The following is a 230,686-nucleotide window of genomic DNA, read 5'->3' as shown; positions in this document are numbered from 1 at the left end:
CCAATCGCTCTCCATATTCTGGTTTTAAATCATCTAAAGACTTGATATTTCTAACACCTGCATAAACCTTTTTTGCTCCCGCTTCTAACAATTCAATGGTTATTGCCCTTCCAATTCCTCTATTTGCCCCACTTACAAAAGCAACTCTCCCTTTAGGGGATACTTTTAATTCATTCATCGCAACCTCCGTTTTATTTAAATTGAATCTATACAAATTACAAATATTGATACCCAATTGCAATGTAAATAAGTCGTTAAACACTATTTAGAAAATTCAGTAAAAATCAATACTACAAGATAAATGTGATGAATCGTTATTTTTTTACCTTTGTCATCGGTGCAATGTTTCGGCGATTTCTTATCCGGGTGCGAGTAGTCTATAATCTTTTCCAATGGCATTCCGGGCTGGAAGTTTTTAAGAGACATTGCATTTTTCTTATACAACAGTATGTAATTGTAAACAAAATAAATTCCGATTGCTATATTTGTGCTGATAATTAAAAACCACAGAATATTATTAACCAAATTTTAATACATGTCGAGCAACTATTTTAAGACATATCCTGATGATAAAGGATATTTTGGAGAGTACGGAGGAAGTTACATTCCAGGTGAGTTAAATGCAGAGATGCAGAAAATTAATGATGCATACTACTCTATCAGTAAATCTCATGAGTTCATTTCTGAATTAAGAAGTATTCGCAAGCATTTTCAAGGCAGACCCACTCCAGTGTATTATTGCAATAGATTATCCAATAAATATGGTGGAAGAATCTATCTTAAAAGAGAAGATTTAAATCACTCTGGAGCACATAAATTGAACCATTGTATGGGAGAAGCTCTCCTTGCAAAATACATGGGTAAGAAAAAGCTCATTGCAGAAACCGGAGCTGGTCAGCATGGTGTAGCTTTGGCCACAGCTGCTGCTTATTTTGGTTTAGAGTGTGAAATCCATATGGGTGAAGTTGATATTGCCAAAGAGCATCCAAATGTGATGCGAATGAAAATATTAGGAGCAACAGTTATTCCCGTTACTCATGGCTTAAAAACTCTTAAAGAAGCTGTTGATTCAGCATTTCAATCATACTTAAAAGATCCTGTTAATACGATTTACTGTATTGGTTCTGTTGTTGGTCCTCACCCATTTCCAATGATGGTAAGAGAATTCCAAAGAGTTATTGGAATTGAAGCAAGAGATCAATTTCAGGAAATGACCGGAGAACTGCCAGATAATGTTGTTGCCTGTGTTGGTGGCGGTAGTAATGCAATGGGAATTTTCTCTGCATTTTTAGAAGATAAGGAATGTAAATTGCATGGTGTTGAACCTGCTGGAAGATCATTCGATAAAGGAGAGCATGCTGCCACCTTAACTTTTGGTAAACCTGGTATTATTCATGGTTTTAAATGTTACCTTTTGCAAGATGAAGAAGGTCAACCTGATCCTGTTTACTCTGTTGCAAGCGGACTGGATTATCCTGGAGTTGGACCAGAACACTCTATGCTTAAGGATTGGAATAAGGTAGAATACCATTCTGTAACAGATAAAGAGTGTATTGATGCATTCTATGAACTAAGCCGTTCGGAAGGAATTATTCCAGCTTTAGAAAGCTCGCATGCAGTGGCGTATGCCTTGAAACTGGCAAAGGCCAATCCTCGTCAATCCATTCTTTTGAATTTGAGTGGTCGTGGCGATAAAGATCTTGACTTTGTAGTTGAAAAATATGGATTACCTGAATAAAGTTCATTAATATGTCAAAATGCTGCTCAGATGGGCAGCATTTTTTATGCGATCTCTTTCTATTTCAAATATTGAATATATCTTTACTTACTATGAAAGATGACTATAAATTTTCAAAAGATCTGAGCAAAGAATTTGAATTTATCACTTCAAGAAGTAGTGGTCCGGGAGGACAAAATGTGAACAAGGTGAATTCGAAAGTAGAATTGCGTTTTTCCGTGTTTGATTCAAACATCCTCTCGCAAGAGGAAAAAGAAACCATTTTCAAGAAACTTTATCACCATATCAATAGTCAAGGAATATTGTTGGTAACTGCTCAAACAGAACGCTCACAAGTTCTGAATAAGGAAATTGCGATTCAAAAATTCTACCAATGGATAGAATTGGCTTTAAAACCCGTAAAGCCAAGGAAGAAAACACGTCCCACAAGAGCTTCTATTGAAAAACGAAAGACTGATAAGCAACAGCTTTCGAAAAAAAAGGAAGATCGAAGAAAACCAGATTTATAGTGTGCTGTTAACAATTAACTATAGACTTTTATAAAAACTTTGATGATGAAATGAGAATCACCAACAGAAATGAAATTTTTCGTGGTGGTGTAATTTTGTTATTGTATGAATATAGAATTAAAACTATGCGTCAGTGCATCATTGTATTGTCCATTTAATTTCACAACTTTTCTACCTTTCCACTATTCAAACTTTTCAAGACTTTCAGAAAAAAAGCTTGCACCAATTTGATGCAAGCTTTATAATTTTCAACTCTATAACAGATTACATATCTGCAAAGAAGTCATTTCCTTTATCGTCAACAATAATAAATGCCGGGAAGTTTTCTACACGAATCTTACGAACCGCTTCCATTCCTAATTCAGGGAAATCGATCACTTCGATAGATTTAATGCTATTCTTCGCCAAAACAGCAGCTGGCCCACCAATTGATCCCAAATAGAATCCACCATTTTCTTTACAAGCATCGGTTACAGATTGGTAACGGTTACCTTTTGCTACCATAACCATTGAACCACCAACTTTCTGAAATACGCCAACATATGGATCCATACGACCTGCAGTAGTTGGTCCGAAACTACCTGAAGGCATTCCTTCCGGAGTTTTAGCTGGCCCTGCATAATATACTGGGTGATTCTTGAAGTATTCAGGCATCTCTTTACCTTCATCCAACATTTCCTGAATTTTCATATGTGCCATATCTCTGGCAACAATCATAGTTCCTGAAAGATTCAAACGAGTTTTGATTGGATACTTGGTCAACTCCTTCAAGATGTCTTCCATTGGTTGATCCAAATCGATATCAACAGCCTCCTTCATAGCAGGAGCTTCTTCTGGCAAATATTTTACTGGATCTTTCTCCAATTGCTCTAGGAAAATACCATCCTCATTGATTTTTGCTTTGATATTTCTATCTGCACTACAGCTTACACCGATACCAACCGGACAAGAAGCAGCGTGACGAGGCAAACGAATTACCTTCACATCGTGAACGAAATATTTACCACCAAACTGAGCTCCAATTTCACTTTCACGACAGATTTGCTCTACTTTCTTTTCCCACTCTAAATCGCGGAAAGCCTGACCACCTTCATTACCTTCTGTTGGCAAATGATCAAAATATCCAGTAGATGCTTTTTTAACTGTAGCAAGGTTTGCTTCAGCAGAAGTACCACCAATTACCAAAGCCAAATGATATGGAGGACATGCAGAAGTACCTAGATCTTTAATTTTTTCCTTGATGAATTTGGTTAAATTCTCTTCATTCAAAAGAGCCTTGGTTTGCTGATACAAGAAAGTTTTATTTCCTGATCCACCGCCTTTGGTTAAGAACAAAAATTCATACTCACTTCCCTGATTTGCATAAATATCGATTTGTGCTGGAAGGTTGTTACCAGTATTCTTTTCTTCGAACATGGTGAAAGGAACAACTTGAGAATATCTAAGGTTTCTTTCCTGATAAGTTTCATAAACACCTCTTGAAAGATGCTCTGCATCATTTGCACCAGTGTAAACATCTTCTCCTTTTTTTGCTACAACAATTGCAGTACCTGTATCCTGGCAAGTTGGCAACTGACCATCAGCAGCAACAACCTGGTTCATTAACATGGTATGAGCAACAAATTTATCGTTATCTGAAGCTTCATCATCCTTTAAAATGTTTTGCAACTTTGCAAGGTGCGCAGGACGTAAATAGAACGAAACATCAGAGAATGCTGCTTTAGATAACATCTCTAATCCCTTAGGATCAACCTTAAGAATTTTTCTTCCGTCAACATCAATTGTTGATACATAATCCTTAGTCAACAAACGATATTCTGTAGTATCCTTTGTTATCGGAAATGGTTTCTGATATTTAAAATCGGACATGATATGATAATTTAAATTTTGTGTGTTATTTCTATTTAATGAAGTATACAGACAAAGATAAAACAAAATGAATTCCTCAATCTATTAAAAAGGCTATTCTATAACATTGCCCTTAAACATACGAATTACCAATGCTCCATCACAAAGCTAATTTTATCAAACTGATAACACAAAGTTGATCCTTATGTCCACATCAAGCAATTAGCTGATATTAATTAATCATTTTGTAAGGACTCAATGATATTCTGTCTTCGAATCACCTTTAAAGGTATATAAATCCATGCTAAGCCACTAATGGTAATGGCCAAAATAAGCAATAACACATACAGGTATGGCATTTGAAAAGCATTGGTAAACAAAGAAGGCAGCACACCAATTAGTGCTGATAGGATTCCACCCGCTAAACCAAGCAGCAATAAAAACAAATTTTCACTAAACAAGAGTTTAAAGATATTTCTTTCAGTATAACCGATAGCTCTTAGTACAGCCAATTCTTTTTTGCGTTCCCATACATTTCTTAACAAAACAATTCCCAAACCAATTGTTCCTATAATTACACCCAAACCTCCCAGTATCATGAACATACTTAAATAGGTATTCTCAACAGAATAGAAAGCAGCCATTCTTTCCGAGGTTTTACTTCCTCTTACTCCAAAGTCCTGCAGGTTATCTTCAAAATTGTCCATAAACAAGGAATCCGTTTTAGGACATTCAGCCAAAATAATTTTAGAACCACTTACCGATGGAAAGTTCTTTTGGAACAAGCTATCTGATATCAAAATATTACCCTGAAAGATGGAGTTTACCAAACCTCCAACAATCAATAGCTTCACATCCTTTCCATATTCATTCTGATAAATCAAGGTATCTCCTACTGCTTTTTTCAAGCCCCACAATATTACAGTTTGATCTGCAATGGCAGGTATCACATCCTCTCCAAAATTTTGATTCAGTGCACTCCACGGATTTTCCTTATCTACTTCAGGTAATAATTTTGCAAAGCTAAATGCCTTTCGATCTTCAAAATCAGAAGTATTAAACCCCAATACTCTTGGTTTACTCACCTGATTCAAATTCAAGCAACTCGCATCATCTCCTTCCAATGCTCTAAACTGCACAAATCTCACGAATTCATCTAAATCTCCTTCCCAAAAACCGACTTTTTCCTGCCCTTCGCTGGTATTTAAATCATTTAAGATTGGAAGAGTAGCTTCAATCCAATATTCATATCCACCAGTTCCTGATTGATTGGAATTTTCCGAATCCTGAAATGTTTTGCGATTGGCTCCTGTTATTAAGACAGAAAATGTTCCCAATGCCAACAACACAACAATTGCCAGACTGCGCTTTACATTTCGCGAAGCATTTTTAACCGATAAATCTTTTATACTTGGAGTATGATTACTGAATTTTGTACCGATCCCATTTAGATAATAATGCACAAATGCAGAAAAAGATACTAAAAACAAGCCTCCTGCTGATAACAATAACTCGGCATTCTGTTCTAAAGATGATGAGAATGCATAGGCTATAATGGCAATACTCAATAGCAATAAAAACAAAGCAATCCAAATAGAGTAGGTTGACTTTTTACCAATAAGATTCTCTTGATGAACATCTTTAATCAGAGCTATAACCGATTGTTTCACCTTTCTTCGGGTTACAAATACGATGCATATTATGGCAATAATCACACCTGAAGCAAATCCAATTATCAATGTACTCATATCCAAATGAACACTCAGCATATTGGTTCGCACCACATCCTGCCAAACAGAATTCAATGCTGACAAAATTAGTTTGTTGTAAATTATACCCAACAATACGCCTAAAACGCCTCCAAGGATTACTGTAATGATCGATTCGTAAATTCGAATTGCAATAATTTTCGACTTGTTAAAACCTAAGCCAAGAAGAATGCCTGTTTCCTCATTTCTGTTATCCAGATTCAAAGAATAGATTAAAATGGTAAGCAGAATTGCTGCCGCAATAATAAAGAAGCTTAAGCTTAAAAACAGACCACCAAAGTCAACCATATTACTGGCTGCCCTTTTTCCTTCATTTCTTACACTTTCAAATCCAACATTCAATACATCTGGTCTAACCAACTCCTGTACTTTCGATCTGATATCATCTTTTGAATCAAATCTTACAGCTGTATAAGTTCCATATTTGTTACTCCATAATTTAATGGCTGTATTCGATGAAATGTATGCCTTTGGAGTTCCTTTGTACTTCTTCCAGTAATCTTCATCCTTAGGTCTGATTTTTGAAAAATCAACCGGAACACCTGCCTCCCATTCACTACACGAACCAGCATCGGTTAAACCTGGGAATGATGGCATCATGGATTGATCCCAATGCGAATCGGTAATTGGCAGAATTTCCTTAATGGTAAATGTTCTGGACTCCTCAACCAATTGTCTTAAAGCGCCAATTGTGTAGTATTTAATTTGAAGCGTATCCCCAAGTTTAGCGTTCAAATCATCGGCCAACCAAGAGTTGATAATAATTTCATTTTCTTTAATTTGATATGTATCAACTGAAGTGATAAAAGAATATGGCGTTTCCTTGTCATTTACACGCAAGCTATTCACAAAATAACTTAGCACATACTCTTTTTTACCCGAAATTTCATGAACCAAATCAGTAATTGGCGTATCAATAAAAACCCGATCAGATATCAACTCAACTTGAGAATTTTCTTCCAAGCTTTGAATTTTCAAGCTGGCATCTTCCAATTTCCAGTTGGCAGTTAAACTTTCCTTCAATTGCTGCAAATCCAGCTCTTTTGAACCATTGGAAGCAACTAAAATCAAATTGGATACCGATTCCAATTCCAACTCTTTTGCTAAGAACTCTCTTGACAGAAATACATTGTATGGAGCAACCTGATTACTCTTCAAGCTAAATCTACCCAATTGTGAATCATCACATATAGTCTTTACTCTTAGTCTTAAAGCAATATTCTGGTCTTCATCGGATACAAAAGGAGCATTGGCAGGAATTACACTTGCCTTCTTGAGTCGCAACAAAAAAGTATCGCCTTGCCTTATATTCATTCTATCAGCAAGATTTGCACTCAGACAGGCTTCATCTGCTTTTAAATTATAAACCTGCGTATTGGATAAATTGTCAAAAGAAGCATCAACACCATAAACCTGAATGTTATTGATTCTTGTATTGCTTTCGGGTTGAACCGCTATACCATCAGTCTGCAAAACAGGAACCACATATGCATCCAGATCAGTTGCAATTTCATTTGCTAATTCTGCCCGAACAAAACGATCGCCAGTTGTCATGACATATTCTACTTTGCCCAAACGCAAATTCACCAGTTCATGCAAGCTATTTTTTACAGAGTCACCAACAATCAATGCTCCGGTTAATACTGCCGTACTTACAATTGTTCCTAGCAAAACAGCCAAATGCTGCTTGCGATAATACCACAAACTTTTGAGGATGTATTTCGTTTTATTCATGCAAAGAGGGTTCGAATTGAGATTTATTGCCTGAATTTACTTAAAAACCCAATGCATCCAATATTTTTTCGTTCAACTTGCGATTCTTCCCTTGGTATGGATAACAATGAATATGAATTGCCGGATTGAAATTCATCTCAATAATGGCATAATTGTCTTTGCTTGCAGGTTTTGAGATGTCTTCAATCATCATATCCAAACCTGTAATTCTAACACCTAAAGCGGCCGCTGATTTTGCTGCGATTTCCTTATAGGAAGGATGAATATCATCTGTAAAATCGATGCTATCACCTCCTGTACTAATATTAGAATTCTCTCTCAGGTATACAATTTCATTTTTTGCAGGAATGCTATCAAAATTCAAGTTCTGATCCTGTAAAAACATTGCTTCTGCTTCCTCCAGTCTGATTTTTTCCAAAGGAGTACGGTAACCTCTGCCACGCAATGAATCCTTATTCTTTTCCTCAACCAATTCTTTTATTGAACTGCTCCCATCGCCTCTAACATTGGCAGGTACACGATGAAGAATACCTGTAACCTGTTCGTTGATTACAAAGAATCGATATTCCTTTCCGGAAACGAATCCCTCTATCAAAATGCTATTGTCGTGCTCGAAAGCAATTTCTACGGCACGCTTGTAAACATCTTCGCTATTGTTTTCTTTCAAGATTGTAATTCCCAAGCCAAAATTGGTTGATTTGGGTTTGATCACAATACCTTTTCCTTCGAACAAATCAAAATCTGATTGTGCTTCTTTCATATCGCTATAATCCAGACCAGAAGGAACTCTGATTCCAGCTTTTTCCAGAATCTTCTTTGTAACCAACTTGTTTTCCATCATCAGAACACTCGAATAGTTGTCCAATGATGTTCGTGTGGCCTGCATTACATATTCCGTTTTATCACCTCTGTGTAGGCTGATAAAATTCTCGCTTCGATCTAAGATTTTAAATTCTACACCACGTCGCAATGCAGCTTTCATTAACAACTGAGAAGACAATTCCAGGTCTTCAAATCCATGAAAACGGAAGCCACTCATCTCACTTTCGGTTTTGTATTTTTTTGCAAGCTTTAAATGAAAGTTAATAAAGCCTTCCTCTTCTATTTGCTGCTTTACTTTTAGCGAAGAACGTGTGTCTGGATTAAGGACTAATCCTTCGGTCTCCTCTAAAGCCAATCGATAACATTCATTATCAGTAATTCCTGTTGATTTTGCAAAATCTTTGACCTCAAACAGGATATTTTGAAGCATTTCATCAACCTTCAGCATATTTCCATCGAAATCTTTCAACAAAAGATCAGGATTCATACCACTGCAAGCCACCCAATCGTGGTTTTTCGCAGCTATTTTTTGCTCTGTTTCGCTGTAAGTGCTTTCTTCCTTTTTGAACAAGCAATACAGCATAAACAGATGAATAAAATACAATCTATTTTTTGATACTCCTGATTTTTCGAAAGGATCCAAATCCAGAATTCGAACTTCAAGATGCGAGATGCTCTTTCCATCATTCGTAAATTTCAAACGAATTGGCAAGTACAATTCCTCATCTAAAAGTAGTTTTCCAGAACCAACAAGGTTCTTCATAGATTCTTTAAATGAATCTAGATTATTGAAATCAACAAAATATTCTTCGGCGTTTCTATAGCCAGCGGAACTGGTACGAATAGAAACCGCTTTTCGACAGCCCATTCTCATTTTTTCGCCGGTACGTAAGGATTTCATCTTTAATGAAGGATCAGCCTCTGGACTTTCGCCAAACAACCAAACCAAAAGCCAACGGTAACGCATAAAGTTGCGAACCATTTTCAAGTAAACAGCTTCTCGAAAATTAACCTGATTCCCTTTCCATTTAATGGCTTTACAAAGTTTTCTTTCCAATCGATCTGATAATGAAAAATTGAAATGAATTCCAGACAACATCTGTCTTTCTTTTCCATACCTAATAGCCAGTTCTTCTCTGTATTTTTCCTTATGAACTCCTTCTTCTCCAAATTTTGCAATCGGAATTTCTTCCTCTTCTGGCAATAAAGGAGGCAAGCTTTGTGGCCATAACAACTCCTCACCTAAATTCTCCGAAATCACATCATTTAATGTTTCCAAAAAACCGTGAACCTCAGCAATACTCTTTAAAGGCGGTGTAATCATTTCCACCTGACTCTCAGAAAAATCGGTAGTAATAAATGGATGACGAAACTTATCGCCTAAAATTCCTGGATGTGGTGTATTGGCCATTTTTCCCATTTCATCAACACGAACATTTTCTTTTTCGATACCAAATAAACCATCCGTGATACTTGCTTTAATAGCGTTGCAAGTCAATGTTTCTGCAATATTATTGATTAAATGATCCATCTTATTAAATTTTTCCAAAAGTATTTTTCTTCATATATGCTCTAAGTAGCAAATACATTACAATTCCCTTCAATATACTACTTCCTGTGATACTCCACCATACGCCATTTAAACTTAAAAATGTATAAAAGCCCAGGAAGTATGCTCCCGGCAAACGCAATGATGTAAAAATAACACTTACGGTTGCCGATATATTTGTTTTTCCCAAACCATTAAATACCCCGGCATTAATCATCTCCAGACACATAAATAGCTGAGAAACTGCTAAAATCATTAAATATTCCTTACCCATTAGAATACTTTCCTGTTCAGGAACAAATATCGAGAATAAGGTTTCAGGTAATAATAGAAAAATAAGGGTAGTTACTGATCCAACGGCAAAAGACATTCTCCATCCTGCCTTGTAAATATTCGGAACTTCAGTTAGATTTTTAGCTCCATAGCTCTGTCCCACCATAATAGTAACTGCCTGCATAAAACCACCTACTATCATAAATGTAATCGATTCTATTTGTACACCAATTTTTTGCACTGCAATGGCATTGGGCCCCCATTCGGCAATAATTCGAGCAAGGAAAATATAAATTATCGAGAATGAAATTCGCTGAACCGCTGCTGGTGTGCCCACCGCAAATATGTTTTTGAATTTATCCATGCATGGCAGAATGCCATAGAAATTAATATCGGCAGTCTTTTTATAGATAAAAAGAAAATACAACAAACTCATTAGTCGTCCAATAATGGTAGCATAAGCAGCTCCATCAACTCCTAACGAGAAACCAAAGATTAATATAGGATCGAGTACAATATTTGCTGCAGTTCCAATTAAACTGGCTTTAAATGATATTTTTGTTTTGGAGTGTGCATTAAACATGCTAATAAATAGGAGATTGGCATAGCTTAGTATCACTCCAAATGTGCTAATCACCAAATATGAAGTGGCCATATCGTTCACCTCCGGATCCTGCATCTGAAAGAAATTGATAAATTCTTCCGGGAAACCCCAGAATATTGCAGAAAATACCGTGGCGATAATTCCAATTCCCCAAAGTGCAGAGGTAGCAAACCTACCAGCTCCCTCCTCATCCTTGGCTCCTACCGAATGTGATATTTTAATATTGGCTCCTACCGTTACTATGGAAGCCATTGCCCATCCCAGGTGAAGAAAAAAACCTGCCGACCCAACTGCCGCTACTGCATTACTTCCTAACGATCCTACCCATATCATATCGGTAAGATTATAAGCCGTGTGTAATAAGTAAGATCCAATAATTGGTATAGCCAATTTAAATAGATCTTTTCCTACTGCTGAATATTGTTGTTCTCGCTGAAAAAAGTGAGTTATATATCTGATCATAAAAAAAACTCGAAGTACAAGTACAAATGTACAATGTATTTCGAGTTCTATTTCTTAATCTATTGTTAATTTATGAAATCACCCTCTAGTCTTCCCTTAAGGAGTACTATGGCAACTGTAATTATTCTTTCCAAAAACCTCTTTGATTCCCCAATCTGAACTTACCAGGTCCGATAAGTGCTACAGCCAATGCACCGAATATATATAATGCGTTTAGTTCTACAACCAAACCACCATATTCGGTAAATTTGAATATTTCGTGAGCATGAGCCGCTGCTGTGGCTACCAATATGGTAAACGAAATCAATAGTCCGGAAACCCTGGTATACAATCCTAGAATCATCAATATAGGAGCTACAATTTCACCAACATAAACTCCATACGATAAAAACTGCGGCATACCAGCTTGTCCAAGCACATATTTTACTCCTCCAATGCCATGTATCAATTTGTGAATACCATGCGGTAACATTAAACCTGCAACACTTACTCTAAGTAGTAATTTTCCTAAATTTTCCATTTTTCAGTTTTATTAATTTCAAATCTAAAATAGAAAGTAATTCCTTAATAAATTGTTAACCAGCTATAATTTAATTTCGATCAAGGGATAAACAAAATCGATTACCTTTGCTAATTCTATAACTATCAATCAACATTTGAATGAAAAGAAATCCGAATTTTCCTTTTGCCCCTGCAAAATTTCCATTTTTCTATGGCTGGGTAAGTATGGCTGCCGGCACTATTGGTGTACTTTGCAGTATTCCCGGACAAACCATTGGAGTTTCTGTCTTTACCGATTATTTAATTAACGAATTACAATTGAGCAGAGATGTGCTAAGCACTGCTTATTTAATCGGAACCGTAGCCAGTTCCACCATATTGACCTATGCGGGTAAAATATATGACAAATTCGGAGCAAGATTCACTGCCATTATCGCAGCATTAACCCTTGCCATTACACTCATGCTGTTTTCAGCTTCAACGGGCATAGCAAGCGGATTATCAAAAGCCTTTAGCATTAAATATTCGGTTGTTTCATTTGCCATGGTATCCCTTTTCTTCTTTTTATTGCGATTTTCAGGACAAGGAGTTTTAACCCTGGCATCGCGCAACCTTATTATGAAATGGTTCGACAAACGCAGAGGATTGGCCAATAGCATTTCCAGTGCTATTCAATCCTTTGGTTTTGCAGTAGCTCCTTTGTTTATCGCCATGCTAATTGGTGAATTCGATTGGAGAACCGCATACCAAATATTGGCAATACTAACCCTTTTGTTCGTTGCTTTTGCATTTATCGTTTATAGAGATAATCCTGAAGAATGTGGTTTAATACCCGATGGAATAGTACTTGAAGTAAAATCGAAAAACAGCTCTTCCTTTACCCCAAAAAGAGATTATACCTTACCCGAAGCACGTAGCACTTGGGTGTTTTGGATTTTTGCTCTCGCTTTATGCTTTAGTGCTTTCTTTATTACAGGTTTTACCTTTAATGTGATCTCCATATTCGATTCTTGCGGTTATTCCGAGCAAAAAGCCTTAAGCGTATTTATACCAACATCCATCGTTTCTATAATCACAGCTTTTGCGGGCAATATTCTTAGTGATTATATGCGTTTGCAAAAAATATTATTGGTGTATTTACTTGGATGTTTGTTATCGGCTCTTGGGGTCGCAATTCTTAATTATCCTATAGGATATTACATTTTAATATTCGGTAATGGTGTTATGGGAGGATTATTTGCTGTTCTCGCATCCTTAACATGGCCTCGATTTTTTGGACGCAAGCATTTGGGCGCCATTAGTGGATTATCCATGTCGCTTATTGTTTTTGCCAGCGCAATTGCTCCTTTGTTCTTTAGCAGAATTTATACACTTACCGGAAATTACTTCCTTGCGGGATACATTGGTGTGGCACTCGTAGTGATTCTTCTCCTTCTATCAGGAAAAGCAAAGAACCCACAAATGAATTAATTTTTATTGATATTATATTCATTATCTGATCATTTTCGTTAAATTTATTGTCACTTGAACCAAACATATTTTTTAAAGTGACTGAAATAACAAACAACATTCAAGAAGAACTTACGAATAAAATCCAATCCATATCAGACAAACAAATTATAGTACCCACAATTCCAATAGCCATCTATTTGCAAGAGGCCGAAAATCTTGCTGCATGGGCAAAGGATGATATAGATCAATTGTCGAAAGTTGGAATAAACATTACTCATATCGAAGATGTAAAAGAGCGAATTGAAGCTTGTCGTGTGCTGCAAACTGAATGGAATAATATCAAAAACTGTACTTCAGATGCTAAAATCAAATGGCAAAAAGAGTCTGAAATAGGTTATGCGCTACACAAAGAAATCCTAATTGATTTTAATTTCGCTTATAGAAATGATAAAAGACAAATGAAAATAATTAAACGGCTTAAATTAAAACGTGGTCTTCCCAGTTTAGTAGAGAACTTGGGCGTTTTTGCGGAAATAGGAAGACATGAAAAAGAGCCATTAGAAAAAATACATTTCAACTTCGATAAACTAGAACAAGCTTATCAATTATCTAACACTCTTTATGACATTAATTTAGATTATAAATCTAGTGAAGAGAATAAGCACAAACAAAAAGTTTTAAGAGACAAATCATACACCTATCTTAAATTATTGCTCGATGAAATCAGATTATCAGGCAAATATGTATTCTCCGGGAATAAAGAACGACTTCAGGGATATAAAGTGAACTACTTTATCCAAAAAAGAGCATCACAAAAGGAATAAACCTGTCCTAAAGGGAAAATTACTATTCCCATTTACCAATTGAGTACTTCCATAAGTAAAGAATATTATCTTGTATTACTAAATTCTAACTTGCGATATTATTTATCTATTTGCACTTTATTTAAATACCTTGCATTTTTATTTTAGCCTTGCATAGTATTTCGTTGCCTTGCTCTGCTAGGCTTGGTTATTTTAAGCAAGACTTTCTTTTATTCTGCAAATCATTAATTTTTATTGCAAAGCTTATATTTTCCCTGCAAGATTATAGTATTTTTTGCCAGGCTTCATTTCTTAATATTAGGAATACGGATTTTCACGATAGGGATACAATTTTTTGCCATGGTTATCTTTTACGGGCAATTAGCCTATTAAAAACAGCAAACAGGTCATCATTATTTTCCTAAAACAAAAAGGTTTCACGCAAAGGGCGCAAAAAAGTATAAAATCAAAGAACGCAAAGGCTATCTGCTGTAGATGTATCCTTTGCGTTCTTTATTTAAAAATATCTTAGCGTGCTTTGCGTGAACCCCTTTATTTCTTCAAATCTGCTACCAATCTGTTAACGGGAATCAAATCAAACTCCCCAAATTGTTCCGCCTCGTAATGCCTGATAAACTCTTTATTAATCATGAAGATTTTGCTATTGTAGGTATCCTGCGGATAGGTGTTCTCTGCATGAAAGTCATCAAAATTGGTAAAGTTTAGCGGACAGGCCGAAAACTCCCAGGCATCTCCTTCCTGATTCATATACAATAGCGGAAGTCCATGAGTTCGACAAATAAAAGGACGAGATGCATAGATCTGACACAAATCATCAATCAGGAAATTACACTCCTCTGCCTCATCATCCAGTTCTCGGTATTGCGCAGGAGGATTCTTTCTCAACTCATCAAGTATCGCAAAATACTCTACTGGTAATATCTGAAAATTCATACAACACTCCGAACAGCCTTTCTTACATGCCATTTGATCTTTGTGCAGATTTGCCAGTTTCTCACTCAACTCACTTACCTCATCTCTTAATTGGCGATACTTTGCCAATTCTTCTCTTGCCTTTTCGTTCATTTCTATTGGATTTTGTGCAAATGTAGAAAAAGTATTTAACACACTCCTTGAATCCCTCCTGAAAGGGAGACTTTGGTAGCTGCAAGTTTGCTATTGATTACTGATAACTGTTCACTGATAACTGAAAAGGAAGAATTTCTACCAATTCAATTTTCTCAGGACTTACAGCAGCACGAATCGGATATACCTCTACTCCACTCTCGTAAGCTTTTTTTAGTGTTGCGGCATAATCAGGATCGATATCGAAGGCTGGCGTGAAAATTTCTACATCGCTGCGTTGAATTACATACACCATTACAGCGCGTTTGCCTTCTGCTTTTACTCTCATTAAAGTTTCCAGATGTTTCTTTCCTCTTGTGGTTACCGCATCAGGGAAACGAGCATATTTTCCATCCTTTAAGCTCACGTTCTTCACCTCTATAAAACATTCTTCAGCCTCATTGCTGGCAAATACATCAAAGCGGCTATCCTCGAATTTTATTTCCCGCTTTACGGTAGTATACCCCTTTAATGCTTCTATTTCCTGATTCAGCACAGCTTCATAAACCAATATATTGGGAACCGCTGTATTGATCCCTACCCAATCGCCATTGATCCTGATCATCTCCCAAGTGTATTGGGTTTTACGTTTGGGATCATCAACATGGGTGAGATACACCTCCGCTCCTTCCTCCAGGCATGATTTCATACTGCCGGAATTTGAGGTATGTGCAATCACAACTTCACCACTATCCAGTTCCATATCTGTTAAAAATCTTTTGTATCGGCGAAGGAATTTGCCATGAACAAGAGGCTTAGGAAATATCATAAATTAATGTTTGTACCGATTATTAATTAGTATGAGTCAATTGTTCGTTTTACTCCAAATGCCTCACTAATTATATATCGGCATGTCAATTTAATATCCCATAGTTCGCTTAGCTTACTCTGAGATTTAAATGGTATCAGAAAAATTCTACTCGAATGACAAATATATACTGATTTGAGCTACTTTTGCCTCATCAAAACCAAGAATCTAAACATGAGCAGCGAAATACTTCCTAAAATATTTATCTACAACCCAACATGCGAAATTGCTATTGCCAATGGTACAGTAAGCTATATGCCGAATAAAACACTTTCGCGATTTGAGAAGGATATAGATGTTTTACCCATGCATTTTGCCGATGAAAAAGATGTGGTTTTGGTGAATCAGTTGCCTGATCAGGAGTTTATAAAGCTTATGCAAGAAGCTGGTATTTCTTTGCCGGAATTCAAACTGTTCGAATTATCAATACAGGATAAAGAATTTATAAACTCTGCCAAAGAGAGTTTGGAACCTTGGGGATGGAGTCCAAGAATTCATCACATTTTCAAACACCTTAAAGATTCTTGTCAGCAAGAATTTAAGAATCGCCCTAATGCTGAATGGCAAGCGAATCACAAAGATCTGTACAGTCGTAAAAAGGCATTGGAAGTATTGAACTTTTTTCTGGATCACACCAACAATTCTTTCTATATCGAAAAGAAACAAATTGCTAAAATATGTACTTCTGTTTCCGAAATTGAAGATCTGATTAATCAGTGGAAACAGATTGTGATTAAAGCTCCGTGGAGTTCTTCGGGTAGAGGCCTGCAAGTGCTTCGTCAGTCTCACCTAAATGATTCCATCATTCAATGGATTAATGGTACCTTGGGTATTCAGGGCTATGTTATGGTTGAACCCTTATTGGATAAAAAATATGATTTCTCTCTTCAATATTATATTGATGCTAAAGGTGAGTTGAATTATATCGGAAATGGTTTCTTTGCTACCAACAGCAATGGTCAGTACGATGGCAATATTTTGGGTGGAATGCCTACAGAAATGAAAGAATTTCTTTCTGATGATAAGATGCAACAGTTATCAGAAGACATAAAAGAAGCTTTGATTTCTTGCGATATTCCTATAAATTATTGTGGCCATTTAGGTATTGATTGTATGCTGTACAGAGATCAGAATGGAGAAATGAAACTTCAACCCTGTCTTGAAATCAATTTGAGATACAATATGGGTATTCTTGCCCTTAAACTTGACAAGCATATACATCCTGAAACCAAAGGAATATTCAAAGTACATTTTCAACCAAAATCTACTTTCGATCAGTTCCATAAAGAAATGGCAAAGAATCACCCATTGAAATGGAAGGATGGCAAATGGTTTGAAGGATATTTGCCTTTGGTGAGTTTTAATCAGAATAAGGTATTTGGAGTCTATTTGTTATTGGAGAGAAAATAATCAGTGCCTTTAAACAATTTGACTCTTAGACTTTTTGACTCTTCTATACTTTAATAAAAAAGGAGCCCGAAAATCGAGCTCCTCGCAAAGACACATACTAGTTAGCTGTTATTGTAATCCTTATTAAGTCTGTTATTGCTGGATAAGTAAATCCATCATTTACTTCCATAACTGCTTTCACTTCTGTATCCCCTGTATTTGATCCACTCTGACGTGGTGCTTGATTATTTCCTGCTCCTGGATACTCGTTAACTTCTGTTCCTGCATCCCATAACATCAATTGATTTGTAACATCACCCGTTACCGGAATTCCATTCTTGAATAGGTAAATTCCTTTATCTTCGAATGCAACAAACAAATCGTTCGACTGCACCAACATTGTAGCAAGATTAAAGTAATCCAGTTCGCTCGCCTCAAAAGTAAATTCATATGATTCTCCCGGGAAAATAGGTGCTCCACCACTTCCTCCCACAGGAACTGAAAATACTCCATGTGCATTAACACCTTGCAATCCTTCTAATGAAGCATTTAAATCCGCTGGACTGCCATCTTCGGCAAGAGCTTCCAATCCATTCCCAAAATCAAGAGAACCATCTTTAAACAATGGTAATCCGCCATGATTTACCACAAAAACACCTGGTGCAAATGGTGAAACAAAACCGCTATTGTCTTCTAAATACATTCCAATATCAGAGTTTCCTCCATCTTCTGCCAAGGCTTCCAACCCATTGGCTGCAGCCATATTTTCCTCAAAAATTGGCATTCCTGAATTGTGCACAACCCATACACCTGGTGCTATTGGAGTTTGGAAAGCATACATATCAGATACGTTGGTAACTGTTACAGTAAATTCTGTACCACCATCATGACTTAACTCTACTTTGATCACCTGATCATTTGCCGGATAAGTAAAGCCATCAGCAACTTCTTTCACAGTACCATTTTCTGTAGTTCCTGTATTTGGTCCAGACTGACGAGGTGCTTGGTTAACTCCAACTCCTGGTTCTTCGTTCACCTCTGTACCTGCATCCCAAAGCATTACTTCACTGGTTACATCTCCTGTGACAGCATCTCCATTTGCATTATAAAGTGCTAAACCTGTATCACCAAAACCATAAAATAAATCGTTGGATTGTACAAACATGGTGGCAAATGATAAGTATGCACCCTTACCAGCATTGAATGTATAGGAATAAGATCCTCCCGGACCTGCTGCATCAGTAGTTCCAGAATTAAAGAAAGCCTTCCCAGTTTGAACATTTTCTATGGTAACTGTGAAGTTTCCAGAAGCTACAGGAGGTAGAAATGTATCGTTGTCATCGTCGCAAGCAGATAAAAAGAATAAGCTTGCGGCTGCAAATAATAGTAAATTTCTCATAACAAACATTTTTTGGATTAATACTTTAAAACTTTAATTCAAAAGTACATTCCTCACAATCCAAAAAATGTAAGCTGTATCACATAAAGGACAGAAAGTGGATATTCTTATAATTTTTCTAGTCCTCGAATTCGAATTTCTTTTCTTGTGTATTTAATGATTCCATCTTGTTTTAGTTCATTAAACAGTCTGGTTACCGTTTCTCTTTTGGTTCCAATAAGATCGGCAAAATCTTTTTGAGTCAGAAAATGATTTACAATTACCTCTGAACCACTTTCAATCCCATTCTCTTCTGCCATTTCTTTAAGAAATTCACACAAACGCGTCTTCACGTCTTTATACAAAAGAGCTTCGAACCTGCGCTCCATTTTCTTAATTCTATAGCCGATTAACTTATAAATGGACAAACCAAACTTTTCATTTTGGCGCATCAATTCATACATATCCGGAAGTTTCATTGGACACAGTTCTGTAGGTTCCATACAAGCTAAGGCATAATCATCCCTTTTCTCTTCTCCCAATAAAGCTTTCTCTCCAAAAATCTCCCCTTTACCCAAAATTGCTTTCACGATTTCTTCCCCTTCTTCGCTATAGGAAACTATTTTAACTTTCCCTTTACTCACCATAAAAATGGATTTGGAAGAATCTTCAGGAAAATATATAACATCTCCTTTTTTAAAGCCTTCAAAATGATCTTTTTGGTATTGCTTTAATTTATGTGGACATAGAATTTGAAATAGATTCACATTCTCGAAACACCAAATTGAGTTACTCATTTTATAAGTTGTTTGTGCTTTTATAATAAAGTAGCCCTCTCATAAGGATTGGGAGGGCTTCACTTTTGATCTTAATGATGGTGGTGATGTTTTTCTGAACCAAAATACAAATGTGAAAAGTCATGAACTGCATTGTTCAATTTCTCAATAAATTGTAAATCGGTTGTCTGTTTGGCTTTCATCGCATACACACAGATTTCATGAAGCTTTGCCAATAATTTCTGATTCTTCTCCATTTTTTCTGCATCATCGGTAAGCTTTACACGCTGAAACATGAAGTATTGAGTGGCAATCTCCTGTAGTTTCTTAGCATGCTCTTCCTTGTTATTTACCCAGCGAACCAATTGATTGTAATTTACATTCTCTTCAGCTGATAATTCTACAATTTTTTTCATACTCTTCTCGATAGTAGTGATATGCTCGCTCATCAATACAATACGAACCGAATCGGCATATATACCACATGGAATCTCACAATGTGCGAAGGCACTTTTTTGATTGCCAACCATTAAAAAAAATGTTAATACAAGTCCTAAACCCGCTGTTTTAATTAATTTTCTCATAACAACTAATAATATTTAATGATTATAAATTCTTATTTAAAATTAATCTATTTAATGAGAAATTCAAAGGCACCTAAGCATTATATGATTGCCGTAAAATTAAAAATTGACGTTTATTCGTAATTAGGTGATTTAACTTCCGCTAAACCATTTTTTAAAACTATTGACTTTTTCTCTACTTACAATCAACTCTTTATCGCAATCTGCATTTAAAATTACCTTTAAGCGAGAGTTTGAATGAACCAACACATCGTTAATTGCATTTATATTTACAATGAAAGAGCGGCTGATGCGATAAAATTGCTTTGGATCTAAAAGATCTTGCAGTTCTTCCATTTTATAATCAATAATGTACCTTTTTCCTTCATCCAATAAAATGAACACATCCCTTCCTTCAGCATAAAAAAGTTCTATACTTTGGGCTCTAAATGATTTTAACTTCTCTCCTACCTTCACCATGAATCTGGTCTTGTAATCCTTTTGAATGTTTGCCAATGCAGCACTTAGTTCCTCTATGCTTTTTATGGATTGTTTGCCAAATGACTCTTTCATGCTTTCATACTTCTTAAGCGCATCATAAAGACTATCAAAAGTAACTGGTTTTAAAAGGTAATCTACACTATTAAGCTTGAAAGCATTTAGTGCATATTCATTATATGCTGTGGTAAAAATAATTGGAGTTTTAACCTGAACTCTATTGAAAATTTCAAAACTTAAACCATCCACCAGATGGATATCTAAAAAAATTAAATCAGCTGAATTTTCTGGGCTTCCAAGCCAGACTGAAGACTCTGTAATGGATTCAAATCTATCAAGCACCTTAATTTTGGGATCATATTTGTGTAATAGTCGCTCCAGTTTATCCGCAGCTAATACTTCATCTTCAATTATTATAACTTTCATTTTTAGGCTTAGTGTATTTTGTGATTGTTAGTCTTCTATGTTTATTTTTGGAATCGAAATTTGAATACGATTGTTAACTCTTTGCCATTCAAACTGAGAATCTGTATAAAAAGTCAATGTCTTTTGTATCGCTTCCTTCAACTTTTCAAACTTAGGCAATGGTATTAGTCGTTCCGATGACAAAAATCTAAATAGAATTGTATCGTCTGAATCCTCAATTGAAATTTCCAATTTCGTATTCAAATCAACTTGTTGGCTATATTCAATCAACTGAATGGTTTGCAAGATCATGTTTGGAACGACATGGACATTCTTTATTTCATCCAGAGTCCAATTTACAATTAAATTATCTGAGTAATTGTAATTTCTAAGCTTTAAATATTCATCGATTTTTAACTTCTCTTCTTCCAATGTTATAACTTCCGAGTATCGATTACCAAGTATTCTTCTGTAGAATAAGGCCAGATGATCGATATACTCCTCCGCTCCATCAACCTCGTCTTTTCTTATTAAACTTATTACACTTTCCAGTGATTCATACAAAAAATCAGGATTCAATTTGTTCTTAAACACCTCCAATTCAAACTCAATACTCTTTCTATTCAGTTCTTCTTTCTCGAGCAAGAGTGAATTTTGCCTATCCAAGAAACGAATGCTTAAATAAAACAGATGAAAAAGAATACCAACCAGTATGAATATAATTAGGAATGCAACGAGTTCGGAAGAAAATTCACTAATCCCAATCACGAACCTAAAGTAGGTTGCAAATAATACATACACCAAACCTAACGTGATTAAAAAGCTTCCGGCATAAATCACCGAAAATTTAATCAGTTTATTTCTTTTTAGAATTCTAAGCCTTTCGGTTTTCAATAGCCAAAATCTGTAAGATTCAAATAAAATTGCAGTAACCACCATCAGAAATATTAATTCTTCAGGACTAAAATTATTACTGATTTCAGCTAAACGATCAAAAATTAATAGCATTAAAAGATATACCAATATCGCAACACATGGTGGTGTAATCAATCGGTATATATTGTTGTTTAAATAATTGGTTTTCATAAGGTAAACATTAATTATTTTCCGATTGAAGTATTAAAGGCAAGCTTACTTTAAAGTGCTCATTTTTATCCAGCAGAATACTGTCATTGGTAAAATATGAATATCGTTTTTTAATATTCTCAATGCCAATTTGAAATGATTCTGGTTGCTCTCGTAATGGATTTATGTTGTTTTTAACGCACAAATAATTATTATCAATTTCTATATCAACTAACAAAGGAGATGTTTGCGAAATTAGATTGTGCTTAATGGCATTTTCAACAAGCATTTGAACAGAAAGTGGTGGAACATATGATTCCATAGCATTTTCAGGAATATTAATTTTTAATTCATAGGCCTCCTGAAATCTTACTTGCAACAAATAATTGTATGATTGAACAAAATCCAATTCCTTCTGGAGTGGGATTAACGGCCTATTGTTTTGCTTAAATATAAATCGATAACTTTCAGCAAACATTCGAATAAACTTCTCAGCCACTTCCTTATCCTTGTAAAGTAAAGATGAAATGGTATTTAAAGAATTAAATAAGAAATGTGGATTCAATTGGGATTTCAATGCTTCAAATTGTAGATTTAGCTGATTGTTCATCAGCTCCACCGATTTGATTTCCTCTTCGCGCATCTGATTGAATGAATAGATCATGAAATCGATAATACAATACACAAGTACCACCAAAAACAGTATCAAAAGCGTCTTAAAGATTTCATCATTGTATATCAACCAAAATTGAGAATAACTTAAATTGCCTTTCAATGAAATCAAGAACATTTCGGAATAAATGGCAATTAGAATCAATCCAATAATATACAAAGTTGAGCTTTGGATTAAAAAACGTATGGCGTGTCGCTGTTTCCAACTCACCAATTTATTGAGATACTTTCCAACAAATAAGGTAGAAATACCAGCCCAAAAACCAAATATTGCGCTAGGCAGATATCCAGTTAGCTGATATTCAAAACCAGGTAATTCGCCTATATAACTATAAAATGCAAGAATATAACATAGCATTCCAAGTATAGGACCAATGATAATAAAGCGGAGGTTTTTATTCACGATTATGGATTTCTCTGAATTTACAATTAAAGATACGGCAATGATTTTGTCGAATTGCAATCTTTCTAAAAGAATTCGATTTATCGAGTTTTTCACCCGATAAATCGATCTTGGAATATCTATTTCCTTACTTTCCTTTTGAATAAATGGCTTTCATAACTTTGCCATATTCGTACTCTGAGCTTATTCCCTGTGTTGCTTTAATTAAAGCATCTTTAATTTCCTCATCGTCCAAATTCATTTCGTGGGTAGCTATTAAAAGAAAGCTTGCCAATTCATAATTTGATGATATATTTTCTGATTTAGAAATAAGCGTTAGCTGCTGCTTTTTATTTAGATTCCCTTTCATTAAAAGGGCTTTATAAAATTTACTTAATTCATAGCTTGATGAAATTTCATCAGAAGCTTTCAATAAAAAGTCAAATCGATCCTCTCCCAGTTGTTCATACTCAATCAATTGATCTAGAATCCCTTTATAAGTATAATTCGATGATATATTTCCTAACAATTCAGTGAATTCATTTAAATTGGATTTACTAATCATCTCCTCTCGAATCATTGAGTTGATGATTTGTCCCATCTCATAATCAGAAGATACAGACTCAGTAAGTTCTATAATTTTATCCACATTGCCTGATGACAATCCTTCATTCTTAATGATCGATTTAATAATCTGCGATTTTTCATAGTTGGATGAAAGCTCTTCAACTTCACTCAACAATTTATTCATTTGTGCATTTGTAAGCTTATCATCAGCAAGAGCCATCTTCATTAGGTTTGACTTCTCGTAAGATGAGCTGATATCTCCCATAGCATCAATAAAATGCGTAAAGTTTTCTTCATTAAGCTCATTTAATTTATAAACCGATTTTAAAACCTGGGAGAGTTCATAATTGGACGAAATCTCTTCTAAACTGTTAAAAAATTCAGCCGAAATTTCAGGATCCTGAATAAATATAGGGTTGTATTTTTTATAGATCTGCGACAATTCATAATCCGAATTAATTCGATATGGAAATTCTCTAAGCAAACTCTGCAATTCACTCTTATTTAGGCTATTATTCTTTAGTAAATATTTAACCATACGCGAACGATAATAATCACTATCCGTCTCCTGTAATTCTTTCAAAAATCCTGTAACCCCAGATTTTTTGTATATTTTATTTACTCTATTTTCAAGGTCAATGCCCGAATTTCTAACAATATCCGGAAGCATTTTCTTCATCCATGCACGACCTTTAGGTTCAAAATCAACCTCTCGGCTACCCTCATAATAAAGATAATTAATTGTTCCCTCATCGGATCTGATGTACAACTTACGTTTCATACCGAAGCTAACCATGCTTATTTTAATGTAAGCATCATCCGACATGGCTTTTACATCTGTATAGTCTTCATTAAATTCAATATCACCATTGGTAGAGATTTTAATATTTTCAACCCTCCAATTGTTATTCTTCGTAATCACAATATCCCAATCGCCATTGCCTGCATTTCCAGCATTACATGATAATGTCGACAACATTACGACTGCCATTAGGCTTAGTAAAAATTGTAAATGTGTTTTCATATGCTTGTATATTATTTTTTGTGACTTTTATATTTTATCCTACGATACAATATTCCGAATAAAGCATACAAGAAAAAAACAAATTGACATCAACTGTAGTTTGGATGTAATGAATTGTAATATGAAAGTAGCGAGCAAAAAAAGCTATCTCATAACCAATTTACCCGTATGCATAAATAAATTCTATTAGATAACACAAAATATTAATTGAGAATATTCTCTTTTTAATTTTAAAACAATTAACTTTAAACATCTTAAAATAAGTAATAACAATAAAAAACAGGAGGCACAACTATGGGATGCGACACGGGATTAAAACCCCGGAAAAAAGTACAATCAAAAACAACAGGAAATTTTAATGACGAAATTAAAGAGGAAAAAACAATGAGCTCAACAATGGTAAGACAAGAAATGCCAAATTTCACAATGGATGCTTATGATTCGGCAACCGGACACTTTAAGACAATTTCAAGTGAAGATTACAAAGGAAAATGGGCAGTAGTTTGTTTCTACCCTGCTGATTTTACCTTTGTTTGCCCTACCGAAATTGCAGCAATGAATGCCAAGTATGATGAGTTTAAGGCTTTGAACACAGAAATTCTTGCTGTATCAGTTGACACCAAGTTTTCGCACAAAAGATTTGTTGAGACAGAACCAATTCTTAAAGGCTTGCAATTAACTATTGGAGCAGATGGTAATCAGGAAGTAAGTAGAGCATTCGGGGTTTTAGTAGAAGAAGAAGGTGTTGCTCTTCGCGGAAGATTTTTATTTAATCCTGATGGAATTTGTGTAGCACAAGAGGTTCAGGCCGATTCTGTAGGCAGAAATGTGAATGAATTCCTTCGTCAAGTACAGGCTTGGCAACACGCAACAAAAACCGGTGAAGTTTGTCCAGCAGGTTGGAGACCAGGAAAAAGAACACTCCCGGTAAATACCGATGCAGAAAAAATGACTGGTCGTGTTGGAGATTACATTACAATAGAAGAAATTTTAGATTAAAACTACTGCCTGACTAGTCCTAAAAAAAGGCAGCCCAAATAGGCTGCCTTTTTCTTTATCAGTTTTATAATTCTTACATGTTCATACCACCACAAACGTGAAGAGTTTGACCTGTTACGTATGAAGACAAATCAGATCCTAAGTACACACAAGTTTTAGCAATTTCTTCTGGTGTACCACCTCTTTTCAATGGAATTTTACCAGCCCAGTCTTTTACTACATCTTCAGGTAATTTACCAGTCATTTCTGTAATAATGAAACCTGGAGCAATTGCATTAGAACGGATACCTCTGGAACCTAATTCCTTAGCAACAGATTTTGTAAATCCGATAATACCCGCTTTAGATGCTGAGTAGTTTGCCTGACCAGCGTTACCGCTAACACCAACAACAGAACTCATGTTGATGATAGAACCACTGCGCTGCTTCAACATTGTTCTTTGAGCTGCTTTGGTAAAGTTGAAAACAGATTTCAAGTTCACATTAATTACTGCGTCCCACTGCTCTTCTGTCATACGCATTAATAAAGTATCTTGAGTAATACCAGCATTGTTTACCAAGATATCAATAGCACCAAATTCTTTTACGATTTCAGCAACTACCTTATCTGTATCAGCAAAGTTACTTGCGTCAGAGGCATATCCTTTTGCTTTAACTCCGTAAGAAGCAATTTCCTTTTCAGTTTCCATTGCTTGTTCGTTGTAGAACAAATCAGTAAAAGCAACATTACAACCTTGTTTTGCAAATTCAATTGCAACCGCTTTACCAATACCACGAGAAGCACCGGTAACAATCGCTGTTTTTCCTTCTAATAACTTCATTTGAAATTCTATTTTTATTAAAAATATATTCTTGATTAAGGATGATGTTCCCACTTCAAAAGAAGCTCAAACACCAAAATCGCTAACAAATATAAAATATTTTCAGGGATATCTACTTTTGTTTATGTCTCATAAAAAGAAAGCACTTCCTCATTTGATAAATTCCTCTACCAAACTGATCTTACTACACAACACAATTCCAATAGATTACAAGCTTTAGCCTATTTAATCAAACGGTAAATTTCGGCTAGAATTTCGCTAGCTTTTCCTTGAAGAAAAAATTCTTTATTCGCCATTGTATTATTGTCCTGCTATTTATATGTTTTCATACAGTTTCTGTGCAAGCAATATTGTGCAAGCACTTTTGATAACTAGCTGATTGTCAAAACACATTTAACTAAGCTCCAAATAATCAATATCACACCTTGATGACCTTTTTTTTGCTTTGAGTTTGATTCCAAGCGAAGTTATCAGAATTGAAATGTAAAACACCTGAGGGTAGTAATAAATCTACCTAATGGGAGTATAATCTAATATTCTTTTTAACTTTATATATCATTTTACTAACTACATTAACTTATGAGATTTTCACAAAGAACAGGTATAATGCCTGCTACTAAAGAACTACAATTAGAATCTATTGACGAAGATTTAAGGAACTGTCTATGGAATGTATTTTGTTCAGAATTTCTTGAAAAACTATCTACTCTTGTTATTAGTTCAACTCCTTCTGAATTTAGAAAATATAGTATTCGCCTTTGGGATTCACTTTATAAATTACCAATTGACGAAATACCATCTAACATAAAATCAACTAAAAGTTTTATTAGAGAAAAATTCTTTAAATGCGAATGGTACAGAATTTATGATTTACTTGAATTTTCGATTGGTTTAAAAATAGGATTTAAGCAAATTTCACCTAACAAATTTATAGCTAAGTGTAATCATATTTTAAAAAGAGAGTTTTCTGGATACAGGTTTATAAATAATCAAATCTCTCCTATTTCTAATGCTAATGAGATAAACGAAATAGAAAAAGCAATTAAACAGGCAGACTCATTTACTCCACTTCAGGGTGCTAATACTCACCTAAAATCTGCTCTGAATAAACTATCAGACAGAAAAAATCCTGATTATCGAAACTCAATTAAAGAATCTGTTTCAGCTATTGAAGTAGTAGCTAAAATTATCTCGGGTAGTAAAAAGGATAGCCTGGGCAAAGCACTTGTTAAGATCAAGACCAAAATCAATATACACCCTGCATTAGAAAGAGGTTTTAACTCACTATACAGCTATACTAGCGACGGTGATGGAATAAGACACGGTCTAATGGATGAAGATAATTGTGATTTTGAAGACGCTAAGTATATGCTAGTCTCCAGTAGTGCATTTATTAACTACCTTATAGTAAAAGGTCAAAAAGCTGGAGTTGAATTTTAGTTTTAAAAATATGGAGAAAATAGAAAAATTAAAAATTTGGGATTATAAATTAGTATTGGTAATTGCTGGTTCAATTTTAATCTTATTTGGAAGTGTATATGCTTTTACTAGACCTGCATACTGGGATTGTTTCAACTTTGAGAAAACAGGAAGTGTTGGTGATACAATTGGAGGAATAACTGCTCCTATAATGAATTTAATAGGAGCTATTCTTATATACATATCATTTAAAGCACAAATTAATGCAAATAAAATACAATATCATTTATTAAATAAAGAATCATTGAATCAATTAAGAAATCGAGAATTTCAGATTGCATTAGAACTTTTCAAAGAACTAAAGGATGATTTCCAAAATAATAGCGACGGAACAAACTCAGGAGTTAGAGCTTTAAACCTCTATGTAAATAACATTAAATCAAATTGGACCTTTCAGCAATTTGAAAATCATTCAAAAAAACCAATTTTACACACTTGGAAGTTTATTATAACTGAGTATGATTTAATATTAACTCATATTGAAAATTCGATTATTAAAACCGATGAAAAGGTTAAACTACTTAAATTAACATATAGTTATTTCGAAGCTATGTTAGCATATCCTAGTAAGATACTTAAAAAAAACATTGAAAAATTCAACATCAAAACAGATATTATTGATACTCTAAATAGGATTGACGAAGTACATAAAAAGTACAATTTTAACTAGACAAGAAATAACTTTAAGCTAAATCTCTAATCCTACTTCTATGTTATCAGATACTATACCCTTACTAACAGATTCTACATTAATTGAGTCAGTTCACCTAATCACAAATGATACTCTAGTTATTAAAGTTCAACAAGTCGCATCTTCTGGAGGAGAAAAAAGCTCTATTCTTGATTACGTATTAAAAAATGGAATAACTATACTCTTAGCTTTAATTGCTGGTATTATTGCCCTAATCCAAGTTAAATCTAATGTTATTTCTCAGGCTCGGATTAAGTGGATGGAAGATTTAAGGGAAAACCTAAGTGAACTGTGTGAATTATCTATGAAAACCTTAATATGTTATATCAACCATAAAAGAACTGAGAATGAAGAGCAAAGAGATTTCTATAACAACTATGTTTCTAGCTTTTCTAGATTCAAAATAGTATCAAATAAAATATACTTACTCCTTAATTCTAAAAACCCTATTCATAGACAAATAGAAATACTTATCGGGAATATTGATATTTTAATTGGTGGTTCACATATCGACACAACAAATCAAGATGACATATCTGCTATACTAAATCAGATTATGAAACATTCTAAACAAGTTTTTAAAGAAGAATGGAAACGATCAAAAAAGGTATTTAAGCCATGAAAGACCTAATAAAAAAGTACTGGTATATCCCAACAGGTATAATCTCACTACTACTAATTGTAGTACTACCTATATTTATCAATTGGGCACTACAACAGAAGACATCTTATGAGGTTATCGGTAACTCTGAAACTTGGTTGTCTTTCTGGAGTACTTATCTAGGTACTATTATTGGCAGCCTTATTACTCTTTATGTACTCTATCTGACACTAAAACAAAATGAGGCTAATAATAAAAAGGCTAAAGACCTGCAAATAGCTATCTACAAAAAAGGATTAGAAGAGCGTAGAATACAAGAATTAACTCAGGCATTTAGAGAAAGTTTACACTTCATAGAGTTAGCAAAAATAACTCGTTATATCAGATTAATTCAAATTGAGGAGTATGAAAAACCTGAAGTTTTCTTTCTTGATGAATTAGGTAAAACTTTTAATAAACATAGTTCTTTTGAATTAGATTTTATTTCTTACACCAATGATAAAAATTTAGACTGTTATAAATCTATTTTTGTTGATTTAATTATCAAATATAGTGATTACGTAACGCTTATTACATTTATAATTGATTTATTAAAAAATGAAGATTACACTAGTAAAATAAGAAGATTAATACTTAATAGTGAAATAAAAGAATATATAAAAGATGAGGAGTATAATACATTAGTTAATTGCGATAGTGATGAGAAGTTTATTCGTGAAATTTTATTCATACTAAACAATTATTCTAAAGATCACAATAAAGAATATAATGAACTCCATAGCAAACTAGTTGATTTATCTGAACAAATACTCACCAGCAAAAAAAGTCAACTAGGGGAGTTAGGTATATAAATACTTGTTTATTCAAATAGGTTAACTATCGTTGCTGGAGTATCATATGCACTCTTTACTACTGTAATGAGCTGAGAGCACAAAAAACCCCACACATCGCTGTGCAGGGTATCCTATGTTATTAGCAGTAATATTACTTTTAAAAGTCACTAAAATCAAAGACCTCATTAACTGCCTTTGGTTTTCCTATTCCTCTGGAGGTAGTAAATTTAATTTCAGTATATGCTGAGGTATCAGTGACTGTACCTACTTTAAATACTACCTTATCCTCTTTGTTTGTCTCAGTAATATCAGAAGATGTTAAAGTTTTTTTTAGCAGTAGCATCTACCACTGTTAGGATACTTTTACCACTTAGCACATTAATCTTATCAATTGAATCCTGTGCTTGATCTTGAAAGACTTGCCATAGTTTTTTAGTTTACGCTAGCTATAAAAGTGCATGCACAGTTTTAAAATTGTGTGTGCAAATTGTGTATGCAAACGGCATTTTGTGCATGCAAACAGCTTTTTCAAGATTTTAGCAAATCTTTTACCAAGTCTAAAGACAATCTTCTACAAGTGTTGATTTCACTAGGGTTTCATTACAATCCTAATGCTAATTAATCAATGTGTAAATTTCTTCTAGAAGTTCACTTGCTTTTCCTTGAAGAAAAAAATCAGTAATTCCATCAGTATAGTTCGATTCTTCCGTATTGATTTCGATGACTATTGCTCCATTTCGTTTGGCCTCGGTAGGAATCATAGCTGCAGGCATTACCTCTCCGGTTGTTCCAATTACCAACACCACATCAGCAGCTCTAGCCGCCTGTAAAGATTTTCGATAAGCAACTTCTGGTATATCTTCACCAAAAAACACAAAATCTGGCTTCAAAATTTTCTTGTCCTTTACACATTTAGGAGGCAATTCATCCAAATTCACCTCAGATGGAAGATAGATTTTACCGCATTGCAAACAAATCAGTTTTTGCGAATTGCCATGAAATTCATACACAATTTTTGAACCTGCCTCTTGATGCAAATTATCGATATTCTGAGTCACCACCGCTTTTAGCAATCCCTTCTCCTCTAGCTGTGCCAACACTTTGTGTGCACCATTATAGCTTGCTTTTCCAAAAAAATCATAAAAGATAGACTTTATAGCCTTCCAGGATTCAACAGGATTCAAGTGAAAATAATCTAAATCCAGACATTGGGGATCATATCTACTCCACAATCCATTTGGTCCTCTAAAGGGGGGTATTCCACTTTCAACGGATACTCCCGCACCTGTAAAAGCAATCATCGATTTTGAATTGGAGATGATATCGGCAACCTTTTGTAAATCTTCTTTCATCTTATAATAATTTTCTTGTAGCTGTAAGATGGAACTTACCATTCATAAATAATTCCCGAATAAAATTCAGGATGGGCTCTTCTCGTATGTGCCCTGATAGCTATCGGAGTAGTAAATATTTATCAATGGACGTTTCATGATATAATTCAATATTTTACTTGTAACAATGAATGTAAATTTCCATTCTAAAATTACATGAAAATCCTCTCTTAGAAATTCATACCACAGCTTTAGTACTGATCTATTGACATTTACAACTAGTAACGATTTATTAACATTGCTGTAATATTCCTGTAACATTAGTGTTTTAACATTGCAGTGTGAAAAGATACAAGTTAGTCTTTTATATACTATGTAACGTATCAAATCAGATTTTAAAATATTAAAAAAATAAGAATAATCGTTTTTTAAACTAAAATTTAAACCAGAATGAAAAAATTTCAATTGCTTTTTACTGCTGTTATTGCAGTTGCCTTAATGGCAAGTTGCGGAAATGCAGGTAAGGATAAAGCTGCAAGTAACGAAAAAGCTAAGACAATTACAGGTGCTGGAGCAACTTTTCCACAACCATTTTATAACAAAATATTCAAGAGCTACACCAAAGAAAAAGGTCTATTGGTAACCTATGGTGGAATTGGTTCTGGTGGAGGAATTCGAAGCTTAAAAGATAAAATTGTTGACTTTGGAGCAAGTGATGCATTCTTAAATGATAAGAAGTTAGCTGATATGCCAGGAGAAGTTCTACACGTTCCTACTTGTTTGGGTGCTGTTGTAGCTGCTTATAACTTACCAGGCAAGCCTGAGTTAAAATTTACTCCTGAATTAATGGAAGGTGTTTTCATGGGTAAGATTACCAACTGGAGCGATGCCAAAATAGCAGCTGTGAACCCAGATGTAAAATTACCAGATATGGAAATTACGGTAGTTTATCGTTCAGACGGATCAGGTACTACTTTCATCTTTAGTGATTACATGAGTAAAGTAAGTGCTGAATGGAAAGAAAAAATTGGTGCTGGTAAAGCTTTAAAGTGGCCAGTTGGTATTGGTGCAAAAGGAAACCCTGGTGTTGCTGGTACAATTAGCCAAACTGAAGGTGCTATTGGTTACATCGGATCTGAGTATGCTTTCGCAATGGGCATTCCTGTAGCAAGCATCCAGAACAAAGCTGGTAACTTTATTCATCCTTCTGTTGAATCTGTAAGTGCATCTGCAAAAGGCGAAATGCCAGCTGATACTCGTGTAAGCCTAACCAATACTGATGCTGTTGATGGATATCCTATCTCTAGCTTTACCTGGTTAATTCTTTACAAAGAACAAAACTACAACGACAGAAGCGCTGATCAAGCTGCACAAACCATCAAATTAATTGAGTGGGTTGTAAGTCCGGAAGCTCAAAAAGAAACTACAAAAGTACACTATGCTCCTCTTCCAGAAGCTGCAGTAGCTAAAGCAAAAGCAGTTCTTAATAAGGTAACTTATAACGGAAAAGCATTAAAATAAAACAATTGACTTTGGTCAAACAACGAGCTTGTCTCAACTTGTTTTCAATTAGTTCTCCAGACTATTAGCTGATACAAGCTCGTTCTTCTATTACACTGAATCGTTCAAATCTTATGAACAGCGAAAAAATCTTCAAATATTTATTAGTTGGCAGCGGTATTCTTATGGTGTTAATTGCCCTGGGAATTGTTGCTACACTATTTGTTGGCTCCATCCCTTCTTTTAAAGAGTTCGGGTTTGGATTTTTATTTTCTACAGAATGGGATCCAACAGAAGGACGTGAAACCTATGGTGCTTTACCATTCATAATAGGTACTCTCCTAACATCCATTCTGGCATTAATTATAACATTTCCATTCGCTTTTTCCATTTCCTTATTCTTAGGCGAATATTTTAAAGATGGTGCCTTGCCTTCCTTTTTAAGATCGGTAGTTGATCTTTTAGCTGGTATTCCATCGGTTGTATACGGATTGTGGGGGTTTTATGCACTAAAACCATTGGTTGCAGAATTAGGTCTTAATGCACAGGGATTCGGAATATTCACATCATCGGTAATTCTAGCGATAATGATTATTCCATATGCTTCTTCACTTGGTGCTGAGGTAATCTCAATGGTTCCTGGTAGTTTAAAAGAAGCTGCTTACTCACTTGGAGCAACACGCTTTGAGGTAGTAAAAAACGTAATTGTTCCTAACGCAGGTTCAGGAATATTTGCAGGCTATATACTCGCACTGGGTAGAGCAATTGGGGAAACTATGGCCGTTACCATGCTTATTGGTAATTCCAATAATATGCCAACAGGAATTTTCGATTTGGGAAATACCATGGCCAGTTTGATTGCAAACCAGTTTGGCGAAGCAGAAGGATTAAAATATACTTCTCTTATTGAGATCGGCTTGATCCTGTTCGTCATCACCGGTATAGTAAATTATATCGGAAAATTAATCATGAAAAAATTATCGGCTTAGCCTTTATTATATAAAGAAATGAATATCTCTACAGAAATATCAGACAGGAAAATGAAGCAACGCTTGTTGAAAGACAAGATTTTTACCAATGTAATGATCTTCCTTGCTTTCCTTTCAGGTGTGCCTTTATTCCTGATTCTATACCAATTGGCAATAAAAGGATATCGTCAATTGAACATTAGCTTTTTCTTCGAAGAAGCACCTGATACCATGGAAGCAATGGTGGCCGTTGCAAACAACGAGATTATTCCTGGTGGAATTGCCAATGGTATTGTAGGTACTTTAATCATTGTTGGTTTAGCTTCATTAATCGCTATTCCGGTAGGTATTATTTGTGGAACCTACCTTGCCGAGAATGCAGGAGGAAAATTTGCAGGTTTGGTTAGATTTATTGTTGACATGCTTCAGGGTGTGCCATCAATCGTTTTGGGGGTAATCGGTTACATCTGGATTGTAAAGCCAGTGACCAATGGTTTCTCCGCTTTGGCCGGTAGTGTTGCCTTATCAATTATGATGTTACCATCAATTGTGCGATCAACAGAGGAAACATTAAAAATGATACCAGGCACATTAAAAGAAGCTGCTTTATCACTAGGTGTTCCATATCACAAAGTGATTCTTAAAGTGATTCTACCAACAGGTATCTCAGGTATCCTAACCGGAGTAATCCTTGGGATATCACGTATTGCAGGAGAAACAGCCCCTCTTATGCTTACAGCTTTGGGAAGCACTGTTGTTAATACCAATATCACAGAGCCATCAAGTGCTGTACCTCTCTTGGTTTGGGAGTTTTATAACGATCCTAACCTGGTAAATATGATATGGAGCGCCTCCTTATTCTTATTACTATTAATCCTAGGTCTGAATTTATCAGCTAAAGCAATCGCGAAAAAATGGAAAGTACAATACTAAAACAAGTGCAAATGCCTACAGAGCAAAAATATAAAGAGAACGTCGTGATAAAGAATCCTATTGAAAAGATTGAATCTCCAGTTTTAAAAATCGATGATTTGTCGGTTTCTTATGGAGGAGATAAGTATGCAATACAAAATGTATCTGCAGGTATTGCCAAAAACAAAATCACAGCAATTATGGGTCCTTCGGGCTGCGGAAAAAGTACACTTTTAAGAGCCATTAACCGCATGCACGAATTGTATCCAAATACTCACAATAAAGGTGGAGTTTATCTGGGCAATGAAAACATCTACGAACTAAATCCAATTCAATTAAGAAGAAAGATTGGTATGGTGTTTCAACGTCCAAATCCATTTCCTACCATGAGCATTTACGATAATGTAATCGCAGGTTTTAACTTGAATGGAATTAGACTAAAGAGATCTGAAAAAGATGAAATCGTTGAAAAGTCGTTGCGAGAAGTGGCACTTTGGGACGAAGTAAAAGATGCACTACACAACAGAGGAACTTTCTTGTCTGGTGGTCAGCAACAAAGATTGTGTATTGCTCGCGCTTTGGCATACACTCCAGATATTATTCTGCTTGATGAACCTACTTCGGCTCTTGACCCAATTGCAACTTCGAAAATTGAAGACTTGCTGGTGAAATTGAAGAAAGACTTTACCATTGTGTTGGTAACGCACAATATGTCGCAGGCCGCTCGTATTTCTGACTACTCCATGTTTATGTATCTTGGAGAGTTGGTAGAGTATGGCAAAACAAAACAAATGTTTACCACACCTAAAGACAAGCGCACCGAAGAATATCTAACAGGTAAATTTGGTTGATACATCATCATGCCATGATTCGTTCCCGAAAGCTTTCGGGATCATAATTATTAATTCGTAATTATTTTAAAATGTCAATTAAAAAAGATAAAAAATTCGATAAGCTTCATGCTGATTTCAGCAAAATGAAATTGATCCTTCAGGAACAATTTGAGATTATGGATGAAATCGTATCATATGGTCTGGATATTATCGATGTAAAAAGAGTGGAAAAGTTTGAATCAAATGAAAACAAACTTGACAATCTTGAAATTAAAATGAGTGATAATATCATTCTAACCATGGGCTTACAGCAACCAATGGCTAGTGAATTGCGTTTATTGATATCCTATTTTAGGATGATTGGATTCATTGAGCGAATTGGTGATCAGCTAAATAACGTTTTAAGATTTATTCAGAAAATGGAACCTCCATTTATTCCCGAAAAGCATCGCGATTCGTTGTTAAACATGTTAGCAATTAGCGAAAAAATGGTACGTAAGGCTTTAATTTCTTTTGAGGATAGCGATATGGAATATGCTATCTGGACCATTAAAAATGATGAGTTTGTTGATGAAATGAGATACGATCTTATGAAACGAATGGTAAAAAAAGAAACTCCGGAAGGCGTTGACCAGCATGACATCTATAATCTACTAAACTTTGGAAACATTTTAAGTAGCATTGAAAGAGTTGCAGATAACGCAACCAATATTGCCGAAGCTTCCATTTACTATCAACAAGGCATTGACTTGCGTCACAAAGACATATCCGAAGAGGAGTAAACAGTAATCAGTGATCAGTAACCAAAGATTAGTGGCCTATGACTCCTAATCCATAAACTCTATCATCTCTCTGGGAACTTTCAAGATCTGAATACTTAAACACTTTACTTAAAATAAATAAGCTTAAAAAACCCCCAGAAAGATTTCCAAAAAATGAAGGATTTAAAGATATTAGTAGTCGATGATGAAGAGGATTTGTGTGAAATCCTGCAATACAATCTCCAACAAGAAGGTTTTCAGGTGGATACTGCCTTTTCATCAGAACAAGCATTAAAACTAGATTTGAGCGAATATGATTTCTTCCTGTTAGACATCATGATGGGAGAAATATCAGGTCTGGAATTGGCTAAAATTATTCGTCGTAATCCCGATTTGGCAGATAAACCAATACTGTTTATCACTGCCAAAGGGAGTGAAACGGACAAATTGCTTGGATTTAAAGCTGGTGCCGATGATTATGTCGCAAAACCTTTTTCCGTAAAGGAAGTTATTGCCAGAATTCATGTAATTTGCAAACGTGTTTTCTCTGAATCGAAAAACGAATCAAATTTTGAATATGAAAAATTGAAATTGATTCCAGAATCGAAGCAAGTTACGATCAACAATATTGATGTAGGTTTAACCAAAACAGAGTTTGAAATTCTACACCTGCTTTTAAACCATGCAGGAAGAATTTACTCTCGTGATGAAATCATGAATAAAATTTGGGAAGGCGACACCTTTGTAGGCGATCGAACTGTTGATGTGAATGTACGACGAATCAGAAAAAAAATTGGAGAATATCACAATTTAATTAAAACCAAATCGGGATATGGATATTATTTTGATCCCGTGAAACAATAGTTAATTCGTTTTTATACATGACAACAAACTTTCCTAACTCTGGATCAAAATACAAGAAGCGTTTATTTGTCTACTTCTTTTTGATAGTGTTGATTTTTTCTATGCTAATTGGTGGCTTCCAATACAATCAGGAAATTGCCTACCGAAGAGAAAAATTAGAATATGCGCTGAATATTTATACCGAGCAGGTTCAAGAGTTGATCAAACAGAAAGACTTAATCACCAAAAATGAATTTGCAGAAGTTGATTCATTAAGAAGCTTAATGCCTGACCACAATATACGATTGACCGTAATTTTAAGGGATGGTAAAGTTGTTTATGATTCTGATGTTGAAGACATAACCAGACTTGACAACCACATTCATCGACCGGAAATTCAAAAGTCGATTTATAGCAATAAAGGAAGTAACATCAGGTTATCGGGCTCAACAGGACAAACTTATTATTATTATTCAAAGCATTACTACACTCACTTTGTAAGGGCAGCTCTTCCCTACAACGAGAGTGTAGTTTCTTTTTTAAAAGCCAATAAACTGTTTTTCTACTTCCTAATCGCATTGTTTGGCGTAACCATTGTGTTCTTGCTTTATGCAACACAGCATTTTGGAAACTCCATTGCCAAACTGCGGAAATTTGCAATTAACGCTGCCAAAAACAGACCAATTGATCCAAGTGAGAATTTTGGAAAAACCGAACTGGGCGAAATCAGTCATCAAATTGTAAAAATTTACAATAAGCTTAGAAAAACCAAAGAAGATTTGGTTAAGGAGAAGGAAAAACTAATTATGCACCTGCAGATTGCCCAGGAAGGTGTTGCAGTTTTCGACAAAGACAGGAATTTAATCCTTTGGAACAGCCATTTCATTGATTACATCAATTACCTGTCCAACATTTCAACACATAACTACCAGGAAATATTCGAATTGCCTGAATTGACAGAGATTAATGATTTCATCACAACAAACATCAAAAATCTGGAGAAGAACTACATTCCCAATGTTGATATTATTAGCTCTAAAAATGTAGTTACCGTTGGCCATAAAATGTTTCTTTACCAGGTTGTGGTTTTCCATGATTGCAATTTCGAAATCTCGATTAACGATATTACCAAATCGGAAAACGAAAAAACCATAAAGCAAGAAATGACCCTGAACATTGCGCATGAGTTAAAAACTCCTGTTACAGCAGTTTCCGGATTTTTAGAGACCATTAAAGATAATCCGGAAATGCCTGAGGATAAGAAAATCCTTTTCATTGAACGATCCTGTGTGCAAATCAACAGATTATCGAATTTAATTCAGGATATTTCGGTGCTTACCAAAATGGAAGAAGCACAACAATTGTTTACCATAGAGAATGTAGATATTGGCAAATTGTTAAATGAAATGTTGGATGATTTTGAATTGAAATTGAACCATGCCAAAATGAACATCAATCTTCATATTCCTCAGGATTTAACTATCAAAGGCAATTCTGAATTGTTGGATTCTGTATTTAGAAATCTAATCGATAATTCGATAAAATATGCCGGAGAAGGAAGCTCAATAGAAATTAGAAACTATTTTGAGGACAACAATTACCATTACTTCTCCTATCATGACAATGGAATTGGAATTTCGGAGGAACATTTGCCAAGAATTTTTGAACGTTTCTATCGTGCCGATAATGGCAGATCAAGAAAAATGGGTGGCACAGGTTTGGGCTTATCCATTGTTAAAAATGCCGTTGGATTTCATAAAGGACGTATTTTTGTTAAAGCACGAAAAGAAGGCGGTACAGAATTTTTCTTCTCTTTAAAGAAGCAGTTATCTTAAAGTCAAACTGTTCAACAGTCCAACAGTTCGACAGTTCGACTATAGGACGGTTAGACTGTTATACTTTTAGACTATTGAACTGTTGGACTATTAGACTTTATCCTTATCTTCAAGCTTCATCAAACTACAAAAGTATGTACAAAGCAAATGAAGATAGGTATGAAAATATGCCTTACCGAAGATGTGGAAGAAGTGGATTATTGCTACCTGCCATTTCCTTAGGATTATGGCACAATTTCGGACATGTTGATCTTTACGACAATTTCAAGCAAATACTATTCAGAGCATTCGACAGAGGAATTACACATTTCGATTTGGCCAACAATTACGGTCCGCCTCCAGGTTCGGCCGAAGAAAACTTTGGAAAGATCCTACGTGAACATCTGAGTCATTACCGCGATGAAATGATCATTTCCACCAAAGCAGGATATCACATGTGGTCAGGCCCATATGGTGATTGGGGATCACGCAAGTATTTGATAGCAAGTCTTGATCAAAGTTTAAAGCGAATGGGTTTGGATTATGTGGACATCTTCTACTCGCACCGACCAGATCCCAATACGCCACTTGAAGAGACCATGATGGCTTTGGATCATGTGGTACGACAAGGCAAAGCTTTATACGCAGGAATTTCTAACTACAATGCAGATCAAACTCGAGAAGCAGCAAGAATTCTGCGTGAATTGGGTACTCCTTGCCTGATTCATCAACCAAGATACTCGATGTTCGATCGTTGGGTTGAGGGTGGATTATTGGATCAGATCGAAAAGGATGGAATTGGTTCAATCGTCTTCTCTCCTCTTGCCCAAGGATTGCTTACCAACAAATACCTTAAAGGGATTCCGGAAAATTCACGAGCTGCCAAATCTCACGGTTTCTTACAAAAAGAGCAGATTACCGATAAGGTAATTGATAAAGTAAAAGCCTTAAACCAAATGGCAGAAAAAAGAGGACAAAGCCTGGCACAAATGGCCATTGCATGGCTATTGAAAGATGAGCGAGTAACTTCTGTTCTGATTGGAGCTAGTTCGGTTGCTCAACTCGATCAGAATATTGATAGTATCAACAACCTAGACTTTGAGATTTTTGAATTGGAAGAAATTGAAGAAATCTTAACGATTGAGATCTAAGTACAGATAATTAAATGGTAAGCCTTTTGATTTGCAATCTGTCATTTATAGAATGTATTGAATGCACTTTCCATTTATTTCATTTTTAAGACTCTTTATGATTTGGAGTGGGTAATTCTTTAGATTCATTATTATATACCTTTTCCTTGTTCCATTCACCAAAGTGGGCATTGGAAGGTCAAGCTGATTAGACACAGAAAAATTTTTAGTAAGACGGGGAAGCTGAGAACTTGTTCGAAGATCACCCCACCGCACTTAAATTTTTCAAGTATAAATAGTTTGAGCTTACACGCCCTAGATTTTTTGCATCCTTTTTCATCAATGGAAAAAGGGTGAGCCATGCGGCTCGAGCAAAGCGAAGTTAAACTAAAGAATTGTAGGATAATTTGTTCAAATAATGATTGATTTATTTACCCACTATATTCTATTAGTACCACTTTTATTTAATAAACAATAATTTTTTGACCTCAAATCCAAAATTTTTGACCTCGATCGTGGTTCAACCCACGCTTGAGGTTAAAAATTTTAGGAGCAAGTGTGGTTCGAGGTACAGTTTGGATCAAACTTTTTAACAAATAGGTGGGTAAAGACACACTTCGTGTTAAAATTTTTAATCGAAACCGTGTCTTTTTTAAGCCCAAGTGTGTCTCGAACCACGATACATGGTGTCTTTTTTAACAAGGATTCACATTTCTATATACTTTCTGGCTAGCTGAATATACCCATTCAGTTGATTCCAATACAATATCCCGAAGCATTAGGGATCATTTTGCTCCTATTATCATGAAATAAATTTATGTATGAAAATTATTTGTTGATTGGTACTTTTTTGTTAATTTCAAACTTGATTTATTGTACAATTAAAATAATTGCCATATGAAATTATTAAAACCCTACGTAAATTTGATCAAATCAGCATCAAATGGAGTTTACACACTTAATTCCGTAGTATCGGTACCAAAAGGCTATGCTTTAAATACTCTTAGCCAAGGAGAAATTGAAAAAGGTGGTAAAAAGTTTTGGGCAGTTACTGCAACCATTACCTCTAATGGAAGTGTTGGAACAGAAATCGCTGAATTCTCAGTACCATTGGAACAAGGTCCAACCAATGAAATTAAAACCGTTAGCATGGTAATGGTGGATACAGCATTAATGGCCAATCCTGCAGAAGACAATAGCACTGATGTGGATTATGATGATGCAGAAGGAAGTGTTTAATTAATTTAAACAAGAGGGAGGTATATTTCTTCCTCTTGTTATTTCAATTTCTTATATTAGTATTTTAAAGAAAGCTTAAAAATGAATCGATTTAGAACTTTATTATTACTAATATTTACATCTTCTGCATTATTAGCTCAAAAAATTGATATCGTTGAAAAAAAATTAAATTCACCACTTTCAGACAAATCAAAAATAGATTTTCTAATTGATTGGTCTAAAAAGAACTACAAGAGTAATCTTAAGGAAGCAATACATTACTGTCAAATTGCTTGTGCTAATGCTAAAAAGAACTCTTATATTGAAGGAGTGGCTAAGTCCCATTTTCAATTTGGCCGTATACATTACCACAAAGAAGATTTCAAAGTAGCTCTAGATCATTATAACAAGGCAATAGAAAACTTTGTTCTAATTGGAGACTCTCTAAATACTAATAAAGTTTACATAAATAGATCTTTAACATATAAAAGACTAGATTGCTATCATCAAGCATTGAACGATAATCTTAATGCACTGCAATATTTTGAAATAAAGAAAAATTATAATTTAATATCAATAATTAACAATAACATTGGAATAATTTATAAACATCTTAAAGAATATCCTAAAGCATTAAATTATTATCAAAAATCAGCTAGTGTTAGTACAGATAATAATTTAATCTCTTCTCTTTACAATTCAAACACCAATATTGCCAACATTTACTCCATCCAAAATAAGTTTCAGAAAGCCTTAAGCTATCACAAGAAAAACATAGATATACTTAAAGCAGAGCCCAACAAATATCGCCTGGCGCAAACTTACCACAACATTGGTGCTTGTTTTCTTGAGATGAAACAATACGCCATAGCTATTGACTACCTAAAACGGAGTTTACAATTAAAAGAAGAAATTGGAAATAAAAACTTAATCATTACCTCTTTAAATGGATTGTCTCAAGCAAACTATCAGATGAACAATCTGGAAGATGCGTTATCTTATAGCAGAAGAGCATATCAATTGGGAAAAGAGGTTGGTAATATGGAATTACAAAAAAATAGCACCAAAGAAATTTTCAAAATTTACACACATAAAAACCTCGCTGATAGTGCAATTTTTTATTTTGACATTCATGAGAATTTACGTGATAGCATTATTAACAAAGAAATCTATAAACAAGTTTCCGAAATCCAGACCAAATACGAAGCTGAAAAAAAAGAAGCGCAGATTGCAATATTGGAGAAAGAAAACAATAGCAAAGCCATGCAACGAAATGCTTTGTTTGTGATTCTGATATTGATTGGAGGATATGCGGGATTTATTGTCTATTCGTATAACAGGAACAAAAAATTAACAAGATTGCTTGGAATGCAGAAGTCGCGTATTGAATGGTCAAAAGAACTTCTCGATCATAGGAATAAAGAATTAAAATTGTCGAACCAAACCAAAAACAAACTGTTCCAAATCATTTCTCACGATTTGCGTTCTCCTTTGGCTTCGGTATCGGGCATTTCCCATTTAATACAAATTCTTTTAAAGCAAGGAAGGTATCACGAATTGGATGAAACCAGCCAGGATTTGAACGAATGCGTAACCCGTGTTCTTAACCTTACCGATAACCTTTTGTCCTGGTCTTTAAATCAATCTGGCAAATTGCCTTTTACTCCTGTCATTATTCCGGTTAAGAATCTATTGTCCGGCATACTGGAAATCTACAAAACTGGCGCTCAACAAAAGAATATATTGCTGGAACTATCCATTTCGCAAAACCTTTTTGTGTATGCCGACCGACCCATGTTGGAAACCGTGGTTCGTAACCTTTTAAATAATGCCTTAAAATTTACACCCGAGGGTGGCTTAATCGTTCTTGGGGCTGAAATGAAAGCAGATCATACCGAAATCTGGATTGAAGACAATGGCGTAGGCATATCGGATGAAGCAATTTCTCTCATATTTGAATTGGATACTAGCAGTAGTGGAACACGCGGAGAAAAAGGAAATGGATTGGGCTTGATACTTTGTAAGGATTTTATCGAGAGAAATCATGGTAAAATTTGGGTAGAAAGCGAAGAAGGACAAGGAACAACCTTCAGGTTTACAGTGCCGAATGCCGAAAAAATCTATACAGAGGAATCTTTATCTCATCAATAAAATAGTATTCATTTTTAACTTGTAGAGACGTAGCATGCTACGTCTTTACTTTTATGCGGACTATTTATTTACAAAAACTTCATAGCCCATTTGTTTTATGGAAAGAGAATAATTACTAATTTTGCGCCCTGAATTAATAAAAGGTCTAGATAAAATGATTTCAGTTTCAAACTTATCAATTCAATTCGGGAAAAAACCCCTTTTCCAGGATGTTAATATAAAATTTACTCCAGGTAACTGCTATGGAGTTATTGGTGCTAATGGCGCTGGTAAGTCAACTTTTCTTAAAATTATTTCGGGAGAATTAGATTCTACTACAGGAAAAGTAATGATGGAACCAGGTGAAAGGATGGCTGTTCTAAAGCAGAACCACTTCGAATTCGACGAATTTACGGTATTGGATACTGTAGTGATGGGACATGCTGAACTTTGGGCTATCATGCAGGAAAAAAATGCCATTTACGCCAAGCCTGATTTTTCGGAAGAAGATGGAATTAAAGCATCTGAGTTGGAAGAGAAATTTGCCGAAATGGATGGTTGGAATGCTGAAAGCGATGCTGCAGAACTTTTAAGTGGTCTTGGCATAAAAGAAGCGTTTCACTATAGAACCATGAAGGAATTGAGTGGTAAGGAAAAAGTACGTGTATTGCTTGCACAGGCACTTTTCGGTAATCCGGATAACTTACTTCTGGATGAGCCTACCAACGACCTTGACCTTGAAACTGTAATGTGGTTGGAAAACTATTTGGCCAACTTTAACAATACTGTGATTGTTGTATCTCACGACCGTCACTTCCTGGATTCGGTATGTACTGATATTGTAGATATCGACTTCGGAAAAGTTAAGATGTTCTCAGGTAACTACTCGTTCTGGTACGAGTCTAGTCAGCTGGCAGCTCGTCAGCAGGCACAGCAGAACAAAAAAGCAGAAGAGAAGAAAAAAGAGCTTCAGGAGTTTATTTCTCGATTTAGTGCCAATGTTGCAAAATCGAAGCAAACTACTTCTCGTAAGAAGATGTTAGAGAAATTGAACATTGAAGACATTCAACCATCAACTCGCCGTTACCCTGGTATTATTTTCCAGCAGGAACGTGAAGCTGGTGATAAAATTTTCTCATGTACAGGATTGAGCAAAAGCATCGAGGGAGAAACCTTATTTAAGGATGTTGAGTTCACCATCGAAAAAGGAGAAAAAGTGGTATTCCTTTCAAAAGATCCTCGTGCAATGTCTGCTCTGTTTGATATCATCAATGGAGAAGCGAAAGCAGATAGCGGATCATATGAATGGGGTGTTACCATTACTCCAGCTTACTTGCCATTAGATAACTCAAGCTTCTTCCAGGAACCAGTTACTTTGATAGATTGGTTGGCACAATACTCTAATGACACCAGCGAAATTTACTTGCGTGGATATTTGGGTAAAATGTTGTTCTCTGGTGAGGATATCTACAAAAAAGCAGATGTTCTTTCTGGAGGTGAAAAAGTACGCTGTATGGTATCAAGAATGATGCTTAAAGATGCCAACTTATTGATTTTGGATACTCCAACCAACCACTTGGATTTGGAATCCATTCAATCGTTCAACAATGCGCTTATCAACTTTGGCGGAACTGTATTGATGTCATCTCATGACCATGAGTTTATTCAAACCGTAAGTACACGTATTATCGAATTAACTCCAAATGGAATTATCGATAAATTAATGGATTACGATGACTACATTACAAACGAGAAGATTAAAGAGCAACGTGAGAAAATGTATCAGGTATAAGTCTATATAAACCTTCAATAATTCATCCCCCGGGCGTTCGCGCTTGGGGGATCTTTTTTTCAGTGATCAATGAGCAGTAATCCGTGATCCGCAAATTATATAATCTAATATTATTCATTCTTCATTAATAATTGCTTATTAAGAATTGTTCTACTATATTTGCATCACTACAAAAACAACCCATCATCTGTATTTTTCGAAATACATAAAAACACAATACTTTATGATTCCAAAAATTGAACGTGCTACAATCGTAGTATTAGATAGCGCAGGTGTTGGTTATTTACCAGATGCTGAAGAATTTGGTGATGTTGGATCGAACACCATCGGAAATATTGCAAAACATTGCGGAGGTATCAGCCTGCCTAACATGCAAAAACTTGGTTTAGGTAACATCATCGATATTGATGGTGTTGAGCCTGAAAACAATGTAAATGGAGCTTATGGAAAAGCTGCTGAAGCATCAAAGGGAAAAGATACAACTACAGGCCACTGGGAAATTGCCGGTGTAAAACTTGAAAAAGCCTTCCCTACTTATACCAATGGATTTTCTGAAGAAACCATCAAGTTGTTTGAGGAAAGAACCGGTAGAAAAGTAATGGCAAACAAGCCAGCTTCGGGAACAGCAATTCTTGATGAATATGGCGATGAGCAAATGAAAAAAGGAAATTGGATTGTTTACACATCTGCCGACCCTGTTTTTCAGATTGCAGCACACGAAGAAGTAATTCCTTTGGAAGAGTTGTATAGAGCTTGTGAAATTGCTTTAGAGATTTGCTCTGAGCATGAACCAGTAGCTCGTGTAATTGCACGCCCATATTTGGGAAGTGGAAAAGGTAACTTTACTCGTACTCCCAATCGTCATGATTATTCGGTTACGCCACCACAGCCAACGGTATTAGATCGTTTAAAAGAGAATGGCTTGGATGTGATTGGAATTGGTAAAACCAAAGATATTTTTGCAGGACAAGGAATTACCGATTCAAGAGGAACCAACAAAGATAATGTGGATGGCATTGAAAAAACGCTTGTTGCTCTTGAGGAAGATTCTAAAGGTTTAATCTTTACCAACCTTGTTGATTTTGACATGGTATATGGGCACAGAAGAAATCCTGAGGGATACAAAGATGCTTTGGAAGAATTCGATAAATATCTGCCTCAAATTCAAGAAAAGCTAAAAGAAGATGAAATTCTGATTTTAACCGCAGACCACGGTTGTGATCCAACCTACAAAGGAACCGATCATACAAGGGAATACATTCCTTTAATGGTATATGGTAAGCAAATCAAACAGAATGTTAATTTGGGAACCAGAACTACTTTCGCTGATATTGCAGCAACAATTGAAGAATTGTTATTAGGCAATAAAATTGAAGGAAGTTTTGCCAAAGACCTATACTAAAAGTTTTCAAACCAATAAAAAGAGCTGTTTCACAATCGAAACAGCTCTTTTGTTATTTATGAATGAAGCTTGCATAAAACCTTCTTTATTTTATCAGAATCTGCTTCGTAATATTCAAATTCAGGAATACTTCCCTCTCCTCCCATATTGATATTCGGATTCTGGTATTTCATCTTACTTTTCACCAGTTTTTTTGCAGAACAATGGAACTCACTGGCTCCAGTAATTTCTTTTAGCTTACCGATATTATTTTCGTTTACACCACTTCCCGGCATGATAATGATTCTGCCTTCTGCTCTATCCACAAGCTCTTTCAACAAGTCAATTCCCTCTTCTGCTGTTTGCATTCCACCTGAAGTAAGAATTCTACCCACGCCCATTTCAATTAGCTCTTGCAATGCCTCAAAATGATTTTCAACCATATCGAATGCTCTGTGGAAGGTAAAACTCATTGGTTTTGCCAAATCAACCAGTTCTTTTGTTCTCTCTCTGTCAATTTTTCCATCTGCAAGCAAAACTCCTGATACAACACCTTCTACTCCTTCTTCTTTACACGAAAGAATATCCTTCTTCATGCATTCAAATTCGATATCTGAATAACAAAAATCGGCACCTCTAGGCCTAATGATAACATGTACCGGAATACTTAGTTTTTCTTTTACCAATTGTATAGTAGCCAAACTTGGTGTTGTACCACCTTCATAAACACCTGCACATAATTCAATACGATTCGCACCAGCTTGCTCAGCAATTATTGCTGACTTCACAGAATAACAACAAATTTCTAACATTCTATCAAATTTCTTTTCTTGGATTAAGATTTGAAAAGGTAAAAGTAATTTTCTCTCCTCACAAAACACAATAAATTTTAAAATGGAATCGTATTCCATACTAATTGGCTGATTTAACAAGCTTTAATTTTATAAATTACGTAAAAAGAACTTTTTTCATTAATTTGTTGTGGATTGATTAACCCAGATTTACCAGACATGATCCACCAAAAACCAATTTTACTATTCCTTAGTATTTTGTTGTCATTGGGTAATATTTTTGCACAACAAAATAACATTCGTTTTAAACGCATCACAATTAATGATGGACTGTCGCTTAGTTCTGTTTATTGTATCTTTCAAGATTCTAACGGATTCATGTGGTTTGGAACCGAAGATGGTTTAAATCGATACGATGGTAGAAACTTTGTGATATACCGAAGTGATCCTGACAACTTAAATACCATAACTCACAAATGGATAGAGCAGATATTTGAGGATAGCAAAGGAAAACTTTGGTTCGGTTCAAGAGGTGGTCTTACTCGATTTGATCCTGTTAATGAACAATTTACTCAATTTAGAGGCGTTGGAAGTAACAAAACTTTAACAAACGATACAATTACCCACTTGTATGAGGATTCTCATAATCGCTTGTGGATTGGAACTTTAAATGGAATCAATTGCATTGACATAGCAAAGTTAAGTACCATTAACATTAAAAACTCCAAAAATGTCTCCTCCAGAATCAATGGAATTCTCCAGGTAAATTCTAATGAAATTTTAATCGCAACAGATATTGGATTATACTCATACAACCAAGAATCCAATCAAATCATAAAAGAAAAACTTTCTGATTCCCAGGAAGACTTACGAATAACTACTTTGGTTCAAACAGCTAGATCCGTTTTAGTAGGAACCAACAATGGATTTTATATTCTTGATAAAAATCTAAAAGCAAAGCCTCAGTATTTCCTAAAAGATATTGAAGTGGACAGAATAATACTCAACAAGGACTCGACAATATGGATTTCTACCGATAAAGCATTACTGTACAAAACTAAAGATGCTGTGGCATTCAAGAAAGCAGTAAAATCATTCGAATCAACAAATAGCCTTTCCATTAACACAGCTCCCCCACTAATAATGGATAAAAACAACAATTTATGGTTTGGCACATTTGGTTCAGGCTTATTTCGACTAGATCCCGACGGGCAGAGAAAATATCACTACAAAAATAACTCAGCAGATTCGCAAAGCCTATCTGAAAACTCCATTAATTGTATTTTCGAAGACAAAAATGGAGTAATTTGGATTGGAACCTTTGGTGCAGGTATTAGCATCTACGATCCGCAGTTGCATAAATTCAATTTATTAAAACAAGATCCTTTAGACCGAAATAGTTTACCTGGTAATTTTATTTGGACCATCTGTGAAGATAGAGATTCCAATGTTTGGATTGGAACAAACCACCATGGACTTACCAAATATCAGGTAAGTCAAGATACATTTATCAGGTACGATTTTAGACAATCCCCAAAACTTCCACATAAAGCCATCCGAAAAATTTATGAAGATCAAAAAGGACTTATCTGGATTGGTACTGATGGTGATGGGCTCATTCGCTTTAATCCAATGAATGGGAAAAGAAAATACTACAAAAATGACTTAAACAACAAGCAATCGATTAGTAACAATTCTGTTCGAGTAATATTTGAGGACAGTGAGGGTTTACTTTGGATTGGCACACAAAATGGCTTAAACCTATTCGATCCGGAAACAGAAAAATTCACACAATTTAAACACTCAGATAATGATCCCAACAGCATTTCCCATAATTTTGTTTATTCAGTAATTTTCGAAGATGCAAAAGGGAATATTTGGATAGGAACCTATGGCGGAGGCTTAAATGTATACAACAAACAATCTAAATTATTCAGAAGCTATACCTATACCAGCAATTCGCAAAACACAATTTCGGATGATGTGGTATTCTCAATTTACGAAGAAGAAAATGGAACTTTGTGGATTGGAACAAACAACAAGTTAAACAAGTTTAATCCCAACACTGAACAGTTTGAACATTTTGGAACAGAAGACGGATTGCCAAATAATGTTATTTATGGAGTTCTTCCCGACAACAAAAACAATTTATGGCTCAGCACCAATTATGGAATATGTAAGTTCTCATTAAAAAACTATTCCTGCAATAATTTTGATGTTCATGATGGATTGCAAAGCAATGAATTTAATGGCGGCGCATTCCATAAAGGAAAAAGTGGCTTGCTCTATTTTGGTGGAGTTTATGGACTAAATATTATAAATCCCAATAAAGAAATTACAGAAAACGCAATATATGATGCGGTACTCACAAAACTCGAAATCCATGGTCAACCTGTAAATGTTGTACCATTAAAATCAAATGGCAATAAAATATCATACAACAAAGAAAATGACTCTTATGGTTTTTCGAAAAGTATAGCCTTTACTGATTCAATAGAATTGGATTTTGAACATCGATTTATTTCATTTGAATTCTCCACCTTATCCAACTTTACTCCCGACAAGGTAAATTATGCCTATAGACTTAAAGGTTTGGAAAAAAAATGGGTGTATTCTGAAAAAAGGAATTTTGCCTCCTACTCCAACCTATCTCCAAGTAATTACACTTTTCAAGTAATTGCACAAAATCCTTACGGAAAATGGAGCGAAACTCCCAGAGAGTTACAAATAATCATTCACCCTCCTTTTTACATGACTTGGTGGTTTATTCTTCTTCTTGCACTGATAGTTAGTGGAATAATTATTTTTGTATACGGATATCTTTTAAACATCAAAACCAACAAATTACTCAGTGCACAAAACGAGAAAATTAAAATTGCCAATAAAAATCTAAAAGAATCGGAACAAAACCTAAAAGAGTTAGTTGCCACCAAAGACAAGTTTTTTAGGATTATATCACATGATTTAAAAAATCCATTTACCAGCTTGCTCTCAATTAGTGAAATGATTCATGAGAATTACGAATATGTAGATGAGGAAGAGAAACAAATTGGCATTCGAAAAATACATGAATCTGTTAAGCACATTTTTAATTTACTAGAAAACCTTCTTACCTGGTCGCGTTCGCAAACCGGAAAAATTAGTTTTGAACCCAGTGAATTTGATTTGTGTGAATTGATATCTGACACCATAAGTCTATACGAAGCTTCGGCTGAAAAAAAGCAAATTAATCTAACGATATTTTGCCCTGAAGAAATAAGGGTGAAAGCTGATAGAAACATGTGTAGTTCTGTTTTAAGAAACCTGATTAATAATGCAATTAAATTTTCTCATAATAACAGCGAGGTTTCGGTAAACGTTATTCCGCACACCAATTTTCAAGAAATTCAAATCATTGATCAAGGCATTGGAATTGATAAGGAGAACATTGATAAACTATTCAGAATTGACCTTAAATATAAATCTTCAGGTACAGCAGGAGAAAAAGGCACAGGATTGGGACTAATACTTTGCAAGGAGTTTGTAGAAATCAATGGAGGCAAGATAAAAGTTGAAAGTAAATTAGGCGAAGGAAGTACATTTTTATTCACTCTTCCCTCTGCTTAATTTTTAAGAACCTGTTAAAATAAACTTCCTCCATTTGTATTTCACAAGAATTTAAAGATATTTGCATCTGTATTTATACAAATTTATAGCAAAGAAAAATCTGATGAGAGAAAAAGTTCTTCAACTGGCAAAAGAGAAAAATGCAGTTATCTTAGCACACTATTATCAAACTCCCGATATTCAGGAGATTGCGGATTTCAAAGGTGACAGTTTAGCGCTTGCACAAAAGGCAACTGAAGTAGATGCTGATATTATTTTGTTTGCAGGGGTTCATTTTATGGCCGAAACTGCAAAAATCCTTAATCCTAATACCAAAGTTCTTCTTCCTGATTTGGAAGCTGGATGCTCTTTGGCAGAATCTTGTCCTGCAGAAGATTTTGCAAAATTCAAAGTAAAATATCCCGACCACATGGTGATCTCATATATCAATTGTAGTGCAGAAATAAAGACTCTTTCTGATTTAATTTGCACATCGGGAAATGCTGTACAATTGATTGAATCATTGCCTAAAGATCAAAAAATTATTTTTGCTCCTGACAAAAACCTTGGTCGCTATATCAACGAAGTTACTGGTAGAGATATGGTTTTATGGGATGGGACTTGTGAAGTTCATGACATTCTTTCAGCGGAAAAAATCATGAAAATGAAAGTTGAAAATCCAGATGCAACTTTAATTGCTCACCCAGAATGTCCTCAGCCTGTTTTAATGCTCGCTGATTTTGTTGGCTCTACAACGGCGATGTTGAAATACACCAAAGAAAGTGATGCTCAAAAATTTATTGTTGCTACCGAAACTGGTATTTTACATCAAATGAAAAAAGATTCACCTGAAAAAGAATTTTTAATTGTTCCTGCCGATGAAACCTGCTCGTGCAACGATTGTGCATACATGAAATTGAATACCATGGAGAAAATTTATTTGGCTCTTAAAAATGAACAACCGGAAATCATCCTTCCTGATGATGTAATGGAAAATGCCAAAGCTCCAATTGTAAAAATGCTTGAAATGTCGAAACAGTTGAAACTGTAATTATATAAGAAAAGCCATCAAATATGATGGCTTTTTTATTATTCTTCTTTTATTTCTACTCCAGCTAATACACAAGCCTCTTTAAAATGTAATTCATCAACTGCCTTGTATAAAACTGCAAAGGCTGAGTGTATCCAAACTAATGATACAAATACACCTACAACAAGGCAAATAATTCCCAGAATTATAATAAAGAATGATAGAATGCCCATTCCAAAAATTGTCCAGAAATAACCTTTCGTAAGATAATAGCTTAGTTTAACTGCTTGAATTGGATCCACGTTTTTATCCATTACCAGATAAGGAACAAATACTAGTTTACACAACAGGTATATTCCAGGAATAATCAGTAATATAAATCCAAATCCAGTTATACCAATAACCAGTAAATGACTAAGAATAACTACCAGGTATTTTTTAAAGCCTGAAAGTATTTCTTCGAATTGTGGCTCTCTCTTTCTGGCTGCACTTAAATATATCCAGTCAAAACCATAATTAAATGGTGTAATGATCATCACATAGTAGACAAATCCTATTAAATTAAAAAAAGAAATTCCCAAAGAATAAGAATCACCAGCATTTTCAAGGTACTGCTTATACCCCATTGGAATATCTAGCAATGCTGCAAGAATAACTGCAAGAAAAAGAATCAAAAAATGATTCTTCAAAACCATCCATCCTTCCTGAAAACATCCCCCAATTGTAGGGTAAACTCTTAAAACCAGTTCCTCTTTACAGAAATCAATTTTCATATTAATTTAAATAATTAGTTGGGTATAGAATTGATTAAAATTAGGTATAAAAACCGAGATGTCTATGTTTATATGATTATTAATAAAATACATGTACAAACTCAAGTCTGTTAAATGTAAATAAAAAAACAATTTTCAATAGGGTAAATTCAAACTCATGCATCATAGTAATAGAAACAGGAAATTAAACGATCGTAATTCCATATTAACAGCAATAATATAAACAGATAAAATCATTTTGCCATGAGAACAAATTTTATTTCAAAAATTACCATTCTACTTTCGGCATTTTTATTATTGTCCTCCATTTCTGTATCAGCAGGAGAATGGAAGAAAAAAAAGAAGAAAGAAAAGAATAAGGTACAGCTTGTAATTGATACCTTAAAATACGATGTATATAAAGGTAAAGTACAGGATATAGATTCTAAAGATCCTCTAGTTTTTGCAACAGTTGCTGTAAAGGGTGTGAATGTAGCCACAGTTTCAAACAGCGAAGGTGAATTTACACTTAAAATTGCCAAAGGTTTACCGGTTAGCAAAATTGAAATTAGTCATGTAGGATACAAAAACCTTGAAGTTGATATCAAATCTTTAAAACCTAAGAAGAATGTATTGCAACTTCAAATGGCAGTTGTTCCTCTAAATGAAGTCAATATTTATCCTTTAGATCCTGAACAATTGGTAAGAAGAATATTAAAGAAAGTAGGTGAAAATTACTCTACAACACCTAATATGATGGAGGGATTCTACCGAGAAACCGTTCGTAAGAACAGAAGCTATGTAGCAATATCTGAAGCAGTTGTCAACATTCATAAGTCAGGCTATAAGCAAGCCAAATCAGACCAAGTACAGGTTTTTAAAGGAAGAAAAAGCCAAGACGTAAAGAAAATGGATACCCTTCTCTTTAAATTACAAGGTGGACCAGCCACTGCATTATTACTTGATGTAATTAAAAATCCATACAACTTGCTTTCAGAAGACTTTAGTCAAAGCTATAAGTTCAATTTAAAATCAATTACCCAGATTAATGGTAAATTACATTACGTAATTGAGTTTATCCAAAAAGAAGATATTGACATTCCTTTGTACTATGGATTACTTTATGTAGAAACTAAAAATTTAGCATTAACAAGTGCAAAATTCAGCTTGAATCTTGATAATCCGGAAGAAGCAAGTAAGTTATTTATTAGAAGAAAACCAATTGGTGTTAAGGTAATACCAACCTCGGCTGATTACATTGTAAACTATCATGAAACTGGAGGCAAGTGGTACTTTAACTATGCTCGTGGAGAAATCAATTTCAAATGTAATTGGAAAAGAAAACTATTCAATACCAACTACACAGCCATGACTGAAATTGCAATTACTGACAGAGATGAATCCAATGTTGTAAGATTCAATCGACATGATAAATTTAAATCAAATCAAGTAATGGTTGATGAGATTGGAAACTTTGCAGATAAGAATTTCTGGGGAGCACATAACACAATTGAACCAGATCAATCTATTGAGGCAGCAATTCGAAAATTAAAAAGAAAAGCTCGTTAAATCGAATTAACCTACTATTAACTGTTAAAGCACTAATGGAAAGAATTACAAACTCTTTATATGGGGATAACAAAGAGTAAACTGTGGTTCTTTCCATTAATTCCTTAAGAAAACATCGATAAATTATATTTTTAAATTAAACAGATCCTAAGGAATTAAAAACTAAATATCCTATATTAGAAAGTAATTAAACTAATATACAAGGAATACGAAAACGAGGATGTCGGAAGATACAAACGCCATATTATTAAGCATTCAAAAAGGCAATATAGAAGAGTTTGAAAAATTATTTAAGTTTTATTACCCACTGTTATGTCACTATGCAGTAAAATTTGTCAAAAATCCAGATCAAGCAGAAGAAGTTGTTCAGAATTTATTTTGCCAGATTTGGGAAGACAGAAAGAAACTCAAAATTCATAGCTCTTTTAAAGCTTATTTGTACAGAGCAACCTACTTAAATAGCTTGCAATACTTAAGAAAAAAAGGAATTAGAAACCAATACGAAAATCATTTAAAAAACACCAGAATTAACGATTCATCCACAAATCATAGCCTGGAGGAAAAGGAAATTCAAACGATTATACAAAACACACTATCAAACCTACCAGAAAGATGCAGTAAGATATTTAAAATGAGTAGATTTGAAGGATTAAAATATCATGAAATAGCTGACAAACTTTCCATATCGGTAAAAACCGTTGAAGCCAATATGGGCAAGGCTTTAAAGGCATTTCGCAAAAATTTAAAAGATTACGTTAGTATTATTGTGCTTTAAAATAAAATGAAGAACGAAACATCACATAACATTGAATGGGAAATCATTTCGAAGTATTTAAGCGGAGAAATGAGTGAGGAAGAAAAAGCAGCCTTTAAAAAGTTGATAGATTCAAACTCAGAATATGCTCAAATTGTTGCAGCATCAGAAAAGGATTTGGGCTTAATTAAGGATGTAATGCAAATCGGAGAACAATACAATGCGGATATTGCCTGGAGCAAAGTAAGCAGAAAAATTGCCGATAAGAAAAGTGGTAAAAGAATATCTCTAAATGCCAAGAGGGTTCTTCAGTTTGCAGCAATGATTATTGTAGTAATTGGCTTAGGTCTGCTTTCTAACAAAGTTTACAATGATTATCTATCACCTTATCAGACATTTATTTCGCAAGCTCATGAAAGTAACAAATCTATTGTTCTTGAAGATGGATCAACCGTTACTCTCAACGGAGAAGCCAAACTGGTTTACCCAAGAAAATTTAATGCTAACACCAGAAATGTAAGTCTGGAAGGTGAAGCATTTTTTGATATTGCAAAAAATCCAAACAAAGCTTTTATCATTACTGCAAAGGGTGCTGAAATTAAAGTCTTGGGAACATCTTTTAATGTAATTGCCAAGGATGATAAAGTTGAGGTTCTGGTTGAATCGGGTAAAGTTAAATTTTCAGAAATCAACAATAAGGAATCCGTTATACTAGAGAAAGGAGATTTTGCGATTTTAAAAGAAAGCTTACTAAGCAAAAGCTTAATGAACGACGATAATTACTTGTCATGGAAAACGCAAAAAATGGTATTCCGAAGAATGGAACTGAAAGAAGTTGCCAAAGTAATCGAAAGAACTTATCACGTTCAAATTCAGTTTGAAAGCGATGAAATTGCAAAAGAGAAAATTAATACCACTTTCGATCAGGAATCGCTTAGTCATGTTTTAAATAATATCTGTATGTCATTTAATTTGACATATGAGAAAAAAGGTCAAACCATCCTATTAAAAAAAGGAATTTAGTCATCTATGAACAATATTAGAACATATCAAAAATGCTTAATGAAAAAACATACAGTACTTTTCATTCTGCTATTGCTATGCTTTAATATAAATGCTCAAACTCATTTGTTGGACAAAAAGATAAACCTAAACTTATCTGAAACAACTATTGAAAATGCACTGGATAGCATTGAACAAAAAGCCCAATGTTACTTTACCTATAATGCAGACCTATTTAAAGATCGCAAACCTTTAGATATTAATATTAAAAGTGAAAAACTTTCAAGCGTATTAAGAAAATTAATTCCTGATAAAGACCTTAATTTTCATGTTACCAAAAAGCATATTGTAATTGTTCCTGTAAAAGAAACGCTGAATGTACCAGCACCTAAGGAAATTATACCATACATCTCCTACCGAAAACTTGCCGGTATTGTTACGGATCAGAATTCAAAAGAAGCCTTACCATATGCAAGTATTGGAATAAGGGGAAAACATGTAGGTACCATAACCAACCAAGATGGTGAATTCTCATTAAGTATATCTTCGGAGAACTTAAATGACACCTTGGTATTTTCATATGTTGGCTATCAAAATAAGGAAATTGTTGTATCGCATCTGAAGAACAATCAAATTGAAGTGGCGCTGAATGAAGATTTCATTTCACTTCAAGAAGTCATTATTCGCAATAATGACCCTTTGGTCTTGGTTCGTGCAGCTGTGAATAACATTTACAAAAACTATCCTCAAAAATCAACGAACCTAACCTCCTTTTACAGGGAATCGGTGATGAAAAATAACAAATACATGATTTATTTGGAATCAGTATTAGACATTTACAAAAACTCCTATTCTCAACAAACTGCATTGGAAAGAGTAAAAGTTTTTAAAAGTCGAAAAATCTATGATGTTACCAGATTAGATACCATTTCGTTTAGGCTAAAGGGTGGAATACAGGGGTGTTTACAATTAGATATTGTAAAAAACCTACCTGAGTTTCTGAACGAGGAATATACACACTTGTACAATTATCGTTTGGTAGATATCAGCACCTACAACAACCGTTCGGTATATATTATTGAGTTCAAACCAAAACCCAAACTAAGTGAACCTCTATTGGAAGGAAGATTATTTATTGAAACCAATAATCTGGCAATCATTCGTGCTGAATTTGGTTACGAAAAGTATCGATTGAATGAACTAAAAGACAGATTCATTGTAAAAGGCAGTTCAAAAACCAAGGCGAAACCAACTATGGTTAATTATGTAGTTAGTTATCGCGATATCAACGGGAAATATTATTTAAACCATACATTGGGGAATTTAAAATTCAAGGTGAAAAATAAAAAGAAATTGTTCTCCAGTTATTTCTCCACTTCATTCGAGATGGCAACTACAAATATAAAATCGGAGGATGTTGTTCGCTTTAAATACAGAGAATCCATACCACCAACAACCATCTTTTCCAATCACCGAACAACCTACGATCCTAAATTTTGGGGAAAAAGCAATTTTATAACACCCGAAGAGAACATTCAGGATGCCTTAAAAAGAATCAACAACAGCATGCAACAAATCGCTTTAGGCAAGTCGGGACCAAATTAACATGTGGTCCAAGTAAAATTAAGAATTGTTGTATCTTTCGAGAAATTATTGAATTGAAAGTATGCCTTGGACTTGTCCCAATTGTAAGAGAACTCTTTCCGGACCAAATCAATATCATTCGTGTTATATTACCGATAAGGAAACACATACCAAGAAAATGGGTACTCGTGTAATGGAGACCTTTACACTATTAGAAGAATATGTGAACACTTTCGAAAATATCGAAATTTTGTACCTTAAAACCTGCATTCAGTTTAAAATTGGTGCAAATTTCTTATCCGTTTACCCTAAAAAAGATCGACTCGTATTGGAATATCAACTCCATCAGGAAAAAGATGTTTTCCCTGTAATCTTTTGTAAACGAATATCTAAAAACAGAGTGCTTCATAGGCTTGTAATAGCCGAACCAGAAGATTTCGATACACAAATAAAGGATTGGATAAAGGCTGCCTATTGGACTGTTAGGAAAAAATAATTTATATTTTTGCTTCTCCTCTAATTACAATTGAAATTTTATTAGATGATAAATAATATAAAAAGCATACTTAAAAATCTATCCGGATTAATTATCGGAGCGGTATTCCTTTTTCTTACCCTACATGAAAAACCATTAGGTCCTGTATGGGAAAGTTTAGCAGGAGCCGATTATTTTTTCATCTTCCTAAGTTTTCTGTGCCTGTTTTTGGTATTTTACCTAAGAGCATTGCGTTGGAAACTATTAATTGAAGAAGCAGGAGAAACGCCTAAATCTGATAAAGTACTTACCTCCCTCCTTTTGGGATATTTCGTAAACAGCTTTACGCCTAAACTTGGCGAAATCATCCGTTGTACATCACTTCAAAAGAACTCGAAAGTTCCCGTGGCCGTATCTATGGGAAGTGTAATGGCCGAACGTGCATACGACTTATTAATACTGGGATTGGGAATTGTAAGCATATTCTTTATTGAAGTGGACAGACTTCAGGGAATTATTGATTCAACCATTGGAGGCATTTCTCACATCTATGGATATCGTTACATCTATGTCTTGCCAATCCTTTTAATTCTCTTTGTCGTTTTGTTCTTGGTAAGCCTCAAAAAACTTAAAAAATCCGAGAAACCAATTATTAAGAAGCTTGTTGGATTTTTGCAAAGCATGTTTGAATCACTAAAACAAGGTTTACTATTAAAGAAGAGATTCAAGTTTATTCTACTTACCCTGTTAATTTGGATGGCATTGGTAATTCTAAACTACATATACCTACTATGCTTGCCTGAAACATCGGAATATTCAATCTTCTTTGCCGTAGTAATTTTATTTATTGGCGGTCTAGGTTGGGCGTTACCAAGCCCAGGTGGCATAGGAACCACGCATTTCTTTTTGTTACAGCTATTTTTGGCCTATCAGCTCGATGCCAATGCGGGAATTAGTTTTGGAATATTATCGAACGGATTAACTTTTATTGGAACCCTTGTGTTGGGTGGCTATGGCTACTTTAGATATTGGGTAGAAATGAAGGGTAAGTAAGCCCAAACTAATTCTACTTGAAAACTTTAAGTGCGGCGGAGTGATCTTCGAACAAGTTCTCAGCTTCTCCGTCTTTCTAAAAGTTATTCTACATATAAGCAGCTTGTCCTTCCAATTCCCATTAGGTTGGATAATATAAAATAATAAACATCGAGAGTTTAGACTCAAAGACGAGATTCTAATGTCTTTTTATAACAATACTCGCAAACTCAGTTTTTACAACTATCTTTGTCGCAAATTTGAAGACAAAGAATAATGAAGTTTAGCCAATATAGCTTTTCAGAAGATATAAAGAAAAATCTGGAAACACTGGGTTTTAAGCGACCTACAGATATACAATATAAAGCCATCCCTCCCATTGTAAAAGGTGAGGATGTTTTGGCTATTGCACAAACCGGTACCGGTAAAACGGCAGCCTTTGCCATTCCTATTATCGATAAAATTCACAAATCGAAGAAAAACAAGAGCAGTAAAGGCATCAAATGTGTTGTAATGGTTCCTACCCGTGAACTGGCAATACAAATTACCGAAGTGTTCCAGGAAATTGGCAAATACACCAAAGTAAAGAGCTTTTGCGTTTTTGGTGGGGTTGAACAAGATCCACAAATTGCAAAATTGCAGCAGGGAATCGATATCTTAATTTCAACTCCAGGTAGAATGTTCGACCTTACAAGTCAAGGTTATATTGATTTGAGAGGCATTGATACCTTAGTATTGGATGAAGCGGATCACATGTTGGATTTGGGTTTTATTAAAGATATTCGCGACCTGATTAAATTTTTGCCAAAAAACAGACAAACACTCTTCTTTTCGGCAACCATTACGCCAAAAATTAAGAAGTTGGCTTATTCATTGGTTCGAAAAGCCATTCGCATTCAGATTTCGCCTAAAGACCCGGTATCAAGAAATGTGGAGCACTCTCTGGCATACGTAAAAATGGATGACAAGCGTTTCTTCCTTGAACGAATTGCCAAAGAACATGAGGAAAGTAAAATTTTAGTTTTTGTAAGAACCAAAGTTCGTGCTGAACGTGTACACAAAGCAATGGATCGTGTTGGCGTAAAAACTCAATTGATTCATGGAGATAGAGAGCAAAAAGATCGTTTGGCAGCCTTAAATGAGTTTAAATCTGGCAAGGTAAAAATCTTAATTGCTACCGATGTAAGTGCTCGTGGAATTGACATTCCTAACGTAGATTACGTGGTAAACTACGATCTTCCTGATGTTTCTGAGAACTACGTACACCGAGTTGGACGTACAGGACGTGGCGTACAAAAAGGTGTTGCCATTTCATTCTGCTGTCCTGATACAGAGAAGGAACTTTTAAACGAAATTGAAGATTATCTTGGAGGGGAAATTCAAGTTATGGATATCTCACACCAGGAATACTCTGCAACAATCGACTTTTCGGAAGATTATTCAAAAAGTTTAAAAGAACTTATGGAAGAAGCAGATGAGTACTTCGAAAATCCCAAAAAGAAAAAAAGAAAGAAAAAATAAAATACTTAGAGCTCAAACCCATTTAGTTTGAGCTTTTCTTTTGAATATTTATTAAATTCGGTAATTCATTTTGCTTAACCACGAGTAAAATGGTCTAATACACTAATTTCAATATCTTACACATGCAATCACTTATCTCTCCCGAAAGCAACATGGTGTTGTTTTTCGTTGTGGCAGGTGCTGCCGCCTTTGGAATCTATTCAGAACACAAAAAATGGTTTGGAAAATTATCAGGTATTTTGGTTACCATGATTTCCATGTCCTTATTGGCAATGGCTGGAGTTGTTCCTGTAGCATCGAACCCAAACATTAAGGTAGATGTTTACGAAATGGTATTTTCGTATTTCATTCCCATTTCGATACCTATGCTGCTATTTAGTTCTAACATTGTAAAAATTGTAAAGGAAAGCGGCAAATTGCTTGTGGCCTATATTTTAGGAGCCATTGGGATTGTTTTGGGTTGTTTTCTGGCATTCAAGCTTATTGATTTAGGTCCTGATTCTGGGAAAACTGCCGGGGTTATTGCAGCAACACTTATTGGAGGAAGTGTAAATTTTATAGCCGCTGCCGAAGCGCTTAATTTTAGTACAAATCCATTATTTACAGCTACCATTGCTGTTGATAACTTTGTTTCCAACCTGTATACCCTATTCCTGTTTTTAACTCCTTCTCTCCTGTTTTTGGCTCGCTTTTTTGTAAAACCTAAGGCCGAAAATCGTGTAGAAGAAAACTCTGCTAAAAAAGCTGAATATCCTATCACCATGGAGCGAATTGCCGTTTCGGTATTTATTGCTGCATTAATCGCAGGAGCTGGTAGTTTTGTATCGCCATATTTACAAAGCTTTTTGAATACTGATATTAATTTAAGCATCCTAATCATTACGGTTTTTGCTGTACTGGCAGCCAATCTGTTTCCAAAACAATTGCAACCACTCGAGAACACCGCATTCTCGGTTGGTTTATGGATGATGTATGTGTTTTTAGCAGTAATTGGTGCCGCTACCAATATTCAGCAAATTTTCAGTATCGGACCTGCTGTATTGGCCTTCTACCTTACCATTATGATTTTCCACTTTGTGTTTCTACTGGCATTGGCCAAACTATTCAAACTTGATGTTTACGAAGTGGTAATTTCTTCGGCTGCCAATATCATGGGACCATCGGTTGCCGCACCTATGGCTGCATCAATGGGACAAAAAAAACTGGTAACTCCTGGTATTTTAGTCGGAATTTTAGGCTATGTAATTGGTACTTTTATTGGCGTTAGTATTGCGATTTATCTAAGCTAGAACTTATAGGCAATTATATATAAAAGGGTTGTTTCATCTAATGAGACAACCTTTTTTCTTTCCTTCTTCCTACTTATCGATTCCTTTTTGTCACAAATCGATTCCCTTTTCTTACTTACCCATTCCTTCTTGCTACAAATCGATTCCCTTTTCCTACTTACCCATTCCTTCTTGCTACAAACCGATTCCCTTTTCTTACTTACTCATTCCTTCTTGCTACAAATCGATTCCTTTTGCTTTATATTACCTGGAATAATTCAAGCATAAACATTCTATTAATCAGAAAATTAAATTTCTTTTAATCCATCAAAATAAATTGAAGTGTATGAGAAAACACCTAAATACCATACTCCATTTCTCATAGCACAATGATACATTACAAATACAATGATCTTTTTTTTATCACGAGTACGTGTAGTACAATAGTTAATTGTCTAATAAATGATGGTAGGTATTATTACAATAAAAATCTTAAATTCACTCAATATATACCTACTTGTATATTAAAATATGAACTGAAAAATAAGGGAATCTAAAGCGCAATATCAATGACACAAAGCTCTACCCACTATTCTATAGAATTACTTACTGAAAAAAGAATTGAAGAATTATTTAAGGAACACTATGCGGTTTTAACTGCTTATGCCAATAAATTTCTTTCCGATTTGGACGATGCCCGAGAAATTGTCCAAAATGTATTTGTTCAGTTAATTGATCACAAAGACTCTGTTAAGATTCACACCTCAGCAAAAGCACATTTGTATACATCTGTTCGAAATGCCTGTCTAAATGCAATCAAACAAAAAAGCACGCATGCCAAACATCATGAAAACATCAGGTACTTGACCTCGGATATTGGAACGGGTGTAGACAAAATATTGGAGCAAACCGAATTAGAATATGAATTATATCAAGCAATAGATGAATTGCCTGAACAATGTCAGCGCATTTTTAAAATGAATCGTTTTGATGGTTTTACCAATCAGGAAATTGCCGATCAGCTAGGCATATCGAAACGAACTGTAGAAACACAAATCAGCAAAGCATTAAAAATTTTGCGTAACAAAATAGGACCAATGCTAGCTAGTCTGCTGATTTTATGGCTAATGGAAAAAATGTGATTTTTTTTTCAAATTAATATACGTGTGAGGATATTCTAATTTGTCTTACTATTAGAAAAGCGAAAATGAACAAGAACGAACAACATATCGACGAGCAAATATTACTAAGCATTTTAAATCAAAAAGCTTCGGAACAAGATGTCGAAACATTCGAAAAGTGGATGGCATCAAACCCTGAAAACAAAGCTGCCTTTGATAGAATGCGTAAGATTTGGGAAAAGAGTTCTGAAATTGAGGTATTCGATAAAATTGATGTAGCTGCTGACTGGAATTTGGTGAAATCGAAAAGTAGTGCATCGGTTAAATCAAGAAAACTTAGGGTTTTTATGAGTTATGCAGCTTCAATTGTATTCTTGATTGGATTGAGTTTTGTGTTGCTTTATGAAACCACTCCTGGGTATGGAAAATTGGCTCAGCAAAAAACAGAAATAAACAAAGATCAGGTTCTTTTGACCGACGGAACACAAGTTTATTTGAATCAAAATAGCCGACTTGTTTATCCAAAGCATTTTGGCAGTAAAAAACGAAATGTAAAATTGGAAGGTGAAGCTTACTTTCAGGTAAAATCAGATCCATCCAAACCATTTATAATCACTTCTGGAAATGCGATAATTGAAGTACTTGGTACCGCCTTTAATGTTCGCAACGATGAGAATGGAAGAACCATAGTAACCGTTGAGTCTGGAAAAGTAAGTTTAACAGATCAGCAAACCAAAAAAGTGGTTTATCTGACCAAAGGTGAAAAGGGAATTTTACACAATTCCCATCTTACCGAGTCTGAAAATGATGAACCAAATTTTGATGCCTGGAAAACTGGAATTCTAAGATTTAACAAGACGCCAATACCTGTAGTTTTTAAATACATTGAAGACTATTATGGCGTGAAAATTACAAACCGATGCGAAAGAATAGATACGCTGACATTTAACAGCATATTCGACAATGATGATATCAAAGATGTGATATCAGAACTGGAATTGCATCTGAATGTAAAAACGGTAAAAAGGGGCAAACATGTCATCATTTCGGAAAGAAATAATTAAATCTAATAGAAATTGACAATGAAACGAACATGAATTTTAGCATTCTAAAATACACACATGAGAATGATTAAATTCATCGAGAGTTCCATCTAGCCAAAAAATAAAATTTAAACAGATGAAAAATAAAATTGCACTTATATCATTCATCCTATTGCTAAGCGTTTCATTTGCAAAGGCACAAAAAACAGTAGTTAAAGCCAATATGCTAAGTCCATTGGTACGAACAGGATCATTTTTTGTAGAGCATCAATTAAATGATAATAGTAGTTTACAGTTGGGATTACTATACACTGGTAAAACCTGGGATGAAACACAAATTAGAGGCTGGGGAGTTACACCAGAATACAGATTCTATCTTTCTGATTCACCTGCTCCAAAAGGCTTTTTTGTAGCGCCTTACGCTAGATATTTACATTTTGAATTGGAAAATGAAAACCATAACAAAGCAAAAATGAATGGATTGGGAGCAGGTTTAATTATTGGTCAGCAATACATTTTCAAAGAAAGAGTTAGCTTCGAATGGTTCTTTGGTCCTGGTTATACCAATATTGATTTGGATGTAAAATCAGGTGTTGAAGATGACTTTGAAACCGGTAGCTGGGATGGCTTTACCTTGCGAGCAGGAATCACTTTAGGGATCGCATTTTAAAAAATCACAAAGACTTATTAATTAAAGAATTGCTTACTCGATGATTCGAGTGAAGGGCTCAACTTGTGTCATAAATTTAGTTAACCTATTAACAATAATAACAAAAAAATACATGAAAAGATTATTAATTATTGCAGCAATTGCATTCGGATTTTTCTCAACATCAAACGCTCAAAAAGTAGAATATAAAGTGATTACATCAGTAGAATCTATCGTTCCTATGGGAATTGGTCGTTCAAGAATCATTGAGGAGAAAGATCCAATTGAAGCTGCTGATTTCACCACTGAAAGAACCGATGGTAAAAAAAGCAATCAAAAAGCGGTGAAAAGATCGGATGCAAAAGTAAGCCTGTTCTCGGAAACCAAATTGTTAAACTTCTATAGTATTGCAGGTATTAATTTCCAGAATATTGCTTCGAACGATGCATTGCTATCGTCGAAAATTAACAAACTTACCAACGAAGGATGGGAATTGGCATTTGTTGCTAGTGGTGTTGAAAGTGATAGTGGTAAAGGCGATGGTAAAGGGATATTTATTACCAGATACATTTTTAAAAGGGTGAATAATAATTAATTTCCCCTCTTGCCAATGAAATTATAATATTCAATCAAAATAAATGCATTTAATTGGAAGCCTTTTGGGCTTCCTTTTGCTGTTTATAATGACAATATTTAATTTTACCATCTTAACCAATCACACGCTTTAATTTATGGTAAAATTTATTTTTACTTTTTCATTATTGCTCTATTTTCTATCTGCCCAATGTCAGAATGTCAATCTGCAGCAAAAAATTAGTCTTCCCAAAAGTAGTTATCAATTATCCAAGCTACTGGAAGAAATTACAGACCAAACAAATGCTCAGTTTAGTTTTACCAGTGAATTAAACATCAATAAACCGGTTCAACTATCCGATTCTGTTTCATCCATTATAGATATCTTACACCAGTCCATCAACCTGAAGAATTTTAAAATTCAAGCAAAAGGCAGTAAAATTTTCATTGTCTCCATTCCACCCTACGATAGAAAATACAGAATCAGTGGATATATTAGTGATGCCAATTCTGGTGAAGCGTTAATCAATGCAACAGTTGCAAACCTAAGTAACTTTACAGGAACAGTTAGCAATAATTTTGGCTTTTACAGTTTAAGCTTAAAAAACAAAACTCACCTTTTGCAATTTTCTTTTGTTGGTTACAAAGAGGTGCTTTTAGATGTTGAATTGGAAAGAGATACTATCATTAACATATCCTTGGAACCCAAAACCATTCTTCAGGAAGTTAAAGTAACAGCAAACGAGAGGGCAAATAACATTAATCATTTATTTGTTAGCACCAATAGTTTCCAGGCTAAAAACATGCACCAAAATGGTGTTTTTGGTGAAAATGATTTGTTCCAAAACTTAAGGCATTTGCCTGGTGTTCAAAACAGCAACGAAGGTTTAGGTGGCTTGAATATTAGAAATGGTTCACCCGATCAAAACCTTATTTTACTGGATGATGTTCCCGTTTATTACTCTTCACATTTAATGGGCTTATATTCTGTTTTTAATCAGGATGCTATCAACCAGGTGAAGCTGATTAAAGGAGGTTTTCCTGCACATTATGGAGGACGAGTATCCTCTGTTTTAGACATCCGAATGAAAGATGGAAATACCAAGAAATTAGAAGGAAGCTATAGCCTGGGACTGCTTACTGCAAAGTTCAATTTGAATGGGCCAATCAAAAAAGATAAAACCACATTCAACTTGTCAATCCGAAGAACCTATCTTGATCTATTGATTAACGGGATTCTGGATCTTTCTGATAGTAACGTAAATGCCGGCTACTATTTTGGGGATCTTAACTGGAAAGTTGTACACCGATTTTCTCAACGAGATAAACTATACTACAGCACCTATTGGGGAGGTGATTTGGCCAGTGTAAAAAGCTCTGAAGATATTTCTACAAACATTAGAGAAAAAGTTAGATATAAACTAGGTTGGGGTAATTTTACCAACTCACTACGCTGGAATCATGTTTACAACGATCATTTATTTGGCAACACTACTCTGATTTTAAGTAGATACACTTTTTTGTTGAAAGAAAAAAGAAGTCAAAAAGCCAATGATTCAGGTTACATGGAAAATTACATTCATGAATTTAAATCTGGTATTCGTGATTTCTCATTCAAAACGGAGTTTGACTTTATCCCTGATTACAAGCATTATTTAAAATTTGGAGTAGAAGCTTCCCTGCATCACACCAAACCTGGTAGTGAGTTTATTAAAAACACCAGTGATAACAATTCCGAAATTTCAACTGATGAATTGATTAAATCAAAAGAAGTGAACTTATATGGTGAAGCGCAAATAAGATTTGGTAAAAAATTACTGGTTAATATGGGAACTCGCTGGAGTAGTTTCTTTGTGGATAATACCTATTACTCTACAATTGAACCTAGGTTAAATTTGCAATATTTCCTTACGCCAAAATGGTCATTTACAAGTAGCTTTTCTCAAATGACACAATATCTTCATTTGGTTAGAACCAGCACCTTAAGTTTGCCCACCGATTTATGGTTTCCGGTAACCAGAAAAATTAAACCGATCGATTCTTTCCAATATACAACCGGAACACATTATTCGTTTAACGAATCGGTTAAACTAAATATCGAATTTTATCACAAACTAAGTCGAAATTTACTGGATTTGAAAGGAACATCATACTTTCAAGATGTTAGCTCTGACTGGGAAAATATGGTTGAAAGTGGCAAAGGATGGAGCAAAGGATTGGAAGTTGAACTTAGCAAAAGTCTGGGGAAAACAAATGGAAACATTGCCTATACTCTATCTCAATCAAAAGTAAGATTTAAAGGCATTAACAATGGTAAGGCCTATGCTTCTCCTTATGATCGACGACACAATTTTTCCATTCAGGTCAATCAGTTCATTAGCAATAAAACCAAGTTTTCAGCCTTCTGGACTTATGGCACAGGTCTTCCCGCAACATTATCAACTTCAAATATTACAGCAATATCTCCTTATGATCCTTCCTCATTTGAAACTAAAACTGTCTATACAGAAAGAAATTCTTACAGACTTCCTGACTATCATCGTTTAGATTTGTCAATTAGCTTTATGAAGAAAAAGAAACATGGAACAAGATATTGGTATATAAGTATTTATAATTTTTACAATAGAAAAAACACTAGCTTTATGTATGTATCTAATGATAACAGTACATCTACTGATCCTAAATTAAAAAAAATCAATCTGTTCTCATTTATACCAAGTGTTAGCTATTCCTATAAATTTTAATCCTTTAAACATGAATTATTTTAAATTATTAATCAGCTTAATTTTATTATTACTAGTTATTTCATGTGAAGAGGAAGCTGAACTTCCTACGGCTCAATCTGATCCAATCATTTCAATTAACTCATTAATTGGAGTAGATAGCTTAATTAAGGTCAATTTATCGAAGAGTGTTGGATCTCCTGTTGAAATCCAATACATCTCAGATGCAACAATTACCGCATATAAAAACGATAAGGAATTAGGTGAATTCATTTATCGGGAAAATGGCACTTATGAACTCCCAGAGCAATATCTGGCGAGTGAATCCGAATATCAAATTACCATTACTCATCCAAATTTCAAGAAGGTAACAACACAAACCATTGCTCCCCAAAAAGTATTAATCAACGACATCAAACTTTTGAATGATGTATCAGAAGGCAAAACCACTTTTAAATTAAAATTTACTGATGATGCCAGGCAAAGCGACTACTATATGCTACTAGTAAAAGGTATATCAAATAATTACTCGAATGTAATTGAATATTATAGCAACGATATTGTATTTGAAGGGAATTTGAATGTAAATGATAATGGATTCGAACAAAATATGCTGCGAGGTAGCCGAAGTTTTTCCGATGAAAACTTTGAAAGTTCACAAGTTGAGATTTCATTTTATATTTTGAATGATGATTTTTTTGTGGATTATCAAGAATATAAAATTGAGTTGTATCACCTAAACGAAGATTATTTTAATTACGAAAGATCGTTTGTATCTCTTGAAAACAAAGGCGATTTGCCATTTTCTAATAAAACTAATCTCTATTCGAATGTTGAAGGAGCATTTGGAATTTTCACAAGCTATGCTTTGGATTATAAAATTGTATCAAAACAATAATTTTATGACATTGAGGGTTATATTAAAAATTGATTTATTTTTATTGAACCACACTTAAACTCATTTCAATGTCAAAATACCTTCCTATCTTAATAATATTAATTTTAAACATAACGAATCCGATATTTGCACAAGAAAATTTCAAATGGGTGACTGTAAAAAAAGGTGAAGGATTCAATGCCTTTTTATACAGGAATCAACTTACTCCAGCCAAACATAGCGCAAAATTCAAATCCTTAAACCAAGGGCGCTTCACAAAAAGTGGTCATTTAATTGCAGGAAAAAAATACAAAGTACCACTGCGATACTCCACCTATTCCATTCCGCTTCTTGGAAAAGAGCATGCAAGCGTAAAGCAAATAGACAATTTGCTTGAAGGCGCAGTCATTCACTTGGTAGCTGGTCATGGTGGTCCTGATCCTGGAGCTGTTGGTAAGGTATCGGGCAATAAAATTTGTGAAGATGAGTATGCTTATGACATTGTTTTAAGATTAGGCAAAGAACTTATATCGCATGGTGCCAAGGTGCATTTCATTATTAGAGATGACAATGATGGAATTAGAAACGCGGCTTTTTTAAAGCCTGATAAAGATGAAAAGTGCTATCCATCGCAGGTAATTCCCAAAAAACAGACCCCACGCTTAAGACAAAGAGCAGCTGCTGTAAACATTTTAGCGAGGAAGGAAAAGCCAGGAACCTATCAGCGCTTAATTATACTGCATCTCGATTCAAGAAGTAAAAGAAACAGAACCGATGTATACTTTTATCATCATTCTAATAGTGCAAAAGGCAAAAAGCTTGCATTAATGCTTCAGGAAAAGATGAAAGTTAAATACGCAAAATATCAGCCTAACAGAAAATATACAGGAACCATTGGAACAAGAAGGTTGTACATGCTAAAAACGACCACTCCTCCATCGGTGTTTGTCGAACTTGGGAATATCAACAACTACAGAGATCAGATTAGATTTACCAAAACTGATAACAGACAAGCTCTGGCTAATTGGCTTTGCGAAGGAGTTATTGATGATTATAAGGCACAAAAGTAATATCGATTATTAATTTGTATGAGCCATTTGTTCATTTTGTTTCAAATGGCTAACAAATTATATCGGCATTATACCTAACGGATAATAGAGCTTATAACAGCTCTTTTTCTATAAATGATATAAAAAGTAAGAAAAGAAAAGTGTTTTTATTTTTAATCATTTATATAATTTCTAAGCGTAACACTTATGTGTAAATTTCAAAACTACTGGTTCAACACTATTGTGGAAATCCTCATACGATAACATGAGTAATTCGGTATGAGTTCCAGCATTGAATACGATATCATCATCTTCTACTAAACTTTCTGACACATAAACTTCCAGGTTATAAAGATTTCCAAATGGAGGCATTGCTCCTACCTCGCACTGAGGAAAAATATCTTTAAACTCCTGTTCGTGAGCTAATTCAACTTTTTTACAGCCTAACATTTGCTTTAACAAATCAAAATCGATTAAATAAGATGCAGGTAATACGGCCATTGCCATTCTACCATCTATTTTAATCATTACAGTTTTTGCAAGCATTTTCCCGGGAATATGGGCCGATGCCGCAATCTGTTGAGCTGTATAAGCTGAAGAATGCCGAATCGTAACATATTTTATCTGTCTTTCATCTAAATATTGCTTTAACTTTCGGATAGGCATAGCGTTCTTGTTCTATGGTTTAAAATTTGCAATCTGCATAAGGCTTCATCACCTTTAATCGGTCAAGCCGATGAGTTATATACCTTTCTTTTCTCACTTTCACCCCTATTTTAGAAGCATTAGAGGGAACTATTAAAATACAAAAAAAAAAGGTGGAAGTAAAGGGTAAAATGTTTTAAATAAAGAATCTAGACAAAACTCTCAAATGTTAAAAAAATAAAAAAAGAGTGCTTACTACGAAAATTATCGTACTAATATTTTGTATTACGAAATCTTTCGTATAATTTTATCTACGAAATTAATCGTATAACGGAATTCACCACAAAATGCCAAAGAAGATTAAGCCAACCGAAGCAGAATTAGAAATTTTGCAAGTATTATGGACTTATGGTCCGTCTACAGTACGTTTTGTAAACGAAAAATTAAAAACTGGAAGAGATGTTGGATACACAACAACTTTAAAGGTGATGCAAATCATGACGGAAAAAAATATGCTTCGCAGAGAAAAAAACTCTCGAACTCATATTTATGAGGCTATTGTGGAAGAAAAAGAAACCAAAAATCTTCTCATAGATAAATTCATATCTACCCTGTTCAACGGATCAACATCAGGAATGGTATTGCAAGCATTGGGCAATAAAACATGCAGTACCGAAGAACTGAATAAAATTCGCAATTTAATTGATGACATCGAATCATCACAAAAGTCTGAATCCCATGAATAGTTTTAGTATATACAAATTGGTTGATGCTTTGGGATGGGCCCTCCTGCATTCAGTATGGCAAATTGTGATTTTTGGACTTATCGTTTGGATTCTTTTTCGGTTTATATCAAAAGATAATGCCAAACTAAGATATGGAGTGGCAAGCTTAGCTTTGGCTTTTATATTTGTGAGCTTTGCCATTACATTTTTCCATTACCTTCCATTATCGAATCACAGCAATGGTTCCGATCTGAGTTTAAATCCTGAACTACTGTTGTATCTTCTAAATGGTAGTCCTGAAACTCTAAATCAGTTTAGTTTTGAAAATTTACATATCGACAGGTATTTTCCTGTAATGGTGAACATCTGGATTATTGGCGTTTGTATTCTTTCATGTCATATGACATTCAATTATTTGCAAACCATAAAATTACGTAAACACCTCGCCTATCCTGTATCGAAACAGACGCAAATCATTGCCGATAAACTCATTCAAAAGCTCAACTTAAAACAAAACATTACAGTATTGGAGTCTGGCTATGTTCAAACTCCATCCTTAGTAGGATATTTTAAACCTATGATTTTGCTGCCAATAAGCATGCTTAGCGGAATACCAGAAAATCAATTGGAAATTATTATAGCACACGAATTGGCGCATATCAAGCGTCACGATTATTTATTTCAATTTATTCAAGGCATAATAGAATTGTTATTTTTCTATCATCCTGTTGTTTGGTGGCTATCTTCTGTGGTTAATACCGAAAGAGAACACATTTGTGATGATCTGGCGGTAAAGATTTGTGGTGAATCCTTAACCCTAATTAAAGCATTAAATAATATGGAAGCAATTAGAAAAAAAAGATTCGAATTGGTATTGGGATTATCAGGTAAAAAGAATAACCTATTTAATCGAGTACAACGAATTGTGAGACAAAATCCTTCTGCGAAAAAGACAAATAAAATCGTTTTTAGTGGTTTATTTGTCCTTCTTCTTAGTGGATTCATTTTGATTTCAAATTTTGCCATTTCAGGTAATGCATTCACTGGTAAACAATTTTTCTCAAAGATTAATGTATTAGATCAAAATCAACAAAATGGATCCGATGCAATGCTCCTTGCACCTGATAAAAAGAAAAAGAAATCTAGACAGAACAAAAAAACGAATGAGACACATGAATCAACTGAAATTGTTGAAGTAGAATCAGAAATTGAAGATGTAGTTGAAATTGCTCCTGAAATAGAAGTAGAATCTCTTACTGAAGTGAATTCTGAAGAGGAAGTTTCAATGGATTTTGATGTTGATTTTGCATTTCCTCAAGATTCTTTAAAATCAAAAGAGTGGCTTCAGAAAAAAGTAAACGAAATAATTAAGGAGCAAAAAATTGAGTTAGAAAAGGCTGCCCAGGAATTACAGGATGTCAAAGTAGAAATGAACTTTGATAAAATGCGCCTGGAAATGGAAAATGCTCTTAAGGATTTGGATGTTGAGCAGATTAAAAAAGAAATGCAAGAGCAGCAAGCTGAATTAAGGAAAGAACTTGAGGAGTTAACAAGTCAGAATTTAATCAAGCAACTTGAATTGGAAAAAGAACTTCAGAAGGAAGAACTAAGCAATGAGCTTAAAGAAATTGAATCTGACAAAAAGCTTAATGAAAAAGAAAAAGCTGAAATTAAGAAAAGAATTCAAGAGACAATTGAAAAAGTTAATTCCAAAGAATTTAAGGAGCAGTTGAAGAAAAACATTGAAAGATCTAAGAAATCTCTTCAAGAGCATCTTGAAAAAATGGAATCAGGAGAATTTGAAAAGCAGCTTCAAAAACAAAGAGAATCCATAAAAAAGCAGATTGAAAAATTTAATTCTCCCAAATATCAAATGGAACTTCAAGAAAAACTTGAAAGAAGCAGGGAAAGCATTCAAAAGCATTTGGAAAAACTAAACACTCCTGAGTACAGAAAAGAACTTGAAGAACAAATCAAACAAGAAAAAAATAATACGGATCAATCCTTTAGAATTAAGGGTTTTTATGAAGGTGAGAATTTACTTATTGTCCTTGATGGAAAAGTAATTGACAAGAACACTTTTAAATCTTTAGAGCCAAGTACCATTAATTCTATCGAAATATTGAAGGACAAGAATGCAACCGATTTGTATGGTGAAAAAGCATCAAACGGAGCCATAATTATTAATACCATTGAAAATAAAAGAAAGACAGCGCATTTGGTCCAAGTAAAAGGAGTTTCAGGAGAAAAGAACCCTCTTTTTATTTTGGATGGTAAACCAGTAGATTATGAACAATTTAAAAAGATTGATTCAAGCAGTTATAAAAGTGTAACTGTATTAAAAGATGAGTCGGCCACTGCCTTATATGGAAAAGCTGCTGAAAATGGTGTTGTGCTTGTTACAAGTAAAGGTGAATCAGATGAAATGTCTAATCAGTTTCGTTTAGAAAACTTTTCCGGAAAAGATGCTCCTTTATTCATTGTTGACGGAAAGAAAACAACAATAAAAGCCTTAAATAAATTGTCACAAAATGATATCGAAAGCGTAACGGTTTTAAAGGATAAATCGGCAATTGAGCAGTTTGGTGAAAATGGTAAAAATGGAGTTGTACTTGTTTCACTAAAAAATAAAGAAGATGTTGACAACACTTCCATTAAAATTAAGGGAAAGCTAAGAAAAAATAGCCCTATCTACGTTGTGGATGGTAAGATTATTTCTGGAAAAGAAATGGATTTCATTAAATCCAAGGATATCGAAAGTATTAATGTCTTAAAGGATAAATCAGCCATTGACAAGTATGGAGAAAAAGGGAAACAAGGAGCTATTGAGATTACATTAAAAAAATAAAAACTCAATATCAATTTTATACAAAGGATCACGAAAAAAGTGATCCTTTTTTTATAGTATACTCTGATTTGCAAGCAGAATAACAAATTCGTAACTTGATGATGAGAATATAAAAATATGCAACCATGCTTCTAATTCTTGTGATATTATCAAGCTATATCCTTATTAGAATTGTTTCAATATTCAGCAATTATCTAAAAGCTTTTTCCAGAAACGAACACTTTCGTTTTGCATTTGGTATTGCTGCAATCATCGTAGGCGCCTTGCATATTATGTTCCCAATATTTTTTAGTCACCTATTCTCAACTATTTTTAAATCTACCTATACGGCCACCAGTATTTCAGGATTTATACAAATCATTTGTGGAGTTGGCTTATTAATCCGAAGAGTATACAAGGAAGCTGCCATATTATTAATGATCCTTCTCGCGCTATTTATACCCTTAAGCATTTTTATGATGATGGATTACATTCCTGGACCATTAGGCCCAGAATATGAACCCATTCTAGGATATGTTAGAATCCTATCATTTCCTATATTAATATGGACTTTATTTAAAGTATGTGATATGTCTCCAAGAAAGGGACTTCAAACAGATCGATTTAAACATGATATATAACCAATTACAAACCTAAAATTTAGAATATGAGCTACTATATTAAAAGAAGTACAAACTTTAGCTTCGATGATGCTATTGAACGAATTACCAAAGCTGTACAAACAGAAGGATTTGGAATCTTAACAGATATTGATGTGACTGCAACGTTGAAAGAAAAGATTAATGTTGATTTTAAAAAATATCGCATTCTTGGTGCATGTAATCCAACATTTGCCTACGAGGCATTCCAAGTTGAAGATCAAATTGGAATAATGATGCCATGTAATATTACAGTAATTGAGCAGGATAATGGTCATGTAGATATTTCAATTATGGATCCTACGGCAGCTTTTAATGTAATTGAAAACGAAGAATTGCAGCCATTTGCTATCGAGCTAAAGAAGAAACTGGAGCGTAGTCTTACCTATCTTGATGAATAACAATCAAAAATCTTAAATATGAAATCATTTCTAATTTTAATTATTGTTGTTATTTGCATCCCCAGTTCTATCATCGCACAAAAAGAAAATAAACCTGTTGATCCAACCCGCCAGTTTGACTTTTGGGTTGGTGACTGGGATGTTTATACAGAAGAAAATTTAGTTGGCAAGAATAAAATCGTATTTCTCCAAAATAAAAATGTAATTCAGGAGAATTGGGTTTCTGAGAAAGAAAATTTTACCGGTACCAGTTACAGTTTCTATAATCCAAAAACAGCCAAATGGCACCAAATATGGATTGATAAGAATGGTAACAACCTTCTTCTTACAGGTGAGTTTTCCGATGGAAAAATGGTTCTTACCAGTGGCTTAGACTCTAATATGGGTGAACCAAACTCCAAACACAGAATAACATGGACACAGCTAACAAACGGCAATGTGAAACAAGTTTGGGAATCAACTACGGATAGTGGGAAGAGTTGGAATGTTCAATTTCAAGGGATTTATAAGAAATCAAATTGATAAACTAATTTTGGTTAATATATATTTCCATCTGCATCAACCATTGGTACAAACCTAACGGGTATAACATTGCGTTGAATCACTTCGCCTTTCTTCTTTTCAAGAAGAACCAATTTTTTCACATATTTTAAGCCAACAGGAATCACAAGCTTGCCTCCTTCAGCCAACTGATCAATCAAAGCTTGTGGTATTTTTGTTGGCGAACAAGTTACAATTATGCCATCAAAAGGAGCTTTTTCCGGCCAACCTAAATATCCATCACCATATCGGGTATTAACATTTTCATAGTTTAAAGAATCCAGAACAAAAGCTGCTCTTTTTTGCAATGGTTTTACAATCTCTATGCTATACACTTCTCCACCCAATTCTCCAAGAATAGCGGCCTGATAACCTGATCCTGTTCCTATTTCCAATAGCTTCTCTCCTTCTTCTACCTCTAACAATTGAGACATTAATCCAACAATATATGGCTGTGAAATAGTTTGTCCATGTCCAATTGGCAATGGGCGATCTTGATAAGCATACTTCTGCAAATAATGGGGCACAAACAAATGCCGTTGTACTTTTTGCATGGCTTTAATTACTTCCGAGTCATTTATTCCCCGGGATTTTATCTGTTCAGCCACCATTTTAAACCTCTGTTCTTTAAAATCCATATTCTGAACATTTTGTCTCACAGGAATAACAATACCAGTAATAAGCAAAACCAAACCGTATATTAAACTAAAGTTCATTTTATACCATTTTTGATATTGAAATATACCTTATTAGTTGTATACTATAAATTTACGACTTTATTAGTGCTTATCGAAATGTCCTTGCATGCATCTTTTATCGCAGATGTACTAAAAAGGAGATTTATTTTATTAAATTCACAATTGACCTTTGTCTCTTTAAAGCGCTATAATATGAAGAAGTTTACAATTCTATCCATCTGTTTTCTTATTTCAATTAAACTAATCGCACAACAATTCAATATTGTCGATTTTTCTCGAAACATATCGGCAGAAAACATCAAAAATGATGTATATGAATTGGCTTCAGCAAAAATGCAAGGTAGAGAAACAGCCAAGAATGGTCAAAAATTGGCAGCTGTATACATCTACAAACAGTTCAAAAAAGCAGGCTTAATTGGCTACAAAATGCAAACCGATAGTTTGAGTTATTTTCAAAACTTTTCAATCTACTCCAAAACAGTTCCAGGTCTAAATCTTTCTGTCAATGGAAAAAAACTTAGCGAGTACGAAGATTTTGCATTATCTGGATACAAAAGTTTTAAAGCAGATGATCTTGATTTAATTTATTTAGGAACAGCACCTGATAGCTCGTATACAAACAAAGACTTATCCAATAAGGCAGTATTGTTTCTCACATCCAATTTATATGCTGGTCCTGTAAAGGCTCTTGATATCATTAATAAAACCAATTGTAATATCGTTTTTTACTGTAATCCGCTGAATCCTCATCAGATTCAAACGGTTATGCAAAGACAAAAAAACATGTTTAGTAGGAGACAAATTTTACACCCAAAAAGATTCCCTTTAAATATTCCTTTCGATTCACTAGCTCAACCTGAACAATATAACAGGTATAATAGAATGCTGAGTACTTATCAAGGCCCTATTAGTGCTAAAGCTGTTGCTAAAATCCTAAAGGTAAAAGTAAAAGATCTTAAAAAATGTATCAATGGTAGTCCTTTCAAAATAAAAAACGATGAAAAACTAAAAATTGATGTAGTACTTCAAAACGAGTACAATTTGCAATCAACGGAAAATGTAATTGCCTGTATTCCTGGAACTGAGAAGAAGGATGAATACATCGTTTTATCCGCTCATTACGATCATATTGGAATGAATGGACAAAAAATATATTACGGAGCAAATGATAATGCATCGGGAACTGCAACCTTGTTGGAGGTTGCCCGAAAACTAAAAAAAGCTGTAGATGCTGGTTTACAACTAAAGCGAAGTTTTGTATTTGCTGCATTTACCGGTGAAGAAAAAGGCCTGTTGGGATCAAAATATTTTGTAGAGTCTAATACTTTTCCTCACAGCAACATTAAAACCAATTTAAATATTGATATGCTGGGTAGAAAGGATAACCGCCATGAGAACCTTAATTTTGTATACCTACTTGGTGCAAATGATCTGTACCCAAAGCTTAAATCAATTACTGATAGTATAAACAATCAATATCCAAAACTCGAATTGGATTATTCCTACGATACTGCAGATAATTTTCTCTATTCTGCATCTGATCAAGCGTCATTTGTAAAAAGAAACATACCTGCGATCTTTTATTTTAATGGATTACACAATGATTATCACAAAACCACAGATACTCCAGATAAAATAGATTATGAAGCCATTAAAAAAGTAAGTAGTTTAATTTTTCTTACAGCTATAGAATTGGCTAATCAAGAGTAAATTATAAGCATTCACATTAAGTTGTTAGAAGTAATTTTTTCGGAAAGATTAGTAAAACTTAAACAAAAAGAAAACATAAATTCTTTTTTTACGTAAGTTTGTATTGTTCATTGTGAATTCTATAAGCATACAATTATGAGTATCAAAAAATCCTGCCAATATCTTAGTATTGCGCTATTATTCATGGGAATAATATCTTGTTCGGAAAATGACAAACACACTGGTTTTATCGATCCGAATGAAGAATTATTAGTTGGTTTAAGCAAGGTGGAAGGCTACGATCACACTTACAATTACGATTTTAACATATTGAAAGAAAGGGAAAGTGTTGACTACTATGTTCCTGTTAGTATTGGTCAGGCTCTAAACAGAATTCCTGCTGAAATGAGAAATAAAATCAACCTTATTTCTACAGCAGAATTGCCTTTTGAAGTAAATACCCAGAAAGCAAATATTGTTACTTCCTGGAATGACAAAAATAAACTTGTATTTCAAATTCAAATCTCATATCTGGAGAATGATGAAAGTTATGCCACCAATTTCAAAGATTTCTTTACGATTTCAGTAACTCAACATCCAAACAATCCTTTTGATGAAATGAGTGAAAAGGAATTGGAAACTTTGAAAGAGGATCTGGAAAAAAGAAGATACCAAAACTTAAAATTAACCGATACAGATACTTTATACTATTTGCCTAAGTCAGATGATAACATGTGGCCAAGAATGTTTGACTATTACAAATATGTTGAAGCAGAAAAAAGAATTTATAAAGAATCTACAGGATCTTACCAATACTATGCTTGGTACAACGGTTTGATCTACAAAATCGGTTTCAATATGGATGTTAGTGCCATTGACGCCGAAGCTATGGTTAGAGAGATTATTCTAGCCAACTAGAGATATAATATTCCCAATAATAAAAAAAGGACGGAGAACCGTCCTTTTTTTATTTGCTTAAATCTTTCCTGCAACTGTCTGCTAATGCTTTATCTTCAATTGCCTTTTTAAGTAACAAGGGATCTTTATCCACCTGATAAAGCAATTGATAAATTTCACGAACCGACAAGCTTTTTTCGTTACGTTCTTTCAATATCAAGTCATCGCCTTTATTTATGTTTCCCTCACGTATAACACGAATGTATACACCAGGAAAACCAGCCGCAATAAACTCCTTTACCATAGTATCACAAGAAAATCGATAGTTTAATTTAAAACAAGGTTGTCTTGGTTGAGTTACTTGTACCAAACACTCACCAATCTCATAAACATCGCCAATTTTCACCTCTCCTTCATCCAATTCTGAAATGCTTAGGTTTTCACCAAACATGCCAAAATCCCATTCCAAATCAGGAAATCTGTTCTTCCAAAAATCATAATGACTAGTAGAATACCAATAACACGCTTTGTCTACTCCGCCATGATACCTTCTGTCAATTACAGAATCATCTTTAACATCCTCTTTGCCCAAATAAATTCCTTCATCAACCGGAAATTTATACATGCCTGTATTCACCAGCTTTCCATGATAATTGATTTCTACTGATGTTCCTTTATTAGTCGACACTACTTTCATAGAAATTATTTTTTAATGGATCTTAAAATATAAACTACCTCTTTCTTCAGACTCTCGTAATCCTCTTGTCTGATATCAAGAATCATTTCAACGCCAATTCCTTTTTGAATGGAATGAAAAACTATAACTGTATGCTTCTTCGTTTCATCATCATTATAGGAACCCAAATACCCCATTGAATTCTCTAACGAGAATAATTCTTGCTCTTTTGCAATTACCTTATGAATATCAACCGTTAACCTTCTTCTTTTAAATGATGAGTAGTCGAGCAGTGTATTCTCTTCTCCGATATATTCCAAAGACAAAATACAGGATGGAACAACTCCACTTTCCAGTGTTTCAACAGTTCCATTTCTGGAAAAAACAAAATTCAACAGCTTACCTTCCTTAAATTGATCTTCCAAACACCAATTCCCTTTTGGAAAACCGATATTGATATCTGGTCCTTCAATAAAAAAACTATTCCTATAGGTTTCTGTTCCAATTGCATCTCCATTCTCCGACCAGTAAGTCCACTTCCCATTTTTTTTACCCTTTTCAAAGCTTCCTTTTTGTGATAGTTCGCCATTTGAATAATAATAGGCAGCTGGTCCATTTAAAGTATCGTTTCTAAAGTTTACTGATAAACTAGCCTTGCCATTCGGATAATATTCGAGATACAAGCCATTGGCAATGTTATTTTGTGCGATAAAATCACGCAGTAATTTACCATCTTCCGTCCATAAACGAATATTTCCATCCTGCACTCCCTTTTTATAGGAAAACTGCTTCTTTTTATTTCCATTGGGAAAATATTCAATACACTTGCCATCTTCAATTGCTAACTCCTGAAATCCTTCCTCATACAATCTTTCCCACTCAATTATTTCAACCTTTGGCAAATAATCTGTTTCGGATAGCAATGCACCTGAAATAGTATAATCTTTAACCTGATATTTGCCCTCCAAGATGGGATAAATAACACTATAATATTTAGCATCAGCTTTTTCTATAGAAAGCCAGTTTTCATCGAAATAAACTGTTTTTTGTCCATGACTTAATGAGGAAAAAAAGATCAAACAAAAGAATAAAAGTAGATTTGGTTTCATAATAATGTGTTTTGAGTGAATGCAGCAATATTCATTCCTAAAGTTACTTCTTTAAAAATTTTCTGGCCTTTTCATGAAATTTTAAATGTCGTAATCCATTAATCAATCCTTCGTTGGTATAATAATGCCAAAAGTAATCGAACCTATGCTCTACTCCATGCAAAACTTCAAATTCATGATTCAATTTCAGTACGTTCAAATAGTCATGCAAATCATAAATGCATCTGCGATTTCTGGTCAGCACAAAACTATCTTCTGTACCTATTTCCAATCGCAAAGGAATTTGTAACTCCTTTAATAATTCCAGATTTTGTGCTGCCAACTTTTTATTAAATGGCAAAGTATAATCACTAACATATCCCATTCCAACAACTGAAGCAAACTTTCCCGGATATTTCAAATAATAATGAATGGCTCCTGCTGCACCGCGAGAGTGTCCTTCGATTGAAATACTATTCTTTTCAAGACCGGCATTGAAGTTATTCTGACAATACTTAACAAACTCTCCCTGTTTTTCTCCAACAATTAAACTTTCATTCTCTGGGGTAAACCATTGCACATTTTCTCTGTAATTATCTCCACGTATTCCAGCAATTACAACTGGTTCAATTTCACCATCCAGAATCCATTTATTAAGCTGTTCTTCATTTACGTATTTATTAAAAGTTGTCTCGTCTCCACCTTGTCCATGCATAAAAATTATCAATGGATAGTTTCTTTCTTTTGAAAAATTGGGTGGCAAATAAACAAAGTATGGAACCCAGGAACGTGGACTGCTATTGAAAACAAAAAAGCTTATTTTTCCATCCTTACCTGATGTATCTTTTATTTCATTATAGCTTTCAAAACAATATTTCGAGGCATTCATATTCAGTACATTATCTTTTTATGAAATCTATATTAAGAGCAAATAATTTGCAGAATAAAATTGTATCTTCTACAAAACTAAAAATTATCAACCAATAAAAAATTTTTCGAAGCACATGAACTTTCCATTTTTTGGTTTTGCCTGAAACACTGCATATTTAAATGGTTTCAGTACCCCAATATTAATTCTCTCTATATAGGCATAAAAATTACTGATTAATATAATTTGTGCGTTATTCAAATCAATTCTACATTTGTATCGTTACAAAAACAAAGAAAAATAAACTTTAAAATAAATTCTAAGATGCAAACTTTAATCGGAAAAAAAGCTCCATCATTTCAGGCTAGCGCTGTAGTAAACGGAAATCAAATTGTTGAAGGATTTTCTTTAGATCAATTCGTAGGAAAGCAAGAAGTAGTATTCTTTTTCTACCCTCTTGATTTTACTTTTGTTTGTCCAACTGAGTTAATCGCATTCCAAGACAAATTAGCTGAATTCGAAAAAAGAAATGTAGCAGTAGTAGGTTGTTCTGTTGATTCAGAATTCTCACACTTTGCTTGGTTAAATACTCCAAGAAACAAAGGTGGTATTGAAGGTGTAACTTACCCACTTGTTGCTGACTTATCAAAAACAATTTCAGAAAACTTCGGCGTATTGGCTTCTGAGTATGATTATGATACTGAAGGAAATGCTGTTTCGACTGGTGCTCCTGTTGCTTACCGAGGATTATTCCTTATCGACAAGCAAGGTGTTGTTCGCCACTCTGTAATTAACGACCTTCCATTGGGACGTAACGTTGATGAAGCAATCCGTATGGTTGATGCACTGCACCACTTCGAGGAAAACGGTGAAGTATGTCCTGCAAACTGGAACAAAGGTGAAGAGGCTATGAAAGCTACTGCTGCTGGTGTTGCAGAATACTTAAGCAAGAACTAAGAATAAAAAAACAAAATTAATCTCTATACCACTTAGGTGGATAAAATCAAAAAATACAATATCATGAAAATTAACACTTATCAAGATATCACCACTATCGAAGGTGAAGCAAAAAAAGATTATATCGATAGACACTCAGCTTTTATTCACTGTGATGAATCAGCAAAAAAAGGTGAAAAATTCAAAGTAAAAGTAAAAATTGGTGATGCTTATGCTCATCCAGATGATTTCGATCACTATGTAGCATGGGTTCAATTATGGGATGGTGAGAAAATGTTAACTCAAGCTAACTTCTCTTCAGGAGTACTTGGTGGCGAAGCAAACCAAACCGAAGTTGATTTTTACGTGGTTCCTTCTCGTAAAATGAAATTAACTGCAACTGCTTTCTGTACAAAACACGGATTATGGCATTCAGATGAGAAACTAGTTGAAGTTTCAGAATAACAATTTCATAGATTTGTAAAAAGGGAAACCGTTTGGTTTCCCTTTTCTTTTTTTATTCTTTTTGATCTTTCTTTCCTTTTAAATATTTATCCAAGAAAGTCACAATTTGTCCATATCCCTTGATTTCATTCTCCTTCTTGCGGAAACCATGACCTTCATCCGGGAAAACGATGTATTCCACAGGAACATTGTTTTTCTTCACCGCATCAACAATTTCGTCCGATTCCACCTGAAGAACACGAACATCATTTGCTCCTTGAAGCACCATTAATGGTTTGGTTACCTTATCAGCAAAAAATAGTGGCGATTTGTTATACAAGGCAACAGAATCTTGCGTAGTAGGATCACCCATTTCAGCATATAAAGCTTTTCTAAATGACTCCCAGTATGGAGGTATTGATTTTAGTGTTCTCAACCAGTTGGTTACTCCAAAAATATTTACTCCAACCTTAAACTCTTCTGGTGTATAAGTAAGCGCAGCCATAGTCATATATCCACCATACGATCCACCAATAATACCAATCTTATCAGGATCAACAACGCCAGTATTAATTAAGAATTTCTTTCCCCAAATGCAATCTTTCAAATCCACATCGCCATGCTTTTTATCGTCCATAGCATAGAATTTCTTTCCATAACCACTACTTCCACGGTTATTTACAGCCAAAACAGCATAACCCTGATTTACCATATATTGAATTAACGAAAAATATCCAACACGCGATTGTCCACCAGGACCACCATGTACCCAAACCAAAGCAGGTACTTTATGATCGGCACTTGCAACTTTTGGTTGATAGTAAATTGCAGGAATTGGGAGGCCATCAAATGATTCGTAACGAACTACTTCGGCTTCAACAAGATTTGCCGGATCAATTTCAGGATTTAACGTATTGGTAAGCTTTCTGGCTTCTGTATCTCCCATATCAAATACATAAATATTATTTGGAGATACCGATGTTCCAACAACCAATCTACCTCTTTGTTCGTCTTTGGTTAAGCTAATCGATTTGATATCGGCACCAGGAATTTTAGGCAATTGAACTTCTTTTCCTGTTGCAATTTCAACCACTTTAATATTGGTTTTGCCATCCTCATTGATACCTATAATTCTATAAGTTTCATTATAACTGTGATAAGCATACCAAACATCCCAATTGGTTTTATAAACTAAACTTTTCTCTCCAGTTTCAATATTATACTTGTTTAGATATACAAAATCAGAATCTTCATTACACAAATAATACAAGTAATTATTATCTAAACTGAAGAATTGTGGATTATAGCTTGCATCTCCATGATGCTCTGAAATATGTGTACGCTTGCCTGTATTTCTATCGTACAAATACATCTCATTATTTGTAGTAGTCAGACTTTGTGTTAGTGCCAGGTATCTGTTATTCTTACTTTTTGCTTCAACATCAAAACCATCATTGTTGGTGTAAATTAACTTATGATTTGGATTACCATTAAGAACTGATTCAACACTTACCTGGTACAAATCCATAAACTTGGGATTGCGCTTGTTTGATTGATAAAAGAAAGATTTTTCATCACGATCCCATCCCCAAAAACTTGCTTTGGCATTCTCGAAAGGTGTGAGATCTGTAATATTTCCTTCTTCGTCTCTCATGTAAATATGATTGTTTTCATTCCCTCCCTGATCAGCCGAAAACAACACCATATCGCTATTAGGGAAATAGGAAATGGCAAAGTAAGACTCCTTTTCGGAGGAAGTTAATTGTTTTTGAGGTGAGCCATCAACAGGGATTTCGAAGAGGTTATAGATCCCTGTTTCGTTACTGCTTACCAATAACTTCGATTTATCAGAAGAAAATGATCCTCCGCTTACACTAATATTTTTGTAGAATTGTTCGATACTGTAAGATGGTACAGTAATCTTTTCTTTTGCTGACTCACAAGATACAAGAGCAACAACAAAAATCAATAAAATCAGATAATTACGTTTCATATTTTTTAAATGAAGGTTAGAAATACTTTTAGAATTAAGTATTGAGAGTGGTGTCAGTTATAAATTTATAACATTGTATTGGCTTTACAAAATATTTATATCCTGTTCAAATCATTTAATTCTGTTCAAGAATTAGCTTTTGCAACCAATCAATTCAATTCAAAAGCTCTATATTTGCCCAATCTTTTTAAAAATGATATTTGAGACTAATAGTATGAAAGAATCTGTTGTTATTTTGTGTGGTGGAGGTCCAGCACCAGGAATTAATACTGTAATTAGTAGCGTTGGTAAAGTGTTTTTAAGAAATGGTTACCGAGTTATTGGTTTACACGAAGGTTATAAAGGTCTTTTCTCTGAAGATCGTAAAATGGAGGAACTAGACTTTGTAACTCTTGATGCAATTTTCACCAAAGGTGGTTCGCACCTTAAGATGAGTCGTTTTAAGCCAAAAGACAGCGATTTTTCAACCAAATTCTTTATTGATAACAACGTAAAACTATTGGTTACTGTTGGTGGCGACGATACCGCTTCTACAGCAAACAGAATCAGCAAATTTTTAGCTGATAACAATGTAAACATTTCAAACATTCACGTACCAAAAACCATCGATAACGATCTTCCACTGCCAGAAGGAACCCCTACATTCGGATTCCACTCGGCAAAAGACGAAGGTGTTAAGATCGCAACAACAGTTTATGAAGATGCCAGAACTTCTCAAAACTGGTTCGTTTTGGCAGCTATGGGGCGTGAAGCGGGTCACTTGGCATTCGGAATTGGTGCTGCATGTCATTTCCCAATGATTATTATCCCTGAGATGTTCAACAAAACTGCTATCTCTGCAGAGAAGATTGCTCAATTGGTGATCTCATCTATCATCAAACGTAGAATTTTAGGATTGAACTATGGTGCTGCCGTAATTAGTGAGGGTGTTTTCCACTTTATGAGCGACGAAGAAATTGAAAGTACAGGTGTGAACTTTACTTATGATGCTCACGGTCACCCTGAGTTGTTCAACGTAAGTAAATCTCACGTATTTAACATGTTGATTCAGCGCAAGATCAAATCTTACGGACTAAACATTGGAACTCGTCCGGTAGAATTAGGTTTCGGTTTGCGTTGTTGTCGTCCTATCGGATTCGACTTGAGTCTTTGTACTCTTCTTGGTGATGGTGTTTACAGCTTGTTCAAGCAAGGTCACTCGAAATGTATGGTGACTGTTGATCCTAAAGGTGATGTTGCTCCACTTTTCTTGAAAGATGTTGAAGATGAAAACGGAAAAGTGAAGCCTCGTTTGGTGGATGTGAACAGCGAAAAAGTGCAAAATATAATGAATTACAACTTGCATTATCTAACTGAGGAAGATATGGAAGCGGCTAAGGAGTATCTTCCAGATCCAGAAAATTACATTTTCAAAAAGATTTTGAACTGGAATTAAATCAATGAACAATTGGTAATGAGTAATTAATAATTGTAAGGATATAACAAAGGCAGTTTGAGTAATTCAACTGCCTTTGTTCTTATAATTATATGCCAATCAAAGGTTAAAATAACTGTATTAATTAGACAATGATGAACCTTATCACTTTTCAAGCTGTGTTTTTCCCTTCTAGGGAAAAGGGTGAAATAAGAATCATATAATTAAAAATACACCCTTCTGGCTGTTGCCATCTTCCCTAGAAGGGAAGAATTCCTAAATAAACCTTTCTATTGCTTTTCAAGTATTAAATGAACGACTCTCGTCGAAGTAACACTCTGCGTTCTTCCCGTATAAATTCTTTGCGAACTCTGCGTGAAATTTTACTGTTCCCTTATTTGATAAAAAACACCTCTCTCCTGTTCCACTTTTTCGAATCCTTTAAGGCTGGCCAAATTTCCCAGACAACGATCAATTTCTTCTTCACACAGTCCAAGCATTGTAATTAAATCTTCAACCGTACATGGTCTGCGAGATATGGTTTCTTTAATTGCGGTTTCGGTATCCGATCGAAATTGAGTTTGTGTAGACTGCTTGGCTTTTGCAATGATTCTCACATTATCCAATTGCCACAAATCCATTACCGCTTGCAACTCTTCCTGGCTAGCTCCGCGAAGATTGGCCACAGTACCCGGACGATCCAGAGTATTTAGCTGAACGATATCAGGCTTAATCTTCAAAATAATTTCCTTTAAGGCCAACAATTCCTCCTTACTGTCGTTATAGTTTGGCAAAATGAATACTTCCAGCCAGATTTCGCCTTTAAACTCAGCACTAAAATCAATCATCCCCTGAATGTAAGCTTCAAAATTGATCTCTTTGTGTGGACGGTTTATTTTTCTGAATACAGGCTCTGTTGCTGCATCTAATGATGGAAGAATCAAATCTGCTTTGTTTAGCGCTTCTCTTACCTTCTTATCGTGTAAAAGGGTTCCGTTGGTGATTACACACACCGGAATATTTGCCTCATTCTGCTTTACAAAGGCAATGATCTCTTCCAAATTGGCATTTAAGGTTGGCTCACCCGATGCCGTTATGGTCACATAATCAGGAGCCTGATTGTGTTCCAAATAATGGCTCAACTCTTCCTTAATTTTATCTGCAGAGATATAATCTTCTGGTTGAACCGACAATTGCGTTGTTCTTCCAACTTCGCAATACACACAATCAATTGAGCACACTTTTTTGGGCACCAAATCAACCCCCAAAGACATACCCAAACGCCTCGATGGTATTGGCCCAAACAAATATTTATACATTCTTTCCTTTGTCATCTTTCGCTAAACTTACAGTTCTCTTTCGAACCGTGATTTTACATAGCAAACCTAATGAAATATATTAGAAACTAATTAAAATTATCCTTCAGAATTTAAACATTACCTTAGGATTTTCTCTCTTTCGACAAAATTTCTATTTTTGCATGACACACCTATCAAATTCTAACGGACAATTCGTAAATTTTAAGTAATTAACCATCGGGAATATCCGATTAAACGCACGAATATGTCTGAAAATAATGTAAATGCTTATTTACTTCTTACTTGTCCCGATCAGAATGGGATTGTAGCTAAAATTACCCAGTTCATTTACCAAAGTGGCGGCAATATTATTGCCTTGGACGAACATGTAAATCAAAATCAGGAATTCTTTTCATTTCGTGTGGTTTGGAACATGAAAAACTCAATTATTCCTGCTTCGGAATTGCATGCAGCTTTCGAGCCGCTAGCCAATGAGTTTAAGGCACACTGGAGAATCGAGTTTTCGGGACAGAAACAACGTGTGGCCATTTTTGTATCGAAATATGATCATTGCTTACAAGAGATTTTATGGAGATACAATATGAACGAGTATGAGATTGAAATTCCATTGATCATCTCCAACCATCCCGATTTGCAACACATTGCCGATGCTCATAACATTCCTTACCATGTATTCCCAATTACAAAGGAAAATAAACAAGAACAGGAAGCCAAAGAGATTGCACTTTTGAAAGAGCATGATATCGATTTGGTAATATTGGCTCGTTACATGCAGGTATTATCACCAGCTTTTATCGGAGCCTATCGCAATAAGATAATAAATATTCACCACTCTTTCCTTCCTGGATTTGTGGGCGGAAATCCATACAAACAGGCCTACGAACGCGGTGTTAAAATGATTGGCGCAACCAGCCATTTCGTGACAGAAGATTTGGACGAGGGACCGATTATAGAGCAAGATATCATGCGCATTACGCACAAGGATACCATTCCAGACTTAATTCGTAAAGGTCGCGATTTGGAACGTATTGTACTGGCTCGAGCGCTTAGCTACAAAGCAGAGCATCGTATTATTGTGGATGGTACCAGGACGATTGTTTTTGGGTAAAATTACCTCACCCTAACCCTCTCCTCAAGGAGAGGGAATTTGAATTACCAAGTTTTATGGATGGTAAATTACTTGTGGATACACTTGCTGGTTCGAGTTTGCAACTCGGACCTTATGCAAATTTCTGCTCCTGTGAATTTGAAATTCACAGGTTTCGAGTTTTGGATTTCCAATCCTCGAATATAGAATTGTAAATTCTTTACACCACGAGCCCTGATTACAAATCAGGACTAGCGAGATTTTTAAAGATTATACCGAATCCAAATATTCCATCTGATAACAAAGAATAAAATCCCAGCAAGAAAAAAACCAAGAGCAATATATAGAGAAATCCAGTCTTTTTCTTTTTGAATGGTGTTTCGGGTGCTTAGAACATTAAATCCCTCAACACTTACATGGTAGACGCATATCTTTTCATCTGCTTGAAGTTCGTTCAATTTCGATTTAGGAACAAGTACTCTTACATTACAGCCTGGATAAACCATACCTACGAACTCACCAATTCCAAAATAATCTAGGTGATTTGCTGCAACTTGAAAAGTGCATGCGTATTCCTGTAACTTGAAATAGTACATTCTTGTACTTTTTGCAGCATGGATAAAGGAATGCGAGCTATAGCGGCCTTCTACCTTTTCCAATTCATTTACTGACTCAATTCTTTCTTCAGAAAAATATGCATACATGAACAAAGAAGCACCCATCCACAATATGGTTGTAGCAACAAAATATTTTTTATCAAAGAAGAGAGAAAGAAGTTTCCAAAAACTCATTTATTTGATTTTTTATATGGACATAAGTCAGATTGATACCCTCACTCAGAGTGAGAGCATCAAATAAATTATTCTTCCAGCACAAAAGTCTGACTACACATCACCTCGCCTTCATGGATGATCTCAAAAATCCATTCGCCCAATTGCATTTCCCAATCGAACTCGAAGGTGTAGAAGTCGAAACCTAACTCGTCGCTGTATTCGTCTTTTTCCTCAGTGGTTTCGATAAATGCTTCATTGGTTTCGGGATTCACCAATTTGGGATGTCTGATTCTACATACAAAATCAACACGCTCTGCAATTTCAGAACCTGTTTCGAAGCGATAGCTGATTCCAAAACTCAAGCCTTTTTCAGGGTAAATAATATGCGTTCTTTCCTGAAACTCCATATCGTCGGAATGCAAAAAGTAGCCTGTTGAACTGCCAGGCACATATTCTTTCTTTGTCTTCCCTATGGCTTTACAAATTCCGTAATCAACTATTTTTATTTTCATGCTTATTGTCTTTATTGATACTGCCTTTCTTCCCCTGAGGGTATCACTTCAAGTGATGCTCTCAGTTTATTAGAAAAGAAGTCTACAAATGATTGATACCCTCAATTGAATTGAGAGCATCAAAACTACAGCTTTTTTTATAGTCTACTCTTCGCTGGTTCGAGTTTGTAACTCGGACCATATAAAAATTCCACATACTCTGCTAAATACAGAACAATTTTATCCACAAGTTACAGACTTGCGGCAGTTAGCAGCAAATTTCTGCTCCTGTGAATTTCCAATTCACAGGTTTCGAGTTTTGGATTTCCAATCCGCAAAAATCGAATTTAAAAATTCTTTACACCACGAGCCCTGATTACAAATCAGGGCTAGCAAGGTGCATCAAAACTACCGTTTTTTTAGTGGTTGAAAAAATCACAAACCTTACTAAATACAGTATCAAAATCGTTGGTGAGTTCCTGTGATGGCTTGCCATTGGAAGGAAATGGATTTTCATGGGTATATTCTCTGTCAAAATCCAACTCATCAACTTTTATATCAATATCATGGTAAGCTCCCTTTAAAGTATTCATTACTTCGTAGGAAGGAATTACAACATCTTTTTTTAGTGTGATTGCATAAATTTGATTTTCATATTTTTTAAACAACTCCTCTCTAAAGCATCTCATTTTCTGGTAATCCAACATCGCATAAAATATTTTCCCTTCCAAATGATCTTCCTCTATATAATGATTTAGCAAGTGGTCTTTTTGTAGTATTTTTTCAAAATGCTCAACTAAAAATGAATACAAGGCAACATTAGCTTCACTATCAAGAATAAACTTAGACACCGGAGATAAACGATTAAAGGTAGCACCACTGCAAAACAGACATACCTTTGTATTGGCGAAGTAATTCTTGTGATTGCTAAATTTTAAGATTTGAGCCAGAAAACCTCCTATTGAATAGGCAAAAATATCAAACTCAAAATCTTTGCTGATAAAATCATGCTTGCCTTCTTTGCACTCTTCAATAAACTGGATAATATCATAATAGGTTTGCAAGCCTGACCAAATAAAACGTTGTGGCATTGAATGCAATCGCATACTTATGGCAACATTCGACAGCGTAGAATTCACCACATTAGGATATCTCTTTTTTCGCTCCTCGCTTAACTTGTACATGCCTCTTTTGTTACTCCAATGTTTTGGTGCTCGCTGCATGTGAAAAGCAATTGGAAATAATATTACGCTGCTTCCTGTACCTTCACAAATCGATTCGGCCCAAGGCAGGTATTTATCCCAGTCTTTCTCGTTAAATCCATGAAAAAGAAACACTACTTTTTTGGTAGATTCTACTCCTGCAGGCTTTATAATATGATACTTAAAAAATCGATTTTCTTCAATGGAAATATCCTTAATGTGAACATTGTCGTTAATGGTTCCGACCTCTGTATAAAAAGGCGATTCATGTTTTAGATCCTTATGATGAGATACACAATGGTAGTCGAAAACTCCAGGAAGTATTTTATAGGATAAGGATTCAAATTCGCACTCTTTCAACTCTGTTTTATTATTCATAACTCCTTAATTTTAGAATACTAACTAATTTTATTGCTTCTTTATTGCCGTTTATGTAAGATATTTTAGATCTCGAAAAGGATTCACTCTCAGATCATGAAACAAAACGCTTCCGCTATCAAGAGATGCTATGATTTCCTAAACATTAATGAGGCAATTTTATTCTCTCACAAATTCTAACATGATGGCGTTTAGAGAACCTATGTCCTTCTCACTTTTCATGTACTTATCTATTTTTGTGTTTCCCATATTTTGAATTCTATATTCAGGTAGTTCTTTTTTAAACATGAGATATACAAATGTATCTACTATTCTTTCTTTTACACCATGTGAAAGCTTGTGATTTTGAACAATAGAATATTCCATTCCGATATGAGTGATTTCATGAATTATGGTATTCGCAGGCCTTTCGTAATTCATAAACTTTCCCTCTTTATTCGTCAGCAAAGTAATAGTTCCTTCATCAGGAGAATAGCTACCTCCCGTGCCATACAATGTGAAAATAACTTTGTACTTATCAAACATTTTAAATTCCCAATCCCATTGACTTTTCTTAGAATCTATCTCATTAATCAGATTGTTCATAAGGTCAATCTGACTTTCAACTTTTTCTATCGCTTGCTTATAGTTCTTCTGGTTGAAGACTTTGGTTTCGACAAACGTATAAATTGCAGGAAAGTCTTCATTTCCAAAAGTTCCCTTTTTAGATTTCACTACCAACGAATCGATGAATGAGTCTGTTGGAAGATGAATGGTATATCCTTGCTTTTCAAAAAAAGCAATATCATTTATTGTTCTCCAAATTGAAGTTGCTTCTTGTTTTATTGTAGGTTGAGTAATTTCAATTCGAGATTTTGATGTTTGTGATTTACAATTCAAGCTGCTTATCGAAACCGCAACAACAAGTAATAATTTGAATAGTTTCATTTCGTTATAATTTGCCGCAAACTTAGGATACCCCACCCCGTTGCTTTATTTCATTAATAAAAAATTGGTTTATCCTACTATTTAAGAATAAACCAATCTTTATCTAAAGATTCTAAATCCTTGCTGGTCCGAGTTTTCAACTCAAACCATGTACAAGATCACTATATCCTGCCAAATGAAAAACACGAGCAAAACACTCGTGTTTTCAATATTTTTCATGCTTTTTTATAAGCCTTCAAGCAATAACAATCCTTTGCTTGTGCCAATCCATTTTTTGTTTTCTGAGTCGACCACCAAAGCATTTACACCAACAACCGGGTGATTATCATATCTTAAATTGATCCAGTTTGTACCATCAAAACAAGAAACTCCAGCAACTGTTCCAACCCATATATTATTGTTCTTATCAAATGCGATGCTTGATATTTCTCCTTCAATAATTCCACTATTGGAACTTGTGTAAGATACCCAATTGACACCATCGAATTTGAGCAATCCCAAGTTTGTTCCAAACCATTTCGTTCCATTCTTATCGACCGAAACCAAGTAAGCAAAATCCACTAAATCATTATTTGTATTCCCACTGGTGTAGGATATCCATTTATCATCTTTAAGCGATGATATCCCTTTTGATGTAACAAACCAATTGGCCCCTTCGCTATCCTTAGCTATTGATAGAACATTGTTATAAATTAGTCCATCATTTGAGTTGTAATTTTCCCAATTCATTCCATCGAATTTAGAAATTCCTGTTCCCATAAAAGTTTCACGACTAGAATGACTAAACCATATTTCTTGATTGGAGTTACTATAAATGGATACTATTTCATCATCTGTTAAACCAGAATTGCTCATATCATATTCCTTCCATTCTCTGCCATCATATCGATAAGCACCATTCCCACTTGTTCCTAGCCAAACATCATTGTTCTTTGTAACAGCAATTGTATTTGGATTTACATCTTTTAAATACATTGTAGCAATGGAACCATTAAATTTTGAGAGATGCTTTCCACAAAACCATAAAGCATCTTCCGAATCAATAGCCATATGGTTGATTTGATTCTCCACTAGACCTTTGTATTTTTCAAACGCAGTCCATTTTACAACATTTACTTCACATTGAACGGAAGTGTTACTTTCTTTATCAGTAACCGTAATGCTTGTTGTACCTGGACTGATGCCTAACAACTCTCCATTCTGATCCACTTTTGCAATGGTCTCATCATCCGATTTCCAAACAAAATCTTTGTTACTGGCATCTAATGGTTTTGCTTCGGCTGTAATGTTTGCCGTAGAATCTACGATCAAAACCAATGAGGTTTCTGATAATTCTATTCCGGTTACAGAAATGAAATTTGAATCATTACTGCATGACAATCCGAATATGGCTAAAACCAAAATCAAACTGTAATTCAACACTCTAGTATACATATGATTTATTGTTTTATTAAAAGTAAAATTATTCTTTTCCTATTTGTTTCAATTTTGCACGCCAGGTTTTTATTTGAACTTCAACTTCCTCATTAAACACATCAATCATTATTTTGTCTCCTCGTTAAAAAACCACCTATCAAATCTCAAAAGTAAATTAAATATACAAAATTCCCTTACAGCAACCTAATTCATTTAAAACATATCAAAACAAATCAAAATTTATATATTAACATATCTCACCAATATTTCAAGTAACACCAATATCAACATATTCCAATATAAAAATCAGTAAAAAGATGAATTGAATGTAGTTTGCACACAAAATAATGAGCAAATGAGTTGTGGCCTTTATTTTGTACAAATAGAAGCTTAATGATCGATATGGGTGCCTATTTTGTACAAATCTGGGCGTTTTAATCGTTGAAATTTGGAATTTTGTACAAATTTATCGTTCAGTACCCATAATGATCAAAATTTTGTGCAAATCTGGGATCAAAGATCGATCTTGGGGAACATTTCGTGCAATTTTAGAGCTGAAATTCAATAATTAGGAATATATCGTACAAAATTCTTCTCAAAGGTAAATAAAGACGATGATTTGGTGCAAAATTGGATTTTACATCCATATTGGCTCATTATTTTGTACAAAAGAATCATCAAATCCATCTGGAAGGGAAATTTTGTGTTTCATTTTTCACCCAACTCATTTTGATGAATATTTTGTCACAAAATCATCGCAAAATCAATAACGGCGGTATTTGGAGGACAAAATGATCATTAGATTCATATTTATCTTAAATCATATGCAAAAACCAATGAAGTTATAATTATTAGTTCAGTTGATCAAGACATTTTTACTTTATTTTACTTATCATACATTTTTAACAGTTATTAACATTCGTTACTGAATTATATTTCCTAAATTTTGTTTGATTTTAGCCCTAAACACAAAAAACTTAAAAAAATGTCTACAACTATTTATTATTACTGCAGTGGTGATGAGATCAATAGTATCGGCAAAACCATTGAAACAGAAGGTGCGAAAATTGATACCAGCGATGATGCTCTGCTTACCCAAATTCTTGCAGAAGAGAAAAAAGAACGATTGGTATTGGAAAACAGCATCAAATACAGTAAAAGAGGCTCTATTAGCGCTAAATTAAAGGAATTGGACGATATTTTCGACCATGACTTTACCTGCATGAAAGGCTTTATTACTGCCAACAGAAATATGGGTAATGAAGAAATTGCCACAAATGCCAACGAAATTTGGGATTTAATGGGCAAATACAATCGCCAGCTTCATACACTAAGTTTCGAAGGACAATTTACAAATGCCAATATCCTGTTCTCAAAATTTGAAGAGCCAGAAATGAAGGCCAAACTTGAGAAATTGGTTGGTGTGAACGACTGCTTTGTAAAGGCTAAGGCATCCCTAAAAAATGCTGAGACTTGCTACGAAGAGTTGAACGCCCAAGAGTCGCAAATGGTGGATGTGATTGCTCCATCGAGTCAAAAGAACATTCTTCGCAACATCATCAACGAAAAGTTGTTGCCGCATTTGAACAACTGGAATATGGTACAGCCTGATAAGTATGGTGCTTTATTGGATGCCATCGAACGAAGAATTGAAGATGTAAACGCCAAGGCGCGTGCTCGCAAAACTCGCAATGCCAAAGAAAGCGATGAGGATACTACAAGCGAAGATTAATTTCATTTTTATAAATTTTAAGGGCTATAATGGGACATACTGCTGTGTGTCCCTTTTTTGTGTTCTTACCTCACCCTACCCCTCTCCTGAAGGAGTTAATCTTTATGCACAAATATGAAATAGCAATACTAATTAGCATCAGATGATTTTTGAGTAGTATTATCAAGTATAGTTTTTCCCTTAAAAGTGAAAATGCCTACAGGCAAAAGGGTGAAGTAATAAAAAATAAAGCAAAAGCACCCCTCTGGCTGTCGCCATCTCCCCTAAAATGGGAGAATTTGGAAATTAAGGGATTGTTCATCTAATTCTCTATACATTTTATTAAAATGACAATTGTGTTTAAAGATAACAACCATCTAAAGTAGAAGGCATGTGGAAATGCTGTGTGCAGAATCCCTAGACTTGAGCTTTAACCCAAGCAATCCCCATTATTAATTACTCATTGTTAATTGCCAATTATTCATTGTTCATTGTCCTTCGTGCCAGGCGATGACAAAAATCTTGCTTTTCATTTCCCGAGTGTCCTTTTATCCAGTTGAACTCCATCAGTTTCCCTTTGCAAAGTTCATTCACCTCTTTCCAGAGTTTTGCAAATTGAACATCGCGACCAAAGGCGGTTTGCCAATTGTTGTGTTGCCAAAAATGCACCCATTGCACCAAGCCACGAATTACAAAACGACTATCGGTGTTGATCTGTATTTTCTCTACCGTTTTTAAGCGCTGTAATCCATCCTGTATGGCAAGTAGCTCCATCATATTGCTACTTCCCCCCTTAATCATCCGGGAGTAGATTTGCTGGGTACCATCAGGATCTATGGTAAATCCGCCATAGGCCGACTGATTGAATTCCGATGAGTGTGATCCATCGGCATATATCTTATGAATGCCACTCATTTCCGTATTACTGGTGGTTATTTTCAGATTCTTCTTTCGCCTGTCAACCCTGATGTATGTATTGAAATCAGCCTCTTCTAAAAATCGGAAATCTTCCATAAATACACAATTGATAGACTGATTGGGCTTCAACTTTCCTTTAATTCCTGAGCGTATCACCTTCTCAAACTGAAATTGTAGCTTGCGAATGGTTGCTGCTAAATTCGATTCCTCTTCAAATTCGATCTCTCCCTTTTCGGGAGAATAAATCAAACGAATGTTTTCATTCTCATCGGAAAGGAAACATTCAACCCGATCTTCTTTTATGGATTTAACCTGTAGCTTGATTTTTATTACTTCCAATTTGAATCCTTTTTCTGCAATTTAAGCTTTAAGATTAATATAGCTTGTGTTTAGGTTGACATTTATGGTCTTTTTATAAATTAAGACTGCAAGTCTTACAGCAATAGCAAAGGGCATTGCCCTTTGACTAGATAGATTACATTTTTTCTAGCCCTGAAAGGGCGTAAGCTTACGCCCTTTCAGGGCTTCTATTCTCATATTAACTCCAAAGTAGGGCCTTGCCCTACTCTATTGCTAACGCCTCTTCGAGGCTAAATAAATTTTAGTTTATCATACTATGGAAAATGTACCAAGTTCATGATATAAAAAAGCCATCCCCACAATGGAGATGGCTATATTTTACGCTGTCAGGGACAGATTTATATTTTACCAGATTACTGCACGTTGTTCTTCGGTGCGGTACAATGGATCTGTTTCAGCAATTTCGAATGCTTCGTAGAATTCAGGAATGTTGAACAATCCACCATTTACACGGTATTTACCTGGTGAGTGAACATCTTCCTTAATCAATTTTCTTAGGTACTTATCGCGTGTGTTACCTCTCCAAACTTTTGAGTAAGCCAGGAAGAAACGTTGCATGTTAGTGAAACCTTCGATATCAGCTGGCTGATCACCGTTTAAAGCCATTTTATAAGCTTCCAAAGCAACAGTTAATCCACCGTAATCAGCAATGTTTTCGCCAAGAGTTAGCTTACCATCAACATGAAGATCATCAAACGCATAGAATCCGTTGAATTGCTCAACCAATTTCTCTGCTCTTGCGTTAAACTTCTCAGTATCCTCTGCGGTCCACCAGTCTCTCATGTTACCATCTTTGTCGAATCTACGACCTGAATCATCAAAACCGTGAGTCATTTCGTGACCAATTACAACACCAATAGCTCCGTAGTTTACTGCATCATCACCATCCATATAGAAGAATGGAGGCTGAAGAATCGCAGCTGGGAATACCACTTCGTTCAACATTGGGTGGTAGTATGCATTTACAGTTTGTGGAGTCATGCCCCATTTTTCGGTATCAACAGGCTGACCTAATTTTGCAATGTTTTTAGCATCGTAAAATTTTGCAGCTCTCCACAAGTTTTGGATGTAAGAATCTGTGCTAACTTCTAATTTTGAGTAATCTTCCCATTTGTTTGGATAACCAATCTTCACACCAAAAGCATCCAATTTAGCCAATGCCTGTGTTCTTGTTGAATCGCTCATCCATTCTAACTTTTCGATTCTTCCGCGCAAAGCAATTTTCAAGTTATTTACCAACTTGTCCATTCTTTCCTTCGCTTCTGGTGGGAAATATTTTGCAACGTACAATTGACCAACAGCTTCGCCCAACACGCTACCTGTAGCATCCGACATACGTCTCCAACGTGGTTGCTGTTCTGTAGCACCAGTTAAAACAGTACCGTAAAAAGCAAAGTTTTGCTTCTCTAATTCGGTACCAACCGAACCTGCAGCATCATCCAATACTTTCCATTTTAGGTACAATTTGATGTCATCCATTTTCTCTTCAGCCAACATTTGGTTCAATTCTGCCATGTATCTTGGGTGAGTCGTAATAACATACTCTTTGATATCAGCACCTCTTTCTTTAAAATAGCTTGCCCAATCGAAGTTTGGATATTCCTTCATCAATGTTTCAACCGACTTAGGATTGTACATTGCAGGATAGTTTCTATTTTCTAAACGAGTATTGAATTTTGCAGCCATGCGAGTTTCAAACTTCATGATTCTCTCGGCATTTTTTACAGCAACATCAGCATCTTCGCCAATTAATTCGAACATTTTGGCAACGTGCTTCACAAACTCTGCACGTATGTTCAGGTTGGTTTCGTTATCTACCACATAGTAATCGCGATCAGATAATGACAGGCCACCTTCTGACAAATACATGCGGTTTGCCTCAGTGTTTTTCATATCCTGCTCCACACCAGCACCAAATAATGCACCAATGCCCATTTGGTGTAAGTGAACCAATTCTTTACGAAGATCTGTTGCATTCTCCAAACTTGCAATTCTTTCGAATTCTGGCAACAATGGCTTGATACCAATTTCGTCAATCTTCTTCACATCCATTGCAGTTGCATAGAAATCTTTAATCTTTTTCAGATTACTTCCTTCTTCTGCATTTTCAGTTTTTGCTGCATCTTCCAACAAAGTGTGAACAGCTTCATTAGCTTTTTCACCAAGGATATCAAAAGCTCCGTAGCGACTTCTGTCTGCTGGAATTGGAGTATTTTTCATCCAGGTTCCATTCGCGTATTCAAAGAAATCCTCACCTGGCTTAACAGATAAGTTCATGTCCTCTTTTTTGATCACACCAATGCCTTTTTGTGCTTGCTGCGAACATGCAATTGTAATAGCAAGAGCGGCTCCCAAGCCTAATGCTCCCCATGCTAATTTTTTCATGTTTATTTTTTTTAGAATTAGTTTTTGATTCTTGGTTTTCTTTAAACTGCCGAATTTATAAAAATTCCGAACAATACATCTATTTTTTCGATAAGCAGAACAAATCTCGGGATAAGACCCTTTGCTTATCTTCTGCGAAAGCAATATGGTTTGAATAGAAAAACTAATATGAAAGGATGATGGCTATTTTTGATTATCGAAATTGTAGGTCAATTTTAACATTACCGATGGTTTATTACGATAATGATCCTCAAAAATAAAATTGTCTCCTTGGGTTGTGTTCTTGTATTTTATGCTATTGAATACATTGTTCACCGATAGTAATATTTGCCACTGATCGTCCTTTATTGATTTTTTTAAGGCCATGTTTGAAAAAATATAGGCTTCTCGTTCCGATTGTGCAGAAACATGCGGACTCTTGTATTTCACATCCCATTTAAAGGTAAAATTCTCTGGCAGTGTAATAATATTATTCAGTCTGGAATCCACTTTGAATTGTTCCTCTCTTGAATTCTGATTTTCATAGTCCACATTCAATCGATAATGATACATACTTGTCGACAGATTTATATTCCACCAGGAAAACAGATCTACACCAGCCATAAATTCACAACCCAGACTCAAAGAGTTACCAATATTACCTTTCGAAGAAATACTTACATTTTCCGATTCCAATCGATAATAATTCTGTATTACATCAGAGGATTCATGCGCAAATAATTCAACTCCAATAAAATCTTTGTTCCATGATTTTTTATAATTCAATTCAAACGAATTGGAGTAAGATGGCATTAGGTTTTCGTTTCCTTCAACATAAGAGTAGCTATCTTCGTATGTCCTAAAGGGAGCTAAAGGCCAATAATTTGGTCTCTTGATACGTCGCGAATAACTAACTCCAATTTGATGCTCGTCAGTAAAATTGTATAAGAAATGAGCACTTGGAAATAAATCCCAAAAATCTTTGTTAGACGGTTGTTTAATTCTCTCTCCCTCTTGATTGGTATACTCGTAATCCAATTGTCGGTCGGTCCATTCTACTCGGGTACCCAATTTATATTCAAACTTGCCAATTTTACTTTTAAATGTAACAAATCCAGCATAAATATCTCTCTTGTACACCACCTCCTGATCTATCGGATCATTTGGGAAAGGAATTAACATATCGTTCGAATCGTATGTACCATTTTCTACAGTCATTTTAGGTATGTGATCTGTATCCACCTGTCCACCTATTTCAAAGGAAGAGTTTTCACTCAACTTATTCGCATAACACAACTTTAGACTTACAAAAGTTTCGTTACTTTCCGTATCATTTGTACCTATTCTTTCAACTCTATCAGCGTAAGTTTTCGTGTCAATTGCTTCCCCAATGTACTTATGCAAGTAGGTAGAATAATCAGCATAAAAAGACAATAAATGATCTCTGTTTTTTGTGAAACTGTGCTCATATTCAAATGTTGCTCCCAGGTATTGATAATCACTTTTGTTTCTATTCTTCAAATCGTACTCTTCATATTTGATTTCATTTCCATCCTGTAAAGTTTGCTCCACAAAATGTCCTCTTGCTTCGTGATCATTACCCAATAATAGTGGGTTAACATTAAGATTAAAATCGATACAGTCTTTGTCCGTAACGTCATAATTGAAACCAAATTCTACGTATCCATTGGTTCCTGATTGTTTTCGATCTTCTCGGTAATCGACTAGAAATTGTTGATCTCCATAATTGTTGATCTTGCTACCATCGATCTCAACGTCACTCCAATACTGTTTACTGGCATTACCATTAATGTACCATCCTCCTTTTTCCGATTGCTTATCAATGGATAATGAAAAACGTTTGGTTTCGTTGGTAGAAAATTGAGCACTTGTTGTAATCGCATATCCCTCCAAACGATTCTTCTTCAAGATAATTTGAATAATGCCAGCTGTTCCTTCAGCGTCATACTTTGCAGATGGATTTGTAATTACCTCAATTTTATCAATTTTCGATGCATCTAATTGTTGCATTTTCTCCAGCCCATTTTTTACCGGATGTCCATTAATAAAAACCTTAAACGTTCCATCACCACGATAGGTTAACTCCCCTTCAAAACCAACTTCTAAAGATGGAACATTCTCCAATAGATCCAAAGCTACACTTGCTTCAGGAAAACTGGAGGCATTAATCACCTTACGATCTACCTTATAACTAACAGGAGATTTAACCGCTTTAACCGTAATCTCATTTAGATTTTCACTTAATACTTTAAGTTTTATATCCCCAATATTTCTTGTACCCTTATAAACATTCACATCCTTAAACTCAACAGATTGGTAGCCAATAAAACTTACCATCAAATTGTACTTTCCCCTTTTTATCTTTTCAATTTCAAAAACTCCATTATCATTTGATATTGCTCCCAATAAAATGGTAGAATCACTTAATGAAGTTAAAATGGCATTGGCGTATGGAAGTGGAATTGAGTTCTGTTCATCGATTATTTTTCCGGTTATTTTACAATTTTGTGCTTGAATATTTTGCAATAACAGAAGGAAAAATATCAGTAAAATCTTGTATTTCATTTCTTTTCTTTTGCGTTAATTATTTTTAGGGATGTAAACCATACGAAATTGTCTATTTCTTATCTTTTTCTCATATTTGACAAATCATTGGCCTAATATTTTATGTAATATTAAAAACAAGACGAATAGATTATTCAAAAAGTTACAGGCTAGATTAAAAAACATAATTTGACTCTCTAAATATTCATAATATGCATGGTACTGATGGGACAAGAGGAAGAGTAATTTTAGGAATGAGCGGAGGAACAGACTCTTCGGTAACTGCAATGATGTTGCAAGATCAGGGCTATGAAGTAATTGGAGTGTCACTTTGGTTTTACTCCAACAATCATTCTTATGATGAAAATGACAAGTATCCTGATTTTATTTTGGATGCTCAAAAGCTTGCCCATAAACTTGGTCTGGAACATCATGTAATTGATGCCCGTAGAGAATTTAGAGATACTATCATTCAGTTCTTTTTAGATGAGTACTTGGCGGGTCGTACACCTAGTCCTTGCATACAGTGCAATCCAAATTTGAAATGGAAGTTATTGCTTGAGAAGGCTGATGAATTGAATTGTGATCACATTGCCACCGGCCATTACATTGCCATTGAGAATGAGAACGGATTGTTCTACATCAACAAAGGGAAAGATCCTGCCAAAGACCAATCGTACTTTTTGTGGAATCTAAAACAAAATATTCTTTCCAGAACGCTAACACCACTTGGTAAATATACCAAACCTGAAGTGAGGGAAATTGCAAAATCTTACGGATTCGAAGAAGTTGCCAAAAAAAAGGAAAGTATGGGCGTTTGCTTTATGGATCGAAAAGATTACCGTGATTTTCTTCAGGAAATGATCCCTGATTTGAATGAAAAAATTGGACAAGGTAAGGCTGTGAATGTAAATGGTGAGGTATTGGGAACACACGATGGTTATCCTTACTACACCGTAGGCCAAAAGCGTGGTATTGAGCTGGAAGAAAAAACGGGTTTAATGGTCAGCCGAATTGATGCCGAGAACAACACCTTAATTCTAGAGAAAAAAGCCGATTTAAATAAGCTACAGCTTAAAATATCTGGCTACTATTTCCATAATATCGAGGATATCAAGCAAAACAATATTACCACAGTGGTAAGAGGTCTAGGCTTAAATCCTGATGGCTATTCGAAGATTACAATTTTGGACGATAATGAACTATTGGTGGATTTGGAAAACCCGGCTTGGGCTATGGCACCTGGGCAACCGGTAGCTTTTTACATTGGCAACAAACTTATTGGCGGTGGTTTTGCCGAATACAACGATTAATCACTATTTGTAAAGACGCAAGGCCTTGCGTCTCTGCAGTACTAACGATATTATAAATGACAGACGAAATCAATAAAACAGAACTAAACGAGGAATTGATTAAATTGATTCAAATGCGTATGCCTTTTGGAAAATACAAAGGTCGATACCTTATCGATTTGCCAGAACCTTATTTGGTATGGTTTCGCGAGAAAGGGTTTCCCCCAGGAAAATTGGGCGAAATGTTGGCATCCATGTATGAAATTAAATTGAATGGATTGGAAGGAATGTTGCGTCCGTTGTGCAAAAAATATCAATAGAATTATACCCTTAGAGACGCACGGCCGTGCGTCTCTGCAACCAGCACATTTAAATATTAACCTGCAAAGCCATCGATTTAAACAAACAATACACTTCGGTTCCTACATCCAGATTCATCTTTTGTTGAGAAGCCTGCGTAATAGACACAATTAAAAGGAATCCCACATCCACAAGGCAATAGGTTCTGTTTTCCTTTTTGATGATTTTAGTAATTTTTCCTTTCAGTTGATTGCGAATAGAAATGTCGGTTATTTCATTCAAGGTAATCGCTATGTCTTCAGGTCGTAAAGAGACATATAACTCATCTCCCACTTTACAGCAATCGTTGATTAACTCACGCTCCACATGAATTTCATGACTGGCATCGCGATTGATTAATTGGGTTAAGCCATTCTCAACATCGTGCGATTCTACCTTAAATGGAATCACATTCATCAGGCCTGCTCCACGCATAATATCCAGCGATTTTTCCGACTGTATCAAATCAAAATAATTACCATGCCCTTCTACTCTACCATTGCGTAGTAAAAACAGTTTCTGCGTCAGACTAAGCAAATCAGGTAAATCATGGCTCACCACCAACATGGGAATACCCAGTTTTTTATTGATTCTAATCAGGTAAGGGATAATTTGTCTACGCAGGGCCACATCCAAAGAAGAGAAAGGCTCGTCCATTAAGAGTAATTTTGGAGCACTTAACAATGCTCTTCCAATAGCTACCCGTTGCTTTTCACCTCCTGATAAACTTTTGGGTCTTTTCTCCAGTAATTCACGTATTTCCAATAAATCCACTACCTCATCGAAATGAATAATTTGTTGAGCTTTATCGGCATAAACACTTCCAAACAACAGGTTCTTTCGCACTGTCATGTGAGGAAACAATCTTCCCTCCTGAAAAACGTATCCAATTCTTCTCTTTCGAGGTTTTACGAGTCTATTATTTTCTGTATCCAGCACCAGTTCATTACCAATCTCAATATGTCCTTCATCCGGATTTTCCAGTCCAGAAATCAAATGCATTAAAGTGGTTTTTCCAGATCCAGAAGGACCAAAAACCCCGGTAATTCCCTTCAAAAAATCAACCTCAACATCGAGAGAGAAATTTCCTTTTTGAATTTTTAATTTGGCCGATAATGCATGCATATTCAGTAATATATTTTGAATAATTATTTACGATGATGAAGTTTTTTTACCAACATCTCAGAAAAAGACATGGCTGCAAAAGAAAATACCACAGCTACCAAAAGCAATCTAAAAGCTGCAGTTTCATGCCCGGGAACCTGAATTTCATTAAAAAGCGCCAAAGGTATGGTTTGAGTTTCACCAGATATGTTTCCGGCAAAGATTATGGTTGCACCAAACTCGCCCAATGATCTGGCAAAAGCCAAAACAAAACCACTTATAATTCCTGGAAGTGCCAATGGCAAAGTAACACGAATAAAAGTCTGTAATGAATTTGCTCCTAGTGTTTTTGCAGCTTCTTCGTAGCCTGGATCTACCATTTCGATAGACAAACGAATGGCACGAATTGCCAAAGGAAATGAAACCACCATTGAGGCAAGTACAGCAGCATAGAAACTAAATGCCAACTTTATTCCGAACCAATTATTCAGGTACTTGCCAATTAATCCATTTGTTCCCAATAACAAAAGCAATATAAATCCTGTTGCAACAGGCGGAAGAACCAAAGGCAAATTCACAAAACCTTCTACTATTGATTTTCCTCTGAAATGTTTGCGAGCCAACCACCAGGACAATAATACCGATGGAGGAAGAATAAAAACAGCACACCAAAAAGCAACACGAAACGAAAGTCCGATTGCCAATAATTCATCTTCACTAAAATTTAGCAGTTCATTCATATTCATCCAGATTGAATCCGTTTATTCTCCATATCCTTTTCACCTCTTCCGATTGAAGGTACAACAAAAATGAATTTAAACTTTCAGCTCTCTCCTTTTTTGCAGCACCCACATAGGCAATGGCTTCACAGGCAGTATTTGGAAATCGATAAACAATATTGACCTTTTCAGATTTCATTGCATCTGTTTCATAAACGATACCCATTTCGGCTTCGCCCATTTCAACCATTAACAATGCATCTCTAACATTCTTTGCAGGCAAAAATCTATCAGCAAGATCTTCTTCCCATCCATAAAATTTAATGGCCTGCATTGCATACTTACCAGCAGGAACATGTTTCGGATCTCCAATGGACAAGCGGCCACTAAATTGGTTCGCAAAGCTGTTCTCTACCTCTTCGCTATTTAGCTTTTTATTATTGCCTACAGGAACAATGGCCACCAATCGATTGGTGGCTAAATTCTTAATTGTGGTCTTTTCAACCAACTGCAAGCTGTCTATGTAATCCATCCATTTTTTATTGGCAGAAATGTAATAATCAAAATCAGCTCCACTTTCAATTTGTCTGGCCAATATCCCCGATGAAGCAGCATTTAGCTTGACCTTAATACCAGTTTCCTTCTCAAAACTTCTGGAAATTTCTTGAGCAACATTTGTTACACTGGAAGCAGCAAATAAGGTAATTTCATTTTTTCTATTCTTTTTATTCGAACAAGAAAAAACAAACATCGATAATATGATTACAATTACAGTTTTCTTCATGTAGAAATGCTTAGCAAAACATGAAAATAGTAATTTTTAAAGAATACTGAACTCCTTAAAACAATATGATACCAGATTGATCACCTCTAGCTCATAATTAGCAATTGTTTAGCAGTTCTTATTTTGATTCATTTTGGATAATTTCCGCACAAGCACACTATTGATTTATCCTCCAAATCAATGAATTATACAATACAAAATCCTATGGTGTTTTGAAAGTTTTTATTTTCTCGGCTCACTATCCTTTCTGAAATAAATAGATTGAAAAAGTATAGATAGACAAAGAAAGAGACATCGGTTTAAACCTCACCCATCAAGACATAACCAGTTTTGTAGCCACAGCTCGTCAAACTGTAGCAACAACATTTAATTCGTTAGAGCAAGATAGAGTGATTACCTATGATAGACGTCTAATTTTGGTAAGAGTGCTTACAGTCTTAAACTGATTCAACAACAAAAGTTTAAGGTTTTGCGTTTGGAAAAATTGACGAACCGGACCAAATCTTACAATTAAGCCTATACAGAATAAAGTTGAATACAATTCCCAATCTTTATTTAAAAGAACAACATGAGCGATAGTCAACATTGCAGCGAAATAAACCAATCGATGCAAGGTTTTCCAATGTCTTTTCAACAACTTCATTGATCGACGATTTGAAGTAATGGTTAGTGCAAATATTATTATTGCTGAAATTCCTGAAAGAATTAAAGGTAAATCCGAAACAACTGCAAAAAATCCTTCATGATACAGAAAAAAGAAAGTATGTAAAAAAACATAAACACCACAAGATATTCCCATTGCCTGTCTTACAAATAGATTACTTTTGGTGCCAAATACAATCTTAAATGGTGTAATCATTAAAACAGCCATTAGCCATCGTATGGCCCATTCACCTGTTTGCTCAATTGCAATTTCGATTCCTGGAATAATATCTCTTCCAGTTTTGAGTGCAACTTGTTCGGCCAGTTCGATATCATCAAAAAGAATAAAATCAAACTCAGGATATTCGAAATTGAAACTAATCAATGAAAAAATCTTAATTAAAGGAAATAATGCCAACACACAAACCATCAACCACGCGAAATTCTTCTGCAGAAAACTCATAACTTCAACTATACTTGTAAATCCCTCTCAATTTATTTAGAATAGTTCAAAATTGGGATTTATTATTGAAGATGTAAATACCTAGATGTTGGTATTTATTGCATAAAAAATAAGCGTATCTATCCCACCCTACTGATATTTTGCAAGCGGTTCATATCGAGAATTTTTATGTATCTACCATCAACAGAAATGATTTTATCTTTCACAAACACGCTAATTTGCTTGGAAACACTTTCTCTACTCGTACCAATCATGTGTGCAAGTTCTTTACGAGTTAATGGCAAATCAAATTCTTGTTTCTCAAAAATAACTATTGCAAAATAAAGTATTGCATCCGCAAGCTTTCCGTAAATTTTCTTTTGGTGCTGATCAATAAAGCGATGGTAATTGTTCAAACTATCGTTACATACCGAAGAAAGTATCTCATATCCAAAACGCCCATTCTCTTTTATAAATTGAGAGAATACATTCAAATCAATATAACAAACACGTACAGTGGTTAATGCAGCATATGAATAATGATTGTTGGTATCAGTAAATATAGAATGCAAACCCAAATAGGAATGTGGCTTAACAACCTGTAAAATATACTCTTCCTGGAATCGGTTCTTTCCATACTCCTTCGCTAAACCTTCTCTTAAATAAACAATATGCGAAGTCCTCGATCCTTCAGCCAATATAATTTCTCCCTTTTCAAACTTAACCTCGTTGCAATTTTTGCTTAGTAATTCTAGTTCAGATTCCGATAAAGTTTGCGAAGCACATGAACGATCGTCGCAGGTTTGACAATTGGAAAAAATCTTATAATCTGGCTGATGAAACATGTTAAAGGATAATGTGAGATATATCACAAAGATAAGATAAAACAATCACATTCTTTATTGAATATATGCTCAATAGCCTGTTGTAACTTTGTATTGGGAGATATTCCTTTTGATTAAAAGAAGTAATATTTAGAAAAATGAAAAAATTGTTGTTTACAACATTTCTATTGGCTTGTTTTCTGTTTATAGATTACCTGATTTTAATAGCTGTAGGCTGTTCTGCATTTAAATGTGGAGCCCAAGAAGGTTTTTATTGTGGTTTTTATTGCAAGTTTGCATTAAGTCTAATTACGTTATCTGTAATTGGAGGGCTTTATTGCGCCAAGAAACTTGTAAATAATGCTTTATAAATTCAGGTACATCACAAAATACTTTATACAAAACGAGGCTGCACCAAATGGTGTACAGCCTCGTTATTTTTTTATTTTTTCAAGGAATATTTACAATCCCAAATTTTTATTTTTTATTACCTCATCCTGAAGACGACGGGCCAACTTTTGTTCTCTTACCAATGCGTTTTTTCTATGAGTATCAAACTCTTCTCTAACCTCGTCCAAAGTTTGCTTGGTTTCAACGGTTACAACATTACTTCGTTTAAACATCATAAAGCAAACACCAGCTACAGCCAATGAACCTAGAATAAGTACCCACATTAAAGTATTGTATGTAGATTTAGACAATTCCATGCCTAAAAATTTCATACTATCCTTCATACGGATGGTTTCATCCAATTCCTTTTTTAAATTCTGAATTTCAGTATTAAGATTATCAATTTCCCTTCCCTGATTATCTACTTTAGTTTCAGATTTTTTAAGGAAAGATTTTAGTTGGTTTAGAGAATCTTGAACATTTGATTGGTATTTACTCAACATCTCCACCTTAATCACTTCATGACCTTGCCAATTACTTGATTTTTTTGTCATATATTGAAATTGGCTACTTATTGTTCCATTATCCAAGGATGGTTTCGCTTCCTGTTGGGTCGATTCAGTTTCCTGTGCCGATAATGTTAACGAAAATAAAAACAGTAAACAGTACGTAAGAATTGATTTGTGCATTTTAATTGGGTTTCTATTATTAATTTAAGCTCTGATTACAATTAAACGATCAACATGTCTTAAAATTGCCAACTGTTCATTTTTTCTTAAACATTTTTTAGGCAGAATTTCGACTTGCATTTATGTTACCATAAAGAGATCTGATGACCAACTTTTGCAATATACTGTATTTTGTAGCGTTTGTTACATTTTTTTTCTCTAATTCTCTAATTTTTATCAGAGCATACTGTTGAATTGTAATTAATGGCAATACTATTTCTTCTCTAAGATTAATCGAATCTTTTAAGAATAAAGCATTTTGCATTAACTCATCCTGACCAGATACCTTCAACAACATTTCTATGCTTAATTGATATTCATCATAGATCCAACCCCAGAACTCGCCAAATTCTTCATCATTCTTCATATACTCGGTAAGCTTAAAGTACGACTTACAGATGGATTGCATACTATTTGCTACTAGCGTTCGAAAAAACAATGATGAATTGTACAAATTTTTACAGTCAGAAAGTAATCCTTCCTCTTCTAGTTTCTTTAATGATGATCCTACACCAAAAAATCCTGGGACATTCTGTTTCATTTGGCTCCATGCTCCAACAAAAGGAATTGCTCTAAGATCTTCGAAATTCAGTTTCTCGGTTTGCTTTCTTTTTCCCGGACGACTACCAATATTTGCTTTACCATAGTATTTTAAAGCGCTCATCTTCTCCAGGTAAGGAACAAATTTATCTGATGATTTAAACCTTTGATATTCTGCCAAACTATATTCCGAAAGTTTTTCCATCACTAATCTATCCGTGTCACTCAACACCTTGTCCGAGTCATCAAATAAACTGTTTTCCAATACTGCAGAAATTAATCGCTCCTGATAAAATCTTGCAGAATCCCGGGTACCGAATTTAGAACTAATGGTTTGTCCTTGAATGGTAACTTGGATTTCGCGATTCTCTATCGTATTTCCCAATGATGAATAGAATTTATGCGTATTTCCACCTCCTCGTGCTGGTGGTCCCCCACGACCATCGAAAAATGCAACTGTAATTCCCATTTCACGAGATAGTTTGGTAATATTCTCCTTCGCTTTGTAGATATTCCAGTTTGCCGAGAAATACCCTCCATCCTTTGTTCCGTCAGAAAATCCAAGCATTATGGTTTGTCTGTTTCCTCTGCTTATAAGATGCTTCGCATATTCTTCATTCTCATAAAGCTTACGCATGGTAATCGCAGCTTTTTCCAAGTCATCAATGGTTTCAAACAGTGGAATAATATCCAATGGAATTTCACCCTGCCAAGCACACATTTTAGCCATAGCAAAAACTCTTGCCACATCATCTTCACCTCTACAATTGCTTATAATTATTCGATTACAAGCTTTCTCTCCGTTTCTTTTCTGAATTTCCTTAATGGTTCCAAAAAGACTCAAAGTATCTTTTATCACTTCATCATCCGACTGGAATAAAGAAACCGGAGTATTCAGTTTGGTTAAATCCTCAAACTCCAAACTACAATTTTGATCCTTCAATTCTGGAGCTGTGGAACAAAGCACATCAAAGGCTTGCTTTATAATTCTGCTATCCTGTCTGATATCTATTCCAGCGAAATGAGTTCCAAACAACAAGACCTTGCTCCTAAATTCATGCAACAATTCTACAAAGAAACCATCATGCTCTTCTATCAATTGTTTTTCAATTACCGCCAAGGATTGAAGGATTTCTTCCTGCTGCATCCTGGATGAGGTATCTTCACCATTTACCGCTTGCAGTATTCTCTCTTCCAGAGCAAGTAGTTTCTCGTAAACGCCTTTAAAACTTAATCTTCTTCGCAGTTTTCTGATATCTTCGTGATAATTTGACAGGAGAATACTTCGCAACCTATCAGCCACTGCTAAAGTAGTATCTACCTTTACAAAAGGATTACCATCGCGATCGCCTCCAGGCCAAAATCCGAAAGTAAGTACATTTCCGTCCTGCTCTTCCGGATTACTCACTTCTTTCATCAAATCTCCATACAATTCGGATGCAGATTGATAAAATATGTTTTCGAGATACCAGCTTAAACTTTTGGCCTCATCATAAGGCGTTGGTCGTTCCTTTTTATAGAAGGGAGTTTTACCAAGCTGCGTTAATAACATTTTTATCTGCAGTAGGTCATTCTTTTGAATGGCATCAATTAAATCATTAATAATTGCCAATACTGTACTTGGGTAAAACTGTGTTGGGTGCGCTGTCAATACAATTCGAACTGCCAGACTTTTTAACGCCTCACCAATTTTCTCCTTGCTTTCACTACTTGATAATCTGTTTTTAATCGATTCTATCTTTCCTCTTCTTTCCGGATCATGCAAATCTAAAAAAGCCGCATCTTCCAAGGCATCCAATAATACTACTTGACGTTCAATATAGTTAATCACACGAAACATGAAATCCAACTGTTCCGATTCTGTTTTAAAATTGGTTTGCTTTTCAAAAAAATGATCTAAAATCTCAACAGGAGATTTTCCTTCCTCTAATCCCTTACGACAAGTATCCTTCATAAGGGGAATAAGAATACCTGTTCCATGTATGCCATCTAACGGAAGCGTTAGAAAGATACTATTGTACAATTTGTACCGAAGTTCAACTTCGTTTTGAAATGTTTCTGATTGCATAGGCCTTTATATTATTATTCTCCCCCTTTAATTCTTCATTCAAGATAGTAAAAAGAGTGAATTGGCATAAAAGATACAATCAGAAACTTGAAGATTTATTTTTTTATTTCAATCATTACTGGCAAATGATCAGATGGATATTTACCATCTACTTTAAGATCAATAATTTTGTAATTGACTATTTTTGTTGAGTTATCCACAAAAATATAATCGATTCTATCTGTTACGGGCTTATCGTGTTCAAAGGCATTAAAGGTTCCAATCTTTGATTTAGTTTTTGCTTTAATATGAGAATCAATCATATTATCGGCCAAATACTTTATGGCTTTACTTTCTGGCTTTAAATTTAAATCACCCATTAAAACAACAGGCAAATTTCCCTGATTCAATTGTTGAATTTTCCTCAAGATTAACTTAGCACTTTCGTATTGAGCTTTTTCTCCAACATGATCGAAATGAGCATTAAACACCCAAAATTGTTTTCCTGTTTTCTTATCTTCAAATAAAGCATATGTGCATATTCTCTCAAGAACAGCATCCCAGCCAACCGATATTTCATTCGGAGTTGTTGACAACCAAAATGTTGATTCTTTTACAATTTTATAGGCTGAATGCTTATAGAAAATAGCACAATATTCACCTTTCTTTTTCCCATCGTCTCTTCCAACTCCAACATATGAATAATCTGTTAAGTTCTCATCTAAAAACTCAAGTTGATGGCACAAACCTTCTTGTGTACCGAATACATCCGGATGATACTCACAAATTAGGTCAATGATATTTTCTTTTCGAAGTTCCCACTTGTTTATGCCATCATTGGGATTATCGTATCGAAGATTATAGGTCATAAATTTTTGGGCATACAAGGAATTCGTTAGTAATCCCAGTATTATTATGATATTACATATTACTTTCTTCATTTTTCTTTTCAAATTTGAAAAAAGGCTGCACTTAAAGCACAGCCTAACTAAACTATTTCGTTGATTTTAATACAAAATGCAATTCTCCTCCTTGCATTATTTGCTGATGAGTAATGGTTAATTCCTTGTACTCTTCACCATTTAGCAATACCTTTTCAATGTAGTGGTTTTCTTTGCCTTGGTTTTCAGTAGAAATGGTAAAGCTTTTTCCATTTGGCAAATGAAGTACAGCCTTTTCAATCCAAGGTGAAGTAATATCATAAACTCCATTTGCCGGATTTACAGGATAGATTCCTAAAGACGAAAATACCATCCAAGCAGACATTTGACCGCAATCCTCATTACCACAATATCCATCAGGTCGAGTAGTATATTGGGTATTGATAATTCTGCGAACCATTTCCTGAGTTTTCTCTGCTTGATTGATATAATTGTACAAATAAGCAACATGATGACTTGGTTCATTTCCGTGAGCATATTGACCAATCATACCTGTACTGAATATTGGCAACTTATCATCTGCCGTAGGATAATAGGTAAACATGGAATCCAATTTTGCCGAAAAATTTTCCTCCCCAACTGTTTTTATAAACTCTGTCACATCTTGTGGTACATACCAGAAATACTGCCAAGCATTACTCTCACAAAAGTAATTGGTATATTCCTTAGGTATGAATGGTGAAACAAAATTTCCTTTAGGATCTTTAGGTCTGAAGAAAGTTGATTTCGGATCATAAAGGTTTTTCCAATTTTCTCCTCTTTTTAAGAAATATCCGTAGTCTGCTTCTTTATTTAAAGCTTTTGCAAACTGTGCAATACACCAATCATCGTAAGCATACTCCAGTGTTTTTGAAACAGACCAGTTTTCACCTTCCTCATCAGTAGGAACATAGCCCAAATGCATATACTCATCAATCTGGCGACCTTTCTCCATTGCTGATTCTTTACAAGCTTTGTAAGCTTTTTCAACATCCATTTCAATACCTTTAAAGTAGGCATCAACGATTACAGGAACCGCATGATATCCAATCATCATATTGGTTTCGTTTCCTGCCATAGACCATACAGGCAACAAACCTGTTTCATCGTAATGAATTAGAAAAGATTTGATGAAATCTTCTACTTTATCAGGACATAAAATTGTGTATAATGGATGTGCAGCTCTGTAGGTATCCCACAATGAGAAAGTATCATAGCGATCAAATCCCTCTGCTTTGTGGTATTTTCCATCTGCACCTTTGTGCATTCCATCAATATCTGAGTGCAAACTAGGAGTAAGATATAAATGATACAAATTGGTATAAAACAATTCTTTTTGTTCTTCATCTGCTTCAATCTCAATTTGAGACAATAAGTTCTCCCATTCTTGATCAGCTTTCTCTACTACACCATCAAAATCCCAATGGTTTAGCTCTGCCTTCAAATTCTTTTTTGCTCCTTCAATGGAAGCGGAAGATAAGGCAACTTTTACCAAAATTTCTTCAGGATTTTCAGTATCAAAATTTGCGATCAGTTTTGTTTTAGGTGAGGTAACCGACATGTTTGCCGACTTCTTATCTCCTTCAAACAATTCAACAGATTTGAAAGCTTTTGAAAATTGTGCAGTAAAATACAGATGTTGATCTCTTGCCCAACCATTTGATTTTCTGTATCCCGATATGGTCGAATCATTCTCAACAATTATTTTAGTATCATATGGGTTATCCCAATTCAATTTATATCCCAAATCCAAAATAATTTTAGAATCAGAATCTTTAGGAAAACTGTATCTGTGAAAACCTACTCGCTTTGTAGTGGTAAGCTCAGCGGTAATTCCCGAACTCAACAATTCCACTTTATAATAGCCAGGTGAAGCTTCCTCCTTTTCATGAGAAAATTTTGAGTATGGACGATAATCTCCTTCCGGTGTTAAATTATCTGTAAAACGACTATTTAAAGGCATCAAAAGAATATCATACATATCCCCTGCGCCAGTTCCTGATAAATGAGTGTGACTAAATCCAGCTATGGTTGAATCAGGCCAAAAATACCCTGCGATTCTATCCCAACCTGGCAAACCGTTATCAGGACTAAGCTGCACCATACCAAAAGGCATTACTGCTCCAGGATAAGTATTACCTGGTCCATCGGTACCTACGAAAGTATTTACATAGCTAGTTAATTTCCGCGGCTCTGCCTGCTTTTTATTGCACGCAAAGAGACCAATCATTGCCAAACAAAAGGCTAATAATCTCATAATAAGTAAATAGTTTATTTTCCAAATAAAATGGAAAATGTAAATAGTAAATTGGCTTTTGGAAATATGTTCCAAATATAAACAAAACATGCATTCATATCCTACAATTCGTGCAAAAGCTGTTTCATTTTTTTAATAAATTCTAAGAAATGCATTTCCAATATTCATTAATCACTTCCTAATTATCCGCTATTGATTTTTAAGATCTAAATGAATAAATATTTTAGTAAATTAGATAACTACCAAATTTTAACCTAAAACTCAATGAAAAAACTAATTTACACAGTATTCCTTCTTGTAATTATTTACTCATGCACTCAACAAAAGGAATCAGGTATTAAAAATATCCGAAAAGGAGAATATTTAGGAGAAATTAAACCGGATAGCATCGCCAGGTTATTTGCACCCAACTTCGTATCCAGCCATCTGCATGAAAGAGACTTTACCATGAGTCCTGATGGTAAAGAAATATACTATACCATCAGATACGGCGCTGACTATTACATTGCCACTTCCAAAATGGTAAATGATGTTTGGACTGAGCCTGAATTTGCTTCTTTTTCAGGTAATCCAGCATACAAAGATCTTGAACCATTTATTACCCGCGATGGCAAAAAATTGTTCTTCATGTCCACAAGACCGCCCAAAGGAAAGGAACAAAAAGATGGATGGTTTTATCAAAACATTTGGGTAATGGATAAAACAGTTGAGGGATGGTCGGAACCTTATGAACTGGAAGGACCAATAAATACTGATTCAGGACAATATTACCCAACATTAACCAATGATGGTACCATTTACTACACACACGAAGAAAGCAAAAATGTGCAAGTCATATATCGATCGAAATTGATTGATGGGAAATATCAAACGCCAGAGCGTCTTCCTAAAGAAGTAAATCCTACCAATATGCAATACAACTCGCTGATTGCACCTGATGAGAGTTACCTTATTGTTTGTACTTTGATTGAAGGGAATAGCATTGGTCGAGCAGATTATTATATCAGCTTTAATTTAGGGAATGATAATTGGACTCCTTTAATGAATATGGGGAATAAAGTAAATTTCCCAAACACATTTGCATTGTCGCCATCTTTGTCTCCTGATGGAAAATATTTTATCTTCTCTAATAACAAGCAAATACGTCAACAAAAACCAAACCTTAAGGAGGTAAAGCAAAATGCTGTTTCTCCTCAGAATGGAAATCTTGATTTGTATTGGATAAAAGCCGATTTTATTGAAGGTCTTAAGGCAGAAGCTTTAGCAAAACAGAACAAACAGTAGGCATATGAAGATTTTATTGACCGGCGCCAATGGTTATATAGGTAAACGATTACTTCCTGTTCTCTTGGAACAAGGTCATACTGTGTATTGCTGTGTTCGAAACAAGCAACGGTTTACGCATAAAGAATATTTCCACCCAAACATTAGGGTATTAGAAGTAGATCTTCTAGATCCAAAATCTTTAGAGAAAATTCCTAAAGATATTCAGGTCAGCTACTACCTGATTCATTCAATGCTTCATGGTACCGTAGGATTTGATGTTCTCGAAAAACGATGTGCACAAAACTTTGTAAACTGCCTAAAGAAAACGGAGAATCGACAGATTGTATACCTTAGCGGCATTGCCAATGAAGAAAAGCTTTCAAAGCATTTACAATCGAGAAAAGAAGTTGAAGACATTCTAAAAGAGAGTCGCAGCTATGTGACCATTTTAAGAGCAGGAATTATAGTTGGCTCTGGAAGTGCATCATTTGAAATTATTCGTGATTTGGTAGAAAAGCTACCAATCATGATAACTCCACAATGGTTATTAACCAAATGTCAACCCATAGCCATTCGCAATGTAATTGAGTATTTGCACAAGGTAATTTACAACAAACACTGTCTGAACCAGACCTTTGACATTGGCGGAACCGAGGTTCTAAGCTATAAGGAAATGCTGTTACAATATGCTGAGGTTCGAAAACTGAATAGAAAGGTAATCACTTTACCCATAATGACACCTCGCCTTTCTTCCTACTGGCTATTTTTTATAACTTCAACATCCTATAACCTAGCGGTAAATTTGGTTAACAGCATGAAAGTGGAAGTGGTTTGCCGACCAAATGATTTTGCCCAAAAACTTGATATTCATCCAATCTCATACAAAGAAGCGATTGAAAAAGCTATGGGTAAAATCAAACAGCAGATGGTAATTTCATCCTGGAAAGATGCCTTAAGTAGTGGAATATTATCGAACAAAAACTTTAAGTATGTAGAGCCTCCAAGTTTTGGTTGCTATTTCGATACCAAAATTCTTCCTGTGAAAAACAAACAATTGGTTTTGGATAATGTTTGGGCTTTAGGTGGGAATAGAGGTTGGTATTATGCAAATTGGCTATGGCAATTTCGTGGCTTTTTGGATAAGCTGTTTGGTGGTGTTGGACTAAACCGTGGACGAAGACATCCTACGGAGATAGAAATTGGCGATTCACTGGATTTTTGGAGAGTATTATTGGCCGATAAGGAAAATAAAAGGTTACTGCTCTATGCTGAAATGAAATTACCGGGAGAAGCTTGGCTCGAGTTTTCTTTGAAGCAAAACCATTTGCAGCAAAAAGCCATTTTCAGACCCAAAGGCTTGGCAGGAAGACTGTATTGGTATTTGAGTTACCCATTCCATGTTTTTATATTTAAAGGAATGATTAATGGCATTATAAATTACAATAAAAGATCATGAAAAAACGCGTAACAGGAATAGGTGGAATCTTTTTCAAAACCAAAGATCCCAAAAGAACAAGAGAATGGTACAACAAACATTTGGGCATTCAATGTCCTGATGAATATGGTGGAGTTTTCGAATGGCAGAAAACCAGTAAGCCTGAAGAAACTGGATTTACCATTTGGGGGCCGTTTGAGGAGAACACTGAATATTTTCAGCCTTCAAAGAAAGATTTCATGTTCAATTATCGTGTTGAAAACCTTGAAGAATTGCTTACAATTTTAAAAGAGGAAGGGGTTGAGATTGTTGGAGAGATGCAAGTATTTGAATATGGAAAATTTGGCTGGATTCTTGATCCTGAAGGAAATAAAGTAGAACTTTGGGAACCTATTGAAGGCCCATTTAGTGAGATGTACAAAGGAAAATCAACCTCTGAATAATATATACATACATGACAAAACCAATCGTTAATTTTTTAGATCCCTTAAGCATACCGGAAGAAAATTTAAAGTATTCCATCGTTTGTTCGAAATACCAAAACACATGGGTGTTTGTTCGCCATAGAATGCGTGAGACCTGGGAAATGCCTGCCGGACATATTGAAGCGAATGAAACAGCACTACAAGCAGCCAGAAGAGAGCTGTACGAAGAAACCGGAGCCAAAGAATTTAGCCTTAAATTGATTGCCGACTATTCCTGCGATTGGAAAGGCGAAATCAATTATGGACGAATCTTCTTTGCCAATATTACTTATTTGGGAGAATTGCCTAAATCTGAGATCGCAGAAATTTGTTTCTTTAAAGATTTGCCTGAGGATCTAACCTATCCTGATATTCAGAATTTGGTGTTTCAAAGGGTGTTGTTAATACTATCCAATCAATTACACAAATCACCTCAATCTATCGAGTAATAATATGCAAATGATATTGACTCCATCTTATGAAGATATTTTTGATGGACCTATACCCAAATTAGAAGATATACTAAAAAGAACTTCTACAGCTATACTAATTGAACTCATAGCATATATTGATGCACAATTATACCCAAATGCTACTTGGAATAAACAAGTCAATATCCTCACGCACTACTTAAGTAGACAACCTGTAAATCTTCGCAACGAAATTTATACTAAATTTGATTTATTCAAATTCAAAAATGGGAATAATGAAATTTCTATATTCTCGCGGATATATTTGAAGCATTTCCTTCATGCCGTGTTATTAAATGATAATAACTTATTTGCTGATGATACATCTCCAGAACAAGAATTAGAATTCCTTAAAGCTTATTTACTTATTCAATCTGACCAAAACAATCTAGCAACTGCAAGGGATCAAGTTGAAAGGCAATCATCTAATGGTGATTTTTTTCCAATCCATACATGGCCTATACTCATTAACCAATTTGATATACAAATAATTGTTAATCCAATATATAATTTAATAAAAGGAGTTTGTTTTTTAAATTATCTTCAATTTCATTCTAATTATTCCAAATACGTCACTGCGTTTCTAAATAAAAATAACAAACCAAATTCTTGGGAATATCTTATGACTATTTTTGGATTACTGAAAAAAACATTAAAAAACAAAAAGGGGGATATTAATAATTACTTTTTTAATTGTGCCAAAGAGTTACAACCACTCTTTAATCACTTAACATTAACTGTCGATGAATATAATCGCAAACTATCTTGTAAAAAGGAAAATTTCTCTTTATTAAAAGCAAAACCTATAATGAAACACGGTGAAAGATATATAGTACTTGACTGGAATCTTTTAATGAATAAAATATATGATGGGCTAATATTTGATTTTTATAATACTTCAGGAATTAAAACTAATCAAGATTTTGACACACTCCCAAATTTTAAAAAATTCATTGGTAATGCTATTACCGAGAAGTTTCTATTTCAGCGAATACTTAATAATATTCTGGATAAGAAACATTGTAAATTAAACCTTCCAACAACAGATAACAATGGTGAACCAGATGGTTATTTTAGACAAAATAGTTCAATTGTTTTATTTGAAATTAAAGACGCATTTTTTCCAGCCTCAGCTATTAAATCTAGTACCTACCAAGATATTAAGAATGCTATAGACTTGAAGTATAATAATAAGAAAAAAGGAATAGCACAAATAATTAAACAGATACAGAAGCTATCACAATCTCCTTTTTATTTTGATGATTATAAAGGTAAGATCAAAACAAAAAATCTCCAATTATATCCAGTAATGATATATACAGACAAAAATTTTGGAATGCCAGGAGTAAGTAATTATTTAAATAACGAATTCAATTTAAAGCTTGATAGTTTAAACTTAAGACAGAACTTTAAAAAAATTCAAAACCTAACCTTTATTGATTTGGATATATTCATTCGTTACAATAAATACCTAAAAAACAATGATTTTATCCAAATAATAAACAGGTTACATAGTGAACTTAAAAAAAGAAAAAGGAATAGTTTAAGAGGTAAGCAACTTCAAGATTTTTTAGATTTTAACGAAAGTCAAGACCAGATATTTCAAGAATTAAACCGAATGAAACGAGAAAAAGAACATAACCTAAGAGAATTAATTGAACTTTTAGAGCTTACTGAAGGTTTACCCAAAAATTAACTAAACAAAAAAACATGTCCCAAATCCACTTCCATTCCAATTTTTATGAGACCATTAAAAACGGAAACAAAACTCAAACAGCAAGAGTAGATGAACCGATCCCTGAATTGGGAAAAGGCGAAGCCATTTTTGATGACAAGCCTTCCATAGAAATACGAATTACGAAAGTGACACACAAGAATTTTAAAGAATTAACAATAGCAGAAATCAAGAAGGATGGCTTTGATACGAAAGAAGAATTATGGTCTGTTTTACTGGGATTTTATCCTGAACTAAAACAAACAGACCATTTAATTTTGATTGAATTCGAAGCTGTATAATTCTATTTTTCAAATAACACACAAACAGGTTTAGGTGCTTTTATCTCATCAACGAAAGTAAGTAAACCTGTTTCTTTATTGCGTTTAAAACAAACCAAATTATCTGTATTCTGATTGGCTACAAGCAAAAATTTCCCGTCAGGACTTAAACTAAAACTACGAGGATGATCACCACGTGTAGATTCATGTCCTATCAATTCCAACCCTCCATCTTCCAATACAGCATATATCACAATGCTGTTGTGTCCGCGATTAGAACCATACAGAAACTTTCCATCGGATGAAATATGAATATCAGCTGTAAAACTGCTTCCTTTAAATGCTTGTGGTAGGGTATTTACATTGTCAATAGTTTGTAAGCTTTCTCCCTTTAGAATGGTAATTGTATTGCTAAGTTCATTAATCACATAAATAACCTTGCCATTGGGATGAAATGCCAAATGTCTTGGCCCTGACCCTTCAGGCATTACAATGCGTTCTGTATGGTCAAATTTATCATCCTCAATGGTAGAAGTCCACAATTCATTGGTTCCTAAATCCACAGCAATCGCTCTATTTTTATTGGGTTGAAACCAAATACTATGAGCGTGTGGAGCATCTTGTCTACCCTCAACGGTTCCTGATCCTTTGTGCTGATTCACATCCATCAATTCAGAAAGGTTTCCTTTTTCATCAACTCGCAGTAAACCTGTATTTCCACCGGTATAGTTAGCTGTTAGAACAATACCCTCCTTTTCTGTAACAAAACAAGGATGTGCTCCTCCACTTGATTTTCTACTGATCAGCTCAAGCTGATCACCTATCTTGTAGCTTTCAACACTCCCAACTCCATCCAATGAATTGATCTCATTTATCGCAAGCAAATTTTTACCCTTATTGGCAAAACTCAAAAAAGATGGATTCTTGGTTTCAGCTTGTAAACTCAGCTCGCCAAACTTTCCCGATTTATTCATTGTAATTTTATAGATTCCCTTAGAGTTGGTATCGGTATATGTGCCGATATAGATGGAATAGGCTGCCTGAGTCATTTTCTTCTCTTTTGATTGATTGCATGATAGCGCAAAAATAGATATCAGCGCCAGTATGATTGTAGATTTATTCATGAGATCTGAATTAATTCACTCAAAGATAAGAGAAAATTATGGGCATCAACTATATTAATGGATAGGAAAAATTACCAAGCATAAAACCTGAGTCACTACAGAAATTAAGGTTGATTTTTTCAATTGGAATAGAAAAATAATACAGTGGAAACTTCCTTTACTTAATTATCGACATAGAATATTGAATTGAGACCATACTTTTTCCAATGGGAAAGAAAAATGAAGTCATGGGAAACATTCTTTCGTCAATTAATGGGTGCTTTTTTCAAATTGACTTAGAAATTTAGTTCAGGGGAAGGAGAAAAATGAAATTGAATCACTTCTGGAGTAAATTGAAAAAGGGATTTGATTAATTGAAGGGTGAAAATGTCATAGGGCGAGTCAAAACTCTATCGGGGTCAGTATTTATAAAGGATTTTCACCTTTTTTCGTTTACTACACTTATTTATCAACAAGCACAATCTTTCGTTTCACTTGTTTATCGAGATACTGAATGAGTAAATAGTAGACACCAGAAGAAAGTCCATTCATATTCAAATCCATACGATTGCCCGAATTCAAATATTCCATTACCTTCCTTCCTGTAGAATCGAAAGTACTCAACCGAAATTCCTTCACCTCATCGTGTTCAATTAATATGGTAAAAATTCCATTGCTTGGATTTGGATATACTTTTACCTCTCTTTCGGCCTCATCGCCTGGGTCTGGTGTAGGATCTGGATCAGGATCGGTATCTGGATTGGGATCTCCAGCAATGGTATCACGAACAACCAACTGGTGCGTTCCTTCAGATAGATCCACTGTAATCTCAAAAATCCCAGCTTCATTCGAATCTCCAACTCGCTGCAATTCATCGTCAACAAACACACCAAATGAGTTATTGGTCTGCATATCCAAAGCAAAAATCTTAATGGTTCGGTTTCCTTCTATCGGGTTGACCATATAAGAGGAATTTAAAGTATCGCCCTTTGCATGGAACAGATAAAGATGATTCTCCCAATCAACACCAATGGTGCTTTCGTTTTTAAACAGTTTGCCACCTGCATTCGATGGATTTTGATTGTCTCCAATCTTAATGGTATGCAGATAAACCAAATCCTCACTTACCTGCGTTGGCTCAACCTCAATTCGCCAGCTTCCAGGGTGTGCCGAATCGAAATTGGGACTATTGTCCGGAGGATAGTTGGTACCATTTACCCAATACTCATAAGCACTTCCTCCAATTAAAGTAGTTGTTGTTGATTCTGGCAACAACGTACGTATGGCAACATTTCCATTCCCATGCGATGCCTTATAATCTCTGCCATTATAGCTAATGATTTTATCAGAAACTGTAGTACTCACCACCTGACCATTGATAACAGGACGATTGGCAAAATGATTGATGTACTTTGCCTTTCGCTCTCTCGATGATACATTTAGCAAGTGTAGATGATCCAACACCAAAACTCTATCGGGTTTGTGATACAAAAGCCTGCGTTCGAACCTGTCCAATTTATTGGATGCATAAGAATCAGCAGCATCGCTGATATAATAAGCATAGTCGTCGCCAGCAGCAAACTTTAGCCACTCTCCTCTTCTGTGATCACTATCTGTAACATCACCCACATTCTCCAATCGATCGGTCCATATTTGTCCACCATCATTCGAAACGGATCGGCCAAAAGCACGATACGACTCCGAACCATCGAAAACACAAATGGAATTGTGCGCAATGGTACGCGAATAGTAATTGTTGTAATGATTCGTGGCATAAGAATCGTAATGACCAGCATCCAATATTTGAGGTTTGTCTTTTATAATTACAAAATGGTTGTTGTCTCTGTGCTCATGATCAGCTCGTTTGGCTGGAGCACAATAATACCAAATCATGGTAGCATCCTCATTCCATGAAGTTCGGCTAACCGCCAGTCCGGTTTTGTCAGCCCACCAATCCAATGGTGGCTCAGGATGCGAAACCGTAGGGGCCTCAAAATCTTTAAACAGAAGTTTCTGAAATACCAGGTTCGAATTGTTCAAGTATTGAGCTGCACCATATTTTTGAACCAAGTACTGGCTTCTTTCGTCGCCAAACTCTGCTGCATGACGATACATTACCCTGTTGGCCTGATCTAAATTGATTACTGCATCGCCCAAATGAATGGTATAATTATCTGGACGATAGAAATACCAGTACTGATTGATCGATTCTCTAATCCATGATTGTTCTTGATAGTAATCAGTACCTGTTGCAATTTTCATATCATCAAAAAACTGGTACTGTCGTGGCAAACCGAACATAGAGTACGCTGCTCCCCAATTCCAACCTCCATCATCATCTCGAAAGTAAGCAAAGGCAGGTAGAATACCATTTTCCCATTTGCCTACCAGGGTTTTGTACCAGGAATTTACATCCGACATCTGGCCTGATGATAATCCATCAGCACCATGAAGTGCAAGTGCAGCATGCATGGTAATTCCGCAATTATAAATGTTATGGCTGGTTACATAGCTATTACCTGAAGAGGTTAGAACATAGTTATCCATAAAGTATTCCAAAACCCGAAACAACGCTTTGGAGAGTTGTTGCCTCTTAACCTGTGGAACATCATTGTAAGTCCAATCGAGAAGAATGGCTCCATAATTACAATTGTCCCTTAGCAGATTCTCTTTGGTATCTCCTGAGTAATTGTCGAAGTTTAGTGAATTTAGGTATTCAACATACCTCGATATAATAAATTCGCAGCGTTTCAGTGCCAAGCCATCAGTCCCCAATTTCAATAAAAAGGCAGTCATACGTGACATTTGAAATGCATCACTCGAACCAAACTCGTAATTCCATTGAGTGGAATCCGATCCAACCATGTAGGTTTTTGAACTGGTAACCCAATTTCTATCGTAAGCACTCTTAAATCGCTGATAGGTTTCCTGACACTCCCCACTGGATATATTCGCTTTTAACCAGTCAAAGCGCTCCTTGCCCAATTCTATTCTTGGATGTTGTTCATTAACAAGTGGAACATCCTGAGAATAACAACCAAACAGTAAAAAGAAAAACAGAAATACCAATACACTTCTCATCTTGCCCCTTCTTTTGACATATCGAAGTATAAAATACAAAAATTCAAGGGATTAAGCAGATTAATATTTCGTAAAACTGCTTATTTAGAATAATGAATCAGTGGTTTTGAAGAAAGTTTATACTAAGCAATTTGAGTATTCAACTTTCTGAATTCTCTGATGATAAAGATACTCGCTATCATGGCTGAACCGACATCCGAAATTGGCCCTGCAAACCAAACTCCATCAAGACCCAAATAATCTGGTAGGATAAAAAGAATCGGAATCAAAAGAATTACTTGTCGCATTAAAGTAAGTAAGGTAGATACTCCTGCCTTTCCAATGGATTGGAAGTAGTTTCCAACTATGATCTGAAATCCGACTATCGGTAGTGCAATCAAGAATGTTCTAAGTCCTTTGGCTCCTACTTGCAATAATTCCTTATCCGTACTATTAAATGCCAGTACCATGGTTTCCGGGAACAGCTGAACCAATATCCAACCAATTACTGCAATTCCTGTGGCTGCAGTCATACAAATTTTCAACGTCTCTTTTACCCTCTGGTAGTGTTTTGCACCATGACTAAATCCAAAAATTGGTTGTGCTGCCATGTTTATGGCAATAACGGTCATAACAATTAACATGGCAACCGAATTGATGACCCCCATGGCCGCAATGGCTACATCATTGCTAAATTTAATTAGCTGTATATTGTATAATCCTTGCACAAAGCTACCTGCAATTTGCATAGAAAATGGTGCAAATCCAATGCTAATGATATACCAAATGATTTGTGGATTAAGCTTAAAATTAGTGGCGCTCAACCTTATTACGGATCGGTCACTTCTAAAGTGTTTGATCACCCAGATGCACAATATCAGCTGAGAAATAATTGTTGCATATGCTGCTCCTGCAACTCCCATATCAAGCAGGAATATAAAAATAGGATCGAGAACAATGTTGGTTCCTGCACTAATTAACATGGAGTACATGGCAATTTTTGCATTCCCTTCAGAACGAATCAGATTGTTTAAAGAAAATCCAACCACATTAAATACAGCACCATAAAGTATAATATTTAGATATTCATTTGCAATATCCATGGTATCTGTCGACACTCCAAACAGTCGTAAAAGAGGATCTTTAATTGTAAATCCTAAAACGGTAATGAATGCAGATACAATGAGCATTAGAATAAAAGAGTTACCCAATACCCATTCTGCCCTTTTAAAGTCTTTCTTCCCTAAATTAATTGAGATACGAACACCTGCACCCATTCCTATTAACATTCCAAATGCCATAAGAATTAACATGATGGGATACACAGCACTTAATCCGGAAAGTGCTATCGATCCAACGCCTTGGCCAATAAATATTCGGTCAACCACATTATACAGCGAGTTGATTACAACTCCTGTAAATGCAGGCCAAAAATACTTCCACAGCAAGCTGCTTACTTTGGCATTCTCTAATTCGTATACGTTTTGGCTGTTTTTATCCATAGAAAGTGGGACAAATGTACCAAGAATGCCTGGCAACAAAGACTAATTCCAAATAAAATTTATCAAAAGTCGGTAAGTGGTATTTGTTCACAGGCAAAAAGCCTCTGATTGCCTGTAAACTTATGCGAGAAAAGTTAAATAAAAAAAGATGTTTAGCTTTAAAGAATTATTTCAGTTTATATCGATCTCTTTCCGCAAAATAGTCCATTACAATGGTTCTACTATTAAATTTAGCCGAATGTAGAACTCCATCCGGTATAAAATAATGATCACCTTTTCTGTATTTTTTGGTTTCCCCATTAATTGTCAGATCCATATCACCATCGATTACCATTCCCCACTGTGCACCGTGTGAATGTCGAGGAACTTCACCAATTGGTTCAATATCGAAAAATACAATCTGATGATTTTCACCTTGCGCTACCCAACCGCGAACTCCATTAAAAGGAATATCAGCTTCAGGTAAATTCTTAATCATGTCTGGATAGATGTCTTGCATTTAGAATAAGTTTTAAATTCGCTTGAAATTTACAAATATTTACTGCCTTCCCTTACACTAAGCGGAGACAATGGATACTTTGAGATAAATTCTTTGACCCAATTGGGGTTAAATTTGGAATACTGACGCAATGCCCAACCTATGGCTTTGTTCACAAAAAACTCTTTGGTCAGAGTATTTGCAATGATTGCCTTTGATAGTAATTCTGTATCAACATCATCTTTGAATTTTAATTGGAAAATAATTGATACACGTTTCAACCAAATATTCGAGCTGATGATCCAATTACTTATCACCTCTGTCTTTAATTCAGGATATTTTTTACACAATACACCTACCAATGGAGCCAAGGAATCAACAGAGTCCCACCAGGATTTCGTAATAATCAATTGCTCTAATTTTGAGATATCCTTCTTCTCAAGCTCTTTCTTAAGTTTTCCGAGATAATCCAGAGCCAGATATTGAAATTCTCGTTCGGGAAGTTCCCAAAGATAATTAACCAAATTCCAATCGATCATTTTATCCTTAGTAACTTTTCTCAAAAAGCCTTTACTCAATTCATCCCTTTTTGGTTTAGGTAATCCAAGAAATGGAAAACGACATTTCATATATGCCGACATTTTAATGGCATTTTCTTCATCGAAGTTTTTTCTGAATTGCTCTACTATTTTTATGGTCTTTGTTTTCATGATGGCAGTTTTTGTTAGAGCGTATCTATATGTTCTTACTACTCTCTTTTTATTAGCATCGAGCTGTTTTTTTCTTCTTTCCTACTCTTCCTTTATCTATTATTTTTTGTAAATATTCTGGTGCAAAAGGTACTTTGCATGATGTTTTTCCCATGTACACATCTACTTTGCCTATCTTCTTTGCAATCTTCATAGACAAGTTGGTTAATTCCGGCACATAGGCACCAAGAGAGATTACAAAACCATTCATGGTGTATTTTACCCTGTTCGATGAAGTATGAATCTCCTTTTCAACATGTAACAAAAGTCCTTTTAGCAATTCTTTATCCAATTCTTCATCTGGCTTTAGAGCAACCAAACTCGATAGAGTTGACCAACCAGCAGCTGCCGTGTTTTCTTGCTTGGATTCAATCCATTCCAAAGCCAATTCGAAACCAAATTGAGACTCTGCAGCAATCCAAGGCACAGTGTATTCACTAATCATGTACCAATATGCACCCTTCACCCACTTCTGAAGATCTGCTTTGGTCATCATCTTTTCATCTGCAATTAATCCCGCCAAATACATGGCATCAGAATTACCTGAATCGTATAATTGCAACGAAAGTTGGTAATCTTTTTTAATCTTCTTCACAATTTTCTTTAAGTCCTGAACCTTCACGCCGTAAAATGGCTCACGGGCTCCGTGCTTTACAAGTACACTTTTTGTTCCTTCGTTTCCGTAAGATTCCAACTCTTTAAATACTTCCTCTTTGGTCATTATATTGGTATTATCTTTTATCTTGATACTAAAGCTTTTCAGGATACTCAACTCCAAAACAACGGCATCGGGCAACAGTTAATTGGTTGCAGTAGCATAATCCAATCCATTTACAGTTTCTATTCTACCATTTGTACCATGCATTTCAAATGCAGTCTTTTCATTTGAATTGATTAACTGGCAAGAAACTTCGAAAGAATTTGTCCAATTTTCATCTTTAGCCATACTGGCAAAGAAAATCAACTTTTCTGATTCATGATTTAACTCAATTGCAAGTTGAGAATGATAAAGTTTAAGTGTCTCCTCTAGATCCTCTTTAATTTTCTTATGAAATAAAAAGCCATGCATAGCCTTAACATCCTTTTCATCAATCAATACAACTGATGAAGATCTCCCTGAGAGCCTCTCAGATTTTAATATTTGAACCTGATGATGTACCTCACTACAGCCATACAATTCTGAGTCATTAAACATTTTCCAATTTGATAGAAATGGTTTTACATTTCGGGTTGCGAAACTCAATTTTAGTTTTGGTTCAAAATTGGAATTACAATAAGCCAAATCATTCTGAACAGGAAAGCTGAAACAAATCTGCTTAGCAGTCCCAGAAAATTTGTTCACTTTATAGTTAGCAAGATCTTTTCCTCGTAAAGTTATTTTCCAATACTTATCAATGATAAAATGATAATGATCTTCAATATCCAAAGAATATCGACTATTTAATTCAATTCTATCATTCAAATAGACTAATGATTTTACTTTTATTTTGTCATTGATCCAATCGGACAGATTCAGATCTTTTGATATATTCAGCTTGGTAAAAGTGATTTTTATTCTCCAAGATAAATCATTGTAGAGAATGGCTTTAAAATCCATTGGCAAGCCTGTACCTGGATAAAAAGCATTTCGTAGAATCAAATGGTAATCTTCCTGTTTCTTTCGAAATATCAATTTTGGATTGCCGTCAAAAGATTTTAGATCAATATTCCAAGAATTTCCTTCATCGGAAAAAAACGTAATGGATTTCTCACTCTTTTTGTATTGAATATCATTTCCAAGAAGCTTTCCAAAAGCATTTAAAGAAGGTTGCAAAGCAAGAAATCCAAACCCCAGTCCTTTTAGAAAATTTCTTCTGCTACCTAATCTGGATCGTCTACTGTCTTCAACACCTCTCGCTATTTTCAGCTTTTTAATATCTAATAATTTCAAGCTCATTTCCCTCCGATTTATCCAATAGAATAGAAATTAAGAAAGACCGAGCTGAATGTCAAGCAGAAAGTAAATTTATTTTTATTGAGTATAAATAAATCTTGATTAATGATATTAAAAAAAAGCTTCATCTTATGATGAAGCTTATGCATTAAATTTAAATATCATTTTCGGAATGTCTCATTCCAGATTTTTTCGGATTTGCTCTCAAGATTCTATATCGCTTACCAAAAAAGTATCGAAAGCTTAATTTGGCAATTTGAGTTTCTCTGTACTTGATTTCCTTATTATAGAACTCAGGATCCGAAGTATGTATCTTAAATCTGAAAGTATTGAATATATCATTAGCTGTAAAAGACAAACTACCTCTTCCTTTTAATACTTTTCTACTTAATCCTAAATCTACATAGTATAAATTTTGATATTTTCCTTGAGCAACCAAGATTTCTGATTGATAACGGAAGCTCGCCTGAAGTTTAAACCACTTTTTGAAGTTCATGATTGAAGTTACTTTCCCTTCAACTTCCCACATATCTCGTGTACCAAACTTATATCCTTCTCCTGGTTTTGTTTCTTCATAAATACCTGCCACATATCCACTCAAGCTCCACCACTTATTTAACTTTGTTGATCCTTCAAGCTCCAAAGCAGAGAAAAACTTTGAATCAAAATTACCAAATTGAACAATTGATCTATTGTCATCATCAATAAATCGATATTGATTAATTAGATTTTTATAGTAATTCACATATAAGGTAGTTTTGTAACTTGCCTTTTCTCTATCGAAAGACATTGACATTTCTGCATTATGGTTGTAATAGGCATCCATATCCTGTGATCCTAACCTTTGATTTTCGGGATCGCGAAGGTTTTGGAAAGGATTTAACATTCCTGAATTAGGTCGATATATCATTCTACTATAAGCCAATTGCCATTGCTTCTTATCCGAAATCTGATAAGACAAATGAATACTTGGGAAAAGATCTAAATAATCATCCTTAAATTCTTTATTGGTATTAATATCAGAATATTCGGCACGAAGACCTAATTCGTAGGCAAACTTCCCTTTTGAATCAGAATACATTGCATACAATCCGTGGATGTTTTCTTCGTAATTAAAATCGTAAACAACCGAACCAACTTTATAATCTATTTCGTTATTTCTATAAAGATAACCAGTTTGAAACTTGCCTTTATCCCCAACAGGAAGCTCATAATCCACCTGAGCAACAGCTTCTTTCCTTGTCGTTTTGTAAAAATCTGAGTACAGGTTTGAAATGTTAGCTGTTGGTTCCAATATTTCATCTTGAGCAAAATTTTGGATATTGAGATACTCTGCATAGTTACCAGCATTGTCAGCAGCATTATCTGTATAAGCCAAATCTATCGAAAGAGTTTCCCCTTTCTTAGCAAACTTGTGGATATAAGACGCATTGTAAACCCATGAATTCATATCTAAATCAACAGCACTGGTTCTATAATCAACAATTGGCATTGCACTACTTAAAACATTTGCACGAGTATAATCATAGCTTCCATTCCAATTTTGAAGAACATCTTGGTACTTGGCTGAAAAAGTAAGTGTGTTATTATCATTAATCAAATAATCCCAGCCCAATTTGCCAATGTGATATCGATTTCCAAAATCAACATCCGCATTTTCTAATAGAAGAGTATGTACACCTTCCTTCTTAATCTCTCTTTGCACATGGTAATCTCGCCCTGCCCAATCATCTTTATAATTATATGAACCAAAAAAATTCACTTTTCCAGTACGATAATTTCCACTAATACCACCAGATTTCTTATCCTTAGTACCTACCGTTGCAGCCACACTACCATTAAAGCCCTTTATCCTGTCCTTCTTCATGATAATGTTAATGATACCTCCTGCTCCCGTTGCATCATATTTGGCAGAAGATGTACTGATTACTTCAATACGATCAACATCGTGAGCGGACATACCATTTAAAACTTCAGCTGGATTAATACCTAGAAGACCACTTATTTTTCCATCAATCAAAATTTTCACATTAGAACTTCCTCTAAATTGAATTGCTCCTTCAGCATCTACACTCAATTTAGGCAGGGTATTCAAAACTTCATTTATGGTTCCTCCATCAGCAACCGGCGATTTGGAAACATTGTAAACAGTTTTACCAAGTTCTACCTTGGAAAATTCTCTATTTCCTTCAACCTTAACTTCTGAAATATTTTTGGTGTCTATTTTAAGTTTTACAGGATTAGTTAGAATCTTACTTTCTCCATTCTTAATATCCAACATTTTACTACTGTAAGTGATATACCCCATATACTCAACCTTAAAGTAATAGGATCCAGCACTTAATTTTTCCAGCAAAAAATCGCCTCTCTTATTTGAAATTGTTCCTTTTACAAGCTTTGAACTATCTGAAGAATAAATGGAAATTGTTGCAAACTCCAATGGTTTGTTTGATTGGTTTTCAATAATTTTTCCCTTTAGCGAAGAACTTCCTTTTTCATTTGATAGGTTATTTGAGAAAGCTACATAAGAAGAAAAAATACTTATCAAAATAATAATAAACGCACTTTTAGCGTAAGTAAATCTTAGGTTCATTCTAGTTATAGATTAGTTTAGTGTAGTTGGGCAGGACAAATATATATAATTATGTTGAAAATAAAATACTTATTCAGAAATATATTTGATATTTATAATAAAAATAAATACTCTTATCCATTATTTTGGTCACTTCATTTAAATTCTTGTAAAATTTTAAATTCAATAAACAATACTTAATTATTACTTTTCTTTTTAGATACTGACAAAAAAAATCGCTACTACATTAATGCAATAGCGATTTTTTCATTGTCGAATATAAATTAAATCTCCAATTGTTTCTTGAGAAGTTTGAATCCATTTCGGCTAACTTTTAAACTTTCGCCTGATTTAAGAATAACTACCCAATTATCTTTCTCATATGGTTGCAATTGCGAAATTTGATCGATTTTCACCAAATACGAACGATGTATTCTGCAAAACTCATCAGAATTCAGATGCAACTCGAAATATTTCATTGTTTTTTGTTTCAGGTAACGTCCTTCATCTGTATATATCATTACATAATCATCTTGAGCTTCGAAATATTTAATTTTATCAACTGCAATTACATCAATCTTATTTCTGGACTTGATTACCACTCTATTGATTAATTCTTCCGAATCATCATTGTGTGATTTTATTTTTTCAATCTGATCTAGATTGTCAGTAACATTCGAAATTCTTTCTTTTGCTTTCTCCAAAGCAGCAAGAAATCTATCCTTTGAAAATGGTTTTAACAAGTAATCAATAGCATTGTGTTCAAATGCTTTTATTGCATATTCGTTATAAGCTGTAGTAAATACGATATTACAAGGTTTATCCAGTAATTCCAGTAATTCAAATCCAGTTAATTTTGGCATCTGTACATCTAAAAACACCAAATCCGGATTTAAGTCATTAATCGCCTTTAGTCCCTCAAAACCGTTTGCAAACTCTCCTATAACTTCAATATCCTTTTCAGAGTCCAAATAGTTAGCAACCAAATCTCTGGCCAATGACTCATCATCTATAATTATTGCTTTTATCATGCTTGTATATTTTGTGGGAATTCTAAATTTACTGTAAACTGATTTTCTGATTTAACAATCTTCATTAAATCAGTTCTTCCATAAATTAAACTTAATCGTTCCTGTATGTTTCTTAACCCAATGCCATTTCCTTTTGGTGGAATTGATTCGGGATCGAAATTATTGCTGATTGTAATTTTAAGTACATCATCAATCATTTCACAATTAGTACGTATGGTAACAGGCTCTATACTTTCATGAACCCCATACTTAATTGCATTTTCATAAATAGGTTGTAAGATTAAATTTGGAATCTCCAAATTATCACAATCTGAGGTAGAATTGAATTTTAACACTACTCTTTCACCAAACCTCACCTTTTCAATATCAAGATACAAGCGAATGTTATTCAATTCGTTTGATAAACTATTTAACTCCTTTAAATCTTGCCCTAATGAATATCTTAAGAAGGTAGACAATTTAACAACCATTTCTCGCGATTGTTCAGGGCTAGATAATGTAAGTGAACTCACCGAATTTAAGCTATTAAATAGGAAATGCGGATTAATTTGAGATTTTAGAGCATTTAATTCAGCTTCCTTTACCAAATTTTTCAGTTCCGATTCCTGAATGGTTTTTTCCTGAAAGTTTCTGTAATAAATGATCAAATAATAAACTAGTATTATATAATCGTATATACATAGTGCAAAAAACACTTGCCAATGTAATGGTATGAAATAGTTAATTCCATCTGGATCTTCACCAAAAAAAACTATTCTAATTTGATATGCTACGGAGATCCAAATCCCAACCACAATCACACCTGCGGTTAAATGATGAAGGATAAAACCCAAAATTCCGGATTCATCCATACTAACATAACGAACTACATACCAAACACATGCCCCTAAAACAAATAGAGGCAATGAGAAGCTAATCGAGTTTACAAAAGAGGAATATAAGTCATTTCCATCAAAATACCACCCAATTATAAAGAGAAGCAACACAAATAAAATCCATGTACAAATATAGATTGGTATTCCATAATAATTTCGTAATAAAGGATGCCTCATTTTTACTATTTATATGATTTAATTTCGCAACCTCCTAAAGCCACCAAACCTTTAATCACCAATTCTTTCTTCGGTTCAACCACATAATTAGCCGTTGGCATTCTTTTATCTGCAACACCACCTAAAACTGCCGAAACTTCAACTTTTACATCCCAATCCGAAGGAACAATTAAAACACAACCACCGAACATAGCAAAAATATCAATAACATTTGTTCCTTCTGCCAAATCTGCATTCGATAAATTTATTTCTGATCCACCAAACAGACAAGTTATTTTACCTCCTTTAAAATTTTTGGTATTGATCATCTTCTCGCCACCACCAAACACATTTAATTCATCGATATATCCTGAATCGTTACTATCAATTTCTCTGCCGCCAGGCATGCATTCATTTCTTTTTCTGATGATAAAAATTCCAACCACAATAAGAATTATTGGCCAAAATAACCCCTTCCAATGAAACCCCCAATCGAAAATTATTGGTAGAAGAAAAACCCCTCCAACTCCCATTAAAATTAATCCAGTAGTTTTATCCTTTTTACCAGCATAAAATAGCGCTCCAAGTCCAAATAACAATGCTGGCCACGAGAAAATTATATCTTTCATGTAGTAAGGGAAAATATCCAGATTTTTTAATACCAACAGACAACCAAACAGAATGAGAAAAACACCAAAAATTATTCTATTATTTTGTCTTGATTCTTGATCTTTATGATGATAATGATGTTTCATGGCTTTATATTTTAAAACTATTAATTTATACTTTATTTCTTACATTCTTTCGAAACAGGTTGGAATATATAGGCTATTCCTGCTACAATTAAAACTATTGGTAAAAACCAAATTTCCCAATTTACAGGTAGAAAAATCATTTCATCCAATAAAAAATAAGTTCCCACTGTAATGGCTGCAAAACCTCCTAAAATTCTCCTTTTAATAACAATTGATAGTAAGCCAACTAAAATTAATATAGACTCCCAACGATACAACCATGTCCAAATAAATTCAGAATGGAAATTTAACCGTTCAAGCATAACAACTACTCCAACTATAATTAATCCAATGCCTACAAAAAGGCTTCTATTTCTTCTATGTTCATCCATATTGTTTGATTAAGGTTCACATCAATAATTTTATTGTATCACTAAATTATTACAATTGTCTTTTTAATTTTTAGGCAAATCGGTTAACGGATTGCATGAATCGGTAAACGACATCGCATATCTTATTTGGGTAATAAAATTTGATTTTATTCCCAACTGTACCTCAATTCATTAATTAAACCAATTAAAGATTCCACCAAAAGCATGTAAAATTAAGCTTAAGGTTTACTATTTTTACATTTCATGAAGATGATTTATTCTTCAAATCTATTCACAAATTGATTACAATTAGATTATGAACCAACAAGAGGCTAAACTTCGCATTGACGAACTTCGCAATCAATTACATATACACAATCACAATTATTACGTTTTATCTCAACCAACTATCTCGGATTTCGATTTCGATATGTTATTGAAAGAGTTGATTGAGCTGGAAGAAAAGTATCCTGAATTTAAAGATCCAAATTCACCAACTCAGCGTGTTGGTAGCGATATCAATATAGAGTTCAATCAGGTAGAACACAAATACCCAATGTTATCTTTGGGAAATACCTACTCTGAAGATGAAATTCGAGATTTTGAAACCAGAATTAAGAAATTGATTGATGGTGAAATAAAGTATGTTTGTGAATTGAAATACGATGGTACCTCTATTTCGCTAACCTACAAAAACGGAAAATTGGTTCAAGCTGTTACCCGTGGTGACGGAGTTAGAGGTGATGATGTAACAGCCAATGTAAAAACGATTCGATCGGTACCATTGCAATTAAGTGGAAACGACTATCCTGAAGAATTTGAGATCAGAGGCGAAATTTTAATGCCTTTTTCAGTATTTGAAGAACTAAACAGAGAGCGTGAAGAAATCGGAGAAACACCATTCGCCAATCCAAGAAATGCAGCTTCGGGAACACTTAAAATGCAAAATTCAGCCATTGTTGCTAAAAGAAAATTAGATTGTTACTTGTACTATTTGCTGGGTGTAAACAATCCAAAAAGAGAGCACTTTGACAATCTTCAAACGGCTAAAAATTGGGGATTTAAAATTCCATCTCATACGGCTCTTTGCAATAATATCGATGAAGTAATCGATTTTATTAAATCATGGGATGAAAAACGTGATAGTTTACCTGTTCCTATCGATGGAATTGTTATTAAAGTAAACTCGATTGACCAACAGGAAGAGTTAGGTTTTACAGCAAAATCTCCACGTTGGGCAATATCATATAAGTACAAAGCTGAAAGAGTATCTACTCGCTTGAATCAAGTTACTTACCAGGTGGGAAGAACTGGTTCAATTACACCTGTTGCCAACTTAGAACCTGTACTCTTGGCAGGAACTACAGTAAAACGTGCATCTCTTCACAATGCCGATATCATTAATAATTTGGATTTACATGAAGGTGATACCGTTTTTGTTGAAAAAGGTGGAGAAATTATTCCAAAAATTGTTGGAGTAGATGAAGCAAACAGAATCAATGGGGCTGAAAAAATAAAATTCATTGAAAACTGTCCGGAATGTGATAGTAAACTGATTCGCAAAGAAGGAGAGGCAAATCACTACTGTCCGAATGATAAAAGTTGTCCTCCTCAAATTAAAGGTAGGATCGAACACTTTATCAGTAGGCGAGCCATGAATATAGATGGTCTTGGAGAAGAAACCATTGATCTGCTGTTTAAGGAAAACTTGATCAAGGATATTTCTGATCTATACATTTTAAAGAAAGAGGATATTGTTCCTTTGGAACGTATGGGTGATAAATCGGCCGACAGAATTTTAAACAGTATCCAAGATTCATTGCAAGTCCCATACGATAGAGTATTGTATGCACTTGGGATAAGATATGTTGGTGCAACTGTTGCCAAAAAACTGGCAAAAGCCATTCCTTCCATTGATCAATTGGCATCATCAACTGTAGAGGAATTGGTAGAAGTAGATGAAATCGGGATTAAAATTGCCGAAAGCATTGTTGAATATTTTTCGGATGAATACCATCAGGAATTAATCACTAAACTAAAAATTCATGGGCTTCAGTTGGAAAAAGAAGTTTCTGATTCCAAAGGAGCTAGTAATAAATTGGAAGGTTTATCCATTGTCATTTCTGGTAGTTTTGAAAAGCACTCTCGTGATGAACTGAAAGAACTCATTGAATTGCACGGAGGTAAAAATGTTGGATCCATTTCTAAAAAAACAAGCTTTTTACTGGCTGGTGAAAAAATAGGTCCTAGTAAATTGGCTAAGGTTGAGAAGCTGGGAATTCCAATGATTTCAGAAGATGAATTTTTAGAAAAGATCAATTCCTAAGTCAGGTATAGCATATGAATTTTACCGCAATTGATTTTGAAACCGCAAATGGCAAAAGAAATTCAGCCTGTTCGCTTGGTTTGGTTAAAGTTGAAAACGGCGTAATTGTTGACAGTCGAGAATGGTTGATTTCACCACCTGAAATGTACTTTCACCCGATTAATGTTAGCATACATGGCATTACTGAAGATGATGTGGCCAACCAGCCAAGCTTTAATTACATTTGGGATGAAGTGGAGGATTATTTACAAGATAGTATGGTAATTGCTCACAATGCAAGTTTCGATGTATCCGTACTTCGTGCCTGCCTTGAAACCTACGGAATTCCTAATCCTGATTTTGATTACATGTGTACGGTTCAAATAAGTAAGTATTTGTGGCCAAGCATGCCTAATCATAAACTTAATACTCTGGCACATCTATTTGATATCCCCTTAAAGCATCATAATGCCCTCGAGGACACTTTAGCCTGTGCTAAAATTGCGATTAAAGCTTGTGAAAGCATTAGTGCAAAAAACATGAATGATCTTGCAAAAGAGATAATGATAAAGCCTGGCAAAGTTTTTAAGGGAGGTTATCAATCTCCTAAAAAATATAAATAGGCTACATAAATTAGGCTTAAAAATTTTTCATAACTTGTCATTTCAAATGAGTTTGTAATCTAAAGCCTCTTGACGACAAGTCTGAATTTAAACTAGTATTCTGAAAATGAGTTTTATCCAAAATATTAAAGAAAAACTTGCTAATCGTATTATTAATAATAAACTAAGCAAAAATCCAAGAAAAAAGGAATTTCATAATTTGCAAAGTGCAAAAAACATCGGAATACTATTCGATACACTCGATGATAAAAATTATCCAACAGTGAAGAAGTTTTCTGATGATTTAAGCAAAAAAGGATTTCAAGTTCAAGCTGTTGGTTGGATAAATGCTAACGAATTACCTGATTTTGGTATAGCTCAAAAGATCATATTCTATACCAACAAGGATGTAAAATGGTCGGGTGAGCCAATTTCTGAAGAACTGATCAATTTTATGAACAAGAGGTTCGATTTATTATTTATTCTATCCGATTCGAACCACATTTCATTTAGATACATTGCAGAATTGGCCGCAGCTGCCTGTAAAGTTGGTTCTGCTTCTGATCAAAGTGGTCGTTTGGATTTAATGATTAATCAGGGAAACAATAAATCCATTGATAATTTAATTACAGAAAGCCTAAACTACCTTACACTTATAAAAAAAGACTAACATGACACTTAATAAATTTGAAGGAACAGGAATCGCCATTATTACTCCATTTCTGGACAATGGTGATGTTGATTTCGATTCTTTACGCAATCTTGTAGATTTTCAAATTACCAATGGAGTAAATTATTTGGTAGTATTGGGAACAACAGGCGAAGCCGCAACCTTATCCAAAGAGGAAAAACTGGCTGTTATCAGTTCTGTAATCGAAACCAACAATAATCGAGTACCATTAGTGGTTGGGTTTGGGGGTAACAATACCAAAGAAGTTGTTGAGCAGATCAATAAATTTAATTCTTTTGACAAGATCGATGCAATTTTATCCGTTGCACCTTACTATAACAAACCAAATCAAGAAGGAATTTTCCAACATTACAAAGAAATCGCATCTGCAAGTCCGGTTCCTGTGATCATTTACAATGTTCCGGGAAGAACAGGGGTTAATATTAATGCCGAAACTACCATTCGTATTGCCAATGAATTAAATAATGTTATTGCCGTAAAAGAGGCTTCGGGCAATTTGGAGCAGATCATGCAAATCATCAAAGACAAACCTGATCATTTCATGCTAATATCGGGTGATGATGCGCTTACCTATCCAATGATTCAATTGGGTGCTTCCGGAGTTATTTCGGTTATAGGGAATGCTTTCCCAAATGAATTTAGCACAATGGTGGCACAAGCATTGGAAAGAAAAAGTGAAGCTTTACAAACTCATTATCATTTTTTCGATATCATTAAAAGTATTTTTGAAGAAGGAAATCCTGCGGGAGTAAAAGCTTTACTTCATCAAAAAGGAATAATATTGAACAACTTAAGACTTCCTCTGGTTCAGGTTAGCGAGTCGCTTTACAAAAAACTAGATAATTTAAGGGAAGAGATTAATAGAATGGCATAAATATTGCTTTCTATAAAAAGTTTAACAGAGACACTTAAATTGATTTTACAAACAAAAAATGATTAGTTATATGAAAAACTCATTTCGCCTATTTGTTTTCGCTCTTGCAATAGTAAGTTTTGCGTCATGTTCAAGACAAGTAACAAGAGTTTCTCCAGATCAACAAATTGACTTAAGTGGTCGTTGGAACGATACCGATTCCAAACTGGCTGCAGAAGCTTTAATTGATCAGGTTCTTAATCAAGGTTGGATTAATGATTATGAAAAAGAATTCAATAAAAAGCCAGTGGTAACCGTTGGTTTAATCATGAATAAAAGCTCTGAGCATATTGATGCGGACACCTACATCAAAGACATTGAAAAGGCAATTCTTAACGACGGACGTGTACGATTGGTTCAAGCTGGCGCTAAAAGAGAGGAATTGAGACAGGAAAGAGCGGATCAACAAGATTTCGCATCTAAGGAAACCATTAAAAAATGGGGACTTGAATTAGGAGCTGACTTTATCCTTCAAGGAGATATCACCTCTATTATTGATAGTTACAAGAAAGAAAAGGTAAGATATTACCAATTAAATCTTGAATTAACTAATCTTGAAACAAACGAATTGGTTTGGATGGGTGATAAGAAAATCAAGAAATACGTTAATCGATAAAGTTTAATAAGGGAAGATTCGTCTTCCCTTCTCTTCTCTGGCAATGAACAATATGCTTCTTAAAAACAAAGCTTTTATTTTAATTCTATTTGTTAGCAGTTTATTCTTTTCAGGATGTGCAACCTACTACGCACAAAATGAGGCTTTCAATCAGTATTTCCTTAATGGAGATATTGCCAATGCTGAAAAAACACTTGATCAGGATGCTAAAAACAAAAGAAATAAAAATCGTTCTTTATACCTTCTAAATAAAGGTACACTTGCCTGGATGCAACAAGATTATCAAAAGGCTACGGACTATTTCAATCAAGCTGACCTGTTTATTGAAGACCAGAGAAAAAATATTGCCAACGAAGCCTTGGCATTGCTAACCAATCCGGCAACAAAACCATACGTTCCTGAAGATTTTGAAAATGTAATGCTTAATTTCTATAAAGCTTTAAGTTATTTGGAATTGGGCAATACCGAATCTGCATTAATTGAATGCCGAAGAGTAAACGAAAAGCTTTATGCTTTAAATGACAAATACCCAAGGAACTATAAAAATCGTTATAGTGATGATGCTTTTGCTCACACCTTAATGGGCTTAATTTATGATTCTTCAGGGGATGTTAACAATGCATTTATAGCTTACCGAAATGCTTTCAAGATTTACGAAGAAAATTATACCAAAAACTTTGGAACTCCTGCTCCGCAGCAACTTAAAGAGGACATATTAAGAACCGCTTACTTAACAGGTTTAAATCAGGAATACGAATTTTACAAAGAAAAATTTGGCTTTGATTGTATTAAAACCAATAAAGATGAAGGAGATCTTATTTTTATTTGGCTTACAGGTTTAGGTCCGGTAAAAGATGAATGGAGCATTAATTTTAGCACGCTAAATAGTAGCGATGGATACCTTACCATGGTAAACGAAGGTGAAGATGTTAGTTTCCCTTTCTATGTTGGCGACATGGACCGCGACAAACGAAATTCATTAAACAATTTGGAGTTTGTTAGAGTCGCTTTTCCAAAGTATAGAGAAAGAATGCCAATATTTACCTATGCTTCTATCCTTGTGAATGATACAATCAATTATCCATTAGAAAAAGCTGAAGATATTAATGCCATTGCCTTTAAATCTCTTCGCGACAGAATGATCAGAGAAATGGCAAACTCTTTATTGCGGCTGGCAACTAAAAAAGCTTTAGAAAATTATGCTCGCAGCAAAGATGATACTTTGGGAATGTTTGTGGGGATTTTAAATGCTGTAACCGAGAAAGCCGATACCAGAAATTGGCAAACACTACCTCACAGCATTCATTACAAAAGAATAAGATTGAAAGAAGGTGAGAATAACTTAAACCTACAGGTTAGCTCTCCAGATGGTTCTGTGAACAATCACAACGTACAGGTGATTATAAAAGCTGGAAAAACCAGTTTCTATACTTTTCACAATATGGAGTCAAACTAGAACCTTTGACTTGTTCAAGGTAAAATAGACCCATTCCTTATCGAATTCGGTTTTTATTTCGGCGTTAACCGTTAAATCTTCATTAAAGAATTTTTGACATCCCATAAACAAGCCAATAGCCAGATCGATGAGATCGTGTGTAGACTGGTAACTTACCATAAATGTGTTCTGATTGATTCTTTCAGTCTTAAAGCCCGTAATGCCCTGGTGAGGAAAATCGGATTGGAGTTTTACGTGAATAAAATAATCGATCTGCTCTAAGAATTCGAAAATATCTGAATTTCCTGCAAAATGTGGTCGGTACAATATAATGAAACGACTAAAAAGGTGCTCGCCAAAAAGTTTGGTCAAATCGGAAGGAGATATTCGAACTTCATTTGCCAAGCGTTTTACCAGATTGTGAAATTGGGTATAAGGATAATCCATATTTACATTAAACACACCGTAATCGCCAGCATCCAAAAATGAAATGATCTTTTCGATTGTATGCGAACCATACTCTCTTTCGGCCATTTCCAGAAATTCAGTAAAAAATATCCCTTTCATTAAATCTGATTTTACTACTACAACGAGAGTAAATATTTTTTATTGTTTAAAATACTAAAGTGGAATTTTATTTTGTTCCTTATTTCGCAATTCTTCTAAATATTTCTTTATTGCCAGGTACTTTTGTTCATAATCCCATCTTCCTTTATCCTTATTATGTGCGGCCTCATAAAATTTAAATGCCTCTTTCGGTTTATTCGTCACTTCGTAGATTTCGCCTGCATAAAAGTATGGCTCTGCCCTTTCAGGATAATTAACCGATGTATAGGTTAAAAACTTAATGGCTTCATTGTACTTTTCTTGTTGTTTCAGTTGCAAACAGACGCTTTCCAACAAAGAGTATGGTAGTTTTTCATTTCTACCATAATTCAGCATGATATCTCGTAAAAATCCATTTGCACTCCCTACTCCACCTTTTGCCAAATCTTCAACCGAAGGATATTTGTAATCTTTAAATATAATTTCCATCCCTCTCATTAAGCTTTTTCTGTACAAACTGTAATGATCTTCATCCGGCATCCATTCATATTTCCACTTTAAATCCTTTGGGGCTTTCTTTTCCATTAATTTTGTAAGCTCCTTGCAAGCCTCCAGCATATTTTTAGCTTCTTTGGCAAAACTCATAAACAAGTACTTGCGTAAGCTTGAATTTTCCGTTAAGAATGAGTCCATATCCTTTAGCATAGCCGTATCATTCCACCATAAAATGGGGCTAAAAGCCATGTAACGATCAAACAATTCGGGACGTGACAGAAAGGCATGCATTACAAACAATCCGCTATAGTTATGCCCCATTACCAAACGGCGAGAACTGCCTCGGTACTCTTTTGCTACAAATGGAAAGATATCGGTTTCCAAGGCTTTTAAAAAAGTATCGGCTCCTCCTCTGGATGGGAATATGGTTTTATTCAAAACCGAATCTACCGGTGTCATATCTCTAAAGCGATCGGTATTGGGTAATCCAACAACAATATGAGGTGGAATAAAATGATTGTCCATCAAAAAACCAAGCACCTCTACTCCTGTGGCAAAATTAGACTCAGCATCTAGTAAATAAATAACCGGGTAGCTAAAATAAGTATCTTTGAATTCACTTGGCAATAGAATTCGCAAGTCTCTATTCTCTTTTAAAACCGTTGAATAAACATTGGTATAAATAAGGTTTTGGGGATTAACCTTAGCAAATAAACTACTTACACAAAAAATCAATAATAATGTAGCAAATATACTTCGCTTCATAAAAATAGGGTTTAAGTGAATTTAACCTCTTTAAATTACAATTATTTACAGTATAAAAAAAACAATCCTTTATTAAGGAATTGTTTACGGTGACTAACGTAGAGATATTATCAAGAAAAAACCGAATTCAAGATGAATTCGGTTTTTAATTCCTATCAAACGTTTATTGCAAATACAGATCTAAGGTCAACTCAAAATCATCATATATGGTTTTGTCTCCCAAATTATCGAAAAAACTACCTGACCCATACCTCACATTAAATTGGCTTCGGTCAATCACAATTTTGCCACTAACGTGCAGGTCATTGTCATGATGATGCATATGTACCTTAAAACTGATTGGCTTGGTAATGCCTTTAATAGTAATATTGCCATGCACTTCATAACTTCCGTCTCCCAGATTCTTGGCATCTAGCATTTCGAATTTTGCTTCTGGATATTTCTCTACACCAAAGAAGTCATCCGATTTTAAATGCCCTTCGAGCTTCGCTTTATAGCCATCATCTTTAATATCGGTATTTTCAATAGATCTCATGTCTACCACAAAGCTTCCTTTTTCGAGCTGGTCTCCATTAAACACCAAACTACCTTCTGATACTTTTATAATTCCTGAGTGCTCACCAGTTACTTTTTTACCCAACCACTCAACCTTACTTTTTTCACTATTTAATTTCTTGCTTCCGCCATCTGCACTAGCGCTAATTGTAAAAACAAAAGCCAATACCATAAGGAATGCTGTTTTTCTTAAAATGGTTCGTTTCATATTTTCCGTTTTTTTTAATAATTGAGATTTCTAATCGATTTTTATGAGAGAAAATCATATGGAATACAATCTCAATACACTATTTGTTTTTATTCCAAATAAATTTAAGGAAATATTCCCGAGCAACTAGCATAAATTCTTGTTAAAGGCATGTTAAAAATGGAAGTAAATACAGAATAAGCCAAGAATTGAAAAAATATTTTATTTTGTAAGTTTCTACTTACAAACAGCTTAGAATATTTACCAAAGAAAGTTTCAAAAAAAAGAGAAAAAAGGCTTGCATAAACCAAGCTAAAACCCCTATATTTGCAGCGCCTTTAAGGAAAACGGACGCGTAGCATAACTGGATAGTGCACCACATTACGGCTGTGGAGGTTGGGGGTTCGACTCCCTCCGTGTTCACTTTAAAAGTCTTTCCTGGAACAAAGGGGCTTCCACCCTTCCAGGTTAAGAAATCGTTACCCTTCATCCGGTAACGATTTTTAAATCTTTCTTTTTGAAAGAAATCATTGCAGAAATGTTAATGACAAAAAAATGCGGATTCATTTGCATCAATAAAATTTAAACTGCTATATTTGCAGCCTCTTTTTTAAGAGACCAACGGACGCGTAGCATAACTGGATAGTGCACCACATTACGGCTGTGGAGGTTGGGGGTTCGACTCCCTCCGTGTTCACTCTAAAAATCTTTCTTGGAACAAAGGGGCTTCCACCCTTCCAGGTTAAGAAATCGTCACCCTTCATCCGGTGGCGATTTTTTTTGCCATTTACTGATATCATAAAACCAATGGCAACGGAATTTGGAATTCCTTCTGTATCCTAAACTTTCAAAAAATAATCAGGCATGTGTAAATTGTATAATTCCCTTATTCTTGTAGCTTTCATTGCTTTGTTTTCCTGTCAGCAGAATCATGTAAAAAGTTATGCCCTGCGATTAAAACCAGGAATGGATTTAAAGCAGGAAATGGCGCAATTTGTAAAGGACAGACAATTGAAATCCGCATCAATCTCTACCTGTGTTGGAAGTTTAAAAGAGTTAAACATTCGTCCTGCCAACCAAAAAGAACTCTTGCATTTGAAAGGACACTTCGAAATTGTTTCGCTAACCGGAACCTTTGCCGACAAAGGCGAACACAATCACATTCACATTTCGGTATCCGATAGCACTGGCTACACCATTGGCGGACATTTGGTGGATGGAAACCTGATTTATACCACTGCAGAAATTGTACTTTTAAACAACTCCAACATCGAGTTCACCCGCGAAATAGATCCTGAAACCACTTTCTATGAATTAAAGGTGAAGGAGAATTAGAGATAATTGGCACAATCTGCCTTATACTTCAGCATAAGAAATCGTCACCCTGCATCTGGTGGCGATTTTTTTTATACAAGCATGCTTTTTAATCCTTTATCGCCAGGCTAATGGTATTTTTGAATATATCGAATACTGAAGCTTAATTTTTCACCAGATAGCAAATCATAATAGAATTATTCTTACATTCAAAATGGATAAAATCATTAACACTTTAGGCAATGACACTACGATTTGGATTAAGACCATTCCTCTTAAACAATAGCAAAAACAAATACACAGCTGTAATTACTGATAACGAAACAGTATCCGAAAAGGAAATTATTGAAGCAATGATTGCCAAAGGATCAACAGTTAGTAAAGCCGAGGCATTGGCTGTTATAGAAGAGTACGAAGCCGCTGTTTGTAAGGCAATAGAGGAAGGCAAGAATGTAAACACGCGGATGTATAAAATTCATGCTGCCATTAAAGGAGTATTCGAAAGTGAAAAAGAGATTTTTGATCGCAAACAACATTCCATTCAAATTAACATTAAGGCTGGCAATAGGCTAAAACAATGCGTGGAAAATATCAAACTTGAAAAAATAAGTTTAAATGATAATGTCCCCCTACTCCTAACGATTCAAAATTTACACACCAAGGAATCAGAGCCACGATTCTCAGCCAATCATGTTATTTCGATTCGTGGTAAAAGACTAAAATTTGATCAGCAAGACCCCAATCAAGGTATTTTCTTTGTTAATGAAGATGGTTCGGAATTTAGGGTGGATAACCTGATTAAAAACAAACCATCGGAACTTATATTTATTGTGCCCGAAAAGATTAGTGGCAACCAATTTATTCTTGAAGTTAGATGTATGTTTCCCAATACCAGTCAACTTAGAATTGGTAGGCATCCCGATCGCTTCACCCTCTATTGACACCTATAACTTCTTCGTCGAGAACTTTAACTTTCTTCGTCGAGGTTTATAATATTTTTCGACGAAAAACGTTACATTCTTCGACGAAAATGATTACCACTCCCGAAGTCGCAAAACAAAAGTTACGTGAGGATCTGTTCAGTATTGGAGATACTCTCCCATTCTTCCTTAAATAATAATATGATACTTTTGTAATGGAATTATTGTTTTGTACATTCACAAACTATAATTGCACAATACATCCAAACATGGTATGCATTGTGCAATAAGCGATATAAGAGAAATAAATGCAATATTGCGTTTATACTTACGTTGTGTGTAAATATTAACTGCAATTATCAAGAATAGATGGATAAAATCCTAAGTGCAATTCTAATTACAATAGTTGTCCTTATTCTAGGAGGATTGAGTCTGTTATATTTTGCTTTTGGAGACAATAAGGAAGTGAAAAAAATTACGAATCCTATAAATAAGGAGAGAATCTATTTAATAAAGATCAGTTGGGGATTAGATGATTGTAGAATGGCAATTGGTCTTAATAAAAAATTTAAAGGTGGATTTGATTATGATTTCGATGATAAATATCTGCTTGATTATGGAGAACACTTTTTTTATAAATTCTCTAATGACTCGTTAATTATTTATGGTTCTGAATTCGATAAGCCTAAGGTTAATAATTTTAAAACTCCAATCAAATTTATCTATCTGGAAAACCCTGCATTCAGTGGACTTGGAGAAAGTGAAAACTATAAAAAGAGAGGTTTAGCTGTTTTCCCTAAATCTGTTATTGAAAGATTTGAGTATAATGACCTGAGAAATAAAAAATAAATATCAACACACAACAAAAGCTAAATTTCATGGGCGGTGGGAATTGCTCGAGAATTAGTTCAATTAAGAAACACCAGCAAGCTGCCAAAATTGGTTTGCTTAAAAACATAAACAAATTTAAGCGGCTTGCTTCCGTTCGGTTTGATAAGACAGTTGTTTTAATCGCCCACGAAAACTTAGCAAGACCGTTGTAGCTCATTTTCCATACCTCTGCAAACAGAAATTAACTTCCTGTTCTCAGGCGAAAATGATAAAAAGGACTTATTTGAATAAACTAGAAACATTTGAAAATCAACAAATAAAAATTATAATTATTACATGAAAAAATTATTATTAATTCTTCTTCCATTTATTGTTTTTTCAGCTTCGGCTCAAATTTCATTTAATACTGGAAATGTTCAATTTGATACAGATTTAAACACCATTAATGCGAATGCATCAGTTGATTTTGGAGCTTTTAAAGGAAAATTGCTTGTCTCCTATGATGTTTCAGAAAAGAAAATTGAATTTATGAAAGGGAGCGTGAATATGGCTCCAGGTGAGATTTATTTGGCCTTAGAGATATCTAAATTATCCAAAATGCCAATTGATAGAGTGATTACCATTTATGAAAGAAATAAGAGCAAAGGTTGGGGCTATATAGCAAAGGAAGCTGGGATAAAACCGGGATCTCCTGAATTTCATCAGTTGAAAAATAACGCGAGCTCTAAAAAGAATAAGGCTAAGCATAAAGGCAATGGCAAGGGAAAAAGCAAAGGCAAAGGAAAGGGTAACGGAAAAAAGTAAAATAAACGAACTACAACTGTAAGTCATACAGCATAGGCATTTAAGCCTCAGATGGTATGCGATTTTATCTTGTTCCATTAGTAAAAATGGGATACATTGTGCAATAAGCGATAGAAGAGAAATATATGCTACATTGCGTTTATACATACGTTTCCACATTGAAAAAACAATATGACTGACAATCAAGACAAAATAAATCAGCTCTCTGACAAGCTGGACTCTCTTTTGAAAAGACAAGACGACTTTTCCAGAGAAATCAATCATCTGAGAACTGAGATAGATAAACTGAAAGCCACCGAGACTGAGCAGACCATTAAAAAGGAAGAAACGGAACAGAACTTATCTGTAACCGACACAAACCTTGAATTCAAAAAGGAAAAGGTAACGCCTAAGTATGATTATCATCAACAGGAACAGCAAAAGCAGGAACCACAAAAACAGACTGCTCCACCTGTTATCAAAACACCGAAAGTGAAGTCCGACCTTGAAAAATTCATCGGTGAAAATTTAATCAACAAAATCGGAATTGCGATTACTGTTATTGGCGTTGCAATCGGTGCAAAATATTCAATCGAGCACGATTTAATCAGTCCACTTACAAGAATAATCTTAGGCTATTTGTCAGGATTAGGGCTTTTAGGATTCGGAATAAAATTGAAGAAAAAATATGAGAATTATAGTGCTGTTCTTGTCAGTGGAGCAATGGCTATCTTGTATTTCATCACCTATTCCGCCTACAGTTTTTATGACTTGATTCCGCAAGGCATAGCTTTTGCACTGATGGTTGTATTTACGGCTTTCACAGTAATAGCAGCTATAAATTACAACAGACAGGTAATTGCTCATATTGGATTGGTAGGTGCTTATGCGGTTCCGTTCTTGCTGAGTGAAGGTTCGGGAAAGGTAGCGATCTTGTTTGCCTACATGGCAATTATTAATATAGGGATTCTTGTCATTGCCTTCAAAAAATACTGGAAACCACTCTATTATTCCTCATTCGGGCTAACATGGTTGATGTATTTAATATGGCATGTATCTAAATATCGAACCGATGAATACTTTGGTTTGGCCCTGGTATTCCTTTCCCTATTTTTTGTCACCTTTTACCTGATGTTTCTTGCCTACAAATTGCTCCAAAAGGAAAAGTTTAAAACTGACGATATTATCTTGCTGCTTACCAACTCATTTATCTTTTACGGAATTGGTTATGTAATTCTTGACAAGCACAATACCGGTGAGCAATTATTAGGTGTATTTACACTTTGCAATGCCATTGTGCACTTTATTGTAAGCGCAACAATTTATCGTCAAAAACTTGCTGATCGAAACCTATTCTACCTGGTTTCAGGTCTGGTGTTGGTTTTTATCACTATTGCCATCCCGGTTCAACTAGATGGAAACTGGGTCACATTGTTATGGGCAGGCGAATCTGCTTTGTTGTTTTGGATTGGCAGGACGAAAAATATTTCGATCTACGAAAAGTTGTCGTACCCGCTTATGTTTTTGGCATTTTTTAGTATTGTCCACGACTGGATGATAGTATACAATAGCTATTATCCTGAAATGCCTGAAACAAGAATAACTCCTTTACTCAATATCAATTTCTTAAGCTCAATATTGTTTATTACAGCTTTCGGTTTCATCAACAAACTGAATCGCAACAAGAACCATGCTTCTGCATTGATATCACATAAAGGACTTTCAAAAATCATTTCCTTTTCAATACCAACAATACTGCTTTTCACCATTTACTATGCTTTCCGAATAGAAATTGCAAACTACTGGCATCAGCTTTATAAAGACTCCGCACTTACAATTAACGAGGACGGTCAGCAGTACGCAAATTACTATTGGAATTACGATTTGATCAAGTTCAAGACAATCTGGATAATCAATTACTCCCTTCTGTTTGTTTCATTACTTGCTTTCGTGAATTTCAGGAAACTAAGAAATCAGCAATTGGGGCTTATTAATCTCGGCTTGATTACATTAACGCTTGTTGTATTCTTAATTCAGGGGCTGTATGTCTTAAGCGAATTACGGGAAAGCTATTTGGAACAAACTTTATCGCAATATTATCAAAGGGGCATTTTCAATATAATAATGAGATACGTTTCATTCGCATTTGTCTCTGTGACATTTTTTGCCTGCTATAAATATCTTCGACAAGAGTTTATCCAAAGAGATCTCAGGATGGCCTTTGATTTCTTGCTGCACACATCTATTTTGTGGATTGCCAGTAGCGAGTTAATCAATTGGATGGACATTGCCGAATCAGCACAATCGTACAAACTCGGATTGAGCATTCTTTGGGGAGTTTATTCGCTATTCCTAATTGCTCTGGGAATCTGGAAAAAGAAAAAGCATTTGAGAATCGGAGCCATTGCACTGTTCGCTGTAACACTTGTCAAGCTATTTTTCTATGATATTTCACACCTCGACACTATCGCAAAAACCGTTGTATTCGTGTCTTTAGGTGTTCTGCTACTGATAATTTCATTTTTATACAACAAATACAAACACATTATTTCGGATGAAGTACCCAATTAGAATATCATGTTTTTTGTTCCTCATTGCGACATGTTCATTTTCTTATGGGCAGATGGCTGAGTACAATTACAAGCGAGAATTAAACAAAGTTTCAGAGCCATGGAGTAAGATCATTCTACCAAATGAAATTTTCGGAAAAACTTCGCAAGACCTCTCAGACATAAGGATTTTCGGATTAACAGCTAGTAATGATACTATTGAAGCTCCTTTTCTCTTGCGAGAAATCACCGAAAAAATATCCCGTAAAGAGGTAGCATTTAAAACACTCAATGCTTCTAATAACGAAAAGGGCTACTATTTCACTTTTGAGATTCCAACCATAGAATCCATCAATCAGATCAAGCTGAACTTCGCTCAAGAAAACTTTGACTGGCGAATTGACTTGGAAGGAAGTCAAGACCAACAGGAGTGGTTCAAACTGGTTGAAAATTACAGAATTTTATCCATCAAAAATGACCATACTGATTTTCAATTCACGAAAGTCACCTTCCCGAGTTCAAAGTATCGTTTTTTCCGACTGCTCATTCACAGTAAAGAGAAACCTGAACTGAGTGCTGCGAGTATTGAACAACATGAAATTTCGAATGGCAAATTCAGAAAATACAATATCAAGAAAATCAATACTCAAGAGAACAAACAAAGCAAGCAGACAGAAATTGATATTGAGCTGCAATTGCCTGTTCGTGTAAGTCATATCAACATAGGCATTGCTGATGCTTATGACTATTACAGACCTGTGACAATAAAATGTTTGACAGACAGTTTTAGGACAGAGAAAGGATGGAAATACAATTACAGCGCATTGACTTCCGGAATATTAAATTCCTTAGAGAAAAACGAGTTTAACTTCAACAGCAAAACGGTTCAAAAACTAAATATTTTTATTGACAATCGCGACAATCAAGCTTTAATGATCGATACAATCGAAGTGAAAGGATACATTCATGAATTGGTTGCTCGTTTTACAATCCCGGCGACCTATTTCCTGACCTACGGAAATAAAAGTGCGGCAAGTCCGAATTATGACATTAAGCGATTTACCAACAATATTCCTGAGACACTAATGACGTTAGAATTGGGTGAGGAAATGACAATAGAGAAAAAGGAAATTCCAGTGGCAGAGCCTCTTTTCAAAAATAAGATATGGCTGTGGGCAATCATGATCCTAATAATAACATTACTCGGATGGTTTTCTGTAAATATGATCAAAAAAAATTAACAAGCTGAGGCAACAAAAATATGGGTAAAAGCAGCCCTTCAAGACAGCGACCCTATATATTCAGACTGTTAGCTTACATTCCACAGTGCAGAATAATAGATTTAAACTGATGAAGAAATTTTAAAAACTTTGATTTATTCACGTTAGACTATATTTATGAAGAGTATTTTATTAATAACATTATTAGTTTTCGTAGCTCAATTCGGTGAAAACAAGTCTTATTCGAAATGTTTAACAAATAAAAACGATAAAACTGTTTATATTGAAATGTACGCACTAAACAATGATGAAAAAGAAAAATATCAAATCGGTGTTTATGCATGCAAACTTGAATACAATAAAAAAGTAAATTTTTGTCTAACCGGCGACACTTTGACAATTAATACAAATACTATCACTGAAAAAGTAGAATTCAAACATGATCTCCTGGAAGTTTTTATTTACAATTCAAAAGATCCTGACAACATGTTTTTTTATTCCACTCCAAATGACACTTTATATTTAAAACAATTTAAGAGAACTGACTTTTTTAAAATAAATGACTTAATAAATATAGAATAAAGTGTAAGCAACACAAAAGCTAAAGACAACAACCAAGCAAAGATGATAATAATAAAAGTTGATACAGAAATTGAACTAAAACAAATAGAGCAATCGGATTCGAAAGCTATTTTTGAAATGATTGACAGCCAAAGGGAATACCTAGGAAAATGGCTTCCATTCGTGGAGTTTACCAAAGAGGTATCAGATACCGATAAATTTGTACATTCTGTTGTCAATGCACCAAAAGAGAGGTTTGAATATGTATTCGTTATTCGGATTAAGAATGAATTCGTTGGACTTATTGGATTTAAAGACACTGATAAGCCAAATCAAAAGACAGAAATTGGTTATTGGCTTTCCGAAAAGCATCAAAAACAAGGAATTATAACAAAATCTGTAGAAAAGCTTTGTGATTTTGCTTTCAACAAACAAGGGATCAATAGAATCCAAATAAAATGTGCTGTAGGGAATAAACCAAGTATAAAAATTCCTCAAAGATTAGGATTCAAATTTGAAGGAGTAGAAAGAGATGGAGAACTGCTAACGGGAAATGTATGTACCGATTTAGAAATTTACAGCAAATTAAAATCTGACAAATAACATTAGTAAGATTTAAACATACGACAGGATTCGTGCGGTAGAGGGAGAAATTCTGGCACAAACATTCACATAAACGCTACAATATCTATGACATAAAAAAGGGTTGACAACATCAACCCTTTTTTAGTATTTAGAATTTTATTTCTCCCCTAAAATGAGAGATAACAACAGTGCTCGATCCACCAGGCTGTGTCTTAATATAAACTCCGACTTTTGCTTGTCAAAGCCACCAATTGGACCTAGTCCATCAATTTTTGCAATGCTTTTATCAATGGAGCAGATATCAGAAGAACTCCATCGGTGTTCCTCCTGTATTCTGGTGTCAATGCTTCTTCCTACAGACTTAATTCGCTTAAAGAGTGCCGAACTTGCATTGTTGCACTCCATTGGCGGACGACTTACTCCCCCTTCTAATTGTACCTGGCAATCCTTTTTGCGCACTTTAGGAAGCGTTATCATTTTTTTGATTTTGCTTTCCAACTGCTTGAACTCTTCTTCAGAATTAAATCGGATACTAATTTTTGAAGTACCATAAGCATGAACCTTGAAAATATTCGATTTAAATTCCGATTCGTATGGAGCAATCACATTTTCTGGGTTGTTTTTACTCAAATCGATAATAGAAGCCAATGTCTTAAAATATAGCTGAGAGATATTGGTAACATTTTCTGCCTGAGTATTGTCCATTAATTTCAGATTGTAAGAAAACAAAGCCGATCCTGATCGTGAAGTCACTACTGTGTCTTCCAAACCTCCACCGTGCAAGGATAAAACAGTTTTCGCCTTCATTGCTTTTTCCCGAATTAACTTTCGCGAGAATTTTCCACTTATGGCATTATCGGTAATCAAAACGATACCAATTTTTGTTTTTCTGATTTGTTTGGTAAATCGCAAAGACTGTAATGCAGAAATACAAGTCATTACTCCAGCTTTACTCTCCCAAACTCCTGTTCCGTACAAGCGATGTTCTGTTTCTGAAAAATTCTCATGCTGATCCAGCTTCTGAAAATCATCAATTGGCATTAAAATCAAGTAATCCACATCTTCCCCAAATGAATTGGAAAAGTACATCATATTCCCCACTTCGTACTGCGGAAAAACCTCATGCGCGAAACCCAACTGACTCAACTCATTTCGAATGAGAGAAGCACATTCGTTCACTCCCTCGATATTTCTTACATGGGTATCGATATTTACCATCTTTTTCAATAAGGCTTCCGAATTTTGCTGACGACTCCTTAAGAAGGATCGAATTCTGGAATTAAAGGATAAACTTTTGTTTTTCTCCTCTGGCAATTCTGTCATTAAGCTATTGGAAAAATATCGCACTGATGCCACGTCCAGCATCTTGTTCACCAATTTTGAGAAATCGTAGCCTGCTACTTTCGCTGCTGTTGGATAAGAACCTGTTGCACCCAAGCTTGCCATGGAGTTGATTTCCAAAAGATAGATCTTTCCATTCTCGTCCAATCGGATGTCCACACGAGCAAAATCTCTTAATTCAAGCGCCTTGAATGCTTCAATACTATATTTGATCATCTCATCAGACAATTCCGGAGAAATGTTTGCCGGGCATATTTTTTGCTTAGGCTTTTCTTTCTTATCGGTTACGGTTTGTATCCCATCAGGATTACCTTCCAAATCGATCTCCAAAACAGGAAAAGCTTCGATAGGCGTATTGCCCAATAGACCAACACAAAACTCACGTCCCCTAATGAACTGTTCTACCAAGGCTTGCTGCTGAAATTCGGTTACTACGAAATTGATGCTCTCTCTCAGATCTTCTTCGTTATAAACCACCTTTAACCCGAAAGAAACACTTTCCATTTTCGGCTTTACGATCACCGGAAATTTCACTCCCGATAAATCATCATTGGGCGAATTAAACACCCAAAAATCAGGAGTAGGCAAGCCTTTGCTCTGCCAAATAATTTTGGTCATGACCTTATCCAAGGCCAATGCATGACCGGAAGGATTTGAACCAACATAAGGGATCCCCAACATCTCCAACATAGAAGGAATATGCGTATAACGGCTCTCACCCTGAATTCCATAGGCCATATTAAATACCATTCCCATTTGTTCTCCTTCGATGGTACGTGGCATAAAATTCTGCAATCGCTCAATGATGTACATATTGCCATCCAAAATGGATACATTATGACCTGCCTTTTCAAGACAATTTGCAACACGTTTTACTTGTTCTTCCTTGTAGAATTCCCTGTTTTGCATCCCCAAAGTGTTGATCACCCCGGTAATGTCTTTGTTATAAATTATTGCAACTTTCACTACGTTTATTTTTTAATTACCCTATGCGTAATAAAATGACATTAGGACAAACCTCTTGGTACTTATAAAATATTACACATTTTCAGAAAATTCTTAATCATTACGATTCCGTGATTTCCTGAAACTTCCGGGTGAGATTGGAACCCATAAATTGCTTTCTCCTTATGTCTGATTATTTCATAAGGACAAGTATCTGAATACCCCAAGCATTCAAAGCTTTCGGGCAATTCAGAGATGTAAAAAGAGTGTTTTTTCACCAATTCCAGTTTATTTGAATGTAACCCCTTAAAAATAGGATCATCAAACTTTTGAATGGTAACAATTTCTTTCTTGGAATGATATTCAGGTAATTTCTTGATTCTTCCCCTGTAGGATACCGCTATGATTTCATGCCCCAAACAGAAACCCAAAACAGGGACATCAAAATTCATCAATGCTATAAAGTTTGAAGTCAGGTTTAATGGTTCATATGGATTTCCCCTACCTCCTGAAAGAATAATACCTTTAATCTCTGATTTTGCCGATAAAGTAATGGGTTGATTGTGGTCGAAAAACACATAGTCGAAATCCTGTTCTGCCAAAAACTGGCGTTTAAACTTTTTTATAAATGCACTTTGATTATCTATCACTAAAAGCATAACAAATCAATTTAAATGATAGCATAATTTACAAAAAAGTAATGTAACTGACAGGATTATACTGATTACGTATCAATCTGTGATTCTGTATCGGCATTGACTCCCGAAATTCGGGACAGGCTATTGTAACAATCAAAAAGATTTGATCAATCATTTTGATATACAATTGTTATAACAGGCAATATCAAATTTAGATACCTAAAAATGACATTGCCTGATTCACTATTTGGTCTTAATCGTCGTCTTCGTCTTCAAATAAATAATCTACATCGGAATACTTATCCTCATATTTTTCTCTTTTGCTTGTAAGCAAAACACCATCTTCGTCAAAATCCGAATCGTTATCAACCAGTTCTTGAGCTTTTCTTACAGACATTCTTACCATATAGATCTTCTCATCGGTTTCAAAAGGCAAAGCACTTACCAATTCTCCCTTGGCATTTGTAAATTCAATTAAGTAATCAATATATCCGGCAGGATAAACCAATTTTATCTGCTCTTGAATTTCTTTGCTTAACTTCTCGTAGTTCTGAATTACTCGTGGCTTGTTCATTTTGGGCGATTTTTAAAATGATTTAGGCTTAAAATTATTTTTACCATCCTAGCAGGTATGCAAATATTAATGGCGCTACAATGGTAGCATCCGATTCTACAATAAATTTAGGAGTATCAATTCCCAGTTTCCCCCAGGTGATCTTTTCGTTTGGTACAGCTCCTGAGTATGATCCATAACTTGTAGTTGAATCAGAAATTTGACAGAAGTAACTCCAGAATGGTGTATCAGTTCTTTCCATATCCTGATACAACATAGGCACTACACAAATCGGGAAATCTCCTGCAATTCCTCCACCAATTTGGAAGAAACCTATTCCTTTATCTTCTGCATTATCAGTATACCAATCAGCTAACCAAGCCATGTATTCAATACCCGATTTCATGGTTGAAGCCTTCAACTCTCCTTTAATCACGTAAGAGGCGAAAATATTTCCCATAGTTGAATCTTCCCATCCAGGAACAACGATTGGTAAATTCTTCTTAGCTGCCTCTAGCATCCAGCTGTTCTTAGGATCGATTTCGTAGTATTGCTCCAATACTCCTGAAAGAAGCAATTTGTACATGAATTCGTGCGGAAAGTATCTTTCTCCATTCTCTTCAGCATCCTTCCAGATTTTATAGATGTGTCCTTGCAGTCTTCTAAATGCTTCTTCTTCAGGAATACAGGTATCCGTTACACGGTTTAAACCTTTTTCCAATAAATCCCATTCTTGCTGAGGAGTAAGATCACGGTAATGTGGCACTCTTTCGTAATGTGAATGAGCCACCAAATTCATGATATCCTCTTCCAGGTTTGCACCTGTACAAGTAATAATTTGAACTTTATCCTGACGAATTATTTCTGCAAGTGATCTGCCCAATTCAGCAGTACTCATTGCTCCTGCCAATGTAATCATCATCTTTTTACCTTCATCCAAATGTTTTTCGTATGCTTGTGCTGCATCAACCACCGTTGCAGAGTTAAAATGACGGTAATGCTCTAACATAAATTTTGAAATCGGTCCTCTATTATTCATCTGTTTATAATTTTATTTTAAGATCAGATGGAACTTACCATGACATTAAATAATTATTCTCAATGTGAGTTAATAACTATTTAATCATGGACGTTTCATTTTTCTCGAATTTGTAGCTTAATAACTTGTAATACAATTTGGCAGTTAAAAAATCAGGAGCTTTCTGTCCTTCCTGTGGTGCCAATTCCACAATGTCGAATCCAACAACATTCTTCTGTTTAAATACTTTTCTTAAATAGCTGATTACAGTATACCAATCCAATCCTCCAGGTTCTGGTGTGCCCGTTGATGGCATGATAGATGGATCAAACACATCCAAATCAATGGTTAAATATACATTCTCAGTCATTTTAGATATGGAATCATCCATCCAGCTTGTCTGCTGATAAATGTCCTGTGCAAAATAGCATTGCTTTCTGTTTAAATGTTCCAATTCGCAAGAATCCATACTTCTAATTCCTACCTGAACCAGATTAGCTATTTTACTGGCCTCATGCACTGCACAAGCATGATTAAATGGAGTTCCATCGTACTCTTTTCTTAAGTCGGCATGTGCATCCAACTGTAAAACCGTTAGATTATCGAATTTTTCATGAAATGCACGAATTACACCAATACTTACAGAATGTTCACCTCCAAAATAGGTGGTAAATTTTCCTGTTTCCAGATTCTCTTTAGCAGATTGGTAAACCGCTTTCACCATTGCCTCTGGCGATTCATCCTCAACAATATCAGGTAAAATATGAACTCCTGTTTTGTATACTTCAGAATTGGTTTCAATATCATACAATTCCATATTCTCCAATGCTTCCAAAAAGGCAGGAAATGCCTTATCGGCTCCTTTACCCCAGGTACTGGTCCCATCGTATGGTATAGATTGCAACAGAGTCGCAGCATTCTCGAATGCGCAATACTCATCTTCTATTCCGGCAAAATTTCTCATTCCTGATTGTATCCTAAGAGTTTAAACATTTCATCAGCCGATTGCTCGTTTCGATACACATAGTCGAAGAAGTTGCCTTTTTCGTCTCGATCAATAATCACGTGCTTTGGTGATGGAATCAAACAATGCTTTATACCTCCATATCCGCTAATGGCATCCTGATATGCTCCAGTATGGAAAAAACCAATATAGAGAGGCTCTTTTTCATCTTCTGAATAATCTGGCAATAGTACTTCTTGGTTTAAATCTTCGGAATTATAATAGTCTGAATGATCACAACTGATTCCTCCAATGTTTACACGTTTGTACTCATTATTCCATTTGTTTATCGGAAGCAAAATGAATTTTTCATGAATCGACCAGGCATCTGGAATGGTATTCATCAAACTATTGTCGATAATGTACCACGATTCCGTGTCGTTTTGTTGTTTTTGCTCTAATACCTTAAAAACAATGGCACCACTCTCTCCTACCGTATACTTCCCAAACTCAGTGTAGATATTTGGTTCTGGTACATTTTCTTTAACGCATGCATCTTTAATATTGCTTACAATCTCGTTAATAATGTACTCATAATCGTATTCAAATCCCAAATGGTTTCGAATCGGAAATCCTCCTCCAAGATTGAAAGAATCCAAATGCTCGCTTTCCTTCTTAAGGTCGATGTAAACCTTAAGTGCTTTCTGAAACTCACCCCAGTAATACAAGCTATCCTTTATACCCGAATCCACAAAAAAGTGTAGCATTTTTAATTCGAACTTTGGATTGTTCTTGATTCTCGTTTCGAAGAAATCTTTTATTTCAATGTCTCGAATACCCAATCGAGAAGTGTAATAAGACGACTGTGGCTCTTCATTAATTGCCATACGGATTCCAATTTTTATGGTCTCATCGGTAGCAATTTTTTCCAAGCGATTTAACTCATTCGCACTATCGAATATTACAATAGTGTTTTTAAATCCAAACTTTTGAAGGTTAACAATCTTCTTAAGGTATTCATCAGTTTTGTAACCATTGTGCACAATCACTCTATCCAAATCAATCTTTTTCTCTTTGTAAAGGTTTAAAATCAGATCGATATCGAATGAGGAAGATGTTTCCAGGTTGACATTGTGTTTTAGCGCTTCGCCAATAACATGGGCAAAGTGATTACACTTGGTACAATAGCAATAGTGATAATTACCGCTATAGTTGTTTTTCTTGATCGCACGATTAAACAAGTTACGTGCTTTCTTAATTTGATCGCCAATTTTTGGCAAATAGAAAAAACGGAAAGGCGTTCCGTGTTTTTCAATTAGATATTTCAAGGAAATTCCCTGAAAAGTGAGAAGATTATCTCGCAAATCAAAGCCTTCCTGAGGAAAGTAATAGCTTTGATCTATCAAATCAAAATAAGTATTTTTCATCTATGTAATCATAAAATATAAGTGTTGTTTTTTAATTATGAACCTTGCAAATAAACTATTTTTTTCGATTTAAAAAACATGGAAAATAAAAAAAAGTGAAGCTACTTATGATTTTTATTTTAAGCTTCACAAAAATCATCTTTCAATAGATATAGTCTAAGGTACAAAAGAATTTCAAAATAGTTAAGCAGAATAAACTTGAATAGAGTTACTAAAGGATAAATTGCAAATATTTAAAATCATATTTCATTAACATATATTTATTTCTTTATTGACATTAGAAATAATCAATATTACATCATTAAATTCATCACTCCCTTTATTTACTGCCTTACTAAAGAACTTTAGTTAAGTTTAAATACAGTGAAAACAACAATAAATTATCCCTTCAATAAATCTATTTACACAATATCACTTGCTGGATTACCAAATCAACACCTGGAATTAACCGAGACAGCATTATCTTAATTGTGGAGACAGCATTAATGCCGCCTTTTTGAATATTTAAGCACAAAGTATAGAATTGCGAAGCCCTACCTCAAATTAAAAATCAATCACAATCCCAATGGTAGGAATTGGTGATCCTTCCTCTTCTACCACCTGCTTCAGACTTCTAGGTTCCGTGATAATTCCATTCTCATCCCTTGCAAGGATGTACTCGGGAGCTTCGGGGGTTTTATGCATCAAGAGGTTTTGTATCTCCAGGAAGAACTCGAGTGATAGTTTCTTGAAATTGTACTTTTTATCAATTCGCACATCCAGTTCACTGAAAACACCCAGTTTATCCTCTCCCATTCTGCTGTAATCCAAAACAATTTCGGGATAGCGATTCATTGTTTCGTCCAAATTGGTTGGCACAATTGGCGTTTCTCCTGCAAAACGATAACGGGCACTGATCTCCCAATTTTTTTTGAGCTTGTATCCTCCGGTAAATGACAAAAGGTGACGACTGTCCCATACTGATGGTAAGTATTTGCTACGATCGAAACCTGTGAACTCGCTATAGAAAAAGGTATAGGCAAGCAATCCGTAAAAGTTCTTGCTTAACTTTTGCTGAAACTGCAATTCCAGACCATAACTTCTTCCTCTCCCTACAGTCTCTACTGCTTCGTTTCCCAGCACCTCAAAGTCGGCACCCTTATTTGCCAAGGATACTTGATCTGCTATGGATACCGGGTAATCGCTATACTTCTTATAAAATGCCTCCAAACTAATGCTAGCTGCTGGTCCTAATATTCTTTCCAGTCCAAGCACAAAATGATCACTCCTGGTGTAATCTGCATCTTGATTCACAAAGTTTCCATTTTCCTGGAATCCAAGTATGGTATATGGTGCTATTTTGTAATATCTTCCCACTGATACTTTTAGTTTCCAATCATCAACAAACTCGTAGGATAATGCCATTCGAGGCGATAAGGTCGAAAGCAAAGGGTTTCCTTTGGTAAAACTGTCACCATCCATGCGAAGGCCGAAAGAAAGATCCAATCGCTCGTCAAGAAAGCTTCGCGTGATATTGGCAAATCCACCATATTTCATGAAATCAATTTCGGTTTCGTAGGCATAATTATCGTTCAAATCAAAGGTTTTATTTTCATAATCGCTGTATTGGAGATTCAACCCAGTTTGAAACTTCCAATCCTTTTTAAAGTAGGTTATTGCCCAACGAAGTTTGGTTTCCTTTTCGCGCGAATCATTTCTAAAATACAGCCCGCTTTGGTTTCGATTGTCTTCATAACGCGAGAAATCATTCTTTAACGAGTTGTTACTAAGGCTGGTCTGCATGAATCCCTTTCCCGTTTTAAATCGGTGCCTCCAACTTAACCCAATGGTGTTGCCCTGCTGTTCGATAAAAGGAGCTTGCTCCAATATTGATAGTTCATCTCCCTCAATATCTCCACTATCATCTACGGCAAAATCGTCAATCGATCCCAATCCAATTAGATTTATTGTATTGTATTTGTCGATTCTGTGTGTGACTTTGTATTGGTAATCCCAATAATCGGGTCGTATTGGCAATCCAATCAATTCGAATAAAAACTGAAGGTAAGAACGACGTACAGAAATCATGTAACTGGTTTTGCCCTGCTCTTCTCCTTTTTTAAACAATGGGCCTTCGTGAGTTAAGGCAGCCTCGCTGGCACTCAAGCGAAAGTTGGTGTGATAGGAAGATCGACTCCCTTCGCGTTGACTGAATTGAAGTACTCCGGATAGTGCATTGTCGTACTGACTGCCAAATGCCGAGGTAGAAAGCATTACTTCATCAATAAAGGATACATTCAGCATCCCAACCGGACCTCCCGAGCTCCCCTGAGTGCTAAAGTGATTGATATTGGGGATCTCGATTCCATCCAAATAATAAACCGATTCGTTGGGAGCTCCACCACGAATGATCAAATCATTTCGAAAACCTCCCGGCGATGGTGAAATACCCGGAAATGTTTGTGCAACACGTACCACATCATTGTTTCCACCAGGATAGGTGGCAATCTCAACTGCTGATAAGGATTGTGTTGAAAGTGGCGTCTCTCTTGGTCGGGTAATCTTATTCTGATTGGAAACTGTTACCTCAGAAAGATTGGTTGAGGCCTCTTCCAGAACAAAATTATACTCCTGGTTCCCTACCGATTTAACATCAATATTGTAACGTGTTTGACTCTTATAGCCCAAATAGCTTGCCACCAAATTATAAGATCCAGGCTTTACTTTTGTAATCTGGTAATAACCATTCTCATTGGTAATGGCCCCTTGCGTTGTATTTTCAAGATAAACTGATGCACCAATTAAGGCCATTCCTGTCTCATCGGTAACATATCCTGATATGGAAGTACTAATTTGCGAATAGCAATTAAAGGCAAAGAATATAAAAAAGATGGATATTAGCTTTCTCATTTTGTTGAATCTGTCTTTTATCTTACTTATCTGTACAAACAATTAAGATATAAATATGTTTCCTCTTATTTATCATTTAAACAAAAAAAAGAGCCCGTGGCAAGGGCTCTTTTCGATAACACTAACTAAATCAGATGTTCTAATAACCAACAATTAGAATACCTAATGCTTTTTATTACTTCACATATCTTTTGTAAAAACTATATGCACTATCCCAATCAAAATTTACCAATCTTGCTTGGCTAGGATCTAAATCCACCATATAATTAGGCTGAGTTTTTCTCATCTTGATAAATCCTTGATTCGATTCATCTAACAGTCCTTTTCCAATTACGAACAGATCTTCAGAAATACCTATCTCCTCTCCTTTGGTAATGGTAATATGATAGAGATTGTCTTTTACAACTGTTTTTTCCAGCAATCTTTTAAATGCTCCCTGCGTCATTTGTGCAGCAACTCTCTTTTGTTTGTCACTTGCATATTTCACCTTTTCAAAATCTACCTTTAAAAAGAAGTAGTATTTAGATTTTTCATGCCTTTTTACAGCTTGAAATAAATCTTTGGCAATGCAAGCATAGATCTCAACCGAGTCCTTTCCATGTTTTTCATACAAGCGATTGCGCACATCTTTCATCACTTGCTTTTTAACTGGTCCCTTGGTATTTTCGCTCTTTAAAAATTCCAGAAAGTAATAAGGATGACTAAAACCATATTTGTTGGCTTCTACTTTGGCTTCCTCAGGTGATAACATTAGATTTTTACCCAACTGGTACCACGAATAATTATCAATGTAGAAACGGTCATTTGCAATCTTTTCGGTTCGGAATTCCTGAATGCTTTGCTTATTTTCGCTAAGAAGATGAGCAGAATCCTGAGCACTCACTTGATAACTGTTAATTTCATTATCAAAATCAGCTTTAAATTGAGCAATATAGGACTCATGATCGTAAGAATTACATGCTGATAGTAGCAATGCAATCAAGATTAGATGGTGTGAATGTTTCATAAGTAAATGTTTTTATCTCATAAGTTTCGTCAAAGTATTACTTCCACTCCTCCAATAAAGCATTTGCTTTTAGCTGATGTTCCAATACAAATCTTACATAGCGAATGTCTACAGATATCTGACGGGTAAGCTCAGGCATAAACTTGTAATCGCCTACCAATCCGTTACCTGCACTATCGAAGTTCAAACCAATTAATCTCCCTTTGGCATCTAAAACAGGACTACCTGAATTTCCTCCTGTGGTGTGACAGTTGCTGATAAAACAAGTTGGAATTTTTTTCTTCGATTCCTGAATTGCCTTTTCGCAAGACTCAAGGTATCCATTTGGCACTTCATAAGTTTTAACGTCTTTCTTGCTTTTCTCAACCAAATCATTTAAGTCAGACATATACGAGTATTCAATTCCTTCATCATTAATCCCAACAATATTTCCATATGATACTCTAAGACTTCTGTTTGCATCAGCAATGATTTTTTCGTCACCTTTCATTATTTTTACTGCTTGTAAATATCTCTTATGATATTTTCCATACTCTTTTCTGATGGTAGCACGTTGCATGTATACCATGTCTTTGTTGATTAAGAAGTAGCTCAAGCATAAATCGAATACTGGGTCGTTTGCTAACTTTTCACGATCCTCTTTTGTGAAATATTTTAGAAACTTATATAAGCTTTCCTTCGATGCAAACAGTGACCTACTAAAAATATCATCAATATATATGTCGAAATCACCCTTGTATTTAGTTCGTGCATTGACAATCGCAGCTGGCTTGTATTGATCCCCAACATTTTTATCATATAAAGCAACAAGAGTTTTTAAGAAGGCCTTCTCCGTTTCCACGTCATAAGCGCTGTAGAAGTTTGAGGCTTCAACTCTTAGTTTTCTCAACTCTTTGTTCAGGCGTTTTTCGTTCACATTCTTACGAGAACTTATGGCATTCAGCATATCAAACTTACCTGCAAAAGCAACAAAATTTCCACCACTGATACCACCCTCGAAAACATACATATTCAATTTTTCGATGGTATCTAAACGTGCAACACACGTTTCAATTCCAGGAATGATATCTGCATATTTTTCTTTACGTTCTTCAGAGGAATTAAGCCAAGCTGTAAATTCTTCTTCTTCCTTCTTTTTCAGCTTAATCAAATCTAGTTTTTCAATCCCGCGAAGTTCTGCCTTCCATCGCAGCAAACGGTTAGATGTTTTCGCCATGAAATCGGAATATTTCAACCATAAATCTTCATTTTTATTCATGGCATCTTTAATGATTTTCATTTTGGCATCCCTGATCTTGATTCCGTGGTAATTTGTAACATCAACAATCTGTTCAATGGCTCTGGCTGTTACATATTGCTTTGTACTACCTGGAAAACCATATACCATTGCAAAATCACCGTCCTTGTATCCTTTCAATGATAAATCAAGATGGTTCGCAGGCTTAAGTGGAGTATTCGCAATCGAATATTTCAACGATTCATTGTTAGAGTCTCCATATACTCTAAGTATCGCAAAATCTGCCGATTGTCTTGGCCATTTCCAGTTATCGGTTTCTCCACCAAATTTTCCCAATGACAAAGGAGGCATTGCAACAATTCTGACATCGTGATAGATCTCATATACTTCAAGAAAATATTGAGTTCCACCAAAGTAAGACTTCACTTTTATCTTGTAATGATTTCCTTCTTTTGCCTTTGCCGTAAGTTCTTTAGCTCTTGAATCTATTAAGCTGCTTTTTTCCGCATCACCTAAACCTTCAGTTTCTTTTAGCAAAGATTCAGTCACATCATCCATTCGAACCAGGCGCGCTAATGTTAAACCTTTTGCTGGCAACTCTTCTGCTTGTGTTTGCGCATAAAATCCATTCTTAAGATAGTTATGCTCCTCGCTACTATGTTTGTGCAAATACGAAACTGCTGTATGATGATTGGTTAATACTAATCCTGATTCCGAAATAAAAGATCCGCTTCCTGAGAATGTAGTCGGATTGCTTTTTGTTGCCAATCCAAGAATGGCATCTTTCAGGCATATTGTATTGATATCGTAAACATCTTCGGCAGATAGTTTGAATCCTGCCTTTTTCATGTCTTTGATATTGTATTTTTTCAATAGAGATGGAATCCACATTCCTTCGTCTGCCTTTACCGATGCTACTGACAGCACCAGACAAATCAATAATAATTTTAGTCTAAGCATTTTAAGTATTTAGTTGTAAGCTTGTTTTATTTGACAAATTCCTTCTACCTCAAACCCTAAAAGGGCTTAAATCAATTGAACTAGAAAAGTCTCTTTTAAGGGATTTAGGGTTAAGTGTTATTGCTACTTTCTTCTACTACTCCAAAATATATGTAAGGAAGGAAAAATGTTTTTTTACATTTTCATTTCCCTTTTCAGCTCCTTTGTTTGCAATATTCTTAATAGATTCCAACTCTGAATGAATATCAGCCATGATCAGATTATTAAATACATGACCACTTTTGTCAGCATTATCTTTCAATAGTTTCTGTAAACCTTTTACATATTCTACCTGTAGATTTCTCACCCAGTCTGTACTTTGCTTTTTAGCCGATAAATTAAATAGTCTCTTTGTAATATCTGATAGATATTCACTTACCGAGTATGGATCTTTTGATTCTGTTGTGCATGTATACATTCTAACCAGAACAGCTCTATTCAAAAGATCTTCAATCTTTTTTCCTTGTGCTTTAATGATCTCTTCATCCAGACTTCCCAATCTTTTCTCTAAATCTTCACTCTTCATCCAATCAAATTGGCCAAGTAATTCATCCATGATATAGTCTAATGCTTCCTTTTGTTTTTCGCGACTTACTGCCACATATTTTTCAGGATGCATCTCATTGGTAACATCAAATTCGAAAACACCACCCAATCTGGCTTCAACATGTTTAAAGTACCTGTTGTACTGTTTGATTACACCATCGTACATCCAACGCAAATGATCATCTCCAAGCTCATCAGCAGCAGACCATTCAATCAAATTCTTCATGATTAGCTTTGCGTTTACAGCACCGTAACGGCTTGCTTTCACCACATCATTTCCCAAGGATTCTGTTAAAACAGAAGGATCTAAAGTTCCATCTCCCATACCATTTTTAGCACCAAACAAATACATATCATCTTTGCTACGTTCTTCGAACCACCTGTTCAATGTTGCCTTTTCTTCTTCTGAAGTATTTGCCTCGTAAATAGGTTGGTATGCCCATTTAATCGCAAAGTAATCATATACTCCCAATAAAGGTGGGGTTAAGCCTACTCCTTTGTCTTTAGCCTGAGCTATGTAATTGTTGCGGGCATAATCCATAATTGAAGCGGCAGTTCCATATTTCTTGGTAAAACTTGGCGAGCGCAATGAATCTACAGGGAAAGCATAGGATGCACGATAGTTGTGCTTCATGCCCAAAGAGTGTCCAATTTCATGAGCTGCTGCATAACGAATTAACTCACCCATGATTTCATCTGAAATATCATTCATATTTCCTCTAATGGCAGGATCGTTTGCCGCTGTCTGAGAAAAACGCCACTGGTACAATTTGCTAATTACGTTGTGATAAAACAGCACATCTCCCTGAAGGATTTCTCCGGAGCGAGGATCAATCCAATGGTTACCCATTGCATTTGCCTTTTCCGTTGTAATGTATCTAAAGCAATTATTTGTAAAATCGTTAGCATGGAAAGATGTATCGTTTACCGGATAATCCTTAGCAATTATTGCATTCTTGAATCCAATTCTCTCAAATGCCATTTGCCAATCTTCAATACCAGCCTTAATAAATGGTTTCCATTTTTCCGGAAACGAATTGTCCACGTAAAAGACAATTGGTTTCTTAGGTTCAACCAATTTGCCATTCTTATGTTTTTGAATGTCTTCCTTTTTTGGTTCTAGTCTCCATCTTCTTATATACGAGTAGTTTTTCACATCCATATATTCAGATGACAGTTCTTTTCTTACTTCTTCGTAGTAGTTAATTTGGGCACTCGCTAAACGAGGTTGCATAGGTTCTTTGGGAAGTAAAACAATTGAGCGGTGCAATGAGCACATAAATTGACTTCGCTTTCCCATAAATCCCATTTGAGTTATAATTTCAACATTGCCATCATAAGCCCTGGCATAGGTAGTCTTTGTTACCTCAGGTATTACCTTTCCACTGCTTCCTCCTCCAAATGGAGAAATTTGAGGAATTTGATTGCTAAAGAATTTTGTCACATCAATAACTGATGCATTATTCCTTGCGTTTCTAGCTTCTATCTTAAAAGCAGTATAAATGGTTTGAATGTTGTTTCGATTGAAAGAAATACTGATTGGATCCTTGGCATCCATTACGTTTTCAGTATCTATTACATGCAAATACACACTCTTATCATCCTGGCTGAATCTTACCAACATTGGGTTGTGCATCATTTGGCCTGCAACTGCATTTTTGGTAGAGCTAATTTCTTCTACCCTGCTGCCCATTAACAAATCTCTCCCCATAATGCTATCGGGAATTTCAAGCCACAAATTACTATCATTCAAATGAATGCTAATAAACCCGCTGTCGCTGATTTCAGCTTTGCTTATCAAAGTCTGGTATTTTTTTGCTAATACTGCATTATTCGATTGCGCATTCACAGATAAGTGAAATACCATCAAATTTATAATGAAGAGAAAAGATAATTTAAATCGAAACATTTTTTGTTATTTATAGTTTTGTGGCTTGTTTCTGAATAAAATATAGATAAGCGATCGACAATTGCCGATCACTTATTGTCAATACTAGTATCTGTTAATGTATTTAATTCTAATTGTATAAGTATCTCCTTCTTGAGCATAGATATACTTAGGGTCGATATTCAAATCAGCGTCATCACATGTGAAAGTAATATCAATCTGAACTTCTTTGGTTGCAATATTGTAAGTACCAACAGACTTAGCAACTTCAATAGAAACCGGAGTTACATTGGTTGATAGAGAAAGATCACCTTGAGTATTTCTTGAATCTTCGTACCAGAAATAATAGCTTTCTGCACTACCATTAACATCTACTGTTGTTTTAGCTTTCCAATCTACACCTTCTTTAATTTTGTAAAGAGTTAATGTTTGAGCAGGAACAACAACAGTACCTTCAGATGCTGAAGCATCAGTAGAAACAAAACGAAACCATCCTTCTGGTGCATAAATAGAAGTTTTTCCGTAAGTAGCTTCGTTTGAGAAATATTTAGTAAGACCTAAATAATCGAACGCCTGAATTTCATATCTTTCCTGCTCAACAATATCAATAAACTTACCTCCCATTTCTTTCTTGAAGATATTTACCACTTCGCCCCATTGGTTACCATCGTTAGGAGTTATGTGCATGTAATGCTCACCTGTTAGTGTTTTCCACGCTCCATCGATTACATCCCAATAGTAACGCTTCAACCAATAAGCGTCGGCATCGGTAACATAAACATTGTCTTGAGTATTCCACTGTGCATACAGGTAGTTGAATTGGTTATCAACATTGAACCAAACGGAGAAATCAACCTGAGGATCAACAGCATTAATTGCCAAAGTATTTTCTGTAGCTTTTACAGCATAGTCAGTTGTAGATGGTGTTGCAAAACCGAAAGTTACTGTTTTATCCATATCAACAACTGCAGTATTTTTCATTGTCACAGTAAAGTCAGCAGAAACATTACCTGCAGGAATAGTAATTGCATTATTAGTTAAACCAGCAATTTCGTAATCCGTATCAGCAAGCAAATCACCTGTAATTGTTAATGGAATTACAATATCAGTAGCAAATGTTTTACTCAAACCAACGGTAATGGTTTTTACTTCTTCCATGTATGGATTCGTAACCATGTTAGAAGTTGCAAACGATACTTCAGGAGCATCAGAAGGAGGATTTGCATTGTCAACAATAATAATGTCTACATTTGCAGGAGTAGATAATTCATAACCTGTACCAGCTTGTAATGCAATATTCACAACTTTACTGTCCTCGATTGCCGAAACATTAATCGGAGTAACAAAAATATTAGCTTTAGTTTGATTCGCAGGAATGGTTACCGTCTTTGCAATTTCCTGATAGTTTACTCCCTCAACAGCTGTACCCGATAAAGCAATACCTACAGTATAAGCTGTTTCAATTGGAGCATCAGCATTTACTTTTACAACCAAAGCAGAAGTAGCCATTTCCGAAATTTCAATTACATCAGCAGTGAGCGATAGTTTAGGGATAATAGGATCATCATCGCTACTACAACTTGCCAGGATTAGTGCAGCTATCATTAGCCACAGCATGTTTAAATAACTTTTTTTCATGTGTTAATAGATTTTTGGTTATGGTTGGATCTTCCCAAGGGGAATCGGTAAGATCCTTTATTAGAATTTATTTATCTCATTAAATATTAGTACCCTGGATTTTGAACCATGCTAGAATTTCCTCTGATGGCGTCTTCAGGAATAGGTAATACAAACAAATTGCTAGGGTAATCCACGTTCACATTTTGCAATGCGTTACAATCAACTCTTCTAAGATCTCTACCCATACGTACAATGTCGAAAAACAAGTGCCCCTCGAATGCCAATTCTCTTCTTCTTTCCTGGAACAATTCTTCCTTTAAAGCAGCACCAGATAATTGAAGATTTGTAGCATTAGGATTTGCACGCTTGCGAATCACATCCAAATCGGCACGTGCCTGCACTTCATCGGTAATTGGCAAATTCAACGATGCTTCTGCACGAATCAGATACATCTCAGCAAGACGAATTACTGGAGTATAATGATCTTTATTTGAGAATTCTGTCCACTTGCGTGTTAAGTTCCCGCCTAATTGCTGTCCAATCAATTCAGCACGCACGTCACCAGCTTCATATAAATCAATAATATCATTGGTTGCCAACAATAGAAGCTTTGTTCTGTCATCACTAATTCCAATTCTATCTGAAAGTGGAGCAGATTGATTCACTCCTGCATTGTCAAGAATAAAGATATCCTCTCTTGTTGGCTCATTTTTAATATAGTAATCCACTAATTCCGGGTTCTCCACCAATGACACTGAACCATTCTCAATAACTTTGGTTGCATATTCTCTGGCTCTATCCCAGTCATTTTTATACAAGTAAACTCTTGCCAATAAAGCCTGTGCTGCTAGTTTCGACATGTAAGCTTTAGAATAATTTGCTTCTTCAATTCCGATAGCAGTACCCAAAACAGCTTCAGCTTCTAATAAATCGGTAACAATTGCTTCGTAGTTATTGAATAACAGATCGCGTGTAGTGTATTCATCATAGGCAATATTCCTGAGCATATAAGGAATTCCCAAATGTTGTGCGTTTGCTGAATAAGCGTAAGGTTGTGCATATAACTTGGTTAAATCAAAGTGAGCCAAAGCTCGAATTGCTTTTGCTTCTGCTACCGCTTGTGCCTTTTCAGATTCAGTGGCATCTTCAGCATATTCAATATTTTCTATTATATTATTTGCCTGGCTAATAATCTTATAAATTTCAGAATAAAAGCCATCGAAATAATCATCCTGTCCATCTTCGGTATGAGTAAATTGAAAAGCTGGAATGTAGTTGAATGAAAATGGATTTTCAAAAGTAAGATCATTAATTTTCAGATTACCTCCTTTTACCTCAGCTGCCATAATCATATTACAACCGTAATAGTCGAAATCTGTCATTCCATAATAAATACCATTCAAAGCTTCTTCAACACCACTTAAAGTCGAAAATAACTTATCATTGGAAATCTTTGTTGCATCATCAATGTCCAAAAAGTCGGAACAAGATGCAAAACCAATTGCCAGTAATGCTATGTATATTAGTTTTTTCATTTCTTCTTTTTTAAATAATGATTAAATTCCTAAGCTTAATTGGAATGCAAATATTCTTGACTGAGGGAATGTGTATCGATATTCAGCCAATCCGTTTCGATTTGATTTACCAGGATCTTTGTACCAAGTATAAATATTTGAAACATTGGCACTAAGGGAAGCTTTATTCAATTTAAGAGCTTGGCAAATATGCTTAGGGAAAGCATATGACAATGAAATTGATTTAAGTGATACGTTAGTCTGGTCAAACAAGAATCTATCACTATAAGCATTAAATGAAATGCTCTGATCCAAACGCGGGATGTCTGTAATATCACCTGGCTTTTGCCATCTATCTACTAGGTTTATACTTTTATTGTACAAATGGAAAGTTTTAATATTCTCCATATCACGAGCCGCATAAGGAAGCATTCTATCAGCACCATATTCAAAAGAAATCATAAATGCTAAATTGAATCCTTTGTAGCTAAAGTTGTTAGAGAAACCACCCGAAAAGTCAGGATTACTCTTACCAATCTTAACTTTTTCACTCAAATCACCTGAAATGTCACTGTAAATGTCAGTGATTGTACCATCTTTTTTATACCATTGGGGGTTACCATTATCTGGGTTTACTCCTGCATATCTGTTCCCCATAATTAGGGAAGTAGACTCTCCAACAATCAAACCTGCAGTTCCGGAAATTAATCTATCGGCATAAATATTTAACTTATCCAAACGGTTTTTATTGAAACCAACATTTAAGTTTGAATTCCATTTCACCTCACCTAGCTTAATTCCATTTGCTTTTAAGGTAAACTCTAAACCATAATTGGTCAAATCAGCAGTGTTCACAGAGATTTGGTCCCAACCAGTTTCAGGCACCACATTAAGTGACATAATCCCGTCCTTGGTTTTGTTGTTATAATATTCAACATCCAGGTTAAACTTTTTCAAAAACTTAATGGTTAAACCTGTATTAAACTTAAATGATTTTTGCCATCCAAGTTCTTCATTTGGCGCAGCAAAAGGTTGAGCAACCAATTTACCATTGTAATTAGATGACGTATTGTAGCTATACAACCCTCTTGCTGAGTACGATCCTACTTTTGCATTACCTAATTTACCGTAAGATGCTTTCAGTTTTACGAAATTGATGATATCATTTTCTGCCCAAAAGTTTTCTTTTGAAATGATCCATGAACCACCAATAGAAGCAAAGTTTTCCACCTGCTGATCCCCACCAAAATAAGATGTTGCATCCGCACGATAGTTAATAGACATGAAATATTTTTTATTGAAATCATAATTCAATCTCCCATAATATGATCTCATTGCATTTTCACTTTCATATCCCTTTACAGTACTGTCTTCATCCTCCTTCGATTGGCCAGGAATCTTCAATTTTTCTGTAACTAAGTTATCTTCAGAAACAGATGTACTATTGGTGTTATCGTGTCTTAACTGAACACCAGCGGTAGCACCAAGCGAATGCTTTTTATATGAACCATTATATTCCAACTGGGTATTAGCAATCCAGTTCATATTTTCACGTCTGGATTCTTTAATCACTCCACCTTTTTTTCTTCCCAATCCATTTTCTTTTGAATAGAAAGTATAGTTTTTAGTGTTTGTATAATCCAAACCAAACATGGTTCTGGTGCTAAAATTCTTCGAAATTTTCACATTTAATTCTAAACTGTTATTCGAATAGAATTTTTTAGTATAGTTTTCGTTTTGCTCTAAAGCTGCCAAAGGATTGGCATAGGTTTCCATTTGTGTATAATCACCATTCTCGTCATAAACAGGAATGTTAGGTTGATATGCATAAGTTGCATAAGCACTATACTTATCGGTTTTAAATGAAGTTATACCTCCCGAGTAAGACAATCTAACACCTTTTGCCAATTCACTATCCAGACTTAAACGAGAAGTAGTTGATTCATAATCATTCCCTTTGGTAGTAGTTTCATTATCCTTGTAACCTAAAGATAATCTAAAAGTTGACTTATCACCACCTCCTGATATTGTAAGATTAGATTGGTGAGAAACCGAATTTTGTAGGGTTAAATCTCTCCAATTGGTATAAACATCCGATGGCCCAACCAAATCAGGGATGTCATTTTCAGGATATCCAGAATTTCTGTAAAATTCAGTTGCTAATTCTACATATTGCTCCGTATTTAAGTAATCAATTTTATTGATTGGAGTATTTAGTAACATTTTTTGAGAGAATGATACTCTGGTTTTACCTTGTTTACCCTTTTTGGTAGTAATAATAACCACTCCATTAGCCGCATTTGCACCATAAATCGCTGCAGCTGAAGCATCCTTCAGAATTGAAACGGATTCAATATCCTCAGGATTAATCAAAGCCAATGGGTTAATAACCGTTTCTGTTCCTGTATTTACGTTAGGATTCAACGCATCAATCAAAGGCACTCCGTCTAGTATGTATAGCGGTTCACTCGAAGCGGAAAAATTAGTTCCAATTTCAGGAATAGAATTATTACCACGAATACGAACTTTAACGGGACTTGTTGGATCTCCATCATCCGACTCCAAATAAACACCAGCAACTTGACCTTCCAACATTTGGTCAACACTTTGAGCGTTACTGTGCTTTAACAACTCATCTGATTTTACCTGCTCGACAGAACCTACTACAGCTTCACGTGATTTAACACTACCGTAACCTAGCACCACCACTTCGTTTAACTTTTGGTCTGCCGATTTTAATTGTACATTAATGATTTTCTGTCCTTTTACTGGAATAAACTGGGTTTCATATCCAATAAACGAGAACATCAATTCAGCATTCGCTTTGCTTACTTTCAAATTGAATTTTCCATCGAAATCAGTTGTTACCCCATTCGATGTGCCTTTTTCAAGCACGGTAACCCCAGGTATACCAAGCTTATCGCTTGCATCTCTTACCGTTCCCGTTACCGTCAGTCCCTGCGCAAAAAGCTGGAACTGAAGTAAAACAAGAAGTGCTATTAAATAAATTCTTATCATAGACTTGTTATTTAATTGATTTTAGTATGGGTTAGTTTGTAAATTTAAATTTGTATGGATTTGCAACCTGCTCGGTTTCACCATTGGTATAAACCAAGGTCATTTCCTTATTCGCTGCCCAACTCACTATTTCATCCGGATCTACTTTATCCTGAATGTAAAAGAATCGAACGGTTGGTTGTGTTTGGTAATCAGCCTGAATACCAACTACTCCCTTGTATTTCTTAGCAACATGGTTTGACAACTCCTTAAACTTGTTCTCATTTTTAGGAAAATCTTCCAATACCAACAATACTGATCTCAACTGCTCTCTTGGATAAGATTTAAAGTTGTTGAAGGTTGCCTCATGCTTCTTAAAGGTTCTTTTCATTAAGCCCATTCCATTAATTGGCACATTAGATTTAACAACATCCTTCACTTCGTATGGGTAACTTCTGCGATGCTTAATGGTAGTAATCAAAGTCTCAATTTTTGATTCGCTCATATCAGCATCACAGAATGCCAATAATCTAATCTCAGTATCAAATTGAGTCTCCAACTGATAAACACCTTTATCTTTTAGCGCCTCCGCCATAATTTTCAAGTCAGCCTCGGTAAGGTATTTGGCAACACGAAGTTTGTGAACGGTTAACTCCTGATCCAATTGTGGAGCCTTCACAAATTGTTTTGATCTGGCATAAAGCATTTTTCGGATGCTTAGCTCATCAATTTTTGTAGTATCGTAGGTAATTTCTGCTTTGTGATCGCTGATATAAGTATTAACAGCCAAAACTCCATCCACTTCTTTCATCTGACGCACAAATCCCATAGAACTACTAAAGCAAGTCAAATGACTCATGTGATTAATGGTAAACTCCTTCGACTTCTCCATATCTTCCTTACTTCCCCAAGCTTTAGAAACAGTTGGCAAATTATATTGACTTGCAATTAGTAATCCCGAAATGAACAATACCACTACCAATACAGAAGGCAACCATTTAACGTTCATCTTTTCGTTTAATGTAAGTGCACCATCTTTTGGGCATGCAGAAACACAATCACCACAAAGGTTACAATCAGGATGTTTTACCATCTCAAGATCTGCAACATCAATACCCTGTGGACAAGTTCTTGAGCACAGACCACAATCGATACAAATATGTGTGTGACGAGTAATTTTTAAAACAGATTGTTGTTTTGTTTGAATCTTAAGAACCTCCAAAGCATATCCTACCAAGCAGATAATTCCAACAATAATGCTGATATCAACACCTACCTCGAAAAAATACATTGAAGACAATACGGCAACAACAACTCCAACTCCAATCCAATATTTAAAAATGTTTGAAATTGCTCCCAGCGGACACAAGTACTTACACCAGAACAATCTGAAAATGATGGAACCTAGTACAAATACCGAAATAGAGATTGTTGCAAACAAAAAGTTTACCCTGTGTCCAAACATGGTAACAGAACCATAAAATGGATCGTATGTCTTGCAGAACAATTCTCCGGTTTCAAGAGTAATGGTAAGTGTAAAAAATAAAAGAATGTACTTTAAACTTCTTAATACTTTATCGGTAACACCATTAATATCTCTTCTGATTTTAAATTTGTCAGCTACTTTTCCAATGGCTTCTGATACTGTACCTAAAGGACAAAGGTGACTACAGAACAATTTTCCAAGAACCAATATGCAGAATATAAAAATTGCTCCAAGAACCATTTGCGTTACGGTCATGTTACAAGCAATAAGGCCATCTTTCATTAAAGTAAGAATGGCTTGAATTCCCCCCATCGGACAATAAGTCTCAAAATCGACTACACTTAAGCCTACTTGATTTCCAATAAAGAATAGGATAATCAGAGAAAGAACAGAAAACTGCAAAATGTTTCTGAATAGGCTAACTCGTTTTTTACTCATAAGATTTAGATTGATTTTTGATTTCAACCGAAAAGTGGGAAATGATGCAATCATACACGCTGCATTTTGGAATATGAGACTTTTGATAGCGTATCATTTTGCATCATGACACTTTTAACATCTTCTTTTTCCGCCCCTTATGATTTAAAATGGATTCACTCTAAAATATGTATGACATCCTACTGTTTTGAATCATTCTACACAACTCTCAGGATTTTTCTTTTGTGATACCCTTCCCACAACTCTCTTTTTATAACATGATTTCCCTCACACAATTATCTTTTCTGCTCGCAAAATTGTTTGAATAAGATAAAGTGTATAATCACATGAGAGCTCTATTGGCAGAAGTAAACGGCTCGTTGTATATTGGCGATGACAGAAAGGTAATCCGCGATAAGGCTTACACTTTGGTGAAGCAATATGCCGACGAATTAAAGGAATTTGGACAGTTTGTATTTAGAAAAGATGAAGAACATGTAATGCTATATGCCAGTAAGTACATGAGAAACAAAAAAGCCGAATACCGACTCAAGAAAAAGGAAGAAGAAAATACCCAGGAAGAAGCAGTAAGCTAATTTATTCAGAAGAGACACATTTAGAACTTAGCAGATACGAGGGAATCAATAGATTCCCTTTTTTTTTCGTCTCCAAGACACCAAATATGATGAAAAAGACAAAAGTAGAATTTCGTCTTCAGTCTTGGAAAGAGCCAAACCTGTCTTGGAGGTTTTACCTGCCTGTCTTTCTGCACTTGCCTTTTGTCTTGGAAAAGGTTCTTCTGTGTCTTGGAGCACCTTATGAGGGTCTTGGTGTTCTTTTTTTCTGTCTTGGAGAATCTTTCATCCAGTCTTGCTGGCACTGTCTTTTGTCTTGTTGATGACGAACTTGGTCAAGAAAATCACTTATCAAATAAAAGCAATTAACAACTCCTGGACTTGATATACTCCGTAGGAGTAATTTCATGGAATTGCTTGAATACACGATTGAATGAAGATTTGGAATTGAATCCACAATCGAAAGCCAGGTAAAGTAGGGTTTTATCTTCGTGTGCTTTTTGATCTATCAGTTGGATGAAATAATTGATACGATAAGAATTCACAAAATCAGAATAAGATCGATTTGCACTGCGGTTGATTGCTTGTGAAATGATATGTTCAGGCATATCAATCATATCAGACAATTTTCGCAGTGTTAAATCACCATCTTTATACACCTCCTTTGTTTCAATGAAATTGCAAATTTTCTGAAATTGCTCATCATATGGATTTTCATCCATTGAATTACTTCCTGAATTGGTATTCCCAGATGTTGGAATAGCAATGTTATTATTCATAGGATGTGCAAATATGTAGGAGTACTTACTGTAGATATAAACAAATGATATCACAAACACCGATACAATAATATTAATAAGCATTACCTGGTCAATTACAAAGTGAAAGCCTAAAACACCTAGTAATTTAATCAGGAAAACCGCCGATAGCAGTATCATTACACCATTTCCGATACTACTGATCCATTTCAACCTGTATGGATTTCCTTTTAAAAACATCTCATTTTTCTGAAACTTTAATATCATCAAGTAACCCATTACCACATAGGCCAAAATGATCAAAAATTTCATATAAACAGAAATAATAGCATAGATATTATCGGAATGAGAACAACCGCCTTCCCCAAGACAATCTACCAATCCCAATGATTTAGTAGTTGTTTTGTATCCCATATACACAGCAAAAGGAATTAGGTGCAATATATGCTTCTTGCTAAAACTAAAGTTTGGGTCGACGAGACTTAAAATATAAAAATAGAACATGGTTCCATGCATCACATGACTGGCACATGCTAATTCATAAACCCAATGAAAATCGTGAAATAGATTCTGAGAAGATAAAAAGAAAGTTAGTTCAGCTATGGCAACAAGAAAAAGCCAAATTGAGAATATCTTATCAGATAAATGGTTTGCCTTACGCGACAAGATGGAAACCATAAAAAATCCCAATATGGCCAAACAAATCACAAACAAATAATCCATACTCTACCACCTCCTCTTAATAACTGCTATCGCTTATTTGGTAAGCAATTTTAACTATTTTTAAGCATTTCAACAACTTATAATACAAATTTTGCATGTGTATAACACTCGATAAATCAAGCTTATAAAAACATAATTTCTGATTTTTTGAAAAAGCTTACATTTATAAGATTCACAGATAAGTTTACCACAAAATGCGTGTAAACTTGTCGTTATAAGTTGTATGTGTAATTATTTTTTTCATCCGTATTTGGTATTACAAATTTTATTTTTAATCCTTTTTTACAATAATTGCATAAATAATCATCGGAATGATCTTTAATAAATTAGAATAACTATAAATTATTTTTAAGAATTTTTTAACACATCTATCAGTAAAGGAGGAAATTATCCATGATTTTGCATAGAATTCTTCGTTAGGTTTGGTGACCACATCTTATCCAAAGCAAGAGAAATTGGAGAAGAAAAAACAGATCACTAAGCCTCTATTTATATTAACGTTACACTCTTACCGATAAACTTCACAATAATTTTTAAATCGATTTCGATTGGATTTCAAAATATTTCATTTAAGTTTGCCAACATTATTAACAAGGGGTGCCTGTAACGGCTGAGATTATACCCTATGAACCTGGGCAAGTAATGCTGCCAAGGGATGTATGTATCTCCTGTTTCTACTCCTGCAATCTTTTTTGAAATGAACATTTTTTGTAATGGTAATCCAATTGCTTTGGATGATTGTACTTCGCTATTTACGCTACTATCGGTGACTGAATACGTGAACCAAAAAGGTATTGCAGTGGCTGTAAACAATTGTGTAATCAAAAAACAGGATTGGGAATCTCACCAACTTCAGGAAAACGACAAAGTTTTGATTGTTTCAGCAACCAAAGGAGGATGATTTTTAGCAAAATCAACAGCTTTATTGGAGAGATAAACAATACATTATTGTCGTTTAATTGCTCCTTCTTAGATCAAGAAGAATCAATTAAACACATAATACATTGAAAACTAAAAACATTACACAAGGAGGATTTCCAAACTCCAAAAAGATCTATGTAAAAGGTAAAATCCACAACATAGATGTGGCAATGCGCGAAATTGAATTGGCAGATACCACAGATAAAAATGGAAATGTAATCAAAAACCATCCAGTTACGGTATATGATACTTCAGGTCCGTATACGGATGAAAATATCGAGGTAAATCTTGAAAAAGGATTGCCTAAACTTCGTAAGCAGTGGATTCTGGATCGTGAAGATGTAGAAGAACTGGAAAGTCTATCATCAGAATATGGCAGAATGAGATTGGCTGATAAAAACTTAGACCACTTACGCTTCGATCATGTGAGTAGCACGCCATTAAAAGCTAAAGAAGGAAAATACGTTTCTCAGTACTACTATGCCAAAAAGGGAATCATTACTCCTGAAATGGAGTATGTTGCCATTCGTGAAAACCAACGCATTGATGAGATCAAAGAGAAATACGCTCAGCACAAAGGCTGCCCAATGGGTGCTCAGATTCCTAAAACTCATATTACTCCAGAATTTGTGCGTAATGAAATTGCCAAAGGACGTGCCATTCTACCGGCAAACATCAACCATCCAGAAGCAGAGCCAATGATTATTGGCAGAAACTTTTTGGTAAAGATCAATGGAAACATTGGGAACTCCCCTACTACTTCGAGCATAGAAGAAGAGGTTGAAAAAGCTGTTTGGGCATTCCGTTGGGGCGCAGATACCATTATGGATCTGTCTACTGGTGAGAATATTCACGAAACGAGAGAATGGATTGTTAGAAATAGTCCGGTACCGGTAGGAACCGTTCCATTGTACCAGGCGCTTGAGAAAGTTAATGGTAAAGTAGAAGATTTGTCTTGGGAAATTTACAAAGACACTTTAATTGAACAATGCGAACAAGGTGTTGATTACTTTACCATTCATGCAGGTTTGCTTTGGAAACACATTCCAATGACCATCCACAGAACTACTGGGATTGTATCACGTGGTGGATCGATTCTGGCGAAATGGATTCTAAATCATCACAAAGAGAATTTCCTTTATACTCATTTTGAAGATATCTGTAAGATCCTGGCAAAATACGATGTGGCAGTTTCTTTGGGTGATGGATTGCGACCAGGATGCTTGGCCGATGCCAACGACAAAGCACAATTTGGAGAGTTGGAAGCATTAGGACATCTTACCAAGATTGCGCGCGAAAATTTCGTGCAAGTTATCATTGAAGGCCCGGGTCATGTACCAATGCACATGATTAAGGAAAATATGGATGAGCAATTGAAGCATTGCGACGAAGCTCCTTTCTACACCTTAGGCCCATTAGTAACGGATATTGCCCCAGGTTATGACCATATCACCTCTGCAATTGGAGGGGCAATGATTGCCTGGCATGGTACAGCAATGTTGTGTTACGTAACGCAGAAAGAACATTTAGGATTACCGAATCGAGATGATGTAAAAGAAGGTGTTATCACTTTTAAATTAGCAGCCCATGCAGCCGATTTGGCAAAAGGATTTCCAGGAGCTCAATATCGCGACAATGCAATGAGCAAAGCTCGCTTTGAATTCCGTTGGAGAGATCAATTCTCATTGGCTTTGGATAGCGAAAAAGCCATGAAATTCCATGATGAAACGCTTCCGGATGAAGGTTATAAATCCACTCATTTCTGTTCAATGTGCGGAGAAAACTTCTGTTCGATGCGCGCTACTATGGAGGTACGTGAATTGGCTGAAAAGGCTCAGGAAAAAGCCAAAGAATTTGAACAAGCTGGTAATGAACTGTACAGCTAAGGAAATTGATTTGATTTTGATTTCTTATCCTGAATTTTTTAAAGGGGAAACAGATCTTGTTTCCTCTTTACTGGATCAATTTGATTTTACCTATCATTTGAGAAAACCTGATGCAAGTTATGATGAGCTCGAGAGTTTCCTTGCAGAGATTCCTGATCACCTGCATGAAAAAATAGTAGTCTCTAATTCGATTGAGATTTTTGAAAGGTTCAAAGTGAAAGGAATTCATTTCTCCACTTTGAATAGAGAGAATGGAAATTACCTGGCCGGAAATTGCTATAGAGGAACTTCTTGCCATTCAATAGATGAAATCAGAAAGTTAGATGACAGCTATGACTATGTCTATCTGAGTCCGATTTTCGATAGCATTTCAAAACCAGGATACAAGGGAAAGCTAGATGTGTATGAAATCAAAAAGTTCCTCAATGAGTCCAGAAAGATTCAGGTACATGCACTTGGAGGAATAGCAGCCGGAAATATGGAACAAATTAGAGAATTTGGATTCGATGGCTTTGCTGTTTTAGGTGCTGTTTGGACCAATGATCCTCATCAAAATCAGGATAAGATTCGATCAAATTTCAAAAAAATTTACTCTATAATCCAAAGCATATATGAAAAGAGCAATTCCTAAAATTCAATACATTACACAAGACCATCATGAATTGTCTCACTCCATGCAAGCAAAGCTAGCATTTGAAAAAGGCATTGAGGCAGTTCAAATCAGGATGAAAAACAGCAGTAAGGAAGAAATTTTGGAGGAAGCAACAAGAGCGTTGCAATATGCCAATATGAGCAATGGAACTTTAATTATAAACGATTCCATTGATATTGCCAAAGAAATTGGTGCTCATGCCCTTCACCTTGGTCTGAAAGATACTCCCATTGATGAAGCCAGAAAAATTCTGGGCAGCGAAATGATTATTGGAGGAACGGCTAACACATTAGATGATATCATTCTTCAAAAATCACGTGGTGCCGATTATGTTGGTGTGGGACCATTCAGGTATACTACTACAAAGAAGAAGCTAAGCCCTATTGTTGGAATGGAAGGATATCAAAGAATCATTTCAGAAATGAATGTACAAAGAATCGAAATTCCACTTGTTGCCGTTGGAGGAATACTTCTGGATGAAATTGAAAAACTGCAGGAAACTGGAATGTATGGAGTTGCTATCTCGGGAGCTTTATTAAATACACTAAACAACCAAACTCATGAATGATTTAAAACTCGGAGACAAAATATTCAAATCGCGTTTGTTCACAGGAACTGGAAAGTTCAGCTCAAACGAAATAATGAAACAAGCCATCAAAGCTTCAGGATCTGAACTGGTAACCATGGCATTGAAAAGAATAGATATTGAGGATGAAAATGACAACATGATACAGCACCTCAATATTCCAAATGTCAACCTACTACCCAACACTTCAGGAGTCAGAAATGCAAAAGAAGCGGTATTTGCAGCACAATTGGCTCGTGAAGCACTAGAAACCAATTGGCTAAAACTGGAAATTCATCCTGATCCAAAATATCTACTTCCTGATGGTGAAGAAACTTTAAAGGCGGCAGAGGAACTGGTGAAACTGGGCTTTCATGTATTGCCTTACATACAAGCCGATCCGGTTCTTTGTAAAAAACTGGAAGAAGTTGGAACAGCTGCCGTAATGCCATTGGGTTCTCCTATTGGATCAAACAACGGACTACAAACCATCGATTTCTTGAAAATCATCATAGAACAAAGCAATGTGCCGGTAGTGGTTGATGCAGGAATTGGAGCTCCTTCTCATGCTGCAGCGGCCATGGAACATGGCGCTGATGCTGTGCTTGTAAACACTGCAATCGCTGTATCTCCAAACCCAGTTGAAATGGCTAAAGCTTTTAAAATGGCAGTTGAAGCAGGAAGAATGGCATATGAGGCAAAATTAGCGGAACGCTCAGTTGGTGCCAATGCCAGCAGTCCTTTAACTGCTTTTCTTGATGATTTGGACTAATCAACTAATCTTACACTTATGAGTTTCTATAACGAAATACAAAAATACAATTGGGAAGAAGTCAGGAAACAGATCTACTCAAAAACGGAAGCAGATGTGAAAAGAGCTCTGGAAAAAGAGAAGATTGATTTGCATGATTTTCAAGCCCTCATTTCACCAGCTGCTACTGCCTGTTTGGAAGCCATGGCGCAAAAAAGCAAGCAGCTCACACAAAAGCGATTTGGAAAATGCATCCAAATGTACATTCCTTTGTACATCTCGAACTCCTGCACCAACACTTGCGTTTACTGTGGATTCAATTACAAAAATAAATTTGATCGTAAAATCCTTACTTCTAAAGAGATTAAACAGGAAGCTGAAGAGATTAAAAAGTTAGGATTTGAACACATTCTTTTGGTTAGCGGTGAAGATCAAAAAAACTGCGGATGCGATTATATAGGAGAAATGATGGATAGCATAAAAGATCAATTCTCATTGATTTCGATTGAAGCACAACCTTTATCTACTGATGAGTATGAGAAATTGACTCACAAGGGATTGAATACAGTTTACATCTATCAGGAAACATACAACGAAACCAATTACAAAAAATATCATCCGGCGGGAAAAAAATCGAATTACCAATACCGATTGGAAACTCCTGACAGATTAGGAGAAGCCGGTGTTCACAAGATTGGCTTGGGTTGTTTGTTAGGATTAGAAGATTGGCGCGTTGATACTTTCTTTACCGCACTTCATCTTCAGTATCTTGAGAAAAAATACTGGAAGAGTAAATATTCCATCTCCTTTCCTCGCCTTCGTCCTCACGCCGGTGGATTTCAGCCTAATTACGAAACCACTCAAAAGGACCTGGCACAACTGATCACTGCATATCGGATTTTGAATCATCACATTGAGATTTCACTATCAACCAGAGAAAGTGAAAAGTTCAGGGACAACATGCTACAACTTGGTGCAACTTCATATAGCGCAGGTTCTAAAACCAATCCTGGCGGGTACACGAATGCAAAGGAATCATTGGAACAGTTTTCTGTAAACGATGACAGAAGTCCTTCTGAAATTGCCAAGATGATTCAAACCAATGGCTACGAAGTTGTTTGGAAAGATTGGGATAACTTTATGCAACAATAGTAATATGAACGAAATTCAGAAAGAGAGATACAATCGACATATTATTTTGTCTGAAATTAGCGAATCAGGACAAAAGAAATTATTAGATGCTAAAGTTTTGGTAGTAGGTGCCGGAGGCTTAGGAGCTCCGGTTCTTCAATATCTTGTAGCTGCGGGAGTGGGTGAAATTGGTATTGTTGATGCCGATACCGTTAGTTTATCCAATCTGCAGAGACAAATCCTTTACCGAGAAAATGAAATTGGTAAATCGAAAGCTGAGCAAGCCAAATCAACATTAAATCAATTGAATTCTGATGTAAAAATATCCTGCTATCCAGTCATGCTGGATGATAATAATGCACATGAAATCATTTCTAAATATGATATTGTAGTAGGTGCAACGGATAATTTTAACTCACGAAAATGCATTGATAAAGTGACAAAAAAACAGGAAAAAGCATTTGTTCATGCATCCATTGGAGAATTCGAAGGGCAAGTTGCTGTCTTTAATTATCAAAATGGTCCCTCCTATTTCGATTTGTTTCCTGAAACACCAGAGGAAGCAAGTCTTCCGTTGGGAGTCCTGGGCGTTTTGCCTGGAATCATAGGTAGTATGCAAGCTTGTGAGACAATTAAAATCATTCTTGAAATTGGTGAAGTTCTATCAGGTAAACTATTGGTATATGATGCGCTTACCCACAAATCCAATGTCATTCAATTTTGTTAATGATATGATCAAAATTTTCATTTTAAGTGAATTTGAAAATTGATCCCATAAAATCTTGTCCTTAATTCTAGTAATTAGTGCAGCAACGATAACTTTTGGTCTGAAAAAACTTACGTAAGCCAAAATAAGAAAGCCATTGAAAACAATTTCAATGGCTTTTTCTCACTGTTTCTTGCAGCTATAAAAAATCTTGTCCCGGTCTTTTCTTCTCTTCAGGGTGCTTTATTTCAATCACCTTATCCAGTAGAGAATAAAACTCTACTCTAAACTTTACAGGTCCGGTAATTACTACATGATGATATCTTTCAGGATAAATCACAATCGGATGTTGTGGATCTGCATCTAAAGCTGGTCCTTCTTCATCTTCCCATACATATTGGCAATGCCCCTCTTCTACCACCAACAAACCAATTTTACCTTTTGGGGCTAAATGCGATTTTAGTATGGCAGGCTTTACTATCTCCTCATTCATACTAGGTGTACTTCCCACTTTTATTGCTCCTTTTGGCAATTCCTCATTTTGGTAATTCATATGCTTAGCATTAAAAATCATTCTATTCAAAGCTAGTTTTTATCAGCCTAACAACATATACCTACTTGTAGTGATTTTTAAAGAAAAACGCCATTGATGAATTTCAATGGCGTTGTATAATTGTTTCTAGTTATTTTAAATTGGTTGGAACCTGAGGCGTCGAAATCAAATGAGTGAAAATTTCCCAACGCTTATCGGGATTGGTCTCTACACCTCCTCTTTTCTCTACGTATTCTTTCACCAAATCTTGCCCCCAATTGTAGTTGATGATATAGCTACGATAAGTTTCCGGAAATCTGAAAGTTGATTCATTTGCTTTGCGCAAAGCATATTTTTCCATCCATTTACCTGTTTCTTCTTTTGTCCATTTTCCATCCAGATAATTTCTCATGGCCGAAGTTCTGGCATAAGTTAACTCGTGCGTTAATTCTTGAATTTGGTAATACAAATCAACTTTTTCGGTATCTAAACCTGCCAAAGGAAATAGAACTTCTTTCTCAAACTTCATTCTCTCCTCGCGAGGAAAAACCACGTTAATACCATAATTTGCAGTTCCTTCTGCTATTAATGATTGAGGGCTAAATAATGGGTACACAGAAAACTCAACCCATCCTCTTTTCTTCACCAAATTACTCTCCAACAATGAATTGTAAACATGGTGACCTGGATATCCTTCATGACTTGCCAAATCAATGGCTCTATCGATAAGAATCGGGAAATCGATATTAACCTGAATCAAGCTAAAGTTGTTTCCTTTGTACCAATTGTAGCCAGCCCAAGCTTTATCGGTAACATATTCCAATTCAAAATTTTCATTTTCTGGCAAAGAAATATGTTGTTTCGTTCTCTTACGCGATTCTTCGATTGCAGCTCTAAACACAGTATCTACCTTGTCTTTGGGAATTACAAAATCCTTTTGAAATTTGGCCAAGCGATCTATTAAATTACCTTTACCAGGAAGCAATATTTCCAATTCATTGATAATTTCTGCAAAGTGCTCGTCTTCGAAATCAGGAACTACTGCATCATATAATGCATTAGATTCTTCATTAAATGTAAATTTCTTTCCTGATAGCATTTCAATTCTTGCTTTAACTGCAATAAATTGTTTTAACAGGTATTGCTTACGCAATTTCAGCATTTCATCTTTTTCAGAAACATCAAGAGCCTTCACTTTTACATTTAATTCATCCAAACGTTTTAAGAGTTCAGCAGAAGGAATTTCATCTAATTTTCGCTGCTCCACTTCTGTCTTCCATTCTTTTGGCCCATAATAAGCATCTACATACAATGGATCGTAAAGACCAATCTCCAATACGGTTTTCACGTAACTTTCTGCAACTTGATTCATTTCCAGATTTGCATCTGGCTTTTGGGTACACGATGCAATAATTCCGCCTAATATAACAAGTGATAATAGTTTCTTCATCTGTGAATTTTAAAGGTTATAATAGTGTTTATTTTAAGTATGAATCAAAATTAATAAAGCATTTGAAATATAAATAATATCCAAGTCACAGTTTTTTCTACTATTTTAGATCCTCTTATAAAATACAAATACAATATGGACGCTATATTATTAAAGGATTCACTAAATACAAAGGATATCAATGATCTGATTCTAAAAGGAGTTAATGACATGGATATCAATCAGGACAAGCGAAACGAAATTGAAATTGAATCCAATCAACTTGCCACAGCATTTGTTGAAGCAATTAACTATCATACTGAAAATAGAAATAATACCGATTCTAGTTATGCATTTCAAATCGCGGTTAAATTCAACAATTTTACTGAAGAGTTTAGAAAGGTATTTGTAAAAAATTATCAGAAAGACATTTTGGTTGGTTTTGGAATTAGTGCAATTTGGATGGGAATATTGAATGGCTTGGATGCTGAAAGTGGTATTATGCCAAATCATCCTTTTAAACGTGAAATTGCAAACTGTCTGGTGAGCATTACCGAAATTCTGGACGAAAACAAACCTAATTCATAAAATCCATTGAACTATGACAGACACTTCTAATTTGAAGCGCATCTCAATACTTGGTTGTGGATGGTTAGGTTTGGCTTTAGCTAAAAAACTGCTTTCACAAGGCTTTGAGGTAAAAGGATCGATCATGCAAAAAGAAAATTTGCATGAATTGAGGGAAGCCGGAATAAAAGCCTACCAAGTAGTATTAAATCCACATTTAGAGGTGTGTAGTGATGATGATTTTTTTGATACTGATATTATTATATGCAGTATCCCTCCTAAACGACGAGATGATATCGAAAACTTTTATCCTAAGCAAATAGAGACACTTAAACAGAACGCCCAAAAACATGGCGTAAAAAAAATACTATTCATTAGTAGTACTTCTGTTTATCCAAACACGCTAGGTAAAGTTACCGAAGAACTTCAATTAACTCCTGAAAAGGCAAGTGGTAAAGCTTTAGTAAAGGCGGAAGAAATACTCTCTCAATCAAATGATTTTGAAACTACCATATTACGTTTTGGTGGTTTAATAGGCTATGATCGCCATCCAGGAAGATTTCTATCGAACAAAAAGAAATTAAAGAATGGTTTGGTTCCGGTAAATCTAATTCACCAGGATGATTGCGTGAAAATCATATCTGAGATTATCAGGCAAGATGTTTGGGGAGATGTTTTTAATGCTTGCTGTCCGGAGCACCCAACTCGAAAAGATTTTTACCAAAAAGCAGCTCGTGCAGCCAATCTGCCCGAACCTGAATTTCTAGAAGATGAACAAATGGCTTACAAATGGGTTGATTCATCCAAATTAACCAAGAAATTGAATTATAAATTTATTTACACAAGTCCTCTTGACACAATTTAAATTGAATTTACTTGAGGTTCTTTAAGAATATTCTACTTTTGTGATCCTATAAATTACAGAAGTAGAATTGATCATATAAGAGGACTGAAATGCAACATAGATTGTACATTGTAGGGGCAGGACCTGGAGATCCGGATTTATTGACGGTAAAAGCTCACAGGGTTTTAATGGAGGCAGACATGGTATTATACGATGCTTTGCTTGGAAAACAAATTCTTGAAATGCTTCCCGAGAGTTGTGAAAAAATCTATGTTGGGAAAACTTATAAAGATCAGCAGGACCAAATAAAGCGCATGTGTAGAATCAATGCCTTAATGAAAAAAGGTGTTGAAGAAGGCAAACGTGTTGTTCGTTTAAAAACCGGCGACCCTCTAATCTTTGGTCGAGGAATTGAGGAAGTACGCTTTCTTCGAAACGAGAAGATTGATTATGAACTTGTTCCTGGAATTACAGCTGGTATTGCTGCGGCAAACCATTGCCAAATTCCAATTACCGAGCGCTCAATAAACCGCACTTTATTATTTTGTACAGGCACTACTTTGGATGGCGACATGAAACAGTTCGATGCCGTTTCAAGCATGATTCAATTGGGAACTCCTGTAATGATATACATGGGTTTGAATAACCTTGGTAGTATCATCGATAAACTAATTGGCAATGGTGTGAAAGCAGACACTTCCATTTGTGCCATCTCCAAAGTATCCTATCCCGACGAAAAGATGTTGTTTGGAAACTTAAGCAATTTCATGAGTAAGCTAGAGCAAAATCCTCTTGAGATGCCAACCATTATGCTTATTGGTGAAAATATAATGCCTATGCTCGAAGAGGCGGATGAACTGCTAAATCAATGTTCTGATTGTAATTCGTGATTCAATAAAACGACTCAGGTGAATGGCCTGAGTCAAAAGTAATTTATAGTATCTATACTTACCGAAATAAGTACAAGCAATCTGCTTTTTAAATGATATGATAATACATCAGTAGTAATATCGTTCCTAATAATAATATATTACTCACCAACCTACTTCCTTGATTTAGCAATACAATTACAAGTGCTTCTTTAGCAGGAAAAACACTCATTGCTGATGGCAAACTTCTTCTTAAACTTCTTATGGGAAGTGAAATAATATTGCCCATTAGCAAAGCTATTAAAACATGAGAAGCCTGTAAACTTCCAGTTTTTAAAAAGCCTGCAGCAACAGTAGCTGCACTAAGAATGCCGCCCAACATAGAACTTGCCACAGCAAGAGATTCCGGAGGAAAGTACTCTCTCAAACTTGAAGATTTAAACAAACTATCCGATAAATCGAAAAAACCAATTTCATTTAAAAAAGAGAAAAACAAAAACATCGGAATTGCGATAAGGAACATCCTTTGCACCACCAAGTAAGTTTTTTTGCGAGCTTTCTCTATGCTCACCCTCCAGGTATCAGCAATTCTCTCCTCTTTCTCAACTTGAATATCATTTTGAATATCAGGAATCGTTTTGCTATATCTCGATGCCAATAAGGCTATAAAAACTACAAGAAAACCCAATCCGAAAAGCAATCCAAAGTAACTGGCTCCCACTACTCCCACTGCTGCAATGGTTGGATACATGATTCGAAGGCTATGGTACAAATAACTCATGAAAGAAGTACACATTGCACTTACTCGAAGTTGTTTGCAACTCATCTGATTGTTTTCGTATGCAGATGTAAGCATACTGTTTGCAGTAATCAAAGAGAAAAATGAACTAAATATAGCGGTAGCGGAAATATTTGGCAGTTTTGCCCATCGGATAATCGGACTGGTAAATCGCTTCATCAATTGTGACCAGTTTCTCTCCTCGATAAGATTACCGATAAAACTTGCAATGCTTGTGGTAATGATGATTTGTAAGGCCAATTTTAAATTGAATTCTAACCAATTTAAAGATGGAAGATTAAAGCCAATGCCCAAAACAATTAGCACCACAACAAAGTACCATATCCAACTTAACAGTTTATTTTTCTTCTTTTTTGCCAATGTTTTATTTTTTGCGCAAAGTAAAACATTATTATAAACAATTCAATAAAAACATGGCCTTCACATTGACATATCCTGATTAAACTAAATTTTAACTTACTCATAAAAGTGCAATGCTTTTAAATTAGAGCTGGCTATCTAAAACATCTGAAGATTGATAAAATTATTTTCTAGCATTAGATTAAACCGATGACCAGTGCAGGATGAGATTACTCTCTAGTAGTAGAAAAAAGTCTTGACAAGTACTAGATTAATTTGTCGTCTTACATTGGAAATAAACCTATGGTAGTACTAGAAAAAAAACTCTATTGCTTAAAATATAAATAAGTACAGGTTAAGATCTTCTCTAATTGTAAACAAAAAATCCCCGAAAGGAAAATTCCTGACGGGGATTCTGAGTTATAGTAGTCTAGGTTAGGTACAAATACTATTTGTTTTCCTCAGCAAACTTACGTCCTGCATGAAGTGCTTTGATATTCATTTCGATTACTTCCTCTCCTTTTCTTTCGAAAATCTTACGAATACCTGCTTCAAGATACTCGAAAGGAACATCGATAAATGGTGAAGCAGCACCCAACATTACGAAGTTGAAAGCACGCTTAGAACCAGTTGTTTCCTCAGCAATCTTATCAGCATCGATCAAAACGTAGTTTGGAAGATCTTTAATTGTCTTCTCTAACTTTTCCATTTCCGGGTAATCAGGAATATTTACGAATGGAGTTGAGTTGGTTACTACGTATCCACCTTGTTTTAAGTAAGGTAGGTAACGAAGCGCTTCCATTGGCTCAACTGATAAAATGATATCAGCACCTCCTTTTGGAATCAAATCTGAATAAATTGGCTTGTCAGAAATTCTCATGAATGACTGAACATCACCACCACGCTGACTCATACCGTGAGTTTCAGCTTGCTTCATATATAAATCATTTTCTAGAGCAGCAGATCCTAAAGCAGCAGCAATGGATAAAATCCCTTGACCACCAACACCTGCTATGACCATATCTGTTTTCATCGTCTTTTTAGTTTTTCAGGTTATTAATTGAATTATGCTTTAGCAGCTGCTTTTGCTATAGCGGCTTTCTTGATTTTCTGATCGCGAACGTTCTTCTGAACACAAACACGACGAGGAATAATTACAGATACTCCTTGGTATTCAAATTCTTTGCGAAGAAGATCTTTTAAATCATCACGTTTTTTAGGTACAGCAGTTAATACATGTAAATGTTCTGGCTCAACACCCAAACCTTCACAAATTGATTCCAATTTACCTTTAGCAGATGAATGCTGACCACCAGTCATCGAAATAGATTCGTTATCAGAAATAATTACTGTAATTGGAGTCTTTTCGTTAACTGCATCCAATAAACCAGTCATACCCGAGTGAGTAAATGTAGAGTCACCAATTACTGCAACCGATGGAATCAATCCTGCATCAGCAGCACCCTTAGCCATGGTTATAGAAGCACCCATATCTACACATGAGTTGATCGCATTAAATGGAGGCAATGCACCTAGAGTGTAACAACCTATATCTGCAAATACGCGACCTGCACCATACTCAGCTACAACTTCGTTCAATGCAGTATACACATCAATGTGTGAACATCCAACACACAATGCTGGTGGACGAGCAGATACCAAGTTAGGCACTTCAGCACCTTCTTCAACATCAAAACCTAAAGCTCTACCAACCATTTCAGGTGTCAACTCACCATCGCGAGAAAGAGTACCATCCAAACGACCGATAACAGCTTCTTTTTCCAAATATCCTTTCAACATTTCTTCAACTACAGGATATCCTTCTTCCAATACCATTACCTTATCACACTCGCTGGTGATTTTTTGAATCATTGTACGAGGAATTGGGTACTGGCTTACTTTTACAACTGGGTATGGGCAATCTCCGTTAGGATAATTCTCCATTAAATAGTTGTAACCTAAACCACAAGCGATGATACCCATTGATTTATCAGTACCTTCGGTATAGCTGTTATATGGTGATTCTTCAGAAGCAGTTTCGAATTTTGCCTGGTTGTTCAACAACAACTTGTAACGCTTACGCGCGATACCTGGAAGCAATACGAACTGTACTTTGTCTTCTGGTAACTTCATGTCGTTTTGAGCAACAACCTCAGCAGCGCGAGTAACTCCTGCACGAGAGTGAGCCAAACGAGTAGTAATTCTCATTAATACTGGAATTTCACAAGCTTCAGACAATTCAAATCCGAAACGAGCCATATCATATGCTTCTTGCTGGTTAGATGGTTCAAGGATTGGCATCATGGCAAACTTACCATACACACGTGAATCCTGCTCGTTCTGAGAAGAGTGCATTGATGGGTCATCAGCAACAACGATCAACATACCACCATTTGCTCCAGTAATTGCAGCATTCATAAAACAGTCAGCAGCAACATTCAAACCTACGTGCTTCATACACACCATAGAACGTTTACCAGCATATGACATTCCTAAAGCAGATTCCATAGCAGTCTTTTCATTGGCTGCCCAGTCTCTGTGAATATTTAATTGTTGTGCTTGCTTAGAGTGTTGAATGTACTCTGTAATTTCGGTTGAAGGTGTTCCTGGATAAGCATAAACTCCAGACATTCCGCCATCGATTGCACCTTGTGCAATGGCTTCAACACCTAATAGTAAAGACTTTTGCATGTTATATTTGTTTAACTATTTAGTTTTCTATGTGTTCAGACAACTTGCAATCTAAAATTGCAGGTATGCGAGAGATGTGATTTTACGATTTGAAGTAAAAAATACTTCAAATTCAAAAACTCAGTTACAAATTATTGTGTATAGGAAAACGGACCCTAAAATTTAAGGATCGCGGTAAGGGGTGGATTTTATAATCCACCGAAGATTTCAAAAAAACATACTAAGTATGCGAGAACGTAAAAGTAAAATTCAAAATAATCTTTCATTTCTACTTATAGATTGTAACTCAAATGAGCTTTCTACTTTTATTTGCTGCTAAAATACCATTATTTGGATTAAAGCCAATAAAAAAATATTCCCCAGAGATTTTTTAGATTCATTTCAAATAACGAAAACGGTTGCGTAGATATCACAAGACTAATCTATCTACCACATCATAAGGCAAAAAGTTATTTCTTAGCTGCAAAAATACCCGGTTTAAATCTACCGTAAGAATCAAATACAAATCGATTGGTCAAGATGATACTTACCATCAAATTTAAAGAACATCCAACAAATATGGCAATCATGATTAGAATCTGATATTTTATGGCTATCACTGGCGAACTACCTCCCAAAATTTGTCCTGTCATCATTCCTGGTAAGGAAATCAAGCCCAATACCGACATGGTTGCAATTAAAGGGTTCAGACCACTCTTAATGGCTGATTGGATATATGGTAACAAGGAGTGTTTTTGACTATTGGTATTCACCAAGAGAAAGAAATACAATTCTTGTTCTTTATGCAATCGTGAAAAGTAATTGCTAATTCCAACAATATTGTGATTTAATGCATTCCCTAAAATCATACCAGAAATGGGAATGAAATAACGGGCATCAAATACATAATCCAATTGAATGATGAAACCAAGAAAAAAGGTATCTACAATAAATATGCTGGTCAATCCAGATATAAAAAACGGAAGTACAAAATGCTTGTAAGATAAGCCCGTTCGTTTAATGGTAGTATAAGTGCCAACCAACACCATGGCGATTACCCAGGCAGAATTAATGAACGCATTATTCCATTCAAAAATATATTCAAGATAGAGTGCTACCAATGATAGTTGAATGATCATCCGAATCATTGCAATCAAAGTTTCTTTGATAATTTTAAGCTTGAAATACAAAAATCCCACAATAGGGATGATCATCAAAGAACCTCCAACAATTAGGTGTATTATTCCAATATCAGCTATTTCTTGCATACCAAGTTGATTTTATCAAATCATTACAATTCAAATACATTTGAGCAACTCTTCACCCATTGGCTATTGTGGGAAGTAGATACAACGGTCCTATCCTTAAGGCTATTCACCAGTTGAATCAATAGTTCTATTGATTCTTCATCAAGTGCAGAAGTTGGTTCATCTAATAATATAATTGGCTTTTGCAGGCTCAGACTTGCTGCCAATACAATTCTCTGTTTTTGTCCACCACTAATTTCAGTAAAGACTCTCTCCTGCTCTCCATTATTTATTTCAAGCTGCTGCAGATAATGCTTAAACATTTCTACCTGTTTTTCATTCAACTGTAATAATTCTATCAGTTCTTGTCCAGAATCAACAGGTAGATTAACATTTTGAGGAAGCCAGCTCATTTGTTTTCTGAGTTCTTCAACATTATCAGAAGCAAGTTTGTGACCATCTATAAATATATCACCAGAATCAGGTAAAATAATTCCAAGCATCAATTTCAACAGAGTCGATTTTCCTATTCCAGAAGGCCCACTCAAACAAAATGAATCGCCACATTTTACATCGAAATTAAGTCTCTCACAAATAATTTGATCTGAGAATTTTAAGCTTACATTATCAAATTTTATCATACTGTAATTTACACCATTTAAATTTCATAGTTTCGCTTAAAACTTACTCTGAAATTTTAAATTAAAATGCCCATATATAATTAGTTCTACATTTAGAGTGATACGAACAAGTAGCGCTTACTAATTAAAAATCGGTATTATCCTTAAAACGAAAATAAGCCTATTTTACCTTTTTACCCGTGCATTTATCACATTTATTTTGCTGATAGATTTCCTTATTCCTGATCTTTTGTAATGCTCTAGATGCTCATTACTTGTAGAGTAAGTTAAATTCCACAATAATAATATTGAGATATTTCTCAATTTAATCCAGTGTGAGATATATCACACCTTACATATACAACAGATATTCAATAACTAACAAGCACATAGATTAAAAACATGCTACAAAACACATCTCAAAACTGTACAGAAGTCTTGTATCCATTAAATCAAATCTTACTTTTGCACCTATTACATCTAGATATCTGGATGTTTATTTTTGTACAGATATAATTATTACAAGATATACAATGGCGAAATATTTAATTGTTGGTGGAGTTGCAGGAGGTGCAACAACGGCTGCTCGTCTTCGAAGGATGGATGAGTCAGCAGAGATAATCATGTTTGAAAGAGGTGAACACATTTCATATGCAAACTGTGGATTGCCTTACTATGTAGGTGATGTAATCACCGAAAGGGAAAATCTTTTGTTACAAACTCCTGAAAGTTTCAACAAAAGACTAAATGTTGATGTGAGAATACTTAATGAAGTAATTAAAATCAACAGAGAGCAGAAAGAAGTTGAAGTAAAAGATTTAAAAAGCAATACTGTATATACAGAAACATACGATAAACTGATTGTTTCACCAGGAGCAGAACCAATTAAGCCTCCTATTCCTGGCATCAACGATTCTGCAATTTTCACTGTAAGAAATGTAAAAGATACAGATAAAATAAAAGCTTACTACAATGAAAACAAGCCACAAAAAGCCGTTGTAGTAGGTGCAGGCTTCATTGGACTGGAAATGGCAGAAAACCTTCACCACCTGGGAATGATGGTTACTATAGTTGAAATGGCAGAACAGGTAATGACTCCATTGGACTATGAAATGGCAGCAGTAGTTCATCAGCATCTGAAAACTAAAAACGTAGAATTTTTTCTAAAGGATGGAGTAAGTGAATTTGATCGCAAAGGCGATTATCTTGAAATTCGTTTACAATCGGGAAGAAAAATTGAAGCCGATATGGTTATTCTATCAATTGGTGTTCGTCCTGAGACAAAATTAATTAAAGAAGCTGGAATTGATCTTGCTCCAAATGGTGGCATCCAAGTTAATAAATACCTACAAACCAGTGATGAGCATATCTATGCTTTGGGGGATGCAATCGCCTTTCCTCACCCTATTACTGGAAAATATACCAATGCTTATTTGGCCGGTCCCGCTAATAAGCAAGGACGTTTGCTTGCTAACAATTTGGTATTGGGTCACAAACACGAATACAAAGGTGCAATTGCTACAGCAATCGCTAAAGTATTTGATTTGACTGTTGGGTCTACCGGATTGGCAGAGAAAGTATTGAAAAAGGAAGGAATCAATTACATCTCAAATATCACTCATGGAGGATCACATGCTGGATATTATCCAGGAGCAACTCCTACCAGTATTAAACTGATGTTCCATCCAGAAAATGGGAAGCTATATGGAGCACAAGTTTTAGGCTACGAAGGGGTTGATAAGCGTACGGATATGATTGCTACAGTTCTTCAAAATAACGGCACCATTTACGATCTTCAAGAAATTGAACATGCTTATGCTCCTCCCTACTCGTCTGCAAAAGATCCTGTAAACCAAGCTGGATTTACTGCAGGAAATATCATCGAAGGATTGGTGAAAATCATGCATTGGGATGAGCTTTATCAACTTCATGCTCCAAACAACTTCATTTTGGATGTTAGAACTCCGGATGAATATGAATTGGGAAATATTGAGGGATCGGTAAATATCGAAGTCGATCAAATCAGAAATCGCCTGGATGAAATTCCGAGAGATAAAAAGATTGTTATTTATTGTGGTGTTGGTTTAAGAGGATATTTTGCCGCACGTATTTTAATGCAAAAAGGATTTTCGGAAGTATACAACCTAAGTGGTGGCTACAAAACTTACGAACATGCAACCTGTAAACAAAGTAATGAAGATATTTTTGAGTCGAGTTATATTGCAAGAGACAGTCATATCTACAGAGGGAAACCCAAATCTGAAAATAAAGGAACCAACACAGATACAAAGGTAATAGAAGTTGATGCTTGCGGTTTGCAATGTCCTGGTCCAATCATCAAATTGAAAAAAGAGATGGATCAATTGGAAAATGGGCAACGCTTGCAACAGAAGGTTACCGATCCTGGATTTGCAAAAGATGTAGAAGCATGGTGCAAGATGACTGGTAACCAATTAATTTCTGTGGATTCTGAGAAAGGAATTTATACCGCTTTGATTGAGAAACAAGCCAGTAAGGAAGCATGCCCTATGACTGCTGGCAACCTACCAAAAAACAAAACTATGGTGGTTTTCTCTGATGATATGGACCGTGCTTTGGCTTCACTGGTTATTGCCAATGGAGCGGCTGCTACCGGAAACAAAGTGACTCTCTTTTTTACTTTCTGGGGATTGAATATCATTAAGAAAGCTCAAAAACCAAAGGTTGAAAAGGACATGATGGGCAAAATGTTTGGCAAGATGATGGCAAATGGAGCTGATGATCTTAAGCTGTCAAAAATGAACATGATGGGACTTGGTTCCAAAATGATGAAGAAGAGAATGCTTGCCAAAAAGGTAGACTCGTTGGAAGATATGCTTCAAAGTGCCATGGAGAATGGTGTTGAAATGATAGCTTGCCAAATGTCAATGGACGTAATGGGCGTAGACAAAGAAGAATTGTTGGATGGTGTTCAGATTGGTGGTGTTGCAACTTACCTAGCGGAAGCAGAACAATCTAACTTGAATTTGTTTATTTAAGCTCAAGCTTGATATAATAAAAAACCTGACAGAAAGAAAAATCTGTCAGGTTTTTTATTACTCATTAGTCCATTCAATTATGTACAAAAAACACTATATTTTCTTGACTATAGGAAGACTATAGGAAGACCGAAGGAAGACTATAGGCACAATATGGACTTTAAAAGCAGGATTATTGTTCATTAAAAAATCTTTTCTTCCAATATAAAGAAATGGGCTATTACAATTGTTTATGACGTACAACTACTCATTAAAAATATATTAGATTGATTAAAAAATATTAACCTAAAGAATTATAGCTATTATCATGCTTTTAGATTATCTTAAACGCATGTAAATTAGCTACTTCAAATAAGAAGAAAAGCCTTATAAAAAGTGGACATTCGTCTGTCAATTTCGTAAATTAGATACTCTTAAAAGTGGAAATAAATTTGAAAAGCTGGGTTAATTGCATCAATCTTTGAACTCAACCATGCAATTGAATCTGGATTTCACAGGTTACGATATTCTTCTGTATTTCGTTTCTTGATATTTAATAAGCATAAATTCCGAACAGGAACAAAAGTACTACATTGGTAGTGGTTAGTGGTTAGCCGAAGCGGCAGAATTTTTCCGTAGTCCCTTTATCAGAAAAATTCTGCCGGTTCATTCTATTCTATCTCCTCACTTTTGGCCTTACTTCCATTATTCATGCGTAAATACACCAATCCCATAATACTTAAAAATCCTGTCACCTTAAGATATTGTTTTATCAAGGATACCGTATTATTATCGAAATTAACAAGTAAATCGGAATTGTTAATCAATAGAATTGCTCCTACTGAGATTAGCAAAACAATTAGAAGAATAATTATTAGTGTTTTTTTGTTTTTCATCTGTTTATAATTTTCTTTCACTTACCATCCTCATAACTATCAGGAGGAAGTCACATGATTCAATCGCTTCTCATTTTAAGAGTTTGAAGATACAATCTTTCCAAAAAAATAAGAGTATTTTTCTGAATAGATATAAGATCTGGACAATCAATCTAGAATTTCATATATTTAGTTATTTAGATTTAAACTAATAACCAAAATAAAAGATCATGATTGATAAGATTAGTACTCTGGGTGGCTACATTCACGAATATCAAAAAAGTGTAGAAAATCCCCAAGCTTTTTGGAGTAGGATTGCAGAAAGTTTCTTTTGGCGTAAGAAATGGGATAAAATTCTGGATTGGAATTTTACCGAACCAAAAGTCAATTGGTTTACAAACGGTAAGTTGAACATTACCGAAAATATATTCGAACGTCATTTGTTTACTCGTGGAGATCAACCTGCCATCATATGGGAACCCAATGAACCAAATGATGAAAATAGAGTACTTACCTATAATGAGCTTTTCCTTGAAGTAAAAAAGTTTGCCAATGTAATGCTTTGTCTTGGTATTGGTAAAGGCGACAGAGTTGCCATTTATATGCCAATGATTCCTGAGCTGGCAATTGCGATGCTGGCTTGTGCACGAATCGGGGCAATACATTCCATTGTATTTGCAGGCTTCTCGGCAAACTCACTCGCCGATAGAATTAATGATGCAGAAGCAAAATTGGTAATTACTTCGGATGGAGGTTATCGGGGTGAAAAAACAATTCCTATAAAAGACATCGTTGATAAAGCCTTGGATACCTGTTCATCAGTTGAAAAAGTAGTGGTGGTTCAAAGAACCAATACTGATGTTTCATTTAGTGAGCCAAGAGACATATGGTGGCACGAGGCCATGGCCAATGCCGATGAAGACAACAAGGCTGAAATTATGGACGCCGAAGATACTCTCTTTATTCTTTATACTTCAGGTTCAACAGATAAACCCAAAGGCATTGTACATACCTGTGGTGGGTACATGGTATACTCTGCCTATACTTTTAAAAATGTCTTTCAATATAGCGATGGTGATATTTACTTCTGTTCCGCTGATATTGGTTGGATTACTGGTCATTCCTACATTGTTTACGGACCGTTGCTAAATGGAGCTACAACATTAATGTTCGAAGGCATTCCTACCTATCCTGATGCAGGAAGATATTGGGACATCGTAAACAAATATAGAGTTGCACAATTTTACACTGCACCAACTGCCATTCGTTCTTTAATTTCAATGGGACAAGAGTATGTTGAAAACAAAGATTTGTCTAGCTTAAAAGTTTTGGGCACAGTTGGAGAGCCAATAAACGAAGAAGCCTGGCACTGGTACCACGATCATGTTGGAAAAAATCGTTGTCCTATTGTGGATACCTGGTGGCAAACCGAAACAGGAGGAATTTCCATTAGCCCAATTGCTGGAATTATTCCTACCAAACCAGGCTTTGCCACTCTACCACAACCAGGTATTCAACCCATTATAGTTGATGGTGATGGAAATGAATTATCTGGAAAAAGTGTAGAAGGAAATCTATGTATTAAATATCCTTGGCCGGGAATGCTAAGAACCATATGGGGTGATCATGAACGGTTCAAGCAAACTTACTTTAGTACATTCGAAAACCTATACTTTTCGGGAGATGGTGTTAAAAGAGATGAAGATGGATACTACAGAATTCTAGGTAGAGTTGACGATGTAATTAATGTTTCGGGACATAGAATGGGAACAGCTGAGGTCGAAAATGCAATCAATGAGCATCCATTGGTAAACGAATCCGCCGTTGTTGGATTCCCTCACCATATCAAAGGCCAAGGCATTTACGCATTTGTAGTTTGCGGTTCTCTTTCGACAGGAGGTGAAGAAGGTATTAAAACAAGCGTTCGAAAAGGGGTTACAAAAATCATTGGACCCATCGCCAAACCTGATAAAATTCAATTGGTTAAATCTCTTCCTAAAACACGATCTGGAAAAATTATGAGAAGGATTTTAAGGAAAATTGCACAAGGGGACTACAACAACTTTGGTGATATATCAACTCTTCTTGACACCTCCGTTGTGGAAGAAATCATAAAAGGAGCCTTGGAAAATGGTAAAGATTAAAAGACACAAAAGATTATTCATACCGAATGATCTTTTTTTGGTAATTCTTGCTTAAAGACTGGACAATCTTATCGCAATTTATTATTTTAAGTTTATAATTCAATTTGTACACACATGAAAATTGGGATTGCTCTTGGAGGTGGTGGAGCAAGAGGATTTGCTCATCTGGGTGTCTTAAAGGCACTGGAAGAAAAAGGCATTAAACCTGATATTATCTCAGGTGTTAGTGCTGGTGCACTAATTGGAGCCTTTATTGCCTCAGGTTTTTCTTATTCCAAAATATTAAAAGCATTAAAAAACAAGGGTGTAATGGCCTATTCAAAATGGCAGTATCCCCGACATGGCTTATTTAGTTTGGTTGGACTTGAAAAGGAAATCCAAAAGCACATCAAAACCAAAAAGATAGAGAATCTAAAAATTCCTCTTTTTATTGCAGTATCCAATTTAAATGATGGACGAGTTGAATACATTAAAGAAGGTGACTTATTAAAATATTTATTGGCCTCAGTGAGTATTCCTGTTTTATTTTCGCCAGTTCGTATGAATGACATCATGTATGTTGATGGAGGGCTTTTTGATAATCTTCCCATATCTCCTCTAATCAATAAGTGCGATATTATTATTGCCGTGAATGTAAGTCCGATTCAAAAGGTAGAAAAGTTCGATAATCTGGTTCAAATAGCTTCACGTACTTTTCAACTTGGTGTTCACTCCAATATTATCAGGCATAAAGATAAATGCTCGCTGCTTATCGAACCTACTGGCTTACGCGATTACGAAATATTGAATGGTAACAAAGCGCAAGAAATTTTTGAATTGGGATATGAATACACTAAAAATTTGGAAATCCCTCCTTTTGAGGACTTTAAATCCAATCAATAAAGCTATCTTTAAACAACCAATTAAGTAAGCCTATAAAATAAGTAATGAACCCCACTATGATTACAACAAAGGAAAAAGCAATTGAAAGCTTTAAATCTGGAATGAACTGTGCTCAATCCGTTCTACTTGCATTCTCAGATCAATACAAATTCGACGACAATTTGGCTTTTCAAATCTCCAGTGGTTTTGGAGGAGGAATGGGACGACTACAAAAAACCTGTGGTGCAGTTACCGGTGCTTTTATGGTTATCGGAATTCATAATTGTGAAAAGTATTCGAATCATAACTTGCAAACGGATAACAACAGATCGATGATACAAGAGTTTAATCGAAGATTTACACAACAACATGAATCTTTGGATTGCAGAGACATTATAAAATGTGACTTAAATACTGAAGAAGGTCAACAATATTGTAAAGATAACAATACCAAAGAATCCATTTGCTCAAAATGCATAAGCGATTCAATTGATATTGTACTGGCGCTTATCAACTAAAAGAAAAAAACAGACATAAAAAAAGCAGGCTTAAAGCCTGCTTTCTTCGTTTTATACTATTGTATCAATTTCCATCTTGAAAAGTTTTTCCATCACATCCTTCACTTCACGCAAATCAGGATTGATATCGAAAACATGGGAAGGTTTTAAATAAACCACTTCTTTTTCTCTCTTAAAGCGTTCTTCTCCTCCACCTGTAATATTAAGCATTACACAAGCATCCTTGTCTAATTTGCCTTCTTTGGCATATTTAATAAGAGTTGCTGTTGCAACGGCTGCTGCCGGATGAATATCATTACCTTCTGTTTCTTCAAAGATTCTAGCTGCTTCAGCTGCTTCTTCATTTGTTGCTTTTAGCACATCTCCACCAGCATCTTTCATTGCATCGTACAATCCTCCAACAATCGAGTATGGAGGCTTACGATTCGACAATACTTTGGCTGTAATTTCTTCAACTTGTTTTCTCGCCAAATTATCATCCAATGGCAACATTTCTCTTGAATCTTCTTTCCATGCGTCGTGCATTGGCAAGAAAGGAGTATTTTGAGAAACCATTAATTTCATTTTGTTAGAACCAAATCTTCCATCTTCAATAAAACGAAGGTTTGCTTCCCAGGCAGCAATTGCACCTGTTCCCGATCCAATTGCCTGAAAATAATAATCAGGAATCTTGCCTATTTCGGTAACTGCTGAATTAACTGTACATGCCATACCATCACGACGAGCAACGTTTTTAGCTCCACCTTCGGCAATAAACCCATCAAGTTGACACGCTAAATTCGAAAGGTGAATCGCATCGAAATAATCGCTTCCCGATTTGGTAACTATAAGTCTAACATTGTCCTTTATTGGTTCATCAAACCAAAGTGCATTAATATTGTCTTCCGGTACACACAATAGCAATGGAATATCATTATCTGAACATACTCTGGCAAATGCTCTTGCTGTATTTCCAGCCGATGCCACTACCAAAATATTATTATCATCATTTAAACGACCTCCAACCGAGTAAGCTTCAGTTTCTTTGAAAGAGCAAGTTCTGAAATTAGCTCCTTTTTCCGGCCAATATCCACTAAAAGTAATGTAAAGATTATTCAATCCAAGATACTTTGCCAAGCCTTCACTCTTGTAGGTTGCAGGTGCAGAAGATCCATCCAATGTTTTGTGAACTGGCAACCAATCGGAGAATTTATAAATTCCTAAAGAATGATCTTTTACTTCAATCTGTTTTTTATCGTAAATTGCTCTAATTAAACAAGGTTTGTCTTCACCGGGAGCATCAAGAGTCCATCCTTCGTCCTCAAATCTCTTGCCTGTTTCTAACGACTCCAAAATATAGTCGGTTGGTCGAAAATCTTTTGCCATTTTTACTTGTATTGATTTTGAAGATGTAAAAATAGTGATTTTACTGTATTGATAAAGTTTTTATCCTCTTTTTACTCTTGCTAAATCGTGTTTCCCTATTAAAACATATTGGTAACATTTTCTTCATTTTTCTTTTACATTTATTATTGCAATGGAATAATTACTAAAAATTATTTATTCGTTTTCATGTAAAGTTTTTTGCAAAATCATATCTTTAATAATCAAAATAAAGAACAATGAAAGTAAACTGGGGAATTTTAGGGGCTGGAAAGATCGCAGGTAAATTTGCAAATGATTTTAAAGTTGTACCCAATGGTAAAATCATTGCTGTAGCTTCTCGTTCAGAAGCAAAAGCAAATCATTTTGCAAGTCAATATAATATTAAACACTCTTACTCATCCTACGAAAAGATGATGGAGAATCCAGATATTCAAGTTGTTTATGTGGCCACTCCTCACAACTTTCATTTTGAACATGCAAGCTTATGTCTTAACAATGGCAAAGCTGTGCTGTGCGAAAAGCCGGTTTGTGTTAATTCTGAAGAATTTGAAGCATTAAGTCGCTTGGCAAAAGAAAAGAACTTATTCTTTATGGAAGGCATATGGACCTATTATTTACCTGCCATATTAAAAACCATGGAATGGATACATTCGGGTAAAATAGGAGATGTGCTACAGTTGCAGGTAAGTTTTGGTTTTATTGGTAATATGAACAAAGAAGGCAGGCTGGCAAATCCCAATTTAGCTGGTGGTGCATTACTTGATATAGGAATTTATGGTGTTGCCATTTCTGAGTTGATTTTTAATGACAAGATAGAAACCATTCAAAGTTTAGCACATATAGGCAATACTGGTGTTGACGAGTACAATAGCATTCAGTTGAAGTATATGAATGGTGGATTGGCACAAATTTCCAGTTCTTTTCGCTCTAATATGAAGAATGAAGCCGTTATTTACGGTACCAAAGGCCGCATTGAGATTCCGAAGTTTTGGATGGCAAAAAAAACCAAACTAATTGTTGATGATGAAGTATTGGAGTTTGAAGATGAAAGTAAAGAGATGGGGTACAACTACGAAGCCTATGCAGTTGGAGAACTAATTAAAAAAGGCAGATTGGAAAGTTCAGTTATTCCTATTTGGAAGAGCAAAAAAATATTATCAACTCTTGATAAAATTAGAGATCAGATCAAATTAAAATATCCTTTTGAAAATTGAATATGGACCAAAACGAAATCATATTAGGCAAAGGCATCTCTGGAGTCAATTTTGGAATGATGCAGGCTGAAATTGAACAAATATTGGGTAAAGCTGATGAAGTTGGAGAATATTCACTTTCTCCAAGTGAAAACAGTATTACCCTATTTTATAACAGCAAAGGATTAAGTTTTACTTTTGAATCTGTTGATCAGTTCAGATTGAGCTATATTTCAATATATCACACACAATATCACATCTTTAACTTCATAAAAATAGGATTATCAAAGCGTAACCTTTTGGACGAACTAGATCTTTTTCAGCTCAGTAAACCAGAATTTGAAAAGGCTGATTCCGAAGAATTTCCTACTCATGAATTAATCTACTTCCCAAATGAAAATCTGCACCTTTGGTTGGATGATGGAAAAATTTCGGAAATTCAATTTGGACCGTTCTGGGAAGATATGAAGACCATTGTTTGGGAAGATTAAGAAATTATCCCAACAATTTATTCTATAAAGAAGTTCTTTCTAGTCTCAATTTTTATAACTTGCAGCCGATTTCACACAAATCACACAACTAAATTTACTTCCTAATCAAAGTGCTCAAATTTTCTTTCGAGCAAAAGATGGTTTTGTTAATAATCTTAAACCAGGTGAATTGAAATAATTCTCCTGCGCAAAACCATAAACATGAATAAACTATCGTATGAGCATGGTAGCTCAGAAATGCCACTTTTAGGCGAAACCATTACTGAAAGATTAAGAAGAACCGTGGAGCAATTCCCAGACAGAGAAGCTTTAGTTGTTCCTTATCAAAATTATCGTGCCACCTATCAAGAGTTCTGGAACCAAATTGAAGAAATCGCAAAAGGCCTGTTAGCTTTTGGTGTAAAAAAAGGGGATCGCATTGGGATTTGGTCTCCAAACCGCCACGAGTGGGTAATCGTGCAATTTGCAACTGCCCGAATTGGCGCCATATTGGTCAATGTAAATCCAGCCTACAAAGCATCAGAATTGAAATTTGCCTTGCGTCAATCGGAGATTAGTCTGCTAATCATGTCCAAAAACTTTAGAAAGACAAATTACTTTGAAATCATTCAGGAAGTTCGTAAATCCTGTATCCACCTAAAGCAAATTGTAATTCTTGATAGAGATTGGCAAGCTTTAATTGAAGCTGGAAAAAGAATCTCTACCCAAGAAGTTGAAGACATTGAAGCTACTTTACAATTTGATGATCCGATTAACATTCAATACACATCTGGTACAACAGGATTTCCCAAAGGAGCCACATTAACCCATCACAATATTCTGAATAATGGTTACTTTATCGGTGAAAGATTGCATTACACAGAAAAAGATAGAGTTTGTATTCCTGTTCCTTTCTACCACTGTTTTGGAATGGTACTAGGAAACCTTGCCTGCATTACGCATGGTTCGGCAATGATTATTCCGGGCGAAGCTTTTGAGGCAGAAACGGTTCTAAAAACAGTTCAGGATGAAAAATGCACCTCTTTGTATGGTGTTCCGCTAATGTTTATTGCCGAATTGGAACATCCCAACTTCGAAAAATACGACATGAGTAGTTTGAGAACGGGTATCATGGCCGGAGCTTCGTGTCCTGAAAAAGCGATGCGCGAGGTACAAGAAAAAATGAATATGAAAGACGTTGCCATTTGCTACGGAATGACGGAAACCTCTCCTGTTTCTACTCAAACTTTCGTGGATGACCAATTGGATAAAAGAGTAAGCACAGTAGGTCGCGTTCACCCTCATCAGGAAATCAAAATCATTGATCCTACAAGCGGTAAAATAGTACCCAGAGGAGAAAGTGGTGAATTTTGCACCAGAGGCTATTCAGTAATGTTAAAATACTGGAACAACGCAGAAGCAACCAAAGCAGTTATCGACGATGCAGGTTGGATGCATACTGGTGATGTAGCAAGTATGGATGAAGAAGGCTATGTTACCATTACAGGTAGAATTAAAGACATGATTATCAGAGGTGGTGAGAACATCTCTCCTTTCGAAATTGAAGAATATTTGCATACACACGAGGCTATTAGTGAAGTATATGTAATTGGCGTTCCTGATTACAAATATGGCGAAGTGGTAATGGCCTGGATTAAATTCAAGGAAGGAAAATCTGTCAGTGAAGATGAACTTCGCGAGTACTGTAAAGGACAAATTGCAACCTACAAAATTCCGAAGTACTTTAAATTCACAAAAGAATTTCCAACAACGGTTACAGGAAAAATTCGAAAAGTAGAAATGCGAGAGATATCCAGTCGTGAACTAGAATTGGTTGGACGATAAAAAAAATCCCGGCTCAGTTTAGAGCCGGGATTTTATTTTAAAACTTTAGTTGATCTGCAATTGTTAAGGCTTGAGATTTTGTCATTTTTGGCATACTCACAATGGATATAAGCATATCTTCTGAAGGATACTCAATAATCAATGCAGAAGCATTCAAATTGCTTCCATCATCATCAATGGCATCCCCAAAATGCATTTTTCTCCCTTGATGTGTAAAATGACTGTAAGTTGCCAATTCCTCTTTCGCTTTATCCGAATCAATATCCTTATCAGAACTTGCAACAATGGTAAAGTTTTCCGTCATTGTTTTTGTAAAAGACGCAATATATTGTCCGTCTACATTAAAAACTGCTGATTTTTTAAAGTTGCTGTACTTTACTTTCCCAACAGCATCCTGAAATTCATTGTATGGATATTCAACTGGAAATATTTCTTCATCATCTGAATCATACTCCATCTCCTCTCCTGCAAACATGTCTAACGATTGGCCCAATCTCATTTCAGGTTCATTCCAACTTATATCTTCAGGCACCTCAAAAGTTGATGATGGAATTTTTATATTCTCATCAAACTTAAGCGCAATCTCATGGTTCTCAATGCCCATCATTTTTGCCTCAGATTTTAAAACAACTCCTTTATAAATCCAAACTGTTGCACCTAAAACCTTAATTTTTTCACAGCTTCTGTTAAAAAATTCTGAAGTACCTAGTCTTTGGCCTCCAAAGGCTTCCAACAATTCATCCGCAATCTCTTTTTTCTGAGCATCCGACATGTTTTCCAAAGCTGAATAATATTCGGGTAAAATACCGGTTTCCAATTTTGTTCCTGTATGATTCAATTGATTAACATCATAAATCACACCATCCTTGACAATCTTTAATGTGTGCTTTTTTTCAGATGATTCAATTCCAAAAACTTTAACTTTTGTTTCGGACTTTACCTCTTCTTTGTAAAGTTTTCCATAATCATCAAACCATATCAAACGCTGCCCTTTAGTTGCACCGTCCAATTTCATTCCCACATAGCCTGATCTTACCATAAATTTATTGCTCGAATATTGAGCAAAAGCGTTATTGCCAATACAAATAATTACAGCAAATAAGATTAATTGAATTTTCCTCATTTTTAAAATAATTGGTTTAAAGTGATATCTAAGGTTTTTTACTATAAAAACTAAATTTAACAGAAAGACTAAATTAAGGATATTGAAATTCTATACAAAATATTTTCCTCAAAACAAATCACCATTATTCAATACTTTATGCAACCATTAATAAAAAGGATTAAACTTGTTGCAATCAGGAGTTACTTTCACCATCCTCAAACCAAACTTAAGTATTTATCTATCCATCTTTGTTACAACAAAAATTCACTCCTCATAAATGGAAACCAATTTTTTGTGAATACAATAAATCAATCGAAGAAAAATGTTTTTGAGGAAAAAGTTGAATAAAACGGTAAAGTTCTTACCAACTACACTCTAAAGCACGCTGACATTATAAATGGTGGTGAAATCACTTTCTACATGAGTGATACTCCAAAAAAATGAGTATCAAGTATTTTATTTAAAACTTCAGGATCAAATCATGGGGTTTATTTTTGCATAAAAATCTATTAATCTAGTTGTTACAACCACTATTATACAACACAACAGCAAGCTATATTAAGGCTCACACCACTTACACAATACTGTTGATCATGAACTTACATTTTTCAAAACAAAATATTGCATAGAAGATATGTTTTTAAACTATAAATCGCTTTAAATAGCTGTTTTGCATTTTCTTAGTTTTGCCGCTCAATCTAGGATAAAATTAACTAAGCGATGAACAACGTAAATTTAGGAAATCCGGCAGTTGTCGGATTAGGAGGTTTTGGGTTAAGTACCCTTTTATTACAATTTCATAACCTAGGACTATGCGGATTAGGTCCAGTATTGGCAGTAGGTTTTGCTTTTGGAGGAATTGCACAATTGTGCGCAGGTTTATTAGAACACAAAAATGGTAACAACTTCGGTTTTGCAGCATTTTCTGCTTACGGAGCTTTCTGGATCAGTATCGGAATTATATGGGTATTGAACCACTTTGGTATCTATAAATCTTCAGGAACTGATGTTGGCTTCTTCCTTCTTGCTTACACTTTCTTCACAATGCTTCTATGGATTGCTTCACTATTCATTCATGGAGCCATGGCAACTACCTTTAGTATTTTATTACTTGGGTTTATCCTTTTGGATTTAGGCCACTTTGGATTCCCTGCTATGAATACAGCTGCAGCTTACGTATTAATTGTATGTGCACTTGCAGCTTGGTACATGATGGCAGCCATTATTATTAATGGTGTTGCAGGAAGAACCATTTTAGGTGTTGGCGAAGCGTGGCTTAAAGCTGGAGAAAAAGAATTAAGCCCTGCAACAAAATAATACCATTTAAATTTCAGAGTGAGCTTAAGCGAAACTGTGAAATATTAAACTGAAATGCCGATATATAATTAGTTAGGCATTTGGAGTAGTGCGAACAAATGGCTCATACTAATTAATAATCGGTATAAGCAGCGTTTATTCTTCTATTATAAAATAGAAAAAGGGAAATTAGATTGTATCCGATTTCCCTTTTTTATTGATTCCTTTTGAGTTATAAAGGCATTTATGATCCAAGTCAATGCCTTGGATTTACCATTTGAAGTTGCTGTAAAGACAGCATTAATGCTGTCTTTATCAAGTACCATATATGTTTAAAATATACTTCGTACTATCTCACCCTTCGCCTATTGGCACTTCCCCTAAAAGGGGAAGATCATCAAACAAAGCACCATACTATTTTTTAACTTGAGACTTCCCTACGGCAACAACTCTTTATGCAATGTCACTTCAAACTCTTTTACGTGATGTGGTTTACCATCATTAAAGAATTCTACAATATATGGCTTATTGCAATGCGCATCAAAAGTTACCTGATCGTACCATTTTTCGATGAAAGTGATTCTGTTTGGCTCATCAATACATTGATTTAATTCGTAACGAAGGCATCCACCCTCTTGCACTGTCATTGGAATTAATTTATGTAGATTCTGGATCAACTGATCAACTTCACCTTCTTTGGCTATAAATTTGGCGATACACACCAATTGTGTCTCGTTTTTTCTGATTTCCATTTGTCTAATTTGATTTTTTATGATTTCAAATCAAACTTAAGGAAAAAACCACAATCTCAAAGCTTCAAAGCCAAGAAAACACCTCACTAGAATTTTCCAGTAAGGTGTTTTCATTTTAAAAATCCACTTATTTAGCAACTTCCTTCATTTCAATTGTTGCCACTATTACCATTATCTAATTCTTACACTCATTAATTCCCTCTATTACCATGCTGATATCTATAAGAATTTCTGCTACCATTTCCTTTTTCAATATCAGAAGTAATAATCGCATCAAAATCTTCCTGAGTCAATACACTTGGCACATATACAATACCATATGATTTCAAAACTTTTACAAAAGCACGCAAGTGATTTCTCGATCCTCTTTGCAGATTATCATATACCAACAAGATCTCTTCATTTTCGGTTTCACCCATCAAGTCTTCCAAATCCTTAATATCAACCTCCTCAATATAGGCACCCACCTGAAGTGCTTCCTCCACCGAAACTTTTCCCTTTTCAGTTAATTCTGTATACAAGCTTTGTAATGTTTCATTGGTATAAGTTCCTGCAACACCTGTAGCTGGGTCTTCCAGTCCAAACAGATTCAATAAATCAAGCATGGCTTGAGCATGAGTCGCTTCTGAACTTGTTATATTGCTAAAGATTTTCAAAGCATACAGGTCTCCGAACAAGCTATACACGTCATGAGCAAGCAACTCTTCCTCTCTCATCAACAACAAGCCCTCTTCTTCACCACTCAGCGGGCTTGTTGTTTCGCTAGCCAAAACTGTTTTCAGATTCGATGTCAACACATTGGTATAACCTTCTGTTGTTACTTCAACCAAAGGCAAATCGTTCAACATCTCATTCTCCACATTATCATTCTCATTATCGCAGGCAAACCATCCAAGTACCGCAATAATTGCTACAGCAAATTTTGTCATTTTGTTCTTCATTTGATCTTAAATTTTAAAGTTAATGTCATACCGAATCAACCACAGCACCTCCACGATTAATTCCACATATCAGAGTTTATTTCCTCTTACAAGTTTCGTCGGTTATTGGATCGGCAAGCACCTTTTCCCATACGACCTTTGCCCCTTCTACAAGAGTTGGTATTAACATTGCAATTGTCATTACCACCTCTTCGTCCACTTCTGTTATATGCACATCCTCCTCTTGGAGTACTTTGTGCATACTGAGCTCTCTGTTCTGGTGTCAGAATTTCATTCACAGCCTTCTTGTGTCTGTTCACTTCAGCCTGCATTTCATTTCTCACTTGCGCTTTTTCTTCGGCTGTGGTACATGCTCTTCTTTTGGCACGCAAGTCATCCATCACCTTAAAATGCTTGGCTTTCAATTCACTTAACTGATCATTCTGCTGCTCACTCAAATTACTGATCTGAGTACAATCTGCATTTCGTCTGCTTTGAGCTTCGGTACCAAATGACAGTGTTAGCAAAAGAATAATGATTAAGCTACTTCCTAGTTTTTTGATTAAAGATGTTCGTTTCATATCTGTTTGTTTTTAATTTTTTGGGCATAGAATGCCCTGAAAGCGACAGTTCATCACTCTCTAAATTGGTTTATTATCTATATTATTTATTGATTTTTAATGCCAGGGACCATGACCTTTGCCTTCTCCCCTTCCTTTTCTTTTTCCTCTTGGTGTTTTTACCTCTTCACTCTTTTGTATTAAGCTACTAAACAAATCGTAGAGTTTGGTTTGTTGCTCCTTATTCAACTCCCCTTTCATATCCAAATAAAATTGAACCGTAGCCAACTTCAATTCTTCATGCTTTTCTCCAATTTCATTTGCGATCTCTTTCATTCGTACTGAATCACAAGTTTCCTCACCTAAATTCTCCAACATTTCCTGACGTAGGGCATTCAAGCTAAGCATGATTTGATTCGCATTTCGATTGTAATCTCTGTTTAAAGATTTGAAATAATTTTTCTGCTCCTCATTCAAACCCAATTGATCTTTCAGGAATCGAATGCGATATTCCACAGGCATCTCAGGCTTTACAACTTCCTTTTTTTCTTGGTAAGTGTGATACCAAAACGAACCGATGGTTGACAAGTTGGTTGCCAAAAGGATTAAAGCAAGCCACATCCATATTTTTCTCGATCTATTCATCTGGCATATCATTTAAGAAGAACATTTCAATACTTTCACCCTGCATTTCGTTAAAATAGGGATCAATTAAATCGGAGTGCTGAATTGGCGAAGGTTCACCAGCAAAATTTGCTCCCATAAAAATACCTCCTCCTATTGCAACCATAAACATGAACCCAATAAATACTGGTCGAAGAACTTGAGATAGCTTTGATTCATACTGTCCTCTCTCCTGCTCTTTTAATCTGTTCATGGTTTTTGACAGTAAATAAGGATTCACCTCCATTGCTTTCTCTTTCTCAATGGCACCAAAGGTTTCCTTGAGCAAACTCACACTATTACTGCATTCCTTACAGTGATTAAGGTGATGATGAAAGCTTCTCATTTCATCTGCAGAGAGTTCCCCCTCCACATAAAAAATCAATTTGCTTTTTAAATCCTTACAGTTCATTGTTCTTGTTTTAGTATTTGACACTCACTTGAGAAAAAACTTGCGCTACTCATTAAAATTTTTGTAATAATCCAATAATTTTTTCTGTAGATTCACCTTTGCCCTATACAGCAATGATTCTACCGAGGATTTCGAAACCTGCATCACCTCCGCAATTTCCTTATAACTTAAATCTTCATACTTACTAAGTGTAAAAGCTACTTTCTGATTATCAGGAAGTGTATTCATTGCCGATTGAATGGCTTCGCTATGGTCCATTTCTTCCAATCTCTTTTGAGGATTAGGCAAACTACTTTCTCCAATACCAACCTCACGTTTCGTAAGAAAAAAATCCTCCAATCTGGTAAAGAAACTCTTTCTTCCCTTACTGCGAACAGCATTTAGCGAACGAGTAATAGTAATTCTGTAGATCCAGGTCTTTAAACTCGACTCAAGCCTGAAATCATGGATGGAATTGTACACCTGAATAAAAACCTCCTGTGCCACATCTTCGGCATCTGCCATATTGTGGAGCATACCCATTGCGGTATTCACTACCATCGATTGGTAGCTTTCCACCAAATGGCGAAAGGCTGCTTGATTTCCAAGTTTGAGTTCTTCGATTAACTCCTGTTCCTTCATTGAGATTTCTATACTATGATTGTGAATTTAATAGCTTAGACACCCATTCACAAAAAAACTTGCGCTTGATGCAAAATATTTTATTTTTTCTTCATATTACATCTAAACGCCTTACTAAAATACTGAAATTGAAAAGCTTCTCTAATTTCCCATCTCTAAAATTAAATTATTCCGAAATATTAAGATTATTATGTAAGTTTATGCCTTAGATAGTTTATAAAATACTTATGCCTCTTATGAACATTAACAGTTCCATACCGAATATTATTCAGTACTTTAATGATTGTTACAGATCAGACAACAGGGAGTTAACAATTTATAATTTCTTAAATCAAAAAGTAGAAAATAAAATTTACTTCGACGGAGAAGAAGAATTACTAACTGGTAATCACCCAATTATACCCATAGATTCTGCGAAAGCATCCACAATCAGCAAAAAGGTAAAGCTGTACGAGAAAGAAAAGGAATTACTATACGGCACATTTTTCATTTGTGGAAACTACATCGATCAGAAAGGAGATTCTAAAACACTATGCGCACCTCTGTTCTATTATCCTGCTGAAATACAACAGAAGGATGAATTCTATTATTTATCAATCAACACCAGCGAAAGAAGAATAAACTATCCAATCATACAAATGCTCTTGAGTGATTCCAGTTCTGAATTTCTTCAAGATACTTTATTCGAAGATCTACCCAAAAATTACATTCGTTTCGAGCATGTTGAATATATCGTTCGCCTTTTCAAAAAATACTTTTTAAATGTTGACATCGAAAACATTTATGCATACCCGGAAAATACGAATGTAAAATCGATCAACAAAACCATTATAAGTTTATCCAGGAATCAAGAAAGTAAATACGTATTGCTTCCATCTAGTATTTTGGGATTGGTAACAAAATCCACAAATACAAGAGGTGTATTAAATGAACTACGTGAATTGGGTTCACGTTCCGATTATTCCACCCCTTTGCAATCTTTATTTTCAGAAAGAGAACTAAAGGATCAGCAAGGAAAATACATTAAGGGCAAGCTACCAATGATATTAAGTGAAGCTCAAGAAGCCATACTAAAGTCTAGCTCGGTGAATCCATTAACTTTAATCGTTGGTCCTCCTGGAACTGGCAAAACATATACGATTGGAGCAGTTGCTTTAGAACACATGAACAGAGGAGAATCGGTATTAATCGCTTCGCGTACCGATGAAGCCGTTGATGTAATCGCTGAAAAGATAAAACTTCAACTAGGTGTTGACAAAGCGGTTGTTAGAACTGGTAAAAAACGATCCTATTCCACTCCACTAAACCGATTTCTAAAATCTCTTCTAACACGTGTATACAAACTAAACTATCTCTTAAAAGAATTTGATCTACCCAAATTAAAAGACGATGAGTTAAATCTGAGATTGTTGAACTTATCTACTGAGATTGAATCGAGAGCCAAGCTTATTAACAAATTGGAACAATCCTTCTCTAATGAGGTAGAAAATGAACTAAAGTGGGGAGAACATCTCAGTAATCATCAGAATGGTGTCTGGAATAAAATTAAGACACGATACATTGACATCAGAAACCGAATTCAAGTCCCAATTTGGGAATACAATCAGCAATTAAAACAAAAAGATCAGCAACAAATAGAAGACATTCTACTGTTTATTCGTTTAAAATACATCAAACAGATTTTAAGTGTAATGGAAAGCGACTGGAAGAACATACAGCGCTTTCACGAAGCTCTAAAAATGTCGAGCGATACCGAAAGGCTAGCCAAATTTAATGAAATAAAATTCGATGCAGTTTTAAAAGCATTCCCAATTTGGTTATGCAATTTATCAGAGGTAAAAGATGCACTGCCTTTTCAAAAAGAAATGTTTGATGTAGTTATTATTGATGAAGCTACACAATGCGACATTGCCAGTTGTCTCCCTTTAATACAGCGAGCAAAAAGAGTTGTTTTTGCAGGGGATCCTTGCCAACTGAGACATGTATCTTTTCTATCGAAAGAGATTCAAAACATATATCGAGACAAATACAATCTTCAACATATCAATAACCATACTCTAAATTACAGAGATAAAAGTATTTTAGATCTAGTTATGAGCAGTCTGCAATCAGGCAACCAGGTAAGTATGCTTGATGAACACTTTAGAAGTTTATCGCCCATAATTCATTTCAGCAATGAACATTTTTACGATAACCAATTAAAAATAATGACCTCAAGACCTGATGATAATGAACAAGCTTTATACTTTATCAGTATTGAAGGCACACGCGATAAAAATGGTTCAAACGAAAAAGAGGCAAGTACAATATTGAAAGCTGTTCGTGAATTGGTCGACAAAGAAAAAGATTTATCTCCCGAATTTAGCTCAAGTGTTGGAGTGTTATCGCCATTTAGATCACAAGTAGACTATTTGGGCAAGCAGCTTTTAAATCAGTTCGAAATGGAAGAAATCGAAAAGCATAAAATAAGAGTAGGAACTGCATATAGCTTTCAAGGTGAAGAACGAGACATTATGTATTTATCCCTAACCATAGATGCTTACAGTCATCATTCGGCAATCAATCATATTAACAAAGAGGATGTTTTTAATGTTGCCATTACTCGCGCAAGATACAGACAATATGTACACCATTCAATAAGCAAAAACGACTTAAAAACAGATACACTTCTTCGAGCTTATTTATCGAAAACCAAATCGAATACAATTGTACCAACTGATTTAGATAACCCTTCACGTGATCAATTCCTAAATGAAGTTAAAGAAGCTCTCAAATCCTGGAAGATAGATTCAATTTGGGAGGGCTACTCTATTGCAGGTCTTAAGATCGATCTACTTCTAAAATACAACAACAAATATATCGGAATTGATTTGGTAGGATACCCAGGAGAATATTCGGATATTTTTGGAATTGAGCGCTACAGAATTTTAAACCGAGCTGATGTTAGCATATTCCCTCTGCCCTTCTCCGATTGGTATTTTAACAAAGAAGAAGCCATGAAAACCTTAAAAAATTACATCACTACAATCAATGACATTTCCTTAAACTAATACCATGAAACTCAGAATTAAAAACACTCAATTAACCATCTTAATATTAGCCTACTACCAAATCATTGGTGGGGTTATTGGCCTCTATCTGATTACAAAAATTCTATTTAAAACACAATCCTGATATATCTTTGGTTGAGAAAAAGCAAAATGAATTAAATGATGAATATGTGATCTAATAACACAATAATTTATAAACAATCGCCCCACCAAAACAATACAGTGGGGTAATTTTGTATCCATTACTATCAAACTATTCCTCCACTACCTCCTCTTTCGCTTGTTTGCTTCTGATGCTAATCGAATGCTCTATTTTGAGAATGCTTTCGTTAATCAGCATGAGCATGTCGGTAAATTCGCCTTCGCCATGCAATTCCCAAATCAGTTCCAAATACATATAAATACTTTTTTTAACTTCCTTTAATATAATCATAACAATATTTACTAATAATTATTATTAGTTTTAGGTAATCATTTCAACATAAACAAAATACTACACACAACATGAAGAGATCAAGATTACTGATGACCATTATAATTATTGGTCTGTTATCCTATCTTACAGTTTCCTATTTTCAAACACAAAACAGACTTTGGGAAACCAAAAAATTAGCAAGCACAGCAAAGGTTTGGGGCTTTTTGAAATATTATCACCCAAATATTGGAAAGGATCCTTTTTATTGGGACAAACAATTATTCACCGTCCTGCCTCGAATAAAAGAAGCAGGCAACCGAGAGGAATTATCGAAAGTATACTTGGAACTAATCAACTCTTTAGGGGAAGTACCAAACATTACCATTGTAGATACAATACCTGAGGATCAATATTTTAACAAAAACTTCAATCTCGCTTGGATTAGCAACGAAGAAATATTTAGCAAAGAGTTGTGTACCAAATTAAAATTCATAGAAGAAAATCGCGCACAGGGAGATCATTACTATGTTTCTTCTACACCATATATTGGGAACATTAAACTGAAAAATGAGCCTTTACACAACAACTTTGACTGGACAAAAAAAGAGTACAGATTATTAAGCTTGTTCAAATACTGGAACATCATTGAGTACTTTTTCCCATACAAATACCAGATGGATCAGAATTGGGATGAAGCATTATTGGAAATGATTCCAAAGTTTACGAACTGCCAATCGGAAGAGGAATTTCATTTGGCAATGTTGGAACTGGTTGTAAAGATTAACGACAGTCATGCAGGATTAAGAACCTGCCACACCAATCAGTATTTTGGATTGCAATGGATACCTGCAAGATTTAAAATCATAGATGATCAGGCAATAATTACAGGATTTTATGACCGAATGCTTGCTGAAGAAGATGATTTACAAATAGGTGATATCATTACAAAAGTTGATGGTAAATCCATATCAAAAATTCTTCTAGAAAAGGACAAATACATTCATGCATCCAATGCTTCGGTGAAATTACGAAATGCATACAACTGCATTTTCAACGGTTCTACCGATTCCCTTAATATTGAATTTATTCGCGAAGGAAAGAGTCATCGTAAAATCATCAGAAGGTATCCTTTTAGTAAATTCAGTCCTGAAAAGAGCAATGATCCCAAATGGAGAATACTAGAAAACAACATTGGATACGTAAATATGGGAATTCTGGAACGAAGGGATGTTCCAACCATGATGGACAGCCTGATGAATACCAAAGCCATTGTTTTTGATGTGAGAAACTATCCTAGAAGAACCATGAACGATATTTCCAGCTATCTGAATGAAAAACCGAAGGAATTTGTGAAGTTTACCATACCCAATCTGAATTATCCAGGTAAATTCACCTGGACTCAAAGCATAAAATGTGGTGGTAAGGAAGGTCCTAAATACAATGGACAAGTTGTGATTCTGGTAAATGAAACAACACAAAGCCAAGCCGAATTTACCACCATGTGTCTGCAAACTGCTCCTAACGCAATTGTAATAGGAAGTCAGACCTCAGGTGCCGATGGTAATGTTTCCCTGTTAAATATTCCAGGTGAATTTAAAAGCTACATGACCGGCATTGGCGTATTTTATCCTGATAGTAGGGAAACACAACGCATTGGCATTGTACCCGACATTGAGGTAAAACCAACACCTGATGGTCTAAAAGCCCAAAAAGATGAAGTATTGGAAAAGGCTATTGAGGTAATTAAAAATACAACTGATAAGGGTATTACACAGAAATAAAAAAGAACTAAATCATAGAAAACTCGCCCCACCAAAACAATACAGTAGGGCGATTTCATATCCATTACTATCAAACTATTCTTCTACTACCTCCTCCTCTTTGGCTTGTTTGCTTCTGATGCTAATCGAATGCTCAATTTTGCGGATACTTTCGTTAATCAGCATGAGCATGTCGGTAAATTCGCCTTCGCCGTTCAACTCCGACATTAGTTCCAGATACTGATAAAGGCTATTGAGATCCTTGGTCAGTTTCACACGAAACTCCTTGATGTCGATTTCGCGATGTTCGCTACTCGCTTTTTCATCACGGTTTACGATGCCTGCCTCTACATTGTCAAGATTGGTTTTAATTCGATCTACAAAAGGCTGGAATTGAATCGCAGCAATCGCATCCTTTACGTTTTGAATCGTGTCACAATCCTTTAAATACAAACGAGCATTGGCATTTTGCACCGGTAAACTTTCGTTGTGTAGATTAATACCATGTGTTTTTGCCAAATCATACAATACAGTGGCAGCTTCGCGTTCAGCTTTAACCGGACTTAACAGGTAGGCCTGGCAATACAGTTTACCAGCCCGCCACGAATGGTTAAATTGTGCATCCAACTCACGAACCTCAGCGGTTTCACTCGTTGTTGAAGCCTTATTAACCTGAGTTTTAAACTTGCTCAACGAACTTTCTGTATTCGCATAAAGAGCTTGAACCGGTGATGTACTCCAATCGTGTACCTTGCAAATACGCACACTGTCATCACCCAATGAAATCAATTCTGCATTTCTGAATCGTGCAGCACTAAATTTTTCCACTTTCATTTGCTTCTAATTTAAAATTAAAAAATAAGTAACCTCATCACTTTTGGGGTTACCTGTGGGTAAATAAACAGCTCTGATTCACATTGTCATGGTTGAATTATGTATGTGATACATACACCATATAAAATTAAACAGACATTCTATTTTTATCAAGACAATAAAATAAACATCAATACGTTACGCCAATCGAAATCAACTCAAAAAGCCTAAACGAACCGTTCTTCCACCAAAACATTATGCTGCATAACATATTTTAAAAGTCCAATTTTACTCCAAAAGCATATATGATCTAACTGCTTTCATTATTTTTTTACAAAATAGGATTCAACATGCTGCTGATACCTCCTTGTTTTTTTGAGAAGTATATCAAATCCCATCAATTCCCCTTTCGTTTTTCTAAAATGGATTTGCCAGCTACATTTATTTGCCTTCTAAAAAATATGAAGCATATCAAATCATAGCTACCTACGAATTGCAAAAAAAGGAAGGCCATTTTATCACCATTTTACCCCTTCCCACAAAAGTAGATGGGTATAAAATCATCATGAAGGGTGCATCGTGAAAAAACAATGGGAACATAGGCTGGATTTTATAGGCTTCTACAAAAATAAATTACCATACCATCTTGATGAGAAATGCATTTTTAAAAATCGAAGGATATCAATTCCTCATCGCAGAGCCTTCTGCAAAAAACAATGGGCATATCGGCAACATTTTATCCCATTCTACAAAAGTAGATCGATCTAAAATCTTCCTGTCAGATGCATTTTTATGGGATGATTCATTTTTTAAAAACTGAAGTAATCCTCCCTAAAGCATCGAAAAAATCATACAACATATCGTTCAATTGTGTTTGCAGGAAAAACAGAACAAATGCGTCGCGATATATAAACATATATTTAAAGAAAAATCAACAAAAACCATATCTTCCTAGCATTTCAAACCGATAACACCCTAACATTCCACAAGAATTTACCTTCCTTAATCTTGATTTCTAATCATCCTATAGATTTCGGTTCGGCAAATACAAAAACTACCACCAACGAACTTTTTCTAATTACCAAATGACTTTTTATAAATACTAAAATCAATTTGTAAAAAATTCAACATTAACCTAATATTTTTTCAAATCCACCAATCTCTTATATCATCAGGCTTACAGAATTTTCATTCATAAATTTTCGACAACAAATCACATATTAGACAATAAATATTTTTCATCATTTCGAAAAAATATCATAAATTGACCATTGCCCAACGAAAACCAATCACAATTTAAATTTAATTCTATGAAAAATTTTACATTTTTTATTGTCCTACTTCTGCTCTTTCAAGTAGGTTTTGCGCAAAAGCGTGCTGTTAATTCCGAAGGCCTTTACAAAGGTGTTATCCGGGTAAAATTCTCAGAAAACATTCAAGCGAAAGTGGATGTACTTTCCGAAAATCTTGAAAAAGGTCACCAACTAAAAGCTCGACCTCAGGATGCTTATGTTGTAACCAAAATGAAGGCCGTAGACAAACTGAATGAAAAGTTCGCGGCTTACAAGATGAAACGCGTTTTCCGCGATGCGGGTAAACATGAGGCCAAGCACCGTAAGTTTGGTTTGCACCTATGGTACGATATCGAGTTCAATTCCAGCACGCCTGTCAAGCAATTGATTGCGCAGTACAGTAACATTGCTGAAATTTCGATGGCCCAGGCAATTCCTGAAGCAAAGCTGGTTTCGCACAGCATTACTCCCCTACCCGAATTGCCAAAGGCAAGTCCTCCAAGCTTGAGTACAGCCCCTAACGATCCACGCTTTCCAGATCAATGGCACTATGAAAACACAGGTCAAAACGGTGGTACACCAGGATCTGATATCAGCTTATTGGAAGCATGGGAAATTGAAACTGGTAATCCCAATGTAATTGTTGCCATCGAGGATGGTGGTGTGGATTGGGACCACGAAGATTTGGCCGGAAACATGTGGGTTAACCCAGGAGAAATTGCCGGAAACGGTATTGATGATGACAACAATGGCTATATAGATGATGTTTACGGATACAACTTTGCAAACAACACGGGAACCATATCGGTTGGAGATCATGGAACACACGTAGCAGGAACCGTAGCTGCCGAAACCAATAATGGTATTGGTGTTGCTGGTGTTGCTGGTGGTAACGGTAACAACAATGGGGTTCGCCTGATGTCTTGTAATGTTTTCACCGACACCTCAAATGGTGGATTTGCCGAAGCTTTTACTTATGCAGCTGATAATGGTGCTGTAATCTCTCAAAACAGTTGGGGATATAGCAATAAAGGTGTTTACGATCAGGCTGTGCTGGATGCGATCGATTATTTTATTGCCAATGCAGGTGGACCTGGAGAAGCAATGAATGGAGGCTTGGTGGTTATTGCAGCAGGTAATGATGATGACTCTGGTTTATGGTATCCGGGATGTTATGAAAGTGCTTTGGCTGTTGGTGCAGTAAATTGCAAAGACGAGAAAGCATGGTATTCCAATTACGACACTTGGGTGGATATTGCAGCTCCGGGTGGTGAGTTAATTTCATCAAACACCGATCCGACTGCTGTTCATTCAACACTACCGAATAACCAATATGGTGTGATGCAGGGAACTTCAATGGCTTGCCCTCACGTTTCAGGGGTTGCGGCATTAATTGTTTCAAAATACTATGGCAACATCACTCCTCAAGAGGTGCGCAACAAATTGATGAGCACAGCTGACAATATCGATGCTACCATTCCTACTTTCATAGGTAAATTGGGAAGTGGGCGAATGAATGCCTTTGCAGCTCTTTCCGACGGCAACCCTCCTGCAACTCCAACTGGTCTTGTAGCAAGTAACGTAAAAGCTACTTCTTTTGATCTTAGCTGGGATGCAAGCTCCGGAGCAAGTTCATATGATATTCAGATAAGAGAAAGTGGCGGAATTTGGAGTAATTATACTTCATCAAGCAATGCTTATTCGTACACGGGAGCTACCGCCGAAACCACTTATGAATTCCAGGTAAGAGCCGTTAACAGTGCCGGCAATAGTGATTATACATCCATTGGCAATGTAAACACCACTGCCTTACCTCCTCTACCAGATGTCCCTGCAAATATCGCAGTGAGCAACATTACCTCCAATTCATTTAGCCTAAGTTGGGATGCTGCCAATTATGCGAATGATTACGATGTACAGGTGCGTCCACAAGGCGGAAGCTGGGTCAATTACAATACCAGTAACCTCAGTCAGAACATAACAAACCTACAGGCTTCTACTGTATATGAGTATCAAGTTCGTTCGAACAACGATACCGGAAGTAGTGATTATTCTGCAATCGCTTCTACTACCACCTCTGACCTTCAGTTGGTATATTGTGATTCTCAAGGCAACAACTCCACTTACGAGTGGATTTCGGATGTGACCATTGGAACTTTCAATAATACATCGGGAGCAGCCAATTATACAGATTTCACATCATTGACTGTTGATTTGAATGCAGGCGATCAGTATAATGTTTCATTAAGTCCTGCTTTCTCAGGATCTTCATACAATGAATATTGGAAAATCTGGATTGATTACGATCAGGATGGTACGTTTAATGATTCCGATGAGTTGGCCTTTGATGCTGGTTCCTTGAGTAAAACTACTGTAACTGGTTCCATTACCATTCCTTCAGGCGTTTCGGGAACAACCAGAATGCGTGTGAGCATGAAATACAATGCTTCTCAAACCGCTTGCGAGTCTTTCTCTTATGGCGAGGTTGAGGATTATACGATAAACATTCAGGCAGCCAGCCAAAATCCTCCTCCAACTCCTGATGGAATTACGGCCAGCAACATTACATCCAGTTCTTTTAGCATCAATTGGAATGGTGTAGCTACAGCTACTTCATACGATATTGATATCAGGGAGCAAGGCGGAAATTGGAGTTCATTCAATACAACATCTACAAGTTACGATTATACTGGTGCAAATGCATCAACTACCTATGAATACAGACTAAGAGCCAATAACAGTTTTGGTTCAAGCGACTATTCAAGCACCTATAATTTAACTACAAATGCTGCCAGCCTGAACTATTGTTCCTCTAAAGGAAACAATTCGAGCTACGAATGGATCGATTTGGTTCAATTGGGAAATATCAATAACAGCACAGGAAACGATGGTGGTTATGCCGATTATACAAACCTGAGCACTGATTTGGTTCCTGGTAGTTCTCAAACCATTTACTTTAGTGCTGGTTTCCGCAGTACCACTTACACAGAATTCTGGCACGTGTGGATCGATTTTAATCAAAATGGCACATTCGATTCCAACGAATTAATGGTAAGTGGATCATCTAGCAGTAGCGGAACTTTATCAGGAACATTTACGGTTCCTAGCGATGCAAGTCTTGGGAACACCCAAATGCGTGTGACCATGAAATACAACTCTGCAGCGGATCCTTGCGAAACATTTAGCTATGGTGAAGTAGAAGATTACACCGTTAACATTACAAATACTTCTTCTTCCGCCAAGTTAACCAATCTTACAATTTCAGATCCTCTGGGTAACGAAGCTCCAACTGATCTTCTAATACTAAGCCCTAACCCAGCACGTGATTACGTAAAAATCGAAACCAGAAGTGCTGGAGGTAAGATTAAAATTGTAGGTATGCATGGTAATCTAATCAAAATAATTCCGGTAGTATCTAACACTACTGAAGTAAATGTGTCTGATCTTGTTTCAGGTACATACCTTATCATCCTTGAAGATGAAAGGAACAGTGAAACCAAGAAATTAATCAAACGTTAATAATTAAGTAGATTCATCGAAAGCTGTCTCAATATTATTTTGAGGCAGCTTTTTTGTTCAAATCATTATTGATGATTAATGTATATCCTATAAAAGAAAACCTCACTGAAAATTACATTTCAGTGAGGTTTTTATATGATTATCTGATACGCAATACATATCATCACCAATAATTATTGTTACATGAATAAATTAAATATTCATGATTTTATTAACGTTTTGCACGAATCTGGCTAAAACCAATATTCAATGCTTTCTGAAAATAACGCAGGCTCTTCATCTCCTTGTGGTTTACCAATGATAAAGAAATTCCTTCTTTTCCAGCACGAGCAGTTCTTCCGCTTCGGTGCGTGTAATACTCTTCTTTATCAGGCAACTGGTAGTGTACAACAAATGCCAGTCCTTCAATATCAATACCACGTGCGGCCAAATCGGTTGCCACCAAAACTCTTAATTTCTCATTTTTAAAAGCACGCATTACCTTGTTACGCTCAATCTGTTTTAGATCTCCATGAATGGCATCCACTTTTACTTTTTGCGATTGCAACTGCTGATTCAGTTTCTGAGCTGCTTCTTTGGTTTTGCAGAATACAACACCTCTGGCTTTGGTATCCGATTTTAAGAATTGCATCAATACTGATAATTTCTCATGATCATCGCACAATACAAATTGATGCTTGATATTCTTATTCACCACATTCTTTCCACTGATCTGAATGCGATGAGCCGATTTTGAAATGTGTCGTTTGATGATCTGTTTAATCCCATCAGGCATGGTAGCCGAAAACAACCATTTGTTCTCTACTCTCGAAAGGTAAGTCAAAATTTCATTCAGTTGATCTTTGAAACCCATGCTTAGCATTTCGTCAGCCTCATCTAAAATTACTGTTTTTACATGGGTCAAATCAACTGCCTTCTTCTTTACCAATTCGATTAAACGACCTGGTGTAGCTACAATTATATGTGTAGGACGACGCAAGTTAGCAATCTGCTTTTCGATTGGTGCTCCACCATATATGCATTCTGTGAACGTCTTCTCGCTATGTTTTGTAAACTTAAACAACTGTTTGGCGATCTGTAAACCAAGTTCACGCGTTGGACAAAGAATTAATCCTTGTACTTTTTCAACCTTAGGGTTCACACGATGTAATAATGGTACACCATAAGCAGCGGTTTTACCAGTACCCGTTTGCGCCTGACCAATTAAATCGGTATCCGCATTCAACAATACCTTAATTACTTCTGATTGTATTTGAGTAGGATTAACAATTCCCAATTCGTTTAATCCCTTAACAATGTTCTTATTTACACCTAGTTCCTTAAAAGTTTCCACAGCTTTTTGTATTAAATTGGCTGCAAAAGTAATACAAACAATTAAGAATGATGAATTATAAATGATGAATTATCAATTAATTCAAACCTGAAAGGGAGTAATACCTACAAGATAATTACACAAATGAACAATGAAATAAATAAGGAAGTCGATAATTTACCCTTTATAGAATAGTTTTCTTTCCTCTTCTTCTACAATTCCCATGGCATGAAAAAGATTAAGATTGAACGGAAAGTTTTTTCCAATCACATACATACAAATCAACCAAGGCAAATACCATAGGATATCATGGGTTATCTCAAATGAAAATAATGCAGTTATTCCTCCAGCACAAACCAAAAGCAATTGTAAGGAATAAATTCTACCAAATATTTTCAATTTCTCATCTAGTTGATCAAGAACTTGAATGTATTTTATCTTGCTTCGATACAAGGCCCACCCAGCTACCAATTCAAGCAAAATTATTGCTACACCTACGAGATTAAACCAAAACCTTTCATTTCCTGGTATCAGAATTGGAGTTTCAAATTCGTAATAGCTTACTAAAATTCCCAAACTTAGCTCTATTCCTACTGCAATTACAAATAGCCCCAATAAGCCCAATCTTGTCCATTTGACAAGTGCTTTTAATTTTTCCATACTTTAAAATTTGTGTGTACTTTAAACTATTTTGAGTGGGATGGTCAACAATTTTAACTATTATCGTTTATTATTCTTCAACATCGTCTCAAAAAATGGGATCGTTTAAGCTTATTTAACATTCAAACGTTTTCGAATCAAAAGAAATCCAGCCAATGGGAATATGCAGTTAAAAGTTAATCCTTTGTTAAGAGTATAAATTTTTCTTTTGTTATTTGTAAATTAAACTAGCTTTGTATTAAATAATGCGATTAATTGTATGTTATCAAAAAAACTTGGACATATCATTTTGGTTTTTCTCCTGCTGATCTCAACAGCTGGAGTAAGCATTAACAAGCATTATTCTGGTGGAGAACTTTTCTCTACTGCTATTTTTGTTGAAGCGGATTCTTGTTGCGAAACTCCTTGTGGATGTTGCGATAAATCTTCTGAAATCATAAAGGTTGAAGCTGATTATTTGGCTTCTTCTTTTGAATTAGACGATGTTGCACAGATGGATTTGCTATATGCAAGTATTCCTGTATTGCTGCAATTTGTAAGAACAGAAGTTTCAACAAATTCATTTACAATCGAAGAATTTTTTCCTCCTCCCTTGCCTGATTTATGCATATTGAATCAGGTATTTCGTTTATGATTTTGTAGTTGTATTCTTTGTGATAAATAAATTATTTTTTACCTCAAAGGATACCAAAGTGCAGCATTAAGTATTACAAAGTGTTCAATACTTTGTATTCTCCTTTGTGTGTATTTAAGGCTTTCTTTGAACTTCCTTTGTGGTTAAACTACAAGAAGATATGCTTAACAAAATCATAAAGTTCTTTCTAGAGAACAAACTGATTACAACCATATTATTGGTTGTATGCATTGCCTGGGGACTGATTACATCGCCATTCCCTTGGAAGATCGATTTTCTGCCAAAAGATCCGGTGGCGGTTGATGCCATTCCTGATATTGGAGAGAATCAGCAAATTGTTTTTACAAAGTGGATGGGTCGCTCTCCACAAGATATAGAGGATCAGATTACCTATCCTTTAACAACATCATTACTTGGGATTCCTGGGGTGAAAACCATACGTTCTTCCTCCATGTTTGGATTTTCCAGTATCTACATCATTTTTGACGAAGGGATTGAATTCTATTGGAGTAGGTCGAGAATTCTAGAAAAATTGAACTCTCTGCCGCAAAATCTTTTGCCTGATGGTGTTCAACCCACACTCGGTCCTGACGCTACTGCTCTGGGGCAGATTTTTTGGTACACATTGGAAGGTCGAACTCCCGAAGGTGAAGTAACCGGAGGTTGGGACCTTCAGGAATTGAGAAGCATTCAAGATTTTCAGGTAAAATATGCCTTGGCCTCTGCCAAAGGTGTTTCTGAAGTTGCATCTATTGGTGGATTTGTAAAGGAATACCAGGTGGATGTTGATCCTGCAGCCATGCAAGCACATGGGGTCAACCTTATGCAGGTGATGAATGCTGTGAAGAAATCCAATCTTGATATCGGTGCCCGAACCATAGAAATTAATCAGGCCGAATATTTTGTGCGTGGGATTGGCTATGTAAAGCAATTGGCAGACTTGGAAGAGGCGGTTGTTAAAATGACAGACAATACACCGGTTCGTATTCAAGACGTTGCCAAAGTAAGTTATGGCCCATCGGACCGCAGAGGTATTATAGATAAAATGGGTACCGAAGTGGTTGGTGGAGTTGTAGTAGCACGATATGGTGCAAATCCTTTAGAGGTTATTAACAATGTAAAAGACAAGATTGAAGAGCTTTCCGTTGGATTGCCTGAAAAGGAACTAGCTGATGGTACCATTTCCAAATTAACGGTTGTGCCATTCTACGACAGAACTCAGTTGATCTATGAAACTTTGGGAACTCTGGAAGATGCATTGACACTGGAGATCATCATTACCATTATTGTGATCATCATTATGGTTATGAATTTAAGGGCAAGTATTTTGATATCGGCCTTAATTCCCATAGCTGTATTAATGACCTTTATTGCAATGCGCTACTTTAATGTAGATGCCAATATTGTTGCCCTTTCGGGGATAGCCATTGCCATTGGTACAATCGTAGATGTGGGAATTGTTTTGTCAGAAAATATGATTCGACATCTGGAAATGAAGAATCCTGATAAAAATCTCAAACAGGTAATATATGAAGCAACAACAGAAGTTGCACCTGCTGTGATCACAGCGGTATTAACTACCATTATCAGTTTTATTCCGGTATTTACCATGGAAGCAGCAGAGGGAAAACTCTTCAGACCATTGGCTTTTACCAAAACATTTGTGCTGTTTGGGGCACTGATGGTTGCAATAATTATTCTGCCTGCCATGGCACATTGGCTATTCGCCATTAGAACGGAAAAGAGAAGAATAAAAATTGCCATCAATGGATTGCTGATCCTGATTGGAATATATATAATCTTTGCCTCATCAGCCTGGATTGGAATTACCTTGGTAATTTTGGGAGGAATCAACCTTGCTGCTCAATTCTACAAGAAATATCAAAAGTATTTATTTCAGGCCAACCTGCTTGTAATTGCATTAACTGTTTCATTCCTTCTGGCAAGAGAATGGTTGCCTTTGGGAGCATCCAACTCATTGGCTTCGAACTTCTTGTTTGTAGTTCTTAGCATTACACTATTACTAGTCGTATTTCTTTTATTCATGCGCTACTATCAGCGAATTTTATCCTGGGCATTGCGTTTTAAATTGCTGTTCCTATCTGTTCCAGCACTTCTTATTTTGTGGGGAGTAATTATTTGGTTAGGATTTGGAAATACCTTTGGTTTTGTAGCCCGTGGATTGGATAAAGTGGGAATCAACATTACTTCCACTTCAGCATGGAAGAACATGTACCACAAATATCCCGGTATTGGAAAGGAATTTATGCCTGCTTTGGATGAAGGATCATTCCTTTTGATGCCAACATCTATGCCACATGCAGGAATAGAAGAGAATAAACGTGTGTTAAAGCGATTGGATATGGCAGTTGCCAATATTCCAGAAATAGATATGGTCGTTGGGAAATTGGGTCGTGTGGAATCAGCCTTAGATCCTGCTCCTATTTCCATGTATGAAAATGTCATCAATTACAAAAGCGAATACAAAACCGATAAGTATGGTAAAAAAATTCGCTTTGCCGTTGATGATGACAGCAACTTCCTTAAGGATGAGAATGGTGAATTAATTCCTGATGAGTTCGGAGAATTTTACCGTCAATGGAGAGATCATATCAAATCACCAGATGACATCTGGCAGGAAATTGTAAATGCCACCAAAATACCTGGTGTTACATCAGCTCCTAAATTACAACCAATAGAAACTCGCTTGGTGATGTTGCAAACAGGAATGCGAGCACCAATTGGTATTAAAGTTTCCGGCAATAACCTGAAACAGATAGAAAGTTTTGGTTTACAGCTTGAAAGATTGGTAAAAGATATACCTGGAGTAAATGATGCTTCTGTTTTTGCCGAACGAATGATTGGAAAACCTTATCTGGAAATCAGAATTGATCGAAAGGCTATTGCTCGTTTTGGCTTACAGATAGAAGATGTGCAGAAACACTTATCGGTTGCAGTTGGCGGAATGACTTTAACGAATTCGGTTGAAGGAAGAGAACGCTACCCGATTAGGGTAAGATATCCGCGTGAATTGAGGAATGATCCTGATCTATTGAAGAAAATTCTAATTCCAACAAGTTTAGGCAAATCTATTCCTTTGGAGGATCTGGCAACCATAGAATATGTACAAGGTCCACAAGTAATTAAAAGCGAAAATACTTTTCAGGTAGGATATGTAATTTTTGATAAAGAGGAAGGATATTCTGAAGTTGACATTGTAGAAGCTGCTCAGTCTTATCTGGCAGATAAAATAGAAAGTGGTGATTTGAAAGTACCTGCTGGTGTAAGCTATAAGTTTACTGGCAATTACGAAAATCAGATTCGCGCAGAA

192 protein-coding genes and 2 tRNA genes (2 of these 194 running past the window's edge) are annotated in these 230,686 nt (G+C 35.3%); 100 read left to right on the top strand and 94 right to left on the bottom strand.

The window, feature by feature from the left end; translation table 11 throughout:
- A protein-coding gene (locus ACKPCA_RS04645; protein WP_157471392.1) for an SDR family oxidoreductase crosses the window boundary here: on the bottom strand, positions 1-178 show its 5' end (the start). It extends 587 nt beyond the left edge of the window; only the first 178 of its 765 coding nucleotides appear in the window; the start codon lies at positions 176-178; its stop codon lies beyond the left edge, outside the window.
- Positions 179-535: 357 nt separating this feature from the next.
- On the opposite strand from ACKPCA_RS04645, the gene trpB reads away from it, so the two are divergent.
- Both trpB and arfB read left to right on the top strand, forming a co-directional pair.
- Complete coding sequence (gene trpB / locus ACKPCA_RS04640; RefSeq protein ID WP_321281670.1) at positions 536-1,738, top strand: tryptophan synthase subunit beta; 1,203 nt, start codon at positions 536-538, stop codon at positions 1,736-1,738.
- Between the two features lie 92 nt (positions 1,739-1,830).
- On the top strand, positions 1,831-2,247 hold the full coding sequence (gene arfB, locus ACKPCA_RS04635) for an alternative ribosome rescue aminoacyl-tRNA hydrolase ArfB (RefSeq protein ID WP_321281669.1): 417 nt from the start codon (positions 1,831-1,833) through the stop codon (positions 2,245-2,247).
- 264 nt (positions 2,248-2,511) lie between these two features.
- On the opposite strand, the gene ACKPCA_RS04630 is transcribed toward arfB, so the two are convergent.
- The 5 genes from ACKPCA_RS04630 to ACKPCA_RS04610 form a co-directional block, all read right to left on the bottom strand.
- On the bottom strand, positions 2,512-4,116 hold the full coding sequence (locus ACKPCA_RS04630) for a fumarate hydratase (RefSeq protein WP_321281668.1): 1,605 nt from the start codon (positions 4,114-4,116) through the stop codon (positions 2,512-2,514).
- A gap of 215 nt (positions 4,117-4,331) precedes the next feature.
- Positions 4,332-7,598: an ABC transporter permease gene (locus ACKPCA_RS04625; protein WP_321281667.1), complete on the bottom strand. Its 3,267-nt coding sequence runs from the start codon at positions 7,596-7,598 to the stop codon at positions 4,332-4,334.
- A gap of 40 nt (positions 7,599-7,638) precedes the next feature.
- A complete protein-coding gene (gene gshAB, locus ACKPCA_RS04620; protein ID WP_321281666.1) occupies positions 7,639-9,951 on the bottom strand; it encodes a bifunctional glutamate--cysteine ligase GshA/glutathione synthetase GshB in 2,313 nt (770 codons plus the stop codon).
- Positions 9,952-9,955: 4 nt separating this feature from the next.
- Positions 9,956-11,308, bottom strand: coding sequence for an MATE family efflux transporter (locus ACKPCA_RS04615; RefSeq protein ID WP_321281665.1), 1,353 nt, complete (start codon positions 11,306-11,308; stop codon positions 9,956-9,958).
- 121 nt (positions 11,309-11,429) lie between these two features.
- Positions 11,430-11,828: a DoxX family protein gene (locus ACKPCA_RS04610; RefSeq protein WP_321281664.1), complete on the bottom strand. Its 399-nt coding sequence runs from the start codon at positions 11,826-11,828 to the stop codon at positions 11,430-11,432.
- A gap of 140 nt (positions 11,829-11,968) precedes the next feature.
- On the opposite strand from ACKPCA_RS04610, the gene ACKPCA_RS04605 reads away from it, so the two are divergent.
- Together ACKPCA_RS04605 and ACKPCA_RS04600 are read left to right on the top strand one after the other, a co-directional pair.
- Positions 11,969-13,279, top strand: coding sequence for an MFS transporter (locus ACKPCA_RS04605; protein ID WP_321281663.1), 1,311 nt, complete (start codon positions 11,969-11,971; stop codon positions 13,277-13,279).
- Positions 13,280-13,356: 77 nt separating this feature from the next.
- On the top strand, positions 13,357-14,085 hold the full coding sequence (locus ACKPCA_RS04600) for a hypothetical protein (RefSeq protein WP_321281662.1): 729 nt from the start codon (positions 13,357-13,359) through the stop codon (positions 14,083-14,085).
- Positions 14,086-14,616: 531 nt separating this feature from the next.
- Here the strand turns inward: ACKPCA_RS04600 and ACKPCA_RS04595 are convergent.
- Together ACKPCA_RS04595 and sfsA are read right to left on the bottom strand one after the other, a co-directional pair.
- On the bottom strand, positions 14,617-15,150 hold the full coding sequence (locus ACKPCA_RS04595) for a YkgJ family cysteine cluster protein (RefSeq protein WP_321281661.1): 534 nt from the start codon (positions 15,148-15,150) through the stop codon (positions 14,617-14,619).
- A 97-nt stretch (positions 15,151-15,247) separates the two neighbouring features.
- Positions 15,248-15,958, bottom strand: a complete 711-nt coding sequence (gene sfsA, locus ACKPCA_RS04590) for a DNA/RNA nuclease SfsA (protein WP_321281660.1) — start codon at positions 15,956-15,958, stop codon at positions 15,248-15,250.
- A 213-nt stretch (positions 15,959-16,171) separates the two neighbouring features.
- Between sfsA and ACKPCA_RS04585 the strand changes: the two genes are divergently transcribed.
- The gene (locus tag ACKPCA_RS04585) at positions 16,172-17,407 is read left to right on the top strand and encodes a hypothetical protein (protein ID WP_321281659.1); all 1,236 of its coding nucleotides are present in this window, start codon (positions 16,172-16,174) and stop codon (positions 17,405-17,407) included.
- A gap of 97 nt (positions 17,408-17,504) precedes the next feature.
- On the opposite strand, the gene ACKPCA_RS04580 is transcribed toward ACKPCA_RS04585, so the two are convergent.
- From ACKPCA_RS04580 to ACKPCA_RS04550, 7 genes are all read right to left on the bottom strand, one after another.
- A complete protein-coding gene (locus ACKPCA_RS04580) occupies positions 17,505-18,785 on the bottom strand; it encodes a spondin domain-containing protein (RefSeq protein WP_321281658.1) in 1,281 nt (426 codons plus the stop codon).
- 107 nt (positions 18,786-18,892) lie between these two features.
- The gene (locus ACKPCA_RS04575) at positions 18,893-19,561 is read right to left on the bottom strand and encodes a Crp/Fnr family transcriptional regulator (protein WP_321281657.1); all 669 of its coding nucleotides are present in this window, start codon (positions 19,559-19,561) and stop codon (positions 18,893-18,895) included.
- 71 nt (positions 19,562-19,632) lie between these two features.
- On the bottom strand, positions 19,633-20,124 hold the full coding sequence (locus ACKPCA_RS04570) for a superoxide dismutase [Ni] (protein ID WP_321281656.1): 492 nt from the start codon (positions 20,122-20,124) through the stop codon (positions 19,633-19,635).
- A 132-nt stretch (positions 20,125-20,256) separates the two neighbouring features.
- Entirely contained in the window at positions 20,257-21,027 is a 771-nt protein-coding gene (locus tag ACKPCA_RS04565) for a LytR/AlgR family response regulator transcription factor (protein WP_321281655.1), read from the bottom strand.
- 27 nt (positions 21,028-21,054) lie between these two features.
- Positions 21,055-22,092 (bottom strand): histidine kinase, encoded by a 1,038-nt coding sequence (locus ACKPCA_RS04560; protein WP_321281654.1) that lies wholly within the window; start codon positions 22,090-22,092, stop codon positions 21,055-21,057.
- A gap of 10 nt (positions 22,093-22,102) precedes the next feature.
- The gene (locus ACKPCA_RS04555) at positions 22,103-23,242 is read right to left on the bottom strand and encodes a sensor histidine kinase (protein ID WP_321281653.1); all 1,140 of its coding nucleotides are present in this window, start codon (positions 23,240-23,242) and stop codon (positions 22,103-22,105) included.
- A 31-nt stretch (positions 23,243-23,273) separates the two neighbouring features.
- Positions 23,274-24,716 carry a hypothetical protein gene (locus ACKPCA_RS04550; protein WP_321281652.1) on the bottom strand — a complete coding sequence of 481 codons (1,443 nt, stop codon included), beginning with the start codon at positions 24,714-24,716 and terminating at the stop codon, positions 23,274-23,276.
- A gap of 294 nt (positions 24,717-25,010) precedes the next feature.
- Between ACKPCA_RS04550 and ACKPCA_RS04545 the strand changes: the two genes are divergently transcribed.
- Positions 25,011-25,715 carry a peroxiredoxin gene (locus ACKPCA_RS04545; protein WP_321281651.1) on the top strand — a complete coding sequence of 235 codons (705 nt, stop codon included), beginning with the start codon at positions 25,011-25,013 and terminating at the stop codon, positions 25,713-25,715.
- 73 nt (positions 25,716-25,788) lie between these two features.
- Here ACKPCA_RS04545 and fabG read toward each other — a convergent pair whose 3' ends face one another.
- Positions 25,789-26,535 (bottom strand): 3-oxoacyl-[acyl-carrier-protein] reductase, encoded by a 747-nt coding sequence (gene fabG, locus ACKPCA_RS04540; RefSeq protein WP_054718206.1) that lies wholly within the window; start codon positions 26,533-26,535, stop codon positions 25,789-25,791.
- Positions 26,536-27,114: 579 nt separating this feature from the next.
- On the opposite strand from fabG, the gene ACKPCA_RS04535 reads away from it, so the two are divergent.
- Genes ACKPCA_RS04535 through ACKPCA_RS04520 form a run of 4 tightly spaced genes read left to right on the top strand, consistent with a single transcriptional unit; the run spans position 27,115 to position 30,157 of the window.
- Entirely contained in the window at positions 27,115-27,975 is an 861-nt protein-coding gene (locus ACKPCA_RS04535) for an AbiJ-NTD4 domain-containing protein (RefSeq protein ID WP_321281650.1), read from the top strand.
- Between the two features lie 10 nt (positions 27,976-27,985).
- Positions 27,986-28,684, top strand: coding sequence for a hypothetical protein (locus ACKPCA_RS04530; protein WP_321281649.1), 699 nt, complete (start codon positions 27,986-27,988; stop codon positions 28,682-28,684).
- A 40-nt stretch (positions 28,685-28,724) separates the two neighbouring features.
- Entirely contained in the window at positions 28,725-29,327 is a 603-nt protein-coding gene (locus ACKPCA_RS04525) for a hypothetical protein (RefSeq protein ID WP_321281648.1), read from the top strand.
- The gene (locus ACKPCA_RS04520) at positions 29,324-30,157 is read left to right on the top strand and encodes a hypothetical protein (protein ID WP_321281647.1); all 834 of its coding nucleotides are present in this window, start codon (positions 29,324-29,326) and stop codon (positions 30,155-30,157) included. The genes ACKPCA_RS04525 and ACKPCA_RS04520 overlap by 4 nt, the downstream gene beginning before the upstream one ends.
- Before the next feature lie 139 nt (positions 30,158-30,296).
- On the opposite strand, the gene ACKPCA_RS04515 is transcribed toward ACKPCA_RS04520, so the two are convergent.
- Together ACKPCA_RS04515 and ACKPCA_RS04510 are read right to left on the bottom strand one after the other, a co-directional pair.
- Positions 30,297-30,482: a hypothetical protein gene (locus ACKPCA_RS04515; RefSeq protein ID WP_321281646.1), complete on the bottom strand. Its 186-nt coding sequence runs from the start codon at positions 30,480-30,482 to the stop codon at positions 30,297-30,299.
- A 271-nt stretch (positions 30,483-30,753) separates the two neighbouring features.
- Positions 30,754-31,491: an SIR2 family NAD-dependent protein deacylase gene (locus tag ACKPCA_RS04510; protein ID WP_054718203.1), complete on the bottom strand. Its 738-nt coding sequence runs from the start codon at positions 31,489-31,491 to the stop codon at positions 30,754-30,756.
- 429 nt (positions 31,492-31,920) lie between these two features.
- Here ACKPCA_RS04510 and pstS point away from each other — a divergent pair, with 429 nt between their 5' ends.
- The 12 genes from pstS to ACKPCA_RS04450 all read left to right on the top strand — a co-directional run bounded on the left by pstS (position 31,921) and on the right by ACKPCA_RS04450 (position 46,773).
- A complete protein-coding gene (gene pstS / locus ACKPCA_RS04505; protein WP_054718200.1) occupies positions 31,921-32,991 on the top strand; it encodes a phosphate ABC transporter substrate-binding protein PstS in 1,071 nt (356 codons plus the stop codon).
- A 113-nt stretch (positions 32,992-33,104) separates the two neighbouring features.
- Positions 33,105-33,959, top strand: coding sequence for a phosphate ABC transporter permease subunit PstC (gene pstC, locus ACKPCA_RS04500; RefSeq protein ID WP_321281645.1), 855 nt, complete (start codon positions 33,105-33,107; stop codon positions 33,957-33,959).
- 18 nt (positions 33,960-33,977) lie between these two features.
- Positions 33,978-34,871, top strand: a complete 894-nt coding sequence (gene pstA / locus ACKPCA_RS04495; RefSeq protein ID WP_321281644.1) for a phosphate ABC transporter permease PstA — start codon at positions 33,978-33,980, stop codon at positions 34,869-34,871.
- On the top strand, positions 34,853-35,701 hold the full coding sequence (pstB, locus tag ACKPCA_RS04490; RefSeq protein WP_321281643.1) for a phosphate ABC transporter ATP-binding protein PstB: 849 nt from the start codon (positions 34,853-34,855) through the stop codon (positions 35,699-35,701). Before pstA ends, pstB begins: the two co-directional genes overlap by 19 nt.
- 71 nt (positions 35,702-35,772) lie before the next feature.
- Positions 35,773-36,465, top strand: coding sequence for a phosphate signaling complex PhoU family protein (locus ACKPCA_RS04485; RefSeq protein ID WP_054718194.1), 693 nt, complete (start codon positions 35,773-35,775; stop codon positions 36,463-36,465).
- Between the two features lie 153 nt (positions 36,466-36,618).
- The gene (locus ACKPCA_RS04480; RefSeq protein WP_321281642.1) at positions 36,619-37,308 is read left to right on the top strand and encodes a response regulator transcription factor; all 690 of its coding nucleotides are present in this window, start codon (positions 36,619-36,621) and stop codon (positions 37,306-37,308) included.
- Positions 37,309-37,325: 17 nt separating this feature from the next.
- Positions 37,326-39,122 (top strand): ATP-binding protein, encoded by a 1,797-nt coding sequence (locus tag ACKPCA_RS04475; protein WP_054718189.1) that lies wholly within the window; start codon positions 37,326-37,328, stop codon positions 39,120-39,122.
- 134 nt (positions 39,123-39,256) lie between these two features.
- On the top strand, positions 39,257-40,252 hold the full coding sequence (mgrA, locus tag ACKPCA_RS04470) for an L-glyceraldehyde 3-phosphate reductase (RefSeq protein WP_321281641.1): 996 nt from the start codon (positions 39,257-39,259) through the stop codon (positions 40,250-40,252).
- Positions 40,253-41,128: 876 nt separating this feature from the next.
- Positions 41,129-41,470, top strand: a complete 342-nt coding sequence (locus ACKPCA_RS04465; RefSeq protein WP_321281640.1) for a hypothetical protein — start codon at positions 41,129-41,131, stop codon at positions 41,468-41,470.
- Between the two features lie 81 nt (positions 41,471-41,551).
- On the top strand, positions 41,552-43,600 hold the full coding sequence (locus ACKPCA_RS04460; protein WP_321281639.1) for an ATP-binding protein: 2,049 nt from the start codon (positions 41,552-41,554) through the stop codon (positions 43,598-43,600).
- A 154-nt stretch (positions 43,601-43,754) separates the two neighbouring features.
- On the top strand, positions 43,755-45,371 hold the full coding sequence (locus ACKPCA_RS04455) for an ABC-F family ATP-binding cassette domain-containing protein (RefSeq protein WP_054718180.1): 1,617 nt from the start codon (positions 43,755-43,757) through the stop codon (positions 45,369-45,371).
- Between the two features lie 223 nt (positions 45,372-45,594).
- Entirely contained in the window at positions 45,595-46,773 is a 1,179-nt protein-coding gene (locus tag ACKPCA_RS04450; RefSeq protein WP_321281638.1) for a phosphopentomutase, read from the top strand.
- A gap of 56 nt (positions 46,774-46,829) precedes the next feature.
- On the opposite strand, the gene ACKPCA_RS04445 is transcribed toward ACKPCA_RS04450, so the two are convergent.
- Positions 46,830-47,540: a copper homeostasis protein CutC gene (locus tag ACKPCA_RS04445; protein WP_321281637.1), complete on the bottom strand. Its 711-nt coding sequence runs from the start codon at positions 47,538-47,540 to the stop codon at positions 46,830-46,832.
- 222 nt (positions 47,541-47,762) lie between these two features.
- Between ACKPCA_RS04445 and ACKPCA_RS04440 the strand changes: the two genes are divergently transcribed.
- The gene (locus ACKPCA_RS04440; RefSeq protein WP_321281636.1) at positions 47,763-51,149 is read left to right on the top strand and encodes a ligand-binding sensor domain-containing protein; all 3,387 of its coding nucleotides are present in this window, start codon (positions 47,763-47,765) and stop codon (positions 51,147-51,149) included.
- Between the two features lie 103 nt (positions 51,150-51,252).
- Positions 51,253-52,179 carry a quinolinate synthase NadA gene (nadA, locus tag ACKPCA_RS04435; RefSeq protein WP_321281635.1) on the top strand — a complete coding sequence of 309 codons (927 nt, stop codon included), beginning with the start codon at positions 51,253-51,255 and terminating at the stop codon, positions 52,177-52,179.
- A 38-nt stretch (positions 52,180-52,217) separates the two neighbouring features.
- Here nadA and ACKPCA_RS04430 read toward each other — a convergent pair whose 3' ends face one another.
- Positions 52,218-52,931, bottom strand: a complete 714-nt coding sequence (locus ACKPCA_RS04430) for a hypothetical protein (protein ID WP_321281634.1) — start codon at positions 52,929-52,931, stop codon at positions 52,218-52,220.
- A 243-nt stretch (positions 52,932-53,174) separates the two neighbouring features.
- Between ACKPCA_RS04430 and ACKPCA_RS04425 the strand changes: the two genes are divergently transcribed.
- The 15 genes from ACKPCA_RS04425 to ACKPCA_RS04355 all read left to right on the top strand — a co-directional run bounded on the left by ACKPCA_RS04425 (position 53,175) and on the right by ACKPCA_RS04355 (position 70,171).
- A complete protein-coding gene (locus ACKPCA_RS04425) occupies positions 53,175-54,479 on the top strand; it encodes a carboxypeptidase-like regulatory domain-containing protein (RefSeq protein ID WP_321281633.1) in 1,305 nt (434 codons plus the stop codon).
- 220 nt (positions 54,480-54,699) lie between these two features.
- Complete coding sequence (locus tag ACKPCA_RS04420) at positions 54,700-55,254, top strand: RNA polymerase sigma-70 factor (protein WP_321281632.1); 555 nt, start codon at positions 54,700-54,702, stop codon at positions 55,252-55,254.
- A 6-nt stretch (positions 55,255-55,260) separates the two neighbouring features.
- Positions 55,261-56,256, top strand: coding sequence for a FecR family protein (locus tag ACKPCA_RS04415; protein WP_321281631.1), 996 nt, complete (start codon positions 55,261-55,263; stop codon positions 56,254-56,256).
- 39 nt (positions 56,257-56,295) lie between these two features.
- Positions 56,296-57,840, top strand: coding sequence for a carboxypeptidase-like regulatory domain-containing protein (locus tag ACKPCA_RS04410; protein ID WP_321281630.1), 1,545 nt, complete (start codon positions 56,296-56,298; stop codon positions 57,838-57,840).
- Positions 57,841-57,901: 61 nt separating this feature from the next.
- Complete coding sequence (locus ACKPCA_RS04405) at positions 57,902-58,315, top strand: DUF5655 domain-containing protein (RefSeq protein WP_321281629.1); 414 nt, start codon at positions 57,902-57,904, stop codon at positions 58,313-58,315.
- A 45-nt stretch (positions 58,316-58,360) separates the two neighbouring features.
- Positions 58,361-59,347 (top strand): lysylphosphatidylglycerol synthase transmembrane domain-containing protein, encoded by a 987-nt coding sequence (locus ACKPCA_RS04400; protein ID WP_321281628.1) that lies wholly within the window; start codon positions 58,361-58,363, stop codon positions 59,345-59,347.
- Between the two features lie 255 nt (positions 59,348-59,602).
- The gene (locus ACKPCA_RS04395; protein WP_321281627.1) at positions 59,603-60,847 is read left to right on the top strand and encodes a DEAD/DEAH box helicase; all 1,245 of its coding nucleotides are present in this window, start codon (positions 59,603-59,605) and stop codon (positions 60,845-60,847) included.
- A 122-nt stretch (positions 60,848-60,969) separates the two neighbouring features.
- Complete coding sequence (locus ACKPCA_RS04390; protein ID WP_321281626.1) at positions 60,970-62,136, top strand: DUF819 family protein; 1,167 nt, start codon at positions 60,970-60,972, stop codon at positions 62,134-62,136.
- A gap of 548 nt (positions 62,137-62,684) precedes the next feature.
- On the top strand, positions 62,685-63,257 hold the full coding sequence (locus ACKPCA_RS04385) for an RNA polymerase sigma-70 factor (RefSeq protein WP_321281625.1): 573 nt from the start codon (positions 62,685-62,687) through the stop codon (positions 63,255-63,257).
- 65 nt (positions 63,258-63,322) lie between these two features.
- The gene (locus ACKPCA_RS04380; RefSeq protein ID WP_321281624.1) at positions 63,323-64,300 is read left to right on the top strand and encodes a FecR family protein; all 978 of its coding nucleotides are present in this window, start codon (positions 63,323-63,325) and stop codon (positions 64,298-64,300) included.
- 115 nt (positions 64,301-64,415) lie between these two features.
- The gene (locus ACKPCA_RS04375; RefSeq protein WP_321281623.1) at positions 64,416-64,949 is read left to right on the top strand and encodes a DUF3575 domain-containing protein; all 534 of its coding nucleotides are present in this window, start codon (positions 64,416-64,418) and stop codon (positions 64,947-64,949) included.
- 112 nt (positions 64,950-65,061) lie between these two features.
- The gene (locus ACKPCA_RS04370) at positions 65,062-65,523 is read left to right on the top strand and encodes a hypothetical protein (RefSeq protein WP_321281622.1); all 462 of its coding nucleotides are present in this window, start codon (positions 65,062-65,064) and stop codon (positions 65,521-65,523) included.
- Positions 65,524-65,659: 136 nt separating this feature from the next.
- A complete protein-coding gene (locus ACKPCA_RS04365; RefSeq protein ID WP_321281621.1) occupies positions 65,660-68,245 on the top strand; it encodes a TonB-dependent receptor in 2,586 nt (861 codons plus the stop codon).
- 10 nt (positions 68,246-68,255) lie between these two features.
- Complete coding sequence (locus ACKPCA_RS04360) at positions 68,256-69,122, top strand: DUF4249 domain-containing protein (RefSeq protein WP_321281620.1); 867 nt, start codon at positions 68,256-68,258, stop codon at positions 69,120-69,122.
- Between the two features lie 68 nt (positions 69,123-69,190).
- Positions 69,191-70,171 (top strand): N-acetylmuramoyl-L-alanine amidase family protein, encoded by a 981-nt coding sequence (locus ACKPCA_RS04355; protein WP_321281619.1) that lies wholly within the window; start codon positions 69,191-69,193, stop codon positions 70,169-70,171.
- A gap of 171 nt (positions 70,172-70,342) precedes the next feature.
- Here ACKPCA_RS04355 and ACKPCA_RS04350 read toward each other — a convergent pair whose 3' ends face one another.
- Positions 70,343-70,816 (bottom strand): aminoacyl-tRNA deacylase, encoded by a 474-nt coding sequence (locus tag ACKPCA_RS04350; RefSeq protein ID WP_054718119.1) that lies wholly within the window; start codon positions 70,814-70,816, stop codon positions 70,343-70,345.
- A gap of 326 nt (positions 70,817-71,142) precedes the next feature.
- Between ACKPCA_RS04350 and ACKPCA_RS04345 the strand changes: the two genes are divergently transcribed.
- From ACKPCA_RS04345 to ACKPCA_RS04325, 5 genes are all read left to right on the top strand, one after another.
- A complete protein-coding gene (locus tag ACKPCA_RS04345; RefSeq protein WP_054718117.1) occupies positions 71,143-71,541 on the top strand; it encodes a BlaI/MecI/CopY family transcriptional regulator in 399 nt (132 codons plus the stop codon).
- On the top strand, positions 71,534-74,368 hold the full coding sequence (locus ACKPCA_RS04340) for a TonB-dependent receptor plug domain-containing protein (protein ID WP_321281618.1): 2,835 nt from the start codon (positions 71,534-71,536) through the stop codon (positions 74,366-74,368). Before ACKPCA_RS04345 ends, ACKPCA_RS04340 begins: the two co-directional genes overlap by 8 nt.
- Positions 74,369-74,493: 125 nt before the next feature.
- Complete coding sequence (locus tag ACKPCA_RS04335) at positions 74,494-74,988, top strand: hypothetical protein (protein ID WP_321281617.1); 495 nt, start codon at positions 74,494-74,496, stop codon at positions 74,986-74,988.
- Between the two features lie 26 nt (positions 74,989-75,014).
- Positions 75,015-75,407: a DUF302 domain-containing protein gene (locus ACKPCA_RS04330; protein ID WP_054718107.1), complete on the top strand. Its 393-nt coding sequence runs from the start codon at positions 75,015-75,017 to the stop codon at positions 75,405-75,407.
- An 18-nt stretch (positions 75,408-75,425) separates the two neighbouring features.
- Positions 75,426-75,929 (top strand): hypothetical protein, encoded by a 504-nt coding sequence (locus tag ACKPCA_RS04325; RefSeq protein WP_054718104.1) that lies wholly within the window; start codon positions 75,426-75,428, stop codon positions 75,927-75,929.
- Positions 75,930-75,943: 14 nt separating this feature from the next.
- Here the strand turns inward: ACKPCA_RS04325 and ACKPCA_RS04320 are convergent, their stop codons facing one another.
- Positions 75,944-76,663 carry a protein-L-isoaspartate(D-aspartate) O-methyltransferase gene (locus tag ACKPCA_RS04320; protein WP_321281616.1) on the bottom strand — a complete coding sequence of 240 codons (720 nt, stop codon included), beginning with the start codon at positions 76,661-76,663 and terminating at the stop codon, positions 75,944-75,946.
- Between the two features lie 174 nt (positions 76,664-76,837).
- Between ACKPCA_RS04320 and ACKPCA_RS04315 the strand changes: the two genes are divergently transcribed.
- Both ACKPCA_RS04315 and ACKPCA_RS04310 read left to right on the top strand, forming a co-directional pair.
- Positions 76,838-78,355 carry a M28 family metallopeptidase gene (locus ACKPCA_RS04315; protein WP_321281615.1) on the top strand — a complete coding sequence of 506 codons (1,518 nt, stop codon included), beginning with the start codon at positions 76,838-76,840 and terminating at the stop codon, positions 78,353-78,355.
- Between the two features lie 135 nt (positions 78,356-78,490).
- Positions 78,491-79,252, top strand: coding sequence for a hypothetical protein (locus ACKPCA_RS04310; protein WP_321281614.1), 762 nt, complete (start codon positions 78,491-78,493; stop codon positions 79,250-79,252).
- 49 nt (positions 79,253-79,301) lie between these two features.
- Here ACKPCA_RS04310 and ACKPCA_RS04305 read toward each other — a convergent pair whose 3' ends face one another.
- Genes ACKPCA_RS04305 through ACKPCA_RS04295 form a run of 3 tightly spaced genes read right to left on the bottom strand, consistent with a single transcriptional unit; the run spans position 79,302 to position 81,884 of the window.
- Positions 79,302-79,928 carry an MOSC domain-containing protein gene (locus ACKPCA_RS04305; protein ID WP_321281613.1) on the bottom strand — a complete coding sequence of 209 codons (627 nt, stop codon included), beginning with the start codon at positions 79,926-79,928 and terminating at the stop codon, positions 79,302-79,304.
- Positions 79,929-79,933: 5 nt separating this feature from the next.
- Positions 79,934-81,016: a toxin-antitoxin system YwqK family antitoxin gene (locus ACKPCA_RS04300; protein ID WP_321281612.1), complete on the bottom strand. Its 1,083-nt coding sequence runs from the start codon at positions 81,014-81,016 to the stop codon at positions 79,934-79,936.
- 43 nt (positions 81,017-81,059) lie between these two features.
- Positions 81,060-81,884 carry an alpha/beta hydrolase gene (locus tag ACKPCA_RS04295; RefSeq protein WP_321281611.1) on the bottom strand — a complete coding sequence of 275 codons (825 nt, stop codon included), beginning with the start codon at positions 81,882-81,884 and terminating at the stop codon, positions 81,060-81,062.
- A gap of 303 nt (positions 81,885-82,187) precedes the next feature.
- Between ACKPCA_RS04295 and ACKPCA_RS04290 the strand changes: the two genes are divergently transcribed.
- Both ACKPCA_RS04290 and ACKPCA_RS04285 read left to right on the top strand, forming a co-directional pair.
- Positions 82,188-82,820: a peroxiredoxin gene (locus ACKPCA_RS04290; RefSeq protein WP_054718082.1), complete on the top strand. Its 633-nt coding sequence runs from the start codon at positions 82,188-82,190 to the stop codon at positions 82,818-82,820.
- Between the two features lie 63 nt (positions 82,821-82,883).
- Entirely contained in the window at positions 82,884-83,264 is a 381-nt protein-coding gene (locus tag ACKPCA_RS04285) for a desulfoferrodoxin family protein (RefSeq protein WP_207784541.1), read from the top strand.
- A 52-nt stretch (positions 83,265-83,316) separates the two neighbouring features.
- Here the strand turns inward: ACKPCA_RS04285 and ACKPCA_RS04280 are convergent, their stop codons facing one another.
- On the bottom strand, positions 83,317-85,236 hold the full coding sequence (locus ACKPCA_RS04280) for a S9 family peptidase (RefSeq protein ID WP_321281610.1): 1,920 nt from the start codon (positions 85,234-85,236) through the stop codon (positions 83,317-83,319).
- Positions 85,237-85,429: 193 nt separating this feature from the next.
- On the opposite strand from ACKPCA_RS04280, the gene ACKPCA_RS04275 reads away from it, so the two are divergent.
- Positions 85,430-86,671 (top strand): 6-phosphofructokinase, encoded by a 1,242-nt coding sequence (locus ACKPCA_RS04275; protein ID WP_321281609.1) that lies wholly within the window; start codon positions 85,430-85,432, stop codon positions 86,669-86,671.
- A gap of 362 nt (positions 86,672-87,033) precedes the next feature.
- On the opposite strand, the gene ACKPCA_RS04270 is transcribed toward ACKPCA_RS04275, so the two are convergent.
- A complete protein-coding gene (locus ACKPCA_RS04270) occupies positions 87,034-87,984 on the bottom strand; it encodes a radical SAM protein (RefSeq protein WP_321281608.1) in 951 nt (316 codons plus the stop codon).
- A 229-nt stretch (positions 87,985-88,213) separates the two neighbouring features.
- Between ACKPCA_RS04270 and purU the strand changes: the two genes are divergently transcribed.
- Positions 88,214-89,077: a formyltetrahydrofolate deformylase gene (gene purU, locus ACKPCA_RS04265; RefSeq protein ID WP_321281607.1), complete on the top strand. Its 864-nt coding sequence runs from the start codon at positions 88,214-88,216 to the stop codon at positions 89,075-89,077.
- 242 nt (positions 89,078-89,319) lie between these two features.
- On the opposite strand, the gene ACKPCA_RS04260 is transcribed toward purU, so the two are convergent.
- From ACKPCA_RS04260 to ACKPCA_RS04240, 5 genes are all read right to left on the bottom strand, one after another.
- Positions 89,320-89,847 carry a hypothetical protein gene (locus tag ACKPCA_RS04260; protein ID WP_321281606.1) on the bottom strand — a complete coding sequence of 176 codons (528 nt, stop codon included), beginning with the start codon at positions 89,845-89,847 and terminating at the stop codon, positions 89,320-89,322.
- Between the two features lie 68 nt (positions 89,848-89,915).
- On the bottom strand, positions 89,916-90,341 hold the full coding sequence (locus ACKPCA_RS04255; protein WP_321281605.1) for a DUF3859 domain-containing protein: 426 nt from the start codon (positions 90,339-90,341) through the stop codon (positions 89,916-89,918).
- A 398-nt stretch (positions 90,342-90,739) separates the two neighbouring features.
- On the bottom strand, positions 90,740-91,900 hold the full coding sequence (locus tag ACKPCA_RS04250; RefSeq protein WP_321281604.1) for a DUF6051 family protein: 1,161 nt from the start codon (positions 91,898-91,900) through the stop codon (positions 90,740-90,742).
- A 159-nt stretch (positions 91,901-92,059) separates the two neighbouring features.
- Complete coding sequence (locus ACKPCA_RS04245; RefSeq protein WP_321281603.1) at positions 92,060-92,827, bottom strand: hypothetical protein; 768 nt, start codon at positions 92,825-92,827, stop codon at positions 92,060-92,062.
- Between the two features lie 225 nt (positions 92,828-93,052).
- Complete coding sequence (locus ACKPCA_RS04240) at positions 93,053-94,261, bottom strand: two-component regulator propeller domain-containing protein (protein ID WP_321281602.1); 1,209 nt, start codon at positions 94,259-94,261, stop codon at positions 93,053-93,055.
- Positions 94,262-95,228: 967 nt separating this feature from the next.
- On the opposite strand from ACKPCA_RS04240, the gene ACKPCA_RS04235 reads away from it, so the two are divergent.
- A complete protein-coding gene (locus ACKPCA_RS04235) occupies positions 95,229-95,975 on the top strand; it encodes a DUF6261 family protein (protein WP_321281601.1) in 747 nt (248 codons plus the stop codon).
- A 456-nt stretch (positions 95,976-96,431) separates the two neighbouring features.
- Here the strand turns inward: ACKPCA_RS04235 and ACKPCA_RS04230 are convergent, their stop codons facing one another.
- From ACKPCA_RS04230 to ACKPCA_RS04220, 3 genes are all read right to left on the bottom strand, one after another.
- Entirely contained in the window at positions 96,432-97,211 is a 780-nt protein-coding gene (locus tag ACKPCA_RS04230; protein ID WP_321281600.1) for an RNase H family protein, read from the bottom strand.
- Between the two features lie 366 nt (positions 97,212-97,577).
- Entirely contained in the window at positions 97,578-99,617 is a 2,040-nt protein-coding gene (locus tag ACKPCA_RS04225) for a M13 family metallopeptidase (RefSeq protein WP_321281599.1), read from the bottom strand.
- 183 nt (positions 99,618-99,800) lie between these two features.
- Positions 99,801-102,182: a TonB-dependent receptor gene (locus ACKPCA_RS04220; protein WP_321281598.1), complete on the bottom strand. Its 2,382-nt coding sequence runs from the start codon at positions 102,180-102,182 to the stop codon at positions 99,801-99,803.
- Between the two features lie 191 nt (positions 102,183-102,373).
- Between ACKPCA_RS04220 and mnmA the strand changes: the two genes are divergently transcribed.
- Both mnmA and ACKPCA_RS04210 read left to right on the top strand, forming a co-directional pair.
- Positions 102,374-103,474, top strand: a complete 1,101-nt coding sequence (gene mnmA / locus ACKPCA_RS04215) for a tRNA 2-thiouridine(34) synthase MnmA (RefSeq protein ID WP_321281597.1) — start codon at positions 102,374-102,376, stop codon at positions 103,472-103,474.
- A 56-nt stretch (positions 103,475-103,530) separates the two neighbouring features.
- The gene (locus ACKPCA_RS04210) at positions 103,531-103,773 is read left to right on the top strand and encodes a DUF3820 family protein (protein ID WP_306741474.1); all 243 of its coding nucleotides are present in this window, start codon (positions 103,531-103,533) and stop codon (positions 103,771-103,773) included.
- 49 nt (positions 103,774-103,822) lie between these two features.
- On the opposite strand, the gene modC is transcribed toward ACKPCA_RS04210, so the two are convergent.
- From modC to modA, 3 genes are read right to left on the bottom strand one after another with little or no spacing between them, the layout of a single operon-like run.
- Entirely contained in the window at positions 103,823-104,917 is a 1,095-nt protein-coding gene (gene modC, locus ACKPCA_RS04205) for a molybdenum ABC transporter ATP-binding protein (protein WP_321281596.1), read from the bottom strand.
- Positions 104,918-104,940: 23 nt separating this feature from the next.
- Complete coding sequence (gene modB / locus ACKPCA_RS04200; RefSeq protein ID WP_321281595.1) at positions 104,941-105,636, bottom strand: molybdate ABC transporter permease subunit; 696 nt, start codon at positions 105,634-105,636, stop codon at positions 104,941-104,943.
- Positions 105,629-106,399, bottom strand: a complete 771-nt coding sequence (gene modA, locus ACKPCA_RS04195) for a molybdate ABC transporter substrate-binding protein (RefSeq protein ID WP_321281594.1) — start codon at positions 106,397-106,399, stop codon at positions 105,629-105,631. The genes modB and modA overlap by 8 nt, the downstream gene beginning before the upstream one ends.
- Before the next feature lie 275 nt (positions 106,400-106,674).
- Between modA and ACKPCA_RS04190 the strand changes: the two genes are divergently transcribed.
- On the top strand, positions 106,675-106,845 hold the full coding sequence (locus ACKPCA_RS04190; protein WP_407660173.1) for a helix-turn-helix domain-containing protein: 171 nt from the start codon (positions 106,675-106,677) through the stop codon (positions 106,843-106,845).
- Here the strand turns inward: ACKPCA_RS04190 and ACKPCA_RS04185 are convergent.
- From ACKPCA_RS04185 to ACKPCA_RS04160, 6 genes are all read right to left on the bottom strand, one after another.
- Positions 106,797-107,504, bottom strand: a complete 708-nt coding sequence (locus ACKPCA_RS04185; RefSeq protein ID WP_321281593.1) for a ferric reductase-like transmembrane domain-containing protein — start codon at positions 107,502-107,504, stop codon at positions 106,797-106,799. The genes ACKPCA_RS04190 and ACKPCA_RS04185 overlap by 49 nt on opposite strands.
- 119 nt (positions 107,505-107,623) lie before the next feature.
- On the bottom strand, positions 107,624-108,328 hold the full coding sequence (locus ACKPCA_RS04180; protein ID WP_054718028.1) for a Crp/Fnr family transcriptional regulator: 705 nt from the start codon (positions 108,326-108,328) through the stop codon (positions 107,624-107,626).
- Positions 108,329-108,768: 440 nt separating this feature from the next.
- Entirely contained in the window at positions 108,769-109,386 is a 618-nt protein-coding gene (locus tag ACKPCA_RS04175; RefSeq protein WP_054718024.1) for a hypothetical protein, read from the bottom strand.
- A 97-nt stretch (positions 109,387-109,483) separates the two neighbouring features.
- Positions 109,484-112,033, bottom strand: a complete 2,550-nt coding sequence (locus ACKPCA_RS04170) for a phosphoenolpyruvate carboxylase (protein WP_321281592.1) — start codon at positions 112,031-112,033, stop codon at positions 109,484-109,486.
- Positions 112,034-112,128: 95 nt separating this feature from the next.
- On the bottom strand, positions 112,129-112,953 hold the full coding sequence (locus ACKPCA_RS04165) for an endonuclease/exonuclease/phosphatase family protein (RefSeq protein ID WP_321281591.1): 825 nt from the start codon (positions 112,951-112,953) through the stop codon (positions 112,129-112,131).
- A 52-nt stretch (positions 112,954-113,005) separates the two neighbouring features.
- Positions 113,006-115,189, bottom strand: coding sequence for a GH92 family glycosyl hydrolase (locus tag ACKPCA_RS04160; RefSeq protein WP_321281590.1), 2,184 nt, complete (start codon positions 115,187-115,189; stop codon positions 113,006-113,008).
- A 264-nt stretch (positions 115,190-115,453) separates the two neighbouring features.
- Here ACKPCA_RS04160 and ACKPCA_RS04155 point away from each other — a divergent pair, with 264 nt between their 5' ends.
- Genes ACKPCA_RS04155 through ACKPCA_RS04130 form a run of 6 tightly spaced genes read left to right on the top strand, consistent with a single transcriptional unit; the run spans position 115,454 to position 120,840 of the window.
- Positions 115,454-116,473, top strand: a complete 1,020-nt coding sequence (locus tag ACKPCA_RS04155) for a TolB-like translocation protein (RefSeq protein ID WP_321281589.1) — start codon at positions 115,454-115,456, stop codon at positions 116,471-116,473.
- Between the two features lie 4 nt (positions 116,474-116,477).
- Positions 116,478-117,911, top strand: a complete 1,434-nt coding sequence (locus tag ACKPCA_RS04150) for an SDR family oxidoreductase (RefSeq protein WP_321281588.1) — start codon at positions 116,478-116,480, stop codon at positions 117,909-117,911.
- Complete coding sequence (locus ACKPCA_RS04145) at positions 117,908-118,333, top strand: VOC family protein (RefSeq protein WP_054718011.1); 426 nt, start codon at positions 117,908-117,910, stop codon at positions 118,331-118,333. Before ACKPCA_RS04150 ends, ACKPCA_RS04145 begins: the two co-directional genes overlap by 4 nt.
- Before the next feature lie 11 nt (positions 118,334-118,344).
- Positions 118,345-118,803 (top strand): NUDIX hydrolase, encoded by a 459-nt coding sequence (locus tag ACKPCA_RS04140; RefSeq protein WP_321281587.1) that lies wholly within the window; start codon positions 118,345-118,347, stop codon positions 118,801-118,803.
- Positions 118,804-118,807: 4 nt separating this feature from the next.
- On the top strand, positions 118,808-120,520 hold the full coding sequence (locus tag ACKPCA_RS04135; RefSeq protein ID WP_321281586.1) for a hypothetical protein: 1,713 nt from the start codon (positions 118,808-118,810) through the stop codon (positions 120,518-120,520).
- A gap of 14 nt (positions 120,521-120,534) precedes the next feature.
- Positions 120,535-120,840 carry an ASCH domain-containing protein gene (locus ACKPCA_RS04130; protein WP_321281585.1) on the top strand — a complete coding sequence of 102 codons (306 nt, stop codon included), beginning with the start codon at positions 120,535-120,537 and terminating at the stop codon, positions 120,838-120,840.
- A 2-nt stretch (positions 120,841-120,842) separates the two neighbouring features.
- On the opposite strand, the gene ACKPCA_RS04125 is transcribed toward ACKPCA_RS04130, so the two are convergent.
- The 12 genes from ACKPCA_RS04125 to ACKPCA_RS04070 form a co-directional block, all read right to left on the bottom strand.
- Complete coding sequence (locus ACKPCA_RS04125; protein ID WP_321281584.1) at positions 120,843-121,943, bottom strand: lactonase family protein; 1,101 nt, start codon at positions 121,941-121,943, stop codon at positions 120,843-120,845.
- 441 nt (positions 121,944-122,384) lie between these two features.
- Positions 122,385-125,003, bottom strand: a complete 2,619-nt coding sequence (locus ACKPCA_RS04120; protein WP_321281583.1) for a T9SS type A sorting domain-containing protein — start codon at positions 125,001-125,003, stop codon at positions 122,385-122,387.
- Positions 125,004-125,125: 122 nt separating this feature from the next.
- Positions 125,126-126,484 (bottom strand): MATE family efflux transporter, encoded by a 1,359-nt coding sequence (locus ACKPCA_RS04115; protein ID WP_321281582.1) that lies wholly within the window; start codon positions 126,482-126,484, stop codon positions 125,126-125,128.
- 166 nt (positions 126,485-126,650) lie between these two features.
- Positions 126,651-126,983 (bottom strand): cupin domain-containing protein, encoded by a 333-nt coding sequence (locus tag ACKPCA_RS04110; protein WP_321281581.1) that lies wholly within the window; start codon positions 126,981-126,983, stop codon positions 126,651-126,653.
- 29 nt (positions 126,984-127,012) lie between these two features.
- Positions 127,013-127,672 (bottom strand): DNA alkylation repair protein, encoded by a 660-nt coding sequence (locus tag ACKPCA_RS04105; protein WP_321281580.1) that lies wholly within the window; start codon positions 127,670-127,672, stop codon positions 127,013-127,015.
- Between the two features lie 52 nt (positions 127,673-127,724).
- A complete protein-coding gene (locus tag ACKPCA_RS04100; RefSeq protein WP_321281579.1) occupies positions 127,725-128,432 on the bottom strand; it encodes a DNA alkylation repair protein in 708 nt (235 codons plus the stop codon).
- A 78-nt stretch (positions 128,433-128,510) separates the two neighbouring features.
- The gene (locus ACKPCA_RS04095; protein ID WP_321281578.1) at positions 128,511-129,647 is read right to left on the bottom strand and encodes a hypothetical protein; all 1,137 of its coding nucleotides are present in this window, start codon (positions 129,645-129,647) and stop codon (positions 128,511-128,513) included.
- Positions 129,648-129,798: 151 nt separating this feature from the next.
- Positions 129,799-132,237 carry a TonB-dependent receptor gene (locus ACKPCA_RS04090; RefSeq protein ID WP_321281577.1) on the bottom strand — a complete coding sequence of 813 codons (2,439 nt, stop codon included), beginning with the start codon at positions 132,235-132,237 and terminating at the stop codon, positions 129,799-129,801.
- Positions 132,238-132,500: 263 nt separating this feature from the next.
- Positions 132,501-133,247, bottom strand: a complete 747-nt coding sequence (locus tag ACKPCA_RS04085; protein WP_321281576.1) for a LytR/AlgR family response regulator transcription factor — start codon at positions 133,245-133,247, stop codon at positions 132,501-132,503.
- Positions 133,244-134,299, bottom strand: coding sequence for a sensor histidine kinase (locus ACKPCA_RS04080; protein WP_321281575.1), 1,056 nt, complete (start codon positions 134,297-134,299; stop codon positions 133,244-133,246). The genes ACKPCA_RS04085 and ACKPCA_RS04080 overlap by 4 nt, the downstream gene beginning before the upstream one ends.
- 5 nt (positions 134,300-134,304) lie before the next feature.
- Positions 134,305-135,033, bottom strand: a complete 729-nt coding sequence (locus tag ACKPCA_RS04075) for a LiaF transmembrane domain-containing protein (RefSeq protein WP_321281574.1) — start codon at positions 135,031-135,033, stop codon at positions 134,305-134,307.
- A 32-nt stretch (positions 135,034-135,065) separates the two neighbouring features.
- Positions 135,066-135,404: a LiaF transmembrane domain-containing protein gene (locus ACKPCA_RS04070; RefSeq protein ID WP_321281573.1), complete on the bottom strand. Its 339-nt coding sequence runs from the start codon at positions 135,402-135,404 to the stop codon at positions 135,066-135,068.
- 295 nt (positions 135,405-135,699) lie between these two features.
- Here ACKPCA_RS04070 and ligA point away from each other — a divergent pair, with 295 nt between their 5' ends.
- The 6 genes from ligA (at position 135,700) to ACKPCA_RS04040 (ending at position 141,966) form a co-directional block, all read left to right on the top strand.
- The gene (gene ligA / locus ACKPCA_RS04065) at positions 135,700-137,709 is read left to right on the top strand and encodes an NAD-dependent DNA ligase LigA (protein WP_321281572.1); all 2,010 of its coding nucleotides are present in this window, start codon (positions 135,700-135,702) and stop codon (positions 137,707-137,709) included.
- Positions 137,710-137,723: 14 nt separating this feature from the next.
- Entirely contained in the window at positions 137,724-138,311 is a 588-nt protein-coding gene (locus ACKPCA_RS04060) for a 3'-5' exonuclease (RefSeq protein WP_321281571.1), read from the top strand.
- A 106-nt stretch (positions 138,312-138,417) separates the two neighbouring features.
- The gene (locus tag ACKPCA_RS04055; protein WP_321281570.1) at positions 138,418-138,960 is read left to right on the top strand and encodes a DUF6913 domain-containing protein; all 543 of its coding nucleotides are present in this window, start codon (positions 138,418-138,420) and stop codon (positions 138,958-138,960) included.
- A 1-nt stretch (position 138,961) separates the two neighbouring features.
- On the top strand, positions 138,962-139,855 hold the full coding sequence (gene dapA / locus ACKPCA_RS04050) for a 4-hydroxy-tetrahydrodipicolinate synthase (protein WP_321281569.1): 894 nt from the start codon (positions 138,962-138,964) through the stop codon (positions 139,853-139,855).
- A gap of 70 nt (positions 139,856-139,925) precedes the next feature.
- Positions 139,926-140,510 (top strand): penicillin-binding protein activator LpoB, encoded by a 585-nt coding sequence (locus ACKPCA_RS04045; RefSeq protein ID WP_321281568.1) that lies wholly within the window; start codon positions 139,926-139,928, stop codon positions 140,508-140,510.
- 43 nt (positions 140,511-140,553) lie between these two features.
- On the top strand, positions 140,554-141,966 hold the full coding sequence (locus ACKPCA_RS04040; protein WP_321281567.1) for a COG3014 family protein: 1,413 nt from the start codon (positions 140,554-140,556) through the stop codon (positions 141,964-141,966).
- Here ACKPCA_RS04040 and ACKPCA_RS04035 read toward each other — a convergent pair.
- The 3 genes from ACKPCA_RS04035 to ACKPCA_RS04025 all read right to left on the bottom strand — a co-directional run bounded on the left by ACKPCA_RS04035 (position 141,958) and on the right by ACKPCA_RS04025 (position 144,514).
- Positions 141,958-142,512: a heme NO-binding domain-containing protein gene (locus tag ACKPCA_RS04035; protein ID WP_321281566.1), complete on the bottom strand. Its 555-nt coding sequence runs from the start codon at positions 142,510-142,512 to the stop codon at positions 141,958-141,960. The two genes, ACKPCA_RS04040 and ACKPCA_RS04035, sit on opposite strands and share 9 nt — an antisense overlap.
- A 54-nt stretch (positions 142,513-142,566) precedes the next feature.
- Positions 142,567-143,751: an alpha/beta hydrolase-fold protein gene (locus ACKPCA_RS04030; RefSeq protein ID WP_321281564.1), complete on the bottom strand. Its 1,185-nt coding sequence runs from the start codon at positions 143,749-143,751 to the stop codon at positions 142,567-142,569.
- Between the two features lie 163 nt (positions 143,752-143,914).
- Positions 143,915-144,514, bottom strand: a complete 600-nt coding sequence (locus ACKPCA_RS04025; RefSeq protein ID WP_321281563.1) for a YceI family protein — start codon at positions 144,512-144,514, stop codon at positions 143,915-143,917.
- A gap of 328 nt (positions 144,515-144,842) precedes the next feature.
- On the opposite strand from ACKPCA_RS04025, the gene ACKPCA_RS04020 reads away from it, so the two are divergent.
- From ACKPCA_RS04020 to ACKPCA_RS03975, 10 genes are all read left to right on the top strand, one after another.
- Positions 144,843-144,916 (top strand) — tRNA-Arg (locus tag ACKPCA_RS04020).
- 200 nt (positions 144,917-145,116) lie between these two features.
- Positions 145,117-145,190: transfer RNA gene (locus tag ACKPCA_RS04015), tRNA-Arg, on the top strand.
- Between the two features lie 167 nt (positions 145,191-145,357).
- A complete protein-coding gene (locus ACKPCA_RS04010) occupies positions 145,358-145,828 on the top strand; it encodes a PPC domain-containing DNA-binding protein (RefSeq protein WP_321281562.1) in 471 nt (156 codons plus the stop codon).
- 221 nt (positions 145,829-146,049) lie between these two features.
- Positions 146,050-146,748, top strand: coding sequence for a DNA-binding domain-containing protein (locus tag ACKPCA_RS04005; protein ID WP_321281560.1), 699 nt, complete (start codon positions 146,050-146,052; stop codon positions 146,746-146,748).
- 348 nt (positions 146,749-147,096) lie between these two features.
- A complete protein-coding gene (locus tag ACKPCA_RS04000) occupies positions 147,097-147,576 on the top strand; it encodes a hypothetical protein (RefSeq protein ID WP_321281559.1) in 480 nt (159 codons plus the stop codon).
- 318 nt (positions 147,577-147,894) lie between these two features.
- Positions 147,895-148,362, top strand: coding sequence for a hypothetical protein (locus ACKPCA_RS03995; RefSeq protein ID WP_321281557.1), 468 nt, complete (start codon positions 147,895-147,897; stop codon positions 148,360-148,362).
- A 171-nt stretch (positions 148,363-148,533) separates the two neighbouring features.
- On the top strand, positions 148,534-150,912 hold the full coding sequence (locus ACKPCA_RS03990) for a DUF2339 domain-containing protein (protein ID WP_321281556.1): 2,379 nt from the start codon (positions 148,534-148,536) through the stop codon (positions 150,910-150,912).
- A 52-nt stretch (positions 150,913-150,964) separates the two neighbouring features.
- Entirely contained in the window at positions 150,965-152,131 is a 1,167-nt protein-coding gene (locus tag ACKPCA_RS03985) for a DUF3999 family protein (RefSeq protein WP_321281555.1), read from the top strand.
- A 156-nt stretch (positions 152,132-152,287) separates the two neighbouring features.
- Positions 152,288-152,692, top strand: coding sequence for a hypothetical protein (locus ACKPCA_RS03980; RefSeq protein WP_321281554.1), 405 nt, complete (start codon positions 152,288-152,290; stop codon positions 152,690-152,692).
- A 42-nt stretch (positions 152,693-152,734) separates the two neighbouring features.
- Positions 152,735-153,274, top strand: coding sequence for a GNAT family N-acetyltransferase (locus ACKPCA_RS03975; protein ID WP_321281553.1), 540 nt, complete (start codon positions 152,735-152,737; stop codon positions 153,272-153,274).
- A gap of 138 nt (positions 153,275-153,412) precedes the next feature.
- On the opposite strand, the gene ACKPCA_RS03970 is transcribed toward ACKPCA_RS03975, so the two are convergent.
- The 14 genes from ACKPCA_RS03970 to ACKPCA_RS03905 all read right to left on the bottom strand — a co-directional run bounded on the left by ACKPCA_RS03970 (position 153,413) and on the right by ACKPCA_RS03905 (position 176,741).
- Positions 153,413-155,563, bottom strand: a complete 2,151-nt coding sequence (locus ACKPCA_RS03970; RefSeq protein ID WP_321281551.1) for a M20/M25/M40 family metallo-hydrolase — start codon at positions 155,561-155,563, stop codon at positions 153,413-153,415.
- Between the two features lie 62 nt (positions 155,564-155,625).
- Positions 155,626-156,201 carry a glutamine amidotransferase-related protein gene (locus ACKPCA_RS03965; protein WP_321281549.1) on the bottom strand — a complete coding sequence of 192 codons (576 nt, stop codon included), beginning with the start codon at positions 156,199-156,201 and terminating at the stop codon, positions 155,626-155,628.
- A 232-nt stretch (positions 156,202-156,433) separates the two neighbouring features.
- Positions 156,434-156,754: a hypothetical protein gene (locus ACKPCA_RS03960; protein WP_054721793.1), complete on the bottom strand. Its 321-nt coding sequence runs from the start codon at positions 156,752-156,754 to the stop codon at positions 156,434-156,436.
- Between the two features lie 40 nt (positions 156,755-156,794).
- The gene (locus ACKPCA_RS03955; RefSeq protein ID WP_321281547.1) at positions 156,795-157,772 is read right to left on the bottom strand and encodes a deoxyhypusine synthase family protein; all 978 of its coding nucleotides are present in this window, start codon (positions 157,770-157,772) and stop codon (positions 156,795-156,797) included.
- 76 nt (positions 157,773-157,848) lie between these two features.
- Entirely contained in the window at positions 157,849-158,715 is an 867-nt protein-coding gene (gene speB / locus ACKPCA_RS03950) for an agmatinase (RefSeq protein WP_321281545.1), read from the bottom strand.
- Positions 158,712-160,121, bottom strand: a complete 1,410-nt coding sequence (locus ACKPCA_RS03945) for a type III PLP-dependent enzyme domain-containing protein (protein ID WP_054721787.1) — start codon at positions 160,119-160,121, stop codon at positions 158,712-158,714. Before ACKPCA_RS03945 ends, speB begins: the two co-directional genes overlap by 4 nt.
- Before the next feature lie 543 nt (positions 160,122-160,664).
- Positions 160,665-163,010, bottom strand: a complete 2,346-nt coding sequence (locus ACKPCA_RS03940) for a TonB-dependent receptor (RefSeq protein WP_321281542.1) — start codon at positions 163,008-163,010, stop codon at positions 160,665-160,667.
- A 175-nt stretch (positions 163,011-163,185) separates the two neighbouring features.
- Positions 163,186-164,016, bottom strand: coding sequence for a hypothetical protein (locus tag ACKPCA_RS03935; protein ID WP_321281541.1), 831 nt, complete (start codon positions 164,014-164,016; stop codon positions 163,186-163,188).
- A 37-nt stretch (positions 164,017-164,053) separates the two neighbouring features.
- Complete coding sequence (locus ACKPCA_RS03930; RefSeq protein WP_321281540.1) at positions 164,054-166,213, bottom strand: S46 family peptidase; 2,160 nt, start codon at positions 166,211-166,213, stop codon at positions 164,054-164,056.
- A gap of 136 nt (positions 166,214-166,349) precedes the next feature.
- On the bottom strand, positions 166,350-168,707 hold the full coding sequence (locus tag ACKPCA_RS03925; RefSeq protein WP_321281539.1) for a zinc-dependent metalloprotease: 2,358 nt from the start codon (positions 168,705-168,707) through the stop codon (positions 166,350-166,352).
- 84 nt (positions 168,708-168,791) lie between these two features.
- The gene (locus tag ACKPCA_RS03920; RefSeq protein WP_321281537.1) at positions 168,792-170,324 is read right to left on the bottom strand and encodes a hypothetical protein; all 1,533 of its coding nucleotides are present in this window, start codon (positions 170,322-170,324) and stop codon (positions 168,792-168,794) included.
- 86 nt (positions 170,325-170,410) lie between these two features.
- Entirely contained in the window at positions 170,411-171,841 is a 1,431-nt protein-coding gene (locus ACKPCA_RS03915; protein WP_054721776.1) for a RagB/SusD family nutrient uptake outer membrane protein, read from the bottom strand.
- A gap of 21 nt (positions 171,842-171,862) precedes the next feature.
- Positions 171,863-174,838, bottom strand: coding sequence for a SusC/RagA family TonB-linked outer membrane protein (locus ACKPCA_RS03910; protein ID WP_321281535.1), 2,976 nt, complete (start codon positions 174,836-174,838; stop codon positions 171,863-171,865).
- A 31-nt stretch (positions 174,839-174,869) separates the two neighbouring features.
- Positions 174,870-176,741, bottom strand: coding sequence for a 4Fe-4S binding protein (locus ACKPCA_RS03905; RefSeq protein ID WP_321281534.1), 1,872 nt, complete (start codon positions 176,739-176,741; stop codon positions 174,870-174,872).
- A 326-nt stretch (positions 176,742-177,067) separates the two neighbouring features.
- Between ACKPCA_RS03905 and ACKPCA_RS03900 the strand changes: the two genes are divergently transcribed.
- Positions 177,068-177,316 carry a hypothetical protein gene (locus ACKPCA_RS03900; RefSeq protein WP_321281533.1) on the top strand — a complete coding sequence of 83 codons (249 nt, stop codon included), beginning with the start codon at positions 177,068-177,070 and terminating at the stop codon, positions 177,314-177,316.
- A gap of 344 nt (positions 177,317-177,660) precedes the next feature.
- On the opposite strand, the gene ACKPCA_RS03895 is transcribed toward ACKPCA_RS03900, so the two are convergent.
- On the bottom strand, positions 177,661-178,776 hold the full coding sequence (locus tag ACKPCA_RS03895) for a helix-turn-helix domain-containing protein (RefSeq protein WP_321281532.1): 1,116 nt from the start codon (positions 178,774-178,776) through the stop codon (positions 177,661-177,663).
- 697 nt (positions 178,777-179,473) lie between these two features.
- Between ACKPCA_RS03895 and thiS the strand changes: the two genes are divergently transcribed.
- The 7 genes from thiS to ACKPCA_RS03860 all read left to right on the top strand — a co-directional run bounded on the left by thiS (position 179,474) and on the right by ACKPCA_RS03860 (position 185,409).
- Positions 179,474-179,677, top strand: a complete 204-nt coding sequence (thiS, locus tag ACKPCA_RS03890) for a sulfur carrier protein ThiS (protein ID WP_171593941.1) — start codon at positions 179,474-179,476, stop codon at positions 179,675-179,677.
- 103 nt (positions 179,678-179,780) lie between these two features.
- Positions 179,781-181,583 (top strand): phosphomethylpyrimidine synthase ThiC, encoded by a 1,803-nt coding sequence (gene thiC / locus ACKPCA_RS03885; RefSeq protein WP_321281530.1) that lies wholly within the window; start codon positions 179,781-179,783, stop codon positions 181,581-181,583.
- Positions 181,567-182,214 carry a thiamine phosphate synthase gene (locus ACKPCA_RS03880; protein WP_321281528.1) on the top strand — a complete coding sequence of 216 codons (648 nt, stop codon included), beginning with the start codon at positions 181,567-181,569 and terminating at the stop codon, positions 182,212-182,214. The genes thiC and ACKPCA_RS03880 overlap by 17 nt, the downstream gene beginning before the upstream one ends.
- On the top strand, positions 182,195-182,803 hold the full coding sequence (thiE, locus tag ACKPCA_RS03875) for a thiamine phosphate synthase (protein ID WP_321281526.1): 609 nt from the start codon (positions 182,195-182,197) through the stop codon (positions 182,801-182,803). Before ACKPCA_RS03880 ends, thiE begins: the two co-directional genes overlap by 20 nt.
- Positions 182,796-183,572, top strand: a complete 777-nt coding sequence (locus ACKPCA_RS03870; RefSeq protein ID WP_321281525.1) for a thiazole synthase — start codon at positions 182,796-182,798, stop codon at positions 183,570-183,572. Before thiE ends, ACKPCA_RS03870 begins: the two co-directional genes overlap by 8 nt.
- Positions 183,573-183,590: 18 nt before the next feature.
- The gene (gene thiH / locus ACKPCA_RS03865; RefSeq protein ID WP_321281523.1) at positions 183,591-184,703 is read left to right on the top strand and encodes a 2-iminoacetate synthase ThiH; all 1,113 of its coding nucleotides are present in this window, start codon (positions 183,591-183,593) and stop codon (positions 184,701-184,703) included.
- 4 nt (positions 184,704-184,707) lie between these two features.
- Entirely contained in the window at positions 184,708-185,409 is a 702-nt protein-coding gene (locus ACKPCA_RS03860; RefSeq protein ID WP_321281521.1) for a HesA/MoeB/ThiF family protein, read from the top strand.
- A gap of 178 nt (positions 185,410-185,587) precedes the next feature.
- Here the strand turns inward: ACKPCA_RS03860 and ACKPCA_RS03855 are convergent, their stop codons facing one another.
- Complete coding sequence (locus ACKPCA_RS03855; RefSeq protein ID WP_321281519.1) at positions 185,588-185,941, bottom strand: TehB-like domain-containing protein; 354 nt, start codon at positions 185,939-185,941, stop codon at positions 185,588-185,590.
- Between the two features lie 130 nt (positions 185,942-186,071).
- Positions 186,072-187,370: a hypothetical protein gene (locus ACKPCA_RS03850; RefSeq protein WP_321281517.1), complete on the bottom strand. Its 1,299-nt coding sequence runs from the start codon at positions 187,368-187,370 to the stop codon at positions 186,072-186,074.
- A 135-nt stretch (positions 187,371-187,505) separates the two neighbouring features.
- On the opposite strand from ACKPCA_RS03850, the gene ACKPCA_RS03845 reads away from it, so the two are divergent.
- The 3 genes from ACKPCA_RS03845 (at position 187,506) to cobA (ending at position 189,650) form a co-directional block, all read left to right on the top strand.
- Entirely contained in the window at positions 187,506-187,937 is a 432-nt protein-coding gene (locus ACKPCA_RS03845) for a hypothetical protein (protein ID WP_054721753.1), read from the top strand.
- Between the two features lie 13 nt (positions 187,938-187,950).
- Entirely contained in the window at positions 187,951-188,781 is an 831-nt protein-coding gene (locus ACKPCA_RS03840; protein ID WP_321281515.1) for an NAD(P)H-binding protein, read from the top strand.
- Between the two features lie 89 nt (positions 188,782-188,870).
- Positions 188,871-189,650 carry a uroporphyrinogen-III C-methyltransferase gene (gene cobA, locus ACKPCA_RS03835; RefSeq protein ID WP_321281513.1) on the top strand — a complete coding sequence of 260 codons (780 nt, stop codon included), beginning with the start codon at positions 188,871-188,873 and terminating at the stop codon, positions 189,648-189,650.
- A gap of 88 nt (positions 189,651-189,738) precedes the next feature.
- On the opposite strand, the gene ACKPCA_RS03830 is transcribed toward cobA, so the two are convergent.
- The 5 genes from ACKPCA_RS03830 to ACKPCA_RS03810 form a co-directional block, all read right to left on the bottom strand.
- Positions 189,739-190,788 carry a hypothetical protein gene (locus ACKPCA_RS03830; protein WP_321281512.1) on the bottom strand — a complete coding sequence of 350 codons (1,050 nt, stop codon included), beginning with the start codon at positions 190,786-190,788 and terminating at the stop codon, positions 189,739-189,741.
- Between the two features lie 427 nt (positions 190,789-191,215).
- A complete protein-coding gene (locus ACKPCA_RS03825; RefSeq protein ID WP_321281511.1) occupies positions 191,216-191,800 on the bottom strand; it encodes an indolepyruvate oxidoreductase subunit beta in 585 nt (194 codons plus the stop codon).
- A 32-nt stretch (positions 191,801-191,832) separates the two neighbouring features.
- Positions 191,833-193,458: an indolepyruvate ferredoxin oxidoreductase subunit alpha gene (locus ACKPCA_RS03820; RefSeq protein WP_321281509.1), complete on the bottom strand. Its 1,626-nt coding sequence runs from the start codon at positions 193,456-193,458 to the stop codon at positions 191,833-191,835.
- Positions 193,459-193,907: 449 nt separating this feature from the next.
- Positions 193,908-194,705: an ABC transporter permease gene (locus tag ACKPCA_RS03815; RefSeq protein WP_321281507.1), complete on the bottom strand. Its 798-nt coding sequence runs from the start codon at positions 194,703-194,705 to the stop codon at positions 193,908-193,910.
- Between the two features lie 23 nt (positions 194,706-194,728).
- Positions 194,729-195,325: an ABC transporter ATP-binding protein gene (locus ACKPCA_RS03810; RefSeq protein WP_321281505.1), complete on the bottom strand. Its 597-nt coding sequence runs from the start codon at positions 195,323-195,325 to the stop codon at positions 194,729-194,731.
- 512 nt (positions 195,326-195,837) lie between these two features.
- Here ACKPCA_RS03810 and ACKPCA_RS03805 point away from each other — a divergent pair.
- Entirely contained in the window at positions 195,838-198,321 is a 2,484-nt protein-coding gene (locus ACKPCA_RS03805; RefSeq protein WP_321281504.1) for a CoA-disulfide reductase, read from the top strand.
- A gap of 650 nt (positions 198,322-198,971) precedes the next feature.
- Here the strand turns inward: ACKPCA_RS03805 and ACKPCA_RS03800 are convergent.
- Complete coding sequence (locus tag ACKPCA_RS03800; protein ID WP_321281502.1) at positions 198,972-199,196, bottom strand: hypothetical protein; 225 nt, start codon at positions 199,194-199,196, stop codon at positions 198,972-198,974.
- A gap of 209 nt (positions 199,197-199,405) precedes the next feature.
- Here ACKPCA_RS03800 and acs point away from each other — a divergent pair, with 209 nt between their 5' ends.
- The 3 genes from acs (at position 199,406) to ACKPCA_RS03785 (ending at position 202,698) form a co-directional block, all read left to right on the top strand.
- On the top strand, positions 199,406-201,319 hold the full coding sequence (gene acs, locus ACKPCA_RS03795; protein WP_321281500.1) for an acetate--CoA ligase: 1,914 nt from the start codon (positions 199,406-199,408) through the stop codon (positions 201,317-201,319).
- 114 nt (positions 201,320-201,433) lie between these two features.
- Complete coding sequence (locus ACKPCA_RS03790; RefSeq protein WP_054720145.1) at positions 201,434-202,201, top strand: patatin-like phospholipase family protein; 768 nt, start codon at positions 201,434-201,436, stop codon at positions 202,199-202,201.
- A gap of 56 nt (positions 202,202-202,257) precedes the next feature.
- Complete coding sequence (locus tag ACKPCA_RS03785) at positions 202,258-202,698, top strand: C-GCAxxG-C-C family protein (protein WP_321281499.1); 441 nt, start codon at positions 202,258-202,260, stop codon at positions 202,696-202,698.
- Between the two features lie 51 nt (positions 202,699-202,749).
- Here ACKPCA_RS03785 and ACKPCA_RS03780 read toward each other — a convergent pair whose 3' ends face one another.
- Positions 202,750-204,063: a cysteate synthase gene (locus ACKPCA_RS03780; RefSeq protein WP_321281498.1), complete on the bottom strand. Its 1,314-nt coding sequence runs from the start codon at positions 204,061-204,063 to the stop codon at positions 202,750-202,752.
- A 236-nt stretch (positions 204,064-204,299) separates the two neighbouring features.
- Between ACKPCA_RS03780 and ACKPCA_RS03775 the strand changes: the two genes are divergently transcribed.
- The 3 genes from ACKPCA_RS03775 to ACKPCA_RS03765 all read left to right on the top strand — a co-directional run bounded on the left by ACKPCA_RS03775 (position 204,300) and on the right by ACKPCA_RS03765 (position 207,571).
- Positions 204,300-205,277 (top strand): Gfo/Idh/MocA family protein, encoded by a 978-nt coding sequence (locus tag ACKPCA_RS03775; protein WP_321281496.1) that lies wholly within the window; start codon positions 204,300-204,302, stop codon positions 205,275-205,277.
- 2 nt (positions 205,278-205,279) lie between these two features.
- Complete coding sequence (locus ACKPCA_RS03770; protein ID WP_054720135.1) at positions 205,280-205,747, top strand: hypothetical protein; 468 nt, start codon at positions 205,280-205,282, stop codon at positions 205,745-205,747.
- Positions 205,748-205,948: 201 nt separating this feature from the next.
- A complete protein-coding gene (locus ACKPCA_RS03765; RefSeq protein ID WP_321281493.1) occupies positions 205,949-207,571 on the top strand; it encodes an AMP-binding protein in 1,623 nt (540 codons plus the stop codon).
- Positions 207,572-207,608: 37 nt separating this feature from the next.
- Here ACKPCA_RS03765 and ACKPCA_RS03760 read toward each other — a convergent pair whose 3' ends face one another.
- The gene (locus ACKPCA_RS03760; protein WP_321281492.1) at positions 207,609-208,694 is read right to left on the bottom strand and encodes a hypothetical protein; all 1,086 of its coding nucleotides are present in this window, start codon (positions 208,692-208,694) and stop codon (positions 207,609-207,611) included.
- Between the two features lie 702 nt (positions 208,695-209,396).
- Between ACKPCA_RS03760 and ACKPCA_RS03755 the strand changes: the two genes are divergently transcribed.
- A complete protein-coding gene (locus ACKPCA_RS03755; RefSeq protein ID WP_321281490.1) occupies positions 209,397-209,993 on the top strand; it encodes an acetate uptake transporter in 597 nt (198 codons plus the stop codon).
- Positions 209,994-210,409: 416 nt separating this feature from the next.
- Here ACKPCA_RS03755 and ACKPCA_RS03750 read toward each other — a convergent pair whose 3' ends face one another.
- From ACKPCA_RS03750 to ACKPCA_RS03725, 6 genes are all read right to left on the bottom strand, one after another.
- The gene (locus ACKPCA_RS03750) at positions 210,410-210,724 is read right to left on the bottom strand and encodes a putative quinol monooxygenase (RefSeq protein ID WP_321281488.1); all 315 of its coding nucleotides are present in this window, start codon (positions 210,722-210,724) and stop codon (positions 210,410-210,412) included.
- 191 nt (positions 210,725-210,915) lie between these two features.
- A complete protein-coding gene (locus tag ACKPCA_RS03745; protein ID WP_321281486.1) occupies positions 210,916-211,665 on the bottom strand; it encodes a DUF2202 domain-containing protein in 750 nt (249 codons plus the stop codon).
- A gap of 86 nt (positions 211,666-211,751) precedes the next feature.
- A complete protein-coding gene (locus tag ACKPCA_RS03740; RefSeq protein ID WP_321281485.1) occupies positions 211,752-212,225 on the bottom strand; it encodes a Spy/CpxP family protein refolding chaperone in 474 nt (157 codons plus the stop codon).
- Positions 212,226-212,321: 96 nt separating this feature from the next.
- Entirely contained in the window at positions 212,322-212,849 is a 528-nt protein-coding gene (locus ACKPCA_RS03735) for a Spy/CpxP family protein refolding chaperone (protein ID WP_054720114.1), read from the bottom strand.
- Positions 212,842-213,279 carry an anti-sigma factor family protein gene (locus ACKPCA_RS03730; protein WP_321281483.1) on the bottom strand — a complete coding sequence of 146 codons (438 nt, stop codon included), beginning with the start codon at positions 213,277-213,279 and terminating at the stop codon, positions 212,842-212,844. The genes ACKPCA_RS03735 and ACKPCA_RS03730 overlap by 8 nt, the downstream gene beginning before the upstream one ends.
- 45 nt (positions 213,280-213,324) lie before the next feature.
- Positions 213,325-213,900, bottom strand: a complete 576-nt coding sequence (locus ACKPCA_RS03725) for an RNA polymerase sigma factor (RefSeq protein ID WP_321281482.1) — start codon at positions 213,898-213,900, stop codon at positions 213,325-213,327.
- A gap of 236 nt (positions 213,901-214,136) precedes the next feature.
- Here ACKPCA_RS03725 and ACKPCA_RS03720 point away from each other — a divergent pair, with 236 nt between their 5' ends.
- Positions 214,137-216,950, top strand: coding sequence for a DEAD/DEAH box helicase (locus tag ACKPCA_RS03720; protein ID WP_321281481.1), 2,814 nt, complete (start codon positions 214,137-214,139; stop codon positions 216,948-216,950).
- Positions 216,951-217,203: 253 nt separating this feature from the next.
- On the opposite strand, the gene ACKPCA_RS03715 is transcribed toward ACKPCA_RS03720, so the two are convergent.
- Complete coding sequence (locus ACKPCA_RS03715; protein WP_321281480.1) at positions 217,204-217,383, bottom strand: hypothetical protein; 180 nt, start codon at positions 217,381-217,383, stop codon at positions 217,204-217,206.
- 71 nt (positions 217,384-217,454) lie between these two features.
- Here ACKPCA_RS03715 and ACKPCA_RS03710 point away from each other — a divergent pair, with 71 nt between their 5' ends.
- Positions 217,455-219,146, top strand: coding sequence for a S41 family peptidase (locus ACKPCA_RS03710; RefSeq protein WP_321281478.1), 1,692 nt, complete (start codon positions 217,455-217,457; stop codon positions 219,144-219,146).
- 75 nt (positions 219,147-219,221) lie between these two features.
- On the opposite strand, the gene ACKPCA_RS03705 is transcribed toward ACKPCA_RS03710, so the two are convergent.
- Entirely contained in the window at positions 219,222-219,959 is a 738-nt protein-coding gene (locus tag ACKPCA_RS03705) for a DUF6261 family protein (protein WP_321281476.1), read from the bottom strand.
- Between the two features lie 1,289 nt (positions 219,960-221,248).
- Here ACKPCA_RS03705 and ACKPCA_RS03700 point away from each other — a divergent pair.
- Positions 221,249-224,749, top strand: a complete 3,501-nt coding sequence (locus ACKPCA_RS03700) for a S8 family serine peptidase (RefSeq protein WP_321281475.1) — start codon at positions 221,249-221,251, stop codon at positions 224,747-224,749.
- Positions 224,750-224,960: 211 nt separating this feature from the next.
- Here ACKPCA_RS03700 and ACKPCA_RS03695 read toward each other — a convergent pair whose 3' ends face one another.
- Together ACKPCA_RS03695 and ACKPCA_RS03690 are read right to left on the bottom strand one after the other, a co-directional pair.
- Positions 224,961-226,082, bottom strand: a complete 1,122-nt coding sequence (locus tag ACKPCA_RS03695) for a DEAD/DEAH box helicase (RefSeq protein WP_321281473.1) — start codon at positions 226,080-226,082, stop codon at positions 224,961-224,963.
- A 156-nt stretch (positions 226,083-226,238) separates the two neighbouring features.
- Positions 226,239-226,721 (bottom strand): hypothetical protein, encoded by a 483-nt coding sequence (locus ACKPCA_RS03690; protein WP_321281472.1) that lies wholly within the window; start codon positions 226,719-226,721, stop codon positions 226,239-226,241.
- 259 nt (positions 226,722-226,980) lie between these two features.
- On the opposite strand from ACKPCA_RS03690, the gene ACKPCA_RS03685 reads away from it, so the two are divergent.
- Complete coding sequence (locus ACKPCA_RS03685) at positions 226,981-227,355, top strand: HYC_CC_PP family protein (RefSeq protein ID WP_054720085.1); 375 nt, start codon at positions 226,981-226,983, stop codon at positions 227,353-227,355.
- Positions 227,356-227,515: 160 nt separating this feature from the next.
- Positions 227,516-230,686, top strand: the 5' portion of a protein-coding gene (locus ACKPCA_RS03680) for an efflux RND transporter permease subunit (RefSeq protein ID WP_321281470.1). Its footprint extends 588 nt past the window's final position; only the first 3,171 of its 3,759 coding nucleotides appear in the window; the start codon lies at positions 227,516-227,518; the stop codon falls past the right edge of the window.

Origin of the sequence: Marinifilum fragile (assembly GCF_963677365.1) — a bacterium.
Taxonomy (GTDB): Bacteria; Bacteroidota; Bacteroidia; order Bacteroidales; family Marinifilaceae; genus Marinifilum; species Marinifilum fragile.
This window is presented reverse-complemented; position numbering and strand designations above follow the sequence as displayed.

What these genes read in the sequence shown, in the direction of transcription:
- ACKPCA_RS04165 (WP_321281591.1), bottom strand. Translation starts at nt 112,953, where the DNA reads ATGAAGAAAGTAATATGTAATATCATAATAATACTGGGATTACTAACG.
- ACKPCA_RS04385 (WP_321281625.1), top strand. Translation starts at nt 62,685, where the DNA reads ATGACACAAAGCTCTACCCACTATTCTATAGAATTACTTACTGAAAAA.
- ACKPCA_RS03845 (WP_054721753.1), top strand. Translation starts at nt 187,506, where the DNA reads ATGGACGCTATATTATTAAAGGATTCACTAAATACAAAGGATATCAAT.
- ACKPCA_RS04235 (WP_321281601.1), top strand. Translation starts at nt 95,229, where the DNA reads ATGTCTACAACTATTTATTATTACTGCAGTGGTGATGAGATCAATAGT.
- mnmA (WP_321281597.1), top strand. Translation starts at nt 102,374, where the DNA reads ATGCATGGTACTGATGGGACAAGAGGAAGAGTAATTTTAGGAATGAGC.
- ACKPCA_RS03730 (WP_321281483.1), bottom strand. Translation starts at nt 213,279, where the DNA reads ATGAACTGTAAGGATTTAAAAAGCAAATTGATTTTTTATGTGGAGGGG.
- ACKPCA_RS04335 (WP_321281617.1), top strand. Translation starts at nt 74,494, where the DNA reads ATGCTTCTAATTCTTGTGATATTATCAAGCTATATCCTTATTAGAATT.
- ACKPCA_RS04515 (WP_321281646.1), bottom strand. Translation starts at nt 30,482, where the DNA reads ATGCTACTGCTAAAAAAAACTTTAACATCTTCTGATATTACTGAGACA.
- dapA (WP_321281569.1), top strand. Translation starts at nt 138,962, where the DNA reads ATGACACTTAATAAATTTGAAGGAACAGGAATCGCCATTATTACTCCA.
- ACKPCA_RS03725 (WP_321281482.1), bottom strand. Translation starts at nt 213,900, where the DNA reads ATGAAGGAACAGGAGTTAATCGAAGAACTCAAACTTGGAAATCAAGCA.
- ACKPCA_RS03900 (WP_321281533.1), top strand. Translation starts at nt 177,068, where the DNA reads ATGAGAGCTCTATTGGCAGAAGTAAACGGCTCGTTGTATATTGGCGAT.
- modB (WP_321281595.1), bottom strand. Translation starts at nt 105,636, where the DNA reads ATGAATGAACTGCTAAATTTTAGTGAAGATGAATTATTGGCAATCGGA.
- ACKPCA_RS04260 (WP_321281606.1), bottom strand. Translation starts at nt 89,847, where the DNA reads ATGAGTTTTTGGAAACTTCTTTCTCTCTTCTTTGATAAAAAATATTTT.
- ACKPCA_RS04170 (WP_321281592.1), bottom strand. Translation starts at nt 112,033, where the DNA reads ATGCAATCAGAAACATTTCAAAACGAAGTTGAACTTCGGTACAAATTG.
- ACKPCA_RS03760 (WP_321281492.1), bottom strand. Translation starts at nt 208,694, where the DNA reads ATGAGGAAAATTCAATTAATCTTATTTGCTGTAATTATTTGTATTGGC.
- ACKPCA_RS04525 (WP_321281648.1), top strand. Translation starts at nt 28,725, where the DNA reads ATGTTATCAGATACTATACCCTTACTAACAGATTCTACATTAATTGAG.
- ACKPCA_RS04145 (WP_054718011.1), top strand. Translation starts at nt 117,908, where the DNA reads ATGAAAAAACGCGTAACAGGAATAGGTGGAATCTTTTTCAAAACCAAA.
- ACKPCA_RS03800 (WP_321281502.1), bottom strand. Translation starts at nt 199,196, where the DNA reads ATGAAAAACAAAAAAACACTAATAATTATTCTTCTAATTGTTTTGCTA.
- ACKPCA_RS04355 (WP_321281619.1), top strand. Translation starts at nt 69,191, where the DNA reads ATGTCAAAATACCTTCCTATCTTAATAATATTAATTTTAAACATAACG.
- ACKPCA_RS04535 (WP_321281650.1), top strand. Translation starts at nt 27,115, where the DNA reads ATGAGATTTTCACAAAGAACAGGTATAATGCCTGCTACTAAAGAACTA.
- ACKPCA_RS03995 (WP_321281557.1), top strand. Translation starts at nt 147,895, where the DNA reads ATGAAAAAATTATTATTAATTCTTCTTCCATTTATTGTTTTTTCAGCT.
- ACKPCA_RS04475 (WP_054718189.1), top strand. Translation starts at nt 37,326, where the DNA reads ATGACAACAAACTTTCCTAACTCTGGATCAAAATACAAGAAGCGTTTA.
- ACKPCA_RS04285 (WP_207784541.1), top strand. Translation starts at nt 82,884, where the DNA reads ATGAAAATTAACACTTATCAAGATATCACCACTATCGAAGGTGAAGCA.
- ACKPCA_RS03860 (WP_321281521.1), top strand. Translation starts at nt 184,708, where the DNA reads ATGAACGAAATTCAGAAAGAGAGATACAATCGACATATTATTTTGTCT.
- ACKPCA_RS04270 (WP_321281608.1), bottom strand. Translation starts at nt 87,984, where the DNA reads ATGACAAAGGAAAGAATGTATAAATATTTGTTTGGGCCAATACCATCG.
- modA (WP_321281594.1), bottom strand. Translation starts at nt 106,399, where the DNA reads ATGAAGAAAACTGTAATTGTAATCATATTATCGATGTTTGTTTTTTCT.
- ACKPCA_RS03685 (WP_054720085.1), top strand. Translation starts at nt 226,981, where the DNA reads ATGTTATCAAAAAAACTTGGACATATCATTTTGGTTTTTCTCCTGCTG.
- ACKPCA_RS03790 (WP_054720145.1), top strand. Translation starts at nt 201,434, where the DNA reads ATGAAAATTGGGATTGCTCTTGGAGGTGGTGGAGCAAGAGGATTTGCT.
- thiH (WP_321281523.1), top strand. Translation starts at nt 183,591, where the DNA reads ATGAGTTTCTATAACGAAATACAAAAATACAATTGGGAAGAAGTCAGG.
- ACKPCA_RS04560 (WP_321281654.1), bottom strand. Translation starts at nt 22,092, where the DNA reads ATGAAAACCAATTATTTAAACAACAATATATACCGATTGATTACACCA.
- ACKPCA_RS04325 (WP_054718104.1), top strand. Translation starts at nt 75,426, where the DNA reads ATGAAATCATTTCTAATTTTAATTATTGTTGTTATTTGCATCCCCAGT.
- ACKPCA_RS04345 (WP_054718117.1), top strand. Translation starts at nt 71,143, where the DNA reads ATGCCAAAGAAGATTAAGCCAACCGAAGCAGAATTAGAAATTTTGCAA.
- pstB (WP_321281643.1), top strand. Translation starts at nt 34,853, where the DNA reads ATGGAAAGTACAATACTAAAACAAGTGCAAATGCCTACAGAGCAAAAA.
- ACKPCA_RS03710 (WP_321281478.1), top strand. Translation starts at nt 217,455, where the DNA reads ATGAAGAGATCAAGATTACTGATGACCATTATAATTATTGGTCTGTTA.
- ACKPCA_RS04365 (WP_321281621.1), top strand. Translation starts at nt 65,660, where the DNA reads ATGGTAAAATTTATTTTTACTTTTTCATTATTGCTCTATTTTCTATCT.
- ACKPCA_RS03985 (WP_321281555.1), top strand. Translation starts at nt 150,965, where the DNA reads ATGGCTGAGTACAATTACAAGCGAGAATTAAACAAAGTTTCAGAGCCA.
- ACKPCA_RS04040 (WP_321281567.1), top strand. Translation starts at nt 140,554, where the DNA reads ATGAACAATATGCTTCTTAAAAACAAAGCTTTTATTTTAATTCTATTT.
- ACKPCA_RS04005 (WP_321281560.1), top strand. Translation starts at nt 146,050, where the DNA reads ATGACACTACGATTTGGATTAAGACCATTCCTCTTAAACAATAGCAAA.
- thiS (WP_171593941.1), top strand. Translation starts at nt 179,474, where the DNA reads ATGAACATTTTTTGTAATGGTAATCCAATTGCTTTGGATGATTGTACT.
- ACKPCA_RS04115 (WP_321281582.1), bottom strand. Translation starts at nt 126,484, where the DNA reads ATGGATAAAAACAGCCAAAACGTATACGAATTAGAGAATGCCAAAGTA.
- ACKPCA_RS04250 (WP_321281604.1), bottom strand. Translation starts at nt 91,900, where the DNA reads ATGAATAATAAAACAGAGTTGAAAGAGTGCGAATTTGAATCCTTATCC.
- ACKPCA_RS03930 (WP_321281540.1), bottom strand. Translation starts at nt 166,213, where the DNA reads ATGCTTAGACTAAAATTATTATTGATTTGTCTGGTGCTGTCAGTAGCA.
- ACKPCA_RS04570 (WP_321281656.1), bottom strand. Translation starts at nt 20,124, where the DNA reads ATGAGAAAATTAATTAAAACAGCGGGTTTAGGACTTGTATTAACATTT.
- ACKPCA_RS04605 (WP_321281663.1), top strand. Translation starts at nt 11,969, where the DNA reads ATGAAAAGAAATCCGAATTTTCCTTTTGCCCCTGCAAAATTTCCATTT.
- ACKPCA_RS03780 (WP_321281498.1), bottom strand. Translation starts at nt 204,063, where the DNA reads ATGGCAAAAGATTTTCGACCAACCGACTATATTTTGGAGTCGTTAGAA.
- ACKPCA_RS04480 (WP_321281642.1), top strand. Translation starts at nt 36,619, where the DNA reads ATGAAGGATTTAAAGATATTAGTAGTCGATGATGAAGAGGATTTGTGT.
- ACKPCA_RS04180 (WP_054718028.1), bottom strand. Translation starts at nt 108,328, where the DNA reads ATGTTTCATCAGCCAGATTATAAGATTTTTTCCAATTGTCAAACCTGC.
- ACKPCA_RS04585 (WP_321281659.1), top strand. Translation starts at nt 16,172, where the DNA reads ATGAGCAGCGAAATACTTCCTAAAATATTTATCTACAACCCAACATGC.
- trpB (WP_321281670.1), top strand. Translation starts at nt 536, where the DNA reads ATGTCGAGCAACTATTTTAAGACATATCCTGATGATAAAGGATATTTT.
- ACKPCA_RS03960 (WP_054721793.1), bottom strand. Translation starts at nt 156,754, where the DNA reads ATGAACAAGCCACGAGTAATTCAGAACTACGAGAAGTTAAGCAAAGAA.
- ACKPCA_RS04135 (WP_321281586.1), top strand. Translation starts at nt 118,808, where the DNA reads ATGCAAATGATATTGACTCCATCTTATGAAGATATTTTTGATGGACCT.
- ACKPCA_RS03910 (WP_321281535.1), bottom strand. Translation starts at nt 174,838, where the DNA reads ATGATAAGAATTTATTTAATAGCACTTCTTGTTTTACTTCAGTTCCAG.
- ACKPCA_RS04000 (WP_321281559.1), top strand. Translation starts at nt 147,097, where the DNA reads ATGGATAAAATCCTAAGTGCAATTCTAATTACAATAGTTGTCCTTATT.
- ACKPCA_RS04130 (WP_321281585.1), top strand. Translation starts at nt 120,535, where the DNA reads ATGTCCCAAATCCACTTCCATTCCAATTTTTATGAGACCATTAAAAAC.
- ACKPCA_RS04010 (WP_321281562.1), top strand. Translation starts at nt 145,358, where the DNA reads ATGTGTAAATTGTATAATTCCCTTATTCTTGTAGCTTTCATTGCTTTG.
- ACKPCA_RS03965 (WP_321281549.1), bottom strand. Translation starts at nt 156,201, where the DNA reads ATGCTTTTAGTGATAGATAATCAAAGTGCATTTATAAAAAAGTTTAAA.
- ACKPCA_RS03700 (WP_321281475.1), top strand. Translation starts at nt 221,249, where the DNA reads ATGAAAAATTTTACATTTTTTATTGTCCTACTTCTGCTCTTTCAAGTA.
- ACKPCA_RS03805 (WP_321281504.1), top strand. Translation starts at nt 195,838, where the DNA reads ATGGCGAAATATTTAATTGTTGGTGGAGTTGCAGGAGGTGCAACAACG.
- ACKPCA_RS03770 (WP_054720135.1), top strand. Translation starts at nt 205,280, where the DNA reads ATGGACCAAAACGAAATCATATTAGGCAAAGGCATCTCTGGAGTCAAT.
- ACKPCA_RS04420 (WP_321281632.1), top strand. Translation starts at nt 54,700, where the DNA reads ATGTCGGAAGATACAAACGCCATATTATTAAGCATTCAAAAAGGCAAT.
- ACKPCA_RS04455 (WP_054718180.1), top strand. Translation starts at nt 43,755, where the DNA reads ATGATTTCAGTTTCAAACTTATCAATTCAATTCGGGAAAAAACCCCTT.
- modC (WP_321281596.1), bottom strand. Translation starts at nt 104,917, where the DNA reads ATGCATGCATTATCGGCCAAATTAAAAATTCAAAAAGGAAATTTCTCT.
- ACKPCA_RS03810 (WP_321281505.1), bottom strand. Translation starts at nt 195,325, where the DNA reads ATGATAAAATTTGATAATGTAAGCTTAAAATTCTCAGATCAAATTATT.
- ACKPCA_RS04080 (WP_321281575.1), bottom strand. Translation starts at nt 134,299, where the DNA reads ATGAGGCATCCTTTATTACGAAATTATTATGGAATACCAATCTATATT.
- ACKPCA_RS04095 (WP_321281578.1), bottom strand. Translation starts at nt 129,647, where the DNA reads ATGAGCTTGAAATTATTAGATATTAAAAAGCTGAAAATAGCGAGAGGT.
- ACKPCA_RS03975 (WP_321281553.1), top strand. Translation starts at nt 152,735, where the DNA reads ATGATAATAATAAAAGTTGATACAGAAATTGAACTAAAACAAATAGAG.
- ACKPCA_RS04580 (WP_321281658.1), bottom strand. Translation starts at nt 18,785, where the DNA reads ATGAGAAATTTACTATTATTTGCAGCCGCAAGCTTATTCTTTTTATCT.
- ACKPCA_RS04240 (WP_321281602.1), bottom strand. Translation starts at nt 94,261, where the DNA reads ATGTATACTAGAGTGTTGAATTACAGTTTGATTTTGGTTTTAGCCATA.
- ACKPCA_RS03840 (WP_321281515.1), top strand. Translation starts at nt 187,951, where the DNA reads ATGACAGACACTTCTAATTTGAAGCGCATCTCAATACTTGGTTGTGGA.
- ACKPCA_RS04160 (WP_321281590.1), bottom strand. Translation starts at nt 115,189, where the DNA reads ATGAGATTATTAGCCTTTTGTTTGGCAATGATTGGTCTCTTTGCGTGC.
- ACKPCA_RS04350 (WP_054718119.1), bottom strand. Translation starts at nt 70,816, where the DNA reads ATGCCTATCCGAAAGTTAAAGCAATATTTAGATGAAAGACAGATAAAA.
- ACKPCA_RS04440 (WP_321281636.1), top strand. Translation starts at nt 47,763, where the DNA reads ATGATCCACCAAAAACCAATTTTACTATTCCTTAGTATTTTGTTGTCA.
- ACKPCA_RS04125 (WP_321281584.1), bottom strand. Translation starts at nt 121,943, where the DNA reads ATGAATAAATCTACAATCATACTGGCGCTGATATCTATTTTTGCGCTA.
- ACKPCA_RS03895 (WP_321281532.1), bottom strand. Translation starts at nt 178,776, where the DNA reads ATGGATTATTTGTTTGTGATTTGTTTGGCCATATTGGGATTTTTTATG.
- ACKPCA_RS03705 (WP_321281476.1), bottom strand. Translation starts at nt 219,959, where the DNA reads ATGAAAGTGGAAAAATTTAGTGCTGCACGATTCAGAAATGCAGAATTG.
- ACKPCA_RS03785 (WP_321281499.1), top strand. Translation starts at nt 202,258, where the DNA reads ATGATTACAACAAAGGAAAAAGCAATTGAAAGCTTTAAATCTGGAATG.
- ACKPCA_RS04520 (WP_321281647.1), top strand. Translation starts at nt 29,324, where the DNA reads ATGAAAGACCTAATAAAAAAGTACTGGTATATCCCAACAGGTATAATC.
- ACKPCA_RS04465 (WP_321281640.1), top strand. Translation starts at nt 41,129, where the DNA reads ATGAAATTATTAAAACCCTACGTAAATTTGATCAAATCAGCATCAAAT.
- ACKPCA_RS03690 (WP_321281472.1), bottom strand. Translation starts at nt 226,721, where the DNA reads ATGGAAAAATTAAAAGCACTTGTCAAATGGACAAGATTGGGCTTATTG.
- ACKPCA_RS04185 (WP_321281593.1), bottom strand. Translation starts at nt 107,504, where the DNA reads ATGAGTTTTCTGCAGAAGAATTTCGCGTGGTTGATGGTTTGTGTGTTG.
- ACKPCA_RS04305 (WP_321281613.1), bottom strand. Translation starts at nt 79,928, where the DNA reads ATGAAAGTAGTGTCGACTAATAAAGGAACATCAGTAGAAATCAATTAT.
- ACKPCA_RS04310 (WP_321281614.1), top strand. Translation starts at nt 78,491, where the DNA reads ATGAGTATCAAAAAATCCTGCCAATATCTTAGTATTGCGCTATTATTC.
- arfB (WP_321281669.1), top strand. Translation starts at nt 1,831, where the DNA reads ATGAAAGATGACTATAAATTTTCAAAAGATCTGAGCAAAGAATTTGAA.
- ACKPCA_RS04070 (WP_321281573.1), bottom strand. Translation starts at nt 135,404, where the DNA reads ATGGATGAACATAGAAGAAATAGAAGCCTTTTTGTAGGCATTGGATTA.
- ACKPCA_RS03940 (WP_321281542.1), bottom strand. Translation starts at nt 163,010, where the DNA reads ATGAGAAAGCTAATATCCATCTTTTTTATATTCTTTGCCTTTAATTGC.
- ACKPCA_RS04225 (WP_321281599.1), bottom strand. Translation starts at nt 99,617, where the DNA reads ATGAAAAAATTAGCATGGGGAGCATTAGGCTTGGGAGCCGCTCTTGCT.
- gshAB (WP_321281666.1), bottom strand. Translation starts at nt 9,951, where the DNA reads ATGGATCATTTAATCAATAATATTGCAGAAACATTGACTTGCAACGCT.
- ACKPCA_RS04210 (WP_306741474.1), top strand. Translation starts at nt 103,531, where the DNA reads ATGACAGACGAAATCAATAAAACAGAACTAAACGAGGAATTGATTAAA.
- ACKPCA_RS04025 (WP_321281563.1), bottom strand. Translation starts at nt 144,514, where the DNA reads ATGAAACGAACCATTTTAAGAAAAACAGCATTCCTTATGGTATTGGCT.
- ACKPCA_RS03925 (WP_321281539.1), bottom strand. Translation starts at nt 168,707, where the DNA reads ATGTTTCGATTTAAATTATCTTTTCTCTTCATTATAAATTTGATGGTA.
- ACKPCA_RS04530 (WP_321281649.1), top strand. Translation starts at nt 27,986, where the DNA reads ATGGAGAAAATAGAAAAATTAAAAATTTGGGATTATAAATTAGTATTG.
- ACKPCA_RS04035 (WP_321281566.1), bottom strand. Translation starts at nt 142,512, where the DNA reads ATGAAAGGGATATTTTTTACTGAATTTCTGGAAATGGCCGAAAGAGAG.
- ACKPCA_RS04340 (WP_321281618.1), top strand. Translation starts at nt 71,534, where the DNA reads ATGAATAGTTTTAGTATATACAAATTGGTTGATGCTTTGGGATGGGCC.
- ACKPCA_RS04245 (WP_321281603.1), bottom strand. Translation starts at nt 92,827, where the DNA reads ATGAAACTATTCAAATTATTACTTGTTGTTGCGGTTTCGATAAGCAGC.
- ACKPCA_RS03745 (WP_321281486.1), bottom strand. Translation starts at nt 211,665, where the DNA reads ATGAAGAACAAAATGACAAAATTTGCTGTAGCAATTATTGCGGTACTT.
- ACKPCA_RS03735 (WP_054720114.1), bottom strand. Translation starts at nt 212,849, where the DNA reads ATGAATAGATCGAGAAAAATATGGATGTGGCTTGCTTTAATCCTTTTG.
- pstS (WP_054718200.1), top strand. Translation starts at nt 31,921, where the DNA reads ATGAAAAAATTTCAATTGCTTTTTACTGCTGTTATTGCAGTTGCCTTA.
- ACKPCA_RS03990 (WP_321281556.1), top strand. Translation starts at nt 148,534, where the DNA reads ATGACTGACAATCAAGACAAAATAAATCAGCTCTCTGACAAGCTGGAC.
- ACKPCA_RS04510 (WP_054718203.1), bottom strand. Translation starts at nt 31,491, where the DNA reads ATGAAAGAAGATTTACAAAAGGTTGCCGATATCATCTCCAATTCAAAA.
- ACKPCA_RS04220 (WP_321281598.1), bottom strand. Translation starts at nt 102,182, where the DNA reads ATGAAATACAAGATTTTACTGATATTTTTCCTTCTGTTATTGCAAAAT.
- ACKPCA_RS04595 (WP_321281661.1), bottom strand. Translation starts at nt 15,150, where the DNA reads ATGAACGAAAAGGCAAGAGAAGAATTGGCAAAGTATCGCCAATTAAGA.
- ACKPCA_RS04255 (WP_321281605.1), bottom strand. Translation starts at nt 90,341, where the DNA reads ATGAAAATAAAAATAGTTGATTACGGAATTTGTAAAGCCATAGGGAAG.
- ACKPCA_RS04090 (WP_321281577.1), bottom strand. Translation starts at nt 132,237, where the DNA reads ATGAACCTAAGATTTACTTACGCTAAAAGTGCGTTTATTATTATTTTG.
- pstA (WP_321281644.1), top strand. Translation starts at nt 33,978, where the DNA reads ATGAATATCTCTACAGAAATATCAGACAGGAAAATGAAGCAACGCTTG.
- ACKPCA_RS03980 (WP_321281554.1), top strand. Translation starts at nt 152,288, where the DNA reads ATGAAGAGTATTTTATTAATAACATTATTAGTTTTCGTAGCTCAATTC.
- ACKPCA_RS04315 (WP_321281615.1), top strand. Translation starts at nt 76,838, where the DNA reads ATGAAGAAGTTTACAATTCTATCCATCTGTTTTCTTATTTCAATTAAA.
- ACKPCA_RS04320 (WP_321281616.1), bottom strand. Translation starts at nt 76,663, where the DNA reads ATGAACTTTAGTTTAATATACGGTTTGGTTTTGCTTATTACTGGTATT.
- ACKPCA_RS04625 (WP_321281667.1), bottom strand. Translation starts at nt 7,598, where the DNA reads ATGAATAAAACGAAATACATCCTCAAAAGTTTGTGGTATTATCGCAAG.
- ACKPCA_RS03750 (WP_321281488.1), bottom strand. Translation starts at nt 210,724, where the DNA reads ATGGAAATCAGAAAAAACGAGACACAATTGGTGTGTATCGCCAAATTT.
- ACKPCA_RS03775 (WP_321281496.1), top strand. Translation starts at nt 204,300, where the DNA reads ATGAAAGTAAACTGGGGAATTTTAGGGGCTGGAAAGATCGCAGGTAAA.
- ligA (WP_321281572.1), top strand. Translation starts at nt 135,700, where the DNA reads ATGAACCAACAAGAGGCTAAACTTCGCATTGACGAACTTCGCAATCAA.
- ACKPCA_RS03815 (WP_321281507.1), bottom strand. Translation starts at nt 194,705, where the DNA reads ATGCAAGAAATAGCTGATATTGGAATAATACACCTAATTGTTGGAGGT.
- ACKPCA_RS04140 (WP_321281587.1), top strand. Translation starts at nt 118,345, where the DNA reads ATGACAAAACCAATCGTTAATTTTTTAGATCCCTTAAGCATACCGGAA.
- ACKPCA_RS04485 (WP_054718194.1), top strand. Translation starts at nt 35,773, where the DNA reads ATGTCAATTAAAAAAGATAAAAAATTCGATAAGCTTCATGCTGATTTC.
- ACKPCA_RS04565 (WP_321281655.1), bottom strand. Translation starts at nt 21,027, where the DNA reads ATGAAAGTTATAATAATTGAAGATGAAGTATTAGCTGCGGATAAACTG.
- ACKPCA_RS04400 (WP_321281628.1), top strand. Translation starts at nt 58,361, where the DNA reads ATGATAAATAATATAAAAAGCATACTTAAAAATCTATCCGGATTAATT.
- nadA (WP_321281635.1), top strand. Translation starts at nt 51,253, where the DNA reads ATGAGAGAAAAAGTTCTTCAACTGGCAAAAGAGAAAAATGCAGTTATC.
- ACKPCA_RS04360 (WP_321281620.1), top strand. Translation starts at nt 68,256, where the DNA reads ATGAATTATTTTAAATTATTAATCAGCTTAATTTTATTATTACTAGTT.
- ACKPCA_RS04410 (WP_321281630.1), top strand. Translation starts at nt 56,296, where the DNA reads ATGAAAAAACATACAGTACTTTTCATTCTGCTATTGCTATGCTTTAAT.
- speB (WP_321281545.1), bottom strand. Translation starts at nt 158,715, where the DNA reads ATGAGAAATTTTGCCGGAATAGAAGATGAGTATTGCGCATTCGAGAAT.
- ACKPCA_RS03715 (WP_321281480.1), bottom strand. Translation starts at nt 217,383, where the DNA reads ATGATTATATTAAAGGAAGTTAAAAAAAGTATTTATATGTATTTGGAA.
- ACKPCA_RS04120 (WP_321281583.1), bottom strand. Translation starts at nt 125,003, where the DNA reads ATGAGAAGTGTATTGGTATTTCTGTTTTTCTTTTTACTGTTTGGTTGT.
- ACKPCA_RS04045 (WP_321281568.1), top strand. Translation starts at nt 139,926, where the DNA reads ATGAAAAACTCATTTCGCCTATTTGTTTTCGCTCTTGCAATAGTAAGT.
- ACKPCA_RS04275 (WP_321281609.1), top strand. Translation starts at nt 85,430, where the DNA reads ATGATATTTGAGACTAATAGTATGAAAGAATCTGTTGTTATTTTGTGT.
- fabG (WP_054718206.1), bottom strand. Translation starts at nt 26,535, where the DNA reads ATGAAGTTATTAGAAGGAAAAACAGCGATTGTTACCGGTGCTTCTCGT.
- ACKPCA_RS03935 (WP_321281541.1), bottom strand. Translation starts at nt 164,016, where the DNA reads ATGAAACATTCACACCATCTAATCTTGATTGCATTGCTACTATCAGCA.
- ACKPCA_RS03850 (WP_321281517.1), bottom strand. Translation starts at nt 187,370, where the DNA reads ATGAAGAAACTATTATCACTTGTTATATTAGGCGGAATTATTGCATCG.
- ACKPCA_RS04415 (WP_321281631.1), top strand. Translation starts at nt 55,261, where the DNA reads ATGAAGAACGAAACATCACATAACATTGAATGGGAAATCATTTCGAAG.
- ACKPCA_RS03820 (WP_321281509.1), bottom strand. Translation starts at nt 193,458, where the DNA reads ATGCAAAAGTCTTTACTATTAGGTGTTGAAGCCATTGCACAAGGTGCA.
- ACKPCA_RS04100 (WP_321281579.1), bottom strand. Translation starts at nt 128,432, where the DNA reads ATGACCAAAGAGGAAGTATTTAAAGAGTTGGAATCTTACGGAAACGAA.
- ACKPCA_RS04380 (WP_321281624.1), top strand. Translation starts at nt 63,323, where the DNA reads ATGAACAAGAACGAACAACATATCGACGAGCAAATATTACTAAGCATT.
- ACKPCA_RS04330 (WP_054718107.1), top strand. Translation starts at nt 75,015, where the DNA reads ATGAGCTACTATATTAAAAGAAGTACAAACTTTAGCTTCGATGATGCT.
- ACKPCA_RS04425 (WP_321281633.1), top strand. Translation starts at nt 53,175, where the DNA reads ATGAGAACAAATTTTATTTCAAAAATTACCATTCTACTTTCGGCATTT.
- mgrA (WP_321281641.1), top strand. Translation starts at nt 39,257, where the DNA reads ATGTACAAAGCAAATGAAGATAGGTATGAAAATATGCCTTACCGAAGA.
- ACKPCA_RS04460 (WP_321281639.1), top strand. Translation starts at nt 41,552, where the DNA reads ATGAATCGATTTAGAACTTTATTATTACTAATATTTACATCTTCTGCA.
- ACKPCA_RS04550 (WP_321281652.1), bottom strand. Translation starts at nt 24,716, where the DNA reads ATGAAAACACATTTACAATTTTTACTAAGCCTAATGGCAGTCGTAATG.
- ACKPCA_RS04055 (WP_321281570.1), top strand. Translation starts at nt 138,418, where the DNA reads ATGAGTTTTATCCAAAATATTAAAGAAAAACTTGCTAATCGTATTATT.
- ACKPCA_RS03825 (WP_321281511.1), bottom strand. Translation starts at nt 191,800, where the DNA reads ATGAAAACAGATATGGTCATAGCAGGTGTTGGTGGTCAAGGGATTTTA.
- ACKPCA_RS03855 (WP_321281519.1), bottom strand. Translation starts at nt 185,941, where the DNA reads ATGAATTACCAAAATGAGGAATTGCCAAAAGGAGCAATAAAAGTGGGA.
- cobA (WP_321281513.1), top strand. Translation starts at nt 188,871, where the DNA reads ATGCAACATAGATTGTACATTGTAGGGGCAGGACCTGGAGATCCGGAT.
- ACKPCA_RS03880 (WP_321281528.1), top strand. Translation starts at nt 181,567, where the DNA reads ATGAACTGTACAGCTAAGGAAATTGATTTGATTTTGATTTCTTATCCT.
- ACKPCA_RS03905 (WP_321281534.1), bottom strand. Translation starts at nt 176,741, where the DNA reads ATGAGTAAAAAACGAGTTAGCCTATTCAGAAACATTTTGCAGTTTTCT.
- ACKPCA_RS04370 (WP_321281622.1), top strand. Translation starts at nt 65,062, where the DNA reads ATGAAAAGATTATTAATTATTGCAGCAATTGCATTCGGATTTTTCTCA.
- ACKPCA_RS04175 (WP_054718024.1), bottom strand. Translation starts at nt 109,386, where the DNA reads ATGCACAAATCAATTCTTACGTACTGTTTACTGTTTTTATTTTCGTTA.
- ACKPCA_RS04575 (WP_321281657.1), bottom strand. Translation starts at nt 19,561, where the DNA reads ATGAGTAACTCAATTTGGTGTTTCGAGAATGTGAATCTATTTCAAATT.
- ACKPCA_RS04390 (WP_321281626.1), top strand. Translation starts at nt 60,970, where the DNA reads ATGCAATCACTTATCTCTCCCGAAAGCAACATGGTGTTGTTTTTCGTT.
- purU (WP_321281607.1), top strand. Translation starts at nt 88,214, where the DNA reads ATGTCTGAAAATAATGTAAATGCTTATTTACTTCTTACTTGTCCCGAT.
- ACKPCA_RS04630 (WP_321281668.1), bottom strand. Translation starts at nt 4,116, where the DNA reads ATGTCCGATTTTAAATATCAGAAACCATTTCCGATAACAAAGGATACT.
- ACKPCA_RS04110 (WP_321281581.1), bottom strand. Translation starts at nt 126,983, where the DNA reads ATGCAAGACATCTATCCAGACATGATTAAGAATTTACCTGAAGCTGAT.
- pstC (WP_321281645.1), top strand. Translation starts at nt 33,105, where the DNA reads ATGAACAGCGAAAAAATCTTCAAATATTTATTAGTTGGCAGCGGTATT.
- ACKPCA_RS03945 (WP_054721787.1), bottom strand. Translation starts at nt 160,121, where the DNA reads ATGAAAAATACTTATTTTGATTTGATAGATCAAAGCTATTACTTTCCT.
- ACKPCA_RS04405 (WP_321281629.1), top strand. Translation starts at nt 57,902, where the DNA reads ATGCCTTGGACTTGTCCCAATTGTAAGAGAACTCTTTCCGGACCAAAT.
- thiE (WP_321281526.1), top strand. Translation starts at nt 182,195, where the DNA reads ATGAAAAGAGCAATTCCTAAAATTCAATACATTACACAAGACCATCAT.
- acs (WP_321281500.1), top strand. Translation starts at nt 199,406, where the DNA reads ATGATTGATAAGATTAGTACTCTGGGTGGCTACATTCACGAATATCAA.
- ACKPCA_RS04430 (WP_321281634.1), bottom strand. Translation starts at nt 52,931, where the DNA reads ATGAAAATTGATTTCTGTAAAGAGGAACTGGTTTTAAGAGTTTACCCT.
- ACKPCA_RS04105 (WP_321281580.1), bottom strand. Translation starts at nt 127,672, where the DNA reads ATGAAAACAAAGACCATAAAAATAGTAGAGCAATTCAGAAAAAACTTC.
- ACKPCA_RS04615 (WP_321281665.1), bottom strand. Translation starts at nt 11,308, where the DNA reads ATGATCAGATATATAACTCACTTTTTTCAGCGAGAACAACAATATTCA.
- ACKPCA_RS04295 (WP_321281611.1), bottom strand. Translation starts at nt 81,884, where the DNA reads ATGAATGCCTCGAAATATTGTTTTGAAAGCTATAATGAAATAAAAGAT.
- ACKPCA_RS04545 (WP_321281651.1), top strand. Translation starts at nt 25,011, where the DNA reads ATGGGATGCGACACGGGATTAAAACCCCGGAAAAAAGTACAATCAAAA.
- ACKPCA_RS04030 (WP_321281564.1), bottom strand. Translation starts at nt 143,751, where the DNA reads ATGAAGCGAAGTATATTTGCTACATTATTATTGATTTTTTGTGTAAGT.
- ACKPCA_RS04300 (WP_321281612.1), bottom strand. Translation starts at nt 81,016, where the DNA reads ATGAAACCAAATCTACTTTTATTCTTTTGTTTGATCTTTTTTTCCTCA.
- ACKPCA_RS03765 (WP_321281493.1), top strand. Translation starts at nt 205,949, where the DNA reads ATGAATAAACTATCGTATGAGCATGGTAGCTCAGAAATGCCACTTTTA.
- ACKPCA_RS04280 (WP_321281610.1), bottom strand. Translation starts at nt 85,236, where the DNA reads ATGAAACGTAATTATCTGATTTTATTGATTTTTGTTGTTGCTCTTGTA.
- ACKPCA_RS03720 (WP_321281481.1), top strand. Translation starts at nt 214,137, where the DNA reads ATGAACATTAACAGTTCCATACCGAATATTATTCAGTACTTTAATGAT.
- ACKPCA_RS03870 (WP_321281525.1), top strand. Translation starts at nt 182,796, where the DNA reads ATGAATGATTTAAAACTCGGAGACAAAATATTCAAATCGCGTTTGTTC.
- ACKPCA_RS04610 (WP_321281664.1), bottom strand. Translation starts at nt 11,828, where the DNA reads ATGGAAAATTTAGGAAAATTACTACTTAGAGTAAGTGTTGCAGGTTTA.
- ACKPCA_RS04450 (WP_321281638.1), top strand. Translation starts at nt 45,595, where the DNA reads ATGATTCCAAAAATTGAACGTGCTACAATCGTAGTATTAGATAGCGCA.
- ACKPCA_RS04075 (WP_321281574.1), bottom strand. Translation starts at nt 135,033, where the DNA reads ATGAAACATCATTATCATCATAAAGATCAAGAATCAAGACAAAATAAT.
- ACKPCA_RS03915 (WP_054721776.1), bottom strand. Translation starts at nt 171,841, where the DNA reads ATGAAAAAACTAATATACATAGCATTACTGGCAATTGGTTTTGCATCT.
- ACKPCA_RS04375 (WP_321281623.1), top strand. Translation starts at nt 64,416, where the DNA reads ATGAAAAATAAAATTGCACTTATATCATTCATCCTATTGCTAAGCGTT.
- sfsA (WP_321281660.1), bottom strand. Translation starts at nt 15,958, where the DNA reads ATGATATTTCCTAAGCCTCTTGTTCATGGCAAATTCCTTCGCCGATAC.
- ACKPCA_RS03755 (WP_321281490.1), top strand. Translation starts at nt 209,397, where the DNA reads ATGAACAACGTAAATTTAGGAAATCCGGCAGTTGTCGGATTAGGAGGT.
- ACKPCA_RS04085 (WP_321281576.1), bottom strand. Translation starts at nt 133,247, where the DNA reads ATGATAAAAGCAATAATTATAGATGATGAGTCATTGGCCAGAGATTTG.
- ACKPCA_RS04150 (WP_321281588.1), top strand. Translation starts at nt 116,478, where the DNA reads ATGAAGATTTTATTGACCGGCGCCAATGGTTATATAGGTAAACGATTA.
- ACKPCA_RS04060 (WP_321281571.1), top strand. Translation starts at nt 137,724, where the DNA reads ATGAATTTTACCGCAATTGATTTTGAAACCGCAAATGGCAAAAGAAAT.
- ACKPCA_RS03740 (WP_321281485.1), bottom strand. Translation starts at nt 212,225, where the DNA reads ATGAAACGAACATCTTTAATCAAAAAACTAGGAAGTAGCTTAATCATT.
- ACKPCA_RS03920 (WP_321281537.1), bottom strand. Translation starts at nt 170,324, where the DNA reads ATGAAAAAAAGTTATTTAAACATGCTGTGGCTAATGATAGCTGCACTA.
- ACKPCA_RS03955 (WP_321281547.1), bottom strand. Translation starts at nt 157,772, where the DNA reads ATGAATAATAGAGGACCGATTTCAAAATTTATGTTAGAGCATTACCGT.
- ACKPCA_RS04395 (WP_321281627.1), top strand. Translation starts at nt 59,603, where the DNA reads ATGAAGTTTAGCCAATATAGCTTTTCAGAAGATATAAAGAAAAATCTG.
- ACKPCA_RS04290 (WP_054718082.1), top strand. Translation starts at nt 82,188, where the DNA reads ATGCAAACTTTAATCGGAAAAAAAGCTCCATCATTTCAGGCTAGCGCT.
- ACKPCA_RS04155 (WP_321281589.1), top strand. Translation starts at nt 115,454, where the DNA reads ATGAAAAAACTAATTTACACAGTATTCCTTCTTGTAATTATTTACTCA.